The organism is Gottfriedia sp. OAE603 (assembly GCF_040543965.1).
Lineage (GTDB): Bacteria > Bacillota > Bacilli > Bacillales > Bacillaceae_G > Gottfriedia > Gottfriedia solisilvae.
Genome location: NZ_JBEUNN010000001.1, coordinates 3,062,713 through 3,293,398 on the forward strand (window position 1 = coordinate 3,062,713; position 230,686 = coordinate 3,293,398).

Below are 230,686 nucleotides of genomic sequence, written 5' to 3' on the forward strand. Positions count from 1 at the left end.
GATCAACACTACCCGCCGTACAAGCAGAACCACTTGAAGCAGCAATTCCAGCTATATCTAAATTAACTAAAAACGATTCAATCGAAATATCATCAAATGATAAGTTTAACACATGTGGAGCAAAAAACGTCTCGTTTCCATTTTTTTCAAAACGAATGTCGTTCTCTTTTAAATCATTAATGAAAATTTCTTGAAATCGCAAATAGCTTTTTACTCGCACTTCTCGTTCACTTAAAATCAGTTCGATTGCTTTAGCTAAGCCTACAATTCCAGGTACATTTTCAGTCCCTGCTCGACGTTTACGCTCTTGTTGACCACCAAACTGTTGTTGTGAAAATGTAGCTTTTTCATTCGCGTATAAAAAACCTACACCTTTAGGGCCATTAATCTTATGTGAAGAAATGGATAAAAAGTCTACACCTAATTCATTCACATCAATTGGAATTAACCCGTATGCTTGAACAGCATCTGTATGAAACAATGCTTTATGACTTTTTAGGATTTCTCCAATTTCTTGAATTGGTTGTACTGTTCCTACTTCATTATTAACCATCATAATAGATACAAGAATTGTGTCATCACGCAATGCAGACTTAACATCCTCTATATTCACTCGCCCAGTATGATCTACAGGCAAATACGTTACCTCAAAACCTTCTTTTTCAAGCGCTTGGCATGTATGTAATATAGCATGATGTTCAATAGCAGAGGTAATAATGTGCTTACCGAACTTTTGATTTGCATATACCGCACCTCTAATGGCTAAATTATCACTTTCCGTTCCGCCACTTGTAAATATTATTTCATTCACTTTTGCACCAATACTACTTGCACATACCAAACGAGCTGTATCAACTTTTTGACGAGCTTGTCGGCCAAAAGAGTGGATACTTGAAGGGTTTCCAAAGGTTTCGTTCATTTCAATAACCATTTTTTCAATTACCTCTGGGTGCATAGGTGAAGTCGCTGCATGATCTACGTAAATACGTTCCATTCTCATAATCCTTTCTTGATGAAGCATTCAAAATCCGCTTTGAATGCAATTCTATTAAATATAAAACATATATCCATTTAAATCATCTGATTCTAATTTTGCTAAATCTTCTAAAGTTGTATGGTCTAAAACATCATTGATTGCTTTTTGTACTCGAGTCCATAATTCTCTTTGTGCTGGATTTTCATCTTCAATATTTTCAATTGGAGATAATGAACCTTCTAAAGCAGAAATGACTTCGCCTGCTGATATTTCATTTGGCTCCTTGGTTAAAATATACCCACCATATGCTCCTCGAATACTTTTTACAAGGCCAGCATTACGAAGCAATGAAATAATTTGCTCTAAATAATGCTCTGATAGATTTTGTGCATTTGCAATACTTTTTAAAGAAATTGGCTTATCACAATATCTCTTAGCTAACTCAATCATTACTGTTAATCCGTATCTTCCCTTAGTTGAAATTTTCATCTATTCACTCCGTTCAATAACTTATTTCAATGATCTAATCTATTTTTTACTTACTCTAATATAGTATTTATACAATTATTGTACACTATTTAAAAATCAATTTCACATTTCTAAAAAAAAATACACTAATCCAATTGGAAAAGTGTATTATCTCTTAATTCATTTAATTTTTCAAGATTCCTGCACGAATATAATGGGCCGCTGCAGCTTTCTCGTCTTTTGCCTCAATACTAACTGGCAATTCTCTTGCTTTACTTAAAAACTTGAGGATTTCGTCTTCAATTCTTTTAATTTCTAACTCAGTACCGGCATTAATTAAATCTTGTAATAATTCAAGATAAATCGCTTTCTCTTCGGGTGTGAGAGCTTGCTTCAACATATCTGCCTCCTTCAATTCTGTTAAAGAAAATAATAAGGTTATTACACAATTTGTTTCGATATGTTGTGAAGCGAGGCAACTCTCTCACGTTCGGTATTGAGTGCTCTGCTTAATAAAAAGCTCTGTGATGATAGACCTGCTAAAATACAATAGCCAATCACCATTCGCATATCTTTCAGCATATTTTCAGGAATAAATAATGAAACAAATAATGCAGCAGCTGTTGCTCCAAATAATATATCTGCAAGAAACCCTAAGAAGAAGCCCTTTTTTCGTTTTACAGGTAGCATGATTGTCCCTTTGTTAAACAGGATGTGAAAAATTAAGCCGGTTACTCCACCAATGACAAGTGCCAACACATAGAGCTGGACCATTTTCATCCTCCTCATAAAGTTTAAATGCAAAAAGAATTCCTAATATCCTTCGAAAATGAACGTCGACGAAAGAGACATTAGGATTGAACGAGAACGATTTTTTCCATATAGACTGCTTGTTTCTATTATTATAAGAGCGTAAAAAAAATTTATCAAAAGAATTTGTTAAATATATCCAATTATGACAAAAAATAAGGTAAGAGTCCCATAAGTGTTTGCAAAATTACTGTACTATCATACTATTCGTTACTCTATATCCCGCCCTTCCACTTATGTTATATTTGTATTGAAAGGCAGCTAGAGGAGGTGTTAAGTTGGCCATACAAACTAAATTTAAACAAATTGTTAAAAAACTATCATCAACAGATCTTTACAATAGAGCAAAAGGAATTGACCAACTTAGAAAGTCTCTTCATAAGGATGTTTATCTGGATTCATTAATTTATCTATTAGAAGCAGCAGGTAAGAGCTTTCCAAATTCATTAGAAGATTGGGATGATGGAAGCTATCATTTAGTTGGTTTCTGTTCAGAATACCCTCATTCAGAATTAGTTAAGCCAATAGAAAAAAACTTTGAACGTTATAGTGAACGTGCAAAACTACAGGCGCTCTATTTATTAATTACGATCAAAACAGACGAGGCAAGAGATACCTACATTTGTATAATTGAAAAATATTCAAAACAATATGAATTAGGAATAGATGTAGCATATATCTTTGAGGAAACAGAGTGGGCTCCAAAACTAGTAAAAAAATTCATACCACTACTTAAAGACGAAAATCTCAACGACTCAATATTCCATATGATGCTTTTATGTTTAAGAAATAGTGGAGTAAAATTGTCTTTAACAAGTGAAGAAAAGAACCTAATTATAGAACAGATAAAACGAAATTATCAAAGTAAAAGAGTATCGTATTTATCATATGACAAGGATTATAGTCTGCAATTCGTTTATCAGGCATGGAAAGAATCATATGCAATGATTCGCTCAGAAATGGGTATCTATTTACAGTTAATGCAATACTTTTATGATGATGAGATGCAAGCATTTTTACTTGAAGCACTACAATTTAAAGATGCATATTTAAAAGTTGATGCCGTTATTTCATTACTTGAACGAGGGTACAATGTATCTCGTGAAATAATTGAATCCTGTGCTTATAATATTGAGGCGTGTGTTTGGTTCTACACAAGGTTAAGCGAAAGTTCAAAAGAACACTTTTATAAAATTAATGAAGAAATACAACATAGCTTTGTGAAAAATCGTTTTTTCCATTATTTAGTTGATCATGATGAATTTGGTGTAGTTCCAGATGAAATTGAAGTAGTGAAACGACATGACACAACTAATTATTATGGACAAGAGGTTACTTATTATCTTGTTAAGTTTAAAAGCCAACGTGATGATTGGGCTGAAAAGGGCTGGATGGCCGGATATGTTGGTGCATACTTAACTGAACAAATCCCTAGCCCAAAAATGTTTGAAGACACAATCACTACATTTACTAGCTGGAATCAATTAACAGAAGTTGAACATATTCAACAACTTGAACAATTTAATAAGGATGACTATGCAAAACATGATTCGGAAGTAATTTTAGAGTCCAAACCTAATTGGCACTACGGTACTTTTGTACTCGGATTTATTACTGCTGTTCGTACGTGGACATCATTTTCTAACAATGATCCGATTTACTTCTTGCTATTAACATTACTTTGGGGCGTTTTTCTTTTCAAAGTATATGCGACGATTAAGCTTAGAAAAGAAGCAAAAGTCATTCTAAAAAGAAGACAATTAACACTCATTAAATCAAATGAAAGTACTACGATTGACCTTCATAAAATTTACAGAATGACTATCGAGCTTAGGAAATGGAGAAAAAACGAAGGAAAAAATGCGGCTTATCAGCTGAAAGTTAAATATCTCGTTTTTTATGATAAAGACGAAAATGAGATTTTATCAATCCCTTCAACGTTTATAAACACTTCACAGTTAATGGCTGAAATCCAAATGCTTACAAACCATTTAGTGGAACAACCGATTATCGATATATATGAAAATGATTTAAGTGCTTAAAAATAAAAGGAGAAATTAGCGAATGCTATCTCTCCTTTTTTTGTACCTTTTTAAATTGTTCAAGCTTCTCAAAGATTGCACCATACCGCTTCTCATTTCCAGCTTCCTTTGGCTTATAGTAAACTTGGTTAACTAATCTGTCCGGTAAATATTGCTGATTTACCCAACCGCCAAAGTTTCCTAAAGGGTGGTCATGCGGATAAACATAACCAATACCGTGTCCCATGTCCTTCGCTCCAGCATAATGGCTATCCTTTAAATGAGCAGGAATATCATCATGTAACCCACTTCTTACATCACCTAATGCGCGATCAATCGCCAACACACTCGAATTGGATTTAGACGAAAGACAAAGTTCAATAACAGTGTTTGATAGAATAATTCTAGCTTCTGGAAAACCGACTTGTTTTGCTGCCTCACAGGCTAACACAACTTTCCAAGGATCACCAGCTAATCCAATATCTTCATATGCAATAACCGTTAATCTTCTACAAATACTCGTCAAATCTCCTGCTTCAATTAATCTTGCTAAATAATAAAGAGCCGCATTTACATCACTACCGCGAATGCTTTTTTGAAACCCAGATAATGTATCATAGTGAAAATCACCATTTTTATCATGATTAAATCCTTTTGATCTTAAAAATTCCTCAATGATTTCATCTTGAACAATAATTGTTCCATCCGACTCCTTTGGAGAACCAAAAACAATAGATTCTAATATATTTAAAGATGATCTAGCATCTCCATTTACACCATGTGCAATTTTCAAAATTTGTTCTTCTGAAATTTGGATTTGTAAATTGCCTAATCCCCTATCCTCGTCTCTTAGTGCGCGATCTAGCAATTTATAAATATGCTTTGGTAGAAGTGGATCTAATTTTAAAATATGATTACAACGGCTTCGTATCGCACTGTTTACATCATGATATGGATTTTCTGTGGTTGCTCCTATTAATGTAATAAATCCACTTTCAACATAAGACAGTAAATAATCTTGTTGTAATTTTGACCAACGATGAATTTCATCTGCAAATAAAATAATTTCACCAAACATTTTTGCTTCATGCACAATATCTTCTAGCTCTTTCTTACCTGACGTTGTTGCATTAACTGTTACAAATCTTTTATCTACAGTACCAGCAATTGCATATGCAAAAGATGTTTTACCGATTCCCGGTTCTCCATGTATAAGCATTGAAGGAACTCGTCCATTTTGAATTAGTCGATATAAAGCTGATTCTTTACCAATTATTTGTTCCTGACCAATTAACTCATCAATTGTCCTTGGTCTCATCCGATATGCAAGAGGTTCATGACTCATTTTACGCCCTCCTATTTCTGCAAACTATTTACTCTATTGTAATTGAATTGGAAATATTTTTCATCTTGGATTCAAAAATTTTCTCATTTACATCAGTTTATTTGGTCAAGCTATTGATAGATGATTTAAAGAGGTGTCATATGAATACACAAAAAACAAAGTGGTCAACCGAGGATGAAGCTACGCTTTTAGAGTTAGTTGAAAACTATTTAAAAAAAGGCAAATCTAAGCAAGATGCATTTGTCACTGTTGCAAATATTATAAACCGCTCAAAAGCTGCATGTGCTTCAAGATACCAATTATTGAGAAAACAAAAAGTGAATAATGCAGTAATTAATATAACAGATCATCATAATATGCAAAATATCGATTTAGATAAAGTTATTTTATTTTTAACGAAATATGAAAGTGATCAGCAACTTTCCGATCAGAATATCCACCTTAAACAATCGATTAAAACGCTACAAAAAGAAAATGAAGAATTGAGCAATAAGATTTTACAGCTAAAAGCATCAATTAGAAAGAACCAAAACTTTTTAAAAAATATTGTAAATTGATGGTATGTAATTATTTAATTGTCATACTTTATTCATTTTTTTATCAACATTCCTACTGTATAATGAAAATGTAATAATGAATGTATGTAACAGTGAGGAGTAACAAGATGAATTGGAAAAAAGGCGGATTATGGGTTCTGATCTTTTTTATTGTGAAAGGTACAATATCTACACTATTAATCGTCACTGGTGCAAAATATTTTAAATTAAATTTTGCTGAAATACTTATGCTTGTATTAGTTTTATTAGCTATTTCTTATATAGGGCGAAGACTAGTAAAGAATCGTAAAAAAAGCACCAAGCAACATGATGTAAATATGTAAAATTGAGTTCCACTGCTTGCGAAGCGTGTATGAACAGACAATAACCCCAGATTTCAAATCTGGGGTTGTTTTTTTATTTATTATTCTTTTTTCTTGATTCTTTATCATTCACAACACCGTTTTTGCGGACTTTTCCATCTTTTTCAACAACACCATTATTCTTTTTATAATTTGTATTTATTTTATTCGATAAATTATCAACCCGCTGTTGTTTCTCACTTTTTTGATCATCACTAGAGCTATTACAACCAGTTAAAAGTGTAACTGAAATAACAAAAGGACCAATCAGTCTTAAGCATTTTTTCAAAGTCACATACCTCCTTATTGAGGTAGTATTTCTAAATTAAATAGTCATATGCAATTTATTTTTAAAGTACCTCTATTACTAAGTAAGGAAACATTTTGAATCAGGTCAAAAAAAAACTGTAGGAAATAAATTCCTACAGTTTTTATTCTTTACCAACACGTCTGATTTCAATATCTTTTATTAGTTCACGTACAGCATGACTAGCAGCTATTAAACCAGCAACTGAAGGAACGAATGCATTAGAAGAAGGTGGCATTTTCGCTTTGCGAATTTTTGTGTTTTCATCAGGCACGATTTCTTTACGAATATCTTCTCTGATTACAATTGGACTCTCATCTGAAAAGACAACTGTTACGCCTTTATGAATCCCTTCTTTTCTAAGCTTAGTTCGGATTACTTTTGCGATCGGATCATGAGTTGTTTTAGAAATATCTGCAACTTTGAATCGAGTTGGATCCATCTTATTTGCAGCACCCATACTTGAAATAAGTGGAATTCCACGACGACGACATTCTTTTATTAAATGAATTTTATATGAGATCGTATCAGATGCATCAATTACATAATCTAAAGGAATCTCAAAAAACTTTTCAAAAGTTTCCTCTGTATAAAACATTTTATGTGTAATAATTTCGCATTCAGGATTAATATCTTGTATACGTTGTTTCATCATTTCTACTTTCGGTTCTCCAACCGTAGATAATAATGCATGAATCTGTCTATTAACATTTGTGATATCGATTACATCTTTATCAACTAAAATTAATCGGCCGACGCCTGAACGCGCTAATGCTTCTGCTGCAAAAGAGCCAACTCCGCCAATACCTAAAATTGCTACCGTACTTTTTTGTAATCGTTCTAAACCTGCTTTACCAAATGCAAGCTCATTACGAGAAAATTGGTGTAACATCCATTCAACTCCCACTAACTTAATCAGAATACAATGATTTAAATATACATGATTTACGTTGTTTTCATCAAGCATGAATTTAGAAAACAAGTTATTTTTAGACAATAAAGAAAATAATACAAGAAAAATGGAAGGATTCTAGGAAATTTGCTCCTTTCATCCTTCCGTTTTATTTTACTCTTCTACTGTTGTTTTTAAAGATAAATCTTCTAATTGTGAAACAGAAACTGGACTTGGTGCATTTGTTAATAAACAACTTGCTGATGCTGTTTTCGGGAATGCAATTGTGTCACGTAAGTTTGTGCGTCCCGCAAGTAGCATAACAATACGGTCTAAACCTAATGCAATCCCACCATGTGGCGGAGTTCCGTATTCAAAAGCTTCCATTAAGAAACCAAATTGTGCTTGTGCTTCTTCTTCAGAAAAACCAAGACACTTAAACATTTTTTCTTGGATATCTCTTTCGTAAATACGAACAGATCCTCCACCAAGTTCATAGCCGTTTAAGACTAAGTCATATGCTTGAGCTTTTACACTACCTGGATCACTATCTAATTTCGCTAAATCTTCACGAACTGGTGATGTAAATGGATGGTGAGCAGCAAAATAACGATCAAGCTCTGCATCATACTCAAGTAATGGCCAATCAGTTACCCATAAGAAATTAAATTTAGATTGGTCAATTAAGTCTAAATCTTTACCTAATTTTAAGCGAAGTGCACCTAAACTATTTGCGACAACTGATGCGTCAGAAGCAACGAACAAGATTAAGTCTCCAACTTCACCTTCTACAGCTAATTTTAAAGTTGCAAATTCTTCTTCGCTAAAGAATTTTGCGATTGGTCCTTTAAATCCATCTTCTTCAAGCTTTAACCATGCAAGTCCTTTTGCTCCGTAACGAGAAGCATATTCTTGTAAGCCATCAATGTCTTTACGAGAGTAATTAGCTGCTTGACCTTTAACGTTTAAGCATTTAACTTGGCCACCATTTTCTACAGCTGAAGTAAATACTTTAAATCCACTTTCTTTAGCAAATGAAGAAACGTCGATTAACTCTAAGCCAAAACGAGTATCTGGTTTATCAGACCCAAAACGATTCATTGCTTCTTCATAACTCATTCGAGGTAGAGGAGTTACTAAGTCTACTCCTTTTGTCTCGCTCATTACTTTAACCATCATTCTTTCTGTCATTTCCATAATTTCCTCTTGAGAAAGGAAACTAGTCTCAATGTCAATTTGAGTGAATTCAGGTTGACGGTCAGCACGTAAATCCTCATCACGGAAACAACGCGCAATTTGGAAGTATCGCTCAAAACCAGAAACCATTAGTAATTGTTTAAAAATTTGAGGTGATTGCGGTAATGCATAGAATTCACCTGGATGTACACGACTTGGTACTAAGTAATCTCTAGCCCCTTCTGGTGTACTCTTCGTTAAAATTGGTGTTTCAACTTCTAAGAAGTCTTCTCCGTCCAAGAAATCACGAACAGACTTTGTAATTTTTGAACGTAATTTAAATGTGTCATACATAACAGGACGACGTAAATCTAAGTAACGATATTTTAAACGCAGATCTTCTGCTACTTCTGTTTTATTTTCAATAGCGAATGGAGGATTTTTTGCTTTGTTGATAATTTCTAGTTTTTCAACAGAAACTTCAATTGCACCAGTCTCTAAGTTAGTGTTTACTGTACCTTCTCCACGCGAAACAACTGTTCCTTGCACTTGAAGAATAAATTCGTTTCGTACAGTTTCAGCTAATGTCAAAGCCTCATTAGATAATTCAGGATTAAATACGATTTGTACGATTCCAGAACGGTCACGTAAATCAATAAAAATTAATCCTCCTAAGTCACGTCTCTTTTGAACCCAACCTTTTAGTGTTACACTTTGACCTATATGTGATTCTCTTAATTGACCACATAAATGCGTTCGTTGTTCCATTTCCATATCCCCCAGTTCATTATTTAGAGCTTACGTATTTTACAAATATATCTAATGCAACTTCCTCTTGAACACCCGTTTCTTGGTCTTTCAAATTGATGACTCCACGAGATAATTCCTCTTCACCTAAAACAGCAACATATTTCGCTTTAAAACGGTCAGCAGCTTTAAATTGTGCTTTTATTTTACGATCTTGATAATCCTTTTCACATACAAGACCGGCTTTACGTAATTGATATAATAATGAAGTTGCTTCTTTTTTCACCTCATCACCTAGGGCGATTAAAAACACATCCATTTCTTGTGGAATCGGAAGTTCGATCCCTTCTGTCTCAAGCGCTAATAATAAACGCTCTATACTTAATGCAAATCCCATACCAGGTGTATTTGGTCCACCAAATTCTTCAACTAAGCCATTATATCGGCCTCCACCACTTAAAGTAGAGATTGAACCAAACCCTTTACCTTCTAACATGATTTCGAAAACAGTGTGATTGTAGTAATCTAAACCACGCACTAAATTTGGATCGACTTCATATGGAATATTCATTGCTGTTAAATAAGATTGAACATTTTCAAAATACTTCACAGACTCTTCATTTAAATATTCAAGGATTGACGGTGCTGATGCCATTGAAGGGTGATTATGGTCTTTTTTACAATCTAACACTCGAAGTGGATTAGATTCTAAACGATTTTGACAATCACCACATAACTCATGTACAACAGGTTTAAAGTGATTAACAAGCGCTTCACGGTGAGCTTTACGACTTTCTAAATCACCTAAACTATTGATCACAAGTTTAATATTTTTTAAACCAAGGCCACGATATAAATCTCTCGATAATGCAAGAACCTCTGCATCAATTGATGGATCATTGCTACCTAATGCCTCGATACCAAATTGAACAAATTGACGATATCGCCCTGCTTGAGGACGCTCATAACGGAACATTGGTCCAATATAATATAATTTTGTTGGTTGATTACTATTTCCGTGCATTTTGTTTTCTACATATGAACGTACAATAGATGCTGTTCCTTCAGGACGTAAAGTTAAACTACGATCACCACGGTCTGTAAAAGTATACATTTCCTTTTGTACAATATCCGTCGTGTCACCTACACCTCTTGAGAATACTTCCGTATGTTCAAACATCGGTGTACGAATCTCATTGTAGTTATATCGTTTGCATAAGTCCCTTGCAAACTTTTCAATATACTGCCATTTCTCAACTGTACCAGGTAAAATATCCTGCGTACCTCTTGGAATATTAATCGACATTGTGAATCCTCCTAAAATAAACCTATATATACAAAAAACTCCCGTGCCTACTGAAATAAAACAGTAGGGACGAGAGTTATAAGCCCGTGGTACCACCCTAATTGAAGAATGAATCATCATCCTTCCACTTTCATCGTTAACGCCGATTACGTTTATCCTTACTAGAATACTCTTTCAGAATAAAGCCTCTGGAGTGTCTTTCAAATAGTCTACTTGTGGAAATGCTCTCAGCCACGACATTTCCTCTCTCTTCAAGAGATCCTATTATACTTTTCTCCGTCATTGGTAAGTTTTATGTATCAATATGTTATTTTATATCTTACGTTTGGTTACAATAATTGTCAAGAACTGAAGAAAGAAAAATTTTAAGAACGTTCTAATTGTTTCTTTAAATCACGTACTTCTCTTAATGTTAATCCGAACTCACTTGCCATCTCCAATGAATTTGACTCTTGCCCTCTTGATTGAAATTCATGAAAATCCATATTGAGAACTCCTCTACGATTTGAACCCAAACTATTTCGATTGTTAATTCTCATGGTGAAAGTCTCCCTCCAATATCATAATATTTAGTTTGTCCAAGTTTTGGCACGATTAAACCAAAAAAATGCTTGTTGAAAGACATTTTTCTATTACAACTTTCTTTAAAAATAGGCTTTGTTAATGTTAATTGTCGATATTTCACAAGAGATATTCTTTAAAAATATACTACAGAATTTTAAGTAAAAATATTTATTTAAAGAGATTGATTGGAGTGAAAGGTGCGAGACTCATATAAGAGTAGCGGGAAGTATGACCCTCACAAGTAAGTAGGCATGCTGAAAACACGACGTCCTTTCGTAACGCATGCATGATCTACTTCGTGTGGACCCATGAGGCTCATCTCCCGCCCCATGGAAAGCGAGCATCCTGAAACTGAAAATCAACTTTCTTTTTTAACAGAGCCAAAAAATAAAAAAACCATGGGGAATTCCCATGGGTTAAAGAAGTTTTGAAATGGTAGATATAGAGCTTTGTACTGAGCCATCTAGTAAATACATTAATCCATAATAAATAAGTAGGATTAACACAACAAAAACGATTGCCTTAAAGAAGCTTTTAAGAATCGTAAATAAAATGACACCTGCAATCAGGATTAAAATGAGTGTAATCGAGTCCATTTCATACCCTCCTATGCATTCTAAAATAGAACCCATATATACTATCGTATTCAGAACCAATAAATAATATATGTAAAATAGAAAGGTACAACTTTAAAACAGATTGATGTCTATAGAAACAAAAGATAGTCAAGATGAAAAGTGTAAAAAAACCTTCTCCCACACTGTGGGAAGAAGGTTTTTTTTATGATGCTATTAACTTTCAATCATGATTGTAACCGGACCCCAGTTTGTAAACGATACGTCCATATCAGCTCCGAAAATACCAGTTTGTACTTCAAAACCTTGTTCACGTATATATGCATTAAACTGTTCGTATAGTTGATTTGCAATATCAGGCTTTGCTGCATCCGTAAAGCTTGGTCGTCTTCCTTTACGAGTATCACCATATAGTGTGAATTGAGATACTGATAATACTTGACCATCAATCTCTTTTAAAGACAGGTTCATTTTACCATCGCCATCTTCAAATATTCGAAGATTTAATGCTTTATCAGCACAGTACTTCATATCATCAATTGTATCTTCATGCGTGATCCCTACAAGTAATAACAAACCTTTAGGTATTTGACCTACTACTTGTCCATCAACTACAACTTTAGCTTCTTTTGTTCGTTGTAATAAAACTCTCATGACTTACCCCTCCTCTTCTAGTGGAAAATGCGTCGCACAGAGTAAATGTCTGGAATTTGTTTTACCTTATCCACTACTTTTTGAAGGTGGTTAATATTTCGAATGGACAAACTCATTGTAATAGTCGCCATTTTATTTCGGTCATTTTTACCTGTTACTGATGAAATATTTGTTTTTGTTTCATTTACTACAGACAATACTTCGTTTAAAAGTCCACGACGGTCATAACCGAAAATTTCAATATCAACATTATAATCGCGTTCAAATGTTGGACTTTCTTCCCATTCAACTTCAATAAAGCGATCTTCTTCACTATCATTGAGCATGTTTACACAATCACTTCGATGAACAGATACTCCACGGCCTTTTGTAATATAACCAACAATATCGTCACCAGGTACTGGATTACAGCACTTTGAAAGTCGTATTAGTAAGTTATCTACACCTTTAACTGAAATACCAGCATCTTTACGACGTGAAGGAGCTTTTTTAAGATCTGAAGATAATTCTTTTAACCGCTCTTCTAAATCTACTTCCGGTCTTTTTCGGAATTTATCTGTTAAACGATGTGCGATCTGCGTTGCAGTAATGCCATTATATCCAACAGCTGCATACATATCTTCAGCATTTGAAAAGTTAAACTTTTCAGCAACACGTTTTAAATTTTCTGAAGTTAATACTTCTTTTATATCACAATCTAGTGCTTTTATTTCTTTTTCAACTAATTCTTTGCCCTTATCAACATTCTCTTCACGTCTTTGCTTTTTAAAATATTGACGTATTTTATTCTTTGCATGTGAAGATTGAGCAAGTTTTAACCAGTCCTGACTTGGCCCATATGAATGCTTAGAAGTCATAATTTCAACAATATCGCCAGTTTTTAATTTATAATCTAGCGGTACCATTTTTCCATTCACTTTTGTACCAATTGTTTTATTCCCAATTTCTGAGTGTATACGGTATGCGAAATCGATTGGCACAGAGCCTAATGGTAATTCGTATACATCACCTTTTGGTGTAAATACGAAAACCATATCTGAGAATAAATCCATTTTTACTGATTCCATAAACTCTTCTGCATTCGTAGAGTTATCTTGCCATTCAATAATCTCACGGAACCAACTTAAACGATTTTCAAAGGATTTCTGAGTAGGTACATTTGCATTTGATTTATCTTCCTTATAAGCCCAATGTGCTGCTACCCCGTACTCAGCGATTTGATGCATTTCCTTTGTACGGATTTGAACTTCTAAAGGATCACCCTTTGGACCAATAACTGTCGTATGAAGTGATTGATAAAGATTTGCTTTAGGCATAGCAATATAATCTTTGAATCGACCAGGCATCGGCTTCCAACAAGTGTGAATGACACCTAAAACAGCATAACAATCTTTAATACTATTGACGATTACACGTACAGCCAATAAGTCATAAATTTCATTAAATTGTTTATTCTGCTTTGCCATTTTGTGATATATGCTGTATATATGCTTTGGCCTACCCGAAATTTCGGGCTTTATTTCTACATCTTCTAGTTGCGCTTCGATCTCACTGATGACTTCGTCTAAGTATTGTTCACGTTCGGCTCTTTTACGCTTCATAAGATTAACGATTCGATAATATTGTTGAGGATTTAAGTAACGTAAGGCTGTATCTTCCAGTTCCCATTTTACTTTATTAATCCCTAAACGATGAGCTAGAGGAGCAAATATTTCTAACGTTTCATTTGCAATTCTGATTCGCTTTTCCTGAGGTAAATGCTTTAACGTTCTCATATTATGAAGGCGATCGGCTAGTTTAATTAAAATGACTCTCAAGTCCTGTGCCATTGCGACAAACATTTTTCGATGATTTTCAGCTTGTTGTTCTTCTTTCGATTTAAACTTAATTTTACCAAGCTTCGTAACGCCATCGACAAGCATAGAAACTTCTTTACCAAATTGATTTTCTAAGTCTTCTTTAGAAACTTCAGTATCTTCTACCACATCGTGAAGAAAACCAGCACTAATTGTGGTTGCATCCATTTCAAGGCTTACAAGTATCCCTGCTACTTGAATAGGGTGTATTATATATGGTTCACCAGACTTACGAAATTGCTCACTATGCGCATCTCTAGCATATTCATAAGCATGTTTAATAAACGCCACATCATCTTCTTTTAAATAATGGGACGCTTGCTCTAAAACTTGTTCAGCTGTCAAAACTTGTTCATTAGCCATTTAATCACCTTAAATCATTATTTCTTATATTATCGTGAATATTTCGTTTTTTGTAAAGCAGGAGTCGTCAAAATTCATTTTTTTTTGCAGGTTTCTGATAGAAAAAGAGCACTCTGATTTATTCAGAGTACCCCATCGTACGACATTATATTATGTTAAAAATTAATAAGTCATTAGTGTAAATATATCATAACCTTCTAATTTTTTACGACCTTCTAAATAAGAAAGTTCGATTAAGAAAGCAATACCTACTACAATTCCACCAAGTTCTTCAACAAGCTTGATTGTCGCTTCAATCGTACCACCAGTTGCTAATAAGTCATCTGTAATTAGCACACGTTGTCCTGGCTTAATTGCGTCCTTGTGCATTGTTAAAGTGTTTGTACCATATTCTAGGTCATAATTATAGCTAATCACTTCACGAGGTAATTTACCAGGTTTACGAACTGGTGCAAAACCGATTTCTAGAGCATATGAAATTGGACAACCAACGATAAACCCACGCGCTTCAGGTCCAACAACTAAGTCAACATCCTTCTCTTTTGCATACTCTACGATTTTATCAGTAGCCGCTTTATAGACTTTCCCATCATTCATTAATGAAGAAATATCTTTAAACTGAACGCCTTCTTTTGGCCAGTTTGGTACAATCGTAATATAATCTTTAAAATTCATTAAATAAGTGCCTCCCCATTTTCGGAAAAATGACTTTTCATATTTTGAAAAAATGTAGTTAATTCATCACATTTTGAGTACAGAAATAAACGTTCCAGTTCAATACTTGCAAGTTTGATCGCATACGTACTTGATTGAGATAGATCTTTCTTCTCAGTTTGTGGCAACAAACGAATTTTCCCATCCTCTATTGTAACAAATTCCAGATCAAAAAACACCTTTGTCATAAAATCGACTTGTTCTTTTTTCCATCCCATCTTACGACATAATGCCATTTCATACATACCCATGTCAAATGGATTCGTTTTTGCAAGAATTGAGTAGTATTTTTTAAAGCTCTCTCTACTTGGAATTGGAGAGAAAAAATGTAACTCATCTTGATTAAATACTAAATAGATTCTTTGTGATAATCCATTTTGGAATACCGCTCTTAGGTCATGCTCTGAACCTGGCAAATCTAGTAGAATAACGAATTCATTTTGAACATCAATCATCGTTTCATGAACAGATTCATATGAGACGAACTTCGAAATAGGATATTTATTTTTTAAATCTAGATATTCATTTTTAGATTGATGTAAGAACACAAATTGATGTTCATTAGAAGGTAATGTTAAACGATGTGGTTCTTGTCCTCTAAAATCGAATAATTGCCAATGATTAACACTTAAATCTTGAATCATTAATTGTGGTTTTCTCTTCCCATTCCATTCATTAATCGATGCCATACCTAAGCAGGAAATCTTAGATCCACTTGCAATTTCATTCACAACATGTCCAAATCCAAATCCAACTGCATCAAGAAACATAGAGCTTTCCTTCAATTGAACTTTTAAGTGTGAGCCTTCGTTACCAATCTGTTTTAGATTTGTTATTTCAACATCCTGAATTTGCAATACCGGTTTCGGGTTATGCATCCCAAAAGGTGAAAGCATGTTTAATTCATTTATAAATGAAATAGATACTTCACTAACCTGACATTGTAGATCTACTTCTTTCAGAGGAATAAAATCTTCATCAGTCATCGTTTGATCAGCAAATTCATTTAAACGCTGCCTTAATTGTTCTACATCTTCAATTGCTAATGTCATACCTGCTGCTAATGTATGTCCACCAAAATGAGGTAAGATATCTTTACATTTTGTTAAGTTTTCAAACAATGAAAATCCTTCAATACTTCTTGCGGAACCCTTAGCTATGCCTTTTTCATGATCAATACTAAGGACAATGACAGGTTTATAGAAACGATCAACAAGCTTTGATGCGACAATTCCTACTACGCCAGCATTCCAACCTTCTTTTGCAACAATAATTACTTTGTTCGAACAAGTATTATCCAAACTATTAACTTGTTTAATTGCTTCCTCAGTCATTGTAGTAACTAATTCCTGTCGCTCTCTATTCAACACATCAATTTGTTCTGCTAGTGTCTTTGCAACTTGTCTATCAGTTTCTAATACTAGATCTACAGCAGGTTTCGCGTCACCAAGACGTCCTACTGCATTTATTCTTGGACCAATTGCAAAACCAATTGTTTCTTCACTAATTGATTCTTGAGCCACACCACTTATTTCAAGTAAAGCCTTCAATCCTACTCTATTTGTTTGCTTTAACTGTCGTACACCTTTTTTTACGATCAATCTATTTTCATCAACTAGCGGAACTAAGTCAGCAACTGTCCCAATTGAAACAAGCTCCATATATTCCTCGGGTTCTCTACCTAATAGTGCTGATGCAAATTTAAACACAACACCCACACCAGCTAACTCCTTAAACGGATAGTTAGGACTAAGTTTGGGATGGATAATCGCTAAGGCTTTTGGTAATTCTTCAGGTGGTTCATGGTGGTCGGTAATGATTACATCAATTCCAAGTTCATTTGCAAAATCAACTTCATTAGCAGCTGAAATACCTGTATCAACTGTAATAATTAACGAATAATTTTGTTCATGTGCCCATTTGAATGCGTTCTTATTTGGTCCATATCCTTCACTAAAACGATTCGGGATATAAAAATCTACATTTGCTTCTAATTCTTTTAATGTTAAAAACAATACAGAAGTACTACTTACACCATCTGCATCATAATCACCAAAAATTAATATATTTTCATTTTCTTCTATCGCTTGAAACACTCGGTCAATAGCTATGTCCATACCCTCTAATAAAAACGGGTCATGAAAACTCATTTGTTCTTCATATAAGAAATTCTTTGCATCCTCAACTGTCGTTACCCCACGTGTAACCAGTAATTTTGCTAAAAGAGGGGATATCTGTAATTCTTTACTTAATATTAGTTCAGCTTGGTCATTTGATGACTTCGGTTTCCAACGTGCTTTTGATTTTAACAAATCTATCACCCCTAACTGTACTATTATACTAAAGTAAACTTAGTGGATGAAAGTATTATTTTTATCATTATATGGATTTATATGGACAAACACATTTTCCACATCCTTTTGTTCCATTAACTTCGCTTTTACATTTTTTCCAATCCTATGTCCTTCTTCAACAGTAATATATGGATCGACTGAAACCTTTATATCAATAATGACATAATATCCATGTTCTCTAGCATATAGGGTATTTATCTCTTTTACCCCTTCTATAGTCCTTACAATGTCCTTATACTGCTGTACATCTTCTTCATGAAGGACATGGTCCATAGTTGTATGAATTGATTCAGCTCCAATATCCCATGCCATTTTTAAAATCATGATTGATACAATTAATCCAGCAGCAGGATCTGCATAAAGTAGAACTGGCATATCTATTTTCTTTCCAATAATGGCAACTCCGATCCCTATCATTGCGGCTGCTGATGAATATACATCAGAACGATGTTCATATGCATTTGCAATAATTGCATCACTATTTAATTTTTTTCCAAGTGCAAACTTGTAACGAAACATCCATTCTTTCAAAAAAATTGAGATAAACGCAGCAAGTAAAGCAATAACTTCAGGTGATTCAACTGGCTTAAAAAATGATTCAATAGAAGATTTACCAATTTCAATTCCAACAATGAATAATAGTACAGCTACAATGATTGCTGCGATTGATTCTGCTTTACCATGTCCATATGGGTGATCTTCATCTGGTGGCATTTTCGCTGCCCTCAAACCAAATAACACTGCTAAAGAACCTACTACATCAGATGCTGAATGTACTGCATCAGCCATTAATGCTTTACTATTTCCTATATATCCAATAATCATTTTGACAATTGCAAGGAGTAGATTGCCATAAATTCCTATATAAGCACCTTTCTTGGCTTCTTTATACCGTTCCTCTTGCTCCATATGTCTCTACCTACTTCCTCATATTGCGTCTTTAGATTCTATTAACACATTTAAGTAGTATTTTCATTTTCGTTTCATTCTAAAACAAAAAGAGTATAAGCATTTAGCCTATACTCTTAAAATTTTATTTTGCTTCTTCAGTCTCTATTACTTGATGTTTATCAAGCTGGCGTCCTTTTATATACAGCCAAATTTGAGATGCAATAAAGATTGAAGAATATGTTCCAACAACTAATCCGACTAATAAAGCAATTGAGAAATTAAGAATTGCGCTACTACCAAAAATTAATAATGCAATGACTGCTAAAACTACTGTAAGTACTGTTTTAACAGAACGACCTAAAGTTTGGCGAATCGAATCATTCACAATTTCATTCAATTCTTCTCTCGTACGAATTTTCTTTTTAAGCTTCATATTTTCACGTACACGGTCGAACGTAACAATTGAGTCATTAATTGAATAACCAACAATCGTTAAGACAGCCGCAATAAATGTAATATCAACTTCTAATCTAAAAATACTAAATACAACAACAATGAAGAACGCATCATGAATCAATGCAACTACTGAAGCTAAAGCATAAGAGAATTGGAAACGTAAAGATACATATAGGATGATCCCTATAGATGCAATCACTAATGCTTTCAATGCATTCGCTGCTAATTCTCGACCAACTACTGGATCTACAGTACTAACATTCGGCTCAACTCCGAATTCAGTTGTAAATTCTTTTTTCAATTTCTTGATTTGATCTTTAGATAAGACACCTTTAAACGCAATAGAACCAGCTTTTCCACCATTTTCTGATATAGTAGTACTCTCTGCTTCTAATCCTAATTTTTCTAGTTCTTCATTAACAAGTTGTTTCGTTACAGCTGTTTTTGATTCAAATGTTACACGTGTTCCACTTGCAAAATCAATTCCAAGATTTAAATGGAAAATTGAAAGGACAATTACACCAATGATCGTAGTAATAATTGAGAAATAAACAAATTTTCGTCCGATACTTACGAAATCGACTTTATCATACTTAGTTGGCGGATGTGCTAGATTATGATTTAATCCTAAAATCTCACTTTGTTTAATGCCAAACCAAGTTTTTTTATTATTTAAGTAACGACTTTGAACTAATAAAGAAAGTAATAAACGAGTTCCAAATACCGCCGTAATAAAACTTACTAAAATACTAACAATTAAACTTGTTGCAAAACCTTTTACAGAGCTTGTACCAAAGATAAATAATACTGCTGCTGCAAGTAATGTAGTGATATTTGCATCAAAAATTGTTGCAAATGAGCGCTGGTTTCCAGCACGATAAGCAGATGCTACTGATTTACCTAGTTTAAGCTCGTCTTTTAATCGTTCATACGTAATGATATTATTATCTACCGCGATCCCAACACCTAGAATTAAGGCAGCAATACCTGGTAGTGTTAATACGGCATTCATCCAATCGAATACAAGTAAAGTCAAGTATACATATGCAGTAAGCATGATACATGCTAGTAGTCCTGGTAAACGATAGAAGTAAAGCATGAATAAGAAGATGATGATAACCCCTACGATACCAGCTAAGATTGTTTCATGAAGTGCATCAGTTCCAAACTTAGCTCCAATTGATGTAGAGTATAGTTCTTTAAGATGTACAGGAAGTGCACCTGCATTTAATAAATCAGCTAATTCCTTTGCACTTTCAACTGTAAAAGTAGATCCTACAATGGAAAGAGAATCATCTGTAAATACTTGATTTACACTAGCTGCTGATAAATATGTTGGTTTTTCTTTTGCAGATTCTTTTTTAAATGAATCTACGCCTTCTTTAAAATCTAACCAAATAACCATCATGTTATTAGGAGGACCCATTTGTAATACTTTGCTCGTTACAGATTCAACTTTTTTAGCATCTTTGAATGTAATGGAAACACTTGGTTTATTCATTTCATCAAATGTTTGTTTAGATGCACCTTCTTTTAAATCTGCACCTGTCATTAAAACTTTGTCATTTACATCGCGAATCGTTAAGTTCGCTTCAGTCGAAAGAATATCACGTGCTTTCGCTTGGTCTTTTACACCAGCTAATTGAACACGAATACGATCTTTTCCTTCAATTTGAATATTAGGTTCACTAACACCTAATACGTTTACACGTTTTTCTAATGCTTTTGCTGTACTTACTAATACAGTTTTATTAACTTTTTCGCCTTCTTTAATTGGTTTGACCTTATAAAGTACTTCAAAGCCGCCCTGTAGATCCAGACCTAGCTTTATTTTGTTCGCTGTACCCATTACAGTCGTTCCAATTACCGCTGCTAAAACAGCAATAATTAAGAAGAAGGCAACTATTCTGTTACGCTTCACCATTTTGTGAATTTCCTCCTCTAAATTGTCCAAGTCTAGTATAAAAATGGTATGTATTCATTCTTTCATTATACAAATGCAATTTTTTCATTGTCAATTTTTGGCTAAATTGACTCTCCAAACTGCCATGTAGGAGATTTAAACGATTCAATTCGAATATAATTCATATAATCATTTACAGTTAAAGAGAGTATGTCTTCAACAAGTTGAAATAGTTTCGGATCGTCCTCATTCTTTCGCCATAGAGTGTTTTCCAGGCATTGCCACAATTCATCTTCACTGACGGTATCATATCCAAGCATTTTAAACTCGTCCAATTTACTTTCTATTACAACTTGTAGCTTCGGTTTATATTCAGAAACCTTTTCACGAAACGCCGACATACTCTTCCCTCCTAATTTTCTGTATTTTTAGAAAAATGACATTAGTCCATATTATTTCATTCTCTAGATGTGAACTTGTCATGCTTGGCTACATTTAAAGCATATATATAATTGTAAATCATTCTAGGCAGTTTGAGAAGGTGGTAAACGCTATGTCAAAGCAAACGTTTTTAAGAGGGACGTTTTTTTTACTAATTGCGGGACTTATTACGCGAATATTAGGATTTTTTAACCGAATTGTAGTAGCAAGGATTATGGGAGAAGAAGGCGTCGGATTATATATGATGGCTGTACCAACATTGTTTTTAGTAATGACCTTAACACAATTAGGTTTACCAATTGCAATCTCAAAATTAATTGCAGAGGCAGTGGCACAACAAAGAAAAGACAGAATAAAGAAAATTTTAGCCGTCTCAATGACAATTACAGGAATTTTAAGTATTATCTTTACAACCGCGATGATCTTCTTATCTCCATATATAGCAAAAAATTTATTAACAGATGCTAGAACGATGTATCCTTTATTTGCAATTGCTCCAGTTGTACCAATCATTGCAATTTCATCAGTTTTACGTGGTTATTTTCAAGGTGTGCAAAACATGCGTCCATCTTCATTCTCTCAAGTTATTGAACAGACAGTTCGTATTGTTTTAGTAGCAGTTTGTACCAAAACATTTTTGCCATATGGGGTAGAATTTGCTGCTAGTGGGGCAATTATTTCTGCAGTTTTCGGAGAATTAGCTTCACTGGTTTACATGTTATATGTATTTAGGAAAGAAAAAAATGCAAAATTTATAACTGGTTTCCGTTCAAACATTAAAGATGGTAAAAAAACGCTAAGTGATTTATTAAGTATTGCTTTACCAACTACAGGTAGCCGTTTAATTGGTTCCATTTCAATGTTCTTAGAACCAATTGTTGTTTCCCAAAGCTTAGCGATAGCTGGTGTCACGGCAATTGCTGCAACAAAACAATACGGTTTACTTTCGGGTTATGCATTACCATTACTACTGCTCCCAGCGTTTATAACTTACGCACTATCAACCTCTCTTGTTCCTGCCATAAGTGAAGCAATGGCAAAAAAAGATCGCATTACAGTAGAACGAAGATTACAACAATCACTTAGATATTCTATGATTGCTGGCGGTTGGTCTGTTGTCATTCTCTATGTGTTTGCATCTCCGATCTTAACTTTAATGTATAAGAGTGACCAAGCAACCCCTTTCATTTTATTACTTGCACCTTGCTTTATCTTTTATTATTTCCAAGGACCACTTCAAGCTGTTCTACAGGCATTAAATCTTGCAAATTCAGCAATGATTAATAGTTTTGTTGGTTCAGTCGTAAAAATCGCCTTCATTCTTTTACTTGCGACCAATCCAAAATTTGGTATAAACGGAGTCGCTTTAGCAATGAACATAAGCATTGTCACGATTACAGTACTTCACTTTTTTACAGTACTAAAAGCAATTCAATTTACAATCTATCTTAAAGACTATGTGTACTGCTTAATTGTTTTAGGAGCTTGTATCTACTTAGGCAATTTTATAAAGCATTATGTAGTGTTCTCATCTTCTTTATTAGTACAAACCTTATCAAGTATCTCAATTGTAACGCTAATGTACATACTATTGATTCTACTTTTTAATTTAATTAAGAAGGATGAAATCATTCGACTGCCATTTTTCAAAAAAATCATTACTAGATAATTTATTGCTTTTCAACATTGTTTTTTTAAAAACAAGGCTCTGTTAAAAAAGAATGCTGATTTCCATTCCAGGTACTTCGCTTTCCATGGGGCGTAACCCTAATCCTCCTCGGCGAGCCTCCGGGGTCTCAAGTTTCCCGCATCTCCCATAGGAGTCTTCGTACCTTCCATTCCAATTACTCCGAACCTTTAGAAAGTAGCAAAAAGAAGTAATCAAAAAAGTGTCTTTATACAAGTATGTTTGTATAATAGACACTTTTTTGTTTTTAAAGACCCCACAGAAAGAGAGCATCCTGGAGTAGTAATCAACTTACGCATTCTTAAATATCAACAACAGTAACGAAAACGCCTTTTAAAATAGCGCGATTCCATCACTCTTCACCTATATCACTTATCATCTTTCTTATCAAAAAACACTTCACCATCTCTTACACTACAATATGAGATTTGCTCAAAATGTGTATAGCCATGATTTTTTAATTGTTGAAGTAACCATATTTTATCTTTTTTATAGTGAAACAGATTATCTTCTTGAACGATACCATCTAGAATAAGCGGAAACGTTAATGCACTTATTTCACTCTCTTTAGTATTCTTTTTAAAAATAGTTAGTTTTCCTGACGGTTCCAGTATAGCGTATTCAACATCTCTAATATCACCAATATCCTTTTCTCTTAGTTGTAAAAGAAGATCATCGAACGTATATCTTTGTTTCTTCATTTCTTTTTCAAGAACTTTCCCGTTACTAATGATGAAAACTGGCGTACCGTCTAACAATTTTCTAAACTTAACACTTTTTAATGAAATGATAGATAAAATAATTTGAATGATGACAATTAGTAACATAGGATATACGACTTCGAAAATTGGTTCCTGATGCCTATCAATACCAATTGCAGCAATTTCAGTTAATAAAATAAAAACGACTAAATCTAATAAACTTAATTCTCCAATCTCTCTTTTCCCCATTACCCGAAACAAAAAAGCGATGATTAAATAGATGACAATCGTACGAATCGTCATAGAACCAAGATCCATTTGCTACTCACCTCACACCCATAACTAATCAATAAATATCATATTTCTATTAAATGAAGACACTTAACTCTACTATGAAGTCCAATATATAAATTACTATTTGTATTTATGCTATAAGTATTCTAAAAATCCAACTCATGAATATGCTTGTATTAAAGAGTGTACAAGGGGGGAATTATAGATGAAAAAAACAGCAGTAGCTGTCTCTTACGGTGTTTTAACCATTTTGTTATTAGTATTGTCAATTAGTTTAATTTTATCATTATTACTTAGACTAACTTCACTGTCTGAAGCAAGTGTGACAACAACAACTTTTGTCCTATCTTTTATTATTATGTTAATCGGTGGGTTTGTAACAGGTGCTAAAGGGAAGGAAAAAGGATGGTTACTAGGTTTATTAACTAGTGGAGCTTATTCTATATTTGTATTTTTTGTACAATTCCTTGGTTATGACCGTACATTTTCTAAAGAGCAGTTAATGTACCACGCTATCTTTATTGCTATTTGTATGTTGGGTTCTATTTTCGGAGTAAATACTGCAAGTAATAAATCCTATAATCGCTAATCCATTATAAAATGGAAAAAACGCTAGCTTATCAAATAAACTAGCGTTTTTACGTTCAATCAATATGATTTATGCATTCGCTTTAGATTCACGGATTGCGTTTCGATCGAAAACTAAACGTGAACCATCTGCTGTTTTTAATGTGATCGTGTTATTTTCTTCGTTGATTGAATCAACTGTTCCATGTAAACCGCCAATTGTTACAATCGCATCGCCTTTACCAATTGCAGCTTGCATTGCAGCAGTTGCTTTTTGACGCTTTTGTTGAGGACGAATTAATAAGAAGTAGAAAATTACAAACATTAATATTAATGGTAAAATCCCTGCTATTCCACCTGACATTTTTTTCTTCCTTTCATTATGTAAAATTAGAAGTTCCTAGCATTCGGTTTATTGAAGCCATATTGTTCGAAGAATTCTTCTCTGAAATCTCCTAAACGGTCTTCACGGATTGCTTGACGAACTTGTTCCATTAATTGTAACAGAAAATGTAAGTTATGATAAGTAGTCAATCTCATTCCAAATGTTTCTTCACAACGAATTAGGTGACGGATATATGCTCTAGTATAGTTTTTACATGTATAGCAATCACAATTTGGATCAAGTGGTGAGTAATCCTCTGCATATTTTGCATTTTTAATGACTAATCTACCTTCACTTGTCATGCATGTACCATTTCTTGCAATACGAGTTGGAAGTACACAATCAAACATATCCACACCGCGAATTGCGCCATCGATTAATGAGTCTGGAGAACCTACACCCATTAAGTAACGTGGTTTATTTGTAGGTAGCAATGGAGTTGTAAACTCTAACACTCTATTCATTACGTCCTTTGGCTCCCCAACTGATAATCCTCCAATTGCATAGCCAGGGAAATCTAATGAAACTAGATCCTTGGCACTTTGTTTGCGAAGCTCTTCATATTCTCCACCTTGAACAATACCAAATAATCCTTGATCCTCTGGTCGTGCATGTGAATTTAAGCATCGCTCAGCCCATCTACTCGTACGCTCAACAGAACGTTTCATATAATCATATTCAGCAGGATATGGTGGGCATTCATCAAATGCCATCATGATATCAGAGCCTAAAGCATTTTGTATTTCCATTGCTTTTTCTGGTGATAAGAATAGTTTATCCCCATTTAAATGATTGCGGAAGTGTACGCCCTCTTCCTCAATTTTACGGAATTGGCTTAAGCTAAAAACTTGGAAACCACCAGAATCCGTCAATATTGGTCGATCCCAGTTCATGAATTTATGTAATCCACCTGCGTTTTTAATGATTTCATGACCTGGTCTAAGCCAAAGGTGATATGTATTACTTAAATATAATACCTGCACCCATCGCTTTTAAATCTTCAGGAGACATTGTTTTTACTGTTGCTAAAGTACCTACTGGCATAAATGCAGGTGTCTCAAAAGAACCATGCGGTGTATGGACGATTCCTAATCTTGCACCAGTTTGTTTACAAGTTTTTATATGTTCATAACGTATTGCTGTCATTGTTAGATTCCTTTCAATCTTAAAGTATTAACATTGCATCGCCAAAGCTAAAAAAGCGATATCTTTGTTCAACTGCTTGTTTGTATGCAGATAGTACTGCTTCTCTTCCAGCTAAAGCACTAATTAACATGATTAATGTTGATTTTGGTAGGTGGAAGTTCGTAATCATCCCATTTATCCCCATAAATTGGTACCCAGGGTAGATAAAGATAGACGTCCAACCACTGCAACCTACAAATTTCCCATCATTTGCCGTTGCAATCGTCTCAACAGTACGGGTAGATGTTGTTCCAACTGTTATTATTCTTCCCCCGTTTGCCTTTGTTTCATTTAATAGGTTTGCAGTTTCATCAGACATAAAGTAGTATTCAGCATGCATATCGTGTTCCTCTATCGAATCTACACTTACAGGTCTGAAAGTACCTAATCCTACATGTAGTGTAATAAATGCAAGTTTAACACCTTTCTCTTGAACTTTGTTTAATAGTTCTTTCGTAAAATGTAAACCGGCTGTCGGAGCAGCTGCAGAACCAATTTCCTTAGCAAAAACTGTTTGATAGCGATCTTTATCATCCAATTTTTCTTTAATATAAGGAGGTAGTGGCATTTCACCAAGTTGATCAAGTATTTCATAAAAAATACCATCATAATGAAACTGTAGTTTTCTTCCACCTTGCTCACTTGTACCAACACATTCAGCCTTTAAACGGCCATCACCAAATTGAATGATCGTGCCTTCTTTTACTCTTTTTGCAGGCTTTACTAGTGTTTCCCAAACATCCTTTTCTTCTTGCTGAAGCAATAAAACTTCAATTTGTGCACCTGTATCTTCTTTTTCACCAAATAATCTAGCAGGCATAACTTTCGTTTCATTTAAGACAAGGCAATCTCCTTCTTGCAAATACTCCAAAACATCTGGAAACTGCTTATGTTCAACATTGCCAGTCTCTTTATTTAATACCATTAATCTAGATGCTTCACGATCTAACAGCGGTGTTTGCGCAATTAACTCTTCTGGTAAATCGAAATCAAATAATTGTACTTCCATACTTTCACCTATTTCTATATTAATAACAGAATGGGAGTTAAAGAAACGAATTTCTTTTTCGCTTCTTTCAACTTATCTCCACAATCTTCCTTAACTTTTTACCTCTAACCTATTTTCTCCCAATTATTGAGAAAATAAGTGATAAAATAACGCTTATGATAATACATGTTACGATTGGAAAGTAAAAAGATACATTACCTTTTTTGAAGAATATATCGCCTGGTAATTTTCCAAAAAAGCGTAATGATAGCCCAACAACAAGTAAAACAATTCCAAGTGTTATTAGTACTTTTGACATCTCAATCATTGTTTTGGAACCTCTAATCCGAAATGTTTATATGTTAAATCTGAAACAATTCTACCTCTTGGCGTTCTTTGAAGAAATCCAATTTGAAGTAAGTAGGGTTCGTATACGTCTTCAATTGTTTGTGATTCTTCACCAATTGAAGCTGCAATCGTATCCAGTCCAACAGGACCACCTCTAAAACGTTCAATTATTGCTAAAAGTAATTTATGATCAATATGATCAAGGCCAACTTCATCAACCTGCATTTGAATTAGAGAGCTTTTTGCTATATCAAACGTGATGATTCCACTTCCTTGAACTTGAGCGAAGTCTCTCACTCTACGCAGTAATCTATTTGCAATCCTAGGTGTCCCTCGAGACCTTCTAGCAACTTCTAATGTAGCATCTTTTTCAATTTCCATTCCAAATAATTCAGCAGTACGTTTTACGATTAACGCAAGTTGTTCTACGGTGTAAAACTCTAATCGATTTAATACCCCAAATCGGTCTCGCAGTGGTGCTGAAAGTAAACCAGCTCTAGTTGTTGCGCCTATTAAAGTAAAAGGCGGTAGATCAATTCGAACTGAGCGAGCAGTAGCATCTTTACCAATTACGATGTCAAAGAAAAAATCCTCCATCGCTGGGTAAAGTACTTCTTCAACTGTCCTTGGTAAGCGGTGTATTTCATCGATAAACAAAACATCCCCAGGCAAAAGAGATGTTAAAACAGCTGCTAAATCACCAGGTCGCTCGATGGCAGGCCCAGATGTCGTTTTAAACCCAACGCCAAGTTCATTTGCTATAATTGCAGCTAATGTAGTTTTACCTAACCCTGGAGGACCATATAATAGAACATGGTCTAAAGATTCACTTCGCATTTTAGCGGCTTCTATGAAAACTTGTAGATTCTTTTTTACTTTATCTTGTCCTATGTATTCTCTTAGCGACTGAGGTCGTAAAGAAAGTTCTTGATCAAATTCTTCACTTTGACTCTCACTAGATAAAATCCGGTCATCCATTTATATCACCTCTTAGCTTGCAATAATAATTGAAGAGCTTTTTTAATATATTCATCAGTTGACAGATTTTCTGCTTTTAATATTGGAATTAATTTTTTCGTTTCTTTATCAGCATAACCTAATGCTTTCAATGCTTCCATAGCATCATCTAATGATGAAGCCGCTTGTTCTTTTTCTTCTATCGCATCAATATCAGTAAATAAATCAACCTGCACAACGCCAAATACTTTTTCAAGTTTCCCTTTCAAATCAAGTATCATTTGTCTAGCAGTCTTTTTACCGACACCTGGAAATTTTGTTAAAAATGTTTCGTCTTCTTCTTCAATCGCTTGAACAATTTTATTCGGCTCACCAGTAGCAACGATTGCTAAAGCACCTTTTGGACCGATTCCAGAAACACTTAATAGTTTTTGAAATAAAGTACGTTCATCCATTGTCTTAAAACCATATAACATCATTATATCTTCTCTAACATAGTGATGTGTGTAAACTTTTATTTCTTCATTCGAAGGTCTAAAAACGAAAGGATTCGGCGTTACTAACTGATATCCTATTCCATTATGGTCCACCACAATATATTCAGGACCAACCCATTCTATCTTTCCAATTATATATTCGTACATGGTACTCTCCCCTTTTTACATGTATTCCATTGTACCATATAAAGAAGAAGGAAAAAAATAGACGACTGTCGAAAATGTCGAAAATAGAATTTTTATCAAAAAAGGAGGCTGTTATTTGATATGTTTCCATTCATAACAACGGAACGCCTTTATTTAAGGGAAATTGAGGTAACTGATTTAAATCGAATGTATTCAATACTGACCATTGAAAATGTGACCCGCTATTACGGGCTTGATACAATCAATAATACTAGTGAGGTATTGGATCTTATTCATTACTTTAAAGAGATGTTTGCAACAAAAAAAGGTATTCGTTGGGGGATCATAAATAGAGAAACAAATACTTTAATAGGCTCATGTGGCCTAAATGCCTATCAAGAACGAAATAAGAGAGCCGAGGTTGGATACGAGCTTCATCCTGATTACTGGGGAAATGGGTATGCATCAGAAGCAGTAAAAGCAATTTGTACATACGCTTTTGATCAATTGAACCTTAACCGAATTGGTGCGATCGTCTATCCAGAAAATATCCCTTCTCAAAAACTACTTGAAAAACTAGGGTTCGTAAATGAAGGATTATTGAGAGATTATTTAATTCAAGATGATATTGCTCACTCTACGATTTCCTATTCGATTTTAAGAAATGAATGGAAAAATTAGGACTGCCCGCCAAAAGCTTGCTTTCTTAGTTGTTTCTCATGCTTGCGGTGCTAACCACCAGGTAAATCCGCTCCTCTTTAGGCTTCACGCCTCGAAAGACAAGTGTTTTCAATCTGTCTAAATCTCATTTTTAGTTGTTTCTACACACAGAATGGACTTGTTATGAAACAAGTCCATTTTTTATTGATGTATTAAGTATCTTTACGTGCATATTCTCTTAAATAATTTAAAATATGGTCATATCTTTTTTTCGTTGATATCTTAATTCCTCTTTCAAGTTGTTTCTGTTTATTTACTTCTAATTTATTCGTGTCAATCTGAAAGAAAGATTCAATAATATTATTTCCACTAGGTATACCAATATATAAATTCAACATGCCTTTTCCATTAATTCCAATATAACCTTTTGATTTTAACGTTGGTGAAAGGTCATCTATTTTTTTCAGTAAAACGATTTCATCATCATTTTCCTCTATAACGTTCCAATCTTTAAATTCTCGTTTAACTTGATTTAGAGTTTTGTGTTGATTAATATATATTTCCTCTATTACTTCTCCATTCACATAAACTTTATGAAGAATGATTGTGATTCCCTTTTTTTCAGTAGAATAATCGTATGAATCAACCTGATTGAGCTCTGCCAATGTTTCAGTTTGTGTTGGAATAAATAAGAAAAGCAAACATACTAAAATCAAAATAAACTTATTCACAAACATCAACTCCTATAGACATATTGTACAAGCTTTTTTAGTTTGACCATTTTTTTTTACTTTATCCTATTTCAATCTAACAAAAAAAAGCTCATAAAGAGTGACCTTTATGAGCAAATTGGGGGTTAATGAATAGCAAACAATGCGATATTCAAAAATGTAAAAAAGAACTACTAGTTCTTTTTATTACTATTATCTTATCACTTTCTATTTGTTTCATTTCTTTATTATTTGAACACTTTTTGAATTATTTCACTTTTTAGTTAATTTTTGATTCACTTTCAAATATAGAAATATAAAAGTTAGGCGCGACTTCTATATTTTTTAGAAATGCAAACCCTTCACTTTTATATAAATTAATAGCTGGAACATTATCTGTCCCTGTACTCACGATTACTTTTTCATGATGTCTAACAATTTCGTTCATAAAGTATTTTAGTAATTTCCTGGCGATGCCTTGTTTAAAATGGGCAGGCTGAACAACTAATCTACATATTTGATATTCAGTTTCATCTTTTGAGTAGGATAGGAAAGCTATTAATTTATTCTCTTGGATATAACCAATAAATAGTTCACTTGAAGTTACGATTGTTTCAACAGTATCCTTTAATTGCGGGATTCCATCAAAGCCAATTATCTTAGCCTCTATTTTGTATGCAGGAATTTGTACATCTAATATTTGTTTTGCAGTATGACGATCTTGATGATTGATTTGTTTAATCATTTATACGATCTCCTTTCATCAAATCATACACTTATTATCTCATGCTCTTATTACATGACAAGTCTAATTGAGGCTTATTAACGTCTATAAAAAAGTATGATGATATTTTCCACTGCAGGATGCTCGCTTTCCATGGGGCGTGCGCTGAGCATCCTTCCGTTCCAATCACCTTTCAATTGAGAATTCTCTTTAGAAAAATATTTGATTAAATGCTTTATTAACAATTAATAAAAAATGATTTTTTACCGCTCTAGCAAATCTATTTCAATGGGTAGTTTGCTGTACACTTTCTTTTACATTTTGTGGCACCTTCAAGAGTTACAACATGGCGTCGTTTTAGCTTACTTGCCCTTCATCCTGTTGGTATATCTCGTCCCACTACTCTCACAGGATTCAAGTACTTTTTTCCAATTAACTTGATCGTCTTTTTCAATACGTCATGTCTAAATTTTCAATATTGCATATAACTCAAAGTATTTTTTACAGAATTATAACAAACAAAAACCCTATCAAATTGATAGGGTTTTAACGTTATTAAGCATTAATCGTTTGTTCGTTCATTTGGCTACCGTGTTGCTTTTTGAAGCTCACTACAAAATACATCAAAGTAATTGAACTAAATAACACGATAAATCCTGCAAGGATACCTACATTTTGCCACATAAAGCTGAAGTCACCAGTTGAAATAACTGCTTTAAATGCACTTACCGTATAAGTCATTGGTAAAAATGCGTTAAAGTGTTGTAAGAAATCTGGTACTAATTCTAATGGGAATGTTCCTGCACTTGTTGTTAACTGTAAAATTAACGCAATAATTGCAAGGAATCGACCTGCGTCTCCGAATACTGTTACTAACATTTGAATTAAAGCTAAGAATGCAAAGCTTGCTACTAAGCTGATTAATAGGTAATATGGTAAAGATTTTACATCTAATCCTAATAATGTAATTAATGCTAAGCTTGCTACAAATGATTGTATAATCCCTACACCAATTAGGATGCTCGTTTTTCCTGCATACCAGCTAAATGGATTGCGAGGTTTAGAAGCAGCTTCTCTTAGTGGGAATACTACAGAAAGTAATAAGCCTCCAACATATAATCCCATTGATAAGAAATATGGAGTAAAGCCTGTTCCATAGTTAGGAACTGCATTTACACTATCTTTTTCAAGAGTAACTGGATCAGAATACATATCCAATTGTTCATCATTCGTTGATACATCACTCGTTTTAGACTTAGCATCACCAAGCTTGCTTGATAATTCACTAGTTCCATCTTTTATTTTTGTTAATCCATCTTCTAATTGAATTGAACCATCTTTTAATTGATCTACACCAGATACTAATTGTGGCGTATTTCCATTTAAAGTTGAAATCCCATTAGAAATTTGATTCATACCACCTAATAATTTAGGTGAGTTATCATTTAATTGATTTGCACCAGCAGCTAGTTGATTGATGCCATCAACTAAGAGTGGAGCCTTGTCATTTAATTGAGTCAATCCATTTGAAACTTCAGACTGACCTTTAGCTAATTTTGAGACACCTGCTGCAAGTTCTTTATGTGAGTCATTCAGTTTTTGTGCTCCTCCTGATAAACTCTCTCCGCCAGCAGATAATTTTTCTGCACCTGCAGATAGTTGAGAGATACCAGTTGAAACAGAATTACTGCCTGATACTAATGCCTCTATTTTTGCTTTATAGACTGCTTGTTGTTCAGCAGGTAATGAAGCTAATAATGGCGCCATTTCTTTTTGTAGTTGTTCAATTCCAGCTGCTACTTGTTGAGCTCCTGTTGCAGCTGATGTTGCACCTTTATTCCATTCTTTTAGTCCTAAAGAAATGGATTTTGATCCCTCAAGTAATTGAGCTGAGCCATCTTGCAATGCCGGCATTTTTCCATTTAACTGACTTAAACCAGCATTTACTTGATTAGATCCTTGTGCCAATTGATTAATACCTGACCCTAGTGGTCCTGCATTTGATTCTAATTGTTTTAATCCATCATTTACTTGACTAACGCCTGAAGTATACTGTGTCAATCCATTTAGCTCTTGTTTTGAACCATTATCAAGCTTGCCAACACCTTCTTTTAATTCTACTGACTTACTTGAAAGTTCTTTTAAACCATTCGAAAGTTTTGTTGATCCATCTTTAGCGTCTCCTACACCTTTATCAAGCTGTGAAGATCCATCGCTCGCTTTCGATATTCCATCAGTTAACTCACCGATTTGATCGTAAATTGTTTCAACATAAGTTCTTGAAATCGTGTTTGCTATTTTCTCTTTAATTTTTTCAGCAGCAGTACCACCTATTTGACCAGATAAGAAGTTAAAACCTTCATTTGGAATATATTCCATTGTCAATTTTTTAGGTGAATTTTCAGTTACCGTAGCTGCATTTTTAGAAAAATCTTTTGGAATACGAACAGCCATGTAGTAGTCTTGATTTTTCAAGCCTTTCATTGCTTTTTCATTATCGACAAATGTCCATTTAAAATTATCGTCATTCTTTAGATTATCGATCAACTCATTACCAACTTGAATTTGTTTACCATCTAATTCAGTACCTTCATCAAGATTAACGACTGCGACTGGAATTTGATCTAATTTATCATATGGATCCCAAAATGCCCATAAAAACATACCACTATAAAGTAATGGTACTAACAATACTGCAATGATCGGAACTAGAAGTTTCTTATTGCGAACAATATTGCTAAATTCCTTTCCAAATTGTGAGTTCAAAATATATTCCCCCTTGTACTAATTGACCGTTTTGTTCATTTGGTCATTTTATACTATAAATTAAATGGATATCATTTTGATAATCCATTTAGAATATAAAAATTAAATAGTTCTGTTATTTTTTGTGGACTAAGTGCTTCATGTTCTCTTTCCCATTCAATTTTCAAAGTAGTGTAAAGTCGTAACATAATTAAAGCAGTCATTTCAGGATCACATGCAACAATTTCATTTTTCTGGATTGCTTCTTCAATTTTCTTTTTAATGTAAATAATAATTGAATTGTTTAAACGTTTCAGCGCATCATGTACTGCTGTTGTGCCTATTTCTTTTTGTTCTTGAATTAGCTTAATTGTTAAATCATGTTCACTATGAAATGCAATAAATACTTCTAATCCTTTATGAGCTTTTTCGATAAATGAATCTTCATCACGAATTGATTCTTCAGCTAAGTATTTCATTTCAATAATTAAGTTATTGATGATTTCATCAAATAATTCTTCTTTATTTTTGAAAAAAGTATAAATTGTTCCTTTACCAACATTTGCTTGTTTTGCGATTTGACTCATAGTCGTCGCCTTATAGCCAAATATTGTAAAAGATTTTGTTGCTGCTTCTAATATAAACTGCTTCTTTACATTACTCACATAGTCCCTCCTATTCGACTAAATGACCAAATTTGTTTTTTGGTCATTTTTAGGATAAATACACTTTAGCATACAATATTAGCCTTTTCAATTCTTTTTTCATTTATTTTATTACTTTGCTAACAATGATAACAAATACGTATCTGATCAGCGACTCATCGTTATTGTAAAAAGGAAGAAGCATACGCCTCTTCCTTTTTACCTTACTTGTTAGTCGTTATGTCTTTTACGCCACGTTTAACATCTTGATACATATCTTTAACATCATTCTTTGTATTACGAATGATATTATTCGTGTCGTTTGGAATATTCATGATATCATTTCTTACATTACCATCAAATGTGACATATACTTTTTTACCACTTGTATATGGTGATAATGTACTTTTGATTTTTGAACGAAGTGCACCTTCATCAACGTTCTTATTCGTTAAATCTACAGCAACAAGTAGTTGATCTCCAACGACAATTGTTTTTGCGTCATTTACATTTGTCATTTGTTCTACTCGTTTTGAGATTTGATCTGCGTAAATTCTATCCCCTTCGTTCATTCTAGTGTTAGTGCTAATATTCGTAAATGGTATGAGTGAATTATCATTTACATTATTAGTTGTATTATAACGAGTCTGATCAGTTAATGAATATTGATTGTTATAATTATTGGCATTTCGTGCATTATTTCCGTCACGGATAATGCCATCATTTTTATATTCACTATTCAATCCTTCGTTAATACGATCATTACCAAAATGAACATTTTGTTTTGAATACATATCTCTATTGTTTGGATAATTTAAATCATTTACATAACGCTCGTTCACCGCATAAGGGTTAGTCGGTCTATTGTCGAAGTTCACTCTTTCGTATCCAACTTTGTCATTACGGTCATTCATTGCATTATTATCAGTGCCACAACCAGATAAAGCCAATGCAGTTATAACAGTACCAGTAGCTACGATTAGACCTTTTTTATTCAAAATAAAAACCTCCCTTTATCTACAGCAATTTGTAACACCTCAAGAGCATTACATAGTTAGGTTTACCAATTAGGAGATTTTTAAATTGTTAATTGATGGGTTGCTAACAATTAAAAGGCAATCATAAAAAAACAGACGATTTCATAATAGAAATCGCCTGATTAAAATCCAAGAATTTAATTTTCGTCTTCCTCAAAATACGGTACTCCATAAGAAGATTGATTTTGTGCATATGGAGTGAATAATTGTGAACTCGGATCAAAATACGGATTAGGTTGACCACGATACATTGGGCCATTTGGTCCTTCTGAGTAAGGCGAAACACCTGGTCCATTATTACCTTGGAACTTAGGATAATCCATTGGTCCTGTGTATGCTGGCAATGTTTGTGGGAAGTTCTCATTCGGTCCCATATATGCTGGCAATGTTTGTGGGAAGTTCTCATTTGGTCCCATATATGCTGGCAATGTTTGTGGGAAGTTCTCATTCGGTCCCATATATGCTGGCAATGTTTGTGGGAAGTTCTCATTTGGTCCCATATATGCTGGCAATGTTTGTGGGAAGTTCTCATTCGGTCCCATATATGCTGGCAATGTTTGTGGGAAGTTCTCATTTGGTCCCATATATGCCGGTAATGTTTGTGGGAAGTTCTCATTTGGTCCCATATATGCCGGTAATGTTTGTGGGAAGTTCTCATTTGGTCCCATATACGCCGGTAATGTTTGTGGGAAGTTTTCGTTTGGTCCCATGTATGCTGGTAAAGTATGTGGGAAATTTTCATTTGGTCCCATATACGATGGTAATGTTTGTGGGAAGTTTTCATTCGGTCCCATATATGCCGGTAATGTTTGTGGGAAATTATTATTCGGTCCATAAAATGCTGGTAATGTTTGCGCGTTATTAGGTCCCATATACGATGGTAATGTTTGCGAATTATTTGGTCCCATATACGATGGTAATGTTTGTGAATTATTAGGTCCCATATACGATGGTAATGTTTGTGAATTATTAAATCCAGGTCCATAGAACGCTGGTAATGTCTGCGCATTAGGTGCAGGGATCGGAGCTGGGATTGGCGCTGGAATCGGTGCTGGTAATGGAGTTGGCGCAGATGGTACCCCTCCAGCAATCGGTTGTGTCGCTGGTCCTGCAGCAGTAACTCCAGGAATCATTGGCATTTGCCCAAAGCTCGGGAATGTCGGTACAGCTCCTCCTGCTCCCTCTCCTCTACCTGGGTAATATGGATAATTATCATTTGGCCCATAATATGCAGGTAATGTTTGTGGTGAATTTGGTCCCATGTATGCTGGTAATGTTTGCGGCGCATTTGGTCCATAATATGCTGGCAATGTTTGTGGCGAGTTTGGTCCGTAATATGCTGGTAATGTTTGTGGGAAGTTTTCATTTGGTCCCATATATGCTGGCAATGTTTGTGGGAAGTTTTCATTTGGTCCCATATATGCCGGTAATGTTTGTGGGAAGTTTTCGTTCGGTCCCATATACGCCGGTAATGTTTGTGGGAAGTTTTCGTTCGGTCCCATATACGCCGGTAATGTTTGTGGGAAGTTTTCGTTCGGTCCCATATACGATGGTAATGTTTGTGGTGAATTTGGACCTTCAAATGCTGGTAATGTTTGTGGTGAATTTGGACCTTCAAATGCTGGTAATGTTTGTGCTGCATTTGAGTTTGGTCCTGTATAAGCTGGCAATGTTTGCGCTGCATTTGAGTTTGGTCCTGTATATGCCGGTAATGTTTGTGCTGCATTTGAGTTTGGTCCTGTATAAGCTGGCAATGTTTGTGCCTTATTTCCTGTTTGAATTGGTGATACTTGTTGATTTGGTTTTCCTGTTTGGACGGGCGAAACTTGTTGGTTTGGTTTTCCTGTTTGTATTGGTGATACTTGTTGATTTGGTTTTCCTGTTTGTACTGGTGACACTTGTTGATTTGGTTTCCCAGCTTGGATAGGAGAAACTTGTTGATTTGGTTTTCCTGTTTGGACTGGTGACACTTGTTGATTTGGTTTTCCCGTTTGGACTGGCGACACTTGTTGATTTGGTTTTCCTGTTTGTATTGGTGATACTTGCACATTTGGCTTTCCCGTTTGAACAGGAGATACTTGTTGGTTAGGCTTACCTGTTTGTACTGGTGATACTTGTTGGTTAGGCTTACCTGTTTGTACTGGTGACACTTGTTGATTTGGTTTCCCAGATTGGATAGGAGAAACTTGTTGATTTGGTTTTCCTGTTTGTACAGGAGATACTTGTTGGTTTGGTTTTCCTGTTTGTACAGGAGATACTTGTTGGTTTGGTTTTCCTGTTTGTACAGGAGATACTTGCTGGTTTGGTTTTCCCGCTTGTACTGGTGACACTTGTTCTTTTGGACTAGAAGTTGATGGAGAAACTAACGATCCTGGGAAGTAGTTGTTTTTCTCTGACATGTTTTGTCCTCCCTTGGTGTTCACTTTTAAATTATTTTCATTTATTGGTTTTTTATCTGCAACTGGCATGACAGCTTGCGGTATATTCGCATTTGGCTTTCCAGTTTGAACAGGAGATACTTGTTGATTACTATTACTTGTTGCAGGAGATACAGTTGGTTTCGCAGGTGGAATCGGTACTTGAATGACAGGTTTTATGTTTTTTGTAGGCGAAACTTCTACATTAATATTAAATGTATTATCAACATGTTTCGTTGTTGGTTGGACAGCAGGTTTTGGTTGTTCAGCAACAGGTGTTGGCTGTTCTGTTACAGGTTGAACTTGTTCTTTCTCATCTACGTCCAAATTAATACTCGTTTTTGGTTCCTTTGAAAGCTGTACCTCTTTTTGAGAACCTAAAGGTGCCTGCTTTTCTTTCATCTTTTCAGGTACTTTAATTTTCATACCTGGATAAATACTTTCTGGATTGCTTAATTGCGCATTTAATTTTACTAATTCGTCGTAATCGATGTTATATTTTTGAGCAATGCTCCAAAGGGTATCGCCCTTTTGAACTATATGAATTCTCACCTTTTCCCCTCCTGACCAATTGCCTCTACGTTGGATTGTACAGTTAGTACCTCACAACAATGTATGTCTGTAAATTTGTATTTATGATTGAAGGAATTTGAAAATATATTATTAAGCTTGTATAAGTATTTACTTTTTTCTAGCTTTTTCTATAAAAAAATCATTTAGCCAAATATGACTAAATGATTTTTATGATGAACTTATCATTATTATGCTTAGGCTAGTTCAAGCATTTTATCAAGCGCTTTTATTGCATCACTTGCAGTTTCTTTATCTACTGTAATAATGTTTTGAATGTTGCCTTTTTCGATATTTTCTAATGACCATAATAAATGTGGTAGATCGATACGATTCATTGTTAGACATGGACACATAAAAGGATTTAATGAAATAATTTCCTTGTCTGGATGATTTTTTATAATTCTTTGTACTAGGTTCATTTCAGTACCAATTGCCCACTTACTTCCTGCTGGTGCAGCTTCGATTTGGTCAATAATATATTTAGTTGAACCATTATCATCACTTGCAGCTACAACCTCTCTAGAGCATTCTGGATGCACAATGATTCTCATATCTGGATGGTTTTTTCTTACATTCTCGATATTTTTTACAGTGAAGTTTTCATGTACTGAACAATGACCCTTCCAAAGAATTACTTTTATATCTTGAATATCACCATCATACTCTAATGTATCTGTAATTGGATTCCAAATAGCCATATGTTCTAGTGGCACACCCAATTCATATGCAGTATTACGTCCTAAGTGTTGATCCGGTAAAAATAAGATTCGTTCCTTTTGAGTAAATGCCCATGATACTACTTTCTTTGCATTTGAGGATGTCACTGTCGCACCATCATTTTTCCCAACAAATGCTTTAATTGCTGCTGTTGAATTTACATATGTTAATGGTACGATCGTATCTCCGAAAAGCTCTTGTAACGCTAACCAAGCACGGTCAGTTTGATGATGGTCGGCCATATCAGCCATAGAACAACCTGCACGCATATCTGGTAATATGACAATTTGATCATCCTCAGTTAATATATCTGCTGTTTCCGCCATAAAGTGAACGCCACAGAAAACAATATATTTTGCTTTTTTATTGTTTGCAGCCACTTGAGCTAATTGAAGCGAGTCACCTGTTGAATCTGAAAATACAACAACTTCTTCTTTTTGATAATGATGACCTGGGATAAACAATTCCTCTCCTAGTCTTTCTTTTATATCTCTAACTCTTTTTTCCATTTCTTCAGTTGATAACGTGTAATATTCATCGGGAATTTGATATCCCTCGTTTTTTTGAATCATATCTAAGACATTCATATTATTCACTCCATTCCCCATTACTTACAAATAAAAACTGATATCTAACGCTTTAACTGAATGAGTTAGACATCCTAATGAAATCACATCTACCCCACAATTTTGAAAGTTTGCTAAATTCTCTAAAGTAATCCCACCTGAAGCTTCTGTTTTAATTGTTTCAGGTACTAATGTAACAAATTGTTTAATCTCATCTGGCGTCCTGTTATCAAACATGATTACATCTGCGCCAGCCTCTACTGCTTCACGAACTTGTGCTTCATTCTCAGTTTCCACTTCAATCTTAATCATATGTCCAAGTTTATGTCGTAGTGCATCTACTGCATTTTTAATTGAGCCTGCGTATGCAATATGATTATCTTTTAGCATAACTGCATCGTATAGACCAAAACGGTGATTAGCACCACCACCACATGTAACAGCATATTTATCAAATAAACGTAATCCAGGCATCGTTTTTCTAGTATCAACGATTTTTATATGATTATCATTTAGCGTTTCAACCGCGTTGGCAGTTAATGTGGCTATTCCGCTCATTCTTTGTAATAGATTTAACATTACTCGTTCTCCAGATAATAAAACTTGTACTGGACCCTCTACTTCAGCAATAAGCTGACCTTGTGTTACAAATTCACCATCTGCAACATGGCATGTAACTTTAATATCCTCATGTAATAATTTATAAGTAACTTCAATTAAGTCTGTTCCACAGATTACTCCGTTTGCCTTTGCTACAACTCTTCCAATAGAACGTTCTTTCATTGGAAAGATATGAATTGAAGATACATCCCCTTCACCAATATCTTCTAATAAAAATTGCTCAATCATTTTTTTTGCTTTTAACGTATTCAAGATATTTTCCCCCTATAAGTTAGCTGGTTCATTTACTAATTCGATAAAATGTGAGCCAATACTTTCTTTACGATTGAAGGCAGCATCAGCAACTAACTTGCCAGTTGTGATCATATTGTATATTTCTAATTCTTCTAAAGTCATTGCATGTGTTTCTAACTCTACTGACTCTAGATAGTCCGTAAAATAATTGATGACTTTCGCTAAACCTTCTTCTGTTCTAACGATCCCAACATACTTCATCATCATATCTCTAATGTCATTTTTAGTAGGTAATGTTCTTAATCTTGGTATTTCATATTTCATAACATTCACGTCAATCATCATGCTTGGCAGTTTTGCTATGAATCTAGCAACTTTTTTTCCAAATACAATGCCTTCTAAAAGAGAGTTACTAGCTAATCGATTTGCTCCGTGTACACCAGTACTAGCTACTTCTCCTACTGCAAATAACCCTGGAATATTTGTTTCACCATTTGTATTCGTTTTGACGCCTCCCATATGAAAATGAGCACCTGGAACTACTGGAATGTATCCGTCTGCTAGGTCAATTCCATTGTTTTTTACATTTGAAGATATTGTTGGAAAGCGTTCTTCAAAGTTATCAATTGAGCTAATGCATAAGTATATTTCTTCACCATTTTTCATTTCATTATAAATAGCTCTGCTGACAACGTCACGTGGCGCCAAGTCCTCGAATGGATGAATCCCCTTCATTATTCGACGACCGTTTTTTGTAACTAAATATGCACCTTCACCTCGAACTGCTTCAGAAACTAAGCCTTTACATTCACCATTTACATACAACATTGTTGGATGAAACTGAACAAATTCCAAGTCTGCCATTCCACATCCTGCTCGGTATGCCATTGCAATACCATCGCCAGTAATAGATTGATTATTTGAGCTAAATTGATACATCGAGCCAATTCCGCCAGTCGCTAAGAGCGTTGCATTTGCATAGTAAATCTTTAACTCGCCATTTTCTGCTAGCGCATAGACTCCAACACATTTGTGATCTTTTATAATAAAATCAATCGCCATTTCATTTTCGATAATTGTAATTTTATCTTCTAACCGTTTATACATTGTTTCAACAAGATGTTTTCCTGTTGCATCTCCACCTGCATGAAGAATTCTATTTTTACGATGAGCGCCTTCTCTTCCTAAATGAAATCTTCCATTTGGATCCATATCGAATTTCATACCAAAAGAAACAAGATCTTCCATCGATTTTGTTCCGTTTTTTACAAGCTCTTCTACAGCTTTCTCATTATTTATATAACAACCTGCCTCAAGTGTATCTTGTTGATGTAACTCCCATGAATCATCGTCAGTCATAACTGCAGCAATTCCACCCTGCGCTAGCATTGAATTACTATCAAATATTTTTTTCTTTGTGAATAGAATCACATTTTTAGACTGACAAATTTCCTCAGCAGCCATTAATGCAGCAATCCCACTGCCAATAATGACAACATCTGCTTTTCGCATCGTTGCCCTCCCCCATTTACATATACATCTATTTAAAATTTATCATATTAAAAAAAAAGCTGTCTTGACACCTATATTTACATATAATTAAACTAATGACAAGAAATTTTTTTTAAATGGAAGAAAGAGGGGCTACAAAATGATTTATTTAGACTATTCTGCCACAACACCAATGAGTGAAGAAGCTCTCGAGACATTTGTATCTGCCTCTAAACATTATTTTGGGAATGAAAGAAGTTTACACGACGTTGGATCAAATGCATCCCTTCTACTTGAAACTTGTCGTAAACAACTTGCTGGTTTTTTAAACGCTAGTCCAGCAAGTATTTACTTTACAAGTGGGGGTACTGAATCTAATATACTTGGCTTACAAACTCTTTTAAAAAGCACAAAAAAACCAGGACGCCATATTTTAACAACTACTTTAGAACATTCATCAATTAGTAACTATGTAAAAGTTTTGGAAGAACAGGGCTTTGAAGTTTCTTATATACCAGTAAATCAAAATGGAATCGTTTCAGTTGATTTGATTAAAAAAGCAATTCGTGATGATACAATATTAGGGATCTTTCAACACGTCAACTCAGAAATAGGCGCAATTCAACCAATTAAAGACATTGCTAAATTATTTAAACCATTGAATATTATGCTACACTGTGACTGTGTACAATCTTTTGGAAAATTGGATATAAATCTTGCTGAATTCGATGTTTCTAGTATAAGTATTTCTAGCCATAAGATTTATGGTCCTAAAGGTGTTGGGGCACTCTATATAAACCCAAAACTAACTAGTCAGCCAATTTATCCAGGAACTTCTCATGAAAGTGGAATCCGTCCTGGTACTGTTAACGTACCTGCTATTGCTTCTTTTGTAACAGCAGTAGGACATATTATTAATTCAAAGAATCATGATCAACAAAGATACTTAGCATTAAAACAATTATTTCGTTATGAATTGAAAGATGTTGAAAAATTAGTTCATTTTGAAGGTTCTGATGTAGACTGTATTCCAAATATAATTGGAATGAGAATTAACGGTCTAGAAGGTCAATTTGTGATGCTAGAATGCAATAGACATCAGTTTGCTATTTCAACTGGAAGTGCGTGTGCTATTGGAATGCAAAAACCGTCAGAAACAATGTTAGCCATTGGAAGAAGTGAACATGAAGCAAAGCAGTTTTTCCGAATATCAATTGGAAAATACACGAACGAAGAAGACTTAACAAAACTTGCTTCTACTCTTAAATTAATTATGAAGCAAAATTTACTAACCGAGGAATTGAAAAAATGAATAAAAAACTTTTAGGAGAAGAGAGAAGGAACAAAGTCTTACAATGGTTAAAAGAAGCCAAAAGTCCACTTTCAGGAAATTCCTTAGCAAAACGAGCAAATGTAAGTCGGCAAGTAGTAGTAGGTGATATCACTTTATTAAAAGCCAAAAATGAGCCTATTATGGCAACTGCTCAAGGTTATGTTTATATGCACCCAGACACTGGGTCAAACAAAATACAAAAAGTGATAATTTGTCGACATTCTAATACTGAAACAAAAAAGGAATTGGAAATATTAGTAGACCACGGTATAACAGTTAAAGATGTAATGGTCGAACACCCTGTATATGGTTATATAACAGCTCAATTACAAATTACAAATCGATATGATATTTCAATTTTTCTTCAAAAGATGGAAGAAACAAATTCAGTACCACTAGCGAACTTAACAAATGGAATACATCTTCATACAATAGAAGCTGATAATGATCAGCAGCTTGAGAATGCCCTGTCTGAATTGAAAAAAGAGGGAATTTTGATAGATATGTCCTCATAAAAAAAGGTAAGCAACCTAGTTGCTTACCTTTTTTATTAATCGATAAATTCAAATTCATACTCAGAGATTTTAACAATATCTCCGTTTTTCGCACCACGTTCACGTAATGCTTCATCAATACCCATACCTCGCATTTGACGAGCAAAACGTCGAATAGATTCTTCGCGTTCAAAGTTAGTCATCTTGAATAATTTTTCAAGTTCCTCACCTTTAACTACAAATGTTCCATCACTTTCACGCGTAATTTCAAACGTTGGTTCTTCTTTTTGATACTTATAAAGAACACGTAATGGCTTATCTTCTTCTTCATCATGAAGTGGGAACTCTGGTGTAGATTCCACTAAATCTGCGACCGTAAATAATAATTCACGTAGGCCTTGTCTAGTAACTGCAGAAATTGGGAAAATTTGCACTTCATCTCCAACTTGCTCTTTAAATTTAACTAAGTTTTCTTCACTTTGTGGGATATCCATTTTATTTGCAACGACAACTTGTGGTCGCTCAGTTAAACGTAAATTATACTCTTTAAGCTCTTGATTAATTGTTAAGTAATCATCATAAGGGTCGCGACCTTCAAGACCAGACATATCAATTACATGTACAATAACACGAGTTCTCTCAATATGACGTAGGAATTGATGACCTAAGCCAACACCTTGGTGAGCTCCTTCAATTAGTCCAGGTAGGTCTGCCATAACAAAACTACGATTATCATCTGTTTCAACAACACCAAGATTTGGAACAATTGTTGTAAAATGATATTCAGCAATTTTTGGTCGTGCAGAACTTACTACTGATAATAAAGTCGATTTTCCAACACTTGGAAATCCAACTAATCCAACATCGGCTAATACCTTTAACTCAAGCTGAATGTTACGCTCTTTACCTGGCTCACCATTTTCAGCAATCTCAGGTGCAGGATTTGCTGGAGAAGCAAAACGACTGTTTCCTCTTCCTCCACGTCCTCCTCTTGCAATGACAGCTGTTTGGCCATCCATAGTAAGATCGGCAATTAATTCACCAGTATCAGCATCAGTTACGATCGTTCCAGGTGGTACCTTAACAATCATATCTTCAGCGTTTTTACCATGTTGATTTTTTGACATACCATGTTGTCCACGATCTGCTTTAAAATGACGCTTATAACGGAAATCCATTAATGTTCTTAGTCCTTCATCTACTCTGAAAACTACATTGGCACCTTTACCACCATCGCCACCAGCAGGACCACCTTTAGGAACATACTTTTCACGACGGAAAGCAACCATTCCGTTACCGCCGTCTCCACCTTTTACATATATCTTGACTTGATCAATAAACATAAATCCACCACTCTTTATTTTTCCATTTTAAATTCTATACTGCATTCTTCTGTTTCACAAAAATATGACATCATTTGAATCTTTGAATGATCACTTGAAGACGAAACAATCCATTTCAGCATTTCTTCTTTCCTTGTTAGTTTACCTCTGAAGTCAAAAAAGAAACAAACTGTTTCATCATTTATTTCAATTGTTAAGCTAACATAATTCTCCTCATAAATATGTACCCATGATTCTAGTTTGCTTAAAAAATTTCGAATCCAATCTGTCATCATTTCATCTAAATTTTTAAGAGAACAAGGATCTCCTAAAATTTCATAATCTAGTACAATTGTCCGAGGTTTCCAATTATATGTAATAATAAATTCAGCAAAAGCTGGAATTTGTAAAGAACATATTTTAGCTTCGTTCAAGGAATCCGCAATGATTTTTGTCATCGTTTCTTCTAGCATATCCTTTTGACCTGTAGCCAAATAACCTTTAATTAATTGAATTCGATTTAACCAATCATGACGTGAATGTCTTAATACCTCAAGAACGTCCCATTTTCCCTGCATTGTACTTCTCCTATTGGTTTACTTTTTTGGTATATAAGAAGGTGATCATATAAAGAAAACTCGGCATTTGATAAATCACTTATTATGTTAAGCCGTTGTTTATCTTGTTTAAAAATGCTCGAGTTATTTGGAGCATATTGTTTAGAGGTTGCTTATCTAAAAAGCAAAAGTTTGAAAATATGTCAAATGTACAGAAAAACTCTAACCTAAAAGGTTAGAGTTTCTAAGTTAGTTTCTTAAGCTTCTTGAGCTACAGGGTATACACTTACTTGTTTGCGGTCACGGCCTAAACGTTCGAATTTAACAACGCCATCAACTTTCGCAAATAATGTGTCATCTCCACCACGACCAACATTTACACCTGGGTAAATCTTAGTGCCGCGTTGACGGTAAAGAATTGAACCACCAGTTACGAATTGTCCATCAGCACGTTTCGCACCAAGACGCTTCGACATTGAGTCACGACCGTTTTTTGTACTACCTACTCCCTTTTTAGAAGCAAATAACTGAAGATTTAATTTTAACATGGTTACACCTCCTGTTTTACTCGTTTATAGTGACATAATCACCGTAACTTGTTGCGATCGATTGTAAAGATACAAGCATCGCCTCAAGGATAAGTTGCGCTTTTTGCATTTCTTCATTGGTTAAATTCATTGGCAATTGATATTTCAAGATACCTTGTTTTTCATCAATATGCGTAAATGATTCTGCGTCAATGTTACAAAGAGCTTCCAGTGCATTTACTGTTCCGATAGAAACAGCTGAAATACCTGCACAAACAATGTCTGTACCGTATTCAGAAAAAAATGCATGTCCACTTATGATAAAGGAACAAATACGTCCATCTTGTAAACGTTCAATTGTTATATTAGTCATTACTTATAATTAAGCGTTGATTTTTTCGATAACAACTTTAGTGTAAGGTTGACGATGACCTTGCTTACGACGGTAGTTCTTTTTAGATTTGTATTTGAATACAAGAATCTTTTTAGCTTTACCGTTCTTTTCAACTTTAGCAGTTACAGTAGCTCCTTCAACAGTTGGGCTACCAACTTTGATGCTTTCGCCACCTACGAATAAAACTTTGTCGAATGTAACAGTGTCACCTGCGTTTGTATCAAGCTTTTCAATGTAGATTGCTTGACCTTCTTCAACTTTGATTTGTTTTCCACCAGTTTCAATAATTGCGTACATAATTGCACCTCCTCAAATAGTCTAAGACTCGCCAATGACAGGCATGCAAAAAGCATTTAATACCTGCTATGAGCGGTTGTAGCACGGGTGCGCTACAAACAATAACATTATGATGTTACCACGAGCGAATAGTTCATGTCAACAACTATTCCGCTGATAAACCTATTATAAATAGCTTTTCACGTCTTTTTCTGAACCTACTCTGACAATCTCATAGTAATGAATTTTAGAAGATGTAATATTTAGATAGATATTCATATATAACGCTTTTTCAAGCCTCTTGATATGTAGATTATTTTCCCCGTTTATGTAATTTGCCACATCGCGATCACATTCAACAAGAATTGCTTCATATTCGCTTGACGATGTTTCCCATAGCTCTCTTTCCAATTCAAAAGCAATTTGCTCTGCACTTTTTATAAGTCCCGTCCCATTGCAGACTAAACACTTTTGATGGGTAGCTTCGATATGTGAATGAGTCGTGCGCTTTCTTGTTAGTTCAAATAACCCTAGATTTGTAAAACCAAACAACTTCGTAAATGCTCGATCATTTTGAAATGCTTCCCGTAACAAATCAGATATTTTTTTCTGTTTTTCTGTTGAAGGCATATTAATAAAGTCAATTATGACCATACCACCAATATCTCTTAGTCTCAACTGACGTGCGATTTCTACTGCAGCAAATTGGTTTGTCTGAAATATAGTTTCTTCTCTATTTTGTTTACCACTGAATTTACCTGTATTCACATCAATAACAGTCATTGCCTCAGTTTGCTCCATAATTAAAAAAGAACCATTTTTTAACCAAACAATTGATTTATATGACTTTTCGATTTGTTCTTCAATTTGATAAGCGACAAAAATATTTTCTTTTCCTTTGTAAACTGAAGTGGGTATTGTCATAGGCAGATGATTTTTTATTGAAAGTAAGTCATCTACAATGATCTCGTTAATTGTACTTGTTGGGTGAAGCTTAAAAAACTTCGTGTACAATGAATTTGCTTCCCACACACAAGTCACTTTTTTTGATACTTGCTTTGCAAATGAAGAATAAATTGTTTGAAAGTGAACTAACTCATTCAAAATCTCTTCATTACTCGCGTGTTCACTCGAAGATCTAAAAATTACCCCTTCAGATCCACTCGTGTTCTCTCTACCGAAAGAATAGAACTTATTACGAGTTGCTTCTTTTTTTATTTTATTTGAAACGGCAACCTGTTTCGTAAGTGGGAAATAAACAACATAGTCACCAGAGAATTCTAGATTATTTGTAAGCTTCGGTCCTTTTTCATCAAAGGCATCCTTAATGACTTGAACAAGAATATACTGACCTTTTTGAAATGTTTTTCGAAGGGCTTCGCCTGATTGATCCGGATTTTCTTTACCTTCAATCGTATCTTCATATCTCATAAATCCATTTTTAGTTAAACCGACATCAACAAATATCGCATTTAACTTAGGCAATACATCTTGCACTTGACCAATATAAATATTACCCACAAATGAACTTGTATCAGCTGATGAATACCACTCAACTAACTGATTGTCTTCAACTACTGCTATTCTTTTTTCTGAATGTTTAACATTCATAATGACTTTCTTCAATTTCATCTTCCTAACTTTCTATAATACTTCTCATTTTATTCATTCCTTTTAGAAAAAGCTAGTTAAGATACAATCCACAAGAAAAAAACACCACAAACTTGTGGTGTTTTCTCTTTCTAATTACTCATCACGTTTATCATTATCAATCATATCTTTTGGATCTTCTATAATGTCTTCTGGATCAGGGTCATTATCATTCTCATCATCACGCAGGATATTATCGTCTTCATCTACACCAGGTGCATTCATATCATTATCCCTGATATCATTTCTTACATCATTTCTTAAACCATTATTTCTTACATCATTGTCTCTATATATATCATCATTATTTAAATCCACATCATTCATATCGTTTTCGTAATTTACAGGAGTATTCACGTTTCTTCGATTATTTACATCATCTCGATCATCATTTGCATTACAACCCATTAATATCACAGAAGATAAAAATACACTAGTTAAAATAAGATATATTTTTCTGTTCATAACCATCATGTCCTCTCACAAAACATATTCTTACAGCATATTGCATTAGTTATTATCTCTTTTTCAAGTGTGGGTATTCGAAATTTGATGATTCAAAGTCAATTGGAAGTATTGCCATAAAAAGGATTAAAAAAAGCCACTTTAAATAAGTGGCAGGTTCTGACTATTGGAATTTTTTTCTTTGTTAAGTTGATAAAGAAATGCTGGAATACTCGACTCCTGTGTGATTTGTGAGACATCTAAGAACCCACAAACGCGTATGCCCCATGGAAAGTGAGCATCCTGAAGTGGAAATCAATGTATTGAATAATTCCACAACTTTTTGATTAATACTCTTCAAAGAAAGATTTTTAAAACGAACTCTCAAATCAAACATAATCAATAACTTCATACGACTTTTATCTATTTATTTTTATTCTTAAAAGGTTTTCATAACACTCGCCCATTATCAGAAAATGATTGAAACGGAAGGATGCTCGACTCCTATGGGAGCTGCGGGACAGCTGAGACCCCGGAGGCTCGCCGAGGAGGCTCAGCGCCCGCCCCATGGAAAGCGAGCATCCTGCAGTGGAAATCAAAGAGATACTCTTCATAAAAAAATGGCAACTATTAATTGCCATCCCACATTTTTCTTCCCATGAAATTTAACTGATCAACTCTTCAAGAGAATAAGTAGCTTTTTTCTCCGTAAAATAAGCATGCAATAACTCATTCTCATCAAGCATCTGTTGATTTCTCTTATCCACATTAAAAACAACATTATACTTATACCCCTTATGGAAATTAGAAAACACCTGAAAAAGCTTTGTCTCCTTCGTCAATGATATAGATTTGATTTTCTGGATATACTGTTCATTTCCATAAAAACGCTCCATCAGAAAACGAATTGCAACAAAATGCCTATTCTTCCACTCAATCCATAAAGAAATATATAAAAACAACAAACAAGCCCAAATGGTTATATTAATCGGTTGAATCACTAACGTCAAAACTGTAGCAATTGATAAAAATAAAAATGACGAATAAAGACTATACAAATGCGCCTTCACAAATGGGAACATTAAAGAAAACAATTGATTCATAAATTTCCCACCATCTAAAGGCCAAATTGGTAATAAATTAAAGCATAATATGCTTACATTATACCCGATAAAAAGTGAATATAAATTTTCAGGAATATAATTCATCTCAAATAAAAACTTTGCGATCACAAATAATGTTACATGTTGTATTGGACCTGATATTGTCACAATGAACTCTTCTAAAATCGGTCGATTTCCATGTTCATCTAAATCCACAACCCCACCAAATGGTAATAATGTAATTTTATTAATTCTCCAATTAAAACTAGTTGCAGCGATTGCGTGTCCTAATTCATGACAGAAGATAATAATCGTAATAAATAAAACTGACCAAAAATTTGCTGTTAAAATACCAATACATGCAATTAATAAATAAAGTGGATGTAGTGTAATCTTTGAAGCAAGTTTTATCCATTTATTCAAAAGATATCACCTTTTTCGGGTCAATAAATTTTTCACCCATTTTGATTGCAAAGTAATACGTTCCAAAATTACCTTCTTCATCAGGAGTAACAGTACCTAAAACCTTTTTACTATCGACTCTTTCCATATACTTAACATTTGTTGAACTTAATTTTCCGTACCAAGATTCAGATCCATCCGCATGTTGCACAATCACCGTTTGTCCCAAATCATCCTTTTCACCAACAAAAATTACATTTCCACCTTCAATAGCCTCTACCTTTTGATTTAGTTCAGTTTGAATTAAAATACCTTGCCCGTCCGTTTTAAAACTTTGTAGTACTTTCCCACTAGCTGGGACACCATAGTCTACACTATCAACCGTTTCATTTTTCTTATTTATTTGAGGTAAGAAGGCAATAGGAGATCCGAACCGATCTTCATACCACTTTTGTATTGAAGCAAATTGAAATTCACTGTTATACACCTTTGATAGTCCATTTCTTACTTCAGTAGAAATTGATGAATTACCTTTTAAGACGATCGCTAACCCAAGAACAATAACGGCACTTAATAAACTTCTAAACAAAAAAGTAGAATGATTCATTACTTTTTTACCTTGCTGTTCAACTAAATCATCATAAGAATACGTATACCCATTTTCGGTAGTTTGTGCTTCATTTAGAGGGAATTTTGTCATCAATTGATTTGGATGACCCCATTTATCCTCTTGTTCACGTCGTTTAGCAATTCTTTTTCGAATATCATCAACGCGTTTACTCAAAGTGTCACCTCTTTTCACAGTCTTGTTAATTAAACTATATGAGAATGGTGGACAACTTATGAGTAAAAAGAAAAACACTTCGTTAGAATAACGAAGTGTTAACGGATTCCGAATAATTTTTTAACTTTAAAGAATAAACTCTTTTCAGCTTCTAATGATTGTAATGGTACTGACTCACCTAACACTCTTCTTGCAATATTTCTATAAGCAATTGAAGCTTTAGAATTTGGATTCATCGCGACTGGTTCACCACTATTAGTGGCTTTAATTACATTCTCATCGTCTTGAACAATTCCAATTAAATCAATAGCTAGTGTAGAAGTAATATCATCTACATCCAAACTATCACCATTTTCCATCATATGGCTTCTAATACGATTAATTACTAGTTTAGGAGGTTCGATATCCTCTTGTTCTAATAATCCGATAATACGGTCTGCATCTCTAACTGAAGAAATTTCTGGCGTTGTGACAACAATCGCTTTATCTGCTCCAGCAACTGCATTTTTATATCCTTGCTCAATTCCAGCAGGACAGTCTATCAATATATAATCATAGTCTTTTTTCAGTTCATCAACTAGCACTTTCATTTGTTCAGGAGTAACAGCAGTTTTATCACTCGTTTGAGCAGCCGGTAATAAGTATAAGCACTCAAAGCGTTTGTCTTTGATTAATGCTTGATGCGTTTTACAACGACCTTCTACAACGTCAACTAAATCATAAACGATTCGGTTTTCTAAGCCCATGACAACGTCTAAGTTTCGTAGGCCAATATCGGTGTCAATTAAACATACTTTTTTACCAAACATTGCTAAAGCTGTTCCTAAATTTGCTGATGTCGTTGTTTTACCAACTCCACCTTTACCAGATGTAATTACTATAGCCTCTCCCACAGTTACATCATGCCCCTTTCTAACCTTGTCAAACTAGGTCTAAGATGAGTGAGAAATTGAATTCGATCGACAATGATATGGTTATCTTCATTTATGTATGCACATTCCATTTCATTGCCTTCTTCACCATAATGATCTGGTGCTCTGTTCATTATGCTGCAAATTCTCAACTGCATTGGTTTCATTATAGACGCTGCAATAACTGCCTCATTATTGCCATTAAATCCAGCATGAGCAGTCCCTCGAAGCGCACCCATAATAAAGATATTGCCACCTGCAATAACAGTTCCACCCGGATTAACATCACCGATTAACAGTAAATCACCTTTTACTTGGAGAACTTGACCAGATCGTACCATTCTGCAAATAGGAACGATTTCTTCTCTTTTTAACCATTCCATCGCTTCTTGTTTCGAAACAACATTACTGTCGATTGATTCAACAACAAGATTGTTCTTTTTACGAACGATAGATCGTATTATTTCATCTTGTTCGGGAGATAAGAAGCGATTTCCAATTTTTAATCGGACTGCAATTAATGGACGATCATTGCTCTCAAACAAGTGGGTAGACAGTCTTTCTTCAATTTCATCTACTAAAATCTGAAAAGAACATGTATCATCGAGGTGCAGCGTTAGACCATCTTTTGTTCCTTTTATTGTAACATATTGTTGCCTCTGTTCCATGATAAGTGTTCACCCCGAATGTATAATTCGACATGCACTCAAAAAATCCTTTATTTTTCCTCATTATTTTCACTAATTGTTCTTAATAATGATGACAGAGGAAATGCAAAAATTAATATAAAGAGTGCATTCAGTAATAATGTCGGAAATAATCGATGATTTATGAAGTAACTATTTAACATATTTGTATATCCAAATAGAATATTTAATCCATAAACTAAGTATTCTAAAGCAATTGTCCAAATCAGAACTAAAATGCTTCTAATAAATAAATTAGCATAAAGTATTTTCATTGCTTGGCTTATTAAAAATATAAATAAAGGAAAAGCCGCTAAATATATTCCAATAATTTCTGTGTACGCAATATCATAGATTACGCCAAATATAACACCATATACAAGTGCTTTCTTCGGATTATAATATAACGTCATAAATAATAATCCGAAAAACAGAAAATGTGGTACGATAATTCCCTTTTCACCTAATAGTGTTGGGGACACGTTTGAAACATAAATATTTTCTAATATGAAAAGAAGTGATAGAAGAAGAGGTAAAACATACTTACTCATCTACTTTCTACTCTCCTTCCTGTACGTCAATGGTGCGTTTTACGACAATGACATGGTTAATATCATTAAAATCTGCTTGTGGCTTAATATAAGCAGTCTGAGTTAATCCATGTTCATCTGGTTCAACTTCTTCAACCTTCCCGATGACTAAAGTTTTCGGAAAAACTCCGCCAAGACCAGAAGTCACCACAGTTTGTCCTTTTTTAACTTTTGCATTAGAAGGGATTCGTTTAAACAATAGTGTTTGTTTTTCAACATCGTAACCTTCAATTAAGCCAAATACTGTATTTTTCTGTTGAATTTTTGCAGAAATACGATTTGTTCGATCAGATGCACTTAGTAATTGGACAGTAGAAGAGAATTTTGAAACGTTTTTAACCTTTCCAATTAATCCTTTTGCTGTAACAACCGCCATCTCTTTTTCAACACCATTAGTTGAACCCTTATCAATGGTAATAATCTGCTGCCATTTATCAGGATCTCTAATAGTTACTGTTGCTTGAATTGATTCGTAATCACTTAGGTCCTTAGTATAACCAATCAGATCTTTTAATTCTTTGTTTTCTTTTTCTAGTTCCTTCTCACGAACAGATAGCTCTACATATTTATCAAGTTTACTTTTTAATATTTGATTTTCTTTATATGTATCTTTCAAATCCGAAATATTATTTAATAAACCCGCAATATATTGTGCGGGTTTATTAAATACTTTTTCAGTCAAACTTACTGTATCTTTAATAAACTGCTCGGGAATAGAAAGGTTTCTGTTATTTCTTAATGAATAACCTAGAAGTGCCACCAATAATATAATAGCAGCCAAGACAATCATTAAACGTTTATTTTGAAAAAATTGTGGCATCCTGACACCCTCTTATAGCAATTCAGCTTCATTTTTAAATGATTTCATGCGTATAATCCTCACCAGAGACAGTGAGGATTACACATAATACAAATTACTTTTTCTTATTATTTATTTAATCACTTTAGACAAAATCGTTCTTATTCAAAATAATTTTATCTGTAATTTGAAGAATAATTCTTTTTGAAAATATCAATATTGTCTAACGCTTTGCCTGTACCAATTGCAACACAATCAAGTGGATCTTCCGCAACTATTACTGGCATATTTGTTTCTTGACTAATAACTTTATCAAGATTACGAAGAAGAGCACCGCCGCCTGTTAACACAATACCACGGTCAATGATATCAGCTGCCAATTCAGGTGGAGTTTTTTCTAATGTATTTTTTACAGATTCAACAATTGCTGTTACCGTATCACTTAATGCGCTAGCAATTTCTTCACCATAAATAGTAATTGTTTTTGGTAAACCGGAAATTAAATCTCTTCCGCGAATATCCATTTTTTCTCCATTTTCTGTTTTAATTGCCGAACCAATTTCAAGCTTTAATTGCTCTGCCGTACGCTCACCGATCGCTAAATTATAATTTTTCTTAATGTACTGCATAATCGCATCGTCCATATCATCTCCAGCAGTACGAATCGATTGACTAGTAACGATACCACCTAAAGAAATAATCGCAACTTCAGTTGTCCCTCCACCGATATCTACAACCATGCTACCAGTTGGTTCCATTACAGGCAGATTAGCTCCGATTGCAGCTGCAAAAGGCTCCTCAATCAAGAACGCATCACGTGCACCTGCTTGTCTAGTAGCGTCGATTACCGCTCTCTTTTCAACTGCCGTAATCCCTGATGGTACACATACCATTACATAAGGTTTACGTGAGAAGAATCCATTACTTTTTTGTGCTTGATGGATGTAATGCTTCATCATCGTAGCTGTCGTTTCAAAGTCAGCAATTACGCCATCTTTCATTGGTCTTGTAGCGACTACATTTCCTGGTGTACGACCAATCATATTTTTCGCATCTTTACCTACAGCAACAATTTGCTTTGTATCTGTTTGCAATGCAACTACTGATGGTTCTCTTACTACAATCCCTTTTCCTTTTACAAAAACTAAAGTATTGGCAGTACCTAAGTCTATTCCTAAATCACGTGTAAATCCGCCTAATCCTAACATATGTATCTTCCTTTCTAAAACGTACAACTTTTCATTATATTTAATGTATCTAATTATATTTTCTTATCGTTAGTAAATAACAGGTTTTTATCCATAACTTACATTATAAAACAATTAGTACTTAATGAACACCCTAAACATAACCTTTTTCTTTTAAACTGATATACTTATGTTCACCAATAATGATGTGGTCTAGTAATTCAATTCCAATTATTTTTCCACATTCAACTAATCGTTTTGTGACTTCTATATCTTCTCTACTTGGTGTAGGGTCTCCACTTGGATGATTGTGTAAACAAATTATTGAGCTAGCTGATCTTCTAAAAGCTTCTTTAAATACTTCTCGTGGATGTACTATTGAAGCATTTAAACTACCTTTAAAAATAGTTTCGCGGGCAATAATTTGATTTTTTGTATTTAAATATAAACAAATAAAATGCTCTTGTTCAAGAAATCTCATTTCATCCATCATAAATTTAGCACAATCATCAGGACTTTTTATCACAAATCTCTCTTCAAACTGTAATCGATTGATTCTCTTACCTAATTCGAAAGCTGCTAATAATTGTGTAGCTTTTGCCTCACCAATGCCGTTTATATTTGAAATTTCTTCGATCGAAGCATTCATCAATAATCGAAGTCCATCAAATTTATGCAATAATTGGTTAGAAATTTGTAAAACAGATTCATTTTTAGTCCCAGTTCTTAATACAATAGCAAGTAATTCTTGGGTGGACAAGCTACTCGGACCCTCTTTAATTAACCGTTCTCTCGGACGGTCATCTTTTGGAAAATCTCTAATAAGTAGAGAATTTTGCAAATAACCACCTCATTTGCCTAATTAAAAAACAGCTCATACAGTTTTTTCTTAACTTTATTGATAGGAAGCCCTACTACAGAGAAATAATCGCCGTCTATTTTCTCTACAAATGTACCACCAAACCCTTGAATCCCATACGATCCTGCTTTATCCATCGGTTCGTTAGTATCAATATAGTCTAAGATTTCTTGATCACTTAAAACACTAAATGTGATTTTAGTACACTGATAAAAGTTGGAAGTGATCCCTTCATTGATAATTGAAACCCCTGTAAAAACTTCATGGGTGTTTCCAGATAGCATTTTTAGCATCGCAAATGCATCCTCTTTTGAAGAAGGTTTACCCAGCTTTTGATCAGCAAACGTAACAATTGTATCAGCACCAATTACAATAGCATTAGGAAACTTTTTGTACACATCTGCAGCCTTTTGCTCAGCTAACTTCATTACCAATTCCGAAGAATGCAAGTGTTGCTCCATTACTTCTTCAACATCACTAGTTTCAATGATAAATGGAATATTTAACATACTTAGTAGTTCTTTTCTTCGAGGAGATGCAGAGGCTAATATAAGTTTTTTCATTTCATTCACCTATTATTTGTTTTTAAAAGGAAGGATACAACTCCATCCTACCTAGATACCCACTATAACACAAATTAGTAAAAAACACTTTTCGACTTTTATTCGTTAATAAAATGTAATAAAAATGAAAGAATTGCTATTTATTAAAATACCCTAAACATAAAAAATTCATTTTTCATTTGTAAGCGGATTAATTTTAAACTGATTTATATACAATACTTGTCCTATCTATAACAAATACAACTCATCATTTTTTATTAAAAAGATTAAAATTCTTTCATTTCCCCTTTTCCCCTCCCCTACTATTGTTATATTACTGTAATAAAAAATACACTAACAATTAATTTGTTAGTGTATTTTTTTGTTCCTTTAATAACTTAAATAAGCCTAATACATCTTTTTGAACATTTTGTGTAACTTGATTTAGACTTTGGCCTTCACTATTTGATAATTCTTTTTCTATATTTTGTAAATGTTTCAACCCTGTCAGTAATTGTTGATTTTTAATTAGGTCTTTTTGATTATTTAAGATTAATAATGTAGAGTTAATTTGCTCTAACTGCTTTTCATTATTAAAATTATTACTTGATAAGTAAGATAAAATAAATGCAAAAGTCTCGATTTCGGCTTTATACATTTCCACTGATTGTTTTGGACCTGTATATTCTCCACCACCTATCGATTCTTCTTTTAAATAAACACTGTCTAGTTTCTTCTTAACCTCATCTTTAAGAAAAGTACTTTCTTTACCACTCAATGCGATCACTACGAAAAAAGCTTCATTTTTTTCATAAATGACTGCTTCGTAACCCTGCTCAGCTATTTCGTCTACATTTTTCTGAGCAGAATCCATATTTTTAAACATACCAACTTGTGCTAAATCAAAGGAAATGGCAGGAATATTCATCTGAACTTGTGTCGGAGCGACAGTGACTACGTCTGGACTTTGTTGTTCTGATTTAGATTGTTTAAATATACTTAAAAATACAAATCCAAAACATAAGCCAATTAGGCTCGCACTAATAATTGAGATAATGATACTTTTGTAAGAAGAATTATTAAGAAAAAAAGGAATTTTTCTTTTTTCTTTTTTCATTTTCGGCTTTTTCTTTTCATTCTTTTTCTTTTTCACATCATCTAAGACTATTACTTTTTTTCCTAACCCGTCAGGTGTTGGAAGTACCCATTGAAATTCAGTTTTCTCTTCTACTTTTTCATGAGGATTCACAACATCTTCTTCATATTCCTTTTCCTCTCCGTTAATTTTAATCGATATTTTTGAGGACTTGTCCATTTGAATCCTCCTAATATTTTATTTTATAACGTAACAGAATACTAACATACAAAATCAAAAAAACTAGCCGACATTTGTCGAGAACAACGATGTATCGCTCTACAAATTTCGCTTAAACTTTTATACAAAAAAGAAACTGTCTCTCATGAGAGACAGTTTCTACTTACTATATAATGCTACTTTATTTCTTCCAGCATTTTTCGCATCTGAATACATTGCACGATCCGCACAACGAATTAAATCAGTAGGCTCATTTGCAACATTCGGCGCAATTGCAGCACCGATACTAGCTGTTATCGTTAATTTTATTTTTTGATTTTCATTTTTCATATGATCTGTTACAAAAAATGGAATATTCTCTAGGCTTGTCCTAATTTCTTCAGCGATTAAAAAAGTTTCGTTCTCATCATAATTAACAAGTAGTACAGAAAATTCTTCGCCACCAAAACGAGCAACAATTCCTTTTTTTTGGACTATACTTTTAATTCTTTGTGCAACCTCATATAAAACTTCATTTCCAGCTTGATGACCATAAAGATCATTTACTCTTTTAAAATGATCTAAATCCATTAATAACAAAGATATAGATTTAATTTCAAAAGTCTTTAAACGGACAAACTCGCTTTTGATCAACGCTTCTAGATATTGAAAATTATATAAGCCAGTCAAAGAATCTGTTTCACTTTTCATTTTTGTTTCTAAATAAAAACGAGCATTTTCAATTGCAATTGCAAGGTATAATGCTAGGATTTCGACCATAACAACTTGATATCGTTTGTAAGCATTTTTCTGTTCAGAAGCAAGCGTTAGCACACCAATCACTTGCTTATTTTTAATAATGGGTATTGAAAGTAAACTTTCTGCATTTATATATTTCTTATGGTCATTTGTGAACCATTGTGATCTTCGGTTAAAAATAAATTCTTTTTTCTCCGAGAACACTTTTTCAGTAATAGACCCTTCAAACAGATTATTGATGATGGGTTTATTATTATCTTTTTCTTCAGCACTATTTTGAAAAAAACGTTTTAATTTTAACTGATCATCATTCATTAAATATAAAGTTCCATAAGTTACTGGAATTAGATTTGTTAATTGATCGAAAAACTCATCTATAACATTATCTTCTTCCATTCTTTGCGTCATTTTTTGGCTTATATTCATCGTTTGTTTTAAATATTTATTCATATTTAACGCTGATGATAAAGAATTAAGTATGACCATTAAAATAATATAATAAATTGCCATATAAAATAATGTTAAATAACCTTTTGTTTCTAACATTAAATATAAGCTGATACCAATAGGGTACATTAGTAAGCTGATGAAAAGATCCCATCTAAACTCACGATTAAACATTTTCGCATCTTTTTTAAATAATTTTATAGTGATTACATATAAAATGATTTGATTGATCCCAAAAGATACTAATGTATAGATCAATAATGGAACTAAATTATTAATCATTTCGCTTGTTCCACTAAATCCAATTGTTCCACCAAATAGTTTGTAAAATATCGCACTTCCAACGGAACATATAGCAAACATTAAAGAATTAAGAGGCATCCGATATAATGTTTTCCTCGTAAGACTTAATCTTATATATAGAAATGCATATCCCATTTGGGTTATTAGTAATTCTGCAAAGAGACCATACTTTAAAAAAACTAATATAGAAATACCTAATATAAATGAAAAAGTAGCATCATTTATTTGAATTGGCATATTTGCAACTACTAAAAATAAGCAGAAGATGATAAAAAAGCTCGCTTTTTCTATTTGACCAAGGGGGCTAACCACGTGAGCATAATAAAAAATGATTGGCATTAGGACTGCCCAAGAAATCCAAATTAGTCTATTATTATGCTTATTAATCATGATTAGTGTTTTCCCTCCTTACGAATTTTTTTAATTGTGTTTATTCACTAAATATTTTCTCACATCTGAGATAAAATATAAAGAACCAGTTAGTAATAAAATCCCATTTTTTTGAATTTTTTTAACATTTTTCTCTATTGCTTCTTTGAAATTTATTTCATAGTCTACATTTAGTGTTTCTGCAATATGAATTAATTCTTCATGTGACATTGCTCTAGGAAAATCAAAAGTTGTCATGATGATATTATTTGTTATATTTTGTAGTAATTCTACCATTTCAATTACATCTTTATCTTTTAAAGCAGAAAAAACAATTGTAATGTCATGTTGATTGAAATGAGATTTGATCGATTCAACAAGACTTTGTATTCCTTCTATATTATGGGCACCATCAATTAATATCATCGGTTCTGTAGAAATTTTCTCTAGTCTACCTTCTCTATAAGCTTTTTTCAAACCTGACTTTAATTCTTTTTCAGTTACTTGAAAACCATATGTATCAGTTAGTAATTCTATTGCCATTATTGCGCATGACGCATTCCTAATTTGATGTTGGCCTATCATTGAAATTTCTATTTGTTCAAATTTGTTTTGTTGACTAACAAAGTTAAAACACTCATGATCTTGACCATACAAATCGATTGCCTTAAACTGTTTATCAAATTCAAATAGTGTTGACTCATTCTTTATCGCCATTTTTTGAATAATGTTAAGTGCTTCTTCTTTTAATTCCGCCGTAATCGTAGGAATACCTTTTTTAATAATTCCAGCTTTTTGTACAGTAATCTCCTCAATTGAATTGCCAAGAATTTGATGGTGGTCATGTCCTATGCTCGTAATGATACTAATTAATGGTGTTATAACATTCGTACAATCCTCTAATCCGCCTAAACCTACTTCCACAAGAAAAATGTCATGTTCTTGGACTTGGCCAAAATAGTAAAATGCCATTGTGGTCAGAATTTCAAATTCCGTTGGTGCCCCACATGGAAGTTTTTCTACTTCTTCTACAATTGGTTTCATTTTATTTACTAACATTATAAAGTCTTCTTTTCCAATCATTTCACCACAGAACATAATTTGTTCTCTATAATCAATTATATAAGGGGAAGTAAAAGTTCCGACCTTATAGCCAGCCTCTAATAGAATGCTTTGAATGTAGGATATTGTTGACCCTTTACCATTTGTTCCTGCAACATGAATAGCTTTTATATGATGATGTGGTTGATCCAATCGAAGTAGCATCTCTTCCATTCTCTGTAAACCTGGTACGATTCCAAATTTTGTTCGGTTTAACATCCAATTTATTGCATCATTATAAGTACTTATCATTTTCAATCACCTTTTTCGTAAAAAACGACGAATAAGATAGCTCTCTATTCGTCGTTTTGTTACTTTCAATATATTATTTACTTAATTCAGCAATACGTAATGTAACTGCAGCTTGTTTTTCTAAATAATCTTTTTCTTTGCGTCGTTCTTCCTCAATTACTGATTCAGGCGCTTTCGCTACAAATCCTTGATTACTTAGTTTCTTTTGAACTCGTTCAACTTCACTCGTCCATTTTTCTAATTCTTTTTCTAAACGTTTTTTCTCTTCATCTAAATTAATTAATCCCTCAAGCGGTAAATAAATTTCTGCTCCACTTATTACAGCAGACATACATTTTTCTGGTGCAGTTAAGTTCGTAGAAATTGTTAATTCTTCAGGATTACAGAAACGTTCGATATAAGAACGATTTTCTTCTAAAGATACTGCAATTGCTTCATCTTTCGCAGCGATCATTAGTTGTACCTTTTTGCTCATCGGCGTATTTACTTCTGCACGAATATTACGAACTGAGCGAATTAATTCAACTAACATTTTCATCGTTTCAGATGCTTTTTTATTTGTTAAATCAGCATTTACAGTTGGCCAAGCTGAAACTGTAATTGACTCACCCTTATGAGGAAGTGACTGCCAAATTTCTTCAGTTACAAATGGCATAAACGGATGTAAAAGCTTCATTGTACTTTCTAAAACATATGCTAAAACAGAACGAGTCATATTTTTGGCATCTTCATTTTCACCGTATAAAGGAATTTTAGCCATTTCAATATACCAATCACAAACATCATCCCAGATGAAATTGTAAAGTACACGGCCAACTTCACCAAATTCGTAACGATCAATTAATGAAGTTACACTTTCGATCGTTTCGTTTAATCGAGTTAGAATCCATTCATCAGCAACAGATTTTTCCTTCGTTAAATCAATTTGATCATAAGTGAATCCTTCCATATTCATTAAAGCAAATCGAGAAGCATTCCAAATTTTATTTACAAAGTTCCAAGTAGCTTCAACTTTTTCAATACTGAAACGTAAATCTTGACCTGGTGCACTACCTGTTGTTAAGAAGTAGCGTAGTGAATCCGCTCCATATTTCTCAATAACATCCATTGGGTCAACACCGTTACCAAGTGATTTACTCATTTTGCGACCTTGTTCGTCTCTTACTAATCCGTGGATTAGTACATCATTGAATGGGCGCTTACCTGTAAACTCGATCCCTTGGAAAATCATACGAGATACCCAGAAGAAAATAATATCATAACCAGTTACTAATACGTTTGTAGGGAAATATGCTTGGAAATCTTTACTTTCTTCATTTGGCCAACCTAATGTTGAAAATGGCCATAATGCTGAACTAAACCAAGTGTCTAATACATCATTATCTTGATTCCAATTTTCAAGATCAGCTGGTGGCTCCTGATTTACATAGATTTCGCCTGTTTCTTTATGATACCAAGCTGGAATACGATGTCCCCACCATAATTGACGAGAAATACACCAATCGCGAATATTTTCCATCCAACGAAGATACGTTTTTTCAAAACGATCCGGTACAAATTTAACACTATCATCAGAGTTTTGTAATGCAACTGCAGCATCAGCTAAAGGTTGCATTTTAACAAACCATTGAGTAGATAAATATGGCTCTACTACCGCTCCACTTCGTTCGCTATGTCCTACAGAATGCATATGCTCTTCGATTTCTACAAGAACGCCCATCTCTTGTAAGTCTTTAACGATTTGTTTACGACATTCAAAGCGATCCATTCCATTGTATTTACCAGCTTTTTCGTTCATCGTACCATCTTCATTCATAACTAGAATTCGTGGTAAATCATGACGGTTACCTACTTCAAAATCATTTGGATCATGAGCAGGTGTAATTTTTACTACTCCTGTACCAAATTCCATATCAACATAATCGTCTGCAATAATTGGAATCTCGCGGTTAACGATTGGAAGCATTACAGTCTTTCCAATCATTGCTTGATATCTTTCGTCTTCTGGATGGACTGCAATTGCAGTATCACCCAACATTGTTTCTGGACGAGTTGTTGCAATTTGAATCTTTCCAGATCCATCAGTTAAAGGATATTGCATATGATAGAATGCACCTTGAACATCCTTGTAAATTACTTCGATATCAGATAAAGCTGTTTTTGTCGCAGGATCCCAGTTAATGATATATTCTCCGCGATAAATTAAACCCTTTTTATAAAGTTTTACGAATACTTCCTTTACAGCATCAGAAAGACCATCATCTAACGTAAAACGTTCACGTGTATAGTCTAATCCAAGACCAATTTTCTCCCATTGAGAACGAATGTGAGAAGCATATTCTTCTTTCCATTCCCAAGCTTTTTCTAAGAACTTTTCACGTCCTAAATCGTATCTTGTTAAACCTTCTTCACGTAGTTTACCTTCTACCTTAGCTTGAGTAGCGATTCCAGCGTGATCCATTCCTGGTAGGTACAATACATCATAACCTTGCATACGTTTTGTACGAGTTAAAATATCTTGTAATGTAGTATCCCAAGCATGACCTAAATGTAATTTTCCAGTTACGTTAGGCGGTGGAATTACAATTGTATATTTTGGTTTCTCCGATTCTACTTGTGCTTCAAAAAACTTTCCATCTAACCAAAATTGGTAACGATCTTTTTCAACTAAACTTGGATCATATTTTGTTGGTAATGATTGTTGTTTTGTTTCCATGATTACATCTCCTCTTTGATATTTGAAAAATAAAAAACTCCATTCATCCTATAAAAGGACGAATGGAGTTTGATTCGCGGTACCACCTTTTTTTGTCAGAAAAACAGAAAAAAATTTAAAACATTTCTGACACACTTAAAAAGATAACGGATCATCCGGAAACTTCTAGTCGCATAAAGCTTTCAAAGTCACTGCTCAAGGGCGACATTCCAACTCTTTTTTCTAGAAACCTCCCACCAAATGGTTTCCTCTCTGAAGAACTAGTTTGTTGTACTCTTCCCTATCAACGCATTTCAATATGAATATATTTTATAGTCTACAAAATTTTCGTAACTTTAGTCAACAGTATTTCTATTTTCTTTGTAGAATATTCTTATTGTGTCAATATTGTACCAACATTTTTAATCGATAAATTAAATAAGAAAAGGAATTGTAATGAATTTTTAACATTCACATATACTAGTACTTATTTAAATATGCGATAATTGTATAATATCTAGATATAATGTTTGAGGGGGATTACCATGGGTTTATTTAAAAATACATTAGCTCGTGTTCTTGGAATTGGAGGAACGAGAATTGATACAAAGCTTGAAAAAACAGAATACCAAGCAGGTGAACGTGTAAAAGGTGAATTACATATAAAAGGCGGAAAAGTGAAACAAGAACTTGAATCTGTTTTCTTACATGTAATGACTGATTATGAAGTTGAGTCTAATGATAAAACTTACCATCAAAATGGTACATTACAAAAAGTAATCGTGTCTGTTGATCGAGTAATCAATGCAAGCGAAGAAGTAGTCATACCTTTCTTCTTTACTCTTTCAGAAAATACACCAGTATCACTACACAAATCTCATATATGGATTAAAACTCATTTAGAGATAGATAAAGCAGTTGATCAATACGATGCGGATGGCATTCAAGTTATTCCTTCAATTGGATTAAAAACTGTTATCCAAGCACTTCAAGAAGAAGGGTTTGTCTTAAGAGAAAGTGAAAACAAGAAAAAGTTTGGTAAGATTATTCAGGAATTTGAATTTTATCCTATGAATGGTGAATTTAGAGGTAAATTAGACGAATTAGAAGTTAATTACTTAAGCTTTGATAAAACTGTAGACATTGTTCTTCAAGTGGATCGTAAAGCAAAAGGATTAACAGGTTTATTTTCTGATTCATTAGGTACAGATGAAATAAACGTAAGAATTTCATTCTCGAAAGAACAAATTACAGATAAACAATTTGTACGTAACAGTCTAATGAATGCAATTAAAAGATACTGTAAATAAAAAGCAGTTTATAAAATAACATTAGAATGAATGATCGAAACTAAGCTGGTAGTCTTAATTGGACAACCAGCTTAGTTTTTTTAAATTCTAGTGGAACGATTAAGAATTCATCATGTCTTGTAAATAGATTCACTCAATCTACTATCATTTTTGCTGCCTCAATATCCTCCTGGATTTTTGATATAAAAAATTCAATATTATTCATATGCCAATAAGAATGTAATAACTCTTTTACTCGATCCTTTTCATTTAAATTTCCAGTCCGTTTTGTATAGGACGTTATTTTTGTTGCAGTTTGAACTGGATACGCCATATAACTCATAAATAATAGTTTTTCTTCTTCCCTCAATGAAAAGTTCTTTTCATACATTTTCAACCAATTATTTCGATCTGGCTGTTGAATCGGATAGGTTTTAAATGAATTCTTATAGTAATTTGATAAATCTTGGATTGGCGTTGTTTCTTGAGCATTTTCTAAGTTAATAAATACTCCCTCGCCTCTCTCATTTACTAGGAAATGAGAAATCGAAAGACTACCATGATTCATCACAATTCTTGTATTTTCTGTTTCCTTCATTTTTTTATACCATTCTCCTAATTGATCACTAGCAAATTGATGAGCACTTAAAATTTTATGAAAATAAGTACAATAACTTAATTCATATGGTGACATATACCAATTACCTTCAGCTGCTTCAATAAAATTTTCTAAAACTTCTTTTTCTTTACTCCATCTCTTAGTTAATGTATCGTAGTGATTTTGCAATTGGTCTTTATCAACTTTCTTTTCTTTTTGTGTCCGGTTATGCATCTTCCCTAATGATGTAAACATCCTTTGAAAGTGTAAATTTTCATCAGATCTCGAATCTACGTTTTCAATCCATGGCATTAGATAATAATGCTTTGTGTTATATTCAACAACATAGTCGCCATTTTGAGTGTGATAAATTGGAACAACATTGCGAAAACCTCGATCTTGTAAGGAACGAACATTTTCAACTAAATTATTACGATAGATTCTATTCGGATTTGCTTCTTTTAAAGCAAATACCCCTTGGTTTGTATAAACTTTCACTACTTTTCCAACAGTTTCAAAGTAATTTGGGATTATATGATATTGTGCTAAAATGACGCTTATTTCATCTTTAGGCTTAGTATACAATGTGCGTCACTCTCACTTTCTAAATGAGTAAAAGCCTTGTATTAGTAGACAAGTATCTAAACTAATACAAAGCTCATACTATATTATTATTGTTTTATAGCTGTAACAGGAATGTATATAATTTGACCCTCTGATAAAAATTCATCATTTAAGTTGTTCACTCTATTTAGCTGTTGAGTTTGCAAATTATATTTTTTAGCAACCGTTTCAATCGTGTCACCATTTTGTGCTAAATATAGCTTCATTTTTGTATATGACTCTTCTTTACCCTCACCCGCGAATAAACTTGAGAGCAGATTGTCAGATTTTACACTTCTAGCCTCTTTAGCTTCTTCTTGTGCATTTGTAACCTCGTTAGGATTCTCTCCTGAGACTTCATTTAAAGCTTCACCTGATACTTGGGCTTGATAATATTCTGCATAGTATGGTGGAGTTTGACGAACATCATTTGCATTCAGATTTGCTGGATTACCCTGCGTATATGGATTTTGATATTGTGAATGCTGATTGTAATTAAAAGGCGCTTGTTGATATTGATTATTTGCAAAAGGCTGGTAGCTTTGCTCAACTGCACGTCTATACTGTTCTTCATAGCTTTGAATATCATTTTGTACATTAAAAGGATTTTGTTGCTGCGTATTGTATGCATTATACGAATTGTTTTGTTGTGCAGCAAAATCATTATTTAGAAAACTTGGTTTTTGAACTGCTTCATTATTTAAAAAGCTTGGTTGCTGAACTGCTTCATTATTTAAAAAGCTTGGTTGCTGAGTTGTAAATTCATTATTTAAAAAGCTTTGTCTTGGATTCACTTCATTATTCAGAAAGCTTGGTTGAAGAGTAAATTCACTAGTAGCTTCATTTTGTTTAGTTTCATATACATTGTGTTCTCTTGTTTCTTGATATACTACTTGATCTACATTGCTTTCCTGACTAGCAAGATTGACTTCTTCATTTTCATGGCTTTCTTCTAATTCACCATATACTTCTTCATTTTGATAACTTTCTTCTATTTCACCATATACTTCTTCATTTTGATAACTTTCTTCTATTTCACCATATACTTCTTCATTTTGATAACTTTCTTTTATTTCACCATATACTTCTTCATTCACATAGTTCACTTCAGCTTCTCTATATACTTCCTCATATTGCTCCGCAGATTGTTCCTCTACGTTTTCAACGGCTTGTGTTTCATACGTAATGTTTTCCTCTTGAACATCTTGGTTTTCTATTATTTCACTAGACTGAGTTTGGAAAACCTCAAGGTATGTTGGTTGTCTTGGAAATGTTGGATCTTCTTCCTGTTGATTGTCACTTTCCAACGACTGGATCCAATCACTACCATATAAATCTTCCTTATCATTTACTTCTGTTGATACAGGTTGTTGGTTAAAAAATTGGAATTGTTCTTCAAACTCTCTATCTTCTTGCTGTTCTTCTGCTTCAGCTTCATTACTACTACGATAGTCATTACTATAATTATAATGATTATACTGATTTTGTTCTCTCTGCTCCTGATAGTACTCAACAGCACGGTTATCATGAAGTCCAGAAATACATAAATCAGCAGCAATTTGTATGCAGCCTCTTTCAGTTAACTGATAATCAAAAGTCTCAACTGAAACGCAAAGATTTTCTAAATCAGTAATTCGCGTTAATGGAATTGAAATATCTACCGGAAATTGATGACGTAATTCACAGCTTCCATCGTCTAGCGATCTTACGTCCTCTACTAGTCTTGAAGGTGCTAATTCTCTTAATGAGAAGTAATCACCTTGCCTCACCTGATCAGGCGTATAATTACCTTCTAAGGTTAAGACACCCTTCACTTGAACATATTCATCGAATTGCTGTATAGTAATGTCTGGATTTAGCGAGAGTGACCTTACCTCTTTAACTTCCTGTCCTTTTTGGAACCAGACAGTTTCTTTCAATGAAAAACGAATATTTGTTTGATTTTCTGAAGACACGTTAATGTCCTCCTCTCATCGTCCATTTTGGTCTATGACAATACATCTTTATGAGAGGAAAGAAAAAAATATGAAAAAAAGATTCATATTTTGTACAAAAAATGAATCTTTATATTCCTATTACACAGTATTAAAATGATTTAAAACCAAACTTTTTTCTTATCAAATTAATTTTAAAATTTAAATTGTAACTATTTTTCACAAGATAATCTTTGTTCATTGAAAGAGTAGTCCTGCAAAATCCCATGAAAAAATCCCATACATTTACATTGTATGGGATCTATTTCTATTAATTATTTAATTGAGAAAATGCATATTCTGCAGCTGCAATTGTTTTTTGAATATCCTCATCAGTATGTGAAGTAGATAAGAACAATCCTTCAAATTGTGAAGGTGGTAAGAACACACCTTGTTCAGCCATTAGTTGATAATATTTTGCAAACATTTCTAAATTAGATGTTTTAGCAGCTTCATAATTTTCAACTTTTTCATTCGTAAAGAAGAATCCAACCATTGAACCTGCACGGTTGATACAATGTGGAATATTGTATTTTTCAGCCGCAGCTTTATAACCAGCTTCTAATAAATCTGCTTTACGATTAAATTCATGATAATCTTCTTCAGTCAATTGACTTAATGTTTCAAAACCTGCTGTCATTGCTAGTGGGTTTCCTGAAAGTGTACCTGCCTGATAAATTGGGCCACTTGGCGCAATTTGATTCATAATTTCAGCTTTACCACCATATGCACCAACAGGTAATCCACCACCAATTACTTTACCTAAGCAAGTAATATCAGGTGTAACACCAAAATGGCCTTGTGCACAGTTGTATCCTACACGGAAACCAGTCATAACTTCATCAAAAATTAATAATGTACCATATTGAGTAGTAATTTCACGTAGACCTTCTAAAAAGCCTTCAACTGGTGGTACTACTCCCATATTTCCTGCTACAGGTTCTACGATAATTGCTGCTAAATCATCTCCAAATTGTTCAAATGCATAACGAACACTTTCAAGATCATTGTAAGGTACAGTAATTGTATTAGCTGCCACACCAGCTGGAACTCCAGGACTATCTGGTAATCCAAGTGTAGCAACACCTGAACCAGCTTTAATTAGTAATGAATCACCATGCCCGTGATAGCATCCTTCAAACTTTAAAATTTTATTACGGCCAGTGAATCCACGTGCTAAACGTAATGCACTCATTGTCGCTTCCGTACCTGAGTTTACCATTCGAACAACCTCAATTGAAGGTACGCGATCAATAACAAGCTTTGCAAGTTCTGTTTCTTTTAAAGTTGGTGCACCAAAGCTAGTACCTGTTTCAGCTGTACGTTTTAATCCTTCAACTACTCGCTCATTAGAATGACCCAAAATTAATGGTCCCCATGACAGTACATAGTCAATATATTCATTTCCATCAATATCATAAATCTTAGAGCCTTTTCCGTGGCTCATGAAAATTGGAGCCATATTTACACTTTTAAATGCACGTACTGGACTGTTTACGCCACCTGGAAGAACTTGTTTTGCTTCTTCAAAAGCTTCAATAGATTTGTTATAAGATCTCATTTTCGATTACTTCCCTTCAGACATCCATCTGCAAGCATCTTTTGCATGGTATGTCATAATCATATCTGCACCTGCACGTTTCATACTGATTAGTTTTTCCATTACAATCTTTTCTTCTTCGACCCAACCATTTAAAGCAGCTGCTTTCACCATTGCATATTCGCCACTTACATTATAAGCAACAATTGGTTGGTGATAATTATTACGAATATCACGAATGATATCTAAATAAGACAGAGCTGGTTTAATAATTAAAAAGTCTGCGCCTTCAACTGTATCAGATTCCGCTTCACGGAACGCTTCTAAACGATTAGCAGGATCCATTTGGTATGCTTTGCGATCTCCTTGGCCTGGTGCACTTTGAGCTGCTTCACGGAATGGACCATAAAATGCAGATGCATATTTAACTGCATAAGACATAATTGGCGTATTTTCAAATCCTGCCTCATCTAAAGCATGTCGGATTGTCGCAACGAATCCATCCATCATATTTGAAGGAGCAATAATATCTGCCCCAGCTTTTGCTTGGCTTACAGCCGTTTTTGCTAAAAGTATTAAAGACTCGTCATTGTTAACATATCCGTCCTCTAATACACCACAGTGTCCATGATCTGTATATTCACATAAACAAGTATCAGCAATTACAACCATTTCAGGATATTGTTCTTTAGTTTGTGTAATAGCTCTTTGTACAATACCAGTAGAACAATAAGCTTCAGAACCTACTGCATCCTTCACATCAGGAATACCAAAGAAAATGACAGAACGAATACCTAAAGATGCGATTTCGTCCATTTCCTTCTTTAATTCATCTAAAGAAAATTGGAATACTCCTGGCATTGAATTAATGGGATTTTTAATTCCTTGGCCTTCAACAACAAACAGTGGATAAATAAAGTCTTCTTTATGTAAATGTGTCTCTCTCACCATTGAACGTAATGCTGGTGTTTTTCGTAAACGACGATGGCGATCAAATGGAATTGAATAATTCATTATTTTTCTCCTTCTTTACAAAGAATGACGTTATCTCGAAACGTCTTCTGCTATTTTTTGGATTAATGAGTCAATTGTAAATTTACTAGGAACTAAAATATTTTTAAACCCACTTTGACTAGCTTCTAAAGCAGTAACATCACCAATACATGCAATACTTACGTGCTCTAGTTCTTTCAAGTCAATCGTTCCGTCTATTAAATAACAAAATTGTTTTACACTAAACGGGTTTAAAAATGTAATGACATCTACCTTTTTCTGTAAAAGTACCGTAATAAGATCATCTTTCACACTTGTATTTGGAATCGTCTCATATACAGTTAATAAAGTAACCTGATGGCCATTCTTTCCTAGTATAGTTGGAACAGTTTCACTAGCTAGTGACCCACGGATAAATAAAAATTTTGATTCATCCGTTACGAATGAACTTAACTCAGTTGCTAATGTTTTTCCAGTAAATTGACTTGGTATAAAAGTAACTTGAATGCCATGCTCTTTTAAGATTTTTTTAGTTTTTTCTCCTACAGCGCCAATTTTTTTCTTATTTACTAACTCTATCAATTCTTTTGTACTATTTTGCACAAAGTAAATGACAGCGTTAACACTAGTAAACAAAAGCCAGTCTGTTTCTTCTACTAATTTACAAAGCTTTTTCGGTAAAACTGAGATCTGTACAACTTTTTGAAGTGGTAAATTGATAGGACAACCACCAAACTGCTGAATTAATTGATTTAATTCAGCTGCTTGATGTTCTGCCCTAGTTACCAAGATGTTCATTCCATTTAAGGAATTATTCATTCGCTGCCTCTTTTACAGAATCAATGATCTCTTTTGCACCACGTTTAATTAATAGATTTGCAGCCGCTTCTCCAATTTCTATTGGGTTTGTTCCGACTACAGTTTCTTTTAAAATCGTAGTTCCGTCGGGTTTTGCAACTAATGCAGTTAATGAAATTTCATTCTGTTCATTCATTGTCGCAAATCCTGCTATTGGAACCTGGCAGCCACCTTCCATTTTATGAAGGAATGCACGCTCAGCTTCAACAGTTGTATATGTTAGTTCATCATTTAATCTATTTAATAGTTCACGTATTTCACTATCATTTTCACGACATTCAATTGCTAGCGATCCTTGTCCAACCGCTGGAACACAAATTGTTTCATCAATATATTCATTAATGCTCTCTTCAGCCCAACCCATTCTAGTTAGACCTGCAGCCGCTAAAATAATAGCATCATATTCATTATCTCTTAATTTTTGAATACGTGTATCAATGTTTCCACGAATCCATTTGATTTCCAAATCAGGTCTTACTGCTTTAATTTGTGCACTTCTTCTTAAGCTACTAGTGCCTACAATTGAACCAGTTGCTAGATCCATCAAGCCTTTTCCACTATTTGATAGGAGTGCATCCCTTGGATCGACACGTTTTGGTGTACAACCAATCATTAACCCTTCAGGTAAAATAGCTGGCATATCCTTCATACTATGTACAGCCAAATCGATTTCGTTCGTTAGCATGGCGTGCTCTATTTCTTTTACAAATAAACCTTTTCCACCAACCTTAGAAAGTGTAACATCAAGAATCACATCACCTTTTGTGACAATCTCTTTCAGCTCAAATTCATAATCTGGTGCTACTTCTTTTAGTTTTTCTACAAACCATTTTGTTTGTGTTAAAGCTAACTTACTTCTCCTTGTACCAACAACTATTTTACGCATAGTTTACAGCTCCTTACGTACTCCATAAATGAAACGATGAATATAGATTTGAAACAACATAATTTCCGAACAATACTAAAAAGCAACATATGTTAAATAGGCAAAGAGATTTACCATATAAACGGTTGCTTACTTTTAAATAAATAAATGTACTAAACATGATTAATACAAAAAACGATCCAAGTACCTTCATGTCATACCAGACAAATGAGTGTAATCTAAGACTCGCCCAAATCACACCTAGAAACAGAGAAGTAAACATTAGGGGGACACCAAATAGATTAAATGTATTAACCATTTTTTCCAACTTACCTAAACTGCCTAATTTCTTTAAGTGATTAGACCACTTTTTCTTTTTTAATAAAAAGTATTGGAAGATGTACATTACTGAGAAAATAAACGATAGCGTAAATGCACCATACGCTAAAAAAGCAAGTCCAATATGAACATACAGTAACTCCGATTTTAATTGATCAACAAGTGTAGCTGTTTTTCCAGCCTTCGGAATTAAAATGGACAATGAAAATACTAAAAATGAAACAACATTCGTAAAGAATACTAGATAATCAAGCTTAACAAGCCAGTTAATAATCATTGATAAAGAAATGATGATCCAAACATATACATATAAACCTTCTCTAGATGTAATGAAGGAAAATAAACTATATTGGCTGACTGAGTAAATCATTAATACTGTAGAAAATCCCCAAACAATTGCTAACAAATAAAAGGCAACTCTACTGGCCAGTCTATTTGTATCAATAAAATCGATAAACGAAAAAACAATACTCCATGCAAACAATAGGATGATCAAGTGGTATACAAAACTACTTTCCAATAGCTCCACTATACACTCCTACAAATATCCCAGTTCTTGTTTTACACGTAAAGTATCTTTTTCTTTTGCAGTTTGCATGTGTTTTTCTTCATTCGATTCATTCAATAATTCATCTAATTTAAAGATTTCTTTAAATAAAGCAATTTGTGCTTCGGATTGTTTAGATGAGCCCATCTCTTTCGCTTTCATAATCGGATCGCGTAACAACTGGTTTACAATACTCTTCGTATGCTTTTGAATGACTTTTAAATCTCTTTCAGATAAGTGCGGGAGTTTACGCTCTAAACTCGTCATCGTATCTGATTGAATGTCTAAAGCTTTTTCACGTAAAGCAGAAATAACTGGTACAACGCCTAATAAAGATAACCATGATTGGAAATTATCAATTTCCTCTGTAATTGAATGTTTAATCTTAACTGCTTCTCTTTCACGTTCAGCTAAATTCTCGGCTACAATTCCTTGCAAATCATCGATATCATATAAAAATGCACTGCTTATATTATGAATAGAAGGTTCAATATCTCGTGGTACCGCAATATCTACTAAAAATAATGGTTTACCTTTACGAGCTTTTTCAATACGTTGAACCATCTTTTCAGTTATAACATATTCTTTCGAACCAGTTGAGCTAATCACAATGTCCGCTTCTTTTAAAGAGTCCTCTAAAGATTCTAGACCTTTCCCTACTCCATTAAATTGAGATGCAAGCTTAACTGCATTTTCAGTTGTACGATTAATAACTGTAACTTTGCCAACACCTTGCGAATAAAGGTTTTGCAAAGCAAGATTACTCATTTTACCTGCTCCAACAATTAAAACATTACATCCTTTTAAATTACTAAATATTTTCTTTGAAAGTTCTACTGCTGCATAGCTAACTGATACTGCATTTTCACCGATTCCAGTTTCAGAGTGAACTTTTTTTGCAAACGTAATTGCTTGCTTAAATAATTGATTAAAAATCGTGCCAATCACATGATCTTCTTGTGCAAGTAAGTAACTATCTTTTACTTGTCCAAGAATTTGTGTTTCTCCGATTACCATTGAATCTAAACCACTTGAAACAGTAAATAAATGCTCAATCGCTTCATTACCTGTTTTAATGATTAAGTATGGAGACAATTCTTCATCTTTTAAACCGAATTTTTGTAAAAGAAATCTCTTCATGTAATATTGTCCAGTGTGAATTTGATCAACGACTGCATAAATTTCTGTACGATTACAAGTTGACACGATAATGTTCTCTAAAATGCTTTTCTCATTTTTTAAAGAACACATTGCTTCAGCTAGTTCACTAGGTGCAAACGCTACTTTTTCACGTACTTCAATCGGGGCAGTTTTATAATTAATTCCGATTGTAATAATGTGCATTCCCTTTAAGCCCCCCTATTTATCTTAAGAATGACGATTTATCTATATCAATTAGGTAAAATATGATAACTATGTTCTACCTCAATATGCTATCATAAATGTTGTAATTTGTAGAATGATTAATCTTGAACATTTTATGAATTATACACAAATTATACACAAATTCTATTATACAATAATTTTTAAATAAAAGTGATTACAAAAAATGTTAAACAGGAGTTGCTATGAAAAAAAATCGTTTATTTATTGGAATCCTATTAATCGGCTTTGGTTTGTATTACTTTATTTCGAAATGGCAGGTCCCTTCACTAAACATATTTACATACTGGACGACGCCAATCTTAATTACTGGTATTGCACTTTTAGTTCAAGCTTTTAAAGGTAAAGAAACACATTATGTATTCCCTGGATTTATCGTTCTTGGATTTGGCATTCACTTTTATGCGATTACACATGTGGACTCATGGCCAAATCATTGGTCTGTATTAACACTCATCATATCCATTGGCATGCTATTTCAATCTCAAAGAGGTAAAGGAGATCTTCTTCCAGGAATTCTATTATTTATTATGTCTTTATTTTTCCTTTTTAATGAAAAGCTTACAACAATGCTTAGCTCACTTCAGTCACAGGTTTCGTATTTCCAGCAATATTGGCCAGTCTTAATTGCCTTGATTGGTTTATACCTTCTATTTTCAAAAAAATAAACATATCGTTACTTAGAAGGATCTAACAACGATTTTTAGGGGAGGACTGTCATTGCTATACTTCCTTACATTATGGAAAAAATTTGTTTCATTTAATTATGTATCAATTTTAATTCTATCTATACTCATTGTCTCATTTGGGACGATTACTATACATATTTTAGAACCCGAGACATTTCCTACTTTATTTGATGGCTTATGGTGGACAATGACAACATTAACAACAGTTGGTTATGGGGATTTTTTTCCTAAGACCATAGCAGGAAGATGTTTAGGAATGTTCTTATTTATATTCGGAGTAGGTATTATCGGTTTGCTAGTTTCAAAAACTGTCGATTCCTTTTCAAAGTACCATCGGTTGAAGTTGGAGGGAAAAATTATGTATAAAGAAAATCATCATTATATTTATATCGGTTGGTCAAAAAAAACAAAGGATGCTATTGAAGAGTTATTTGATTCCTCTCCGACAGCAAAAGTTGTCCTAATCGAAAATTTAGATACATCACCTTTTGACCATCCACAAGTTCATTTTATACAAGGCGACCCATCAATAGAAAATACTTTGTTAAACGCAAATATTTTCGGTGCGAAAAGAGTATGTATTTTTGCAGATTCATTAATTGAAGATAGTGTGTTAAAAGATGGTAAAACATTATTGATTGCATCAGCTGTAGAATCTTTATCTAAAACACATCAAAAGCCGATTCATACAATAGTAGAAATTTCAAAAGAAAGTCATATTGTTAATTTTAAGCACGTTAATGTTGATGATTTCGTATTATCTTATGAATCTGTTTCAAGATTAATAGCAAAAACGACTTTACATCCTGGTACTTCAACAATATTTAGACATCTATTAAACACTAAATTTGATGGTAGTAATATTCATGTGATTACACCGCTAAAAGAGTGGATCACATACGAAGATGCATACTTAGAATTATTTAAAAAAGGCGCATCCTTATTAGCGGTAAATGAACAACTAAATATTCCAAAGTTCAAGAACTTACCTTTACAATCAACTGATCGATTATATATTTATTGTGAAGAAAATATGCTTAAAACGATTCAAACAGGGAATTAAAAAACTTATTTTATTTCTAAACAGAACAAAAAAAGAAGCTAGTAGGCAAATATATGCTACTAGCTTCTTTTTTATTTACAAAGTCGATCAATAATAGACCAAGCTTTTTCTTTTCCCATACCAGTCTCAGAAGAAAATAAAACTAATTCATCGCCTTCTTCGATTTGCATTGTTTCTCTAACAACTTTTGCATGTTTATCCCATTTACCTTTAGGAATTTTATCTGCTTTAGTTGCAACGATAATAACAGGGATTTGATAATGTTTTAGAAAATCATACATCATTACATCATCTTTTGTTGGTGAGTGACGTAAATCCACTAAAAGCACAACAGCTTTTAATTGGTCACGTGATGTGATATATGTTTCAATCATTTTCCCCCATGCTTCACGCTCAGTTTTAGAAACTTTCGCATATCCATAACCAGGAACGTCCACATAAAATAATTTTTCATTAATTAAGAAAAAATTCAATGTTTGTGTCTTTCCAGGTTTTGAAGATGTACGGGCTAACGCTTTACGGTTTAACATTTTATTAATAAATGATGATTTCCCTACATTCGATCGGCCAGCCAATGCGATTTCGGGAAGCTGTGTATCTGGATACTGATTAGGGCGAACTGCACTAATCACAATATCCGCTGATGTTACTTTCATTTTTTCACTCCTACTATAGCATGCACTAAAACCTCATCTAAATGGGAAACAGGGATAACAGTTAATCCTTCTTTAACCAAAGGTGGTACATCCTCTAAATCTTTTTCATTTTCTTTTGGGATTATAACTGTTGTTAATCCAGCACGATGAGCACTTAGCATTTTTTCCTTCAATCCACCAATTGGTAATACTCGACCACGTAATGTGATTTCACCAGTCATTCCAACCTCTTTACGAATTGGTTTATTTGTTAGTGCAGAAATTAATGCAGTTGCCATCGTAATACCTGCTGAAGGACCATCCTTTGGAACGGCACCTTCTGGAACATGGATATGAATATCTAATTTCTCATAGAAATCAGGATCAATACCAAGTCCTTCTGCTTTTGAGCGTATATAGCTAAATGCAGCTTGTGCAGACTCCTTCATTACATCCCCAAGCTTACCAGTTAAAGTTAGCTTGCCCTTACCAGGATACAGTGATACTTCAATAGAAAGCGTGTCTCCACCAAATGCAGTATATGCTAAACCAGTTGCAACACCAATTTGGTCTTCATTTTCCATTTGACCGTATGAAAAAGTTTTCTTTCCTAAAAACTCTTCAATATTTTTATCAGTAAAAATTATTTTTTGTTTCTCATTTGAAACAATTAATTTTGCTGCTTTTCGGCATAATGTAGCAAGTACTCGCTCTAATGATCGTACTCCTGCTTCACGTGTATAATGACGGATAATTGCACTTAATGCACTCTCACGAATTTGAACAGTAGATTTATTTAATCCATGTTCAGCTAATTTTTTAGGGAATAAATGCTTTTTCGCAATATTAATCTTTTCGAGCTCAGTATAACCAGAAAGAGTTATAATTTCCATTCTATCACGTAACGGTCCCGGAATTGTAGATAAATCGTTAGCAGTTGCCACAAACAACACTTGTGAAAGATCAAAAGGCTCTTCAATATAATGATCACTGAAGGAATTGTTTTGCTCAGGATCAAGAACCTCTAGCATTGCCGAAGATGGATCACCTCTAAAATCACTTGACATTTTATCAATCTCATCAAGTAAGAATACAGGATTATTTGATCCAGCTTTCTTTATCCCTTGAATAATACGACCTGGCATCGCTCCAATATACGTTCTTCTATGGCCTCTAATTTCTGATTCATCACGAACGCCACCTAAAGATACTCTAACGAATTTTCGTGATAATGCATTCGCGATTGAACGAGCTAAAGAAGTTTTACCAACCCCCGGAGGTCCTGCCAAACATAAAATTGGACCGCGTAATGAATTTGTTAACTGTTGAACAGCTAAATATTCTAAAATTCGTTCCTTAACTTTTTCAAGTCCCTCATGTTCATTATTTAGGATCTTTTCAGAACGATGAATATCTAATGTATCCTCTGTTCCAAGTGACCAAGGAAGTGAGACCATCCAATCTAAATACGTTCGAACAACGCCTGCTTCTGCAGCATTTGGCGGAAGTTTTTCATATCTAGCTAATTCTTTTAACACTAACTCTTTTGTTGATTCAGGCATCCCGGCATCTTCTATTTTAGTTAAGAATTTATCTACTTCTTCTGTTTTACCTTCACGATCACCAAGTTCTCGTTGAATCACTTTTAATTGCTCTCTTAAAAAATACTCTTTTTGAGTTTTATCAATACTTTTCTTAACTTGTTGACCAATCTTCTCTTCTAATTTAAGTAATTCTTTTTCATCTTGAAGAAAATTCAAGATACTATGTATTCTTTCAGTCACATCAACAGTTGCTAATATTTTTTGCTTTTCTTCTTCCTTCAAAGGAATAGCATCAATCATCGCATCAGCTAACTTACCTGGCTGATCCTGTTTAACAATTGTTGCAATTGTTTCAGGTAAAATACGTTTTGATAATTTACTGTACTGCTTAAAATGTTGTAACAGAGTTCTCATTAAAGCTCGAAGCTCTTTGGAATCATCTGGTGCATCTGGATATTCTTCTACCTTTGCAGAAAGGAACTCATTTTGATCAATAATTGATTTAATCTTTCCTCTGTGTAACCCCTCAACTGTAATACGAACTGTACCATTTGGCAGAGTAATCTTTTGCGTTAACTTCGCTAATGTACCAAATTGATACAACTCTTCTAGCTTAGGATTTTCTGTATCTGCATCTATTTGCGTAACCACAAAAATTAAATGTTCTAAATCATTAGCTTCCTGTATGGCTTTTATTGACTTTGTTCTTCCTACATCGAGATGTGCAATTGTCGCAGGAAATACACTAATTCCTCTTAATGGTAGGAGGGGTACAACTTTTTCTTTTGTAACTTTCATTTCGTTACACCTCCATATATTTCATTCTATTTAGTTATTTTACCTTAACATCCATATCATTTACAATGAAATGAATTTGTATTTTAAGAAAAGTGGAGGCGACTGATTAGCTCCGACAAGCATAAGGCGAATACCAGTGAAAGTTGCTTTTTAACTTTAACTGGTATTTGACTTATGACCTCGAGGAGCTAGGAGCCGGAACTAGACATTAAGAAAAGTGGAAGGTGTTCGCCCAGCCCCGACAAGCATAAGGCTAAGAACACTGAAAGTTGCTTTTTAACTTTCATTGGGCTTAGACTTATGACCTCGAGGGGCTAACACCTGGAACTAGACATAAAGAAAAGTGGAAGCGACTGATTAGCTCCGACAATCATAAGGCGAATACCAGTGAAAGTTGCTTTTTAACTTTAACTGGTATTTGACTTATGACCTCGAGGAGCTAGGAGCCGGAACTAGACATTAAGAAAAGTGGAAGCGACACGGACAATAAAAAAAGTGTCCCGTTCAACTTCATTAAAAATAGAGAAAAAGAGTGTTATTCTCTATTTATTCGAAATGAGTTGATTCGAACACTTTTTTATTTACATAGATTGCGATTGACTTTCCTCAAACAATGTAAGTTGAGTAAAGTCTTCTTTTGTTGATTTGCTTGTTAGTTCAAATTTCCAATTGTCTTTAAAGACTTCATGTAAAACTTTTTCAATACGATCGACAGCTAAAATTTCAACATTTTCATAATGATGTAATGTAGATTGATCGTTTTCTTTTGGAATGATAATTTTTTTCGCGCCTGCCTTTACAGCTGCTTTTACTTTTTCCGGTACACCGCCAACTGGTTTAACTTCACCTTGAATACTCATTTCACCTGTTAATGCAATCGTATTGTCGACTGGAATATTATTAACTGCTGAAAATATACCTACAACCATTGCAATACCAGCAGACGGACCATCTGTTAAAGCCCCACTTGGGAAGTTAATATGAATAGTAAAGTCTTCGATTGGGACACCAATTTTACGTAAAATAGTCGTTACATTTTCTAGAGAACCTTTTGCCATACTTTTTCTTCTAACCGACTTACCTTGATTTCCAAGACTTTCTTCCTCTACGATACCAGTAATTGTAATCGTTCCTTTTCCTGCTTCTTTTGCAGGAATAGCACTAACTTCAATAGATAATAAGGCACCAATATTTGCACCATAAACAGCTAATCCATTTACAAGACCCACTGTTGGGTGTTCAGGTATTTTATTAACCAATCTAGGTGATAGACGACTAACTGAGACTACCCATTGAATATCTTCTTCTACTAATTCGTTACGTCCAGCAGTTAAAACCATTCCACCAGCTAACTGAATTAAATTGATAGCTTCACGGCCATTTTTTGCGTATCTTCCGACTAATTCTAGCGCTTTTTCAGAAATAGTTAAATCAATTTTTTCTGCTGATCTTTTTGCGACTGCTTGAATCTCGTCCTGTTCTAGTTCTCTAAAAAATATTTCTAAACAACGCGAACGAATAGCAGGTGGTATCTCCTCAGGAGAACGTGTTGTTGCACCAACTAATCTAAAATCTGCTGGTAATCCATTCTTAAAGATTTCATGAATATGTGCTGGAATAGATGGATTCTCTTCTTGGTAATAAGCACTTTCAAACTTTACTTTTCGATCTTCTAATACTTTTAGCATTTTATTCATCTGAATTGGATGAAGCTCTCCAATTTCATCAATAAATAGAATTCCGCCATGCGCATCCGTTACTGCACCTTTTTTCGGTTGAGGTACACCAGCTTGCCCCATCGCACCTGCTCCTTGATATATCGGATCATGAACTGAACCAATTAGAGGATCTGCAATACCTCTCTCATCGAATCTAGCAGTAGTTGCATCTAATTCAATAAAGACAGCATCGTTTTTAAACGGTGTTTGAGGATTTTTTTTAGCTTCTTCTAACACAAGTCTTGCAGCCGCAGTTTTCCCAATTCCAGGTGGTCCATATATAATCACATGTTGAGGATTTGCACTACATAAAGATGCTTTTAACGCTTTAATACCATCTTCTTGACCGACAATATCATTAAAAGTAGTCGGTCTGACTCTTTCAGCTAATGGAACAGTTAATGAAATTGCTTTTAACTTCCTTAATTGTTCCATTTCTTTTTTGGATTCACGGTCAATTGAAACTTTTGTTGTTCGTTGACCTTTTAATAAATGAATAAAGTACAATGCGACAATCGTACCTAAAGCGAGCTGTGCTAATAAAATAATAGTTGTTAAGTTCATTTTATACCCCTCCACTGAAGTAGAAATTAATTCTAGTATCGCCTCTTAATTGGAAGGATAAACCATTTTTAAAAATTAACTTACTTACGTTTACTTTACTTTTCAAGCTTATTCAAAGTAAGATTATTTTAATAAAGTAAATATTTATGGAGCGAATATGATGAATAACAAATTTGATAATATAGACAAATTAGAATTGGAATTAGCTATTTTTGTTCGAAGAGCTGAAGCTACTAGAATTGCCTTTTTAAAATATAGAGATTTAAATCGTTCAATTTACTTACTCTTACTTTCAATTGAAAAGTTCGGACCAATTAGTATTAAGTCATTAGCAGATCAATTTCAACTAGATATTTCAACAATGAGCAGACAAACTTCATCTTTAGAAGCAAAAGGTTTTATTAAAAGAGTCTCAGACGCAAAAGATGCCAGAATCAGTCTGTTTGAAATTACTAATTTAGGTATTGAACAATTAACTGAAGTGAAAAGCGAGCGTCGATTGTTTTACACTGAGTTTTTAAAAGATTGGTCAGATGAAGATAAAACTCAATTTACGGAATTACTAAAAAAGTTTAATCATACTGCAGAAAATTTCAAAAAGAATTATAAGAAATCTTAAAAATATCTTGATATATTATTAAAAAATTTTAACTTGCATAATACAACCTATTACACTAATATAGTTGTGTATCACAACTAGTTTTTGTCCTAATAGTTGTATGAAGCAAGTTTTTCTTTCGTTTGAGAACTGATTAACATGTCATTTTATACGATAAAACTTGTATCATACAAGTATATTAGACAAACCCTCTTAATTAGAGGTGTTTCTTTATAACGAAACTTGTATCATACAAGTTTTTATTTTTTTTAGAATGGAGTGAGTTATATAATGGGTCTTACATTATTTATAAAAGATTGGCAGCATATCTTAAAGCATAAAATGGCTACGATTGCTGTTGGAATTCTTTTATTAATGCCACTAGTTTATGCAGGTTTATTTGTTGCTGGATATTGGGATCCATATGGAAAGTTAGATCAATTTCCCGTGGCAGTTGTGAATTTAGACCAAGGATCTAATATGGGTGATACAGATATTCATATTGGAAATGATATGGTAACTGATTTAAAAGAGAACAAAAACTTAGATTTACATTTTGTATCCCAAGACCGCGCTAAAAAAGGGTTAAATAAAGGAGATTACTTCTTAATCATCACTATTCCAAAGAATTTCTCTGAAAAAGTAGCAACTATTTCCGATGAACACCCTCAAAAAGCAAAATTAGAATACAAAATTAATCAAGGTAAAAACTTTGTTGCAGGTCAAATTAGTAGCCAGGTAGCTAAAGAAATTTATGACAAAGTTAGTACAGAAATTACTAAGTCTTACACTGAGACTATCTTTTCGAATCTAAAAGATATGAGTAATGGATTTGAACAAGCCAGTAACGGTGCCACTAAAATTCATGAAGGAACTAATAAAGCAAAAAATGGTGCTTCAAATCTAAAAGATGGTGCAAGTCAACTGGCTAGAGGAGAAAGACAATTATCTAATAGTACCGTTCCATTAACAGAAGGTATAAATAAGCTGTCAGATAGTTTAAGTACAATAAAATCTGGATCTGATTCTTTAACTACTGGATTAGATGAATTAAATAATGCTGGCGGACAGCTTGAAAGTGGTGCTACTTCATTAGTTTCTGGCGTAACACAACTTAAATCAGCTAGTGATACACAAGGTATGCTAATAACAGAGCTTGAAAAAACAAAACAAAGTTTAACTATCAAACTAGATGAATATATCAATAAAAATTCAGAAGCAAAAGATGACGACACAATTAAGGCTATACAATCAGAAATACAAATTATTACTGGACTATTAAATAAAATGCAAACAATCCAAACATTACAATCTAATGGAATCACCAAAGTAAAAGACGGACAAGAAGATCTTGCAAAAGGATTGCATTCATTTGATAAACATCTGAATGGTGCATACTTAGGTAGTCAAAAATTAACAGCTGGATTAACTAAATTCTCTTCTGGAATGACAAAATGGAATGAGGGTTTCCATACATTTAGTAATGGTGTTATTTCTGCGACAAATGGATCAGAAAAAATACTTGATGGTACCTCAGCTTTAGTTAATGGCATGCAGGATTTAACAAATGGAACTGGTGAATTATCAGATAAACTAAGTGATGCAGCAAATAAATCTTCAAATATTCATTCAGACGAGAATCTTTTTAGTATGTTCTCAAGACCTGTTGATTTACAAGAAACTGTTATAAATGAAGTTGAAAACTATGGTACATCAATGGTGCCTTATTTCCTTACACTAGGTTTATTTGTTGGTGGCTTAATTGCATCAAACGTTGTTCCTTTTGAGCGTGAATCAAAAATTCCTGGAGTATCTGGTTGGCAGCATTTCGTTAATAAGTTTTGTCTCTATGCTTCATTTGCTTTCATTCAAACAATTATTGTAGATATTGTCATATTGTTTGGTTTTGACGTGCTTGTTTACAGTATCCCAAAATTCTTGATCCTCAGTTTATTAGCTGCATTGACATACGTTACTTTTATCTTAATGCTTGTTTCAATCTTTGGAGGAATTGGAAAATTAGGTGCCATTATTTTACTCGTTACACAATTAGTTACTTGTGGCGGTACGTTCCCAATCGAACTAGCTTCACAATTTATACAAGATATTAATAAGTTTCTTCCAATGACATATGCAGTAAATAGTTTTAGAAGTGTAATTAGTACAAGAGAATGGAATGTATATTGGAATGGAATTGGAATTTTGTTCTCGTTTACTTTTGTATTTGCATTAATAGCGTGTTTACTAGTTGTAAAGGCAAATCAGAAAGAAAAACTTGTAACATCAGCTGGATAACAGAATACAATCTCAAAATAAAAAACCAAATGCTTAGGAAGCATTTGGTTTTTTTATTAAGCTAATTTATTTTTCTTTTCTTTTTTATTTAGTTCTAATTCCGAACCGTCTTCTAAGACAAGCTTTGGAGCTGCACCAGATTTAACAGTTTCAGCAGAAATTACGCATTTTTGAATATCTTCACGAGAAGGTAATTCAAACATAATATCTAACATAATTCCTTCGATAATTGAACGTAGACCACGAGCACCCGTTTTACGTTCAATTGCTTTTTTAGCAATTTCAGTTAACGCTTGATCTTCGAACTCAAGTTCAACTTGGTCAAGTTCTAGTAATTTTTGATATTGCTTAATTAGAGCATTTTTTGGTTTCGTTAAAATTTCTACTAACGATGTTTCATCAAGCTGCTCTAAGTTCGCTAATACCGGTAAACGACCAATAAACTCTGGAATTAAACCAAATCGTAATAAGTCTTCTGGTAATACGTGGTTTAAGATCTCTTTTGAACTTAAGTCGTTCTTTTCAGAGTCTCCACCAAATCCAATTACTTTTTTACCTAAACGACGTTTAATGATCTGTTCAATACCATCAAATGCTCCACCACAAATAAATAAAATATTTGTTGTATCGATTTGAATAAATTCTTGATGAGGATGCTTACGTCCACCTTGTGGCGGAACACTAGCAACTGTTCCTTCAAGAATTTTTAAAAGTGCTTGTTGTACACCTTCACCTGATACGTCACGAGTAATTGATGGGTTCTCAGATTTACGAGCTACCTTATCAATTTCATCAATATAGATAATACCTTTTTCTGCACGTTCTACATCATAATCAGCAGCTTGGATTAGTTTTAGAAGAATGTTCTCTACATCTTCACCCACATATCCTGCCTCAGTTAATGAAGTAGCATCAGCAATTGCAAAAGGTACATTTAAAATACGTGCTAATGTTTGAGCTAATAATGTTTTACCACTACCAGTTGGTCCAATCATTGCAATATTACTTTTCGATAATTCAACTTCATCAATTTTACTATTTGAATTAATTCGTTTGTAATGATTATACACAGCTACTGATAAAGCCCTTTTTGCATTGTCTTGACCAATTACATATTCATCAAGAATCTCGCAAATTTCTTTTGGCTTTGGTACATCTTTAAACTCTACTTCCTCTTCTTTCGCTAATTCCTCTTGAACAATTTCAGTACATAATTCGATACACTCGTCACAAATGTACACACCAGGTCCAGCAACTAGCTTCCTTACCTGAGACTGAGATTTTCCACAGAACGAACATTTTAGCTGTCCTTTTTCTTCGTTAAATTTGAACATATGTTCACTCCCTCTAAAAATTTCTAAAAAGTCACTCAATATGTATGTATTACGAAAAAATATGTATCTTGTAGCTATATGATAGCACACAAAATAAACAAAGCAATTATTTAGTTCTCTTAAGTTGTTTAAATTTTTAGAATATATATATTCTAATGTAAAGTAGATAATCCTTTTTTTAAAGAATTATTTTTAGTATAGCCACAATCTTTTTTTAAAAACTGTATTAACAGATTCTAACATATGTATATGTGCATTTTAAAGGAATCAGTTCATATTACCAAATATTTCATTATTTAAAAACAAGGCACGAAAAATTCGCGCCTTGTTTTATACACTATATTTATAAATAACGCTTATTTTTTTCTGCTATCTACTAATAATTCAACAGCTTTACGGATTTGGATATCATCACGAACTGCATCAGTACCACCAAGCATTCCAACTAATTGGTCAGCAGGGATATTGTACATTTCAGATAAACGTCCTAATTCTTCGTTAACTTCTTCTTCAGTTGCTTCGATTTTTTCAGCTTCGATGATCGCATCGATTGTTAGGTCGATTTTCACACGAGCTTCAGCATCTGTACGCATTTGGCCACGAAGATCTTCTTCTTTTGTACCAGTGAATTGGTAGTAAAGTTCTAAGTTTAATCCTTGCTGAGCAATACGTTGTTCAAAGTCTTTAACCATACGGTCAACTTGGCTTTCGAACATTACATCAGGGATTTCCACTTCAGCATTGTCAGCAGCTTTTTGTACTAATGCATCACGTAAGCTACCTTCAGCTTGAGCTTTTTTAGACTCTTCTAAATCAGCTTTGATTTTAGCTTTAAGAGCATCTAAAGTTTCAACTTCATCGTTTACATCTTTAGCGAACTCGTCGTTTAATTCAGGTAGTTCTTTAGATTTGATTTCATGAACAGTTACTTTGAAAGTAGCAGCTTTTCCTGCTAATTCAGCACTGTGGTACTCTTCAGGGAATGTTACGTTTACATCAGTTTCAACGCCTGATTTTGTACCAACTAAAGCATCTTCAAATCCAGGAATGAATGAACCTGAACCGATTTCTAATGCATAGTTTTCACCTTTTCCACCTTCGAAAGCAACGCCATCAACGAAACCTTCGAAATCGATTACAGCTGTATCGCCTTGTTCTACTGTACCGTCTTCTTTAACTACTAACTCAGCTTGACGCTCTTGTAATTTAGTTAATTCAGCTTGTACATCTTCTTCAGTTACAGTTGCATCAGTTTCTTCAACTTCTAAACCTTTGTATTCACCTAATTTAACTTCAGGCTTTACAGTTACTTTAGCTTTGAAAATTAAAGTTTTACCTTTTTCCATTTGCTCTACATCAACCTCTGGGCGATCAACTGGCTCAATACCAACTTCTTGAACAGCTTGGCTGTATGCTTCTGGTAAAATTACATCTAAAGCATCATTGTAAAGTGCTTCGATACCAAATTTTTGTTCGAAAATTGGACGAGGTAATTTTCCTTTACGGAATCCAGGTACATTAATTGTTTTTACAACTTTTTTGAAAGCTGCGTCTAAACCTTTATCTACTTCAGAAGCTTCAACTTCTACAGTTAATAGACCAACGTTAGCTTCTAATTTTTCCCATTTAGCAGTCATTGTTAGTTCCCTCCAAGATTATCTAAAAATATATATGTGCTTACGAATTTTAGTACTATACACGCATGTCCTACTTATGAATAAACAGGAAATATTACATGTATAATTAAGTAAATAGTCGTTACAACCATTCTATTATAACACATTCCTTTTTTGTTTCAATATTTCCTATTTTATATTTAGGTCTCTACTTAAAAAGATTGTTGCTTTCCACGCCATGTTCCTGTTTATGTATAGGATGTTACCTTAGTACATTCACATTACTACGCTCAAAATATTCTATAAATTAGCTACTGCTCAAATCAAAATACCCTTCTTTTTCAAATTGTCTCACTAAAGTAGCAGCTATTTGAACTTCATCATATTCAACTTGAAACAATTCAAACAAATCATCTTCATCAACTTTTCGATCAAAATATTCTTGTACTATACTATAGAAACAAGCAGTCCAAACATCTTCATTACTCGGTTCCGGAATAAATGGAAAATAAATTGTCATAAAATGTTGAAAATGTGTTTTAGCTAGTTCAAATGCTGAAGGATCCTCACTCTCAAGCCCAAGGCTTAACTTTTGTACGACCTTTGCAATAAATTGATCATGTTCATTTGAGTCACTAATAGCATTCCAAGTCATTTCTTGGTTCATTTTTTTAATTTCAAATTCATGATCTATCGATTGTTCTTGCAAAATAAATAAAATAAAGCTTTGAATTAATGGATTTGCTCGTGAACTTTTCACAACATCTTCTATTTGATTTAGAATTAGTTTACAATCAATTACTCTCAGTTCATTGATGATTTCAAGTTGTTTATGAATCGTTATGTTATTTTCTACTAAATTATGTAAATTCAACATTTCATGATGTTCATTTCGTTCTGGAGCTACCTTATTTGTTAACGATAGCATTGCTTGATATTTATCCATTTGAGTTTCATCAATTCGTTTTTGCTGAAGTAATTTCTTTATAGATTTTTGTAATACTTCATACTCTTTTAATTGAAATAAAATACTGATAAAGACTTCAATTGCTTCATCACTCTCAAATGGGCCAAAAACTAAGTCTTCGCATCTTATTTTCGCTTCTAATGGTTTGTTTCCTTCGAGTAAGCACGCTACCGCTGCCAGTTCAGTTTGAGAATTATGTTCATCCATCTCTTTCAGTTGATCACATAACATTAATGCTTTACTATAGTTCTTCTCTTCTAGTGCTTTTTTACCTAAACTGATAATCCGATCCTTTAGTTTAGGAAAAAAGACAATATTGTCTTCCATGTAACTCCTCCTTATCCAATAGTTTTCTCCTGAACATATACATAATGAAAAAGTTTATCATGAATACAAATTAAATAAAATATTTCGCTACGAATTATCCTCTTAAACGACAAAAAAGAAGAACAAGGTTCTTCTTTTATTTAGCGTAATGGCTTTAATCCAAAACGTTTCCATAATTTCGGATATAGTTCTTTTAATTCATCATTTGTTTTCCAATCTGCTGCTAAATGTAACTCTGGATAATGATATCCCTTACTTTCAACTAAAGCATTGAACTCATTCCAAAGTTGATCATCCCAATCATCGTCGCCTTTACGTTTAATTGTATAAGCTTGTAGAGCTATATCTAACATGTCTTCTAATTCAGGCACTAAGCCTTCTTCCTCGTAAATAGGAAATATATATTCAGCCAAATAGTCTGGATCGTCTAGAACTTTTTTATATACTTGCTCACCTTGACCGATTAACCACGCTCTAAAAAAAGCAAATGAATCTTCCGAGCATCCATCCATAATTACCCATGCAGCTGCTAATAACCTAGAATTGTATGCTCTTGAAAAAGCAGTTTCGAACTGTATTTCAAATTCTGCAATTTCCTCATCACTTTGTTTTGCTAAATGACTAATTACCCACTCATAAGGTTCTTCTACAATATGCATTTTTGAAATGAGTCCCCAAAAGTCTTTTTCGGTCATAAAAAATCACTCCACTATCTTATTTATATTAGGATAACATATCTCATCATAAAATTTCGGTTCTTAACAAATTTGTTATATTCTCACAATTTTGTAAAAAACAAAAAAAGAGAAGGAATTCCCCTCTCTTTTAGCTAATATATTACTCTTTATGCACTGCATCATTTAGTTCATTTGCAGACTCTGCGACACTGCTGATTGCTCCGCCAATTTCCTTAATCACATCAACTAAATTTACAATTTGTTTTTCAATCCCATGGTTTCCAGATAAACTGTTGTCCATTGAACTTACAATACCATTAAAGGAATCATGAGTTTGCGTTGCTTCCTGTTGACCATCATTTACTAATCCTTTCACATCATGAATTGAATTTACAACTTTATTCATATACAACGTTGCATGTGAGATTAATTCTTCAATTCGTTCTGTTGATGTTTTTGTTTGCGTAGCTAATTTCTTTACTTCGTTTGCTACTACCGCAAATCCTTTTCCATGCTCACCTGCTCGAGCCGCCTCAATTGCAGAATTAAGGGCAAGTAAATTAGTTTGATTAGCAATATCTTGAACAATTAGTATGACTTGTGATATTTCATTAAAAGAGTTATTAAGTACATCAACTGAAACTGATACTTCATCTGTACTATTCGAGATCGTTGAAATTTTATTATTTAAAACTTTCATTAACTCTTGACCTTCATAAGCCAACGACTGAGTAGTACTAGCAATTTCATTATTTGAAATAACTGATTCGTTTACCCTTACACTGCTGTCTACTAATAACTCAACGGCAGCATTTGTTTCTTCAACTAAAGCAAGAAATTCCTCAGCAATTTCCCCAATTTTTTTCTTTAAATTTATTTCTACTTGTAATTGTTTCTCTTTTTCACCGATATTTTCTTTTTCATATAGATCTAATACTAATTGCTGTTCAAAGTTTAATATTTTTGATGCTACAGATATTAACTTTCTTTGCTCTTCACTAGTTGTATTAGAAATTTTAGAAATTACTAACATTAACTCTTCTAAAATATTTTGAAATGCAGCTAAATACCATTTCGGTTGAAGTCCTATTCTAAAATGGATTTGAGCCACTTTTAATCGTTTATTTACATACTCATCATTTATTTCGCCATGAAATAATAAATGAATATGTGACGTTAAGGTTTTTCTCAAACGTTCAACAGATGAGTGACTTTCAATGATATTTTTTAAATGTTCAACTTTTAATACCGCATCATAAAATGCTGATACTAAACTTTCTATATTTTCTGAAACAATTGGTTGTAAACTTTTTAAGATCTTTAACTCTTCTTCATTTAATCGGATGAACGCTAGTTGCTTTTTTATTTCTTCATCAGTTACTTGGATTGAAACCGAAACTTTTGATTGATTATTTTCTTGCAAAAAATGACCTTGTTTCTCTTTCTTTTTAAAAAACATAAATATATGCTCCCTTCTTCATCTGTAATTATGTCGGAATAATATAATAAATGTTTAGTTAAATGCTGAATCCATTTTTTACTATTGCTTACAACAAATGATTAGGGATGTTCATACCGAGTCAAAAAGGAAAGTAGAAAGTCATTAAATGAAGTGTTAGTACAAAGGGACTATTATAGAGTAGAAGAAGGAATTCATATCAATAGCACAAAAAAAGGTTTAAGGAATGGGGATAACCCTAATTCCTTAAACCTTTTTCCTGTTATGACGTCCTGGGAGGGATTCGAACCCCCGACCGACGGCTTAGAAGGCCGTTGCTCTATCCTGCTGAGCTACCAGGACATAATGGAGCGGGTGATGGGAATCGAACCCACGACCGAAGCTTGGAAGGCTTCTATTTTACCATTAAACTACACCCGCATGTTTTTTTAGCGACATCACCTGTCGACATAATTTATTATAGTCACTTCACTAAATAAAGTCAATAATAATTTTAACTTTTTTTCCAAAATAAAGGAAAAAAATTCTTTTCTATTTATATCCTCATTATATTTTATTTGTATGAAAATTATCACTTTTTAAAGAACTTAAAGGTTAGTAGAAATTTATATTTTACTACTAACCTTTAACTTAAGTTATTGATTTAAATCAAATGAAGCTGATAATAACTCATTTCCATCAATCGTGTAAAAAATAACCTTTGCAGATTTACCATCGGTATCTATGATTGCATATGTTTTTTCTTTTCGCATTCGAGGTAGGAGTATACTACCTGGGTTGATAAAAAGGATTCCATCAATCACTTCAGCACCAAGCATGTGAGAGTGGCCGAAGCAAGCGATTGTTGCTCCTAATTCTCTGCATCGATAATGAAGCTTCTGTAGAGTTTGTTTAATCCCATATAAATGACCATGAGTGGCGTAAATCTTAACATCATTTTCTTGGTGAATAAACTCTTCAGGGAATTCTCCTCTAAAATCACAATTGCCTCGAACGACATGAAAACCTTGTAATTCTTTTGCATCTAGTTCTAACTCAGAGTCACCACAGTGGATCATTAAATCAACATCTTCACGATGACGTTTAGAAATTACTTCAAGCAGTTCTGTTAAACCATGACTATCACTTAGAATCAATGCTTTCATCATATTATCCCCTTAGAAAAATTCTTTTCCTTCTTTTTCTATTACGTTCATTAATGATTTAATTGCATTTGCCCTATGACTTAAGCCACTTTTTTCATCTGCCGTTAATTCAGCCATCGTTTTGTCCAACTCTGGCAAAAAGAAAATTGGATCATATCCAAACCCATTTGTTCCTCTCTTTTCGCTCGAGATATAACCCTCTACTGTCCCATTAACGGTAATCGTATTTTTACCTGGCGCAGCTAATGCAAGCGCACAATAAAACCTTGCAGTACGTTTACCTGGAAAAACATCATGAAGCTCACTTAATACTTTTTGTAAATTATCTTCATCGCTTTTATGAAGGCCTGCGTAACGTGCTGAGTATACACCAGGTCTTCCTTCAAGTGCATCTACAATTAACCCCGAATCATCTGCAATAACCGGAGTTTGTAGAACTTTTGCTAAGTATTCAGCTTTTAAAATAGCATTTTCCTCAAAAGTTGTACCAGTTTCTTCAATCTCTTCAATTTCAGGGAAATCCTGTAAGGATTTAATTCGAAATCCCATCGGGTGAAAAAGTGCTTCAAAGTCTTTTACTTTCCCTTTATTATTCGTCGCAATAATAATTGTTTCCATCCTTAAAGTCTCTCCTCTATCAATGTATAGTTAAAACTTAATTCCTTCATTTAATAGAACTTCTTTTTGTTTTTCAATCAACTTTTTAATTCCTAGTTCACCTAGAGCAAGCATTTCATTTAGCTCTTCTCTTGTAAAGGTCGCTTCTTCACCAGTTCCTTGCAGTTCTACAAAGCGTCCTTCTCCAGTCATAATGATGTTCATATCAACACTAGCTGTAGAATCTTCTAGATAATATAAATCTAAAACCGCACCAGCATCCTCTAATATCCCTACAGAAGTCGCTGCCAAATAATCTTTAACTGGATAAGATTTTAATTTATCTTGTTTAATTAATTTATCAAATGCCAACATCATAGAAACGAATGCACCAGTAATAGAGGTTGTTCGAGTTCCCCCATCCGCTTGTATTACATCACAGTCAATCCATATCGTTTTTTCTCCAAGTGCTTCTAAATCAACAACCGCTCTTAGTGCTCTACCGATTAGTCTTTGAATTTCCATTGTACGACCTGTTACTTTACCTTTTGTTGACTCACGCATCGTTCGATCTTGTGTTGCCCTTGGTAACATAGAATACTCAGCTGAAATCCAGCCTTTACCGCTATTTCTTAAGAAAGGTGGCACGCGGTCTTCAACCGTAGCATTACAAATTACTTTTGTATCCCCTACACTAATTAGTACAGATCCTTCAGCATGTTTTGTATAATTCGTTATAATTTCTATTGGCCTTAATTCATTATTTAATCTTCCATCTGTTCTAGTCATGTTTGTTTCCTCCTACATAAATCTTCCAATTACTAGTATAGACAAAAATATGATTTCATTTCTACTTATTAAAAGCATTTCTTAAGATAAATGCAAAAAACCTTGAACAAAAGTCATATTTAAACTTTGGTTCAAGGTTTGATAATGAAGTTTATAATTCTTTTGTATTTACATCCTTAGGTCTAGATACTGGTTGGCTTAAAGGTTTACCTTGTTGATTAAGTGCAGTTAATTTACCATCCACTTGAATTTCAATTGAAGTAACCCCTTTTTGTTCAGTTAACGATAATACAAGTGGTTGTAATACATCATCATTAATCATATTTTTAGCAATGTTGCCATATATACCTTCATTAAAATTAAGTGTTAGTTTACCATTTTGATATTTTGGCTCAGCAACTAATTTTGTATCTGAACCAAAATCAGAAACAAGTTCGGAATACTCAGAAGGACCCTTAACAAGTTCATTTACAATTGCAGTATACGAATCTTTTTCTGCATTTGAAATCCTTCTAGTTACAGGAACATAATAAGTTTCACCCATTTCATCTTGTGAAACATAATATAATGTAACTGGTCTTGAATTCATTACATCAACGATATCACCTTTATCAAAATTAATGCCATCTTGCCTAGTTAACCCCTCACCTATTTGTGCTTTGTTAATTGGCATAGCCGTTAAGTTTTTACCATTCACACGAATTTTTACTTTTTTAACATTCTCAAACTGCGTCAATGTCCAAGTTACAGCTTGAAATACTTTTAACTCATCTTCGTCATGATACTGTTTAAACTCTGAAGAGAAATCAGCAATGACTGTACCATCTTTTTGCGTTTCTACCCCTAAAACCTCAGTGTTTGGTGGTAAAACAGCTTGAAACCCATTAGGTAATTGATCTGTTACCGGACCATCTTTCACTAAATACTCTAGGGCTTGTTTTGCTAAACTTGTAGATTTAGGTAATTGAAATGTTTGTGGTACTACATAACCATTTCGATCGATTAAATATAGTTCTCTTTTCGCTGTTTGTTCTTGTACCTTACCTGCTTGTACTTCTTTTGATGGTTGGTCACTTCTATATGTAACCGTTTTAGGTGGATCGATTTCATTAGAAGGTTTAACCGGAATTAAACCACAACCAGATAATGTAGCAAGTCCACAAAGTGTTGCAGTTGTTACTAATAATCTTTTTTTCATCGCCATACTCCCCCCACGCTTTTTTACTATTTATACGAGCATGTACAATTTTTAGAACAAGCTATGGCCAAAAAAAATAAATATTTTAATCTGGCTTTTAAATTTACTGGAAATATTCACCTTAAATACGAATCTGTCATATGATAAAAAGACTAAATGAATACCCATCCGAAGTACAGCTCGGTCAAGCAAGGAGGGTTAGCACAGTTGAAGGATAGAGAATATCAAACAAAGCACACACTCACTAAGCGTGAAAAAGAAGTATTTGAACTTCTTGTTCAAGATAAAACTACAAGAGAAATTGCTGAAGAACTGTTTATAAGTGAAAAAACTGTGAGAAATCATATTTCAAATGCAATGCAGAAGCTTGGGGTTAAGGGGCGATCACAAGCAGTTATCGAGCTACTACGCATGGGCGAGCTTGAACTGTAGCATTCTTGTAGATTTACAAATCTACTCATCTACCTACTGCCGGCTATCTTTTTGATAAGCCGGTTTTGGTTTTTTATATTGACCTAGCAAAAAATTGCGCTTCATTTATTAAACTTGAAGAAATTTAGCACGCAATTACTTATCCACGCTATTAACCAATTTAATTATTATTTTGTGGACCAACATTTTATTTATACTGTAAATAATAGAAACCCCATCCTTTTATTTCAAATGGGGTTCTATTTTATGGTTCTTAATATATTTCTTTTTTTATATAGTTTCATAAAATACATTTTAAAAGTTGATTTAATCTCTGATTTTTCATTGCTATTGCCTATAAATTCACTGTCTTATTCTATTAAAATTTCTACATACGAGTAACGAGCACTATTTTCAATGAACAAAAAAAAGCGATTACTAAGAGGCTAGTAATTGCTTTATCAATCCTTAAACACCATAAAATTCTTTTGTGTTTTCGTAAAGACATGTATAAACTTCTTCTAATTCTAATTCTTTAATTTCAGCAATTTTGCGTACTGATTCATGAATAAAGCTTGGATGAGTATAAGCTCCTTTAAAAGGACCTTCAAACGGCCATGGACCATCTGTTTCCACCATTAGCCGGTTTAGTGGATAGATTTCTACAAGTTCTTGAATTTCGTTTTCGTATAACACATCTGGCGTAATGGATATATAATAATCATTTTCTATCATTCGCTTAATGGTATGTTTGTTTCCTTTAAACCAATGAAAATGTGCTTTTTTGATTTTATATTTTTCTAATAGACAACAAACGATATCTGCATCTTCATAAACCGCATGCAGTACGGTCGGTTTACTTACCTCATATGCAAGTTTAATAAACTTTTCAAGCAACTCAATATAAGGTTTATAATCAAGCGTTTGTTCCTGATTCCGATAATATGGCAAGCCTACTTCACCAATTGCAATCATTTGATCATTATGTTCCCTTATCCATTTCAACAAAGCTTGAGTTACTTCTTCTGAGGGAATCTCTTGTTCTGGATGAAATCCAAATGCAGTGAAGACTTGACTTGATTGTAATTGAAAATCAAGATTTTTCTTACATGATGCTAAATCCATGGAAACTGAAATAAGCGCCTCTACTTCGTTTTCTTTTAAACTATTAAGTATTTCATCTCTTTGTTTCGTTTCATATGAGTCAAGATGAATATGAGCATCTATCACTTTCATCTGGTTTCTCCTTTTCCAGTGCAGAGTATATTTTACGTTTCCACGCAGTAAATTCATCAGTTAATAGCAACTCTTTTTGACGAGGTCTTGGAAATGGTACGATAATTTCTTCTTTAATCTTTGCAGGTTTATCTGAGAAAATATAAATCCTGTCAGACAATAATAAAGCTTCGTCAATATTATGAGTAACTAGCAAAATTGACCGTCTTTGTTCTTCCCATATTGAAAGTAGCCATTGTTGCATATCAAGTCTCGTAAATTCATCTAATGCTGAAAATGGTTCGTCCATACACATGAATGATTGTGGAGCAAGTAATGATCTAAGAAATGATACGCGTTGTTTCATGCCACCTGATAATTCATGTGGATAAGCATTTTCATAGTCAGCAAGTCCGGTGCGTTTCAACCAATCTCGTGCTAATGATTCATCCGATTTACCTTTGATTTCACTTGATAATAGAATATTTTTCAATACAGTTCGCCACGGAAGAAGTGAATGCTCTTGCGGCATAAAACTAATATGGCCTAGCTCTCCATTTATTACTGAATGATTTAAAATAATTTGTCCCGAATCTGGATTGATCAATCCACCGATTAAATTGAATAAAGTACTTTTCCCACTTCCAGATGGACCTAAAATCGAGACAAATTCACCCTCATTAACGTGCATCGAAATACCAGCTAAAATTTGTTGATGTTTTCCAAATGATTTTTCGAGATTTCTAATTTCTAATGTCATTTTTATTTTACTCCCTTAGACTTCCATTTCACCGTCATTCTTTCTAGCAATACAATCAAGCCGAAAAAGAACATACTTAAAAGCATAATGATAAAAATCGAGACAAATACTCGATCCGTGCGAAATGAAGAAGAAGCAAGTGTCATAAACACACCAATACCTGTTTTTGCACCAAGCCACTCAGAAATCACAGCACCCATCACACTATATGTCGCGGATATTTTTAATCCTGAAAAAATAGACGGTAGTGAGTATGGACATTCTATTTTCCAAAATAATTGAGATTTTGTTGCCCCTGCCATTTTCATATAATTAATCAATTCAGTTGGCGTTTGCCTAAATCCATCGAGAGCAGAAACGGTAACAGGAAAGAAACAAACAAGTGAAATGATCATCAACTTTGGTAATACTCCAAATCCAAACCAAATGATTAAAAGTGGTGCTAAAACAATAATTGGTACGTTCTGTGACAAAATCAATAATGGATAAAAAGCTTCTTTAAATCCTGGAATTAAATGTAGTACGATTGCAATCATTAGTCCTAGAAAAGTACCTACCAAAAATCCAAAGATGGTTAATTGTACGGTAGAAAGTACATGTGGAACTAACGAATCATAAGATTGGATTCCTTCTTTTAGTATTGCGATTGGGCCTGGCAAGAGCCAAGCTTCTATTTTGAAAAACTTTATAATTAGCTGCCAAAAAATTAAAAAAAGGAGGATGACAAGAATCGGTTGCCATCCTTTTATTTGTTTGCGGCTCATTAACGATACTTCTCCGTCAAATCATCCATTGCAATACCTTGTGGCTGATATAGAATTTTCATTTGTGTAATGACATTATGACAGCCTATTTCAATCATTTTTTCATTCATTTTTTGGACAATAATTAATAATTGATTTAATTCGCCTTCCATTGTTGTTTCTAATGGTTGAACTTGGTATTTTACACCAGACTCATCGATTACTTTTATCGCTGCATCAACCGCTGGAATAACTTCCTCAATTTTATTGGTTTTAGGAATAATTTGTACACTCATTAATGTATTAGACATTTAAAGCTCCCCTTTGTCAAAAATTATTATTCTGGTAAAAACTCATTTGTAAAAGCTTTTTCCGGATCAAATTTACCCTCTAACAATTTATTTTCAGTTAACCACTCAGCATAGTTTTTCCAAATTGTTAACTTCTGTTCACCCCAACGACTTGCATCGTCTTGATATTTAGTTGAAAGCCATTCCTGACTTTTTTGAACTAGTTCTTTATCTAAATCTGGATTATCTTTTAACAAAATATCTGCAGCTTCTTTTGGATGATCGATTGAATAAGTATATCCTTTAGATGCTGCCTTCATAAATGCCTTAACGGTTTCTGGTTGATTCTTAATCATTTTTTCATTCGTTGCAAGTACCGGCGTATAGTAATCTAACTTATCACTGTAGTCAGTTAAATAAACCATATTTAACTTTTCACCACGAAGCTCTGCTTCTATACCTGTCCATCCTTGATAAATCCAAGCAAAATCAATATCTCGCTTTACTGCCGTGAAGAAATCAGCTTCGCCCATATTAACGATATTTAATTTATTAACATCTGCATTTTCTTTTTTCATCAATGAATCTAAAATTGCTTTTTCTACAGGTGAACCCCATCCACCATAAGTTTTACCAACAAAATCTTTAGGTGATTTAATATTTTTGCTAACTGGTGAAGCAAAACCAGAAGTATTATGTTGAATAACAGCTGCAATCGACACGATTGGTACGTTTTGTACTCTTGCTTGTGTAATTGACTCTTGGTAAGAAACGCCAAAATCAGCTTTACCAGAAGCAATTAATTGATCTGCTCCTGTTTGCCCCGGGCTTATAATCTCTACATCCAGACCTTGCTCTTTAAAATATCCATTTTCTTTTGCTACAAATAAACCTGTATGATTTGTATTTGGCGTCCAGTCTAATACTACCGTCACCTTTTGTAGCTTTTTTTCTTTCTTCGGTGTTGACGAATTTTGCTCACTACATCCTGCTAAAGTTAAGCAAAGTGCAAAAAAACAAATCAGTAATCTTTTCATTCTATAACTCTCCTTTTTGTTTTGTTTATACAAATGAAATGTGTTAGCACCATAGTCAGGTACTAGAACTAGACAAAAAGAAAACGCCCGAATAAATATCCGGACGTGAATGCACTGTAAAAAACTATATCAAAAGAGATACTGTTCCCTACGCTGGCATCACCCAGATCAGGTTCTAAGAGTCAGTATCTAAAGGATACAATCTCAGCCAGCAACACTGGCCCCTCCACATTTTCTCGCATATAAACTTTTCATGATAAATATAACAGATAAATTCCTTAAATACGACTCATTTTCAACATAAATTTAATATTTTAATAATCTGTATATATAGAAAACTTCATTTCTTGAAAAAGATAGAGCAGAAATTGCACCATGAACACTATGAATATAATAGATCAACAAGGTTTAAAAGTTTGTGGGAGTTTGTGGGAGCTTATAAATATAACGAAGGCGAGTGGACTAGATGAATAAGCCAATTGGTGTGATTGACTCAGGCGTTGGAGGCTTAACAGTTGCAAAACAAATGATCAGGCAGCTACCGAACGAAGAAATTTATTATGTAGGTGACACACTTAGATGCCCATATGGCTCACGTTCATATGATGAAATTAGACAGTTTACTTGGGAAATGACAAACTTTCTCCTAGACAAAGATATTAAAATGTTGGTCATTGCATGCAATACTTCAACTTCTATCGTTTTACAGGAAATGCGCGAAAAATTGCCGATTCCTGTAATCGGGGTCGTTCATCCAGGAGCAAGAGCGGCAATAAAGCTCACGAAAAATAATCAGATCGGAGTAATTGGTACAAATGCTACTATTCATAGCCACGCATACAAACACGCACTAAAGAGGATTAATCGATCAGTCGAAATAATAGAATTAGCCTGTCCAGAATTTGCTGGAATAGTTGAAAGTGGTAGATACATTCAACCAGATATTTTTGATCTTATTCAAGAGGCTTTGAGTCCATTAAAAGAATCGAGCATTGACACCTTAATACTAGGTTGCACTCACTATCCTCTATTGAGTTCCATTATTCAAGAAGTAATTGGCTCTCAGATCAAGTTAATCAGTTCAGGTGATCAAACAGCTTTGGAGGTTAGTGCAATACTGGACCAGCAAAATTTATTATCAACCAAGAAGTCTGTTTCACACTCCTTTTTTACCACTGGAAATCCCGTGGCATTTCGCAAAATAGCTTCTTCAATATTCCAAGAACCATTGGAACATATAATACAAATTAAACTTTAAAACACTCAAGCATTTTTTGCTCGAGTGTTTTTATTTTTTATTTAAGTCAAAATATTCTTTTAGCATAAAATTATTTTGTACAATATCTTCAAGGGTATATTCGTCTAATACTTGTAAAAACTGATTTAATGCTTTATTAAATATATGCTTTAAAGAACAAACAGGTGTTATGACACAGTTATTGTTATCCTCGAAACATTCAACAATATGAAAGTCCTCTTCTGTCTTTCGAATTAATTCACCTATATTTATGTCCGATGGTCGTTTTGCAAGTCGGATTCCACCATTCCGTCCTCGAATTGTTTCAATATAACCCATCTTCCCTAAATTATAGATTATTTTCATTAGATGATTTTTTGAAATATCATACGCCTCGGCAATATCCTTTATATTTACCAGTTTTTCATTTGGTTCAGTGGACAGGTATATTAAAACCCGAAGAGAGTAATCCGAATAATTGGTTAACCGCATAAATTCCCCTCACTCATTTATTTTGATTAATCATAGCATAATTGTGAACATTTTTTAAACTTTTATAAATTGAGACTAAAAAGATGTATTTTACATATTGCTTTAACGAGTAGGTGGGGCTACTATAAAGATGTATTATAAATACTACTTTAAAGAAAAGAAGGGGTATAACATGCTTTCTCAAAAATCTATTGACATCATTAAATCAACAATCCCAGTTTTAGAAGTAAAAGGGCTTGAGATTACATCAGTTTTTTATAAAAACCTGTTTACAAATCATCCTGAATTATTGAATATATTCAATCATACAAATCAACAACAAGGTAGACAACAAACAGCGCTTGCTAACACAGTACTAGCAGCGGCTAAAAATATTGATAAGTTAGAAACAATTCTTCCAGTCGTAAAACAAATTGCTCAAAAACATCGCAGTCTGTTAGTAAAACCTGAGCACTACCCAATCGTTGGTGAACATTTACTAGGCGCGATTAAAGAAGTATTAGGTGATGCTGCAACCGATGAAATTCTTACTGCTTGGGCAAAAAGCTATGGTATTATTGCACAAGTATTTATTGATATCGAAAAAGAAATGTATAATGACTCATCTTCACAAGAAGGTGGATGGAGTGACTTTAAAGAATTCAAGGTCATTGATAAAGTTAAAGAAAGCGATGTAATTACATCTTTCTACTTACTTCCTAAAGATCACTCTGTTCTACCAACATTTTTACCAGGTCAATATATTACTGTGCGAGCAAAAGTGGATGGTCAAAAATATTTATTAAACAGACAATATAGTTTGTCTGATATACCTGGCAAAGAATACTATAGAATTTCCGTAAAACGAGAAGCTGAAGAGCAACAACCAGAAGGCGTTTTTTCAAACTATCTTCACAACTTGATTAATATTGGTGATTCATTAGAATTAACAGCTCCAGCTGGAGATTTCACTTTAAACACTAATCTTGAATCACCTGTTGTGTTTATTAGTGGCGGGGTTGGTATTACACCTTTAATAAGTATGGCAAAACAAATTGCCAATACTCAGCCTAATCGTAAAGTAGAAATGATATGCGCTGCAAGAACTGCTAAGCTTCAACCATTCAAAAATGAATTAATTTCATTATCTGAACAAATAAATGACTATTCTTTATCATTTATTTATGAAAATCCATCAGAGGAAGATATGAAAAATCCGTACTTTAAAAAGCAAGGCTATATTGATGTTGCATGGTTAACATCTAATATACAAGTTGTAGATGCACATTATTATGTATGTGGCCCAGTACCATTTTTAAAAGCAGTTGTATCAAACTTAAAACAATTAAATGTTCCAGAAACTAATATTCACTTTGAATTTTTTGGACCTTCAATGAGTCTAGAAGGATAAATAAAAGGATGCTCTCATTTTGAGCATCCTTTTAAGTTTATAGACACAAGTATTAAAACTAAGAGATTCATACAGTCTGAAAAGAAGTTTTCTTTTCGAGAATTCATTCTAACTTCTAATCAGTAAGGCAGTTTTCTTTAGCGCTGTTGGAACGATAAAACTACCAAATATTGCTAACAAATCACTTGAAAATGTTTTTTTAATACAACCAAAAACGAGACTACTGATGAGAATATCATATAATACAAATCTGCCAAAATCTTCTTTCGTAATGACTAAAAATACGACCGATGATTTTCTAGTTGTCAGACAAAGCCCACCTTTAGACCTAAATTATTCGATAGGTAATTCCCAATAATATTTTTCTAATTCTTCATACATTTTTTTCATTCCTATTTTCTCTAATACTCTAATGGAAGCATAATTATAGATTGAACATGTTGCAATTATTTTTTCTACATTTTCTCTTTGCATTCCCCAATGACAAAATGCTTTAGCCATTTCAGTGGTATAGCCTTTCCCTTGATAATCAGGTGCCATACTGTAACCTATCTCCATTATTCCATGTACATCTGGTCCGCCTTTAAATCCCATATCACCTATAATAATTTTGTCTTTTTTATGAATAATGACTCCTTCAAATTCTTCCTCTTCCGGATGTTTTTGAAAACGAGAAATTTTATACGGAAACAAATTTTTGTACGCGTTAATTGGCCATCCTTTAGCAAAACTAAATGTCATATTTTCATATTCTAACGATTGTTCCCCGTTTAAAACATCTAACATTGCTCCAGCAGTAAATTTTACTAATAATAGATTTTCAGTTTGAGTAATGATCATTCCTATTCACCTGTCCTCTACTTCCCTTTAAAAAATATTCTTGAAATAATCAAACCAATTAAACCGAGTAATATAAATAGACCCGCCCTTACTAACAATGTAATATTCGGTAAATCAACTAAAACAAGCTTGCATAAAGTTAGTAATAACAAACCAACCCCTATATAGGTCCATACTTTAAACTTCTTCAAACTGCCAAGTACCATCGCAATAATTGAAATAATGATCCAACTTAGATTAATTGTAAGACTAATAACATTATCAGAGAAATCTGTAGTCAAAATTTGTACAGCTTGAGTGATGTAAGCAATTAATAATAGTGTAATCACTAATGAACTACTCACCAATATAACCTGTTTCTCTTTCTCATTTTTATAAGCTAATATTGCAATCGTGATTGTAGCGATTATGAAAACAATCCAATCCATAGAAGTAAATGAAATTAAAGAAAAAATCGGTTCTGATACAATCCTAATACCAACTGGAATGATTGTTAAAAAAGCAATAATTAGTTTAAAAAAGTCTCTATATCTTATATAAAACAAATACGTTAATATCGCTTGAATGATTAACACAGTGTTAAGCAAGTGAACAGTCACACTATCTAAACATAAGAATGAAAAAGCTAGTAGAAAGTTTGTTGAAAATGCAAAGAACAAGTCTGATTGCTTTTTATATAAATTACTTAGGAATAAATATGAAACACAAAGAAGGATGAGAATAACCGTTCTTGTGTTATCTTCATAGCCACTGAAAACCCAACCAATCGTGATAATAAAGCTGGTATGAAGCATCAAAATTTGCTTTTTCATAGAAAACTTTGAGATTAACAAAATAATAAGTAATCCGAAATGTTGAATGATAATACTAAAGGCAAAGTATTCAAAACCTTTAAGATTAAAATTTAAAAGTCCAACCACTATATAAACTAAGTTCAATAATATAGCTGAAGTCGAATATAAGTATTTATATTTTTTAAATGCAGCATAAAACATAAATAACAAGTATATTGATGTTTCATAAAACGCAAAAAATAAATAATTAGGCGCTGCGCTTTTTATTAAGAATGGGATCAAAACGGCTCCAATGATACTAATTAAGCCAATCGATTCAGATTTATATTTATTCATGAAATAAAAGCCTACTCCGACCCATATAACCTGGAGTAAAAATGCAACATTTGAACCAATCATATTATATAAATGATGCATTGCAAAAGTTGTTAAGAACAACACTGGCAAAATCCCACCTAATAATGTTTGCCCAAGTGTAGCTCGCTTTGCTTGCACTTGTCTATTTCCATACCAAAATAAAAGAATTGCAAAGGCAAATCCTATGCCAACTTTGGCGTACTCATTTAAAACACCATAATCGGATGCTGCTTTAAATCCCCACATAATTCCAATAATAAAAATAAAGATAAAAAATCTAGGTAACCACTTTTGAAAAATAAGTGCTTCAAAATCAATTTTTTCTTTAGGAGTCGTTGTATTTTGTTTCACTACTTTTTGAACTGGTTTTGTTGGAGTTATACTGATTTTTTCTTTTTGTTGAACTCCATTCTGTTTCAAAACTGTTTCTCTAGTGAGTAGAAAATCAAGTTTTTTCTTCATCTCACTCACTTCAAATTCAAGTTTTTCAACCTTCTTTTGAAGTTCCTCATTTTGATTTTCCAACCAAATCACCTCTATCATATCTATGTATTTCTAGTAATCTAAATAACCAATTTGAATTAGCCATCTTCATTGAATTCTACAATTTTATATAATTTCCTATATAAATTCTTAAAGATTACAAATTTCGCCATATTTCCCAGAAAATAATTTCATGGCAAAATTCAATTTGGATTGAGAGTGAATTACATTTCAGTATTTCAATATAAAAAATCCTCTACCTAGCGATAGAGGACCTTTTTATATTAAAATAAAACTTTATCTTGTTTTTGTTGCTTAACCATTTCTAAGAATGCGTCAAATGATTGAGTTCCAATATCACCCTCGCCACGTTTACGAATCGCTACAGCATTGTTTTCAACTTCTTGGTCTCCAACAACTAACATGTAAGGTAGTTTACGTAGCTGTGCTTCACGGATTTTGTAACCAATTTTCTCTCCGCGTAAGTCTGCCTCAACGCGAATTCCTGCATCTTTTAATTGATCAGTAAGCTTTTGTGCATAATCATTGTGCACACTTGAAATAGGTAATACTGCAACTTGAACTGGTGCTAACCATAATGGGAATGCCCCAGCAAAGTGCTCAGTTAAGATTCCTAAGAAACGATCGATTGATCCATAGATTGCACGGTGGATAACAACTGGTCGTTCTTTTTGATTATCTTCATTAACATAAGTTAAATCGAATTTTTCTGGCATTTGGAAATCTAATTGAATTGTTGCACATTGCCAGCTACGTTTTAATGCATCTTGAATGTGGAAATCAATTTTTGGACCATAGAATGCGCCATCACCTGGATTTAATTTAAAATCAAGGTTTTCTGATTTCAGAACGTTTTCTAATGCTTGTTCAGCAGAGTTCCATAATTCTTCAGATCCCATTGAATCTTCTGGACGAGTTGATAATTCTACTTTATAAGTAAATCCAAATACGCCATAGATTTCTTTAATTAAGTTAATTACTTCAATAATTTCGCCTTCAATTTGGTCTGGACGACAGAAGATATGTGCATCATCTTGAGTAAATGTACGAACACGCATCATCCCATTTAATGCACCAGAGAATTCATGACGGTGTACTTGACCGTTTTCACACATACGGATTGGTAAGTCACGATATGAATGTAATTTATTTTTATAAATTAACATGTGACCAGGGCAGTTCATCGGTTTTAATGCGAAATTTGTTTCATCTACTTCTGTAAAGTACATGTTTTCATGGTAGTGGTGCCAGTGACCTGATTGCTCCCATAAACGTTGGTTCATGATAAACGGTGTACGAACTTCTTGGTAATCTTTACGAGTTTGAAGACCACGCTCATATTGCTCTAATTCATTACGAATAATTGTACCTTTTGGCAAGAAGAATGGCATACCAGGCGCTTCTTCTGAGAACATGAATAACTCAAGCTCTTTACCTAATTTACGGTGATCACGCTTTTTAGCTTCTTCTAATAAATGTAAGTGCTCTTCTAATTCTTTTTTACTTTGGAATGCAGTACCATACACACGTTGAAGCATTTTATTGTTTGCATCGCCTCTCCAATATGCACCTGCAACTGATAATAATTTAATTGCTTTTACACGACCTGTTGAAGGTACGTGTGGTCCACGACATAAATCAACGAATTCACCTTGAGTATACATTGAAATGACAGCGTCTTCTGGTAAGTCGCGGATTAATTCTAACTTAAACTCATCATCTAATTCAGTGAAGAATTTAATCGCTTCTTCACGACTAACTTCTGAACGAGTGATTGGTAAATTTTCTTTAATAATTTTTTCCATTTCTTTTTCAATTTTCGGAAGGTCTTCTACTTTAATTGAAACAGGAAGATCGATGTCATAATAGAAACCATCTGTTGTTACTGGTCCCACACCAAATGCAGTTTTTTGGTCTTTGTATAGACGTTTAACTGCTTGAGCTAAAATGTGCGCTGAACTATGACGCATCATTTCTAATCCTTCTTGATCATCTTGAGTGATGATTTGTACTTCACATTCTTCTGTAATTTGTGTATTTAAATCAACTAATTTTCCATTTATTTTTCCACCAAGTGCTTTTTTCTTTAAGCTAATGGAGATTAAACCAGCGAAATCTTCTACTGTTGTGTTTTGCTCCACCTCGCGAATTGATCCATCTGGTAATTTAACTGAAATCATTTAGTTCACTCCTTTTAATAATAAATTTTTGCAAATAAAAAAGAGCACACTCGTAGGGACGAATGTGCTCGTGGTTCCACCCTAATTTGTTGTACACTAAAAAAGCTATACATTACTCTCAATGTTTTAACGGTCTACACCGATAGCAGTTAATTGTATATTACATACGTTCCCCACTATAGCTACAAGGTGGTAAGTCATTCAACGTATAGAGAATTCTCGCACCATTTGAATTCCTCTCTTACTATCGTTTTGAAAGCTCGTGTCCTTGATCAAAGCTTATTAATTATTCATATAAAAGTATTATATAAAAAGTTATTGAATACTTCAAGTACTCATCCCTGAGAATAGTCAAAATGTTATATTATTCTATTCAACTTTTATAAAGTATGTGACATTATTACCTAGTTTAAACCTTTTGAACAATATTTAACTCATTTTCTAATTTATCTTTCCATTCAGTTTTCCATTTTTCACTTCTTCCAGTTGCGCGATTAAGATTTACGAGTGAATTTCGCCCTGTAAAGCACACCATTCCTTTTTCATTAACTCCCATATAATGCACATCGATTGATGAATTCCCAATACTATTAACTTTTACAAAAACATCGATTCTATCATCAAAATACACTTGTTGTAAAAAGTCACATTGTAAATCTGCTACAACTGGAATTACTTCACTATCAATAGAAACCCATTCTTGCATAAAACCTAAATGTTTTAAGTATTCAATACGAGCTTCTTCAAAATAAGTAAAAGGCACAGTATTATTCATATGCCCAAACATATCTGTTTCATTGAAACGCACTTTAATAGTTATATTAAAAGAAAAACTTGCCTTCCATTCCTCAAAGTTTGAAATATAACTCATTTTCCCCATACGATCACTCCCTAGTATATTAATTCTATTATACATATGTTTCTTTAAAAAAAGAATGAATATTCACTCATTTTTATGTAACCTTGGATGCGATTATTTATAGTTGAATTTCTTTTTTAAGATAATAACTTATTACTTTACGAATCAAGTCGTAATCGATTTTATGAAAGGTTGATTTCGTATACACTGTTTCTATTTTAGTATACCTAATTTTGATGACAACTCCATTATGTTAAAACTAAGTTGTACGTGAGCTTAATCCTTTTGAGAAACTATTGATGAGGCTATGCATGCCTTATGACAAGACGTCATAGATGTAACATACTTAGCTAACTTGTCTGCAGAGTCGTCTTCCAATACTTCCTACAAAAGTGCGAAGTTTAGTTGGGATCAACTTCTGTTCAAATATTTTTAATTCTATAATCAATAATCTTTAAGAAGAAATGATCAAAAAAAGACATGCCCACAATTGGACATGTCTTTTAATTTATTAAATTTCGTCGCTACCAAAGAAATCTTTGAAAGATTGGATTGTTGTAGCACGGTTTAATGCTGCAATTGAAGTTGTTAATGGAATTCCTTTTGGACAAGATTGAACGCAGTTTTGTGAGTTACCACAGTTTGCAAGTCCACCATCGCCCATAATCGCATGTAAACGTTCTTCTTTATTCATTTCACCTGTCGGATGAGCATTAAATAAACGAACTTGTGAAAGTGGTGCTGGTCCAATAAAGTTAGATTTACTATTAACGTTTGGACAAGCTTCTAAACAAACGCCACAAGTCATACATTTTGATAACTCATATGCCCATTGACGTTTCTTTTCTGGCATTCTTGGTCCTGGTCCTAAATCATGTGTTCCATCAATCGGAATCCAAGCTTTAACACGTTTTAAAGAGTCAAACATACGGCTACGGTCAACTTGTAAGTCACGTACTACTGGGAACGTGCTCATTGGCTCAAGGCGAATTGGTTGCTCTAATTGGTCAACTAACGCTGTACATGACTGGCGTGGTTTCCCCATTGATAACCATCGAACATGCACCACATACTTCCTCAAGACAGTTCATGTCCCAAGTGATCGCTGTAGTATCTTGACCTTTAGCATTTTTAGGGTTTTTACGAATTTCCATTAAAGCCGAGATTACGTTCATATTCGGACGATAAGGGATGTGAAAAGTTTCTTCATAAGGTGTTGAATTTGGTGAATCTTGACGCTTTACAATAAATGTAATCGTCTTTTCAGCTGTCATTGTCCCATTATGCATTTTGTTTATCCCCTTTCTTCTTAGAATAGTCACGTTTTCTTGGTTGGATTAATGAAGTATCAACTTCTTCATAATGGAAAATCGGTGTTTTTAACTTTTCATCGAATTTTGCCATAGTTGTTTTTAAGAATTCTTCATCGTTACGTTCTGGGAATTCTGGTTTATAGTGTGCTCCACGACTTTCATTTCGGTGGTAAGCACCTAATGTAATAACACGTGATAAGTGAAGCATGTTCTCAAGTTGACGTGTAAACGTAGCACCTTGATTACTCCATTTAGCAGTATCATTAATGTTGATATTTTGATAACGCTCAAGAAGCTCTTGAATTTTATCATCAGTTTTTAAGAGTCTATCATTGAATCGAACTACTGTAACATTATCAGTCATCCATTCTCCAAGCTCTTTATGAAGTAGGTATGCATTCTCAGTTCCATCCATAGAAAGGATACGATTCATTTTTTCATTTTCTTCAGCAACATTACGATCAAATACTGAAGAAGAAACATCATCAGCAGATTTAGCCAAACCATTTACATATCTAACTGCATTTGGTCCAGCAACCATCCCACCGTAAATTGCTGATAATAGTGAGTTAGCACCTAAACGGTTTGCACCGTGCATTGAATAATCACACTCACCTGCAGCAAATAATCCTGGAATAGTAGTCATTTGATCATAATCAACCCATAAGCCACCCATTGAATAGTGAACCGCAGGGAAAATTTTCATTGGAACCTTTTTCGGATCATCACCAGTAAATTTCTCATAAATCTCAATGATTCCACCAAGTTTAATATCTAGCTCTTTTGGATCCTTATGAGAAAGATCTAGGTACACCATGTTTTCTCCATTGATACCAAGTTTTTGGTCAACGCATACAGAGAAAATTTCACGTGTAGCAATATCCCTTGGTACAAGGTTTCCATATGCAGGATATTTCTCTTCTAGGAAATACCATGGCTTTCCATCTTTATATGTCCAAACTCGTCCACCTTCACCACGAGCACTTTCACTCATTAAGCGGTTTTTGTCATCACCTGGGATGGCAGTAGGGTGGATTTGAATAAATTCACCATTAGAGTATGTTGCACCTTGACGGTAAACTGCTGCTGCTGCTGAACCTGTATTGATAATTGAGTTTGTTGATTTACCAAAGATAATTCCAGGTCCACCTGTAGCCATAATAACTGCGTCAGCAGGAAAGCTTACAATTTCCATTGATGATAAGTTTTGTCCTACGATACCACGACAAACGCCTTCATCGTCAACGATTACTCTTAAAAATTCCCAACCTTCAAACTTTTGAACAAGACCTTCTGATTCATAGCGACGAACTTGCTCATCTAATGCGTACAACAATTGTTGGCCAGTTGTTGCACCAGCAAATGCTGTACGGTGATGCTGAGTTCCACCAAAACGACGGAAATCTAACAGTCCTTCTGGCGTACGGTTAAACATTACACCCATACGGTCCATCATGTGGATAATTCCAGGTGCTGCTTCTGCCATTGCTTGAACTGGTGGTTGGTTTGCTAAGAAATCTCCACCATAAATTGTATCATCAAAGTGCTCCCATGGAGAGTCACCTTCACCTTTTGTATTAACTGCACCATTAATTCCACCTTGTGCACATACTGAATGTGAACGTTTAACAGGAACTAATGAGAATAAATCAACTTTTGTACCAGCTTCAGCGGCTTTAATAGTAGCCATTAATCCAGCTAATCCACCGCCAACTATAATTACTTTTCCACTCATGTCTCTCTCTCCTTACATGTTTGCTAGCTGCGGATCAATGAATGCAAAAATCGCACGTAATCCAACGATTGATAGAGCAACGAAAATTCCTAAAGTAACATATGTCGAAATACGTTGCGATTTAGGTGTGACAGTAATTCCCCAAGAAATGAAGAATGACCATAATCCATTAGCAAAGTGGAAAATAGTTGAAATAACACCTACAATATAGAACGCGATCATGAATTTTGAGCTAAAAATATCAGCCATCATATCATAATTTACATCTGCACCTAATTGAGCCGCAATACGAGTTTGCCACACATGCCAAGTTATAAAGATTAAAGTAATAACTCCAGAAATACGTTGGAATAAGTATAACCAGTTTCGTAAATAACCATAATTTTTCACATTGCTAGTGCCTGTAAAAGCAATGTATAGTCCATAAATCGCATGGTATAAGATCGGTAATAAGATAATAAAAATTTCTAATAAATAGCGGAATGGTAAATTCGCCATAAATTCAGCAGCTTTGTTAAATGATTCTGCTCCCTTTGTTGCAAAATGATTGACAACTAAGTGCTGCATTAAGAATATTCCTACTGGAATTACTCCTAACAATGAATGAAGTTTTCTAAGGAAAAACTCCTGGCCATTCTTGTTGCTCATGTAAAACCCTGCCCCCTTTAGTTTGTGAACATGAAAATAAAATTACCTGCTTCTATTATTCTAGAAAAATAGAAAATAATGTAATTTCCATAAAAATCTAAATTTTTATGAGATTTATCTAAAGTTCATTTTACTCCTGTTAATATTACAGGTCAAGAAAACGCGTACATTTTTCTTTACTGAAAAAACTTCTCAATAATATTGGTAAATCTACAAATATTAAGGCTTTCAATTATTGTTTTTATTATTGTTTATTGTATATAATAAAAACATGTTTTTAAGGAAAGGGAGAGCTATTCGACCATGATGAACGGCAATGATATTTTAAAAACACCAGGGAATATTTCTGGTTTTGGCTACGAACTCTTACGAAATGATTTACTTTCAGAATTACTAGGTAAAGAGCAACATGATATATTATATTGGGCGGGAAAAATGATTGCTAGAAAATATCCATTAGCAACATTTGAAGAAATCATCGGATTTTTTGAATCAGCTGGTTGGGGAACTTTAACGGTTGTAGATGAAAAAAAACAAGAAGTTCATTTTGTTTTAACTTCTGAACTAGTTACATACAGAAATCAACATAAAAAAGATGTATCTTATCAATTAGAGGCAGGCTTTTTGGCAATGCAAATCCAACAACAAATTGATGTAATTGCAGAAACATACGAAGAGCAAAGTAAACGTTCTGATAAAGTAAAATTCCAAGTAAAATGGGATCTAAAAGATCCAGTTATAAAAAAATAAAAATAAGCCTGTTCATCTAATTGATCAGGCTTATTTCATATTTTCTTTATCACTTTTCTTTATTAGTTCATCTAATTTACGATTCATTTCATCTAGTTGTTTATTTTTCTTAACACCTTTAATAATGTAATTCATGAGAAATAAACTAATAAAAACGAATAATAGAATGAGAAGGATTAATAATATTAATTGAAAGACAATATCTCCATAAGCAATCCCTGCATTTATCAAATGAAAACCTCCATTATCAATTACTACTTCTATTATATGGTAATATTTCGCTAAAATGTTAAAAACCCCTTTAATCATCAAGTTCCTATTGAAAGGAAATTTGTGACTAAAGGGGTTTTGATTATTATCCTTCTACAACTACTTCTTCTTGAACGCGATCTAACTCATACCCTTTGTGCAGAGCATGAACCGCATTTTGTAATTGCGACTTTGGAATTACTGTTGATACTTTAATTTCAGACGTGCTTACCATTTTAACTGGGATACTAGCTTCTGCTAAAAATTTAAACATATTTGCAGCAACGCCAGGATTTGAAACCATTCCACTTCCAACAATCGAAACTTTCGCAAGCTCGCTTTCAAAATCAAATGAAACATATCCTAAATATTCTTTTTTAGATTCAAGAATTGTGATTGTTTCTAACATATTTTCTGATTTAATAGAGAATGAAAGATTGACTAAATTATCTGAAGTCACACTTTGAATAATAATGTCTACGTCAATTCCCTCTGTTGCCAGTATCGTAAAGATATTCGGTAAAAGATCGACTTGATTATGTAAACCATTTAAAGTCATTCTTGTGACATTTGATTCAAAAGCGATTCCTCTTACGACTGATTGTTGTTCCATTTGATTTTCCTCCCCAATAAACGTACCTATTTCATCATGTTGACTTGATCTTACTTGTATAACTAATCCATAATTTTTTGCAAATTCTACAGCCCTTGGGTGTAGAACAGCTGCACCTAAAGCAGCTAGTTCTAGCATTTCGTCATATGATACATGACTTAATTTAGTTGCTTCTGGCTCAATTCTTGGATCCGTTGTATAAACACCTAAAACATCCGTATAAATGTCACATCGTTCAGCTTGTAATGCTGCGGCTAACGCTACCGCTGTAGTATCAGAACCACCACGACCTAATGTTGTAATTTCATCTTCATTACTTAAGCCCTGGAAACCAGCGACGATTACAATAAATCCTTCATTTATCAATTGTTGAATTCTATCAGTTTGAATTGTTTCAATACGAGCATTTCCATGAATCGATTCTGTTTGGATTCCTGCTTGCCAACCAGTTAATGAGATTGCCTTAAATCCTTTAGCCTGTATTGCCATTGCTAATAAAGATATTGAGACTTGCTCACCAGTTGTTAAAAGCATATCCATTTCACGCTTACTATTTTGTGGACTAATTTGCTGTGCAAGATTAACTAGTTCATCAGTATGATGTCCCATTGCTGAAACAACAGTAACAACACTGTTACCTTCTTTATACGCTTTTGTTACTGTATCAGCAACATGCTGTATACGCTCAATTGAACCGACTGAAGTCCCTCCAAATTTTTGAACAATTATTCCCATTTTTACTCATCCTCACCTATTTTTCATAAAAAAGAATACAAAAAAGCGCGTGAAGCAATGTTCACGCGCCTAATTTACAAAAATTGTAATAAAATAGACAAATCATCAACATCTCTTCAATAGCTCCCCGCATTTAGTATGCGACAGTACTACACCTATTAAATGCAGTCCCAACGAAAAGAATTGTGGATTCATTTCATTTCGGCAAAACTTCCTTTCAGCTGTCCATAACAACGCCACACGTCTATGACAGCATACTTTTAAGTTTTGCACCTCTATTACGAGAGAAAATATTATATTTTTAACTTAATATAAATTATTTTGAAAATAGTGTCAAGGAATTTTTCTCCTCATACCGTGAACATTGACGTTATGCTCCTAGAAGCTATTTACAAAAAATAAGACGAAAAATGCTCTATTACTTTCTAAAGTGCTGATAAATTTCTTCCGCTACATTTTTTGGGATTTTTGCTTGGATCAGTTCTTCTATTGTTGCCTCTTTGATTTTTTTTACAGAACCGAAATGTTTTAATAATGCTTTCTTTCTAGTACCACCAACTCCGGTAATACCATCTAATGCGGACTGAACCATCGATTTACTGTGAAGTTGACGATAAAATTCAATTGCAAAACGATGAACTTCATCTTGAATTCTTTGTAATAAAAAGAATTCTTGACTCTGTCTGCCTAATTGAACAATTTGAGGTGGCTGTCCTATTATTAACTCAGATGTACGATGTTTTTCATCTTTTATTAATCCAGCTGTTGGAATATACAACCCTAGCTCATTTTGTAATACATCTTCAACTGCTGATAAGTGACCTTTTCCTCCATCAACAATAATTAGATTGGGAAGAGGAAGGTTTTCTTTCAGAGCTCTTGAATATCTTCTTCTAACCACTTCACGCATTGAATCATAATCATCAGGTCCAACTACGGTTTTAATTTTATATTTTCTATAATCCTTTTTAGAAGGCTTGCCATCAATAAAAACAATCATAGCAGAAACTGGATTGGTACCTTGAATATTAGAATTATCAAATGCTTCGATTCGATAAGGAGTTTCAATATTTAATATTTCTCCAAGCTTTTCGATTGCTTTAATTGTTCTCTCTTCATCTCTTTCAATCAACTTGAATTTTTCTTGTAAGCCGATTTTTGCATTTTTATTTGCTAGAACGACTAATTCTTTTTTCTGTCCTCTTTTAGGTTGGAGAACAGGAACATTTAATAACTCTTTTAAGAGATCAATATCTACTTTATCTGGTACAAAAATTTCTTTTGGCTTTATGTTATGTGTTTTCTCATAAAATTGGCCAACAAAAGATAAAAATGCCTCTTCAGGTTCGTCATAAATTGGAAAATATGATACATCCCTTTCAATCAATTTTCCTCTACGGACAAAGAATACTTGTACACACATCCAGCCTTTATCCACGGCATAACCAAATACATCACGATCAACTAGATCACTGCTCATCATCTTCTGTTTTTCCATCGTTGCTTCAATAGAGACAATTTGATCTCGAAACTCTTTCGCTCGTTCAAAATCCAATTGTTCTGATGCAGCCAACATCTTCGCTTCGAGCTCTTTTCGGATTTGATCTTCTCCACCGTTTAAAAATCGAATAATTTCATTTACAATTTCTTGATTTTGTTCATCAGTTACATCTTTAACACAAGGTGCAAGACATTGCCCAATATGATAATACAAACAAACTTTATCCGGTAATGTAGAACATTTTCGAAGTGGATACAAACGGTCTAATAATTTTTTTGTTTCATTCGCCGCATTTACATTTGGAAAAGGACCAAAATATTTCCCCTTATCTTTTTTTACATTACGTGTAATTAGTAAACGAGGATGCTTTTCAGCCGTTATTTTAATGAAGGGATATGTTTTATCATCCTTCAACATGATGTTATATTTCGGATCATACTTTTTGATAAGATTCATCTCTAAAATTAGAGCTTCCATATTGGAAGATGTAACGATATATTCGAAATCGGTAATTTCTTGAACTAATCGATACGTTTTTCCATCATGAGAACCTGTAAAATATGATCTAACCCTATTTTTTAGAATTTTTGCTTTCCCTACATAAATGATAGTTCCCTGAACATCCTTCATTAAATAACAACCTGGTTGATCAGGTAAAAGCGCTAATTTTTCTTTTAAATGTTTGTCCAATGTCTTACCCCCTTTCGTGGAGTTGTACACTTTATTATAATCTGCAAAGTCATAAACTGAAAATAATTAAATTAGATAATTGATTTATATATATTAATGATCTGAATTATTATTTTAAGCAAAAATTAAGTTTCACTCCTTACTATACTCTTATAAATTTTAAATTTTAGAGGAGAAAAATATGAAAAAAATAAGAATTGTTCATTTTGGGTTAGGAGTAATTGTTTCAGTATTTTTGTTAACTAAATCAGTTACAGGAATCGTATTATATTTTAACAAGGGGCACGAAGAACCAAAATTTTCGATGCAACCCGGTTTAAATTCAACAAATCAAAATTATTGGTTTAATTAGTGGAATTGGTTTATTCATTTTAACTAGTACAGGACTAGCATAATCATGGATAATAAGGAATACAAAGCGCAAGACTAAAAAGAAAAAGCAAAAAGTATCAATGGCAGTTTAAAAAGAAAAACCTATGATTTCCCATAACGGGTTCTATTATAGGGGACAAAAATTAAAAACCCTTTAAAATCTCATATGTTTTAACATTAAAAACAGTTGGTATTTCACCTAAAGAGAAATGAATAACATAGCAAATAAAAACGCAGAGGTTTTAGCATCCTCTGCGTTTTTATAATTTAATGACCTGTTCTTACTGGGTCTATAACGCTGTGTTGAACTCCTTATTATTCTTTTCCACTAAGCTCTAAAATATTTAAACCCTCAGATGCTTCTGGTGCTTCAAAAAAACTAGTAACATGAATAAACACCGCTTCAGTGTCAAAGGCAGCTCTTTCGGGTTGTTCGTTTCGTCTTTGTGCAATTTGACGTAAGCATTGCTCGTTATTTAAATTAAGGAAAATTACTTGATGGCTTGCATTGACCTCTGACGCCATATCCAAAAACCACTTTCGCAATTTTTGAGTGTTAGCTGGAAAATCCATCACTACATCTGTACCGACACTTAATATGTTTTGGACATGCTTTTTCACCAATGGCTTAATCTGTGCTGAAAATTTTAGATAGTCCTCAAATGATGCAACCTGATTGGGATAAAGTGATGAGATCCATTCATCCTCAGACAGCAGTACCGCGTGTTTATCTATCGCCAATTGATTTGATTTAGTTGATTTTCCTGCACCCATTTTTCCACAGAAAAAGTATAGCGTCCCCATTTGTTTCAAATTTTTTAACCCCACTTTTTCTCCCCTCCTATTGGATTGTCAATTAAATAATGGTCTTTTGCGATACTTCCCAATCTGTTTTTTCAAACTCTTTTCCTTTGGTTTTAAAAATCGCAAAATTAAGCCCTACTTTCTATTAAAAAACTTACACACTTTTAGTGTAACTCTTAGCACCAAAAATCGCACTTAGAAAATAGTGTACAATGGCTATTGTACACTGTTGACTTTATACAAAAATTGGTGCGATTTTTATAAAATAATTTTAAGAAAAGGCTTATAAAAATAAAAAACACCTACTCGTAATTTCCGAATAGGTGTGCGATTTACTATGTGATTTTTCTATTTTGTCCGTCTAAAGAGAACCCGTTAAAGTTCCCATAGGTTTTCTTTTTATATTATGAAGTAGCCGTTTCAGCCTCTACGTCTTCTTTTAATTCATCATCGCCAGCTTTTTTATTAGTAAGCTTAATTTGTTTTATGAAAAGTGTACAAATCGCTCCAACAATTATAAAGCCTAACCCAACAAAGAATACATTGTGAAGAGATTCCATTAATGATGTTTTAATAATTGGTAGCATACCTTGTAATAAATCATTCGGAATTAATTTCTTAGCATCCTCATTAAATAACATTGTAAACACCGATTGAGGATTCGAATCAATCATATCTTTAAATTTATTTACTAATGGTGCTGCTTGTTCTGGTAATTTATTTAAAAATGGTACTAATTCATCATTTAAAAGTGTACCTGATTTACTATTCATAACTGCACCTAATACAGTTGCACCAAATGTTCCGCCTATTGAACGGAAGAATTGGCTTGAAGAAGTAACGATACCTAATTCTTTTTTGTCAAATACTTCTTGTAAGGCTAATGTGATCGTTGGCATTACTAGACCAATTCCAAGTCCCATTACCCCCATAAAGATTGTTGCAATCGTCTTACTTGAATCCATATCTAAAGTTGTTAGAAGGTATAGACCTAATGCAATGACAAACATCCCTGTCATAATTTGTGACTTAATACCAACTTTAAATACAAGTTGACCACCAATAATACTTGCGATAATCATTGTCACCATCATTGGCGTCATGATTGTACCAGATTCCGTTGCACTCACGCCAACAATACCTTGCATAAAGAATGGTACAAACATAATAGCACCAAACATCGCAATCGTCATAAAGAAACCAATTAAGTTTAATGTAACAAACGTTCTATTTTTAAATAGATACATTGGAAGAATTGGTTCTTCAGCTCTATTTTCAACGATAATAAAGCTAATAATACCAATTACTGCTAAAGCAAATAGTCCAATAATCTGCCATGAATCCCAATCATAATCTACTCCGCCTAAACTTAATGCAAGAAGTAGACTTACAACCCCAATAATCATCGTAATCATACCAGCGATATCAAAGTTGATTGGACCAGTATTTTTTCTTCCTTTTAAACCTAAAGCAATAAAGATGGTTGCAATAATACCTACTGGTAAATTAATATAGAAAACCCATTTCCAATTTAATGAGTCAACAATCCACCCACCAATTTGCGGACCAATTACAGATGCTAAACCATAAATCCCACCAAATACCCCTTGGAATTTTGCGCGTTCTTTACCTGTAAACATATCCCCGATAACAATCATCGCCATCGGCATCATTACACCGCCACCGATACCTTGAATCCCACGGTAAATGATTAATTCTGTCATATTATTTGCAATACCACACAGTGCTGAAGCAGCCATAAAAATGACTAAACCAGTAATATATACTCCTCTACGACCTAAAAGGTCAGCTAATTTACCTGCAATTGGTACCACTGTCGTAGATGTTAATAAGTATGCTGTAGTAAGCCACGTCATCATACTTAATCCACCAAGGTCTCCTACGATTTTTGGCATTGCAGTACCTACTATCGTACCATCTAATGCCGAGAAAAACATTGCTATGATAAGCCCTATTAGCAATAACTTTCGATTGCCATCTTTTTTAATAGCTGTATTTGTACTCAAACTATTTTGCCCCTTTCTCCCCCATATTTTTTAACTAATTAATAGTAGAAATACGGTTATTGTGCTTTATAATTTTTTCTATCATTAAATTTCAGATGTTACCGCTTTGGCAAGCTTTTCAGCAATTAATGCAAACTGTAAAAGCTCCTCATCTGAAAGAGTTAATAATGAACTCTCAAAAATTGCTTTTCTTTCTTTTATAACAAGATCAAGTTTTTTTTGACCTTCTTCACTAAGCATAATATTTACTACTCTTCTGTCTTTTTTATCATGTTCACGATAAACAAAATTACTATGTTCTAACCGATCAATCATAAATGATACCGCGCTTGGTTTCACTCCCATATACTCGGCAATTTCAGAAATTTTACAGCTCTCGTTTTTCCGTAAATACATTAATACAAAAAACTGAGTAGCAGTTATGTTATGTTTATTCATTTGCTCTGTCATCTTTGGTTGCATCTTATGAACGGCAGTTTGAAAGCCAATTTGTATTCGCTCGATGTACTCATTCTTATTATTCAAAATTTAACCTCCTTTAACAGTTAATTTATATAAATATTTAATGCGTGTTAACTATTTATGCTTATTAAATATATACCGACAAAGCTTGTTTCGCAACAAGAGAATTATTAAATATTTTTAATAAAACGCTTACAGATATTTTTGTGCAAAAAAAAGAAATGCACTCATAAAAAGAGTGCATTTCCTACAAATTAATATTAACCAAGGTGTGGTGTAATTAATTCTTCTAAAGCTTCTTTTGGTTTGAAGCCTAAAGTTTTCTCTACTACTTCACCATCTTTAAGAACGAATAATGAAGGGATACTCATAACTTCAAATTTAGCTGCTGTTTCTTGGTTTTCATCAACATCAACTTTAACGATTTTAACTTTATCACCATATTCAGAAGCTAATTCTTCTAAAACTGGAGCGATCATTTTACAAGGACCACACCAAGTTGCCCAAAAATCAACTAATACTACACCTTCTTTTGTTTCTTCTGCGAATGTTGCATTTGATGCATTTACAATTGCCATATCTATTTCCTCCTATCGCCTCTCTACATAAATACATTATGTAGTTTGACTTAATTTGTTATAAATTTTAAAGTAAGTATACCATATGAGAATTAGCACTATCTATTAATTTGCTCAAACTTACTATTTCCAAACAATTTGTTGATATACCAATGAAAGGATTAAAAAAATGATTACATTTGAAAAAATTACAGAAGAATATATAGACGTAATTGTCGAAATCACCAATTCAAATCAAAATTATAATCTAATGGAAAATGGATCTCCTACTCGTACTAAAGAAGAGCTTTTTAAAGAATATTTTCAATCAACGAATCAAAGTGAAACTTATTTTATTAAACTTGATGATACATATATCGGACTAATCGACTTTTTAATACTAAACCCTAGAGATGGTTTTCCATGGCTTGGATTATTAATGATTCACGGTGATTACCAAGGATATGGATTTGGTACGAATGCATTTGTATTATTTGAAGAACAAATTAAAAATCAAGAAAATATTCACGCTTTAAGATTAGGTGTTTTAATAGATAACTATCAAGCTAAGGAATTTTGGAAGTCACATGGATTTTCTTATGTAGAAAATAAAACAAATACTGATGGTATTGAAGTAGAAGTTTACGAAAAAGTTTATACTAAGATTGATTAAGTTTATCTTACGCTGAAACATTTATGCAGCGTCTCTTTTTCAAGGACACAATATTGTAATAATTCCAAGAGTTTGTGCTCATTTTTTTATGTTAAGATATTTTTGAATATAAATAAATATTCAGAAATTTATTAAGATAGGAGTGGCAAACATGAGAAAAACATTTCGTAAATCGTTTAATCAATTAGTAAATGAAAATAAACAATCTCTTCTTAGAAATAAAGAAGAAATTGAAAAGATTGAAAGAAAAATTGAAAAACGCCACGAAGTCGAAGAAATAGCCAATAAATTAGAAAAAGCAATTTCATAATGACATATAACGTAATCCTTGAATTCATTCAAGGGTTATTTTTTTTGCTTTTTTCTATAAGTGTGTCCCTTTCTTGGATTTGAGAAAGTCAGTAGTTCGTTTTGTCGTAAAGAATGCATGATCCACTTCGTGTGGACCAAACAGGATTACCTTTCGCCCCACGAAAAGGGAGCATCCTGGAGTTGTAATCAACTAACGTACACTTAATTCGCAACAATGTATAAGAAACAATCATATTTAAACGAAAATAGGCGAACTCTTACTTTACAAAATCGTACTATATAGTACATGAGTCTAGTAAAAGGAGGAGATGAATGTATGCACCCTTTTTGGAATCATTATCCACATTACCCTTCTAGAAATGATTATACGCATATGGATAATCACCACATGATGCAATCAATCGCAAATCTTGAAAATCAAATACAGAACCTTGTTAAGGCAATAGAAGCAAATAATGAATTGCTTCGTTCAATTGAGCAGAAACAAAACCAAGTTATTACAAGTGGTGGCGGTTCAGTCATTGTTAGAATGTAAACAACGAAGTCTTCTCTTGCTAGATACAAAAAAACAATAAGGACTTCATCTAAAAGATGAAGTCCTTTTCTATTTCTCAAGAAAACAATATACCTTAAGAATTTACTAATACTGATTTAAATTCTTCAGTTAATAATGGTAATACTTCAAACAAGTCTCCTACGATTCCATAGTCTGCAACTTTGAAGATATTCGCTTCAGGATCTTTGTTAATCGCAACAATAACTTTAGAATTTGACATACCAGCTAAATGTTGAATTGCACCAGAGATACCACATGCAATATATAAATCTGGTGTTACAACTTTACCAGTTTGACCAATTTGAAGCGAGTAATCACAGTAATTAGCATCACATGCACCACGTGAAGCACCAACAGCTGCGCCTAATACTGTTGCTAATTCTTTTAATGGATTAAAGCCGTCTTCGCTTTTAACTCCACGTCCACCTGCAACAATAATTTTCGCTTCTGAAAGATCTACTCCTTCACTTGCCTTACGTACTACGTCTTTTACGATTGAACGTAAGTCTTTAATTTCTACAGATAGTGATGCAACGTCTCCACTACGTGCAGTATCTTTTTCTAATGGAGCGATATTATTTGGACGAATTGTCGCAAAAATGAATGGATCTACCATTACTTTTTTCTCGAAAGCTTTACCAGAGTAAATTGGACGAGTGAATACAATATTTCCACCAGCTACTTCGATCGCAGTTACGTCAGAAATTAATCCACTTTGTAAGCGAGCTGCAAGCTTAGGGGATAGGTCTTTACCTAAAGCAGTATGACCTAATACAAGTCCGTCCGGTTTTTCTTGATCAACTACTGCAAGTAATGCTTGAGAAAATCCATCTGATGTATATGAAGCTAATTTTTCATCTTCAACTACAACCGCACGATCTGCACCAAATTGAATCATTTCACTAGCTAACGCATTTACTGATTGACCAACTAATACAGCAACTACTTCTCCGCCTTCAGCAATTGTCTTAGCCGTACTGATTGCTTCGAATGATACATTACGTAATGAGCCTTCACGAACTTCGCCTAATACTAATACTTTACGTGACATGTTATTTCCCTCCAAATTTTTCTATTACTCTATTATTTAGTTACATTCATTTTTAGATTAAATTACTTTTGCTTCAGAACGTAATAATGATACTAATTCTTTTACTTGGTCTTGTAAGTCACCTGATAATACTTTACCAGCTTCTTTTTTCGCAGGTAGATAAATTTCGATTGTTTTCGTTTTCGCTTGAACATCGTCTTCTTCTAGATCTAAATCATCTAATTCTAATTCATCTAAAGGTTTCTTTTTCGCTTTCATGATACCAGGTAATGAAGGGTATCTAGGTTCATTTAAACCTTGTTGAGCAGTGATTAGTAATGGTAGAGATGTTTCAATAATTTCAGTATCTCCTTCAACATCACGCTCAATTTTTGCAGTTGTACCGCTAATTTCAAGCTTTGTGATTGTTGTCACGTAAGGGATATTTAATAATTCAGCGACGCGAGGACCTACTTGACCAGTACCACCGTCAATTGCAACATTACCCGCTAGAATAATAGAAGGATCTTTATCTTCTAAGTACTTAGCTAAAAGTGTAGATGTTGTAAATTGGTCAGCGCTTTCAATATCATCTTCAACATTAATTAAAACAGCTTTATCAGCACCCATTGCTAATGCAGTGCGAAGTTCTTTTTCACTGTCTTCATTGCCAATCGTAACAACTGTTACTTCACCGCCATGTGTATCACGGATTTGAATCGCTTCTTCTACTGCATACTCATCGTATGGATTTATAATAAATTCAGCGCCATCTTCTTGAATAGCACCATTTGAAATCGTAATTTTTTCTTCAGTGTCAAATGTTCTTTTTAATAGTACATAAATATTCATCTTTAAACCCTCCTAGGAAATGTTAACTACATCTATTTTTTAAAATAGTAAACTACTTATTTATGAAACACAGGTTTTCTTTTTTCTAAAAATGCACTTATTCCTTCTTTTGCACCTTCAGTTGTAAAAATATCTCCAAATAATCTAGATTCTTTTTCAACGCCCTCATGATATGAAGTCGTTCTAGTAGAAGATAGTAGCTGTAGTACATATTCAATTGATTGTTTACTTTTATGTGCAATTTTTGACGCTAATGTAGTTGCTTCTTCTAATAATTTTTCTTCAGGGACTACAATTGTAGCTAGACCATATTTCCCAGCTTCTACACCAGAAATTGTTTCTGCTGTCGCCATCATTAATAAGGCTTTATCTCTACCTACATATCTTGGTAATCGTTGTGTACCTGCAAACCCTGGAATAATACCTAAGTTTAATTCAGGTAATCCTAGCTTTGCATTCTCCGCTACTACTCGAATATGACAACTCATTGCAAATTCAAGTCCGCCACCTAAAGCAGCACCATGAATTGCAGCAATGATCGGTTTAGAATAATTTTCAACACGCTCAAATACTAGCTGACCTTTTCTTGCAACTGCAGCTGCATCGTCGGCGCTTTTAAATGAGGTAAATTCTTTAATATCAGCTCCTGCAGAAAAAAATCTGCCTTCACCATGGAATACTAGTACTCGTACATCATCATTTTTTTCTAATTCTTCTAGATGCTGTACCATTTCTGCAAAAACCACAGAAGACATTGCATTTGCTGGTGGATTTTGAATTGTTAAAAATGCAACACCATTCGATACTGAACATTGAAGTAAGCCCACAACTTTTCCTCCCTATTGTCCTAAAGTACTAGAACGTTCTTTTTGATATCCGCATCCTCTTATTAACAATTGGTGAACTTTCTCGGCATTTGCCTCCAAATCCTGATTTTGGCCAGTCATTACCCAATGAGTCATAACTTCATCTATCGTTCCAAAAATCATCTTTCTAGCCATTCGAATATCTAAATTTTCATCAAACAAGCCTTCTTTAACACCTTCGATTAAGATCGAATCAATTATGTGTAAATACTCTTTAAGTACTTCATTAATTTTCACTCGAAGATCAAGATTTGTTTGTCTAACTTCTAATTGCATTACGATGGCTAAATTTAAATCATTCGACATTTCACGAAAATGTGTTTTCACCAACGTTAATAACTTCGATACCGCATCGCAATTACCTGCAATATCTTCACGAATTTTTTCAGCAAAGACACCCATCTTTTCTTCAAACAATGTAATTAATATTGATTCTTTATTTTTAAAATATAAATAGATTGTTCCGTCAGCTACTCCAGCTTTTTTCGCAATCTTAGAAACTTGTGCTTGATGGTAACCGTTTTCAGCAATCACCACTACAGCAGCATCTATTATTTGTTTAAATTTTGGTTTATCTCTTTTCATTTTTTTTACTCCTTTGTACAGTGAATGAATAATCATTCATATTTTCATAATACTAACTTATCAGAAAATTGTCAATTATCCTTTAATAATTTTTATCATTTATTTAACTGAAGATTTCCATCCGATCACCTTCAATTCTTTACTAAATTCTAAAAATTCCTATACAAATAGTTTACCATTTTTTCTCAGACAAATTCGTCTAGATTCACAATTCTTGAAACTTCGAAAGGCTATTCTGTTTTAAATAAGAATGCGTTAATGAAAGACTTCCAGGTCTCTCTTTCTAACCGCGGGATGAGTGTTATCCCAACCAATCCAATCTTTAATTAGATCCGCTAAATAAAAAAGTATGTAGTCAGAATATTTGATAACAGTTAGAGGGATGTAAGGTCTACATCCCTTTATCATCATTTAAGAAAGTTTTTCTTCAGTGTTTTCTTTAGCATTTCTTTGTTTTTCTTCTTCAACTAATTGTCTTCTTAAAATCTTTCCAATTGCAGTCTTTGGAAGTTCTTTTCTAAACTCATATTGTCTTGGTACTTTATATGCAGCCAAGTATTTACGCGAAAATTCATCTAACTCATTTTCTGTAACTGTCTTACCTTCTTTTAGAACAATAAATGCTTTAACAGTCTCACCTCGGTATGGGTCTGGAACGCCAATTACAACAGTTTCTTGGACTGCTTCATGTTCGTATAAAACTTCTTCCACATCTCTTGGATATACATTAAATCCGCCTGCAATAATCATGTCTTTTTTGCGATCAACGATATAGAAGAATCCATCTTCATCCATATAGCCTAAATCGCCAGTATATAACCATCCGTCTTTTAATGTTGCAGCCGTTTCCTCAGGTCTATTCCAATACCCCTTCATTACTTGAGGGCCGGAAACAATTAACTCACCAATTTCTCGAACAGGTAATTCTTCACCTGTTTCCATAGATACGATCTTGGCATCAGTACTTGGCCAAGGTACTCCAATACTTCCTGAAACTCGTCTATCCCATAAAAAATTACTATGAGTAACTGGAGAAGCTTCTGATAATCCGTAACCTTCTACCAGTTTTCCACCAGTAACTTTTTCAAATTGTTCCTGAACTTCTACAGGTAGTGCTGCCGACCCACTTAAACATGAATGGATACATGAAATATCAGTTTTTGATAGATCAGGATGATTTAATAAAGCAATATACATTGTAGGTGCACCCGGAAACAATGTTGGGCGATATTTCTTAATTGCTTCTAACATGAGTGATGCGTCGAACCTCGGTATAATAATCATTTCATATGCACACATAATTGATAAATTCATACAAGCCGTCATACCGTATACGTGGAAAAATGGTAATACAGTAAGGATTTTTTCTTCCCCTTTACGACTCTTATATAACCACTTTTCTGACATTAACGTGTTTGAGGCTAAATTTTTATGTGTCAACATAACACCTTTTGGAAAACCCGTCGTACCACCTGTATATTGAAGAATTGCTACATCATCTACACTAGTGTTTGTAAGCTCTAATTCAACAGGTGCAGATATTTTCATAATATAATTAAATTGATGAATTGATGGATCCTTTGGTATTTTAGGTGCTTTTGGTTGCTTTGAAAGTGGGTATAATACTTTTTTTATGATTGGTAAATAATCTCTAACTGAGGTTACAAAGATATGTTTAAGTTTCGTATTATTTTTGACTGAATGGACTCTATTAATCAATAAATCTAAGCAAATAATAGCGGTAGCACCACTGTCATTCATTTGATATTCAAGTTCACGTTCAGTATAAAGTGGATTCGTTTGTACAATAATGGCATCTGCGAACAGAATTCCGTAATATGCAATTACCGCCTGTGGACTATTTGGTAGCATGATTGCTACACGATCACCTTTTTTTATTCCTAGATTCCTCAAATAATTTGCAAATCTAAGAGATTGTACATAAATTTCTTTAAATGTCATCTCTCTCCCAAGGAAGTTAAGCGCTTTCTTATCTGGGTACTCTGTGGCTGTCTTTTTTAAATATATAGGAAGAAGTTCAAAATCACTCTCTAATGTAGTAGGTATCTGCTCTGGATATTGACTCACCCAAGGTTTTGCTTTTAGTTCCTCCATACCATTCACCACCAGTATTTTATAGTAGGTTCATACTAAAATTAGTATATGATACTTATTATCCCTATACAATCAAAATATTAAGAAAATTTAATCTTTTCTCTCATACATTATTAGTTTATTCAATTCAAAAACAGGCTCCTATACGATTTCACTAATCAGTTGCTGATTATCATATGTAAACTGTTTAGGTAGATCTGTACGATTAATGATCAAGCCAAAATTGTATTTTTCTACATCTTCTACTTTGAGTGCTTTCATTTTTACATCTGTATCAAGGGATTGTACAAGTTTATAAATAAAAGAATACTGTGACTCTATATCAGTTGTAGCTAAATGAAAAATGCCAGTCAAATCATTTTCAATAATAGAACGGATTTGTTTAGCGATTCTCTGATCTGATGCGTGGTTTAAATAAATATTTTCGTATGCTTCTACTTCAAGTTGATTCGCAATTTTATCCTTGATTTCATTTAATCTAGATGAATTTTTTCCCCAAACCATTGGTAATCTAAGAATTACACCTTGGTGACCTAACTCGCTTTGTATTAATTTTTCACATTCAATTTTAAATTGACCATAATCTGATGTAGCTAAAGGCGTGTCGTTTTCATCATGATGCTTTGTAATGTCTCCATCAAACACATTTGTTGTGGAACAAAATAATAGCTTTGTTTTTGTGGATTTAATTTTTTGAATGATTTGCTTGTGTACTTCTAACTGAATGTCAAATTCGCCTCTTAAGCATGAAATAATAAAATGAGGAGTAATTTCATCAATCCAATCTAAAATTCTCTTACTATCTTTAATATTCCATTGAAGCTGGTGATCATCTTTAATGCCTAATTTTGTTTGATTATATGTACCATAAACATCGAAAGTAGACGATAATTCCGCCAATAATGCCTTTCCTACTAAGCCGCTTGCTCCTAAAACTAATATTTTCAACCTTCTCTCCCCTTTTTACAAATTATTTTATGAACATATGTTATATTGAATGTAACACAAAATATCTAACTATTAAAAAAATATTTTGAATTGTAGATTACAAGATTTTCATTTGTAAAGGAGTGCAAACCACATGAAAACGAAAGTTCTATTAAATAACCGAATTGTCGATTTAAAATCAGCAAATGTAAATATTTTAGATCGTGGATATCAGTTTGGCGATGGTGTTTATGAAGTAGTTCGTTTTTACGATGCTGCCTATTTTGAATTAGAAGCTCATTTAATCCGTTTGAAAGAAAGCTGTGAAAAAATCAATATACCCTTCAAAATGCATTTAAAGAAGCTCGAAAGTGATTTAGTCTATTTAATGAACACATGTGATTACAGCACTGGTTATGTATATATACAGATTACTAGAGGTGTAATGGACAGAAATCATATATACCGAGACCAACCTGATTTAAAACCTCAATTAGTTGCTTATACCGTTAAGGAAGAAAAGCGCCCATTAAAACTAATGGAACAAGGAATTACAGTTCATGTAACAGAAGATATCAGATGGTTACTTTGCGATATTAAAAGCTTAAACTTATTAGGTAGTGTCCTTGCAAAAAATAAAGCTCAGGAAAAAGGAGCAAAAGAAGCAGTATTGCATAGGGATGGAATCATCACTGAAGGTTCTTCAACAAATGTATTTATCGTAAAGGACGGAACTCTATATACTCATCCGGCAAACAACTTAATCTTAAATGGAATAACTAGAAGAGTCATCATAGATATTGCTAAAAAAGAAGGATTTCCAATTAAAGAAACAGCATTTACAATCGATGAATTCCTAAATGCTGATGAAGCATTTACATCTTCAACGACAGCAGAAATTATGCCAATCGTTTCAGTTTTACTTGATGAAAAAACATATGCTTTAGGAACTGGAAAACGTGGTGTAATCACTCAAAAAATACAAGATGAATATTCAGATTTAATTGCCAAGATTCCACTAAATCAATCAACATTATAAACATAAACGACTGTCTTTTTCTGACAGTCGTTTTTATGTGTAAGTTGAAGAATAGATAACGCCTAACAATAAGCTTTCTATAAAAAATACTCCTCAATTTGTGGACGTTTGCCACAAATCGAGGAGTACCTGATCAATCTATAAACTGTTTACATTATTGTCTTTTTAAGAGGCGGGCAACATCTTTCCATTTCACTTTGTCGCTATAGTACATTACTCCGTTTACATAAATACGGCTCGCGATTTTCGTTAAAATGAAGACTGTTATGATTAAGATTAAAATACTTGCACTGACTTCAATAAAATTCATTTCACCTGATACAAATCGAGAAAATGCAACAAGTGGTGCAAAGAATGGAATATATGAACTGATTTGTACAAAAGTACCATTAGGATTCACTAATGCATTAATACTAATGAAGAACGCACCAATCAGTAAAAATGTAACTGGCATCAAGACTGTTTGAAGTTCTTCCGTTCTTGATACAACAGATCCAATTGCAGCATACAGTAAACCATAAATTAAATAACCAAGTAGGAAATAAACAATGAACGCTATGATAGTCGTTATGTTTAGAGAGTCTAAATCAATCTCCATTCCAAACAGTGATAAATTATCAAGATTTACGAAACCTACAAGATACGCAAATAAGAACCCTAATCCTATTACAACTAATTGAACGAATGCTACGCAAAATACAGCAAATACTCTTCCATATAAAGTCATCACTGGATTTACCTTAGGTAATAGTACTTCCATAACTCTTGATGATTTTTCTGCAACGATTCCAGTAGCGATTGAATTACCATATACGATTAAAAATAGATATAATAAAAATCCGAAAAAGTACGCTATTCCAAATGTAGCCATAGGGTCTTTCAGTACTTCTTCATTTACTTCAACATTTTGTAGTAATTTTGTAGCTGCTTCTAAAGACAGTTTAAGATCTTGAGATGTTTTATTTAAGTAATTTTGCTGCATAGTACTACTAATTATTGATAGAACTTCATTATTAGCAAAATTCTTATATGTATAGTTGATAACAGGAATATTATTTTTTTCAGAAATAACAATTAAACCGTCTTTTGATTCATCATTAACTTCCTTTTTCACTTCTTCAAATTTTGATGAATTAACTTGTTTTAATGCAGCTGTTTTTAGTGACTGGTTTAATACTGTTTCATCTATTGAATATTGTGTTGACTCATTTATGATCACAATTTTATCTTTTTCTTCATTTTGTTCTGAGGATGCCATATATTTTTGTAAACCAAGCATTCCGACGACTAATACAAACAGAATCGCACTCATAATGAGTGTTGCTTTTGCAAGTAGCCCTTCACGTAAATGAAAGAAAAAGACAGTTTTAAATTTATTCATTTATCTCGCCCTCTCAATAAAGATATCGTTTAGTGTCGGCTCTAATAATTGAAACTTACGAATTGAACCTGTTTCAGACTTAATTAAATTTAAAATCGTAAATGCCTCTTCTTCAGTTTTTACTTTTACGTAGATTCCTTGCTGTTTTCTCTCAAAATCAATTTGGTTTGTATTTAATACCGATTTAATTGGTTCGGTATCCTCAACTATTAAATTACGATACCCGTACTCTTCTTTTAATTTATTTAAGTTACCTTCTGCTACGACATCTCCATTTTTCAAAATACAAACGTATTCACAGAATGCTTCAACCTGATCCATACGATGACTAGATAATACAATTGTCTTCCCTTTATTAATTTCTTCAGTGATAATAGAGGCCATTAATTCAGCATTAACAGGATCTAATCCACTAAATGGTTCATCTAAAATAATTAATTCAGGATTATGTAGTAATGTAACGATTAATTGAATTTTTTGCTGATTACCTTTTGAAAGCTCTCCGGCTTTTTTATGGCGATAATGTGGAATTTCTAAACGTTCTAACCAATAAGTGATCGCTTCATCAACCTCTTTTTGTGACATCCCTTCTAATTTACCAAAATACCTAAGTTGATCAACTACCTTACTTTTTGTATATAAACCTCTTTCTTCTGGTAAATAACCAATTTTTACTTTTGAAGAATGGAATGTTGTACCATTCCAAGTCATTTCACCGCTTGTTGGCGTTAGTAATCCTAAAAGCATTTTAATTGTAGTCGTTTTACCAGCACCATTTCTCCCTAATAAACCTAGTACTCTACCTGTTGGCAAATTTAATGACAATTGATTAACTGCATTTGTCTCACCAAACGATTTAGACAGCTGTTTTACTTCTAATGTCATACATTTTCCTCCCTTACACTCGACTCCATTTATTGTTTCTATTTATCTATTAATATTGTATATATTAAGCATACCTTTAATCCTTTTTTAATAAAAGGAAAAATATGTAAAACCAGTGAAAGAATTTTGAAATATTTATGATAATTTCTAAAGAAATTTAGAAAAATTCCTCTATCTCATTAGCATATGCACTAGGTATTTTGAAATATATTCATTCTCATTTCTTTTGTTAAAATGAATATGAAAATACTTAAAAGGTGGAAAATTATGAACGTAAATGAATTTCAGGAATGGATAAAGGAGTATTATAAAACTAGAGGCTGGTCCGACTTAGATATATTTATTCGGATTGGATTTTTAGCTGAGGAAACTGGTGAAGTTGCTCGGGCAATACGAGCATTAGAGATTGGAAGAGATCGACCGGATGAAGCTACTAATTCATTTGAGGAGAATAAACAAGAGTTAATAGAAGAATTAGGTGATGTGCTTGGTAACTTAATTATCATTGCAAATAAATATGAAATAACATTAGAGGAAGTATTCAAAAGCCATAAAGAAAAGCTTTCAAAACGTTATTCGAATGTATAGACAAAAAATACACTACTTCAATATAGAAGTAGTGTCAGACTGCCTGTCAAACGCTCGCTTTCTTCGTTGCTTCGCCTGCTTGCGGTGCTCATTACCGTCAAAGGTAACTCCGCTCCTCATCCAGCTTTGCGCCTCGAAAGACAAGCGTTTTCAATCAGTCTGAATCCCTTAGTTTTTGTACTTGTTTTTTTATTCATTGCCATTCGTGTTCTAAAATACTGTATAACAGAGAATCACGCCAGCCATCTTTTAATAATAGGTCTTGTCTCATTCTTCCTTCTAAGGTCATCCCTATTTTTTCTAATACCTTTGAGGATTCGATATTTCTTGGATCACATGTTGCATAAATTCGATGCATGTTTAGCTGAGTAAAACTATAATTAACAATCAATTTAGCAGCTTCAGTTGCAAAGCCTTGGCCCCAGTAATCTGGATGAATAATATATCCCACTTCGCTCTTTCTATTGATTTCATCTCTAATATTTAATTCGATGACACCAATCAACTTTTCTGTTTGTTTCACGATAATCGCAAATACAAATCTTGTTCTAGGACTTTTTTTCAAATCAATTACTGCCTCATTAACAAATGTTTGAGATTCCTTTATTGTATTTGGTCCCCATGGTTGATATTTACAAACAATTGCTTGGGAAGCATACTGATGAACATCAGACCAATCGTTTTCATTTATATCCCTTAATAATATTCTATCTCCATTTATCATCATAAGCCCCCTAAAAATTGCTATAGTCATGTCCCTCCCACAAAGGAGGTGGCTAGTCCTACTTATACTCAATTTATCTGTTATCAGATAGAAAAAAAGGAAAAACTACGAAAATGTCTCGTTGTTTTTTCCTTTAATCGTAAATTAATATGAAATACTTCCTGAAATTAATAAACCAACAGTTACACTTAATGTAAATAATAAGATTGCCACAGCAATATTTCCTTCTTCGACTTTTTTAGCAAAAGAGATTTTTGGAAATAAAAGAAATTCTGCAATCCAATATGTAATCATTTGTGCAATCACTCCGATAAAGCTCCAAATAATGAAATCACTAATATCAACAGAGTATTTTGCAGCTGACATAATGACGATTGCTAAACCAACTAGCTTACCAGCTAATTTTAGTGCAACAGCAATATTTCCATCTTCTAAAATTAATTTTTGTTCATTCATTTTAGTAGTAAAAGTAAATGCTAAAAATCCGATAAATAAAATTAAAAGTCCTGATCCTAAATAAAGTAATGTACTTACTATACTTTCCATTAAATTTCTCATCTCCCAATTGATATTATTTATTTCTCTTTTGCCTCATCTATCATCCCTACTGGTAAGAAACAGCTTTCATTACCTGTGATGATATTTCCCGCTCGTATCCCAATTGCTCCGTAGTTTTCTTTAATTAAAAAGCTACCTACTAATATATGTAATTCTAATAGTCCTTCAGGCGTCATGACCTTTTTCTTAGGTAATGGTGAAAATTCTTGGTAGACCATAACTTGATTGCGATAAGTGTTGTGTTGACTATGTTGATTTCTTTCACCATCAATTATTTTAATAGTATCCCCTTCCCGACCAAATGCGGGTTTCTCTACATACGCGATATGATGTTCAATAAAATAATCTGGCTCTAAATATGTTGGTAAAAAATATTTTTCAACTATGTCATGTTCTTCTTCAGTAAACACATCAGAATTGTCGACATGTAAATTCCATATAAGTGCTTGAACCGCTTTAGATTGAAGTAAAAATGCAGAAATAGGATTAAACATAATTAACTTGCCAGTATCAACTAGATCTAGTAACGCAAGACCAATCATTGTTCCATCTACTGATTTATCAAGTTCCATATGCTCGATAGGATATGTTTGACGATAAAGAATATGGATCCTTTCTCCACTTGGAGTATATAGACCGTCATTCTCAATAATTTGTAAACTATCTAAACTGATTAGTTGGCTTTCACCCTTATAAAGCGATTGAATGTACTTTGCTGTTTTCCAATCTTCCTCATGATCACCATGGGCTGTAAAAACAATGATTGGTTTTTCAAGTCCTTTAATCGAATTGTTTATCACTTGATTTATCACTTGAGATAACTGTAATTCACATTCACTGTTCGGATTCTTTACTTTAAAATAATCCGTAATAAAACCGTTAACATGATGAGTTTCCATAATAAATGTAGGTGTATCACTATTACATTCATAGTGCTTCCAACCATTTTCTGTTTGAACAAGATCAATCCTTCTGATAATCCCTTCACTTACAATAGTCTTATGTCGTAAGTAAGGAATGACCTCTTTTGAATAACCGAGCATATAAAAAACATCATCAGGAAGCTGCCTCATTAAACGAGCTGTTTTATCATAAATGCTCCCAATTTGCTCAGTAATCATATGAATCTCATCTACTTCTTCTTTTGTAAACTTATATATATCAAGAAGTGCATAATAGGAGCTTTGTAAATCTGCCCAAAAATCTGGTAATCTTTGAAACAATTCATTACGAAGATGCTGATGCTTTATTAAATCTGAATTGTCCATCCTTAACCACCAAAGCCTCCAGATGAGCCTTTACCAAAACCGCTTTTTGATGAAGATCCTCCACCTGCAAAGCTGCTAGAAGATTTATAGCTTTTATATGAACTACTACCATGCAATAATTTTTTCGATTTATAAAATGTTCCACCATGATAATAACTACGATAGTAAGAACTATCATTATCATCACAAACCCAAACACCTTCGTCATCATCAAATTCCCAATCTCGGCAATTCTCATCTTGCGGTCGATCAGGTATATTCATAGTTTGTGTAGAACCACAGCCGGCTAACGTACTTGCTGCAAGTCCTCCAGTTAGTGCAATACTAACTTTTTTCATTAATAATGATGTTTTTGACATACGGATCTCCTCTGCGTGAAATAAAATCATTCTCTCTTATACTAAACTATCTATACGCTCAAAGTATATAAAATATATGATTAATTTTAACGAAATCTTAATTTTTAACAAAAGTAAAAATTACCCTCCAAATCCACCTGATACGCCACTTCCAAATCCACTTTTTTTGGTTGATGATGAAGTTCCTGTTCCACTTACAATACCAGTTGATTTGTATTCCTTAAATTGATTATTACTATATAACATATTTTTAGTCGCAAAGTACGTACCCATAAAGAAAAAATTACCATAATAAGAACTTGATTGATCATTACATATCCATACATTCTCTTCTTCGTCAAATGTCCAATCAACGCAATTTTCGTCATAAGGTACTTCTTCAGGAGAATAAGTATAATCTTCATAGATTTCATCTTCGTAAACGTCTTCTTCATAGTCCTCTTCATCATATACTTCTTCTTCATAAACATCCTCTTCATCATATACTTCCTCTTCATTAGAGTCAGTCAATTGTTCAGTTTCACCAATCGAATCACTAGACTCATAATAGACTTCTTCGGTTGGTTCAAATGATGGTTGAGATCCACAACTTGTTAACGTACTAATAGCGATTCCACCTGTAAGTGCAATACTAACTTTTTTCATTAATTCTTTTGTTTTTGACATATTGTTCTCCTGTTCAAGAAATAAATTCATACTCTTCTATCCTAAACTGTGTTATATCTTATGTATATACAAAGTATGAAGGAGTTTGAACAATGTTTAAAACAAACAATCTATTTGTTCTAGAATATCGCTTACTTGATGGTGATTTTACACGACCTATTTATCACTTTCCTTTTTTATCAAAAGTCCAAATCTTTACAAGAAGACATTGCGATTACTTTATTCTAAATGGTTTTGTGTATGAAAATAAGGGTTCCTACCATGAAGACGATCGATATGTAATCGAAGTTATTGAATCTGAATTAGAAAATACTCCATATTATCATTTAAAAAGACCTTTAGGTATTGAAATTAGAGATGTTCATTCATTTGATGAAATTCACTTTTATGAAAGTGGAGATGAGCTAGATTTATTCTCTTGGCTACAATCAACTTATATTACAATCAATGGTAAAATTTATGAGCAAACATCAAACGAGGTTGACCAAGACCGAGATACTTATGTAATGTATGTGAAACCATTTATTGAAGAAATAGAATAACGGAGTAAGAGCACAAAAAAGGAGCAACCATTTTATTTTGGTAGCTCCTTTTCTTAATTGAGGTACTGCTCAAGCTTGATTAAGTCCTTACATTGTATGCCATTTTCCCATATTTCTTCTTCATAGTTTTGCACAAAAAAGTCAAAAATTGTATCAACTATTTGGAAACCACAATTTTGATATAACGATAATTGATGAATACTGGAATTACCTGTACAAATGACAAGTCTCTCATAACCAAGCATCTTTGAATTTGAAATAGCAAACTGAAGGAACTTCCTTCCATACCCTTTTCCCTGATATTTTGGGTCAACTGCTATGTTCTTTATTTCTATTTCATTCGGACTGTTTTCAACTAATACAATGATGCCTAAAATTTTTCGATTCTCCATTATTGTATAAATTTTACCTTCTTTTATATAACTTTCCACCATATCCCTTGAAGGATCTGCCAATAATAACAGTTTCCAATGTTCATCAGTTATATTTTTTATTTCAGAAAAATTGATCATCAAATGTACCTACTTTATTTTTTTTCTTTCAATCTTGCTTTTAAATAGTTAATCGTATCATTTGTAGATGCTTGAATAGACAGATTTGTGAATCCATGATTACCATGTTCTAAAGCGATTAAAGTGACCATCTTTGGATTTTTGCGCGCAAATTCCTCAGATTGACTAAATGGTACAAGTGTATCACCTGTGCCGTGAACGATAAAGATTGGTATTTTTGCATGTTTCACATATTGAATAGGACTCATCCTATTGTACTCATCGGCCATTTGCCCCGCTGTACTATTCATAAATCTTTCAACAATCTCTGTACTTCTTGAAGAAGGTGATTGATTCATCGTTGTTAAATCAGATATAGGATACCATGCAATTATATAGTTAAGCTTTGGTTGTATATCAGATTTGAGCCCTGTTAATAACGCCAAATGACCACCTGCTGAAGCTCCCGCTAAACCAATTTGTGACCGATCAATTCCAAGTTTTTTTGCATTTTTATAAACAAAGTTAATAGCTGTTTCTACGTCATGGACCGGGTCATTATAAGAATAATCCTTAGGTGAATAGAGCGTATAATCAATACTAATAGCACTATAGCCTTCTTTTACAATTTCTTCAAATACAGTTTTCCATCTTTTATTTAATTCCTTACTACCATGCTTCCATGAACCACCATGAACAAAAATCAATGCAGGTGATGGACCGCGCTGACTAATCGATTTGTATAAATCAAAGGTTTGCGGAAGTCGGGCAGGTTCTGTATACAGAATATCTTTTTGCACTGTATATTCTATTTTATTTTTTGGATGTTTCTTTGATTCATCTTGTAACATTCTGATACATACGAAAGTGATTGCAAAGATGATGATAAAAATTGTAGCTTTCTTCAAACTTCCCTTCACCTTCTTTTATAAAATATCAATAAAAGGCTGTTTGCGTATACATTGTTGCTATAAGAATGCGATAGTTGATTACAACTCCAGGATGCTCCCTTTCCTTAGGGCGAGAGCTGAGCCTCCCGGGTGCCCTGCGGGATCTCAGCCTTTCCGCATCTCCCACAGGAGTTTCTCTCCTTCCATTGTAATCAACTTTTGTCTTTGTTTTATAATCCTAAATGCAACATTCTTTTAGAAAAGAGCCTAATAAAAAGAGGCTAGCTCAACCATGCCTTTACTCACTATATTATGTAGTCCATTTGATTAATCATCTACATAATACATTGAGAAAACATCATTAAGCAAACCTCATTGTTTATTTATTTAATTACCGTTAGATATAAAATTCCAACTAATAGAAATATCCCACATACAACAAATAATATTTTCGCCAACTTTTCCATCTTTGATCCCCTTTTAAATCTGAATAAATCTTGTGTTTATTTTAAGTCTACTACAGTTACTCCAATACCGCCTTCAGATGCAGCACCATAACGATAGGATTTTACGGATCGATGATTTTTTAAATAGTCTTGTACACCTTGTCTTAATGCACCTGTACCTTTTCCATGAATAATATTAATTCGTGGATAACCAGCTAGTAATGCATCATCAATATACTTTTCAACACGGATTAATGCGTCTTCATAGCGTTCGCCTCTTAAATCCAGTTCAAGATTCACGTGAAAATCTTTTCCTTTAACAGCTGTAACTGTACGTTCTTTAACAACCTTTGGCGAGCTGACGAACTCAATATCATTTTCTTTTACTTTCATTTTAATGATACCAAGTTGAACTTGCCACTCACCTTCACTTATTTGATCTAGCAGTGTACCTTTTTGATTAAAGCTGATTACTTTTACTTCGTCACCTTCACGAAGTTTTCTTTGTTTTTTCGGTGTAACTTGTGGCACAGATTTCTTAGGAGCATATGGAATTGCACCTTCTAATCGCGTTCTAGCTTGAATTAACTCATGATCCTTAATTGAAGATAATTCTAGGTTTTTAAGCTCTCTAAGCTCTTTAATAATATCTTCAGCTTCTTGTTGTGCAGTTCTTATTTTCTTTTTCGCTTCTTCCTGTGCTTCACGATATAAATCATCACGATGCTCATAGAAGTCCATCATTTGCTTTTGTAAATCTTTGAAAATACGTTCCGATTCCTTACGGTAGTCTTCCGCTTCTTTCCACTCTGATTCTGCACCTTTTCGACTCGTTTCTAATGATGCAATCATATTTTCAACTTCATTACTTTCTTCACTTACATGGTTTCTAGCTTTATCAATTACATGATTAGATAACCCTAATCTTCTCGAAATTTCAAATGCATTACTTCTACCTGGAACACCAATTAATAATCGATAAGTTGGACTTAAAGTTTCAACATCAAATTCTACACTTGCATTCATTACATGTTCTCGATTATAACTATAGGCTTTTAGTTCAGGATAGTGTGTAGTTGCAACAACTCTTGCCTCATAATCGCTTACTTCATCAAGAATTGAAATTGCTAAAGCAGCCCCTTCTTGAGGATCAGTTCCGGCTCCAAGCTCATCAAATAAAACAAGGCTATTATGATTAACATGTTTTAAAATTTCAACAATATTTACCATATGTGATGAGAAAGTACTCAAGCTTTGCTCAATTGACTGTTCATCACCAATATCAGCAAATACTTGCTCAAATACGCAAATCTCTGAACCATCAAGAGTTGGAATTTGTAAACCGGACTGTGCCATTAATACGCAAATACCGATTGTCTTTAAGGTAACCGTCTTACCACCTGTATTTGGTCCTGTTATAACAATTGTTGTAAAATCCTTACCTAGTTCAATGTCATTGGCTACAACAACATCCCTTGGAATTAGCGGATGACGAGCTTTTTTCAATTTAAAATATCTATCATTATTTAAAATTGGTTTACTAGCCTTTATGTGATGAGAGTAATTCGCTTTTGCAAATAAAAAGTCCATTTCTGCTAAAATTTCAACATTTTGTAAAAGGTCTATTGAAGCTTCCGCAACTTCACCTGTAAGCTGCATCAAGATTTTTTCAATCTCTTGCTCTTCTTTTACTTTCGCTTCTTGAAGACTATTATTTAATGTAACAACAGCTTGTGGCTCAATAAACAATGTTTGTCCAGAAGATGACTGATCGTGAACGATTCCGCCATAAACGTGTCTATATTCTTGTTTAACCGGAATAACGAAACGATCGTTACGAATTGTCACAATCGAATCTGATAACATTTTTTGAGCGTTATTCCCTCTAGTTAAACTTTCTAATTTTTCTCGAATACGACTTTCAGCTGTTCGAACTTGCTGGCGTATTAAACGTAGTGTGACACTTGCATCGTCTAACACTTCTCCATTATCGCCAATCGCCGCTTTAATGTTTTTATCAAGTTCTAATAGTGGAATGATTTGATTACTTAATGATTCTAAATAAGGGATTTCTACTTCATTTTCTAATAGGTCCTCTATAAAACGAATCATTTGTCTTCCAGCATATGTAACACCTGATATGGCAATTAATTCAGAAGGAGATAAAGTGCCACCAATTTCCGCTCTTTTAACTTGCATTCTTATATCAGATAATCCACCAAGTGGTACATTCCCACGTAATCGAATAACTTTTACTGCCTCATCCGTCGATTCATGTAATTCCACAACTTCCTCGAAATCCGTACTAGGCATTAAATTACGAATTCGTTCCTTACCAAGTGATGAAGATGCGTGTTTCAATAATTGTTCTTTTATTTTATCGTACTCTAATACTCGTAATGTTCGTTGCATAAGGTAACCTCCTTACATACGATTACGTTTTCCTTCGATTAAACGCAATAGTTCATGTAATTCAAATGTATTTACTATATTATCTTTTTTCAACCAAGCTTTTTTGGCCGCGCTTACCCCTATCGTCATATGATCTAGCATATCGATGTTATGTGCATCTGTATTAATAGAGATTTTAACGCCAGCTTCCTCGGCCATCATTAACATGTCTTTATTTAAATCTAAGCGATTTGGATTCGCATTTAATTCCAAAATAGTGCCTGTTTCTTTTGCTACCGAAATTAATTCTTCAGCATTCACCTTATAACCAGGTCTTCTGCCAATTTTTCTTCCAGTTGGATGTCCAATCATACTAACATACGGATTTCTCATCGCATTTTTTAATCGCATCATGATCGTTTCTTCATCTTGACTAAAACTTGAGTGTATAGAAGCAATAACGAAATCCATTGAGCGCAATACATCATCCTCGTAATCTAAAGATCCATCAGGTAAAATGTCCATTTCAACACCATGAAGAATTGTAAAATCAGTGTATTTTTCATTTAAACGCTGAATCTCTTCCTTTTGTTTCCAAAGGCGTTCTGGTGTTAATCCATTCGCAACTTTTAAATATTGAGAGTGGTCCGTAATTGCGATATATTTATAGCCTTTTGCTCTACAAGCTTCAGCCATTTCCTCAATTGAAAAACCACCGTCACTCCAAGTAGAGTGCATATGAATATCTGATTGGATATCTTCTAATTTAATTAAAGGATAGTCAGTTGTGAAATTTGTAACTTCTTTACCATCTTCTCTAATTTCCGGTGGAAAACACGGTAAATTAAAGTGAGCGTAGAAGTCTTCTTCATTCTCGAATGTCAGAACTTCTCCAGTGTTTACATCTTCAACACCATACTCACTTATTTTTTCATCACGCTCTTTTGCTAATTGACGCATTGCAACATTATGATCCTTTGACCCAGTAAAATGGTGTAATGTTGTAGCAAACTCTTTCGGTTGAATGATACGAAAATCAACTGAAATTTCATATTCAGTTCCTTTTAAGACTAGAGATACTTTTGTATCTCCCCCTGCAATTACGCGAACAATTTCCGGCATCGATAATAATTGTTCTCTTACGCTTTCTGGTTGGTTTGAAGCTATAATGAAATCCAAGTCCTTCACTGTCTCACGAACTCTTCGTAAGCTACCAGCACGAGAGAATTTGTCTACATCGTTCATCTTAGATAAGTATGCTTCAATTTTATCTGCGATTGGTAGTACATCTGCTAGTGGCAATCTTTCAGGTTGTTTTCCAAACTCTTCAATAGAGTCTAGAATATTTTTTTCTGTTTTTTTCCCAAAGCCAGCAAGTCCTTGAAGCTTTCCATTGATACAAGCTTCCTTTAATTGTTCCATGCTTTCAATTTTCAACTCTTGATAAAGCTTGGCTACTTTTTTCCCACCTAATCCTGGCAGTTTTAATAATGGTAATAAAGTTTTTGGAAGTGATTCTTGTAGCTCATCTAGTACTGTGCTTTTGCCAGTTTTTATGTACTCTTCAATAACTGCTGATGTCCCTTTTCCAATTCCTTTTATCGCTGTAAAATCATCTATTTGCTCTAAGCTTCTTTCATCTGTTTCTAAAGCATTTGCCGCTTTACGGAAAGCTGATATTTTAAAGGCATTTTCACCTTTTAATTCTAAATAAGTTGCAATTTGTTCTAATAACTTTATCAGTTCTTTTTTGTGCATCCCATTCACCTACTTAATTTTTTAATCCAATCTAAACTAACTTCATTCATTTAATAGATCATCGTATTTGACATTCCATTCCAAAGTTCCATTAGTTGTGTAGAAACAAAAGGTGTATTTTGAACGATAAAATAAGCTATCTTTGAATTGTGTAATAAAGTATGTAGCGCTTCAATCGGTACAATGAGCGCAATAAAAAGTGCTAGTACTGAAAATAAATAGACTTCGATTAAGCCTAAAATACCACCTAATAGGGAGTTTACTTGTTTTAACAATGGTAATTGGAATACCCCATTTAATAATGAACCTAAGAAAGTTATCACTAAACGAGTGCCAATAAACAGTAATGCAAACGCTACAATTTCATATATGAACTGTTCAAAATTAACAATTTGGTTACTAGTTATATTAATAGGAAATAATTTTTTCAGTGTGATAGCAGTCTGCTCGTAATAATGATATGCTATGTATAAGGATAATAAAAAACCTAATAGTCTAATTAGACTACTAATAAATCCTCTTCTCCAGCCTGTAAATATGCCAAGTATTAATAATACAATCAAAATAATATCAATCATTGTTTTCCTTCTCACTTTTAGCTTCTTTAAGTAATGTTTCGAGTTGTTCCGCTCTTTCTCTTAATTTAACATAATCACTTACTATATTTACTGCTGTTAATACAGCAAGTTTATTTGTATCCAAAAATGGATTTTTATGATTTATTTCTTTCATTTTTTCATCTACAATTGAGGCAACATGACGGATATGTTCTGTTGATTCGTCACCAGTAATTAAATATTGTTGCCCATAAATAGATACATTAAGTTTTTGTTTTGATGAAGAATTGGACAACTTCTTACCTCCATTCAGTTAAACATTCTAACTTAAACTATAACATGAACTGATGTGCAAGTGAAAGTTTTGGCAATATTACAAGATAAAGGAGAAATATATGACAAACACTGTCCTTACAGTTTCAGGAGAAACTCTATTAAAGATGCAGGATCATTACAAAGATGGTATTCAATCAAAAGTACCACAGGGTGGTGTATTTTTAGCTAAAACTAATGGTTGTACAATTACAGCCTATAAATCTGGAAAAGTTATGTTCCAAGGTTCAAATTGCGAGACAGAAATAAGTAAATGGGAAGGTAAATCAGCAGTTCCAAAAGCGGCTAAAAAAATGCCTTCGAATCAACATAATTTACCGAGTAACTTTTCAAGTCTAGCTGTAATTGGAAGTGATGAAGTTGGCACAGGAGATTATTTTGGACCAATGACAGTTGTAGCTTCCTTCGTAGAACCAAGCCAATTCGAGTTACTTAAGGAGCTTGGGGTAAAGGATTCCAAAGAACTAAATGATGAAGAGATTTGCAAAATTGCAAAAAAAATAATTTCTGTTGTCACTTATAGTCTTTTAGTTTTACACAATGAAAAATACAATGATATGCAAGAAAAAGGCTACAATATGAATAAACTAAAAGCTATTTTACATAATCAAGCAATTAGAAATATGATTAGTAAATTAGAGGGCAAGCATTTCGATGCTATATTGATAGACCAATTTACGCCACCTAACTTATATTTTGGATATTTAAAAGGGACAAAAGAAGTGATTCGAGACAAGGTTCAATTTGCAACAAAAGCAGAAGGTATTCATTTATCTGTTGCTGTTTCCTCTATTCTTGCACGTTATTCTTTTTTACAACAAATGGATCTCTTAAGTGAAAAAGCTGGCATGTCATTACCTAAAGGTGCAGGAGCAAAGGTTGATCAAGCTGCTGCAAAATTCATTCGTGCAAAAGGCATTGAAGCATTAAGAAGCTTTACAAAACTGCATTTCGCCAACACTGAAAAAGCATTGAAAATCGCTAAACAATAGGTTCTGATAATAGCAATAATGTTTATAGTCAAACAATAAACTAAAAAAGCTGTATTCTAAATGAAGATTTCACTTAGAATACAGCATCTACGATAAAGAAAATAAATCCTAATAAACTAGCAAGCTGTTTTTGCTTCTTATATCGAAGCGAAGGTCTTGATAAAAAGTATAAACAAATTAAGAATCCAAATGGAATTGGTAGCCAAAACAATCGAAATGGTAATGAAGATACTACATAATATCCAATCATTTGAAACCCTAGATTATTTACATCTCTTTTAATTGCCTCTTTGTAAACGACTAATAACCCTATTAGTAATCCAACATACAGTAGAAAAACAAACATCTTCCACCTCCAAGATTGTCCTACTATTAAACTATTCATATACTGCTTGTCTAAGGACACATAATGAAAAATGTTCATACATATGCATTACATAAATATATAGATCTAGGAGTTGATTCTTGGAATGATTACTAGTGAATTAGAACGACTTATTCAAACCGTTCCACAAGATATTTTAGCTCTACCTAATCCAGACTATAAACTTAATCCTTCAAAATGGTCCAAAAAAGAAATTCTCGGACATTTATGCGACTCTGCTACAATGAACCATAAAAGATTTATTGACAGACTTTTTTCAAATGAAGATATAAAACTTGAACTATACAATCAAAATCATTGGGTCGAGTGTAACGACTATCAACATTGCTATACGATAGATGAAGTGTTAACTCTTTGGATTACCTTAAACCATAGAATTGTAAAAACAATGAAAAACGTAGCCACCGAAAAATTGGCTTTACAATTTACCGTCAGTGAAAATGAGAAAGTCACATTTGAATGGTTATATACGGATTATGTAGATCACTTAAAGCATCATTTAAAACAAATATTTGATCAGAAATAAGGTGTAAAAATGAAATTTCAGATAAAGAAAAACCCTTTTTTAGCCGCACTCATCCTTTGTTTAATCCCAATTATTCTCCTCGTTCCAATAGGAAGCTTCATTGAAGGTGAAGGTCAAATAATGAGCATCGTTATTTTTATTCTCATTTCACCCATCATCATCTTACTAGTATGGGCGTTATTTCATTCATACCATGAATTTTCGGATACTGAATTTATTTCAATATTTGGCTTTATAAAAATAAAAATTCCTTTCCAAGAAATCAAAAAAGTAGGATTTTCATTAAATCCTATGTCATCTCCTGCTTGGACATTTAAACGTGTGAAAATCGATTATAAAAAATTTGAATTCTCATTATTATCACTCCCGAAGGATGAAGAGCTATTTTTAAGCGAGCTCAAAAAAAGATGTACGCAAGCGGAAATTAAAGATCGTGATGGCAATCTGTTTTCCTAATAAGCAGATGAAAACTAATTCTATAAAAAGGCCGCTTCATGTCTCAAAAGTCAATTTGACATGAAGCGGCCTTTTTATTTAGTTACTTACCTTTACTTGTGTAACTTTATTGTTTTCTTCCTGCAAAAGGAAAAATGGAAAAATGCTCATTATTTGTAGGTTCATTTTTTAGTTATTAATATACTTTTCAAAAACATAACCAAAATCTTTGACTTTGTATTGTTCTCTTGATTTCATTAACCACTCAAATGCCGCTTCGTTAATTTCTTTAAAATTATTTACAACACTATTTTCATTACTTGAAACACGACTTAGTGTTGTAGATGCTAATTCAATACTTTCCTTAGCAAAACCTAGTTTAATTTCGTTTTCATGACAAATCTCAGCAATCATTAATAATGCTTTATATAAATCTTTTAACTCTTCAATATGTTTTTTATGTACATCAATAGAGAATTCTTTACCACCGATATTGAATTTAATTTCAACATCCAAATCGATTGTACCAGCAGTTTCTAAAACAACTTGAGAAATTTTATAAGTATGATAATTATATCGATGAAGTGTACGTTTTTTACTAATAGCACTAGTTCCGTCTAAATGAATTAATGCTTTATTTGTGAAACAGTACTCATCTGTTTTTGATTTAATTAAAAAATAGATCTTCTCATCATCTTCATGCATTACGTAATCATCAGAATCAACCTTGTCATAGTTTTTTGGCTCGATGACACTACCTACATCACTTAATCCAAGCATATCTGCTGCAACTTTACCAAACATGTAAATTCCTCCTCAAAGGGTAAGTTTAGTGAATTTTGGAGAATGAGTTTTTTCTTCTCCCTTATCCTTATTTTTATTACTTTATTTAGCTTCCAGACATAATAAGTATACATATTTATTCTTTAATAGTCTTTCATTATCTTTTAAATCAGGAGAAATACTAACTGATTCCATCGAATCATTTCCCTCCACATATGCTCCAAGTGCCATTTCTTTTCCTTTTACTATTTCATGTTTTCCTTCAATTTGTTCAAAAAATGACATATTAGTTTGGTCTGGTTGTTTATATAATGTTTGACCCATACTATGCCCATTACTATTTGCAAAAATAATGTCCCATTCATATGTATTTTTCGTTTCCTGCTGAAGTTGACGTTTAAATGTAAGATAGTAAGTTTTATCATTATCTTTTAGAACAGTGATTGCAATACCACCTATTGTATGCACTAATTTACCTTTAGAATACACTTTAATTTTTGCTTCCAATGACTGTATATCTGTATAATCATCTAGTTTCAATTTATAAATTGCTAATTTTTCACGACTCTCCCCAAGCATATTAAGTGTATTCATTTCAGACTTGGTCATTTTATAATTTTCCAAAATACTCTTTTTTTCTTCAATAAGAATTAGATTTTCATCTTTTTTGCAACTTACTAAAAAAATGACTACTAATAATAGATAAGTGATTTTCCTCACTTTTTCCCACCTCTAAACTTTCATTAACTAACATATGGTTATTCGATTAAGACTTAAGTATTCCTCTTTTTCACATGTTTTCATTATGTAGCTTTTGTAATAAGTGATGACTGAATTTTCCTTACTTCATCATACGATCCCTTCTTTTCTGTCAGCACATTAATTTACCATTGAACACTTACCTAGTTGCAGACTATAATTAGTAAGTGACTGTTTAAATTACGTTCTAAATAGAACATTTTTATATAACGAAAAAAATAGAAAAGGTGTAGATTAATGAGTATATTAACTGTAAAAAACTTAAGCCACGGCTTTGGTGATCGTGCAATATTTAATGATGTATCATTCCGATTATTAAAGGGAGAACATATTGGTCTAATCGGTGCTAATGGTGAAGGTAAATCAACTTTCATGAATATTGTAACTGGCAAACTTCAACCTGATGAAGGTAAAGTTGAATGGTCTAAAAAAGTACGTGTTGGTTATTTAGATCAACATGCAGTATTGCAAGCAGGAATGACAATTCGCGATGTATTAAAAAGTGCATTCCAATATATGTTTGATATGGAAAATGAAATCAATGATTTATACGTAAAAATGGCCGATGCAACTCCAGAGGAAATGGAGAAAATGCTTGAAGATGTTGGCGTACTACAAGATACATTAACGAATAACGATTTTTACGTTATCGATGCAAAAGTAGAAGAAATTGCTCGTGGTTTAGGTTTAGAAGATATTGGTCTTGAGCGTGATGTAACTGAATTATCTGGTGGTCAAAGAACAAAAGTTCTTTTAGCTAAGCTTCTTTTAGAAAAACCAGATATCTTATTATTAGATGAGCCGACTAACTATTTAGATGAGCAACATATTGAATGGTTAAAACGTTATTTAAATGAATATGAAAATGCATTTATTTTGATTTCACATGATATTCCATTCCTAAATAGTGTAATTAATTTAATTTACCACATGGAAAATCAAGAATTGAATCGATACGTTGGAGATTACAATAATTTCATGAGTATTTATGAAATGAAAAAATCACAACTAGAATCAGCTTATAAGCGACAACAGCAAGAAATATCAGAGCTGAAAGACTTTGTTGCTCGAAATAAAGCTCGTGTTTCTACTCGTAACATGGCAATGTCACGCCAAAAGAAACTAGATAAAATGGACATTATCGAGCTTGCAAGGGAGAAGCCAAAACCAGAGTTTGACTTCAAACCAGCTCGTACTTCTGGAAAATTAATATTTGAAGCTAAAAACCTTGTTATTGGATATGACGAACCACTTTCACAACCTTTAAACCTTCGAATGGAACGCGGTCAAAAAGTCGCTTTAGTTGGTGCGAATGGTATCGGTAAAACAACTTTAATGCGTAGTTTACTTGGTGATATTAAACCAATTTCAGGTGAAGTTGAACGCGGAGAATTCCTTCATATCGGGTACTTTGAACAAGAAGTGAAAAGTGATAACAATAAAACATGTATTGATGAAGTTTGGGATGAATTCCCTTCATTTACACAATACGAAGTTCGTGCTGCTCTTGCGAGATGTGGTTTAACAACAAAACATATCGAAAGTAAAGTATCAGTATTAAGTGGTGGAGAAAAAGCCAAAGTTCGTTTATGTAAATTAATGAATAATGAATCAAACTTACTTGTACTAGATGAGCCGACTAACCACTTAGACGTAGATGCAAAAGAAGAATTAAAACGAGCGCTGAAAGAATATAAGGGTAGCATTTTAATTATCTGTCACGAACCAGAATTTTACCAAGGTCTAGTAACAGACGTATGGAATGGTGAAAATTGGACTACAAAAGTATTTTAATTAGTCAACGATCGCCTGAACGAAAATATGAAAGTTCTCTTCTTCTGGAGAAAACAAACTAAACAAAAAAAGGTAGCTAATTAAGTAGATAATTAGCTACCTTTTTATTTAGTAGGAATTGACTATGATTACTCTCCTAACTAAGAAATGAATTGAATTGTATTAAAAGAAAATTTACTTTTAACAAAAAACTTTTCTAAAATGATTTTGTTTAAAAATTTCTTTTACATTACTCTTCTGTTAAAGAGAGCAATTGGAACGGAAGGTGCGAGACTCCTGTGGGAGTAGCGGGACAGATGAGACCCCGCAGGCGCATGCCGAGGAGGCTCATCGCACGCCCCACGGAAAGCGAGCATCCTGGAGTGGAAATCGACGAATTCTCTATTTTATTAGTTTCTAAGAAGAGTTAGCCTCTCTTTTTTATTATGAAAGTGTAATGTTTTGGCCTAATTTTGTCGTCCATTCCCTAGGATTTTTTCGTTTTTTAGACACTTTTGGCATTGTATTAATATAACCGATATGAAGTGCGCCCAATATTTTTCTGTTTACTGGGATCCCCATTTCTTTGTAAAACTGTTGATCAAAAATATATGGGTTTGTACGCCAAACCATTCCAATATTTTTTTCCCAAGCAGCTAATTGTAAATTTTGAACAAATGAACAAGTTGCCCCAATTGCTTCCAAATTCTTTTTTTCATTTTCTGTATGATCTGTTGTTATGATCAAATGCATAGGCGTGTCAATAATATATGATTTAAAAAACTCAACAGATTTCTTTATTTTTTCAACAGTATATGTTTCTGTTAACTCCATTCTTTCATAACTATCTACGATTTTTGAAGCATAAAATTCTTTTTCATTTTCTTCTGAAATCATGATAAATTGCCAAGGCTCTTCCTTACTATGAAAAGGAGCATAAGAAGCTACTTCCAAAAGTTCCATCAAAATCTCTTCAGAAATCGGGTCTTTTTTTGTATCTCTAACAGTTCTTCTATTTTTGATCGTATTTAAAATTGTCATTTGTTTGTAATCTCCTTAGTTGGAATCAATTCATTTATTATTATAAATGTAATTGATAATCATTTTCAATGAAAACAAGTATTTATTAGTAAACTTTAAGATTCCTAATATAATAACACCAATAATTCAGAAAAGCTGTTTTTGTATTCATTGTCTTTACTTTAGAATGTGTTAGTTGATTACAACTCCAGGTTGCTCCCTTTCCGTGGGGCGAAATCTGAGCCTCCTCGGCTAGCCTGCGGGGTCTCAGCCTTCCCGCATCTCCCACAGGAGTCTCGCACCTTCCGTTGTAATCAACTTCTATCCATCTCTTTTTAAAGATATAATCACTTGTAAAAGAGCCTTTAGAAAAAACAAAAAAAGTATGAAAAGAAAATGTTCTTTTCATACTTCTTGATTACATTTCTTTTGGTGCACGAATACCCAATAATCTTAGTCCCTCTTCTAATACAATCGAAACAGCTTTGATTAGAGCTAATCTACTTACTAATTGATCGTCTTCAGTAAGGATATGAGTATTTCCATAATATTTATTGAACGCTTGAGCTAAATCAATTGTATATTTGGCAATAACTGACGGTTCATTTTGTTCGAAGCTACGTCTTACTTTGTCTGGAAAGGCTTGAATATTTTTTATGATTTCCCAACTATACTCATCATGTAAGCCTTCTTGATTTTGGAAATCTGTTATATTCGCTTTTTCTAAGATTGAATTAGTTCTCACTATAGAATACTGTACATATGGCCCCGTTTCTCCTTCAAATTTCAACATTTGCTCTAGAGAAAACTCGAAATTATTCATACGATCATTTTTTAAATCCTGGAATATAATCGCTCCTACCCCTACCATTTTTGCAACTTCATCTTTATTCTTTAAATTAGGATTTTTGTCAGATATATTCTGATTGGCTAAATTAATTGCTTCTTCAATGACTTTTTCAAGTAAGACAATTTTCCCTTTTCGAGTTGACATTTTTTTACCGTTTTGAAGAATTAAACCAAATGGTACATGTTCCATATTCTTAGACCATTCATATCCCATCTTATTTAAAACAGTAAATACTTGAGTGAAATGTAAAGCCTGTTCACCTCCTACGACATACACTGCTCTATCAAAATCATATGTTTCTTTACGGTATATTGCAGCTGCCAAATCTCGGGTTGCATATAAAGTAGCTCCATCGGATTTTCTAATTAAACATGGTGGTAATTCTATTTCTGAAAGGTCTACAACTTCAGCACCTTCTGATTCAACTAATAAATTTTTCTCTTCTAATAATGTAATGATTCGATCCATTTTATCATTATAAAAAGCTTCGCCATTAAAGCTATCAAAGCTAACACCTAATAAATCATATACCATCATAAATTCTTTTAGTGATTCTTCACGGAACCACTCCCATAATTCTTGCGCTTCTTCATTTTTCTCCTCTAATTTCTTAAACCAGCTTCTTGCTTCTTCTTCAAGCTCTGGTTCCTTCTCAACTTCTTCGTGAAATTTAATATATAGTGTTAGCAATTCTTTGATGGGGTTTAATTTTACTTTTTCTTCTACTCCCCAACGTTTATACGCAACAATCAATTTTCCAAACTGTGTTCCCCAATCACCTAGGTGATTAATTTTAATTGCGTTATAACCATTTTTTTGAGCAATGTTTCCAATCGCGTTCCCAATCATTGTTGAACGAATATGGCCCATTGAAAAAGGTTTGGCAATATTTGGTGAAGAACAATCAATCACAATTGTTTTTTCTTCATCAGTAACTTGATTTCCGTAATCTTTTCCTTTATTTAATACGGTTTCAATAATATGTTTACTGACAATTTTCTTATTTAAGAAGCAGTTTACATATGGTCCATTTGCCTCAACTTTTGCAAATAATTCATGTTGAATGAGAGGTGCAATTTCTTGCGCTATGCTAACTGGGGACTTTCTTAATGACTTTGCAAGCTGAAAACAAGGGAAAGCTAAATCGCCTTGATCTGCATAATGTGGTTTTTCGATCAGTGCATTAATTTCAATTTTATTTAATACGCCATTTAATGCTTTTTCTAGATGCTCACTATACAATAATTCATAGTTCATCTTCCTTCATTCCCTTCTAAAAATAAATAAAACCCCGCCTCTAAAAAAGAGACGGGGTTTAAGCTCCGCGGTACCACTCTAATTGTTCAAATACTATTGAACCATCTTTAAGTTTGTTAACGAGGTTCCATCCCCGGTAAATCCTACTATCATTTCGAATTTACTTCTCCAAAGTGCGCTTCATCTTATTCGTTTTATTAGGCTTCCACCATCCCTAACTCGCTTAAAAACTTTATAAGATTACTCTCTTTATCATAAAATTTCCGATATTCCTTTTACATATTTAAACATATACAAAACTGAATAACAACCTTCTTATTAAAATTTTCATAAATTGGATGAACGTTTTATTGACAACCTTAATAACATAAATTTGAGGTGGAATTAATGAAAAAAGATTCAATTACTATCAGTCTTTGTATGATTGTAAAAAATGAAGAAAATGTTCTTGAAAGATGTCTTTCATCCGTTTCTACTATTGTAGATGAAATCGTCATAATTGATACAGGTTCAACTGATCAAACGAAAGAAATAGCAAAAAAATTTACAAATTGCGTTTATGATTTTAACTGGATCAATGATTTTTCCGCGGCTCGGAACTTTGCCTTTTCTAAAGCAACTAAGGACTATATTATGTGGTTAGATGCAGATGATGTGATCACAGAATTGAATGCAGAAAAATTACTTGAGCTAAAGAAAACTTTAACAGAAGAAGTAGATGCTGTTGCAATGAAATATCATCTTTCTTTTGATGAAGATGGAAATCCAACATTTAGCTCTGTTCGAAATCGAATCGTTAAACGTAAAAGAAATTTTAAATGGATTGGTTTCGTTCACGAATATCTTGAAGTATATGGAAATATCATTCATTCAGATGCTGCCGTCATCCATCATAAAGATAAAGACTCATCTACCCGAAACTTAAAAATTTATGAAGAAGCAATTGCTTCAGGTAAATCATTAAATCCAAGGGATAAATATTATTACGCAAATGAATGTTTAGATCATGGGAAGTATGAAACCGCAATTGAATGGTATAACAAATTTTTAGATGAAGGCAAAGGTTGGTCTGAAGATAATATTCAAGCCTGCGGAAAAATGGCTGATTGTTATTTGAATTTAGGAAATATGGATTTAGCAACCAATAGTTGTCTAAAATCATTCAATTACGATGGTCCGCGTGGAGAAAATTGTTGCAGATTAGGTTATATCTATCTTCAACAAAACGATTATCATCGTGCAATCTCATGGTATAAAATTGCTACATTTGTTGATATTCCTGAACAAAAAAGCCCATTTATTAATACTGCGTGTTATACTTGGCTACCACATTTACAATTATGTCTTTCCTACAGTCGTTTAGGTGATCAAGAGACTGCTAAAAAACATAATGATATTGCTGCTAGCTTTGCTCCTAATAACCCTTCGGTCAAGCATAATCAAGCGTATTTTAACTCATTATTTAATGAGCAATAATACAACTTCGGTGTCCCTCAATGTAACTTGCAATATCATAAATACATTTTTTAGTTAGAAGCGATATCTTAAGAAAAGAGTGATATTTTGACTACCGTTAGTTTATGTATGATCGTTAAAAATGATGAGGCTGTTATTGAAAGATGTCTACAATCAGTATCCGACTTAGTGGATGAAGTGATCATTGTTGATTTAAAATCCACAGATAGAACTAGAGAACTAGCAAGTATGTATACAAAAAACATTTATTCTTTTGAAGCAACTCAGCATGAAAAAGATGCACTAAGCTATTTATTTGAACTCGCTACAAAACAATATATTTTTTTCATAAACCCTAATGATATTTTGTTCGAAAATGACAGGGAAAAATTTGCACAATTAAAGCTCTCGATCAATTCAAATATAGATGGAATATCAATGAAACTGAAAACTAATTTGAATGAAAGTACGCCAAAAATGCTAACTAGAATAGTAAATAGAAATAGTTCTTATTCTATTAGTGTTGAATCCGATGAGCATTATATTAATGTTACAGGTAAAGTGGTTGATTCTGACATAGCGATCAACCATCTCCCATACACACATGATCCTAATAACCATATAAAAATATTTGAAAAAATGATTGAAGAGAATGTTGTCTTTTCACCTAGAGATTTATTTTATTATGCAAAGGAATTAAGTGATAATCATCAATATGATCAATCGATTCAATATTTTCTAAAGTTTTTAAGAAAAAAACAACCGTATAATGAACATAATATACTAGCTTGCTATTATTTAGCCGATAATTATCATCACCTTAACTTATTTGAATTAGAAAAAAGTTGGTTACTACACTCACTTCAATATGAAAAACCACAACCCGAAACATGCTGTAGGATTGGTTATTTTTTTCTAGAAAATACAAACTATGACTCAGCAATTTTTTGGTATGAAGAAGCAGCCTCAAATAAAAATGCAGAGCAACTCTCAAACATTCAATATTCATATTCAACATGGATGCCACATTTACAATTAGCAGTATGCTATGATCGAATTGGTAAACATCAATTAGCGAATGAACATAATGAAATGGCTTATAGTTACCATCCAACACATGCTAGCATATTATCGAATAGACAGTATTTCTCAAATTTATTAAATAAATAAACGGCGGTTGAATTTCTCAACCGCCGTTCTTATTGTTTTTTCTTTACAAGTACAAGCATTTGGTAGATTTCTAAATTTGTTATTAATTCGTCTAGTGTTATACCAAATTTATGTGCCAAGTGAACCACTTCTTCAAAAAATAATTTTATATTAATATTTACATCTATTTTTTCATTCTTGTTATAAATGATGTCAAACATATGAGTAGGAAATAGTAAATTCATTGTTTTAGGCGTAAAAAATCTTACATGCTCTTTATTTAATATTCCTGCATTCAAGTAATTCCAACTACCATTTAATAACTGGTAAAGTACTTCCCCATGTGAGACATTTGGAACTCTACAAATAATATTTCCTGATGGTTTTAATAGTTTACTAATTTCAATTATATAATTCCAAGGGTCGTAAATATGTTCAATCGTTTGATCTAAAATAATTAAATCAAAAAAATCATTTGGATATGATAAATTCGTCTCATCACAACTCACAATATCAACTTTTTCATAAAATTGTGAAGCAATTGACGCTAATGCAGGGGTCTTATCTGTACCATATAATTCACATGAATACCTATTTTTTATCTCTAATCCTGTTGCGCCTGCCGAGCATCCAATCTCCAATACCTTCTTCACATTACTTGGTACCATTTCAATTATTTCTAATTTAGGATAGGCAGTATCTATTAAATGGTTTCCCCATTTTTCTATATAACGATATCGATTTTCAATATAAAGCTGAGTAATATTAATATCGTTATTCCCTTTAAATGTTACATGTCCATAATGATGTACATATGAATCTAATGCAATATGCAATTCATAGCCTTCTAGAACCGTTCTTAAACAGATATCATCATCTTCAAATGAACCGAATTTAAATCTTTCATCAAAACCTTTTAGTTTCTCAATTACCTCACGTTTGACTAATAAACAAAAACCCACTAGTCGCAAAACTTGCTTAGATTTTCCTTTGACTGTTTCACAATATTGTAAAGCAAACTCATTTATTTCATCATCAGATTGATAATTCACGTCAATTTTTTGTAATCCACTTACATAATTACTAACTGGACCAACCATACCAATACGATCATTGCTATATAAAAGATCTAACATTGCATCCAACCAATTTTCAGTAACAATTGTATCATTATTTAAAAACAACAAGTTATCTCCAGTAGCAACCTCAATTCCTTGATTACAACCACCAGCAAACCCCATATTTTTTTCATTTAAAATTGTTATAAACGAAGGATTACTTTTTAAATATTCACGTGTTCCATCGGTGGAACCATTGTCTACTACAATAATCTCGACATGGTCCTTTTTTGTATATTTTTCAAGACTTTCAAAGCATTTTTTTGAAACATCTAGCTGATTATATGTTAATAGAATAATGCTAGTTTTCATTCATTACACCTACTCATCCTTTGCTTAAGTCCCCCACAATAAAAACTTATTATAGATTCGGAGTATACGCTTATCTATTTTGAGTTTCCCAATTAAATCCGATTGTCTCATCATTCCAAGGTATTCTTTTTTCATCGGGTTTTTTGGGATTATATGATTTTGTTGTACAATAAATGATTGTTGCAGACTGATCACCGATTACCCGGTATCCATGTGCTACCCCTTTAGGAATTAATAAAATCATCGGATTATTTTCTCCCATATAAAAAACATTTGTTTTGCCTTTTGTAGATGAATTCTCTCTTAAGTCATATAAAACAACTTGTGCATTTCCAGATGGAAAAAACCAAATATCATCTTGTTCTTCATGATAATGAAAAGCTTTAATCACACCTGGATAAGTAGTTGACCATGATAATTGGCCAAAATTTGTCAGTAACTCATCATCATCTCTTAAAACTTCTGCAAAAAAACCTCTATCATCACAATGTTTAGTCAGTTTTTTTGTTATAACACCTTCAATTTGCATTAATTTCCATACTCCTTTCTTAAAAACTCATGTAATGCTTCTTTCCAATTCCTTTGATGAATTTGTAAATCAACAATTTTCTTATTACTTAATACTGAATACATTGGTCTTGGAGTTTTAGCACCATATTCTTTCGTTGTCACTGGAATGATTTTTGTTTTACGATTTAAAAATTGTAGTATTTCACAAGCAAATTCATACCAACTACATTTCCCTAAATTCGTTACATGGTATATACCTGGTTTCTCATTTAATAGAGATTCAAGGATTAAGACTAAATCTTTTGTATATGTTGGACACCCTATTTGATCATCTACGACTTTGAGTTCATCTAATTTATTTGATAAATTTACCATTGTATTCACAAAATTATCCGCTTTATGTCCATATAACCAAGATGTCCGTATTATGGTACAGTCTTCATTGATCGCTAATACTAGCTCTTCTCCAAGTTTTTTACTTTTACCATATATTGTATTTGGAGACGTGTAATCATCCACTTCATATGGAGTATTTTTTTCACCATTAAAAACATAGTCTGTACTTATATGGAAAAAACGACAATCCATTTTTTTAGATTCAACTGCTAGATTAAATGGTCCAATTGCGTTAACAAGATATGCTTTTTCAATTTCTACTTCACATAAATCAACTTTTGTAAAAGCTGCAGCATTTATGATTACATTCGGTTGATGTTGATTTAGTACTGCGTTAACTTCTTTCCTATTCGTAATATCTAATTGCTTTTTTCCATATGGAATAATTTCAATTCCATCTTTAACAAAAAGATTCTGAATTTCCTTACCAAGCTGACCGTCAGCACCAGTGATTAATATTTTCATATTTTCTTGTCACCGAACTTTTCAATATACCATTTCACCGTTTCTTCTAAAGAGTCTTGAAAAGTATGCTGCTGTTTCCATCCTAATTCTGATTGAAGTTTACTAGAATCAATTGCATATCTACGATCATGACCAACTCTGTCTGTTACATAGTCTATTAAACTCTCCGGTTTACCCATAATTGCTAATACTTGCTTAACTACCTCAATATTTGTTTTCTCATTGCCACCGCCAATATTATATACTTCACCACTTTTTCCATTTTTAATAATATTTGCAATTGCTCTGCAGTGGTCTTCTACAAATAACCAATCTCTAATTTGCAAGCCATCCCCATAAACGGGAATGTTCTTTTCTTGTAGCGCGTGATAAATGATGGTTGGAATGTATTTCTCCTTATTTTGAAATGGTCCAAAATTGTTACTACATCTAGTTGTTATGAGTGGTAAACCAAACGTCTGAAAATATGAACGCACAATTAAATCGGAGCTTGCTTTTGATGCGGAATATGGATTATTAGGAGAAATAGGAGAGTGTTCTGTAAAAGGTGTATCATTTTTTTCTAGTGTTCCATAAACTTCATCCGTAGAAACATGAATCATTTTCTTTGCGAATCCATTCATGACAATTTGAATCATATTAAACGTACCAATTATATTTGTTTGAATAAATATTTCTCCGTCCTTAATACTACGATCCACATGTGATTCTGCAGCAAAGTGCACAAGTACCTCATACACTCGATCTAAAGCCATCTTTATTTCTTCCATATTAATAATATTTGCCTGAATAAACCTTACTCTAGGATTTTCACCTAATTTATTTATTTCTTCAGGGTGACTTGCGTAAGTTAATGCGTCGATAATAGTAATCTCGTAATCAGTATTTTTTAATATAAAGTTTACAAAATTTAAACCGATGAACCCCGCACCACCAGTAATTAAAATGTTCAATCGATCCCCACCTTTACAAAGACTTAGAACAGGTTTTTCACAAAATAACTGTCTAACAAAAATAAAGATAAACGTTATTTACTTTTTTTAACATTTGATATTACACTTAATAAATACTTTCCGTAATCACTATTAGCTAAAGGCTTCGCAAGTTTTTCTAATTGTTCAATTGATATATATCCTTTTCTAAATGCGATTTCTTCAATACATGATATTCTTAAGCTTTGCCTTTTTTGAATCATCTCTATAAAAGTAGACGCTTGAATTAGTGATTCATGTGTACCTGTATCTAACCAAGCAAACCCCCTACCTAGTATCTCTACCTTTAATTGACCGTTTTTTAAATACATTTCATTCAGGTCAGTAATTTCATACTCACCTCTATCAGAAGGTTTAATTTGCTTAGCGAAATCAATTACTCTATTATCATAAAAATATAATCCAGTAACTGCATATGTCGACTTTGGATTAATAGGTTTTTCTTCTATTGAAATGACATTTCCATCAACATCAAACTCGATGACGCCAAATCTTTGTGGATCTTTAACGTTATATCCGAATACTGTCGCCCCTTCTTTTAAAGTGGCTACTCGCTCTAATATCTTCGTAAAATCATGTCCATAAAATATATTGTCACCTAAAATTAAAGCAACCGCTTCATTACCTATAAATTCTTCACCTATAATAAATGCCTGTGCAATACCTTCAGGTTTTTCTTGTGCCATATACGATAAAGTAATTCCAAGATTAGAGCCGTCCCCTAATAATTCCTCAAACCGAGGAACATCTTGTGGTGTAGAAATAATTAGAATTTCCTTAATACCAGCAAGCATTAATATCGAAAGTGGATAATAGATCAAAGGCTTATCATAAATAGGTAACAGCTGTTTTGATATGACTCTTGTTAACGGATATAATCTGGTTCCATTTCCACCGGCAAGTATAATTCCTTTCAATAAACAACACATCCCTAATGTACTTCTTATAAAGTTGGATAAATAACATTAATTAACATATTCACAAAAAGATTATATTGTTAGTATTAAAAGCATACTTTCATAAATTTCAGTCAAATAACCATCATAAAAAGGAAATCCTCATTTATATTCAAATAGATAACTATAAGAATAATAAATGAGGACTATAAAAATATGAGGCTTGTACTATTCTTTTCTAAAATCTAAATTTAAACAATACGATGGACTGACCAAGTGATACCTGCTGTATTATTTCCTCCGAGAGTAAGTGGAACTGTTAATCCATCAGCTTCATAGAAGAGACCTATAACATCCCCAGCAGTAAGTTCTAAATCACCAGTTAATGTAACTGTTCCATCACCAAGAATTGCTCTTAAAGTTAGAACTAGAGCAATATTTACGTCTAAAATTGGAACTAAACCAGCAATTAGATCCGTAGTAGATGGAGAAGTTCTTCTGATGACAAATGATGGGTTAACACCTGCTCCAGTTGCTACTGATAAAGTAGCTGTTGTTGAGTAGTTAATCGTCGCTTCAAAAACATATCTACCTGTTGCAGGTACAGTGAAATTACCTGTTACAGGATTAAATGTAGTTGCAAGGAAATAAGGATTAGCTACACTCCAGTTAGTTAATTGAGTACTTGCAGCAGTATTAACTGTTGGAATAAAGGCAGAGAAACCTTCAGCAAGGACACTTGGTCCTGTCGCTCCTGTTACCCCTGTTGCTCCTGTTACTCCTGTTTCACCTGTTGCTCCTGTTGCTCCTGTTTCACCTGTTACTCCTGTTACTCCTGTTGTTCCTGTTGCTCCTGTTACTCCTGTTGCTCCTGTTACTCCTGTTGTTCCTGTTGCTCCTGTTACTCCTGTTACTCCTGTTGTTCCTGTTGCTCCTGTTACTCCTGTTGCTCCTGTTACTCCTGTTGCTCCTGTTGCTCCTGGAGTTCCTGGCGCTCCTGTTGCTCCTGTTGCTCCTGGAGTTCCTGGCGCTCCTGTTGCTCCTGTTACTCCTGTTGCTCCTGTTACTCCTGTTGCTCCTGTTGCTCCTGGAGTTCCTGGCGCTCCTGTTGCTCCTGTTGCTCCTGGAGTTCCTGGCGCTCCTGTTGCTCCTGTTGCTCCTGTTGCTCCTGGAGTTCCTGGCGCTCCTGTTGCTCCTGTTGCTCCTGTTTCACCTGTTGCTCCTGTTGCCCCTGGCGCTCCTGTTGCTCCTGTTGCTCCTGGAGTTCCTGGCGCTCCTGTTGCTCCTGGAGTTCCTGGCGCTCCTGTTGCTCCTGGCGCTCCTGTTGCTCCTGTTGCTCCTGGCGCTCCTGTTGCCCCAGTTGCTCCTGTTGCTCCTGTTGCTCCTGGAGTTCCTGGAGTTCCTGGCGCTCCTGTTGCTCCTGTTGCTCCTGTTGCCCCTGGCGCTCCTGGAGTTCCTGGCGCTCCTGTCGGCCCAGTTGGTCCGGTTGGTCCGGTAATTCCTGTTGGACCAGGTGGGATCGGTTGGCTCGGTGGTCCTGGTGGAAATGGCATATGAAAACCTCCTAAAATTATTTAACGTACACTTTATATTATTTTAAAATAATTAATAGGATTGGATTTTATCATTAATTTGTTAATATTTTTACATAAGAATTTACTAGACTATTAGCAAAATAAAAAAGCCCCATGATTTATAAGTTTTCCTAAAAACTATAAATCTATGAGGACTTTTCATATGATAACTTTTTTATACTTAGTTTATTTTTTAAAGAATACGATGAACTGACCAAACAATTCCAGCAGATCCTGTTCCGCCTAAATTTAATGAGATCGTTAAACCATTCGCTTCATAAAATAGACCAATTACATCTCCTGAATTCAACTCTAAATCCCCAGTTAATGTGACCGTTCCATCTCCTAGAATTGCTCTTAATGTTAGTACTAAAGCAATATTTACATTTAAGATTGGAAATAAACCAGTTATTAAGTTAGTTGTTCCAGGTGAAGTCCTACGAATTACAAATGATGGCGTAATACCACCACCAAGTGAAACGTTTAATGCAGCAGTTGTAGAGTAATTAATCGTAGCTTCGAAGACATATCTACCTGTTACAGGTACAGTGAAATTACCAGTCGTAGCATTAAACGTAGTGGCGACATAATAAGGACTTGTTACAGTCCAGTTTGTAATTTGAGAACTACTATTTACTGATAAAGATGGCTTGAAAGCAGAAAAACCTTGGCTTAGAACTTCTGAGCCTGTTGGGCCAGTTGCTCCTGTTACTCCGGTTGCCCCTGTGGCTCCCGTTGATCCTGTTACTCCTATTGATCCTGTTACTCCTATTGATCCTGTTACTCCTGTTGAACCCGTGGCTCCAGTTACCCCTGTTTCTCCGGTTACTCCTGTCACTCCCGTTGCTCCTGTATCTCCTATTGATCCTGTTTCCCCAGTTACTCCCGTGACTCCGGTTACCCCTGTGGCTCCCGTGGCTCCAGTTACCCCTGTGACTCCGGTTACTCCTGTCACTCCCGTTGCTCCTGTTGCACCTGTATCTCCTATTGCTCCTGTTTCCCCAGTTACTCCCGTGACTCCGGTTACCCCTGTGGCTCCCGTGGCTCCAGTTACCCCTGTGACTCCGGTTACTCCGGTTACTCCCGTGGCTCCTGTATCTCCTATTGCTCCTGTTTCCCCAGTTACTCCCGTGGCTCCGGTTACCCCTGTCGCTCCAGTTACTCCCGTTGTTCCTGTGGCTCCTGTTTCCCCTATGGCTCCCGTTTCTCCAGTTACTCCGGTTGAACCCGTGGCTCCGGTTACCCCTGTCGCTCCAGTGACTCCCGTTGTTCCTGTGGCTCCAGTTACCCCTGTGACTCCGGTTACTCCTGTCACTCCTGTCACTCCCGTTGCTCCTGTATCTCCTATTGCTCCTGTTTCCCCAGTTACTCCCGTGACTCCGGTTACCCCTGTCACTCCTGTTTCCCCTGTGGCTCCCGTTTCTCCAGTTACTCCGGTTACCCCTGTGACTCCTGTTTCCCCTGTGGCTCCGGTTACCCCTGTGACTCCTGTTGATCCTGTTGAACCCGTTACTCCTGTGACTCCGGTTGAACCCGTGGCTCCTGTTGCTCCGGTTACCCCTGTCACTCCTGTTTCCCCTGTGGCTCCCGTTTCTCCAGTTACTCCGGTTACCCCTGTGACTCCTGTTTCCCCTGTGGTTCCGGTTACTCCGGTTACTCCTGTCACTCCCGTGGCTCCTGTATCTCCTATTGCTCCTGTTTCCCCAGTTACTCCCGTGGCTCCGGTTACCCCTGTGACTCCTGTTTCCCCTGTGGCTCCGGTTACTCCGGTTACTCCGGTTACTCCCGTGGCTCCTGTATCTCCTATTGCTCCTGTTTCCCCAGTTACTCCAGTTACTCCCGTGACTCCGGTTACCCCTGTGACTCCTGTTTCCCCTGTGGCTCCCGTTTCTCCAGTTACTCCTGTCGGTCCGGCTGATCCCGTTAATCCTGTTGGTCCCGTTGGGCCGGTTGCTCCTGTTACTCCTGTTGAACCCGTGGCTCCTGTCGCTTCGCTTGGTCCTGTTGCTCCTGTTGCTCCTATTGGTCCAGTTGCTCCTATTGGACCTGTTGCCCCGGATACTCCTCTTTCGCCTGTGAAACCAGTTGCTCCTGTTACTCCGGAAGCTCCAGTCGCTCCAGTTTCACCCTTTGAGCCTTTTTTTCCTTTTTTCTCCCTTTTTCCCTTCTTTACCTCTTCTTCCTCTTTCCCCTTGAGCCCCCATTGCACCAGTTACACCTGTAGGACCCGTTGGACCTGTGGGGCCATTGTGGCTAAATGGTGGAACTGGTGGGAAAGGTGGTCTTGGTGGTCTTGGTGGTGGCACAAAAATACACCTCTTTTAGTTTTCTTTCTTCATATTTTATATAACTAAGCACAATTTGGTTTCTAATTAAACTATAAATTTTGCAAAAAAGCTCTACTCACTTTATATCATTCAAAGGTAAAAACTAAATAAATAAATAAATAAATAAATAAATGTACTTTAGAGCCACTAATAAAATAAATGACTATTATTGGAATATTTTACTGAAACAATAAGTGAACAAATAGCGATATGTATTTTACGACTCAAAATAAAAAGACATATTGACTAGAAGGATTACATTACTTGAAGAATAAAAAAACCTACTTACTTAAAATCTTTCATTCGTAACAAGGCGAAAGATGATCAGTAAAGTAGGGCAAAGCAAGACACTATAATTCTATTATTTTAAGCTAGATTAATTAATTGATAATCCTGCGCTAGCATAACCCGCAACCACAGTTGCAAGATCTAATCCATCTGAGTCAGCAGTAAATACTACCAACACTCTAGTTCCTGCTGTAACAGGAATATTTGGTAATGCTGCAGTTACCGAACTAATTGCACCCAATGCTAGAATACCAGATAAACTAGGAGTCAATGGTACAGCTGCCACCTGATTAAAGATATTATTTGGTGTCGGTGAAGTATAAACTCTAGCTGTGATTGTAATTGAGCCTAGTAAATTTAATGCTGCAGTTGTGCTGAAGTATGCAGAAATTGAAGTTAAAACTCCTGCACGAGGCATAGAAAATGCTAAGTTTTGTAATAATCCTGGGCCTCCAGCTATATTAATTGGTCCTCCTAGAAGTGTTGCAACAGTTCCATTGTCGCCGAATCCGATTAATCCTTGAGTTCCAACTGTGTTAAATAAAGCTGATGTTAATGCTACAGGAAGACCTGATGCAAATGGGATGATAGCAGATGCTCCTGGTAAGCCTGTTGCTCCTGTTGCTCCTGTTGCTCCCGCTGTTCCTGGTGCGCCTGTTGCTCCTGTTGCTCCCGCTGTTCCTGGTGCTCCTGTTGCTCCCGTCGCTCCTGGTGTTCCTGGTGCTCCCGTTGCTCCTGTCGCTCCCGCTGTTCCTGGTGCTCCCGTTGCTCCTGTCGCTCCCGCTGTTCCTGGTGCGCCTGTTGCTCCCGTCGCTCCTGGTGTTCCTGGTGCACCTGTTGCTCCTGTCGCTCCTGGTGTTCCTGGATCTCCCGTTGCTCCTGTCGCTCCCGTTGCTCCTGTCGCTCCCGCTGTTCCTGGTGCGCCTGTTGCTCCCGTCGTTCCTGGTGCACCTGTTGCTCCTGTCGCTCCTGGTGTTCCTGGTGCACCTGTTGCTCCTGTTGCTCCTGTTGCTCCTGTTGCTCCCGCTGTTCCTGGTGCGCCTGTTGCTCCTGTTGCTCCCGCTGTTCCTGGTGCACCTGTTGCTCCTGTCGCTCCTGGTATTCCTGGTGCGCCTGTTGCTCCCGTTGCTCCTGGAGGTCCTCCTGAAGGTCCAGTTGCTCCTGTTGCTCCCGTTGCTCCTGTTGCTCCTGTTGCTCCTGGTACTGCCGGTGCTGTTGGACCCATCGGACCCATTGGTCCCATTGGTCCCATTGGACCCATTGGACCCATTGGACCCATATGGCCTCTTTTTCCTCTTTCTCCGTCGTCTCCGTCTTTACCTCTTTTTCCTCTTTCACCTTTTGGACCTGTTACACCCGTTGGGCCAATTAGGCCATTTTGTCCTGCTGGACCTGTTGGACCTGTTGGACCCGTTGGACCCGTTGGACCTGTTGGACCTGTTGAACCAAATGGTGGAAATGGTGGTTCTGGTGGAAATGGAGGGAATGGAGGGAATGGCGATCTTGGTGGTGGTAATGGCAATTAAAAACACCTCTCGTTTAATAAATTAGTTGTACAGTTTATATTATAAAAAAAGGACAAATTGGTTCATTATCATTACAAAAATGAGTAAAAAATGGAAAAAAATAGGTTATTTTTCTATTTAAATTCTTTATTTGTTTGACTGAAATCGCCTAATATGAAAAAACCAGGAATCGATATGATTCCTGGTTCTTCATTCTTACTCTAAATTATATGTTAAATGTCATTAGCCTCTTAGCTGAGCGCTATGAGTTTCTTCTACAGCTTTTAATACTTTTTGATGAGCTTTTGTAACTTCTTCGTCTGTTAAAGTACGCTCTGGATCAAAATATGTTAGTGAGAAGGCAACAGATTTTTTACCTGCTTCCATTTTATCACCTTCATATAAGTCAAAAATGATTGCTTCTTTTAATAATTTTCCACCTGCTTGGCGAATCGTAGATAAAATATCTCCAGCAAAAACAGTTGAATCTACTACAAGTGCCATATCACGATTCATAGCTGGGAAACGTGGAATTGCGTTATATAAAATATCATCTATTTCTGTATTAAATAGTTTTGCAAGTGATAACTGGAATACATACGTTTCTTTAATATCCCATTCTTTTTGAGTTACTGGATGTACTTGACCAATGAACCCAATTTCTTCGTTATTTACTAATATACTTGCTGTACGACCTGGATGTAGATCTTCTTTTTTAGATGCAACATAGGAAATTTTTTCTGATAGTCCTAATTCATTAAATAAACCATCTAATATTCCCTTTACAACATAAAAATCAACAGCTTTTTTCTCACCTTGCCATGCATGTTGTAACCATGCTCCTGTTAAAGCACCTGCTAAATACTCTTCTTCACGTGGAAGTTCATTGTTCTCTAATGTTAAGAAAACTGAGCCTGTTTCAAATAATTGAACATTTTCCTCTTTACGAGCAACATTATAAGCTACTGCATCTAATAAATGAGGTACTAAACTAAAGCGTAATTCACTTCTTTCTTCACTCATTGGTAAAGATAAACGAACTGGCTTTGCATCACCAGTTTCTAATGCAAAACGTTTAACTTTACTATTACTAGTTAATGAATAAGTAACTGCTTCAAATAAACCTGCATGTTGTAAAAACTGACGAGCTCTACGACGTTTTGCTTGGTATACAGTTAATTGGCCACGGCTAGCTACTCCTGTTGGTAATGTTGCAGGGATATGATCATATCCATACATTCTACCTACTTCTTCAACTAAGTCTTCTTCAATCGTAATATCTCCACGGCGACTAGGAACAGTGACAGTGAAAAGTTCCCCATCTTGTTTCGCTTCTAGACGTAATCGACGGAAAATATCTTTAACTGTATCAGCATCAATTGAAGTACCAAGTACATTATTTATTTTATTAACCGAAACAGAGACTTCTGGTGCTTCATTTACAATATGATTTGCAACTACAGTACCTTCTACAACCGTACCTCCTGCAAGCTCTGCCATTAACTGAGCAGCACGTTCAGATGCTGAGTAAGTACGAGATGGATCAATTCCTTTTTCAAAACGTGCACTTGATTCACTACGTAAACCTAGGTCTTTTGAAGTTTGACGAACAGTTTGACCTTTGAAAACAGCTGATTCAATTAAAACATCTACTGTATTCTCGTCAACCTCAGTTGATTGACCACCCATTACACCAGCGATCGCAACTGCTTCTTTTTCTGTCGCAATCACTAAATGATGCGGTTGTAATATACGTTCTTCTCCATCTAATGTCGTAATTTTTTCATTAGATTTTGCATGTCTTACGATGATTTGTTTGCTATTTAACTTGTTATTATCAAATGCATGTAATGGTTGACCATATTCAATTAAGATATAGTTTGTAATATCAACTATATTATTAATTGGACGAATACCTGCACTCATTAAACGAGCTTGCATCCACAATGGAGAAGGACCAACTTTTACACCTTTAACTAATTTAGCACTATAGTATGGTGCATCTTCCTTCGATTCTACTGAAACATTGATAAAGTCTGCAGATCCAGACTCTTCTGTTGCAACAGCTGGTAATTTCACATCTTTATCTAAAATTGCAGCAACTTCATAAGCTACTCCAATCATATTTAAACAATCCGCACGATTCGGTGTTAAACCTAATTCTAATACAGCGTCATCACGATGTAGAACTTCTAATGCATCTGCTCCAACTTCTGCATCGTTAGGTAGAACGAAAATTCCGTTCAAAAATTCCTTCCCAACTACTTTCCCTTCTACTCCTAGTTCTTGAAGAGAACAAATCATTCCTTCAGAAACTTCGCCACGTAATTTTGCTTTTTTAATTTTAAAGTTTCCAGGTAATACCGCACCAATTTTTGCAACGATAACCTTTTGACCTTTAGCGACATTCGGTGCGCCACAAATAATTTGTACAGGCTGTTCTTCCCCAACATCAACTGTACATTTTGATAATTTATCAGCTTCTGGATGTTGTTCACGTTCCATTACATAGCCAACTACAACATTTTTTATTCCATCAGAAAGATTGTTTACACCTTCAACTTCAATACCAGCTTTTGTAATTAATTTTGCAAGTTCTTCTGGTGTAACACCACTTAAATCAACGTATTCTTGTAACCATTTTGTTGAAACAAACATGTTTTGTCCCCTCCTACCTTACATTTGTTGGAATTGCTTTAAGAATCTAATATCGTTTGTATAGAAATGACGGATATCATCAATGCCGTATTTTAACAATGCAATACGCTCAGGACCCATTCCAAATGCAAATCCTTGAACTTCCTTCGAGTTATAACCAGCCATATCAAGTACATTTGGATGAACCATACCTGCACCTAAAATTTCGATCCAACCTGTATGCTTACACATATTACAGCCTTTTCCACCACACTTCATACAAGAAATGTCCATCTCTACTGATGGTTCAGTAAATGGGAAGAAACTTGGACGCAAACGAATTTCTCGATCTTCACCAAACATTTTTTTCGCAAATAGTTGTAATGTACCTTTTAAATCACTCATTGAAATGTTTTCACCAATAACTAAACCTTCAATTTGCATAAATTGATGTGAGTGAGTAGCGTCATCATCATCACGACGGTAAACTTTACCCGGACAAATAATTTTGATTGGTCCTTTTTCAACATTAGCTTCCATTGTTCTTGCTTGAACAGGAGATGTATGAGTTCTCATTAAAGTTTCTTCTGTAATATAGAATGAATCTTGCATATCACGAGCAGGGTGACCTTTTGGAAGGTTTAACGCTTCAAAGTTATAATAATCTTTTTCAACTTCTGGTCCTTCAACAACCTCATAACCCATTCCGATAAATAAGTCTTCAATTTCTTGGATGACAGCTTTTAAAGGATGCGCACCACCAGCTTGAACAGGACGTCCAGGCAATGTTACATCGATACTTTCGCTTTCTAATTTTTCATTGATAGCATTTTGTTCTAATAAAACTTGTTTTGCCTCAAGTTTTTCTTGAATTGCTGCACGTACCTCATTTGCAACTGCTCCCATTTTTGGACGCTCTTCAGGAGATAAATCCTTCATTGCTTTCATTGCCTCTGTAATTGGACCTTTTTTCCCAAGATAAGCGATACGTACTTCATTTAAGGCTTTTAAATCTTGAGCCTCTTCAATTTGTTTAATCGCTTCTGCTTGTAAAGAAACTAAACGCTCTTGCATCTTTATTCCTCCTATACTTCTACCATTTTTTCCATACATTTTTAAACATAAAAAAACCTCGCTCCCAAAAAAGGGACGAGGATTGATCGCGGTACCACCCTAATTAACAGTTAATGCATCGCTGCACTTCTAACTGCTCACTTCATTCATGTAACGGTCTATTTGACCGAGTCGCCTTTACATATATAATGGTCCCGGCGCCAGCTCAAGAGGTGAATTCAATTCAATTTCCTATAAAAGTGCTTTCAGTCTTAGACACTTTCTCCCTATATAGGGTACTCAAATTTACTAGTCTCTATCATCGCTTTTAAATATTAAATTTTCTTAACTTATTATAGTGATATTTTTGAATTATTGCAACTGCTCTACGTGTGATTTTTCTATCACTTTATCATAATTGCTCCACAGAACACTCATTCAAAACGAGACGAAAATCATATTAATAATTGAATATAGTCAAATTGGAAGAATTTTTAATTGAAAATAAGAAATCAGTTAATCATTGGATTTTCAATTATTATATTATTAACCATATCAATGTTTTCTTAAAACTTTTATATTGGTAAAAAAAATATTAACTCAATTGCTTTAATTGAAGATCAAACGAATGATGTAAGTCAAGCAAGGGAAATAGAATTTTTATTATCAGGTCACTCTAACGACCAACGCGGATACTTATTATGATGGGTCTAAAATGATAAAATCAGTTTTAAATGATACAAAAACATTAGAAAACCAATTAACAGATACTGTCGCAATTACCACTAACCTAGCTTCTCTTTCTAAAGAAATTGAACAGATTGCTATCTTAATTAAAGAATTCGCAGATCAAACGCGTTTACTTTCATTTAATGCTTCAATTGAAGCTGCACGAGCAGGAGAATATGGCAAAGGTTTCTCTGTTGTTGCTAATGAAATTAAATTACTTTCAGATCATTCAAGAGAAAATGCATTAAAAGTAACAGATTTAGTAAAACGTATACAAAATGAAACATTGGTTTGTACGAATGGGATGCATAAAAGCTACCACAAAGTTGAACAAAACTTGAAATCAATGAAGCAGACCGAGGAAAACTTCATGCAGATCATGAGTAATGCTCAAGCTTCAAAAGAAAAAACACAAAATGTTTCTGCTAATATTTCAAGTATTTTTGAGAATACTGGTGATTTATTAACTGCTACAAAATCATTAGAAGAAATTGCACAACATTTAACTGCACTAAGCCTAGAAAACTCCGCTTCAAGCGAAGAACAATTAGCAAGCTTACAACAAATCTCAGCTGCCTCTTTGTCTTTATCTGCCATTGCTAAAGAGTTAGAAAATGAAATTCAACGTTTTAAAATATAGTCTATGCTCATTTAATTGCCAAAAAATAAGAAAAGAGGTGCGAATTTGCACCTCTTCATTTATAAGCTATACATTAATATTCCTGCTGCAATTCCTACGTTTAATGATTCTGCTTTTCCGTAAATTGGGATATAAAGGTTTTCGTCCGATAAAGATAGTAGGTTAGAATTGACTCCTTTTCCTTCATTACCAACAATAATGGCAAAACGATTAGACGCTTTAACTTCATTAAACGGTTTAGCATTTTGTAAAGAAGTTCCGTATACCGATATCCCCTGTTCTTTTAATTCTGAAACTACTTCGATTAAGTCTCCACGTAAAATAGGCATATGGAATAAAGAGCCTTGTGTTGAACGAATCGTTTTAGAATTATATAAATCGCTCGTACCAGTCCCAAGTATAACTGCATCATATCCAGCAGCGTCCGCTGTTCTGATCATTGTACCCACGTTACCAGGATCTTGTACTTCATCAATTAATAATAATTTAGATACTTTTGCAAAGTCTACTCTCATATATGAAAATTCGATGATTGCATAAATACCTTGTGTTGTTTCAGTTTCGCTTAATTCTTTACTAACTTCTTTAGAAATATATGTTAACTCGAAAGAGCCAGGTGAAAAGTTTGATGGTAAATCGATTTCTTCTGAAAGTAATAAATGAAGGATCGGTGCATCATTCTTTATTGCTTCTTCCACTAGATGAAAACCTTCTACAATATATTGTTTGGCTTTCTCTCGACCCTTTTTTGTATGCAATTTTTTCCAAGCTTTAACAGAGTTATTTTGTATCGAATCAATTCGTTTCATATTATAACCTTATACCTTTCTTCGTATATCATAAAGTTAATAATACATAAATTTAATACTGTTTACAAATACTACTTAAAGCACAATATGAAAGGAGAATTCAAATGAATTTCAACATTCGTGGAGCAGTTCTTCACAATATTACCGGTAACAAAAGTGATCAATTAGAGGCAACAATCGTAGATGCAATTCAAAGTGGTGAGGAAAAAGTATTACCTGGATTAGGGGTTTTACTAGAATTATTTTGGAAAAATGCTTCAGAAGAACAGAAACATGAGTTACTAGCTGTTATTGAAGGTGGAATACAAGGCTAATAAGGTGCAACTGCACTTTGTTTTGCCTTTTTAACTTAAAAGTAGAAGCCTCGAACAGATTGCTCGAGGCTTCTTTTGAAGTTGTTATTTAGTTTTTAGGTCTTCTATCGAATCAATATCCATATATTCTGGAACAGTTAATCCTAATTTTGTACCATCTAAGTTCGGTCCAAGATCGACCAGCTTATTCTTATATTCTTTTATATAATCACTATGTGTAGTTGGTAGCCAAGCTGCTACTAATGCATCAGCGCTTCCGTCAGCTACACCTGCAAACATAGGACCTGCTTCAACTTGTTTTAACGTTACATCATAACCTTGTTGTTTTAGAACTGTACCAATCACGTTCGTGCTGGCAATTTCTGATTCCCAAGCAACATACACAAGGCTTATTTTTTCGCCATTACCTTTTGGGACATCTTTCGTCCACTTGGCTACTATATCATCATTATTTTCTACCCATTTTTTAGCTGCTTCCTCTGGCTTTGTTCCTTCTTGAACATCACTCATTACTTTTTCCATATCAGATGGTTTCCAGTAAAATTGATCAAGAATTTTGAAAGCACCAGGATTATCTTCTTTTAATCCTTGTTTGACCATCGTGTGGATTGATTCATCTTTTCCAAATGATCCTTTTGGATCTTCTAAATACTTCAATTTATATTTTGTAAACATCCAGTGTGGCGTCCAGCCTGTAACAATGATTGGTTCTTTTTGATCATAAGCTTTTTTGAGTTCTGCAGTCATTGCCGCAGAAGAACCTTCTTTTAAAGTCCAATCTTTTAAGCCATAATCACTCATTGCTTTTTCGGTTGCCTTCATCAGACCTGCTCCTGGATCAATCCCCGTAATTTCATAATGTACTTGATCTCCTACTTTATTAGAAGATGTTTTGTCAGCTGTACCTACTGTGAAAGCAGTAGTAAGAAAAGAAATTAAAAAGATCAGGGTAACAAATCCATATACATATTTTTTAGCGAACTTATTGCCATAAACAGGTTTCCTTAAGTTTTGTGAGATTCTATCAAGTATAATTGCAATGATTACAATTGATAGACCAGCTTCAAATCCTTCACCAACTTTAATTTGTGTGACAGCACGATAAACTTCTGCCCCTAAACCTGGCGCACCAACCAAAGATGCAATAACAACCATCGATAGTGATAACATAATACTTTGATTCACACCTGCTAAAATCGTAGGAGCAGCCAATGGTAGCTGTACCTTCAAGAGTTTTTGCCAAGTTGTTGAACCAAATGCATTTGTCGCTTCAATTAAGTCATTAGGTACTTCTCGGATACCAAGATTCGTAAGTCTTATTGTAGGCGGTACTGCAAAAATAACAGATGCTAAAATACCTGGCACAACACCAATCCCGAAAAAGAGAATAGCTGGTATCAAATACACGAATGCAGGCATTGTTTGCATAAAATCGAGAATCGGCGTAATGACTTGTTTCACTCGATCATTTTGCGAAGCCCATATACCAAGTGGGATACCTATTAACATCGTTATGATAACCGAGGATAATATTAAAGCTAATGATTCAATTGTTGCATCCCAAAGTCCTAAATTATCGATCAAAAGTAAACCTAATAAAGTAAATAACCCTACTGTCCATCGACTTGTATAAAATGCTAATAATGAGATTAACAAAATTAACACAATCGACGGACCCATTCCTAAAACCTTCACAAAGATATCTAATAGGGTTTCTGTGATGTTTGTGATCGTACTGAATAGCGGATTGAAATGTTTGATGATAAAATCAACAATGGAATCAATCCAATCTGCTAACGTTAATTTATGCATCCCCATTACATTAACCCCCTTTTATATTTAAATCTTCTTTTTTACCCGCAAGTGCTCCAATTACCGCACCTCTGATAATGACACCTTTTAATCTATTTTCTTTGTCAACAACAGCAAGTGGGAGAACCGAAGTCGCAAGCGATTCGATTACATCTGTAAGCAGTGTTTCTTCAGAAACTACCACAATATCTTTTTGCATGACTTCTTCAACAGTTTTATTTTCTTTCAATGCAAGCGATGCATCATCGGCAGTTATAGCACCAAGTAATTTTAATCTACGATCTACTACAAATATGCTTGAGTATCCTTGATCTCTCATAATTTGAAGTGCAACCCTTGGACCACGGTCTGGCGTTATTCTTTCAGCACGCTTAAGAACATTAGCCGCTGTTAATACTTTCGACAAATCAACATCTTCTACAAATCGTTCAACATATTCATTTGCTGGATTAACCATAATTTCTTCTGGCGAACCAATTTGAATGATATGACCATCCTTCATTAGTGCAATCCTGTCACCAATTCTTAATGCTTCATCAAGATCATGGGTGATAAAAATGATTGTTTTTTTCATCGTCTCTTGTAATTCTAACAGTTCATCCTGCATATCTTTTCTGATCAATGGATCGAGCGCACTGAAGGCCTCATCCATAAGCAAAATATCCGTATCACTCGTCAGAGCTCTCGCAAGACCAACCCTTTGTTGCATACCTCCACTTAGTTGTGAAGGATATTGATCTTCATAACCTTTTAATCCAACAATTTCTAAAGATTTCTTTGCTTTTTCAGTTCTTTCTTGCTCAGAAATATTTTGTATTTCAAGTCCATATTCCGTATTTTCTAAAACCGTTTTATGTGGGAATAATGCAAAGTTTTGAAAAACCATACTAATCTTTTTTCGACGTACATCCCTTAACTGCTGTGCATTCATTTTCACTATATCTTCATCGTCAATTAAAATTTGACCAGTTGTTGGATCAATTAATCGATTTAACATTCTAATTAATGTCGACTTCCCGCTGCCTGATAAACCCATTACAACAAAAATTTCACCTGGGTAAATTTCAAAATTCGCATCATTTACACCAATTGTTGCGCCAGTTTCTTTTAAAATATCTTTTTTTGAGTAACCTTTCTCAAGTAGTTTTATGGCATTCTTTGGCGATTTACCGAAAACCTTCGTCACATTTTTCACTACAACTTTTGATTTCATCAACTCACCTCGATTTAAAATTTTTAATACAAATCCTTTTTCAATACAACTTGCTTTTATGTTGAAGGCAGCTTTTTAAAGAAAGAATATTCCAAAAAATATTCATGCAATAACGCACGCAAAATAAAAGTAGCCAAGTACTTAAAAAGTCTTGGCTTGCTACTTTATTATCTCTTTTGGAAGAAGAAATGACGCTCCAAGATACAATTAAAAGTAGTTGAAAGTTTATCTGCTATTAATGTTAACAGTAAACTATGACAAAACTATTTCAGAACAATGTTAACAAGGATACATTTGATTACAGACTTTCAACCAAATTATTCCATTTTTTCAGTCATATTGTTCTAAACCTCTTTGACCTTAGTGTTTTGCTCCTGTCAATAAATATTACGAAATAGTAATATTCGTTAACTAAACTTAATGAAAATCTAGCTTTCCCCACTAAAAGCTATTCCCAAAAAACACCTATTTTTAAATTGAAAACGTGTTAATGAGAGCAATAAGTTCTAGTCACCTTAAAATTATAGATAAAATAAAAATCCCTCAAGATACTTGAGGGATTTGTTTACTTAGCTATAAGTTAAGCGATCAACTGTTTCGCGATCTAAACGTTTAATAACTTCTACAATCAGCTTTACTGTGTTTTCATAGTCATCACGGTGTAGGATTCCAGAATGAGAGTGAATATATCTAGTTGGAATTGTAATGGCAAGCGATGGAACACCTTTCATTGTTATATGCATCGCGCCTGCATCTGTTCCTCCACCAGGCATTGCATCATATTGATAAGGAATGCTCATTTCTTCTGCAACATTTACAACAAACTCACGTAAGTCTTTATGAGATACCATTGAAGCATCATAAAGAACAATTTGTGGACCTTTTCCTAATTTACCTTGAGCTTCTCTTTCTGATACACCAGGCATATCTCCTGCAACACCAACATCTAATGCGAAACCAATATCTGGTTCAATTTTATAAGTTGATGTTTTAGCGCCACGTAGACCAACTTCTTCTTGTACAGTACCAACACCAAACACAATATTTGGATGCTGTTGGTTTTGTAATTGTTCTAATACATCAATCGCAATTGCACAACCAATTCGATTATCCCATGCTTTTGCTAATAATAATTTTTCATTTTTCATTGTTTGGAATTCAAAATAAGGAACGACTTGATCCCCAGGACGCACTCCAAATTCTAATGCTTCTTCTTTACTTGAAGCACCGATATCAATAAACATATCTTTAATATCGACTACTTTTCTTCTAGCCTCAGGGCTCATAATATGCGGCGGTTTTGATCCAATAATTCCTGTTACATTACCTTCTTTAGTTGTAATCGTAACGCGCTGTGCTAGCATTACCTGTGACCACCATCCACCGATTGTTTGAAAACGTAAAAAGCCTTTATCATCAATCTGTGTAACCATAAATCCAACTTCATCAAGATGCCCGGCAACTTCAATTCTTGGCCCATTAGCATCTCCTGTTTTCACAGCAATTAAGCTACCTAAATTATCTGTAGTAACTTCATCAGCAAATGGCGTTATATATTTCTTCATTACTTCGCGTGGTTCATGTTCAAAACCAGCTACACCATTTGCATCTGTTAACTCTTTTAACATTTGTAACTTAGCATCTAAAGTAGACAAGGTCATCCATCCTTTTTTCTAATTAAAGTTTATGTACATTATCTATTATACAATTAGCATATCTTTTTGACAAAATCATAAGAATATTAAATTTTTAACCTACGTCCTTTACTCTTCCCTTTGGACCATCCTGAAAAGTAGCTTTCTTCCAATTTCCAAAAAAGTAATAAAGGATATGACATAATACTGCTACTGTAAATGCAGTTCCAAAGCTCCACCAAATACTTAAAAAGCCATATTGATGTCCTAAATAATATGCGAATGGATTCCGCACTAGCCACATCGCACAAAAAGTAAATAGTAATGGAGGCATAACTGCTCCCGTTGATCTGACAACACCTGAAAGAACTAGCGTTACACCAAATAAGATATATGGCCAAAACATAATATAACTAATTGTCATCCCTAAATCAATTGCATGACCAGTCGTTGGTAAAAATAATGAAAAAGCCTGCTTACTAAATATATTTAATAAAAGAACAAGACCACCTGTCCAAATCACATTAAACAATACACCGATCAAAGCAATACGGCCTATTCTTTCTAACTTCCCTGCACCAATACACTGTGCTACCATCGATGTCACAGCTCCACCAATTGCCATTGCGGGCATTTGAATATAACTTGAAAGCTGAAATGCCACACCAAAAGCGGCTGTAGATTCAGATCCAAATGAATTAACTAAGTGAAAGAGTGCTAAATTCGCTGAAGAAACAACGATCATTTGTAGACCCATCGGTATACCTTTTATGATTAGTACCTTTATTAAGCCCCAATCAAACCTGATTAAGTTTAACTCTTCTTTTTGAAGTCTTAAAAAATACTTCTTCGAATAGATCGTTAACACTAACAAAACAAAACTAAATGTTTGAGCTATTAAAGAAGCAAAACCAGACCCGGATATGCCCATTTCAGGAAAAGGTCCAATACCTTTTATGAAAAGTGGGTTTAATATAATATCTAACCCAACGGATAATAGTAAAAAATAAAATGGTGTTTTCGAATCACCTGACCCTCTCATGATTGCCATCACGAGTGTGTAGGCAAACATAAATGGTGTGCCTAAAAACATCATACGTGTATAAGAAATCGCAAAGTTAATTGCATCACCTGGAGTATTCATTAGCTTTAAAATAGTTGGAGAAAATACAAATCCTATAAAGGCGACTATTAAGGAAAGAGCAATAAATAACGCTAAGCTTGTACCTACTACTCTTTTCGCTTCACTAATATTCTTGGCACCTATATTTTGTGCTATTAAAATAACAGCTGCCATAGAAATCCCAAAAATAGCTCCTGACAAAAAGAACATTAATATATTCGCATTAGAAGTAGCCGCTAATGCTTGTTCGCCTAAAAACTTTCCTACCCAAATTGAATTAATTGAACCATTTAAAGACTGAAGTACATTTCCTAATAACATTGGCATAGAAAAGAAGAATAATGTTCTCGCAATAGGTCCATCAGTTAATTGATTACCGTGTAGGTTTTTTGGTTTAAACATCATATCCCCCATTTCTATAAAATATTACTCTATTAATCATCGTAACAGAACAATTGCAATAATATAAATGATTCACTCATCATTTTATTACATATCCCAATCATAATTCACACTAATTTCATAATTACGATTTGAAGGAAATAATAATTAAGCTTACAATGGTAAAGTACATTTTTAAATACAATCTCTGGAGACAATAATGATTACAACAACTGTTTTATATAAAGAAGCAAAAAGTTTCATTACTCAGTGCTATGAAGAGCTAAATATCGCTGATCGAATAGAAGTACGTTTAAAAGAAATTGAAATAGAAATAAAATCAACTGGTTATTATACACATACCTATGAAGAAATTGAACATGGTGCTAAGTTGGCTTGGAGAAATAGTAACCGATGTATTGGTAGATTATTTTGGGATAAACTTCGTGTTTTAGACGCTCGCCATATAAATGATGATGAAGGTGTTCAACAAGAAATCATTCACCACATTCATTACGCAACGAATGCAGGAAAGATTCTTCCGACAATTACAATTTTCAAACCTAATTTAGGTGAAAATAACAACATTCAAATTCATAACCATCAGCTTCTTCGTTATGCCGGTTATGAAACGAATCAAGGAATTATCGGTGATCCTATATCTATTCCTTTTACAAAAGAGTGTGAAAGTCTAGGTTGGGAAGGTAAGAAAACAAATTATGATATGCTTCCAATTGTTTATTCTATCGATGGACAAGAGAAAAAATGGTTTTCAGTACCTAGGGAAGTCATTTTAGAAGTTCCAATTGAGCATCCTGAATTTGACTTTTCTCCATTACAGGCAAAGTGGTATGCAGTTCCAATGATTTCAGATATGCGACTGGAAATCGGTGGTATAACATATAGTGCTGCTCCATTCAACGGTTGGTATATGGGAACAGAAATAGGTGCAAGAAACTTTGCCGACGAATTCCGTTATAATATGCTTCCACAAGTGGCTGACTTGATTGGATTAGATACGAAAAGAAATAGTACTTTATGGAAAGACAGAGCATTAGTCGAATTAAACATAGCAGTTTTATATTCCTTCAAAAAAAATGGTGTTAGTATTGTAGATCACCATTCAGCAGCTCAGCAATTTCAACAATTTGAAAAACAAGAATCAGCATGCGGAAGAGAACTTACAGGAAACTGGGGTTGGCTTATACCACCAATGTCTCCAGCTACAACGCATATTTTCCATAATAGATATGAGAACAAGATCATCAAACCTAATTTTTTTCCTAATAATAAAACCAATTAAAAAATAATACGTTTATTGCTAAAACTAAATTAAAGCATGCTTAGAAATTTTTCTGAGCACGCTTTATTTCGTTTTAAGACAAATCTCATTTCTTACCTTCTTACTTGTTAATTTTGTTAAAATAAACATATCGATGATTTCAAAATTCAGATAAAAGGGAGAATTCAATGATACTATTTAAAAATGAACAAGTAACCGTTTTTCAAAGCGCATTATTTCAAACAAACTCGACTGTTGTTGAAACTGAGGATTGTATCATAGTAGTTGATCCAACATGGCTTCCGAGTGAAATTAATGTAATTAGGAAGTATGTAGATGAAATTAAAAAAGAACGACCTATTTATTTATATTTTACGCATGGAGATTTTGACCATGTGATAGGTTACCATGCCTTCCCAGATGCAATTACAATCGGAAGTATCAATCTACATAATCACCCTGAGAAGGACATTAAAGTAGGAAAAATTAAACAGTTCTATTTAGATCATTATATTCAACATACAGAACCAATCCGTTTTCCTGAAATTGATTTGATAATCACCGAGGATGGTCAAACATTTAAAGTTGGGAATACAACTTTATTTTTTTATCTGTCACCGGGTCATACGAAGGATGGATTATTTCTTTATATCGATCAGTTAGACGTTTGGATTACAGGGGATTATTTATCTGATTTCGAGCTTCCAATCGTATTTGATAGTGTGAAAAGTTATTATGAAACATTAGAAAAGGCTTCTGAATTAATTACAAACAAGGAATTTTCATTATTGATACCAGGTCACGGTAAAGTAACTGATTCAAAGGAGGACGCAATAAAACGTATTTCCTTTGCAAATGATTATTTAACTCGCCTTAGGCAAGCTGTACAAATGGAAGATGAAGAAGCGATTAGTCTTCTAGAGAAGGAATTTTTATTTCCGTCTGCATTTACGAAGTTTTGTCATGAATGCAATGTGAAGAATATGAGAAGAGAGTATTGTCATTCTTAAAAGGCTCAGTCGATCGTATAGCTTGAAAGTTTAATCAAAAACAAAAAATCCTTAACATCTACATGTTAAGGATTTTTAATGTTATTATTTTAAGTTAGCTTTTGCAGCGTTCGCTAATTCAGCAAATGCTTTTTCGTCTGTTACTGCAATATCAGCTAACATTTTACGGTTAACTTCGATACCAGCTAATTTTAAACCGTGCATTAAACGGCTGTAAGAAAGACCGTTCATACGAGCAGCCGCGTTGATACGAGTGATCCATAATTTACGGAAATCACGTTTTTTCTGACGACGGTCACGGTATGCATACATAAGTGATTTCATCACTTGTTGGTTTGCAACTTTGAATAATGTATGTTTTGAACCGTAATAACCTTTTGCTAATTTAATAACCTTTTTACGACGAGCGCGTGTAACTGTACCGCCTTTAACTCTTGGCATATTATTTCCCTCCTAGATATCTATCTAATCCGTTATCATTCTTATTTCATGTTTGTAAGCATGAAGCGAATACGTTTGAAATCGCCTTTGCTTACTAATGAAGCTTTACGTAATTTACGTTTTGCTTTAGTAGATTTATTAGCGAATAAGTGGCTTGTGTATGCACGACCACGTTTTAATTTACCAGATCCAGTCTTTTTAAAACGTTTTGCTGAACCACGGTGAGTTTTCATTTTAGGCATATCGTGTTTCCTCCTCAAATAAATTACTTTTCGTTTTTAGGTGCTAAGACTAAGAACATACTACGACCATCCATTTTTGGGTGTGACTCAACAGTTGCAACTTCTGCACAAGCAGTTGAGAAACGGTCAAGTACTCGTTGTCCAATTTCCTTATGCGTAATAGCGCGTCCTTTAAATCGAATAGACGCTTTTACTTTATCGCCTTTTTCTAAGAACTTAATTGCATTACGAAGCTTTGTGTTAAAGTCATGTTCATCAATTGTTGGACTTAAACGAACTTCTTTCATGCTAATAATTTTTTGGTTTTTACGGCTCTCTTTGTCTTTCTTTTGTTGCTCGAAACGGAACTTACCGTAGTCCATAATACGACATACAGGCGGTTTAGCCGTTGGTGCAACCATTACTAAATCAAGGTTAACGTTTGAAGCTAACTCAAGAGCCTCTTGTTTTGTCTTGATTCCAAGTTGATCTCCGTTAGGACCAATTAATCGAACTTCACGAGCACGAATTCCATCGTTTACCATCATGTCTTTGCTAATAGTAAAACACCTCCAGGGTATTGTAAGAATTACCTTAATTTGTTTCATTGAAGCAAACCTCAAACTCAATAAAAAAGTGTGGGTATATAAATACACCCACACTGACAGTATCAAAGTAATAATGATTCTGTTACCTGACAACAGCCTACAGCGTCATCCAGGTGAGAAGCGGGTGCTTCTACTTCAAACAAATAAGTATTCTTTTCTTACGTTACTATAACATAGCGACAAGATGTTGTCAAGATTCGTATGTTTTATTCGCAACGAAATTTATTATAGCAAAGAAACTTATTTATGACAATCATTTTTTTATTTTCATAAAATTCATTTCGATTTTTCTTGTGTAAAGTCTTGTAAAGTATGTATGTGTACCCGTTCTTGAAAGATATTTTGTAATGTAACAATTAATGCTAAATCTACGGTTGCAGTGTATAAATGAATTATTTTTGGTGCGATTGCAGCTAATGGTACAATCAGTTCATTATCAATGTATTCTCTGTTTTTAACACCTTTACCATACTCTTTTAATAACTCTTTTGAAATTGGTAATAGTAAATGATCATACACACTAAATTTTCCATCATATACAATATGGACATTAGGGATCAGTGAATCTGATTTTAATACTTGTTGTCTTAAATTTTCAATTAGGTTTTGATATTCATTTTCTAATTTGTATTCATCGATTGCGATTTCACATACATAAGCAAGCTGCTTATTATACTCTTTTAAACGGAATGTAATGAACGAATCAAAGCTAAAGCTTATTCCATCCTTTACATATTGAATAATTGCGTTAGTAATCAATTGCTTGCTCTTACGTATTTTCTTTTGGTTTGGTACACTTCTTCTTGTTCCTCGTAATAAGGACTGTGCAATTGGAATGATTTGCTGTTGTTCAACTTCCTCATAGAAAAAAGATGTATGTAAAATGGATTGAATCCACTTATCTTCTTTTTGAAGTAAAATAAATTGTACTAGCGTTGGCACTAATATACTTTTTATTAATTCTTCAGTATTTTGAGGAAAAGTAATTAATATTGTATTCATTTTGTGTTTTCTTAGAAAGTATGGTCTCGATTGATTTTTTAAGCGTTTTTGTAGTCGGTCGTAGACATAAGCTGCATCAATGGGTTCATTGAAAAAAATTTCAATCACCCTGTTCCCCCCTTTCAAGCACCACCTAGTCCTATATATATTAAGAAGAGAATTAAAAAATGCCGTAAAATCACTTTGAATCGTGATTTTACGGCATTTTTGTTTTTAAGATGTGAAATGTCTACGATTTGAACCAGAAATACTGATTGGCTTTGCTAAATATTTAACACGATCTACAATGCGAGCTGCTTTTACTCGTTCTTCTTCTCCGCGCTGTGAATATGTCAGATGGTGTTCTAACTGAGTTATATCTGCATTTGAAGTAAAAAATGTCGGTAATTTTTCTAGCATGCGATATTGAAGAATCGTACCTAATATCTCATCCCTAGCCCAACTTGACATTTGTTCTGCCCCCATGTCATCGAGCATCAATACTTCAACTTTTTTAACAGCTTCTATTTTTTCTTCTAAAGTACCTTCACTAATTGAGCTTTTTAATTCACGTAAAAACTCAGGTAAATAAACAAGCATTGATGAAATTCCTTCTTCTGCTAATTCATTTGCGATTGCACCAAGGATATATGTTTTCCCTACACCGAATGGGCCGTGTAAATATAGCCCTTGCATCATTTTTCCTTTTTCATAACCCATAATAAATTGTCTTGCAGCTGAAATAGCCTCAAAACGTCCAGAATCATCTAAAGATAGATTTGACATAGATGCTTGTAGCACATCTTTAGGTAAATACAGACACTTGATTAAAGCTTCATGCTTTTTACGTTGATCATTCTTTATGCCATTTGGACATCGATCATACTGAACATCAATTCTTTTTCCTTGTATGATTAGATGCGGATGATAACCTTGAACCAAATTTTTACACCCTTCAAATGTAGGGCAATCATGACACTCAACACTTTGACCTATATACTCATAAAGCTTATTTAAGCTTTTATCAATCATATCATCTGTAATTTCATTTTTATTTTGAATTAAAAATGGTGCAACTTTTGGGTGACTGCGGACTTCATGTCGCATTTTTTCAAATGTATCTTGGAATTGTTTATTTTTCATTAATGCAGTGAATGCGTTTTGAATTGGTTCCATTTCGTCCTCCCATTAACGTTTTTTCTTATTTTTGAACATCTCAAGTTCTTTTTCTAATCGTTTTCTTTCTTCGTCAACTGAAGAATCATTTGTCACTGCAGTAATCGGAGCTACACTTTCTGCATTTGGCTGTAACCAATCTGGGACGATTTCTGTACGAATTGCTTTATTTCGTCGATTACCAGTTCTGGCCTTAGCAACAGTTGTCCCTTGTCTTGTCTCTTCAAACTCTTTTCGAGCTAGATCCATCGCTTGCTTAACTGTTGTTACACCTTTTCTTGCCCAGTGGCTTGCGATTTTAATAACATAATTTCTAGATAATTTTTTATCTAAACGTATCATTACATAGTCAATTAATACATTTGCTACCCCTGGAAGTAACTTTTGATCAATCATAATTTCTTCTATGATTTTTAAATCTGCCTCACTTGGCTCTGCACCACCAGATATTTCTTTTAAATATTGGCGAGGTGAGATTGTTTCGAAGCATTGAATTAGTTTTTCTTCCTGTGTAGTTGGTTCAGCTTTCAGCTCTCTATGCTGAATTGGTTGAACCTTCTCAACAATCGTAGGCAATGCTTCATGATGTTGAAATTGATACCATTCTCTCGCTTCTAAACGAAGTGATTCAGTATTAATTTTATTCTCATCGTTTAATGCACGCATGACAATCGTTTTCATTTGAATTGGATTAATACCATATAAAAAAGCTAGCTTTAAAATTGTTTCTTTAACTTCTGCAGTAAAAGAACGTTTTGGAACAAATGAATCAGATAAACCATCTAAAAATAAATCATAATCAAACTCTTCCATTTTGACAGAAATTTTTAAAGGTTGTTGCTCTTTTAACAACCTAGTATTCTGCGTATCACTTTGAGTTATCTCATTATTTTTTTGTATTTCATGTAGTTGTTCCATTGTAACAGTTTGAAAAACGGAATCAAATGAACTAGAAATATCACGATAGCCCTCTTTGGAAAACGCTTGTCTACTAAAAAAGTTTTTCGCTCGTTGATATTGAGTTTTACCGATCGTTTTGAAAAGGAAGATATTTAATATAGGATCTTCAAAAAAAGAATGGGGATCAAGCGGAGATTGAAGTTCATAAAGTAACTTCTTAGTACCTTCTTCAGACCCTTCATACACTTTAAGTAAACCGATTCCCTCTAACATTAACCTTTGCTCATAAATTGTCTTTAAATTTGTTCTCATCCCAAGCATTAAAGAATGATGTGTTAAATTATTTGGATTGAGGTCTGTTTGTTCACATTCACTCCATAAAGTCATGTACAAGCTTAATGCCTGGCTACCAATGATAGGTTGATACAACATCGTTAATACCTGTCTGTGGAAATTATGTAAATATCCTGCAGCCAATACCGTGTATGGATCTGCAGGCAGAACATCCATCCAATGTTGCTTTTCAATAGACATTCAAACAATCCTTTCTTGTATCAAAAGAGCGAAGTACTAATCGTCCTTACCTCGCTCTTTGTTAATTAAATCTTTTAATTCATCAATGAATACATTTATATCTTTGAATTGACGATAAACTGATGCAAATCGAACATATGCAACTTCATCAACTTTAGATAAATGATCCATTACCATTTCACCTAAAACTTCACTTGGAACTTCAGATGTTCCACTATTTTTTAATTCTTTTTCTATATTATTAATAATGCCTTCAAGTTGAGATAATGATACAGGGCGTTTTTCACATGCCTTAATAAGACCTCTTAACATCTTATCTTTACTAAACTCCTCACGAGCTCCCTCTTTTTTCACAACTAAAATAGGATTATCTTCTACTCGTTCAAAGGTAGTAAAACGATGCTGACATTCTTCACATTCACGTCTTCTTCTAATTGATCGACCTTCATCTACCGGTCTGCTATCAAGTACTCTTGTCCCATTATAATTACATGTTGGACATCTCATCGTTTCATTTCAACTCCAAACACAGTTTTGTTAAACAGACTATTATAACTCTATACTATAACAAAATTCAAATAAACTAAAGCAAGAAATGTGGAGGCGACTGGTCAGCTGCGACAAGCATAAGACAAATACCAGTGAAAGTGCTTTTTACTTTCATTGGGATTTGGCTTATGACCTCGAGCAGCTAGGAGCCGGAACTAGACACCAAGAAATGTGGAAGGCGACTAGTCATAAGACAAATCCCTATTTTCTCTACAACTTTGGGAACATATTTCGCACTCCATTTTTATAGACGAAAAAAGAGAGGTGAATAATCACCTCTCTCCATTTTTTTAGTTACCACTAACAACTTTTACTTTATTAACTTGAATGGGACCCATTCCTCTAGGTAGCTCAACATTTTCACGCGTATCAGCTTCAAGAGCCTCAGCGATATAGTTTGCAGCTACATTTGGATCAATTCTATCACCGCAAGTGTAAACATCAATACTTGCATAACCATGCTCAGGAAAACTGTGAATAGTTAAATGTGATTCTGAAATGATTACGACACCACTAACGCCATGAGGAGCGAACTTGTGAAAAGCAACTTCACGAATTTCTGCACCAGAACGTAATGCAGCATCAACAAAAGTCTCCTCAATAAATTTCATATCATTTAATTTTTCTGTGTTACAACCCCATAATTCCGAAATGACGTGACGACCCATAGTATCCATATTCATTTCCCCCTTAAATAATTTTACATGACTCCTATTGCAAAAGTATGATCAACTACCACGGGGGAAAGTTAGTCCAAAGAGGTCCTAACCCTTTAAGTAGTTAGTTATACTTTTAGAAGTTCACGAAAGTTAGTATACTTTTTTTAAATTTGAATTGCAAGATAAATTTCATTTTTTTGTAATTTACTAGTTTAAATGTTAAAAAAATATGTATAAAACAAGCTATGTGCTTGAGTGCCAAGCATTCTTGCAAACTTCGAAAAGACTAGCCGACATTAAATCAGCTAGTCTTTTGTATTCGCTTACATTAGTTTGTGAAATTACGTTTCTTAATTTTGAACTGGTTCAAGTTTAGAAATTTTAGAAGCAACAATTGACACTAAGTCAACTACACGTCTAGAATAACCCCACTCATTATCATACCAAGCTAGTACTTTCACTTTTGTACCACCAATTACCATTGTTGAAAGTGAATCAATGATTGCAGAATGTGTATTACTGTTAAAATCAATTGATACTAATGGTTCATTACAGAATTCAATGATTCCGTGCATTGAACCTTTAGAAGCAGTTTCAAATACTTCATTTATTTCTTCTACTGTTACTTCTCTTTTTAAATCAACAACTAAATCTACAAGTGATACGTTTGGTGTAGGTACACGTAATGCCATACCATGTAATTTTCCATCTAAATGAGGTAATACTTTTGAAAGTGCTTTAGCTGCTCCAGTTGTTGTTGGAATGATTGACTGGCTACAAGCACGAGCTCTACGTAAATCCTTATGTGGATTATCTATATTTTTTTGATCATTTGTAAATGAGTGAACTGTCGTCATTAATCCATTTACAACTCCAAATTGCTCATCTAATACTTTGACAACTGGCGCTAAACAGTTCGTAGTACATGAAGCATTTGAAATCACATTGTGTTGTTCTAAGTCTAATTTTTCATCGTTTACACCAATTACAACAGTTATATCTTCATTTTTACCTGGTGCAGTTAGGATAACTTTTTGAGCTCCTGCAGTTAAGTGCATTTTTGCTTTTTCTGCGTCATTAAATTTCCCAGTTGCTTCGATCACGATATCTACATTTAGTTCGTTCCATGGAAGTAACTCTGGATTTCTCTCACTAATTAGGTCAACACGTTTTCCATCAACAAGTAAGTGATCTGTGTTCGCTATAACCTCACCGTCAAATTTCCCATGAACAGTGTCGTATTTAATTAAATGCGCTAAAGTTTCAGCTGGATAGCTAGCATTTATCGCAACGATGTTATAATCTGCATTTTTAATTGCTTGACGGAAAACCATGCGTCCAATTCGACCAAATCCATTTATTGCTACATTTACCATAAGTAAACCCCCAATTAAGTTATACTGATTTATTATATCCCCTTAATTAGTATAACACATAACGCAGATTTTGGTTAAACTATTTACATTATTTCTATAAATTATTTTATTTTTTTTAATAAATCCATTACCTGTTTTTTTGTCTCATCTAGATTTCCATTATTATCGATCACAAAATCTGCTCTTGCTTCTTTTTCTTTAACAGGTATTTGAGATGAAATTCTACTGATTGCTTCTGCTCTTGTTAATTGATTTCGATTCATTAATCTACTTAACTGTGTTTCTTCATTTACTGTAACGACAATAACTTTTTCAACGAAATGTACTAAATTACTTTCATATAATAGTGGTATGTCCATTATGACAAGAGACTCGCCGTTTGCTAAATATGTATTGGTTTGCTCTAACATAACTCGTCTTACTTCTGGATGTACAATGGAATTTAATTGTAAGCGCTTTTCTTTGTCATTAAAAATAATGCTACCAAGTAGAGGGCGATTAATCTCTCCATTTTGTAGGACGATCTCCGGACCGAATGCCTCAATAATTTTCATATAGGCAGGTTGTCCAATTTCAACCACTTCTTTTGCAATGATGTCTGCATCGACAATTGGTATGTTACATTCCTTTAAAAAATTTGAAACTGTACTTTTTCCACTAGCAATACTGCCAGTTAAACCAAAAACTTTTCCCATTTATATCTTCTCCTCACAAAGTTATAGAGGTACCAAATGGAAGAAACTCCATTCGGGTACACTCTAACAGATTGAACTCATTACATTTTCATTAATCCTAGTAAAATCAAGAATACACCTGGTAAAAAAGTTAATTTCTGTAGCCAACTATTTTGTGATAGAACATTACCTAATTTCATACCAAACAATAAAAATAGCGCACTGGCAGTTGATGTTACGGCTGCTGTTAATAATGGTGAAAATCCAAGCATCGATGCTCCAATACCAGCTCCAAACGCATCAAGTGATAGTGCAAAGCCTAATAACATCGCTTCTAATCCATTAATACTACCAGAACGGTCTAAGTCTGCCGCTGTAGGCTTTTTGAGTATTTTGACAACAATTCCGAGCACTTCAATTTCGAAATTGATAATTGTATCTTCAGAATCAATTTTTTCCTCAATAACTGAATTTGACCCTTTATTTGATCGGTAAAATTGATATAAAACCCATAAGCCTATACAAACTAGTACAAATCCACCAATTCTTTTCGCTATGATTGGGGAGAAAAAATTAGTAACCGCATGGCCAATCCCCATTGAGGTCATTAAAATGATCCCTGAACAAATTGCAATTGTGATAATTGATTTCATAGGGATCTTAACTTTTCTAAGTCCATAAGTGAAACCAACACTACAGCTATCTAGGCTTAATGCACATGCTAGTAGAATTAATGATAGCATATTTACCATAAAAATAGGCTCCTCTCTTTCGTACTCACGTTATAGTATGAAAGAGAGGAACCGTATGTTAATTTTTTTTAGGCTGACAGATTGGACAATACGAAGTCCCTCTTCCGCCTACTGTTATTTTTTCAATTGGTTGACCACAAGTTACACATTCTAAACCTTTACGACCATAAACTTTAATTATCTCCTGGAAAGTACCAATTTTCCCTTGAGAATTAACATAAGATCGAATCGTACTCCCACCTAGATCAACAGCTTCCTGCAATGTTTCAGTGATGATCCTTGCAAGTTCTTTAATCTGTTTTGGCTTCAATGCTGATGCAATCGTTTCTGGATGAATACCGGCTCTAAATAAAACTTCGTCAACATAAATATTCCCTAGACCAACTACTAACTCCTGATCCAGTAAGACTACTTTTATTTTTCTATTTGACTGTCCAATTTTCGTCTTCAAATACTCAGCGTTAAATTCATCTGAAAAAGGCTCTGGGCCAAGCTTAGCTAAAGGTGGCTGGAATTGTTCTTCACCTTTTACAAATAAATGCATAGTACCGAATTTACGCACATCTTGATAACGAAGCTCTGTATCATCATCAAATAAAAACCTCACATGAGTATGTGCTGCTACAGGCTCATCTGCTGGAAAGACGCGATACTTCCCTTCCATTCTAAGGTGTGAAACAAGAGTAAAATCCTTTAGCTGAAATAAAAGAAATTTTCCTCGGCGATGAATATCCTCAACAGTTTGTCCTTGCAATAATAACTGAAATTCTTCAATATCCTTAGGTTGTTTAATGATATTTTCCCATGAAACAATTACTGAAGAAATCGTCTTTCCAACGACTAAATCAAATAATGTTCTTCTTACCGTTTCAACTTCAGGTAGTTCTGGCATTTACATTACTTCCATTCTATTTATTTTGCTTCAAACCATGATTCACCAGAGTTGTAATCGACTTTTAGGGGAACAACTAACTCAACAGCATGTTCCATAACTTCTGGTACTAGTTTTTCTAAAATAGCTAATTCTTCTTTTGGCGCTTCTAAAATTAATTCATCGTGTACTTGTAGAATTAATTTAGCTTGAAGCTTTTCAGATTTTAAGCGCTCATCTAATAAAATCATCGCTTTTTTAATAATATCCGCTGCACTTCCTTGAATAGGTGTGTTCATTGCAGTTCGTTCAGCGAAACCTCGAACATTAAAGTTTGAGCTTGTGATTTCAGGAATGTAACGACGTCTATTTAAAATCGTACTAACAAACCCATCTAATTTAGCTTTTTGAATGATATCTGACATATAATCTTTGACTTTAGGGTAACTAGCAAAATATTTTTCAATAAAGATAGAAGCTTCTTTACGTGTAATACCAAGCCCTTGAGATAAACCATAATCACTTATTCCATAAACTATTCCGAAGTTTACTGCTTTCGCTTGTCTTCTCATATTACTAGTTACTTCGTCCTCGTTTACATGAAATACATCCATAGCCGTTTTTGTATGAACATCAAAATCATTTTTAAATGCTTCCATTAGGTTTTCATCTTGTGCAATATGTGCAAGAACCCTTAATTCGATTTGAGAATAATCCGCTGCAAAAATGACCCAGTCTTTCTTTGAAGCAACAAATGCTTTTCTAATTTTTCTTCCTTCTTCCAAACGAATCGGTATATTTTGAAGGTTTGGATCAATTGAACTTAATCGACCAGTTTGTGCTAATACTTGATTGAATCGTGTATGAACCTTGGAATCAGCTGCATTAATCACCTTTAATAAGCCTTCAACATAAGTAGAATTCAATTTACCCACTTGTCTAAAATGTAAAATCATCCTAATAATTTCATGTTCAGATTCTAATTTTTCAAGTACATCAGCTGAAGTTGAATAACCTGTTTTCGTTTTTTTACCTGAAGGCAGCTGAAGTTTTTCAAATATAATAACACCTAATTGTTTCGGAGAGTTAATATTAAACTTTTCACCAGCAAGTTCATAAATTTTCTCTTCAAGTTCTTTTAATTTACTTGCCAATTCAGTGCCCATCTTCTTAAGTGTTTCTTCTTGAACAGTCACTCCTTCAAATTCCATATCTCCAAGGATAAACGTTAAAGGTAGCTCTAATTCTGTTAGAAGCTCATATTGACTATTTTTACGTAGCGATTCTTCAAGAGATTCCTTCAACTTACTAATAGCGATTGTTTTTCGAACAACATAATCTGCTAATAATTCTTTAGCAGGCTGTGCTTGTTTAGCCCCTTTACCGTAAATTGACTCAGCTGTTTGAATTGAAAAATTTATTTTTCCATTAATCAAATCAGAGAATTCTTTATTTGACTGAGCTGGATCATTAATATAGGAAGCAAGTAGTGGATCAAAATCAACACCTTTTAAATGGATATCTTTCCATTTTAAAGCCACATACGCTCCTTTAGCATCATAAACATTTTTCTTCGCTCGTTCATCCTCTAGCCATGTTTTAAAAATATCAGACTCTAAACCAACAGTTGTCGGGATAAAGAAATGACCTTTTTCATTTGATAAACCAAATCCTTGAATTACCTCAGTATGATAGTTCTCACCAACCATTTCAACAATTAAGCTAGAATCATTGCTTAAGTGATCTTCACTAATTGTTTCAAGAACCTCAAACTTTATTTCTTCTAATTCCTCTGTTGGTTCATTTTCGAGCGATACACCTAATTTTGTAAGCAATGATGTAAATCCAAGTGATTTAAAAAATTCTGCCACCTTGTCCATTTCAGCGTCTGGTCGCAGTGTATCATTAACCGTTAATTCTATTGGTGAATCTGTATTAATTGTAGCTAATTCTTTACTCATTAATGCTTGTTCTTTGTTTTCACTTAAATTTTGAAGTAATTTTGCACCACTTACTTCATCAATGTTTTCATAAACACCTTCAACAGTTTTAAATTGTTTTAGAAGTTTAATCGCCGTTTTTTCACCAATTCCAGGAACGCCAGGAATATTATCAGACTTATCGCCCATTAATCCTTTCATATCAACAATTTGCTCTGGTGTCAGTTCATATTTTTCTAAAATGGCTGCAGGCGTAAACTCTTCAACCTCTGTAATCCCTTTTTTCGTCATACTTACTGTAACTTGCTCATCGACAAGTTGTAATAAATCTCGATCTCCAGAAATGACTTTTACTTCATAGTCTTCTTTTGAAGCTTGCTGAGCCAAGGTACCTATAATATCATCAGCCTCGTAATTTTCTAATTCATAGCGTGCAATTCCATACGTATCTAATAACTGTCGCACCAATGGAAATTGCTCACTTAATTCAGGTGGCGTTTTCTGTCTTCCACCCTTATATTCTTTAAACGTGCTATGTCTAAAAGTTGTTTTTCCGGCGTCAAAAGCTACAAGCATATGACTTGGTTTTTCATCTTCAAGAATTTTCATTAACATCATTGTAAAACCATAAATTGCATTCGTATGTACACCTTTATCGTTACTCAAAAGTGGTAAAGCAAAAAAGGCCCTATATGCAATACTATTTCCATCAATCAGTATTAGTTTCTTTTTCAAAATAAATCCTCCATATCACTAAGAAATGAGTAAGGCGTTTTCTACATCATAAATAATGATTTAGGGTTACGCTTATTAACTCGCATTTATCTACTCTTACTGCGCGAATTCCTTCTTTTCCTGCTCTTTTCATTTTATCTATATTTTACCATGAACTATTCACAAATGAAAAAGAGGTAGTCTAAGGAATCTTATTTTCTTAAAGAATCATATCACCAAAGGAGTGTACTTCTTTTAAGAAATAAAATCTTAGAACTTCCTCTTAATTAATCGTGTAGTTCTCTTTCAAAAATCAATTCAACACATGCGCCTTCTTGTACTTTTTGATTATTTAATACTTGATGCAATCGCCAACCACTTTTTGCGTAATTACCAACTACATCATAATAATGACGGTTTGAGGATTTAGTGTTAACTTTTACAAATTCATATTCGTACATTGGCAACCCTCCACACTCTGTTCTTATAATCATAATTTCCCCAAATTTAAGGAAAGTAATATTAACAAAAAATGAAAAATAAAGTAAACAAAAAATCCCGAGAGCAGTGTCTGCTCTCGGTTTCATTCTAACTCCTTGGATGAAGGGGTTTTCATCATTACTATAACAATTTTATATTAACGATAATTAAATCTACTGTAAAATCCTTGTAAATTGTTACAAAATAATATGTTTTTTCAGCGTTACAATAAATGATGTACCATGGCCTAACTTGCTTTCTACTTCAATTTTTCCTTTGTGAGCTTCAACAAGATGCTTTACGATTGCAAGGCCTAACCCCGTTCCTCCAGAGTTTCTACTTCTCGCTTTATCAACTCGATAAAAACGTTCAAAAATACGAGATATTTCTTCTTTACCAATTCCAACTCCAGTATCATTTACACGTACAACAATTTGCTCATTCGTTTCTGAAGCTGTTATAAAAACTTTACCACCATTTGGAGTATAATGGATTGCATTATCAATTAGATTAATAAAAACTTGTTTTAATCGCAGTGCATCTGCATTTACAACTAACGGAGTTTTTAAATATAGTGCAAAATCAATATCTTTTTCTTCGGCTTTTTGAATTAGCATCTGCTGAACTTCTTCAATAATGAGTTTTACAGATACATCATTTCTATCTAATTTAAAATTCTGTTGTTCAATTTTTGAAAGATCTAATAAATCTTGAATTAATGATTGCATTCGATCACTTTCAGTCAAAATAATTGATAAGAAATTTTTACACAGCTCTTCATTCTCCATTGCACCATCAAGTAAAGTCTCAGTAAACCCTTTAATTGATGTAATTGGTGTTTTAAGCTCATGAGATACATTCGCAAAGAAATCCTTACGTACCTGTTCAAGTTTTTTCAATTCGCTAATATCATGGAAAACTAACACGATCCCTTTCCACTCATGGTTAATACCGATGATTGGTGCCCCGTAAACTTCAAAGTGTTTTCTTTCAATTGAAAGTGGTAAAATGATTTGCTTCCTTACTTTTACTTCCTTTAGAAAAATTTCTTCAACAATTTCAACGATTTCTTTATGCTTAAATGCATCGTAATACAATTCACCAATGATACTTCTAGAATCAACTTTAAATATTTCTTTATAAGTTTTATTAATTAGATTTACATGTCCCCTACTATTTATGAGTACAACACTACTACCAATATTATGGATAAGTGTATTTAACCGATCTTGCTGCATTTCTTGTTGAGTCGTCATTTCTTGGAGATTTTTTGCCAATATATTCATTGATTGACTCAACATTGTTGTAGTTTCATTACTTTCGGTAAATGTTCTAGCTTTATAATTCCCTTTAGATAACTCAATTGCGACTTGTGTAATGTCATCAATTGGTTTAGAAAATTGATGAGAATATCGAATGACTAGTACAATAATTGTCATTAGTACAAAACCTAATAAAGAAATTAATAAGATCCATATACTACGATAAACTTCATTTATTGATTTAATCGAGTAATCAATTAGTAGGTACCGCGTATCCCCATCCTTGTTTACTACTTTTTTACCGTAGAATTTTTCACTATCATCCTCATGTTTTAGTTTGATGGCCTCATTATTTTTATCCAAATTTTTAAAGAAGGATGTTAGCGTACTGTTTGATAATTTGAGTTCATTATTAGATTTTGCTACTAAGTGACTTTGATCATCATATATAAAAACTTCAATATTCAAGTCTTCTGAAATACTGTTCATCGTTTTTACAGTAATTTCATTTGGAGTAGATTCAATAAAAGAAGCGATTAAATTAGTCTCTTTTTCGATTCTTTGGTCATAGCTTGTCAGATAGAATGACTTAAAAGTCTGACCAAGGATTACTCCTAGGATCATTAAAATAACGATGATAATACTTGATAAACCATAAAGCAATTTCTGATTCAGTTTACTCATTGAATCTCGGTTCCTCTAGTTTATAACCTAATCCTCTAATTGTTTTAATGTATTGTGGTTTTTTCGAATCTTGCTCAATTTTTTCTCTTAAATGACTAATATGAACGTCTACAATTCGAGTATCTCCTGCAAAATCATAGTTCCAAACCGCACTTAATAACTGGTCTCTTGTTAAAACTCTACCTTTATTTTTCGTTAAATATAATAACAGCTCAAATTCCTTAGGAGTTAATTCTAAAATTTGTCCTTGGAAATAAGCTTCATAGTATTCTGGTAATATTTTCAAATCTGCAATAATTAATGTATCAGTTTCATCATTCGTTACTACTGGAGTTTCAGTAATCTTACTTCTTCTTAAAATCGCTTTAACTCTTGCTACAACTTCCCTAGGGCTAAATGGTTTAGTCATATAGTCATCAGCACCTAGTTCTAAGCCTAAAACTTTATCAAATTCATCGTCTTTTGCTGTAACCATTAAAATCGGTGTTGTATTTCTTTGTAGACGTAATTCTTTACATACTTCCATACCATCTTTTTTAGGTAACATTAAATCTAACACTATTAATTCTGGTTTTTCATCTGTTGCTTTTTGCAATGCTTCATCACCATCGATTGCTGTAACAACTTGAAATCCAGCTTGTTCTAAGTTGAATTTAATTAAAGTTAAGATATGTTCTTCATCGTCTACTACAAGAATTTTATTGTTCATTACATATTCCTCCAGGCTTTTTTAGAAAACCTTCATCCACATTATCTCTATATCTTTTTTAATCATACTAAAAATTCTGTATTACGTAAATTTAAATACTTATTCTTTATTTTCCCTAGTAGTGAAAAATTTATTGATTGTTTTAGCCAACACTCTATATGATATATAGAATATTAAAAGACATTCATTGGAGTGGAAGATGCGAGACTTCTATGAGAATAGCGGATAGGGTCAGACCCCTCACAAGTAAGGTAGGCATGCTAAAAACACGACGTCCTGTTGTAACGCATACATGATCCACATCGTGTGGACCCAGTAGGCTCCGCTCTCGCCCCATGGAAAGCGAGCATCCTGAAACGGAAAACAACATTCTTTTTAACAGAGCCTAAAAAAAAAATAAAAAAAGAATGTCGTATAACATTCTTCTTAAAAATTATCGTATAAAAGACTATTGGATTGCTCTACTGTTGGTGGAATAACTGTAATATTACCTGATGCAATTTTAAGTTGCGATTTATTTAAAACGCTTACATTTAATGATACTTCTTTATTCTTCAAATCAATATCAACTACTTCGAAATGAATTGAAATAGTTTCATTATGGTGTAAATGATGATGATATTCCATTTCTTTTTTTATTTCATGGCTACCAGGACCAGGTAAGTGTTTTGTCACTGCAGCTGATACCATCCCACTAATTAAAACACCAGGTACAATCGGTTTCTGGAATTTTGTTTGTGATGCATAATTATATTCTGTATATAAAGGGTTTGTATCTCCAGTTAATGCGAGGTATAAATAAATATGTTTTTCTTCTATGTGTTCTGTAACAATTAACTTTTCACCAATTGATAATTCTTCAAGTTTTCGTCCGATTTTTGCTCTTTTTGTTAACATATTGAACCCCCTGTTTATCTTAATATTTTAAAAATTCTATAAACGAAGTCGATAATCCTTCTTTTATTTACATTTTACCCAATAAATCTACTTTATTTTTATATTTATAAATAATAAAAAGGCTTGGTTTTACACCAAGCCTTTTCGTCACTATTAAGCTAAAACGTTCATAACGTTTTTTACTGCTTCAACTGAACGATCTAATGCTGCTTTTTCATCAGCCGTTAAATCTAATTCAATAATTTGCTCAATACCGTTTCCACCGATGATTGTTGGAACACCTAAGTAGATACCTTTATATCCATACTCACCTTCTAAGTAAGCAATAGTTGGTAATACACGGCGTTGATCTTTAAGGATTGCTTCAACCATTTCTACTAATGAAGCAGCTGGTGCATAGTATGCACTACCGTTTCCTAATAGGTTAACGATTTCTCCGCCACCCTTACGAGTACGTTCAACAATAGCATCTAAACGTTCTTTTGGTATTAAGTTTTCTAATGGAATCCCACCTGCATAAGAGAAACGCACTAGTGGTACCATTTCATCACCATGTCCCCCAAGAACAAAACCAGATATATCTTTAACAGATAAGTTTAATTCTTGTGCAACGAAAGTTCTGAATCGAGCTGTATCAAGTACACCTGATTGTCCAATAACGCGATGTTTTGGGAAACCAGATTCTTTGAATACTGTATATGTCATTGCATCAACAGGGTTCGTTAAAACAACAATTGTACAGTTAGGAGAGTGCTTAACGATTTCGCGAGTAACTGCCTTCATAATGTTAGAGTTTGTTGAAACTAAATCATCACGGCTCATACCTGGTTTACGAGCAATTCCAGCTGTGATTACGACCACATCTGAGTTTGCTGTGTCAGCATAATCGCTTGTACCGATGATGTTTGCATCAAATCCTTGTACTGGACTTGCTTCAAGCATATCAAGCGCTTTACCTTTTGTAGGATTTTCTAATTGAGGAATGTCTACGATCACTACATCCCCTAATTCTTTTTGAGCAAGCAAGAAAGCTGTTGTAGCACCAGTAAATCCAGCACCTACTACAGAAATTTTACGTCTACGAATTGACATGTTAAATACCTCCCTTATGTTTACTCTTTAATTATACAAGAACTGATTCCATATTAGAAATTAATTCATTTGCAAATTCTGAGCATTTCACTTCAGTTGCGCCATCCATTAAGCGAGCGAAGTCATAAGTTACAACTTTAGAAGCAATTGTTTTCTCCATTGATTTTAAGATCATTGAAGCAGCTTCACTCCAACCCATGTGCTCAAGCATTAATACGCCTGATAAAATAACTGAAGATGGGTTAACTTTGTCTAATCCAGCATACTTAGGTGCTGTACCATGAGTAGCTTCAAAGATTGCATGTCCAGTTTCATAGTTGATATTAGCTCCTGGAGCGATACCAATTCCACCAACTTGAGCAGCAAGTGCATCAGAAATATAGTCACCATTTAAGTTCATTGTAGCAACTACATCAAACTCACGTGGTCTTGTTAAAATTTGTTGTAAGAAAATGTCAGCGATACTATCTTTTACAAGAATTTTGCCAGCTTTTTCAGCATCTTCCATTGCTTTGTTAGCAGCATCTTTACCACTAGTTTCTACAATGCGATCATACTCAGCCCATGTGAATACTTTATCACCGAATTCTTGCTCTGCAACTTCATAACCCCAGTTCTTAAATGCACCTTCAGTAAATTTCATGATGTTACCTTTATGAACTAGTGTTAATGATTTACGGTTTTCTTGAATTGCATAGTTAATCGCAGCACGTACTAAACGTTTTGTTCCTTCTTCAGAAATAGGTTTAATTCCGATACCTGATGTTTCAGGGAAACGAATTTTATTAACACCCATTTCTTTTTGTAAGAATTCTAAAACTTTTTGAACTGCTTCAGAACCTTTTTCGTATTCAATACCAGCATAAATATCTTCTGTATTTTCACGGAAAATTACCATGTCAGTATCTTCAGGACGTTTAACTGGAGAAGGTACACCTTCAAAGTAACGTACTGGACGTAAACATACGAAAAGATCTAATTCTTGACGTAGAGCAACGTTTAATGAACGAATTCCGCCTCCAACTGGAGTCGTTAAAGGTCCTTTAATAGCGATCATATATTCTTCAATAGTGTTTAAAGTTTCTTGTGGTAACCATTCGCCAGTTACATTAAATGCTTTTTCACCAGCTAATACTTCTTTCCACTCAATTTGACGAGTGCCGTTATATGCTTTTTCAACAGCTGCATCTAATACACGTGAAGATGCTGCCCAAATGTCTGGACCTGTCCCATCTCCTTCAATAAAAGGAATAATTGGATTGTTTGGAACGTTTAACTCGCCATTTACTAATGTAATTTTTTCAGCTTGCATGATTTGCTCCCCCTTGAATAAATACTTTATTACATACTTATGAGAGGAAGATTCCTCTTCCTCTCTTTACTATACCATTATTCAAACATTAAATACTATTTTAAGTATTCAATATTTTTATTATGCACGCTCTTCAATTGGAATGTAAGAGTTTTTCTCTGGACCTGTGTAATCTGCACGTGGACGGATAATACGATTGTTATCATATTGTTCTAAGATATGTGCAGTCCATCCAGACATACGACTAATTGCAAAGATCGGAGTAAATAGATCATGTTCAATTCCTAAGCTGTGATATACAGACGCAGAGTAAAAATCAACATTTGGTGGGATATTCTTTTGAGTTGTAACAATCTCTTCAATTTTTTCAGACATTGTATACCATTTTAATTCTCCAGTAATTCCACCAAGTTGGCGTGACATTTCTTTAAGATGCTTTGCACGAGGGTCTCCACCACGATATACGCGATGACCAAATCCCATGATTTTAGCTTTTGCATCCATTTTTTCTTGAATGTAAGCCTCTACATTTTCTACTTCGCCAATTTCAGCTAACATTTTCATAACGCTTTCATTTGCACCGCCGTGTAAAGGTCCTTTTAACGCACCGATAGCAGCCGTAATACCTGAATAAATATCAGATAATGTTGCTACGCAAACGCGTGCAGTAAAAGTTGAAGCATTTAATTCATGGTCAGCATGTAATACTAATGCTTTATTAATTGCTTCTTCAGCGATTTCATTAGGTTCTTCACCTGTAAGCATGTATAAGAAGTTTGCTGAGAATGAAAGATCTTTACGAGGAGCGACTGGTTCAAGTCCTTGACGAACTCGAGAAAACGCTGCCACAAATGTCGAAATTTTTGCTTGTAATTCAATTGCTTTTACATAGTTAGAGTTAGCATCCATTGCTTCAGCATTCTCGTCATATAATGCAAGCATTGAAATTACAGTACGTAACACTGTCATAGGATGTACATCTTTAAAGTTAGTAGATTTTAAGAAAGTAATAACACCTTCTGGTAATTCCGCATGATCCGCAAGTTGAGCTTTTAACTCTTTAAGTTGCTCTTTATTTGGTAATTTGCGGTGCCATAATAAGTAAACTACTTCTTCGAAACTTGCGAACTCCGCTAATTCATCGATGCCGATACCTACATACGTTAATGTATCATCAATAATAGAACTTATAGAAGTTGTAGCAGCTACAACACCCTCTAAACCACTTTTAACTGTCATATTCCCCTCTCTCCTTTACGTAAAAAATTTCCCCTAGTGTTTTACATACATATACTGGTATAACAACTAAAATATACATTTGTATATGTAGAAAGGAACCCTACTATAACTTATTATAAACAATAATCTGACTTTTGTGAATGAAAACAATTTACTAAAATATAATTATTATTAAATTACTTTATAAAATCAACAATCCATATGAATAGATATGCGATTCCAGCACCAATTAAAGGCCCAACTGCAACACCTTTAAATAAAGCAACTGACAAGACTGTTCCAAGTACTAATGCAGCTGTAATTTGTGGACTTGTTGCTAATAGATTTACCCCACCTTTTGCTAAAAGCGCAACTGCAATTCCAGATAATAATGCAATCCACGCAACTGGTGTTTTAAGGGCTTCTCCTAAATGTTTAAAACCAATTTCACCCGTTGCAATCGGTACTAATACTGCAATTGTTATGACAGTTACACCTAAATTTATTCCTTTTGACTGTAAATATGGAAAAACTCTATCACCAATTGGAGTATATTTTAATAGCAACAATACTATAATTGAAATAATTAAAGAGTTATTTTTGGCGATTACACCTATTAATAATAGGATCATTAGAAATATCGTAGATTCACTCATTATAATTTCCTTTCTATGTATAATTTATTAATAAATACATTTAAACTTTACTATTATAAAAAAATATTTCTTGGTAAAATAGAACTGAGTTAACATAATTTCTCAAATGAAAGGGGGACGAAAAATGAGCCGAGTTTTAGTTTACCAAATCATTCGTTTCTTATTTGTTACTACATGTATAATTCTCGGACTTTACGTGGCTTTGTTTGTCTCTAAACTTACATATCCATTTATTATTGCTTTTATTATCGCATTTCTATTAAATCCACTAGTAAATTTATTAAATGTAAAAGCGAAAATTCCAAGAGGTATCGCTGCATTCATCTCGATTATTTTATTGTTGTCAGTTGTTGCCGGATTATTTACTCTCTTAATCACTGAAATCATTTCGGGATCCACTTATTTAGTGCAAGTAGTACCTGAGAGCTTTCAACGTCTTGTGTTTTTTGTAGAAAACATAGTGACTGATAAAATCATACCGTTATATGATGTGGTTATGAACGAATATAGTCAGCTCGGAGCTGGTCAACAAGCAACCATTCGTACAAATATCCAGTCAATCGGGGATTCTGTTATTAATCTAGGAAAAGGTGCATTAAATGGGATTATTGATGGGATAAAATTGATCATTGCCGTACTCCCAAATACAGCTACTTTAATTTTTGTATCATTACTTGCTACATTCTTTATTAGTAAAGATTGGTATAAAATTAAAAATTTATTTGCAATTTATACGCCAAAACGAATTAAACATTACAGTAAAACAATTTTTACCGATTTACGAAAAGCATTATTCGGTTTTATCAGAGCACATATTACTTTAATTTCTATGACAACAGTGCTTGTATTAATCGGATTATTAATTTTAAGAGTACCATTTGCAATAACAATTGCAATATTAATCGGCCTAATTGATTTACTTCCATACTTAGGTACAGGTTTAATTTTTGTTCCATGGATTCTATATACATTTCTAACTAGCGATTATTCTTTAACGATTGGACTTGCAATTTTATATGCGGTCGTTATTGTTCAACGCCAACTCGCAGAACCAAAGATTTTATCTTCAAATATCGGCTTACACCCACTTCCAACATTAATTTCTTTATTTGTTGGATTTAAATTCCTTGGACTATTAGGATTAATCGTAGGTCCAGTAACCTTAGTGGTTTTATCCACATTGTACAGAGCAAAGGTATTTCATGAGCTTTGGTATTATATTAAAGGAACACATAAAAAAACGTGAAAACTTTCGTTTTCACGTTTTTATTTTTTTATATAACCTGTCCAAACAATGTTTCCTTTGAATTTTCTCATCACAAACATTAGTAAAAGTTGAACAAATTTTAGTCTTATAGGTTTAATTAATAAGATAACAGCTATCAAATCTGTCATTGGTCCAGGAATCGCTAATAATAATCCGATTAAAAAGAATGACAGTCCTTCTACCATTAATAAATCTGGCATCTTTCCAGCTCTGAACTGTTCTACAGCCTGTTGTTTTACTGTGATCCAAACATTTTTCATAATGTACGAACCAATTAATAACGTACCAATTAACCATAAGAATACGGATATTGAACCTATAAATCTACCAAGTATGATTAGAAAAATAAAGTCAATTACAGGAATCAACATTAGCCAACCGAAAAGTTTTTTCAGAGAACTCACCTCAAAATTAATTAGAATGTAAAAAAGAGAAGGAACATCGCTCCTTCTCTTTATTATATATTATAAGATACTTTTATGTCCTGTACTAACTATTCCACGAGAAGCATCTACAGTAACTGCTTGACCATTTACTAAGATATTCGTTGCATTTTCAACCCCAACGATTACCGGAATACCTAAACTTACGCCAACAACCGCAGCGTGGCTAGTTAATCCGCCTTCTTCAGTGATAATTGCTGCTGCTCTTTCAATAGCAGGCATCATGTCTTTATCAGTACAATTTGTTACTAAAATACTACCTGAAGTAACTTTAGAAACAGCTTCTTCGCCAGTTTTAGCAACAACTACTTTACCTGCTGCAGATTTACGACCAATACCTTGACCTTGAGCGATTACATCTCCAACAACATGAATTTTCATCATGTTTGTCATTCCTGTTTCACCAACAGGTAATCCAGCTGTAATGATTACTGTATCGCCATTTGAAACGAATTTCGCTTCTTGAGCTGCATCCATTGCATGTTGTAACATTTCATCTGTTGTGTTTGCTCTTTCTCTAAATTGAGTTTGAACACCCCAAACTAATGTTAGACGACGACAGATTCGGATATCTGAAGTAATTGCTAAAATCGGTGCTTTTGGACGATATTTAGAAATCATTTTCGCAGTATGTCCGCTTTCAGTAGGAGCGATAATTGCAGCTACATGTAGGTTTAGTGCAGTAGCAGCAACAGACTGACCAATTGCATCTGTAATCGTACCTTTGTTTTCTCTTTGACGTTTTTTGAATAACTCGTCATATTGAAGACTCTTTTCAATACGTAAAGCAATTGAATTCATCATAGAAACAGATTCAACAGGATATGTTCCTGCAGCCGTTTCACCTGATAACATAATTGCATCAGTTCCATCTAAAATTGCATTTGCAACGTCACTTGCTTCAGCACGTGTTGGACGTGGATTACGTTGCATTGAATCTAACATTTGAGTAGCAGTAATAACTGGCTTACCAAGAATATTACATTTTTTAATTAATGATTTTTGTACTAATGGTACATCTTCTGGTGGAATTTCTACACCCATGTCTCCACGTGCTACCATTAAACCGTCAGAAACTTCAAGGATTTCATCAATGTTATCGATCCCTTCTTGGTTCTCGATTTTTGTGATGATTTGAATGTATTCTGCGCTATGCTTTCCTAAAAGCTCACGGATTTCTAATACATCAGATGCTTTTCGTACAAATGACGCAGCGATGAAATCAATACCTTGTTCAATACCAAATTCAATATCACTTACGTCTTTTTCTGTAATACCAGGTAGGTTTACACGTACATTAGGTACATTAACACCTTTTTTATTCTTTACTAAACCACTGTTTAATATTTTCGTGCGAATATCTTTTCCTTCAATACCGATTACTTCTAATCCAATTAGACCGTCATCGATTAGGATTCTTGAACCAACATGAACATCATCGATTAAACCTTCATATGAAACCGCAAATTTTTCAGCTGTTCCCATTACAGGCTCTGTTGTAATGATTACTTCATTTCCAGTTTTTAATTCTGCTTGCCCACCTTCAAAATCTAACGTACGAATTTCAGGCCCTTTTGTATCTAATAGAATTGCTACTGTTTTACCAGTAATTTCTGATGCTTCACGGATACTCTTAATTCTTCCTGCATGCTCTTCATGTGAACCATGAGAGAAGTTTAATCGAGCTACGTTCATACCTGCATTAATTAATTGCACTAATTTTTCTACCGATTCACTAGCAGGACCAATCGTACAAACTATTTTTGTTTTACGCATTTTTTACCCTCCAAATATATATAAAGAAACTTAACTAAATCATATTACTCAGTATAGCTTACTTAAAGTATTACAATACTGATTTTCACATGCGGAAACGATTGCTCAAAAAAAGTAGCTAACTTAGATTGATAGCTCTTGAGATAATTGATACATTCCTTTATCAAGTTCATGTTTTTGTGCTAACGCTTCAATAATATCATGATCAACCAATTTATTATTTTGAATGCCTACACAACGGCCACCTTTGCCTTCCATAAGAAGTTCAACAGCTCTAGCTCCCAAACGACTAGCAAGCACTCTATCGGCTGCGCTCGGTGATCCACCACGTTGTACATGACCTAGAACAGTAACACGTGTATCAAAATTTGTTTTTTCTTCAATTACCTTACCGATTTCAATCGCACTTCCAACGCCTTCTGCAACAACAATAATACTATGTTTTTTACCACGTTCGCTACCACGAGTTAATCTACTAATAATGTCATCCATATCATAGTCACATTCTGGGATTAAAATTGTTTCAGCTCCATCTGCTAATCCAGCCCATAGAGCGATATCTCCTGCATTACGTCCCATTACTTCGATTACATATGTACGTTCATGTGAAGTGGCTGTATCACGAATCTTATCAATTGCGTCAATTACAGTATTTAAAGCTGTATCGAACCCAATTGTAAAGTCGGTTCCCGGGATATCATTATCAATCGTTCCTGGTACACCAACACATGGATATCCATGCTCAGATAATTTTTTAGCACCTTGGTAAGAACCGTCTCCACCGATCACGACTAATCCTTCAATTCCGAACTTTTTAAGTTGTTCGATACCTTTCATTTGACCTTCTAATGTTTTAAATTCAGGACAACGGGCACTAAGTAATTTTGTACCACCACGATGGATAATGTCACCTACTGAACCAAGTTCAAGTTTTTCGATATTCCCGTTGATTAAGCCAGAGTATCCTTGGTAAACACCATATACTTCTAAGCCATGAAAAATTGCTTTACGAACAACTGCACGTACTGCAGCATTCATACCAGGAGAGTCTCCCCCACTTGTTAATACTCCAATTCTTTTCATATGTATCCACCTCGAATGATTTTCCATTATTACATTATTAATTCATTTAAATAAAGTAACATGTTCTACATTTTTAGACAATAGATATAATGTGAACTTTTTCATAAACTTGTATAGAAAAATGTTTTTCTAAAATAAATCAAGCACGAAAACACAGATTTACAGATATTTTTTACAAATTTCTTAAAATAATACAAAAAAAGAGTATGCTCACATGATTGTTTCACACACTCTCGAAGTTAAATCTAAGTTTTATTTGTAAAAAGAAATCTGTCCTAACTTTGCGTGTTTATCATATCTTTGTTGAACTAGTTCTTCTTTATCCATTGATAAAATTGATTTTAATGTATCGTATAGATACTTATCAATGTTTTTCGCCTGTTGTTCAACATCATTTTGTGCTCCACCTTTTACTTCAGGTATCATCTGATCAACAACACCTAATTCAAGTAAATCTGGAGCAGTTATTTTCATTGTTTCAGCAGCCCTACGAGCTTGAGAAGCATCTTTCCATAATAATGCAGCAGCACCTTCAGGTGAAATTACAGAATATGTAGAGTTCTCTAACATCAGTAACTTGTTACCAACGCCTAAACCAAGAGCTCCACCACTTCCACCTTCACCGATTACGATACAAATTGTTGGTACTTTTAAACCTGCCATTTCAAATAAATTGCGGGCAATTGCTTCACTTTGACCACGTTCTTCAGCAGCTTTACCAGGGTATGCACCTTTTGTATCGATAAAAGTAATAATTGGTCTGTTAAATTTCTCAGCTTGCTTCATTAATCTTAATGCTTTTCTGTATCCTTCCGGATGAGGCATTCCGAAATTGCGTCGTATATTTTCTTTTGTATCTTTGCCTCGTTGATGACCGATTACTGTGACTGGCAATCCATGATAAGATGCAATACCACCTATAATAGCAGCGTCATCACCAAATAATCTATCTCCATGACATTCAAAGAAATCTGTAAATAAACGGTTTATATAATCCATAGTTGTCGGACGTTCTGGATGTCTTGCTACTTGAACACGATCCCAAACTCCCATATTGCCATAAATCTCATTTTCTAATGTTTTTAAACGTTCTTCTAATCGTCTAATTTCTTCAGAAAAGTCTACATCATGTTGGTTTGTATAAACTTTCAGTTCATCTATTTTTGTTTTTAGCTCATGAATCGGTTTTTCAAATTCTAACATAACCACTATTGAAGGACACCTCCTTGATGTAAATGAAGGATCGTATATAATTTTGAACGCATTTCTGTACGAGGAAGAACTGCATCAAGTTGTCCATGATTTAAAAGAAACTCTGCTGTTTGGAAATCCTCAGGCAATTCTTCACGAATGGTTTGTTCGATGATTCGACGACCCGCAAATCCAATTAATGCACCAGGCTCTGCAAAATTGAAATCTCCTAATGATGCGAAACTTGCAGATACTCCGCCTGTTGTAGGATTTGTAAGAATCGAAATTGCTAAACATCCAAGTTCGCTGTGTCTATTAAGTGCAGCACTTGTTTTGGCCATTTGCATTAAGCTTAAGATACCTTCTTGCATTCTTGCTCCACCAGAAGCAGTAAAAATGATGAAAGGTAAAAATTCTGAAGTTGCACGTTCAATTGCTCTCGTAATTTTTTCACCAACTACAGATCCCATACTTCCCATTCTAAATCTTGAATCCATAACTGCAATTACAACAGGAATTCCATCAATCGTACCTTTTCCTGTTACAACGGCTTCGTTTAAATCAGTCTTTTTACGGTCACTTTCAAGTTTTTCTATATAATCAGGGAAATGTAAAGGATTCGAAGAAATCATTTCCTTATCAAACTCTTCGAATGAAGCTTCATCAAGTAAAAATTCAATTCTTTCAAAAGCAGTCATTTGATGATGAAAACCACAATTACTACAAACTTTTACATTTTTTATTAATTCTTTCGTTATGCTTATTTTTTTACATTTAGGACATTTTGTCATAACACCATCAGGTAAATCTTGTTTCATTACTTCTGAAGGTATGGATGCATATTTTTTCTTTTTGGAAAATAAGTCTTTTATTTGCAACCTAATTCCTCCTAACTTTTTTAGTACTAAATACTAATAGGATACAATAAATGTTATACACTTTTTGTTAACATTTGTCGATAAAATTCAGCTAAATTTCGTCATTACAAAATTTCAAAACGAAAGAAATTTGTAAAAACTTATCAATAAACAGCTTTCTTACTCACATTCAAAATCCCTTGAAATTCAACGTTTTCCAATGTTTTTTTTATCCATTTAAGTATTATAACAGATAAAAAAGGATAGTACTACACTACTTATTTTGAGCATTGTAATACTATCCCCTCCAAATATTAATATCTGGTGATAAAAACTATTTAATTAATGCTAGTTTTTTTGTTTTTTCTTCGATTTCTTTAGGGTCCACTTTAATTCGTGCAACACCTGTTTCCATAGCAGCTTTCGCAACACTTGCTGCTACTTTTGGTGCAACGCGTGGATCAAATGGAGCTGGGATAATGAAATCTGGAGCTAAATCATTTTCACTAACTAAACTTGCAATTGCTTTTACAGCTGCAATTTTCATTTCTTCGTTAATATGTGTAGCTCGAACATCTAATGCACCACGGAAAATCCCTGGGAATGCAAGAACATTGTTAACTTGGTTCGGATAATCACTACGTCCTGTACCAATTACTAATGCACCAGCTTCTTTTGCATCTTCTGGCATAATTTCTGGATCTGGGTTTGCCATCGCAAAAATAATCGGATTTTCATTCATTGAGCGAACCATTTCTTTTGTAACTGCTCCTTTTACAGAAACACCTACAAATACATCTGCATCTTTAATTACATCTGCAAGGCTTCCTTGAATTCGGTCCTTATTTGTATATTTAGCTACTTCGTTTTTAACACTATTCATACCAGTTGGTCGACCTTCATAAATAGCACCTTTTGTATCACACATGATGATAGAACGTACACCGAAACGATATAATAATTTTAAAATTGCAATTCCTGCTGCTCCGGCACCGTTTAGTACTACTTTTATGTCTGCCATATTTTTATTTACTAATTTTAATGCATTTACTAATCCAGCTAATGTAACAATAGCAGTTCCATGCTGATCATCATGGAAAATTGGAATATTTGTTTCACGTTTTAAGCGTTCTTCTATAATAAAGCAGTTTGGAGCTGCAATATCTTCTAAATTAATTCCTCCAAATGTAGGCTCTAACAGCTTTACAGTTTGGATGATTTGTTCAACATCTTGAGTTGCTAAACAAATTGGAAACGCATCTACACCAGCAAAACTTTTAAATAGTGCAGCTTTTCCTTCCATTACAGGTAATGCAGCTTCTGGTCCAATATTTCCAAGACCAAGAACAGCAGATCCATCAGAAACAACACCAACCATGTTACCTTTCATCGTGTACTCATACACTCTGCTTTTTTCTTCATAAATTTCTTTACATGGCTCAGCAACACCTGGAGAATATGCTAAACTTAATTCTTTTGCATTTGTAACAGGTACTTTTGAAATTGTTTCTAACTTTCCTTGATGAACCCTATGCATATGTAATGCTTCTTCACTTAATAATGACAAACTGTTCACTCTCCCTAATAACGACGAGTTGAAATGTAATTCAACTGTTTATTTCTTGGAAATTTTATTTTTATAAAAGATGTCTTTATTTATTAGAATAACATCCATCTTAATAATAAATGATTTTAAAGAAAAATGTCTATTTCTTTAATACAACATTTTCATTTCCGACAATATTTTTCAACATAGACAGACATGTTACAGTAGGATTTACGAAGTATTGTTCAGATAATTGAACTGCTTTCTTTTCTTCTTCATAATATAAAACCACTTTCGTATGACCCTTAAATTGTGCGATTGCTTGTTGAATTGTAAATGAAATGTTTTTATTAGTATGTCCACTAACTTTAATAAATAAAGTTAACTCTTTTTGGCTATTTCTCTCTTCAATTTCCTCAACTGTCAAAACTTCATTTATGATTAATTGCTTTCTTTCATCACGTTCATCTATTTTAGCCCTTACAACGACGACTTCTTTTTCCTTTAATTTATGGCGATACTTTTCTAAAGTTTTAGGAAAAACGACTGCATCAATTAATGTACTCATATCTTCTACTTGTAAAAATGCCATATGCTGTTGTTTCTTTGTTTTCGTAACTCTTAGATCCCGAATGTACACAAAAACAAGCTGTTCCTCATTGCTATTTTGAATCATAGATGAAATGGTTGCCGTTCCACTTTCATTTTGCAATTTCTCATACTGACTAATTGGGTGGCCAGTTAAATACGTTCCTAATGCTTGTTTCTCAAGTTCAAGCTTTATTGAAATTTTCATCGGGTCAACTTGTAATAACTGTGGTTTAGGCACAAAATCTTCATCCAAGAATAAATCAAATTGATCTTCATTTTCTGGCCTTACAATATCAACATAATCAAAAATAATATCAATATTTGCAAGAAGAGTTGCCCGGTCTATTCTGAACTCATCAAAACAACCAGCAAAAATTAGGTTTTCAACACTTTTACGATTTAAAGCCTTTGGAGATATTTTGATACATACTTCAAAAAAATCATTATATGGACGCTTTTGTAAAATTTCTCTTACAGAAGCCATCCCAATATTTTTAATAGCAAGAAGACTAAAACGTATCCCCTTCCCCTCAACAACAAAAGCGTACTGACTTTTATTAATCGAAGGTGGATAAATTGGGATTCCTTTTAATTTTGCCTCGCCGATATATGTTGATACTTTCTCCTCACTACCTATAAAACTTGATAATAATGCTGCATAAAATTGTAAAGGATAGTTAGCCTTCAAATAAGCCAATTGATAAGCAATCATACTATAGGCAACTGCATGACTTCGGTTAAACCCGTAATTTGCAAATTGCACAATCAAGTCATATACTTCATTGGCAATTTTTTCATCGTAGCCTTTTTTAATAGAACCTTCCACAAAATGAATTCTTTCCTCATCTAGCACTTCTTTCTTCTTTTTACTTACCGCTCTACGAAGTAAATCCGCTTCACTTAAAGTAAATCCAGCTAAGGAAGATGCTATTTGTATAATTTGTTCTTGATAGATGATAACACCATATGTAGGTTCCAATATTTTTTCAAGATCCGGATGAGGGTAAGTAACTTTTTCTAACCCATGTTTATATTGAATAAATTTAGGGATTTGCTCCATTGGACCTGGTCTATATAGAGCATTTACCGCAACAATATCTTCAAATTGATTTGGTTGTAATTGTTGTAGAACTCTTCTCATACCTGATGATTCTAATTGAAAAACACCAGAGGTATCACCTTTACTTAGTAATTCAAAGGTCTTTTTGTCTTCTAAAGGTATTTGATCTAACTGAATACTTTTACCAGTAGTTTCTGTAATTAACTTACATACTTCTTCTAATAGGCTTAAATTTCTAAGTCCAAGAAAATCCATTTTTACTAATCCTAGCTCTTCAAGAATTTCTGCTGGATATTGAGTTAAATAAACGCCATGATTCCCTTCCTGTAAAGGCACCACATTCGTTAAAGGTATTTCTGAAATAATGACACCTGCAGCATGTATACTTGTATGTCTTGGCAATCCTTCTACTCTACAAGCTACATCAAATATTCGTTTATGAATACCCGAGTGGTCCACATGGTTTCGAAACGCTTTTGATTGTTCATAAACATCCTTTAACGAGATTCCAATTGTTGATGGAATAAGCTTAGAATATCGATCAATCTCAACTGGTGCTAGACCCATTACCCTTGCTATATCTCGAATAGCTGCTTTTGCTCCTAATGTTCCAAATGTAATGATTTGAGCTACGTGTACATCACCATATTTTGATGCAACATAATCAATCATTTCATCACGACGATGGTCTGGAAAATCTATGTCTATATCTGGCATTGAAATTCGTTCTTCATTTAAAAATCGTTCAAAAAGCAAGTTATAATGTAGTGGGTCTACATTGGTAATATTTAAAACATAAGCAACAAGAGAACCCGCAGCTGAACCACGCCCTGGCCCAACAGTAATCCCTTGTTCAAGTGCATATTTAATGAAATCCCATACAATTAGAAAGTAATCATCGAAGCCCATTTTATGGATGATTCTGAGCTCCATTTCCAAACGCTCTATATGTTTTTCTTCTATTACTCCATAACGTTCAACTAAACCTTTTTCACAGATCATCTTTAAGTAATCTACAGTGGAATAAGACTCAGGTACTGGATACTTAGGCAATAATGTTTGGTGAAATGGTATATCAACATTACATAATTGTGAAATTTTAACTGTATTTAAAAATGCTTCTTCTTCGTCAATAAATAAATTTTCCAGTTCATTTTTCGTTTTATAATAATATTCATGCGTTCTTAATCTCGGTCTTGATTCATCTGATAATTTAGTAGCATTCTTTACAGAAAATAAAGCATCCTGAATCAATGCATCCTCTTTTACTACATAGCGCACATCATTTGTAACAACTAAATTAACGTTTGTTTCACTTTGAAGTTGTTTAATGAATGGATATAAAGTTCGATTTTCAGGTAATCCATGATCTTGAATACTAATATAAAACTCTTCAAATATTTTTTGGTACTCTTTAACCTGTTGAACCGCTCGCTCATGTTCACCATTTAGCAAATATGTTTCTATTTCACCTTCAATACCTGGCGTAATTGCAAGGACTTGTTGACTATATGCAGATAACCATTTTTTAGGAACGCCCAAAGGAGACTTTGTTCCGATGATACTAGTTAACTTTAGAAGGTTTTCATAACCTTTTAGTGATTTCGCTAGTAAAATTAATGGAAATACTTTTTGATCTTCTGTTAATATAGAAAGCTTTACACCAATAATAGGTTTAATACCGGCTTTTCTACACGCATGATAAAAAGGAATAACGCCGTACATGACATTTTCATCTGCAATAGCAAGCGCAGGATGGCCCTGTGTAACAGCTGCGTTTATTAATTCTTCAATTTTACAAGCGCTTTGCAGTAGGCTAAACGAACTTTGAACCTGCAAATGAACGAAACTCATCTACACTCCTCCTTATCTTCTTTATATAATCTATTCTATCACAAAATGCGAACTTACATTCTATTTTTGTTCGTAAAAAAATCCTCTATATCTCTATTATTTATTAAAACATACATGAAACAATCATCATACACAAAACACTTTGTCCATATATATTTAAGGAAGGAGTGATTTATAATGGAGCTTAAATTACCGTTTATCCCAACATTAATCTCAATGTACTTTATTGCACTTGGGATTATCATTGGTGGAGCACTAATAGGGTCAATTGGATACTATGTAATTGGTGAACCACCACTTAGTAAAATGTATGATTTATCGATGAGTTTACGTATTTGGGCAATTGTTGGGGCAGTCGGTGGAACATTTGATACGTTTTACAGCTTTGAAAAAGGGCTATTCGCAGGAGAAACGGTTGAGTTTATAAAGCAAATATTTATGATTATAGCTGCAATGGGTGGAACACATACTGGTACAATCATTATTCAATGGTTTACTGGAGAGCATGTATAGTGAAAGCTCCTCCAGAAAAACTTTCTTTTGGATGGGCTAAGTTTTTTGCCGGCATTTTCTTTGGTTCAATCATTAGTTGGATGGTCTTTATATATATGTATGGAGTTACACAAGAACAGCAGGTTAAAATCATAAATGAATTAAAAGATGAAAGAAATGACCTTATTCGAGATAAAAATATTTTAATGGAAAGCCAAGAAAGATTAAATGAGGAAAATAAACGAAACTTAACAGTACAAGAAATTAAAGTAACAATTATTAATGAAAAGCAATATAGCCTAAATAAATTTACTCGGTTCCAATTAATAGAAGATGTACAAAATGATTTAAGTCATTTACTTACACAAGATATTAGAAGTGTTTCAAGAAATCGTGAATTATTAAGAAGAGCCATTGAAAACAAAGTTTATAAGAAAGATGATCGAAGGTTTAAGCTCCTAGTCGATACGATTTACTTTGATACGACGTTAGAAATAACATTAAAAATCAGAAGTACAAAATAAAGAGAGGCATGTTCTCAAACGATTGCCTCTCTTTAAACATTTTATTTCTCTTCTTTGCATACTTTTTTTAACTCTTCAACTACTTGATCTGCTTCTTCCCACGAAAAGACTTTTGCGCCAGAAGCAAGTGGATGTCCACCACCATTAAAATTCGCCGCTACTCCATTAATTACAGGTCCTTTTGAACGAAGGCGAACACGAATTAAATCATCTTCTTCTAAGAAAATCACCCATGCTTTTACGCCCTTAATATGACCAAGAGAGCTCACAGCTAAAGAAGCTTGTTCAGAATTTACATTGTATTTAGCCATTAATTCTTTCGTCATTCTAATATGTCCAACCCCTTCTTCTGTTAGGTTGAAATTTTGAAGAACATATCCGTTTAAATGAGCCATTTCAATTGATGTTTCATACATATTGTCATAAATATCATTGATTGAAAAATCTTTTTTGATTAGCTGACTAGCAGCATGGAACGTTCTTTCTGTCGTACTAGGAAATAAAAAACGTCCAGTATCACCAATAATCCCAGCATAAATTAAACGTGCTGCTTTGTCAGTTAAGACTAGTTGCTCATTACTGCTTTCTGCCAGTTCAAAAATTAATTCACTTGTTGAGCTAGCTGTTGTGTCCACATGCATAATATCACCGTAAGGATCTACATTTGGATGATGATCAATTTTAATGAGTTTTTTGCCAAGGGTATACCTAGCATCATCTACTCGCTCTGTATTTGCTGTATCACATACAATAACTAGTGCATCGTTATATGTAGCATCTTCAATATCATCCATTTGATATAAATAATGTAAAGACTGCGGTAATTCACCAACAACATATACATTTTTTGCAGGATAGCTAGTTTTAATCATTTCAGCTAAACCACATTGCGAACCAATCGCATCAGGATCCGGACGAACATGTCGATGAATAATAATTGTATCGAACATATGTATATCTTTTAAAATTTGTTCTTTCATCGTTCAACCCCTACTTTCCATTATTTTTAAAACTTTTGAAATATAGTTTCTATCAAGTTAAAATAGAATTATGTATTTGTAATTGAAAGGTGGAAGCTAAGTGGATAGCATCGCAACAATCGTAATTATTTCATTTGTTTTATTCTTATTTTATGTTACCAAATTTTTCTTTACAAGCGAACTTTTAACAAAAAAAATTGCTGGCTCTCGAGCTAGATTAACTTTTGGGTTGTTCTTGTTACTTTATGGAGTGTTTCAAATCATGTCAAAAATTGAGTTATTAACAATCGTTATTGGGATTGTATTTATCATTTTTGGTTTTGCTAATCTATACAGAGGATATTTGCAAAATAAACATTACAAAGCAATTCAAAATAAACAAACTGTCTAAAAAATAAATGGATTACATTAGGAAAAGGAAGGGGAACGTCTTGCCCTTCCTTTTTCCTTTATCGATCTAATAATTGCATCATCATTAATGCTTTACCAACTAGTATTCCTTGTTGGTATACCTCAACATCAACTTTTCCAAATTTACGCCCTAGCTCTAATACTTTTGGTTTAATTTCAATCACATCATCTATTTGAACTGGTTGTACGAAATAAATTGTAATGTTTTCGACGATTACATCACCATTTTTCTTCATTTCTCGAACCGCACGTTTTCCTGATTCCGTTACAATTGTAGTAAATACACCATGTGATAGTGTACCAATTACATTCGTCATTTGTGGTGTAACGTTACAACGAATGACCAATTCTTCACTTTTTTGATCCTTTTCATTATGAAATTGGCTTGTAATAATATCATCAATTGTTTCTCCAACTTGTGGTTGACGCTGCAATTGTTGTAAAGCTTCAAGTACGTCTTGACGGCTAATAATTCCTAGTAATATATTTGACGAATTAACAACTGGAAGTAATTCAATTCCTTCCCAAACCATCATTCTAGCTGCAGCTGCAACAGACATTTTTTCATTCACACTAATAGGATGCTTCGTCATTACTTTATCAATTCGTTGTGTTCGCTGTTCATGAATGACATCTTTTGAGGTTACAATGCCTATTAATTTACCTCGATCATCTACAACAGGATAACGACCATGCCCAGTAACTCGATTATACTCAAACCATTTTTCCACTTCATCTGTGGGTGATAAAGTTGATGTTTTTTCGAATGGAATTAATATATCTTCTACTAGTACAATGTCCTTCTTAATCAATTGATCATAGATTGCTCTGTTAATTAATGTTGCAACTGTAAAAGTATCATAGCTAGATGAAATAATCGGCATTTTCATCTCATCTGCTAGACATTTCACACTTTCATCTGTATCGAATCCACCTGTTACTAAAACAGCAGAACCTTCTTTTAGAGCTAGCTCATGTGCTTTCACACGATTACCAACAATTAATAAATTATTCGCGGTGATATAACGCATCATTGCATCAAGCTGCATTGCTCCAATAACAAACTTATTTAACGTTTTATGTAATCCTTCTTTTCCACCTAAAACTTGTCCATCAACAATATTAACGACTTCTGCAAATGTTAGCTTTTCGATATTTTCTTTTCTCTTTGTTTCAATTCGAATAGTACCAACTCGTTCAATCGTACTTACATAGCCTTTATTTTCTGCATCTTTAATAGCTCGATAAGCAGTACCTTCACTAACGCTTAAATCTTTTGCTATTTGTCTAACGGATATTTTATGCCCAACTGGTAATTGTTCAATATGTTCTAATATTTGATCGTGCTTTGTTGTCAATTGCCTCACCAAGCTTTCAATGGTTGTATTAATATTTTTATTAACTATTATATAACAATTCATACCATTAAAAAAAGCACGTTTAAACGTGCTTTTTAATCTGTACTATAATTTTAATGCTTAATTTATATTACAATAATGAAATAGTTGTATTTGGCTCTTGAACAAAACCGTTTTTCTTTATTAACTTTTCTAAAAATTCATTAGGGTCGGCTTGAATAGCTGGGAATGTATTGTAATGTATTGGCACTACTTGTTTAGCATCGATCCATTCTGCAGCGATTACTGCATCATCAATCCCCATTGTAAAATGATTGCCGATTGGTAAGTACGCTAAATCGATTTGTTCGTATTCACCAAGTGTTTTCATTCCTCTAAATAATGCAGTATCACCTGCATGATAAATCGTCTTCCCTGCAATTTTTAGTAAAACGCCTGAAGCAGGACCTACATTAATAATTTGCTTATTTTCTTCATCAACGATACTTGATCCATGAATTGCCTCAATTAATTTAAGTTTTCCAAATGAAAACTCCTTTTCTCCACCAATATGCATTGGTACAACATTTACACCTTGCCATGAAATCCATGTTGCTAGTTCTACAGGTGCGATGACTGTTGCATTATTTTGTTTTGCAAGTTCTACAGTATCACCTAAATGGTCTCCGTGTCCGTGTGTAACATAAATATAATTTACCTTTAGATCCTCTACCTTAATATTCGTATGAGGATTGCCATTAATAAACGGGTCAATGATAATCGCGTCTTGCCCATGTTCAATTAATAAAACACTTTGTCCAAAATATGTGATATTCAAAAGAACTCACTCCTTTAAATAAATTAGTATCTACCATATTTTAACAGATAATAACTTTTTTCAAAAACAATAAACCTATCAATGTTGTTGCTATTTTACGACTTCTTCAACAAATGATAAAATAATGATATAAAACACTGTAAACACTATTTGTTGAATGCAGTAAATTGTTTTTTGAGAAAGGATGTTACATATGGAACACCGTATACAAAATCTATCAACTTGGTTAAAAGAACAAGATATTCAACTAGGATTCATTACATCTACTGAGAATGTATTTTATTTAACTAATTTCCATTGTAATCCACATGAACGCCTACTGGCAGTTCTTGTATTTCCAAATGAAGAACCAATTCTTGTTTGTCCACAAATGGAAGTTGGTCATGTAAAACACGCTGGTTGGAAATATGATGTAATCGGCTTTAATGACAGTCAAGACCCTTGGGCTATGATTCAAGAATCATTGGCTAAACGTAATATCACTGTTAGCCGTATGGCAATTGAAAAAGAACATTTACTTGTTCAGCGATATGAGAAATTATTACAACTGTTCCCTGGTGTACAATTCTTAGCTGCTGAAGAAAAATTACATGATTTACGCTTAATTAAAGACCAAGAAGAAATTCGTCGTATGCAAGCGGCAGCTGATGCAGCTGATATGGCTTGTCAAATCATTGTCGACCGTATTGCTGAAGGTAAAACTGAAATGGATTTAATCGCTGAGATGGAATACGAAATGAAGAAAAAAGGTTTTGCTAAAACATCATTTAGTACATTAATCTTAACTGGTGCAAATTCAGCATTACCTCATGGTAACCCAGGAACAAACGCAATTAAAAAAGGCGAGTTTGTTTTAATGGATCTAGGATTTATTGTTGATGGTTATTGCTCTGATATTACTCGTACAGTAATGTTTGGTGAGCCTAATGAACAACAACGTGAAATTTATGAAACTGTTTTAAAAGGTCAACTTGCTGCAATCGATGTAAGTAAACCTGGTGAGACATTAGGTAATGTTGATCGTGCTGCTCGTAACATCATTGCAGATGCAGGTTATGGTGAATACTTTGTTCATAGAATTGGACATGGTTTAGGTATCGGTATTCATGATTACCCTTCTGTAAACGATTCAAATACTGGCATTATTAAAACGGGTATGTCTTATACAATTGAGCCTGGTATTTATGTACCAAATGTTGGTGGAGTTCGTATTGAGGATGATATCGTCATTACAGAGACTGGCGCTTTAACACTTACTAAATTCCCTAAAGATTTAATTATTTTATAAGATGAGTCAAATAGGTACCATCATTGTTCGACAGGTTACTCCTTCAGATGTTCCGATTATGCACAAATGGGAATGTGATGATCAGATTGGTAGGCTTGTTGGAGTAGAAAAACCTAGAAGTCTTGAAGAAATGCAAAATGGCTATAATCAGTACTTTGAAGGTTTAAAACCAACACTTCATTTGTTTACAATTGAGTATAATGGTCAATGTGTAGGTAGAGTTGAGCTAGGAAATCTTGATCAAGAAAATGGCCATGCCGCATTTGGCATTCTCATTGGCGAGAAGGATTTTCAAAATAAAGGAATTGGTTCATTCGCAATAAACTATTTATTAAATTTTGCTTTTAACAATTTAAATTTAATAAAATTGTATGGGGAAGTTTACGATTTTAATTTATCATCACAAACATTCCTTACAAAAAATGGTTTTCATTTAGATGGAATCCTGAGAAAGCATGAATTTTTTAGAGGCGAGCATCGTGATATGTTCCAATATAGTTTTTTAAGAGAAGAATATTTGAAATAATACTAAAAGGTAGTCAAGTTTACTTGAACTACCTTTTTTATATTTCTTATTTATTTTAAGAAGCCAAAATAAAAAATCCCTTTCCTGTATAAGAAAAGGGATTTAATCTAATTAGTTCGTTGATACTGAAGTACCTTGTAATAATGTAGCCGCTTCTTTAAACTCTAAACCGTGAGCTTCAGCAACTGCTTCATAAGTTACATATCCATCAAGAGTGTTAATACCTTTTAATAATGCTACATTTTCTAAGCAAGCTTTGTGGTAACCCTTGTTAGCAATTTGAACAGCATAAGGTACAGTTACATTCGTTAATGCCATTGTTGAAGTACGAGGTACTGCGCCAGGCATATTAGCTACTGCGTAATGTACTACTCCGTGTTTCTCATATGTTGGGAAATCGTGTGTAGTAATACGATCAGTCGTTTCAAAAATTCCACCTTGGTCAATTGCGATATCTACAACAACAGAACCTGGTTCCATTGCTTCAATCATTTCTTTTGAAACAAGTTTAGGCGCTTTAGCACCTGGAATTAATACTGCACCAATTACTAAATCTGATTCTTTAACTGCTTCAGAGATATTATATGGATTAGACATTAATGTTGTAATTTGATGACCAAAAATATCATCTAATTGACGTAAACGATCAGGGTTTAAGTCGATCATTGTTACGTGAGCGCCAAGACCTACAGCTACTTTAGCAGCATTTGTTCCAGCAACTCCTCCACCAATGATTGTTACTTTTCCACGACGAACACCTGGAACGCCACCTAAAAGAATACCTTTACCGCCTTTGTTTTTCTCAAGGAATTGCGCCCCAATTTGAGCTGACATACGACCAGCAACTTCACTCATTGGTGTTAATAATGGTAAAGTGTTTCCAACTTGTACAGTTTCGTAAGCGATTCCAACTACTTTATTATCAATTAAAGCCTTCGTTAACTCTGGCTCTGGAGCTAAATGTAAATATGTGAAAAGAATTAAACCTTCACGGAAATAGCCATACTCACTTGGAATCGGCTCTTTAACTTTCATAACCATTTCATTGTTCCAAGCATCTTCAGCTGTTTCAACAATTGAAGCACCAGCTTTTACGTATTCTTCATCAGTAAAACCTGAACCTAGACCAGCTGCTGTTTCGATGAAAACTGTATGACCATGTCCTACTAAATTCATCACGCCAGCTGGTGTAATTGCTACTCGATTTTCATTATTTTTTATTTCTTTTGGTACCCCAATACGCATTTTATTTCCCCCTGAAATATAATTAATTCGTGCCTCTTAGGATGAATTCTATATTTAAAAATATAACACCTTTATTTTATCACAAAAAGGTAAAATGACCCAATGAAAACGCTTTTTTTCTAATTAAATTGTTAATTCGAAATCTTTTGTACTATAATTTATGCTTCAATATTGGAATTGTCCCATTTATTCATTATAAAGATTGATGCCTATATTTATGAATGACATCTAACCCACCTGTTATTTCGATTACATCCCCTGTAATAAAGTCTGATTCATCTTTACATAAAAACTGAACCATTCTTGCTATATCCTCACCAGTACCGAATCTACCAACTGGTGCATTTCCACTACCTTTTTGTAGTGCATCGAGTCTAGAAGCTTCCTTCATTTCGCCATATATATCACCAGGACAAATCATATTAGAAGTGATCCCATGTTCGGCCTCTTCATATGCAATTGTTTTCGTTAGTGAAACTAATCCGACCTTTGCAGCACTAAACGCTGATCTGTAAATCCAACCCGATGCTGAATTTGCTCCTTGGAATCCATAATTTATAATACGACCAAATTTTTGTTCTCTCATTATTGGTATAATTTGCTTTAACAAATAAAACACACTGTGCAAATTACCATATAACAAGTATTCCCACTCCTCCTCAGAGTAGTCAGCCAGTTTTTTACGGCTAAATAGATATGGTCCGGCATTGTTAATTAAACAATCGATTCTTCCGAATTGCTTCATTGTTTTTGTCGTAATCTCTTTTAAAAATTCTTTATCGGTTATATTTCCTTTTAAAAAAAGAATTCGATCCGAATATTCTTTCCACTCTTCTTTTCTCTGGTTCATTGCCTGATCATCTGAGAAATATGTAACCGTAACAGAGTAGCCCTCTTTTAAGAACGATTCTGTTACTTTTTTTCCTAGCCCTTTTGTCCCTGCTGTTATGACAGCATGTTTCATATCCTTCTTCCTTTCAAATCTTAATAACAACTTAGTATATGTTTGATAACTAAAATGAGATTTTTCTTATTTAAATTTCATGAGTTTTTATGTATATTTCTATCTATCCTATCTTATACAATTTTAAATAAATTAGTTAGCTATAGCTAAACTAGAAAAAATTAGATATGTAAGGTAAATATAACTTAGTTTTTGATTTATGTTAAATAGAATGTCTTAAAAATAAAGCAGTTAGACTCTATTTTAAAAATATCAAAAAACAAATTGTTTCACTTATTTTTTTCAATGTATAATATAGTGTAGAGGGGGAGTACGGATGTTACAAGATTATTTTTCATTTGATGAACGATTAGGTATTTTACTACCCAACTTATTATTAGACTGGGAAGATTACTCTCACGAACAGCAGCAGGCGATTCTAACAGAATGGGAATGCATTAGAGGAGATATACCTGATCGGATTAAACGTCTTGAGTTCTCAATTAACTATAAACAAGAGCAATTAAATAACGAAGCTGATTTTGTCGTTAGCTGTAAACTAAATTCTGAAATTGCGGAATTGGCTTCCATTATTAATGATTTATGGATTTGGTTTAGAAGTAACCAAAAAGTATCTGATGATGTGAAGATACATGGATAAAAAAAAGAGCCAACTGTTAAACTGTTGGCTCTTTTTTTATTCGTTTTGATAACAATCTATATTGATAAAAAGCTTTCGTATACTCTAAAACATTTTTTGTAAGATTTTCGTTCCATTTGGCCCCAACAGCTATTCCAGCTACAGGTACCCCACCAATTAAACGATTTTTTAAAGAATGTATAATGAACAGCTTACCAAATTGTAAAAATAATGTTTGATAAACATCTTCTCCGTTGAACTCACTATCCCAAATTGCAAATACATCCTCATCTTCATGCTTCAAAGTATCAGTCATTAGCGTATGCCATCTCTCATATTTAACTGGCGAAGGGAGTAATGCCCCTTGCAACACCTTTAAACAACATTCCATTTCTAATGGAATACTGACATCATATCCATAGCACATAGCAATTTCTTGGACGGTTTTCAGATTTACTAGTAATAAAGCCGGTAAATCACAAAACATCGCAAGTTTAGAACTAGTTCCGCTCATCCCACCTTGTACACTTGAAATAATGAGTGCTTTAGAAATTTCTTGTTCGGCTAAAAAATTCAGTTGGCGTATTGGTAAATTCCTTAGGTCATTAATTTTTGTTATATCACTTCTTAATATTTGTGCCCTTCGTAAAATATCATTTTTCTTTTCATGGAAATGCTTAGAAGTTTGTAATAAGGATTGCGAGTGAAAGAATGAAGTTGATAAAAAATCTTTGAAAGCATCAGAATATGCATGCGGAATTTTTTGAGAAATATAAGAAGAGGTTTTTTTAAACATCTGCTCGAATCGATTTGAGCTATTGTGTCTTTTTTCATTCATCCTTTCATTAATCTCTAACCATAGATTAAATTCCTTTATACTGTCCATCCCATCACCTCGAAGTATAAAAAAAACGTAGAGCGATAAAAAAGTGAACTCATAATAAGAATATGAGATCTTCTTTTTTTGTATGCTCTACGTTATATTAAATCATTTACATTCCAATACGAACAACGTCTCTTGCGATTACAACTTCTTCATTCGTTGGAATTACAATTACTTTAACTGGTGAGTGATCAAAGCTAATGAAAGCCTCTTTTCCTCTTATATTATTTTTACTTGGATCGAAGTAAACTCCCATAAACTCTAGTCCTTCTAACACTGCTTCACGAATTTCCGGACCATTTTCACCGATACCTGCTGTGAAAATAATCGCATCTACACCTTTCATACGTGCAGCATAAGAACCTAAATATTTATGGATACGACTTACAAAGACATCTTGCGCAATAATAGCACGTTTGTTACCTTCTTCTGCAGCTGTTTCAATATCACGTAAATCACTTGAGAAACCTGAAATTCCAAGCATTCCGCTCTCTTTATTTAAAACATCAAGAACTTCCTCTGCTGTTTTACCTGTTTTTTCCATGATATAAGGAATAAGAGCAGGGTCTAAGTTACCTGAACGAGTACCCATCGTTACACCTGCAAGTGGTGTGAATCCCATCGAAGTATCAATAGATTTACCACCTTTAACAGCTGCGATACTTGCACCATTTCCTAAGTGACATGAAATAAGTCGTAATTCTTCGATTGGTTTACCGATTAACTCTGCCGCTCTAGCAGTTACGAACTTATGAGATGTACCATGGAATCCATATTTTCGAATACCAAATTGTTTATAGTATTCATAAGGTAAGCTGTATAAGAATGACTCTTCAGGCATTGTTTGGTGGAAAGCCGTATCAAATACTGCCACAGCAGGAATACTTGGTAAAATTTGTTTAAACGCACGAATACCAACTAAGTTAGCTGGATTATGAAGTGGCGCTAAATCTGAAAGTAGTTCAATTTGCTTCTCAACTTCTTCAGTAATTAAAGCTGAGTCAGTAAATAATTCTCCACCGTGAACTACACGATGTCCTACACCGTGTATCTCATCGAACGAAGAGATAACGCCTAAACCTGTTAGCTTATCTAATAGCATTTTTACTGCTACAGAGTGATCAACTATGTCTGTTACTTCTTTCATTTTTTCGCCATTTACTGTGATAATAAAAACACTATCTTTCAGACCAATACGTTCTACTAACCCTATTGTAAGTACTCTTTCACTAGGCATCTCGATTAATTGGAACTTTAACGAAGAAGAACCAGCGTTAATTGCAAGAATATTTGCCATGTTTCAACATCTCCTTTAAACATGAAACTGTTATATTTTTTTTATTGAAATCATTATAACACAAATAAGTTTACGTGTTTAAAAGTTCAATTATTGTAAATTTTCTTTAAACCATGAATTCATTTGAAGCATGATGTCTTCAACAGCCTTCATATTAGTTAACTTAGGGAAATCAACTAATAAAGCATGTTTCGGCTTCTTCATATTTTCTGCATTTTTTCGGATAATTAATATGCTTTTTTGATGTCTTTCATCCTTAAAGGCAGATAATGGCAACTGTATTAATCCTTGAATCACACCTGTTTCATTAATAAAGTTCTGTAATGCTTGAGATTGTTCAGAAGTAAAAAGATGATTTGGTACTAATCCGATGAAAAATCCACCAGATTTTAAATAGTTCATACTCTGTTCAATGAATAAATGATGAGCAAAAGACATGCCTTCCTTTGCTTTTAGTGTATAAGCTTTTGCACGTTCATCATTCGGATAAAAACCGATAGGCAGATCGCATACAACTAAGTCAACTGGATCAACAAAAAGAGGTGCCAAGCTATCTTGATTAAATAATTCTATTTCGTGGCCAAGTAAATTTCCGACAACAAATGCGATTCTTACTAAAACATCATCTACGTCTATTCCAACTGAATCAGTAAATTGATCTTTAGACGCATTTAGAATCGTTAATAAAAGATTACCTGTACCGATGGCTGGGTCTAAAATTTTCAAATCTTTTTTTCCGTCTGTAAATTTTCCAACTAAATAGGAAACAATAAAAGCAATACCATCAGGTGTCATCTCATGATTTGTTTGGACACCTTGTTTCATTCCTTTTAAGATTGCTAATTGAAACGCTCGTCTTATGCTTTCATTATCTTTTGTAGTTTCATTATATTGATGGATTATTTTCATTAGTTTCTCTTGTTGTAAGTCATTTATTTCTTCTTGTAAAATTTCCCCCTCGAAGAAATTCTCACCTGTTTCAATTAATGCTTCTAAATAAGAGAGCTCTAAACTGTCTTTTAACAATTCTGTAGATTCATCTATGTTATTAAATAAAAGTTCAACCGTATTTTCTTTACTCATATATGTATTCCTCGCTTTCAATTTGTTTAATCATTGTTTCTCATTATACGTATGCCTTTTAAGCGTGTCCACTTTATTAATTGTGTAAAAGTTATTTGGATGAATTTGAAATAAAATTTACTTTTAATATAAGGTTCTTTTTGTGAAGCGTGCAAAACTCGTCGCTACTATTTCTAAAGACCTAAATAAGACACTTTTCTAAAAGATTGTTGTTTGTTTGATTTATAAGATAAAGGCAGAAGTTGAATTCAACGGAAAGTGCGAGACTCCTGTGGGAGATGCGAGAAGGCTAAGACCCCACAGGCTGCCGAGGAGGCTCAGCTATACGCCCCACGGAAAGGGAGCAACCTGGAGTTGTAATCAACTAACGCATACTAAAACAACAATGTATGAGAGATGAGTCTAAAAAATAAATAAGACCTCGAACTAGATCAAGGTCTTTACTCAATTAACTTATTTTTGCTTTTTTTAAGACAGGCTTTTTAAATTTAATGATTGAATCGAATGATTTTTTTCCGTGCACAATTTTGTACAAAGTATTTACTACCATAATAAATGTGTAAGGTTTATATGCTAGATACTTTGGTTCCCAACAATTTGCAAACTTACTTTTATATGTTAGTAACCCTTTAAAATTATAAATCGAATTACCGTATTTAAATACTAATTTAGCCGATTTTTCATACAAGGTAGCATTTGAATCAATTCCTACATTCGCTAAGGGTGCCATTCCTAAACTACACTTAACAAATCCTTTTTCTTTACCCCAAAATAGGATTGAAATAAATAGCATATCCATTGCTCCGTACGGCATATCTCTTTTATGTCTCATTAAATCAATAGAAATGATGTCACCTTCAATTGCTAAGGTTGCAAATGCAATGATTTCTCCATCACTATTTTTTAAACTTGCAACAGGAAAGTTTGAAACATAATCATAGTGAAAAGAACTGACAGAAAACGATAGTTCTTCTCTTCCATTTAACCATTCATCGGATACTTTTTTTAAATTCTCAAGGAAATATCCATCATGTTCTGGCATTAAAACTTCAAATTCAAAGCCTTGACGAATTAATCTATTCCTCTTCGTACGAAGCTTTGCGCCTTTTTTCCCTGTAATTTCATATTGTTCTAACTCCACAACTGCTTCTTCGCCTAATTTAAATAAGCTATATCCTGCTTTTATATATACTTCTTTCATATTTTCATTTATTTGATAGAAACACGGCACACATTTCATGCTCCTGGCATATTGTTCAAATTCAAGTAATGCTTCAATAGAATTTTCGCCAAGTGCGTCTCCTAAAACAACAAATTTGTCCTTATTTTTTCGATAAAGAAATGCAGCCTTTTTATTTTTTGTAACAAAAATATCCTTGTCCCCAAGAAATCCTAAATGTGTTTGCGAGGAACCACCATAAGTTTGAATAAATTCTTGAATTAATTGGATTGTATTTTTGTCATTATGCTGTATACATGTATGTTTCATAATTCCCCCCTTATGAAGCTTCAATATCACCTGCAAATTCTATTTTACAAAAAAAATCATATAAACGGGAAGATAATATTAAATTTTTTTAATAAACTATTATTTGGTAAAAATTAGGCCCTACTGTATAATTCAATTTATTACTTAATAATGGATGTGACGAAATGGATAAGAAAATAGGTTTTATAGGATGCGGGAAGATGGCCCAAGCGATGATCGGCGGGTTAATTGACTCTAAACTAATTGAAAGAAATAACATTATTGTAAGTGCTAAATCGAATGAAACACTTTTAAAAGTAAAAGCTTTATATGAGATTCAAACATTACAAAACAATGTGGAATTGGCTACAAAAGTTGATTATTTATTCTTAGCTGTCAAACCAGATTTGTATCCAACAATCATTGATGAAATTAAGGATAGCATTTCAAATCACACGGTTATTATCACAATTGCAGCTGGTATTACTTTAGAAGGGGTAGAAAAATCTTTTGGTAAGGAAGTAAAAATTATTCGTACAATGCCAAATACCCCATCATTAGTAAGAGAAGGCATGAGTGCGCTTTGCCATAATCAAATCGTTACTGATTCAGAACTTAATGAAGTTATGGCTATTTTTAATAGCTTCGGAAAATGCGAAATTGTAAACGAAAATTTAATGGATGCAATCCCGGCAGTTAGTGGATCCTCACCAGCTTATGTGTATTTAATGATTGAAGCACTAGCAGATGGCGCCGTTTTACAAGGAATCCCACGTAAACAAGCTTATAATCTAGCTGCCCAAGCAGTACTTGGCGCTGCTAAGATGGTACTTGAAACTGAATTACATCCAGGCGAATTAAAAGACCAAGTATGTACGCCTGGCGGAGCCACAATTGAAGCAATTGCTGAGTTAGAACAGCAAGGATTCCGCTCAGCTATTATCGCCGCTATGGAAAGATGTACAACAAAATCTAGCGCTCTTGGTAAATAAATTCGTGTAAAATGAATAGAATAAACGTCTCTCATTAAAAAGAGAAACACATAAAAATGCCAACTAACGATTTCTATTAGTAGGCATTTTTATTTTTGTATTACATCTTTTATTTGCCAAATAGTATCAATTCTTCAACATAACAAAAAAACTGCCGAGTATGCCTCGACAGCTTTTGATTACTCAATATAGCGTTTAATTATTTAGCTGCTTTAACAGCTTCAATTGCTGCTTCGTAGTTTGGATGGCTTGTACCTTCGCTTACGTATTCTACATAAGTTACTACGTCATTTGAATCTACTACGAATACTGCACGAGCAAGTAAACGTAATTCTTGCATTAATACACCATAAGCTTCACCAAAAGAAGCGTCACGGTGATCTGAGAAAGTATGTACATTTTCTAATCCGCTAGCTGCACACCATCTTTTTTGTGCGAATGGTAAGTCCATAGAAATTGTTAATACTTCAACATTTCCAATGTTAGATGCTTCTTCGTTAAAACGACGAGTTTGTGCATCACATACACCAGTGTCTACTGAAGGTACTACACTAATTAAACGAACTTTTCCAGCCGAAGTTTCTAAAGTTACTGGGCTTAGGTCATTAGCTAATACAGTAAAGTTTGGAGCTTTTTCTCCTACTTTTACTTCAGAACCAATTAATGTTACTGGATTGTTTTTGAATGTTACAGATGCCATGATTATTCCTCCCAAATATTACAAAATGTTCACAACATTTATCTTACTGGAAGGAATGCATGAATGCAATTAACTTTACTCAAATTTTATATTTAATCTAATTCTGAATCGTATCCATCTTCTTCATCAATTGGCTCTTCTTTTTTCTTCATATAACTCTTCACTTTTTCCAATGCTTGTGGTGTTAAATCCATTAATTTTTCAATTAAATGTGTGTTCTGATCTAAGTGTAAAAGTTTTACTCCATGCTTGTTTACAATCAGGAAAGCAATTGGCGTGATTGATGCTCCACCACCAGTCCCTCCTCCAAATGGATGTGGACTTCTAGTTTCTGTTTGTTTAACACCATCAACTAGATGATAGTTTCTAAACTCACTTCCTCCAGCAGCGAAACCTACACCTACTTTTGAAACTGTTAAAATGATGCTTCCATCAGGTGTGGAGATCGGATCACCGATTATTGTATTCACGTTGATCATTGCAGATAAATTTTCCATCGCTGCATGCATTAAATCACCGATTGGATGTTGACTCATTATTAATCACCTCGAAATAGATTCAAATGGATGTGTAACTTGAAATTCTTTTCTTGTCTTCCTATAAGCCAAAAATACTAAAAAGCCTGTATGAACTGCTTTTCTAATTGAAAATGAAAAACGAATTTTCCCATTCGCCTCAATGATTGTTGCATAATAATTAGGTGTAATATCTATATTTGGTGGTTTATGTAAAATCGTAAATCGTTCTAAAATATTCTCTACTATGCCGATCATACTGTAAGCTGTACCAATAGATACCCCTGTTAAAGCTGAATTTCCAACACCAAAGTGGACATGGTAATTAACATTATATATTTGCACTGATTGTAAAAAACGAATAATGATAGTATGCGCATTTGAATATAAATTTATGAAAAAATCAATTTGTTGTAGGATAGAAATATCTCTTTTTTTCTCCAAATGCTCTAACTCATCTTTTACTTCATTTGGTTTTAACGGAACAATAAATTTATATCTCAATAAATTTTTTAACATAGAAATTTTAACAATCATAATTCGTTCTTGATTCGTATAAATGGTATGACTCATTACTCTTAGATCAACGAACAGAATCAATAGGAATAACAGTACAATTACGATTGCAATTAATATTAAGAAGGAATAAAAGTATAGCAAGAAACCACCCTTTTTTGTATCAGTATGGGCAATCAAACTTTTCCATAAACAAAAAGAATGGTAAAAAACTTACCATTCTTTTCAGACTGCTTGCCAAACGCTTGCTTTCTTCGCTGCTTCGCCTGCTTGTGGTGCTCATTACCAGCAAAGGTAACTCCGCTCCTCATTTGCCTCCTGAGCCTCGAAAGATAAACGTTTTTAGTTTTTATACTTCGTCTACAAATTGAAAGAATGATAACACCATTCTTTGATAATACAATATAAATCACTAGTTTCTGGAAAACACTACTTTTCCACGACTGATTGTTTCACTACATGCTAATGTTAATAAATCATCTGGATTCACTTGAAATGGGTCTACTTCAAATAATATAAAATCAGCGTTATATCCTTCTTTTATCAATCCTCTTTGATGGTCTTGTCCAAATGACTTAGCACTACTAACTGTATATAATTTTATAGCCTCAAATAGACTAATTGCTTCTGATTCATTGTATATTAAGCCGTCTTTCGCTTTACGAGTTACTGCCGAATATACACCTTGCCATGGATTAATTGTATCAATTGGCGTATCTGATCCATTTGCAATTGGTATTTTTTCATCTAAAAGAGTTTTAATAAGGAAAGCATTTTTATTACGCTCTTCTCCTATTCTCTCGATTAGCCATGGATAGTCTCCATATAAAAATGATGTTTGAACATCAATCACAATATGTAGTTTCTTCATTTCTTCAATCAATTGCTTTGATAATAATTCACAATGGATAAAACGATCCGGTAGTTCTAAATTATTCGGATATTTTGTAACCACATCAATTGCTTGTTTTACTGCTAAATCACCAATCATATGAAAAGCAACTGGTAGACCTGCTTCTCTAGCTTTTTTCGTAATTGATTCCAGCTTAATTGGTGGAGTGACTTGTAATCCATTTGTATTTCGATCATCATCATAAGGCTCTTCTAAAAGAGCTGTTCTCCCACCAAAAGAACCATCTATAAATGCTTTCACTCCACCAAAGGAAACATTTTCATTGCCACTATGTAAACGCAACTTCAC

The 230,686-nt window shown here is 33.8% G+C and carries 213 protein-coding genes, 2 tRNA genes, 2 pseudogenes, 2 riboswitches and 6 other annotated features (2 of these 225 running past the window's edge); of the genes and pseudogenes, 42 read left to right on the plus strand and 175 right to left on the minus strand.

All coding sequences use genetic code 11. The features are described from left to right. From ABID96_RS15725 to ABID96_RS15740, 4 genes are all read right to left on the minus strand, one after another. Positions 1-994, minus strand: partial view of a cysteine desulfurase family protein gene (locus ABID96_RS15725; protein ID WP_192602839.1) — the 5' portion only. 152 nt of this gene lie to the left of the window's left edge; the window shows 994 of its 1,146 coding nt (coding positions 1-994); it begins with the start codon at positions 992-994; its stop codon lies off the left edge, out of view. A gap of 54 nt (positions 995-1,048) precedes the next feature. Next, the gene (cymR, locus tag ABID96_RS15730) at positions 1,049-1,465 is read right to left on the minus strand and encodes a cysteine metabolism transcriptional regulator CymR (RefSeq protein WP_087998659.1); all 417 of its coding nucleotides are present in this window, start codon (positions 1,463-1,465) and stop codon (positions 1,049-1,051) included. A 163-nt stretch (positions 1,466-1,628) separates the two neighbouring features. Beyond that, on the minus strand, positions 1,629-1,844 hold the full coding sequence (locus tag ABID96_RS15735) for a hypothetical protein (protein WP_377896945.1): 216 nt from the start codon (positions 1,842-1,844) through the stop codon (positions 1,629-1,631). Positions 1,845-1,885: 41 nt separating this feature from the next. Further along, entirely contained in the window at positions 1,886-2,218 is a 333-nt protein-coding gene (locus ABID96_RS15740) for a DUF4257 domain-containing protein (protein WP_158093173.1), read from the minus strand. 314 nt (positions 2,219-2,532) lie between these two features. Here ABID96_RS15740 and ABID96_RS15745 point away from each other — a divergent pair, with 314 nt between their 5' ends. After that, on the plus strand, positions 2,533-4,296 hold the full coding sequence (locus ABID96_RS15745; protein ID WP_192602841.1) for a hypothetical protein: 1,764 nt from the start codon (positions 2,533-2,535) through the stop codon (positions 4,294-4,296). 25 nt (positions 4,297-4,321) lie between these two features. On the opposite strand, the gene ABID96_RS15750 is transcribed toward ABID96_RS15745, so the two are convergent. Then, positions 4,322-5,620 (minus strand): replication-associated recombination protein A, encoded by a 1,299-nt coding sequence (locus ABID96_RS15750; protein WP_192602842.1) that lies wholly within the window; start codon positions 5,618-5,620, stop codon positions 4,322-4,324. 140 nt (positions 5,621-5,760) lie between these two features. On the opposite strand from ABID96_RS15750, the gene ABID96_RS15755 reads away from it, so the two are divergent. Beyond that, the gene (locus ABID96_RS15755) at positions 5,761-6,177 is read left to right on the plus strand and encodes a hypothetical protein (RefSeq protein ID WP_192602843.1); all 417 of its coding nucleotides are present in this window, start codon (positions 5,761-5,763) and stop codon (positions 6,175-6,177) included. Positions 6,178-6,284: 107 nt separating this feature from the next. Then, positions 6,285-6,500 (plus strand): hypothetical protein, encoded by a 216-nt coding sequence (locus ABID96_RS15760; RefSeq protein ID WP_087998653.1) that lies wholly within the window; start codon positions 6,285-6,287, stop codon positions 6,498-6,500. A gap of 73 nt (positions 6,501-6,573) precedes the next feature. Here ABID96_RS15760 and ABID96_RS15765 read toward each other — a convergent pair whose 3' ends face one another. The 12 genes from ABID96_RS15765 to ABID96_RS15820 form a co-directional block, all read right to left on the minus strand. Continuing rightward, a complete protein-coding gene (locus tag ABID96_RS15765) occupies positions 6,574-6,807 on the minus strand; it encodes a hypothetical protein (protein ID WP_192602844.1) in 234 nt (77 codons plus the stop codon). 142 nt (positions 6,808-6,949) lie between these two features. Further along, positions 6,950-7,717, minus strand: coding sequence for a tRNA threonylcarbamoyladenosine dehydratase (locus ABID96_RS15770; protein WP_192602845.1), 768 nt, complete (start codon positions 7,715-7,717; stop codon positions 6,950-6,952). 174 nt (positions 7,718-7,891) lie between these two features. Further along, the gene (gene aspS / locus ABID96_RS15775) at positions 7,892-9,661 is read right to left on the minus strand and encodes an aspartate--tRNA ligase (protein WP_192602846.1); all 1,770 of its coding nucleotides are present in this window, start codon (positions 9,659-9,661) and stop codon (positions 7,892-7,894) included. Between the two features lie 19 nt (positions 9,662-9,680). Continuing rightward, positions 9,681-10,946 carry a histidine--tRNA ligase gene (gene hisS / locus ABID96_RS15780; RefSeq protein ID WP_192602847.1) on the minus strand — a complete coding sequence of 422 codons (1,266 nt, stop codon included), beginning with the start codon at positions 10,944-10,946 and terminating at the stop codon, positions 9,681-9,683. 62 nt (positions 10,947-11,008) lie between these two features. Further along, positions 11,009-11,238: a binding site (T-box leader), on the minus strand. Positions 11,239-11,926: 688 nt separating this feature from the next. Beyond that, a complete protein-coding gene (locus ABID96_RS15785) occupies positions 11,927-12,106 on the minus strand; it encodes a hypothetical protein (RefSeq protein ID WP_087998647.1) in 180 nt (59 codons plus the stop codon). 195 nt (positions 12,107-12,301) lie between these two features. Next, positions 12,302-12,739 (minus strand): D-aminoacyl-tRNA deacylase, encoded by a 438-nt coding sequence (gene dtd, locus ABID96_RS15790; protein ID WP_192602848.1) that lies wholly within the window; start codon positions 12,737-12,739, stop codon positions 12,302-12,304. A gap of 17 nt (positions 12,740-12,756) precedes the next feature. After that, positions 12,757-14,958, minus strand: a complete 2,202-nt coding sequence (locus tag ABID96_RS15795; protein ID WP_192602849.1) for a RelA/SpoT family protein — start codon at positions 14,956-14,958, stop codon at positions 12,757-12,759. Between the two features lie 162 nt (positions 14,959-15,120). Next, positions 15,121-15,633 carry an adenine phosphoribosyltransferase gene (locus tag ABID96_RS15800; RefSeq protein WP_087998644.1) on the minus strand — a complete coding sequence of 171 codons (513 nt, stop codon included), beginning with the start codon at positions 15,631-15,633 and terminating at the stop codon, positions 15,121-15,123. Further along, positions 15,633-17,984, minus strand: coding sequence for a single-stranded-DNA-specific exonuclease RecJ (gene recJ, locus ABID96_RS15805; RefSeq protein ID WP_192602850.1), 2,352 nt, complete (start codon positions 17,982-17,984; stop codon positions 15,633-15,635). The genes ABID96_RS15800 and recJ overlap by 1 nt, the downstream gene beginning before the upstream one ends. A 39-nt stretch (positions 17,985-18,023) precedes the next feature. Beyond that, positions 18,024-18,935: a cation diffusion facilitator family transporter gene (locus tag ABID96_RS15810; protein WP_192602851.1), complete on the minus strand. Its 912-nt coding sequence runs from the start codon at positions 18,933-18,935 to the stop codon at positions 18,024-18,026. 124 nt (positions 18,936-19,059) lie between these two features. Beyond that, positions 19,060-21,297: a protein translocase subunit SecDF gene (secDF, locus tag ABID96_RS15815; RefSeq protein ID WP_192602852.1), complete on the minus strand. Its 2,238-nt coding sequence runs from the start codon at positions 21,295-21,297 to the stop codon at positions 19,060-19,062. Between the two features lie 101 nt (positions 21,298-21,398). Continuing rightward, entirely contained in the window at positions 21,399-21,677 is a 279-nt protein-coding gene (locus ABID96_RS15820; protein WP_192602853.1) for a post-transcriptional regulator, read from the minus strand. 152 nt (positions 21,678-21,829) lie between these two features. On the opposite strand from ABID96_RS15820, the gene spoVB reads away from it, so the two are divergent. Beyond that, the gene (gene spoVB, locus ABID96_RS15825; RefSeq protein ID WP_192602854.1) at positions 21,830-23,386 is read left to right on the plus strand and encodes a stage V sporulation protein B; all 1,557 of its coding nucleotides are present in this window, start codon (positions 21,830-21,832) and stop codon (positions 23,384-23,386) included. Positions 23,387-23,772: 386 nt separating this feature from the next. Here spoVB and ABID96_RS15830 read toward each other — a convergent pair whose 3' ends face one another. After that, positions 23,773-24,423, minus strand: coding sequence for a DUF421 domain-containing protein (locus tag ABID96_RS15830; RefSeq protein ID WP_192602855.1), 651 nt, complete (start codon positions 24,421-24,423; stop codon positions 23,773-23,775). A gap of 181 nt (positions 24,424-24,604) precedes the next feature. On the opposite strand from ABID96_RS15830, the gene ABID96_RS15835 reads away from it, so the two are divergent. Continuing rightward, positions 24,605-24,988, plus strand: coding sequence for a TIGR04086 family membrane protein (locus ABID96_RS15835; protein ID WP_192602856.1), 384 nt, complete (start codon positions 24,605-24,607; stop codon positions 24,986-24,988). Between the two features lie 69 nt (positions 24,989-25,057). On the opposite strand, the gene yajC is transcribed toward ABID96_RS15835, so the two are convergent. The 6 genes and pseudogenes from yajC to ruvA all read right to left on the minus strand — a co-directional run bounded on the left by yajC (position 25,058) and on the right by ruvA (position 29,473). Next, on the minus strand, positions 25,058-25,330 hold the full coding sequence (gene yajC, locus ABID96_RS15840; protein WP_087998635.1) for a preprotein translocase subunit YajC: 273 nt from the start codon (positions 25,328-25,330) through the stop codon (positions 25,058-25,060). 26 nt (positions 25,331-25,356) lie between these two features. After that, positions 25,357-26,497: pseudogene (tgt, locus tag ABID96_RS15845) on the minus strand (tRNA guanosine(34) transglycosylase Tgt). 19 nt (positions 26,498-26,516) lie between these two features. Then, on the minus strand, positions 26,517-27,545 hold the full coding sequence (queA, locus tag ABID96_RS15850; protein WP_192602858.1) for a tRNA preQ1(34) S-adenosylmethionine ribosyltransferase-isomerase QueA: 1,029 nt from the start codon (positions 27,543-27,545) through the stop codon (positions 26,517-26,519). A 109-nt stretch (positions 27,546-27,654) separates the two neighbouring features. Then, a complete protein-coding gene (locus tag ABID96_RS15855) occupies positions 27,655-27,852 on the minus strand; it encodes a DUF2905 domain-containing protein (protein WP_192602859.1) in 198 nt (65 codons plus the stop codon). Next, positions 27,849-28,850: a Holliday junction branch migration DNA helicase RuvB gene (gene ruvB / locus ABID96_RS15860; RefSeq protein WP_087998631.1), complete on the minus strand. Its 1,002-nt coding sequence runs from the start codon at positions 28,848-28,850 to the stop codon at positions 27,849-27,851. Before ruvB ends, ABID96_RS15855 begins: the two co-directional genes overlap by 4 nt. A gap of 5 nt (positions 28,851-28,855) precedes the next feature. Next, positions 28,856-29,473 (minus strand): Holliday junction branch migration protein RuvA, encoded by a 618-nt coding sequence (ruvA, locus tag ABID96_RS15865; RefSeq protein ID WP_087998630.1) that lies wholly within the window; start codon positions 29,471-29,473, stop codon positions 28,856-28,858. Positions 29,474-29,593: 120 nt separating this feature from the next. Between ruvA and ABID96_RS15870 the strand changes: the two genes are divergently transcribed. Continuing rightward, the gene (locus ABID96_RS15870) at positions 29,594-30,133 is read left to right on the plus strand and encodes a GNAT family N-acetyltransferase (protein WP_192602860.1); all 540 of its coding nucleotides are present in this window, start codon (positions 29,594-29,596) and stop codon (positions 30,131-30,133) included. A 191-nt stretch (positions 30,134-30,324) separates the two neighbouring features. On the opposite strand, the gene ABID96_RS15875 is transcribed toward ABID96_RS15870, so the two are convergent. The 9 genes from ABID96_RS15875 to nadB form a co-directional block, all read right to left on the minus strand. After that, positions 30,325-30,843, minus strand: coding sequence for a BofC C-terminal domain-containing protein (locus ABID96_RS15875; protein ID WP_192602861.1), 519 nt, complete (start codon positions 30,841-30,843; stop codon positions 30,325-30,327). A gap of 259 nt (positions 30,844-31,102) precedes the next feature. Next, complete coding sequence (locus ABID96_RS15880) at positions 31,103-31,567, minus strand: GNAT family N-acetyltransferase (protein ID WP_192602862.1); 465 nt, start codon at positions 31,565-31,567, stop codon at positions 31,103-31,105. Positions 31,568-32,101: 534 nt separating this feature from the next. Next, positions 32,102-34,312 (minus strand): YhgE/Pip family protein, encoded by a 2,211-nt coding sequence (locus ABID96_RS15885; protein ID WP_192602863.1) that lies wholly within the window; start codon positions 34,310-34,312, stop codon positions 32,102-32,104. Between the two features lie 71 nt (positions 34,313-34,383). Continuing rightward, the gene (locus ABID96_RS15890) at positions 34,384-34,956 is read right to left on the minus strand and encodes a TetR/AcrR family transcriptional regulator (protein WP_192602864.1); all 573 of its coding nucleotides are present in this window, start codon (positions 34,954-34,956) and stop codon (positions 34,384-34,386) included. A 203-nt stretch (positions 34,957-35,159) separates the two neighbouring features. Beyond that, complete coding sequence (locus ABID96_RS15895) at positions 35,160-35,933, minus strand: YhcN/YlaJ family sporulation lipoprotein (RefSeq protein ID WP_192602865.1); 774 nt, start codon at positions 35,931-35,933, stop codon at positions 35,160-35,162. A gap of 176 nt (positions 35,934-36,109) precedes the next feature. After that, the gene (locus ABID96_RS15900; RefSeq protein ID WP_377896946.1) at positions 36,110-38,941 is read right to left on the minus strand and encodes a SafA/ExsA family spore coat assembly protein; all 2,832 of its coding nucleotides are present in this window, start codon (positions 38,939-38,941) and stop codon (positions 36,110-36,112) included. Between the two features lie 215 nt (positions 38,942-39,156). Further along, entirely contained in the window at positions 39,157-40,266 is a 1,110-nt protein-coding gene (gene nadA, locus ABID96_RS15905; protein WP_192602866.1) for a quinolinate synthase NadA, read from the minus strand. 24 nt (positions 40,267-40,290) lie between these two features. Continuing rightward, positions 40,291-41,118, minus strand: coding sequence for a carboxylating nicotinate-nucleotide diphosphorylase (gene nadC, locus ABID96_RS15910; RefSeq protein WP_192602867.1), 828 nt, complete (start codon positions 41,116-41,118; stop codon positions 40,291-40,293). A gap of 12 nt (positions 41,119-41,130) precedes the next feature. After that, positions 41,131-42,612, minus strand: coding sequence for an L-aspartate oxidase (gene nadB, locus ABID96_RS15915; RefSeq protein ID WP_192602868.1), 1,482 nt, complete (start codon positions 42,610-42,612; stop codon positions 41,131-41,133). Between the two features lie 139 nt (positions 42,613-42,751). Here nadB and ABID96_RS15920 point away from each other — a divergent pair, with 139 nt between their 5' ends. Both ABID96_RS15920 and ABID96_RS15925 read left to right on the plus strand, forming a co-directional pair. Next, entirely contained in the window at positions 42,752-43,903 is a 1,152-nt protein-coding gene (locus ABID96_RS15920) for an IscS subfamily cysteine desulfurase (protein ID WP_192602869.1), read from the plus strand. Further along, positions 43,900-44,439, plus strand: a complete 540-nt coding sequence (locus ABID96_RS15925) for a transcription repressor NadR (protein WP_192602870.1) — start codon at positions 43,900-43,902, stop codon at positions 44,437-44,439. The genes ABID96_RS15920 and ABID96_RS15925 overlap by 4 nt, the downstream gene beginning before the upstream one ends. 35 nt (positions 44,440-44,474) lie before the next feature. Here the strand turns inward: ABID96_RS15925 and obgE are convergent, their stop codons facing one another. From obgE to ABID96_RS16025, 20 genes are all read right to left on the minus strand, one after another. Continuing rightward, positions 44,475-45,761 carry a GTPase ObgE gene (gene obgE / locus ABID96_RS15930; protein ID WP_192602871.1) on the minus strand — a complete coding sequence of 429 codons (1,287 nt, stop codon included), beginning with the start codon at positions 45,759-45,761 and terminating at the stop codon, positions 44,475-44,477. A 14-nt stretch (positions 45,762-45,775) separates the two neighbouring features. Then, positions 45,776-46,318 carry a Spo0B C-terminal domain-containing protein gene (locus ABID96_RS15935; RefSeq protein WP_088004120.1) on the minus strand — a complete coding sequence of 181 codons (543 nt, stop codon included), beginning with the start codon at positions 46,316-46,318 and terminating at the stop codon, positions 45,776-45,778. 236 nt (positions 46,319-46,554) lie between these two features. Beyond that, positions 46,555-46,845, minus strand: a complete 291-nt coding sequence (gene rpmA / locus ABID96_RS15940; protein WP_025672162.1) for a 50S ribosomal protein L27 — start codon at positions 46,843-46,845, stop codon at positions 46,555-46,557. A gap of 16 nt (positions 46,846-46,861) precedes the next feature. After that, positions 46,862-47,197, minus strand: a complete 336-nt coding sequence (locus ABID96_RS15945; RefSeq protein ID WP_088004122.1) for a ribosomal-processing cysteine protease Prp — start codon at positions 47,195-47,197, stop codon at positions 46,862-46,864. Between the two features lie 9 nt (positions 47,198-47,206). Beyond that, complete coding sequence (gene rplU, locus ABID96_RS15950) at positions 47,207-47,515, minus strand: 50S ribosomal protein L21 (protein WP_088004124.1); 309 nt, start codon at positions 47,513-47,515, stop codon at positions 47,207-47,209. 14 nt (positions 47,516-47,529) lie between these two features. Next, positions 47,530-47,603 (minus strand) — a sequence feature (ribosomal protein L21 leader region). A 77-nt stretch (positions 47,604-47,680) separates the two neighbouring features. Further along, positions 47,681-49,120 (minus strand): Rne/Rng family ribonuclease, encoded by a 1,440-nt coding sequence (locus ABID96_RS15955; RefSeq protein WP_192602872.1) that lies wholly within the window; start codon positions 49,118-49,120, stop codon positions 47,681-47,683. A gap of 120 nt (positions 49,121-49,240) precedes the next feature. Then, positions 49,241-49,552, minus strand: a complete 312-nt coding sequence (locus tag ABID96_RS15960) for a hypothetical protein (protein WP_377896947.1) — start codon at positions 49,550-49,552, stop codon at positions 49,241-49,243. Between the two features lie 701 nt (positions 49,553-50,253). Next, the gene (locus ABID96_RS15965; protein ID WP_192602874.1) at positions 50,254-51,114 is read right to left on the minus strand and encodes a site-2 protease family protein; all 861 of its coding nucleotides are present in this window, start codon (positions 51,112-51,114) and stop codon (positions 50,254-50,256) included. Further along, on the minus strand, positions 51,107-51,877 hold the full coding sequence (locus ABID96_RS15970; RefSeq protein WP_088004132.1) for a M23 family metallopeptidase: 771 nt from the start codon (positions 51,875-51,877) through the stop codon (positions 51,107-51,109). The genes ABID96_RS15965 and ABID96_RS15970 overlap by 8 nt, the downstream gene beginning before the upstream one ends. Positions 51,878-51,975: 98 nt before the next feature. Continuing rightward, a complete protein-coding gene (gene minD, locus ABID96_RS15975) occupies positions 51,976-52,770 on the minus strand; it encodes a septum site-determining protein MinD (protein WP_192602875.1) in 795 nt (264 codons plus the stop codon). A 2-nt stretch (positions 52,771-52,772) separates the two neighbouring features. Next, positions 52,773-53,459, minus strand: coding sequence for a septum site-determining protein MinC (gene minC / locus ABID96_RS15980; protein WP_088004136.1), 687 nt, complete (start codon positions 53,457-53,459; stop codon positions 52,773-52,775). 47 nt (positions 53,460-53,506) lie between these two features. Then, positions 53,507-54,025, minus strand: coding sequence for a rod shape-determining protein MreD (mreD, locus tag ABID96_RS15985; protein WP_088004138.1), 519 nt, complete (start codon positions 54,023-54,025; stop codon positions 53,507-53,509). A gap of 7 nt (positions 54,026-54,032) precedes the next feature. After that, positions 54,033-54,884: a rod shape-determining protein MreC gene (mreC, locus tag ABID96_RS15990; RefSeq protein WP_192602876.1), complete on the minus strand. Its 852-nt coding sequence runs from the start codon at positions 54,882-54,884 to the stop codon at positions 54,033-54,035. A gap of 155 nt (positions 54,885-55,039) precedes the next feature. After that, complete coding sequence (locus ABID96_RS15995; RefSeq protein ID WP_088004142.1) at positions 55,040-56,071, minus strand: rod shape-determining protein; 1,032 nt, start codon at positions 56,069-56,071, stop codon at positions 55,040-55,042. Positions 56,072-56,204: 133 nt separating this feature from the next. Next, the gene (radC, locus tag ABID96_RS16000) at positions 56,205-56,891 is read right to left on the minus strand and encodes a RadC family protein (RefSeq protein WP_192602877.1); all 687 of its coding nucleotides are present in this window, start codon (positions 56,889-56,891) and stop codon (positions 56,205-56,207) included. Between the two features lie 17 nt (positions 56,892-56,908). Then, the gene (locus ABID96_RS16005; RefSeq protein ID WP_192602878.1) at positions 56,909-57,472 is read right to left on the minus strand and encodes a Maf family protein; all 564 of its coding nucleotides are present in this window, start codon (positions 57,470-57,472) and stop codon (positions 56,909-56,911) included. A gap of 340 nt (positions 57,473-57,812) precedes the next feature. Further along, entirely contained in the window at positions 57,813-58,766 is a 954-nt protein-coding gene (locus ABID96_RS16010; RefSeq protein WP_192602879.1) for a hypothetical protein, read from the minus strand. A gap of 159 nt (positions 58,767-58,925) precedes the next feature. Then, entirely contained in the window at positions 58,926-60,644 is a 1,719-nt protein-coding gene (locus ABID96_RS16015) for a sensor domain-containing diguanylate cyclase (protein WP_192602880.1), read from the minus strand. Positions 60,645-60,674: 30 nt separating this feature from the next. After that, positions 60,675-61,976: a bifunctional folylpolyglutamate synthase/dihydrofolate synthase gene (locus tag ABID96_RS16020; RefSeq protein ID WP_192602881.1), complete on the minus strand. Its 1,302-nt coding sequence runs from the start codon at positions 61,974-61,976 to the stop codon at positions 60,675-60,677. A 73-nt stretch (positions 61,977-62,049) separates the two neighbouring features. Next, positions 62,050-64,692 carry a valine--tRNA ligase gene (locus tag ABID96_RS16025; RefSeq protein WP_192602882.1) on the minus strand — a complete coding sequence of 881 codons (2,643 nt, stop codon included), beginning with the start codon at positions 64,690-64,692 and terminating at the stop codon, positions 62,050-62,052. Positions 64,693-64,743: 51 nt separating this feature from the next. Next, positions 64,744-64,988, minus strand: a binding site (T-box leader). Positions 64,989-65,216: 228 nt separating this feature from the next. Here ABID96_RS16025 and ABID96_RS16030 point away from each other — a divergent pair. Further along, a complete protein-coding gene (locus ABID96_RS16030; RefSeq protein WP_192602883.1) occupies positions 65,217-65,981 on the plus strand; it encodes a sporulation protein in 765 nt (254 codons plus the stop codon). A 133-nt stretch (positions 65,982-66,114) separates the two neighbouring features. Here the strand turns inward: ABID96_RS16030 and ysxE are convergent, their stop codons facing one another. From ysxE to hemA, 8 genes are all read right to left on the minus strand, one after another. Next, complete coding sequence (ysxE, locus tag ABID96_RS16035) at positions 66,115-67,143, minus strand: spore coat protein YsxE (RefSeq protein WP_192602884.1); 1,029 nt, start codon at positions 67,141-67,143, stop codon at positions 66,115-66,117. Positions 67,144-67,229: 86 nt separating this feature from the next. Beyond that, the gene (locus tag ABID96_RS16040) at positions 67,230-69,116 is read right to left on the minus strand and encodes a LysM peptidoglycan-binding domain-containing protein (RefSeq protein WP_192602885.1); all 1,887 of its coding nucleotides are present in this window, start codon (positions 69,114-69,116) and stop codon (positions 67,230-67,232) included. A 289-nt stretch (positions 69,117-69,405) separates the two neighbouring features. Further along, positions 69,406-70,695: a glutamate-1-semialdehyde 2,1-aminomutase gene (hemL, locus tag ABID96_RS16045; RefSeq protein ID WP_088004164.1), complete on the minus strand. Its 1,290-nt coding sequence runs from the start codon at positions 70,693-70,695 to the stop codon at positions 69,406-69,408. A gap of 6 nt (positions 70,696-70,701) precedes the next feature. Then, a complete protein-coding gene (hemB, locus tag ABID96_RS16050; protein WP_192602886.1) occupies positions 70,702-71,688 on the minus strand; it encodes a porphobilinogen synthase in 987 nt (328 codons plus the stop codon). A gap of 30 nt (positions 71,689-71,718) precedes the next feature. Further along, positions 71,719-72,486, minus strand: coding sequence for a uroporphyrinogen-III synthase (locus ABID96_RS16055; protein ID WP_192602887.1), 768 nt, complete (start codon positions 72,484-72,486; stop codon positions 71,719-71,721). Continuing rightward, positions 72,479-73,411 carry a hydroxymethylbilane synthase gene (hemC, locus tag ABID96_RS16060; RefSeq protein ID WP_192602888.1) on the minus strand — a complete coding sequence of 311 codons (933 nt, stop codon included), beginning with the start codon at positions 73,409-73,411 and terminating at the stop codon, positions 72,479-72,481. The genes ABID96_RS16055 and hemC overlap by 8 nt, the downstream gene beginning before the upstream one ends. Positions 73,412-73,424: 13 nt before the next feature. Continuing rightward, entirely contained in the window at positions 73,425-74,258 is an 834-nt protein-coding gene (ccsA, locus tag ABID96_RS16065) for a cytochrome c biogenesis protein CcsA (RefSeq protein ID WP_088004172.1), read from the minus strand. 9 nt (positions 74,259-74,267) lie between these two features. Next, entirely contained in the window at positions 74,268-75,620 is a 1,353-nt protein-coding gene (hemA, locus tag ABID96_RS16070) for a glutamyl-tRNA reductase (RefSeq protein WP_192602889.1), read from the minus strand. Positions 75,621-75,844: 224 nt separating this feature from the next. On the opposite strand from hemA, the gene ABID96_RS16075 reads away from it, so the two are divergent. Continuing rightward, a complete protein-coding gene (locus tag ABID96_RS16075; RefSeq protein WP_192602890.1) occupies positions 75,845-76,327 on the plus strand; it encodes a LiaF transmembrane domain-containing protein in 483 nt (160 codons plus the stop codon). Between the two features lie 52 nt (positions 76,328-76,379). Further along, positions 76,380-77,411 carry an ion channel gene (locus tag ABID96_RS16080; RefSeq protein ID WP_192602891.1) on the plus strand — a complete coding sequence of 344 codons (1,032 nt, stop codon included), beginning with the start codon at positions 76,380-76,382 and terminating at the stop codon, positions 77,409-77,411. Positions 77,412-77,482: 71 nt separating this feature from the next. Here the strand turns inward: ABID96_RS16080 and yihA are convergent, their stop codons facing one another. The 3 genes from yihA to lonB form a co-directional block, all read right to left on the minus strand. Next, positions 77,483-78,067, minus strand: a complete 585-nt coding sequence (gene yihA, locus ABID96_RS16085; protein WP_088004180.1) for a ribosome biogenesis GTP-binding protein YihA/YsxC — start codon at positions 78,065-78,067, stop codon at positions 77,483-77,485. Next, complete coding sequence (gene lon / locus ABID96_RS16090; protein WP_192602892.1) at positions 78,064-80,388, minus strand: endopeptidase La; 2,325 nt, start codon at positions 80,386-80,388, stop codon at positions 78,064-78,066. Before lon ends, yihA begins: the two co-directional genes overlap by 4 nt. Before the next feature lie 581 nt (positions 80,389-80,969). After that, positions 80,970-82,670: an ATP-dependent protease LonB gene (gene lonB, locus ABID96_RS16095; RefSeq protein WP_192602893.1), complete on the minus strand. Its 1,701-nt coding sequence runs from the start codon at positions 82,668-82,670 to the stop codon at positions 80,970-80,972. A gap of 160 nt (positions 82,671-82,830) precedes the next feature. Here lonB and ABID96_RS16100 point away from each other — a divergent pair, with 160 nt between their 5' ends. Both ABID96_RS16100 and ABID96_RS16105 read left to right on the plus strand, forming a co-directional pair. Then, a complete protein-coding gene (locus tag ABID96_RS16100) occupies positions 82,831-83,289 on the plus strand; it encodes a MarR family winged helix-turn-helix transcriptional regulator (RefSeq protein WP_377896948.1) in 459 nt (152 codons plus the stop codon). A 270-nt stretch (positions 83,290-83,559) separates the two neighbouring features. After that, a complete protein-coding gene (locus ABID96_RS16105; RefSeq protein WP_192602895.1) occupies positions 83,560-85,563 on the plus strand; it encodes a YhgE/Pip family protein in 2,004 nt (667 codons plus the stop codon). Between the two features lie 56 nt (positions 85,564-85,619). On the opposite strand, the gene clpX is transcribed toward ABID96_RS16105, so the two are convergent. The 11 genes from clpX to ABID96_RS16160 form a co-directional block, all read right to left on the minus strand. Beyond that, a complete protein-coding gene (clpX, locus tag ABID96_RS16110) occupies positions 85,620-86,897 on the minus strand; it encodes an ATP-dependent protease ATP-binding subunit ClpX (RefSeq protein ID WP_192602896.1) in 1,278 nt (425 codons plus the stop codon). A 356-nt stretch (positions 86,898-87,253) separates the two neighbouring features. After that, positions 87,254-88,534: a trigger factor gene (tig, locus tag ABID96_RS16115; RefSeq protein ID WP_192602897.1), complete on the minus strand. Its 1,281-nt coding sequence runs from the start codon at positions 88,532-88,534 to the stop codon at positions 87,254-87,256. Positions 88,535-88,820: 286 nt separating this feature from the next. Beyond that, positions 88,821-89,807 (minus strand): hypothetical protein, encoded by a 987-nt coding sequence (locus ABID96_RS16120; RefSeq protein WP_192602898.1) that lies wholly within the window; start codon positions 89,805-89,807, stop codon positions 88,821-88,823. A gap of 140 nt (positions 89,808-89,947) precedes the next feature. Beyond that, entirely contained in the window at positions 89,948-90,502 is a 555-nt protein-coding gene (locus ABID96_RS16125) for a DUF4240 domain-containing protein (RefSeq protein ID WP_192602899.1), read from the minus strand. Positions 90,503-90,644: 142 nt separating this feature from the next. Then, positions 90,645-91,943 carry a protoglobin domain-containing protein gene (locus tag ABID96_RS16130; RefSeq protein ID WP_192602900.1) on the minus strand — a complete coding sequence of 433 codons (1,299 nt, stop codon included), beginning with the start codon at positions 91,941-91,943 and terminating at the stop codon, positions 90,645-90,647. A 268-nt stretch (positions 91,944-92,211) separates the two neighbouring features. After that, a tRNA-Arg gene (locus ABID96_RS16135) sits at positions 92,212-92,285 on the minus strand. Between the two features lie 4 nt (positions 92,286-92,289). Further along, positions 92,290-92,363 (minus strand) — tRNA-Gly (locus ABID96_RS16140). Between the two features lie 215 nt (positions 92,364-92,578). After that, the gene (locus ABID96_RS16145) at positions 92,579-93,088 is read right to left on the minus strand and encodes a YfcE family phosphodiesterase (protein ID WP_192602901.1); all 510 of its coding nucleotides are present in this window, start codon (positions 93,086-93,088) and stop codon (positions 92,579-92,581) included. Positions 93,089-93,100: 12 nt separating this feature from the next. Then, the gene (locus tag ABID96_RS16150; RefSeq protein ID WP_192602902.1) at positions 93,101-93,706 is read right to left on the minus strand and encodes an XTP/dITP diphosphatase; all 606 of its coding nucleotides are present in this window, start codon (positions 93,704-93,706) and stop codon (positions 93,101-93,103) included. A 30-nt stretch (positions 93,707-93,736) separates the two neighbouring features. Further along, entirely contained in the window at positions 93,737-94,474 is a 738-nt protein-coding gene (rph, locus tag ABID96_RS16155) for a ribonuclease PH (protein ID WP_192602903.1), read from the minus strand. A 151-nt stretch (positions 94,475-94,625) separates the two neighbouring features. Next, on the minus strand, positions 94,626-95,672 hold the full coding sequence (locus ABID96_RS16160; RefSeq protein WP_192602904.1) for a GerMN domain-containing protein: 1,047 nt from the start codon (positions 95,670-95,672) through the stop codon (positions 94,626-94,628). 207 nt (positions 95,673-95,879) lie between these two features. Here ABID96_RS16160 and ABID96_RS16165 point away from each other — a divergent pair, with 207 nt between their 5' ends. Next, on the plus strand, positions 95,880-96,104 hold the full coding sequence (locus ABID96_RS16165; protein ID WP_088003658.1) for a helix-turn-helix domain-containing protein: 225 nt from the start codon (positions 95,880-95,882) through the stop codon (positions 96,102-96,104). 447 nt (positions 96,105-96,551) lie between these two features. Here the strand turns inward: ABID96_RS16165 and ABID96_RS16170 are convergent, their stop codons facing one another. From ABID96_RS16170 to ABID96_RS16190, 5 genes are read right to left on the minus strand one after another with little or no spacing between them, the layout of a single operon-like run. Next, positions 96,552-97,319: a TatD family hydrolase gene (locus tag ABID96_RS16170; RefSeq protein ID WP_192602905.1), complete on the minus strand. Its 768-nt coding sequence runs from the start codon at positions 97,317-97,319 to the stop codon at positions 96,552-96,554. Beyond that, a complete protein-coding gene (locus tag ABID96_RS16175; protein ID WP_088003650.1) occupies positions 97,288-98,058 on the minus strand; it encodes an ABC transporter ATP-binding protein in 771 nt (256 codons plus the stop codon). The genes ABID96_RS16170 and ABID96_RS16175 overlap by 32 nt, the downstream gene beginning before the upstream one ends. 2 nt (positions 98,059-98,060) lie before the next feature. Further along, positions 98,061-98,822: an ABC transporter permease gene (locus tag ABID96_RS16180; protein ID WP_192602906.1), complete on the minus strand. Its 762-nt coding sequence runs from the start codon at positions 98,820-98,822 to the stop codon at positions 98,061-98,063. Further along, positions 98,822-99,112 (minus strand): thiamine-binding protein, encoded by a 291-nt coding sequence (locus ABID96_RS16185; protein WP_192602907.1) that lies wholly within the window; start codon positions 99,110-99,112, stop codon positions 98,822-98,824. Before ABID96_RS16185 ends, ABID96_RS16180 begins: the two co-directional genes overlap by 1 nt. A gap of 26 nt (positions 99,113-99,138) precedes the next feature. Further along, the gene (locus tag ABID96_RS16190) at positions 99,139-100,128 is read right to left on the minus strand and encodes an ABC transporter substrate-binding protein (protein ID WP_192602908.1); all 990 of its coding nucleotides are present in this window, start codon (positions 100,126-100,128) and stop codon (positions 99,139-99,141) included. Positions 100,129-100,256: 128 nt separating this feature from the next. After that, positions 100,257-100,366, minus strand: a riboswitch (TPP riboswitch). Between the two features lie 228 nt (positions 100,367-100,594). Here ABID96_RS16190 and racE point away from each other — a divergent pair. Continuing rightward, the gene (gene racE / locus ABID96_RS16195) at positions 100,595-101,386 is read left to right on the plus strand and encodes a glutamate racemase (protein WP_192602909.1); all 792 of its coding nucleotides are present in this window, start codon (positions 100,595-100,597) and stop codon (positions 101,384-101,386) included. A 30-nt stretch (positions 101,387-101,416) separates the two neighbouring features. On the opposite strand, the gene ABID96_RS16200 is transcribed toward racE, so the two are convergent. After that, positions 101,417-101,857: an RrF2 family transcriptional regulator gene (locus ABID96_RS16200; protein ID WP_192602910.1), complete on the minus strand. Its 441-nt coding sequence runs from the start codon at positions 101,855-101,857 to the stop codon at positions 101,417-101,419. Between the two features lie 172 nt (positions 101,858-102,029). Between ABID96_RS16200 and hmpA the strand changes: the two genes are divergently transcribed. After that, positions 102,030-103,247: an NO-inducible flavohemoprotein gene (gene hmpA, locus ABID96_RS16205; RefSeq protein ID WP_192602911.1), complete on the plus strand. Its 1,218-nt coding sequence runs from the start codon at positions 102,030-102,032 to the stop codon at positions 103,245-103,247. A gap of 333 nt (positions 103,248-103,580) precedes the next feature. Here hmpA and ABID96_RS16210 read toward each other — a convergent pair whose 3' ends face one another. The 7 genes and pseudogenes from ABID96_RS16210 to ABID96_RS16240 form a co-directional block, all read right to left on the minus strand. After that, positions 103,581-104,087, minus strand: coding sequence for a GNAT family N-acetyltransferase (locus ABID96_RS16210; RefSeq protein ID WP_192602912.1), 507 nt, complete (start codon positions 104,085-104,087; stop codon positions 103,581-103,583). A 17-nt stretch (positions 104,088-104,104) separates the two neighbouring features. After that, entirely contained in the window at positions 104,105-105,763 is a 1,659-nt protein-coding gene (locus tag ABID96_RS16215; RefSeq protein WP_377896949.1) for a DUF2339 domain-containing protein, read from the minus strand. Positions 105,764-106,005: 242 nt separating this feature from the next. After that, entirely contained in the window at positions 106,006-107,922 is a 1,917-nt protein-coding gene (gene thrS / locus ABID96_RS16220) for a threonine--tRNA ligase (protein WP_192602913.1), read from the minus strand. A 409-nt stretch (positions 107,923-108,331) separates the two neighbouring features. Next, complete coding sequence (locus tag ABID96_RS16225; protein ID WP_192602914.1) at positions 108,332-108,802, minus strand: acyl-CoA thioesterase; 471 nt, start codon at positions 108,800-108,802, stop codon at positions 108,332-108,334. A gap of 490 nt (positions 108,803-109,292) precedes the next feature. Next, a pseudogene (gene sdhB, locus ABID96_RS16230) lies at positions 109,293-110,055 on the minus strand (succinate dehydrogenase iron-sulfur subunit). 7 nt (positions 110,056-110,062) lie between these two features. Then, positions 110,063-111,829 carry a succinate dehydrogenase flavoprotein subunit gene (gene sdhA, locus ABID96_RS16235; protein WP_192602915.1) on the minus strand — a complete coding sequence of 589 codons (1,767 nt, stop codon included), beginning with the start codon at positions 111,827-111,829 and terminating at the stop codon, positions 110,063-110,065. A gap of 12 nt (positions 111,830-111,841) precedes the next feature. Further along, positions 111,842-112,477 carry a succinate dehydrogenase cytochrome b558 subunit gene (locus ABID96_RS16240; protein ID WP_088003615.1) on the minus strand — a complete coding sequence of 212 codons (636 nt, stop codon included), beginning with the start codon at positions 112,475-112,477 and terminating at the stop codon, positions 111,842-111,844. Between the two features lie 303 nt (positions 112,478-112,780). On the opposite strand from ABID96_RS16240, the gene ABID96_RS16245 reads away from it, so the two are divergent. Next, positions 112,781-113,227, plus strand: coding sequence for a YslB family protein (locus ABID96_RS16245; RefSeq protein ID WP_377896950.1), 447 nt, complete (start codon positions 112,781-112,783; stop codon positions 113,225-113,227). Between the two features lie 30 nt (positions 113,228-113,257). On the opposite strand, the gene ABID96_RS16250 is transcribed toward ABID96_RS16245, so the two are convergent. From ABID96_RS16250 to uvrC, 3 genes are all read right to left on the minus strand, one after another. Further along, positions 113,258-113,458: a DUF4083 family protein gene (locus ABID96_RS16250; protein ID WP_192602916.1), complete on the minus strand. Its 201-nt coding sequence runs from the start codon at positions 113,456-113,458 to the stop codon at positions 113,258-113,260. A 124-nt stretch (positions 113,459-113,582) separates the two neighbouring features. Beyond that, on the minus strand, positions 113,583-114,824 hold the full coding sequence (locus ABID96_RS16255) for an aspartate kinase (RefSeq protein ID WP_192602917.1): 1,242 nt from the start codon (positions 114,822-114,824) through the stop codon (positions 113,583-113,585). A gap of 112 nt (positions 114,825-114,936) precedes the next feature. Next, positions 114,937-115,110, minus strand: a riboswitch (Lysine riboswitch). Between the two features lie 132 nt (positions 115,111-115,242). Then, positions 115,243-117,015, minus strand: coding sequence for an excinuclease ABC subunit UvrC (uvrC, locus tag ABID96_RS16260; protein ID WP_192602918.1), 1,773 nt, complete (start codon positions 117,013-117,015; stop codon positions 115,243-115,245). A 181-nt stretch (positions 117,016-117,196) separates the two neighbouring features. Between uvrC and ABID96_RS16265 the strand changes: the two genes are divergently transcribed. Continuing rightward, positions 117,197-117,367, plus strand: coding sequence for a hypothetical protein (locus ABID96_RS16265; protein WP_192602919.1), 171 nt, complete (start codon positions 117,197-117,199; stop codon positions 117,365-117,367). A gap of 335 nt (positions 117,368-117,702) precedes the next feature. Here ABID96_RS16265 and ABID96_RS16270 read toward each other — a convergent pair whose 3' ends face one another. The 4 genes from ABID96_RS16270 to trxA all read right to left on the minus strand — a co-directional run bounded on the left by ABID96_RS16270 (position 117,703) and on the right by trxA (position 121,258). After that, on the minus strand, positions 117,703-118,200 hold the full coding sequence (locus tag ABID96_RS16270) for a P-loop nucleotide/nucleoside kinase family protein (protein WP_192603170.1): 498 nt from the start codon (positions 118,198-118,200) through the stop codon (positions 117,703-117,705). Between the two features lie 395 nt (positions 118,201-118,595). Continuing rightward, positions 118,596-120,149, minus strand: coding sequence for an MDR family MFS transporter (locus ABID96_RS16275; protein WP_192603171.1), 1,554 nt, complete (start codon positions 120,147-120,149; stop codon positions 118,596-118,598). Positions 120,150-120,302: 153 nt separating this feature from the next. Further along, positions 120,303-120,743 carry a MarR family winged helix-turn-helix transcriptional regulator gene (locus tag ABID96_RS16280; protein WP_377896951.1) on the minus strand — a complete coding sequence of 147 codons (441 nt, stop codon included), beginning with the start codon at positions 120,741-120,743 and terminating at the stop codon, positions 120,303-120,305. Between the two features lie 197 nt (positions 120,744-120,940). Beyond that, on the minus strand, positions 120,941-121,258 hold the full coding sequence (gene trxA, locus ABID96_RS16285) for a thioredoxin (RefSeq protein ID WP_088003600.1): 318 nt from the start codon (positions 121,256-121,258) through the stop codon (positions 120,941-120,943). A gap of 169 nt (positions 121,259-121,427) precedes the next feature. Between trxA and ABID96_RS16290 the strand changes: the two genes are divergently transcribed. The 3 genes from ABID96_RS16290 to ABID96_RS16300 all read left to right on the plus strand — a co-directional run bounded on the left by ABID96_RS16290 (position 121,428) and on the right by ABID96_RS16300 (position 122,757). Continuing rightward, a complete protein-coding gene (locus ABID96_RS16290; protein ID WP_192602920.1) occupies positions 121,428-121,910 on the plus strand; it encodes a GNAT family N-acetyltransferase in 483 nt (160 codons plus the stop codon). A gap of 151 nt (positions 121,911-122,061) precedes the next feature. Beyond that, positions 122,062-122,220: an FbpB family small basic protein gene (locus tag ABID96_RS16295; protein WP_192602921.1), complete on the plus strand. Its 159-nt coding sequence runs from the start codon at positions 122,062-122,064 to the stop codon at positions 122,218-122,220. Positions 122,221-122,538: 318 nt separating this feature from the next. Further along, positions 122,539-122,757 carry a hypothetical protein gene (locus tag ABID96_RS16300; protein ID WP_192602922.1) on the plus strand — a complete coding sequence of 73 codons (219 nt, stop codon included), beginning with the start codon at positions 122,539-122,541 and terminating at the stop codon, positions 122,755-122,757. Between the two features lie 94 nt (positions 122,758-122,851). On the opposite strand, the gene ABID96_RS16305 is transcribed toward ABID96_RS16300, so the two are convergent. The 6 genes from ABID96_RS16305 to ABID96_RS16330 all read right to left on the minus strand — a co-directional run bounded on the left by ABID96_RS16305 (position 122,852) and on the right by ABID96_RS16330 (position 129,174). Then, positions 122,852-123,829 (minus strand): electron transfer flavoprotein subunit alpha/FixB family protein, encoded by a 978-nt coding sequence (locus ABID96_RS16305; RefSeq protein WP_192602923.1) that lies wholly within the window; start codon positions 123,827-123,829, stop codon positions 122,852-122,854. A 57-nt stretch (positions 123,830-123,886) separates the two neighbouring features. Continuing rightward, the gene (locus ABID96_RS16310) at positions 123,887-124,660 is read right to left on the minus strand and encodes an electron transfer flavoprotein subunit beta/FixA family protein (protein ID WP_088003584.1); all 774 of its coding nucleotides are present in this window, start codon (positions 124,658-124,660) and stop codon (positions 123,887-123,889) included. A 56-nt stretch (positions 124,661-124,716) separates the two neighbouring features. Beyond that, positions 124,717-125,487 (minus strand): enoyl-CoA hydratase, encoded by a 771-nt coding sequence (locus tag ABID96_RS16315; RefSeq protein WP_192602924.1) that lies wholly within the window; start codon positions 125,485-125,487, stop codon positions 124,717-124,719. A 12-nt stretch (positions 125,488-125,499) separates the two neighbouring features. Further along, positions 125,500-126,111, minus strand: coding sequence for a fatty acid metabolism transcriptional regulator FadR (locus tag ABID96_RS16320; RefSeq protein WP_192602925.1), 612 nt, complete (start codon positions 126,109-126,111; stop codon positions 125,500-125,502). 411 nt (positions 126,112-126,522) lie between these two features. Next, a complete protein-coding gene (locus ABID96_RS16325; RefSeq protein WP_192602926.1) occupies positions 126,523-128,226 on the minus strand; it encodes a long-chain-fatty-acid--CoA ligase in 1,704 nt (567 codons plus the stop codon). Between the two features lie 141 nt (positions 128,227-128,367). Beyond that, positions 128,368-129,174, minus strand: coding sequence for a sugar nucleotide-binding protein (locus ABID96_RS16330; RefSeq protein WP_192602927.1), 807 nt, complete (start codon positions 129,172-129,174; stop codon positions 128,368-128,370). A 133-nt stretch (positions 129,175-129,307) separates the two neighbouring features. On the opposite strand from ABID96_RS16330, the gene dat reads away from it, so the two are divergent. Next, positions 129,308-130,192 carry a D-amino-acid transaminase gene (gene dat, locus ABID96_RS16335; protein ID WP_192602928.1) on the plus strand — a complete coding sequence of 295 codons (885 nt, stop codon included), beginning with the start codon at positions 129,308-129,310 and terminating at the stop codon, positions 130,190-130,192. Between the two features lie 154 nt (positions 130,193-130,346). Here dat and ABID96_RS16340 read toward each other — a convergent pair whose 3' ends face one another. Together ABID96_RS16340 and ABID96_RS16345 are read right to left on the minus strand one after the other, a co-directional pair. Then, entirely contained in the window at positions 130,347-131,573 is a 1,227-nt protein-coding gene (locus ABID96_RS16340) for an ABC transporter permease (protein ID WP_192602929.1), read from the minus strand. Then, positions 131,574-132,458: an ABC transporter ATP-binding protein gene (locus ABID96_RS16345; RefSeq protein WP_088003567.1), complete on the minus strand. Its 885-nt coding sequence runs from the start codon at positions 132,456-132,458 to the stop codon at positions 131,574-131,576. Positions 132,459-132,725: 267 nt separating this feature from the next. Between ABID96_RS16345 and ABID96_RS16350 the strand changes: the two genes are divergently transcribed. Next, complete coding sequence (locus tag ABID96_RS16350) at positions 132,726-133,046, plus strand: MazG nucleotide pyrophosphohydrolase domain-containing protein (RefSeq protein ID WP_192602930.1); 321 nt, start codon at positions 132,726-132,728, stop codon at positions 133,044-133,046. Between the two features lie 193 nt (positions 133,047-133,239). Here the strand turns inward: ABID96_RS16350 and ABID96_RS16355 are convergent, their stop codons facing one another. From ABID96_RS16355 to ABID96_RS16375, 5 genes are all read right to left on the minus strand, one after another. Beyond that, a complete protein-coding gene (locus tag ABID96_RS16355) occupies positions 133,240-133,770 on the minus strand; it encodes a GNAT family N-acetyltransferase (protein WP_377896952.1) in 531 nt (176 codons plus the stop codon). A 144-nt stretch (positions 133,771-133,914) separates the two neighbouring features. After that, positions 133,915-134,316, minus strand: coding sequence for a DUF350 domain-containing protein (locus tag ABID96_RS16360; protein WP_158093320.1), 402 nt, complete (start codon positions 134,314-134,316; stop codon positions 133,915-133,917). 29 nt (positions 134,317-134,345) lie between these two features. Continuing rightward, positions 134,346-135,596 carry a glutathionylspermidine synthase family protein gene (locus ABID96_RS16365; protein ID WP_192602931.1) on the minus strand — a complete coding sequence of 417 codons (1,251 nt, stop codon included), beginning with the start codon at positions 135,594-135,596 and terminating at the stop codon, positions 134,346-134,348. A gap of 2 nt (positions 135,597-135,598) precedes the next feature. Then, positions 135,599-135,955, minus strand: a complete 357-nt coding sequence (locus tag ABID96_RS16370; protein ID WP_192602932.1) for a hypothetical protein — start codon at positions 135,953-135,955, stop codon at positions 135,599-135,601. 120 nt (positions 135,956-136,075) lie between these two features. After that, entirely contained in the window at positions 136,076-136,621 is a 546-nt protein-coding gene (locus ABID96_RS16375; protein WP_192602933.1) for a hypothetical protein, read from the minus strand. A gap of 92 nt (positions 136,622-136,713) precedes the next feature. Here ABID96_RS16375 and ABID96_RS16380 point away from each other — a divergent pair, with 92 nt between their 5' ends. Further along, positions 136,714-137,163, plus strand: a complete 450-nt coding sequence (locus ABID96_RS16380) for a hypothetical protein (protein ID WP_192602934.1) — start codon at positions 136,714-136,716, stop codon at positions 137,161-137,163. 53 nt (positions 137,164-137,216) lie between these two features. Here ABID96_RS16380 and ABID96_RS16385 read toward each other — a convergent pair whose 3' ends face one another. The 6 genes from ABID96_RS16385 to zapA form a co-directional block, all read right to left on the minus strand. Further along, on the minus strand, positions 137,217-137,675 hold the full coding sequence (locus tag ABID96_RS16385; protein ID WP_192602935.1) for a GNAT family N-acetyltransferase: 459 nt from the start codon (positions 137,673-137,675) through the stop codon (positions 137,217-137,219). 14 nt (positions 137,676-137,689) lie between these two features. Beyond that, positions 137,690-138,562: an alpha/beta hydrolase fold domain-containing protein gene (locus tag ABID96_RS16390; RefSeq protein ID WP_192602936.1), complete on the minus strand. Its 873-nt coding sequence runs from the start codon at positions 138,560-138,562 to the stop codon at positions 137,690-137,692. Positions 138,563-139,047: 485 nt separating this feature from the next. After that, positions 139,048-141,402 carry an endonuclease MutS2 gene (locus tag ABID96_RS16395; RefSeq protein WP_192602937.1) on the minus strand — a complete coding sequence of 785 codons (2,355 nt, stop codon included), beginning with the start codon at positions 141,400-141,402 and terminating at the stop codon, positions 139,048-139,050. Positions 141,403-141,414: 12 nt separating this feature from the next. Further along, positions 141,415-143,148: a DNA polymerase/3'-5' exonuclease PolX gene (gene polX / locus ABID96_RS16400; RefSeq protein WP_192602938.1), complete on the minus strand. Its 1,734-nt coding sequence runs from the start codon at positions 143,146-143,148 to the stop codon at positions 141,415-141,417. Between the two features lie 41 nt (positions 143,149-143,189). Continuing rightward, entirely contained in the window at positions 143,190-143,717 is a 528-nt protein-coding gene (locus ABID96_RS16405; protein ID WP_192602939.1) for a CvpA family protein, read from the minus strand. After that, entirely contained in the window at positions 143,710-143,991 is a 282-nt protein-coding gene (gene zapA, locus ABID96_RS16410; RefSeq protein ID WP_192602940.1) for a cell division protein ZapA, read from the minus strand. Before zapA ends, ABID96_RS16405 begins: the two co-directional genes overlap by 8 nt. Positions 143,992-144,091: 100 nt before the next feature. On the opposite strand from zapA, the gene rnhC reads away from it, so the two are divergent. Continuing rightward, positions 144,092-145,021: a ribonuclease HIII gene (gene rnhC, locus ABID96_RS16415; protein WP_192602941.1), complete on the plus strand. Its 930-nt coding sequence runs from the start codon at positions 144,092-144,094 to the stop codon at positions 145,019-145,021. A gap of 73 nt (positions 145,022-145,094) precedes the next feature. Here rnhC and ABID96_RS16420 read toward each other — a convergent pair whose 3' ends face one another. Continuing rightward, positions 145,095-145,367, minus strand: a complete 273-nt coding sequence (locus ABID96_RS16420; protein ID WP_192602942.1) for a hypothetical protein — start codon at positions 145,365-145,367, stop codon at positions 145,095-145,097. Between the two features lie 124 nt (positions 145,368-145,491). Between ABID96_RS16420 and ABID96_RS16425 the strand changes: the two genes are divergently transcribed. Together ABID96_RS16425 and ABID96_RS16430 are read left to right on the plus strand one after the other, a co-directional pair. Then, positions 145,492-145,932 carry a DinB family protein gene (locus ABID96_RS16425; protein WP_192602943.1) on the plus strand — a complete coding sequence of 147 codons (441 nt, stop codon included), beginning with the start codon at positions 145,492-145,494 and terminating at the stop codon, positions 145,930-145,932. A 120-nt stretch (positions 145,933-146,052) separates the two neighbouring features. Beyond that, positions 146,053-146,388 (plus strand): PH domain-containing protein, encoded by a 336-nt coding sequence (locus ABID96_RS16430; protein ID WP_192602944.1) that lies wholly within the window; start codon positions 146,053-146,055, stop codon positions 146,386-146,388. Between the two features lie 168 nt (positions 146,389-146,556). Here the strand turns inward: ABID96_RS16430 and ABID96_RS16435 are convergent, their stop codons facing one another. Together ABID96_RS16435 and ABID96_RS16440 are read right to left on the minus strand one after the other, a co-directional pair. Further along, the gene (locus ABID96_RS16435) at positions 146,557-147,171 is read right to left on the minus strand and encodes a PH domain-containing protein (protein ID WP_192602945.1); all 615 of its coding nucleotides are present in this window, start codon (positions 147,169-147,171) and stop codon (positions 146,557-146,559) included. An 81-nt stretch (positions 147,172-147,252) separates the two neighbouring features. Continuing rightward, positions 147,253-147,870: a hypothetical protein gene (locus ABID96_RS16440; RefSeq protein WP_192602946.1), complete on the minus strand. Its 618-nt coding sequence runs from the start codon at positions 147,868-147,870 to the stop codon at positions 147,253-147,255. A gap of 276 nt (positions 147,871-148,146) precedes the next feature. On the opposite strand from ABID96_RS16440, the gene ABID96_RS16445 reads away from it, so the two are divergent. Beyond that, the gene (locus ABID96_RS16445) at positions 148,147-149,703 is read left to right on the plus strand and encodes an ABC-F family ATP-binding cassette domain-containing protein (RefSeq protein ID WP_192602947.1); all 1,557 of its coding nucleotides are present in this window, start codon (positions 148,147-148,149) and stop codon (positions 149,701-149,703) included. Positions 149,704-150,126: 423 nt separating this feature from the next. Here the strand turns inward: ABID96_RS16445 and ABID96_RS16450 are convergent, their stop codons facing one another. Then, positions 150,127-150,723 carry a nitroreductase family protein gene (locus tag ABID96_RS16450; protein ID WP_088003515.1) on the minus strand — a complete coding sequence of 199 codons (597 nt, stop codon included), beginning with the start codon at positions 150,721-150,723 and terminating at the stop codon, positions 150,127-150,129. Between the two features lie 397 nt (positions 150,724-151,120). Further along, positions 151,121-152,809 (minus strand): arginine--tRNA ligase, encoded by a 1,689-nt coding sequence (argS, locus tag ABID96_RS16455; protein WP_192602948.1) that lies wholly within the window; start codon positions 152,807-152,809, stop codon positions 151,121-151,123. Between the two features lie 44 nt (positions 152,810-152,853). After that, positions 152,854-153,074, minus strand: a binding site (T-box leader). 122 nt (positions 153,075-153,196) lie between these two features. On the opposite strand from argS, the gene ABID96_RS16460 reads away from it, so the two are divergent. Continuing rightward, on the plus strand, positions 153,197-154,285 hold the full coding sequence (locus ABID96_RS16460; RefSeq protein ID WP_377896953.1) for a tetratricopeptide repeat-containing glycosyltransferase family 2 protein: 1,089 nt from the start codon (positions 153,197-153,199) through the stop codon (positions 154,283-154,285). Positions 154,286-154,372: 87 nt separating this feature from the next. Continuing rightward, positions 154,373-155,434, plus strand: a complete 1,062-nt coding sequence (locus ABID96_RS16465) for a glycosyltransferase (protein WP_192602949.1) — start codon at positions 154,373-154,375, stop codon at positions 155,432-155,434. 29 nt (positions 155,435-155,463) lie between these two features. Here ABID96_RS16465 and ABID96_RS16470 read toward each other — a convergent pair whose 3' ends face one another. The 10 genes from ABID96_RS16470 to pheS all read right to left on the minus strand — a co-directional run bounded on the left by ABID96_RS16470 (position 155,464) and on the right by pheS (position 169,507). Next, a complete protein-coding gene (locus ABID96_RS16470; protein ID WP_192602950.1) occupies positions 155,464-156,843 on the minus strand; it encodes a glycosyltransferase in 1,380 nt (459 codons plus the stop codon). A gap of 70 nt (positions 156,844-156,913) precedes the next feature. Next, complete coding sequence (locus ABID96_RS16475) at positions 156,914-157,372, minus strand: dTDP-4-dehydrorhamnose 3,5-epimerase family protein (protein WP_192602951.1); 459 nt, start codon at positions 157,370-157,372, stop codon at positions 156,914-156,916. After that, positions 157,372-158,214 (minus strand): dTDP-4-dehydrorhamnose reductase, encoded by an 843-nt coding sequence (rfbD, locus tag ABID96_RS16480; protein ID WP_192602952.1) that lies wholly within the window; start codon positions 158,212-158,214, stop codon positions 157,372-157,374. Before rfbD ends, ABID96_RS16475 begins: the two co-directional genes overlap by 1 nt. Next, on the minus strand, positions 158,211-159,167 hold the full coding sequence (gene rfbB, locus ABID96_RS16485) for a dTDP-glucose 4,6-dehydratase (RefSeq protein ID WP_192602953.1): 957 nt from the start codon (positions 159,165-159,167) through the stop codon (positions 158,211-158,213). The genes rfbD and rfbB overlap by 4 nt, the downstream gene beginning before the upstream one ends. 74 nt (positions 159,168-159,241) lie before the next feature. After that, entirely contained in the window at positions 159,242-160,123 is an 882-nt protein-coding gene (gene rfbA / locus ABID96_RS16490; protein WP_192602954.1) for a glucose-1-phosphate thymidylyltransferase RfbA, read from the minus strand. Between the two features lie 230 nt (positions 160,124-160,353). After that, positions 160,354-161,655: a hypothetical protein gene (locus ABID96_RS16495; RefSeq protein ID WP_377896954.1), complete on the minus strand. Its 1,302-nt coding sequence runs from the start codon at positions 161,653-161,655 to the stop codon at positions 160,354-160,356. Positions 161,656-161,869: 214 nt separating this feature from the next. After that, positions 161,870-163,885 (minus strand): beta strand repeat-containing protein, encoded by a 2,016-nt coding sequence (locus ABID96_RS16500; RefSeq protein ID WP_483301121.1) that lies wholly within the window; start codon positions 163,883-163,885, stop codon positions 161,870-161,872. A 494-nt stretch (positions 163,886-164,379) separates the two neighbouring features. Further along, positions 164,380-165,813 carry an exosporium glycoprotein BclB-related protein gene (locus tag ABID96_RS16505; protein WP_192602956.1) on the minus strand — a complete coding sequence of 478 codons (1,434 nt, stop codon included), beginning with the start codon at positions 165,811-165,813 and terminating at the stop codon, positions 164,380-164,382. Positions 165,814-166,039: 226 nt separating this feature from the next. Continuing rightward, positions 166,040-168,454, minus strand: coding sequence for a phenylalanine--tRNA ligase subunit beta (gene pheT / locus ABID96_RS16510; protein WP_192602957.1), 2,415 nt, complete (start codon positions 168,452-168,454; stop codon positions 166,040-166,042). Between the two features lie 18 nt (positions 168,455-168,472). Further along, positions 168,473-169,507: a phenylalanine--tRNA ligase subunit alpha gene (pheS, locus tag ABID96_RS16515; RefSeq protein ID WP_088002969.1), complete on the minus strand. Its 1,035-nt coding sequence runs from the start codon at positions 169,505-169,507 to the stop codon at positions 168,473-168,475. Between the two features lie 68 nt (positions 169,508-169,575). Then, positions 169,576-169,818, minus strand: a binding site (T-box leader). Between the two features lie 383 nt (positions 169,819-170,201). Here pheS and ABID96_RS16520 point away from each other — a divergent pair. Beyond that, entirely contained in the window at positions 170,202-170,855 is a 654-nt protein-coding gene (locus ABID96_RS16520) for a methyl-accepting chemotaxis protein (RefSeq protein ID WP_192602958.1), read from the plus strand. 59 nt (positions 170,856-170,914) lie between these two features. On the opposite strand, the gene ABID96_RS16525 is transcribed toward ABID96_RS16520, so the two are convergent. After that, on the minus strand, positions 170,915-171,664 hold the full coding sequence (locus tag ABID96_RS16525) for a TrmH family RNA methyltransferase (RefSeq protein ID WP_192602959.1): 750 nt from the start codon (positions 171,662-171,664) through the stop codon (positions 170,915-170,917). A gap of 104 nt (positions 171,665-171,768) precedes the next feature. On the opposite strand from ABID96_RS16525, the gene sspI reads away from it, so the two are divergent. Continuing rightward, on the plus strand, positions 171,769-171,978 hold the full coding sequence (gene sspI, locus ABID96_RS16530) for a small acid-soluble spore protein SspI (protein WP_088002961.1): 210 nt from the start codon (positions 171,769-171,771) through the stop codon (positions 171,976-171,978). Positions 171,979-172,062: 84 nt separating this feature from the next. Here the strand turns inward: sspI and ABID96_RS16535 are convergent, their stop codons facing one another. The 4 genes from ABID96_RS16535 to ABID96_RS16550 form a co-directional block, all read right to left on the minus strand. Next, the gene (locus ABID96_RS16535) at positions 172,063-173,796 is read right to left on the minus strand and encodes a glycine betaine ABC transporter substrate-binding protein (RefSeq protein WP_192602960.1); all 1,734 of its coding nucleotides are present in this window, start codon (positions 173,794-173,796) and stop codon (positions 172,063-172,065) included. 4 nt (positions 173,797-173,800) lie between these two features. Further along, positions 173,801-175,003: a quaternary amine ABC transporter ATP-binding protein gene (locus tag ABID96_RS16540; protein WP_192602961.1), complete on the minus strand. Its 1,203-nt coding sequence runs from the start codon at positions 175,001-175,003 to the stop codon at positions 173,801-173,803. A gap of 569 nt (positions 175,004-175,572) precedes the next feature. Continuing rightward, a complete protein-coding gene (locus ABID96_RS16545; RefSeq protein ID WP_483301372.1) occupies positions 175,573-176,631 on the minus strand; it encodes a M42 family metallopeptidase in 1,059 nt (352 codons plus the stop codon). Positions 176,632-176,752: 121 nt separating this feature from the next. Further along, positions 176,753-178,162 carry an MATE family efflux transporter gene (locus tag ABID96_RS16550; protein ID WP_192602963.1) on the minus strand — a complete coding sequence of 470 codons (1,410 nt, stop codon included), beginning with the start codon at positions 178,160-178,162 and terminating at the stop codon, positions 176,753-176,755. Positions 178,163-178,361: 199 nt separating this feature from the next. Here ABID96_RS16550 and ABID96_RS16555 point away from each other — a divergent pair, with 199 nt between their 5' ends. Both ABID96_RS16555 and ABID96_RS16560 read left to right on the plus strand, forming a co-directional pair. Further along, positions 178,362-179,444 carry a nitric oxide synthase oxygenase gene (locus ABID96_RS16555; protein ID WP_192602964.1) on the plus strand — a complete coding sequence of 361 codons (1,083 nt, stop codon included), beginning with the start codon at positions 178,362-178,364 and terminating at the stop codon, positions 179,442-179,444. Between the two features lie 167 nt (positions 179,445-179,611). Next, the gene (locus tag ABID96_RS16560; protein ID WP_192602965.1) at positions 179,612-180,433 is read left to right on the plus strand and encodes an MBL fold metallo-hydrolase; all 822 of its coding nucleotides are present in this window, start codon (positions 179,612-179,614) and stop codon (positions 180,431-180,433) included. Between the two features lie 84 nt (positions 180,434-180,517). Here the strand turns inward: ABID96_RS16560 and rplT are convergent, their stop codons facing one another. From rplT to ABID96_RS16665, 21 genes are all read right to left on the minus strand, one after another. After that, positions 180,518-180,874, minus strand: coding sequence for a 50S ribosomal protein L20 (gene rplT / locus ABID96_RS16565; RefSeq protein WP_088002945.1), 357 nt, complete (start codon positions 180,872-180,874; stop codon positions 180,518-180,520). Between the two features lie 41 nt (positions 180,875-180,915). Further along, positions 180,916-181,116, minus strand: coding sequence for a 50S ribosomal protein L35 (rpmI, locus tag ABID96_RS16570; RefSeq protein WP_025568429.1), 201 nt, complete (start codon positions 181,114-181,116; stop codon positions 180,916-180,918). Positions 181,117-181,139: 23 nt separating this feature from the next. Beyond that, positions 181,140-181,643, minus strand: coding sequence for a translation initiation factor IF-3 (gene infC / locus ABID96_RS16575; protein WP_069034593.1), 504 nt, complete (start codon positions 181,641-181,643; stop codon positions 181,140-181,142). A 76-nt stretch (positions 181,644-181,719) separates the two neighbouring features. Further along, positions 181,720-181,845, minus strand: a sequence feature (ribosomal protein L20 leader region). A 134-nt stretch (positions 181,846-181,979) separates the two neighbouring features. Beyond that, the gene (gene ytxC, locus ABID96_RS16580; RefSeq protein WP_192602966.1) at positions 181,980-182,813 is read right to left on the minus strand and encodes a sporulation protein YtxC; all 834 of its coding nucleotides are present in this window, start codon (positions 182,811-182,813) and stop codon (positions 181,980-181,982) included. A 105-nt stretch (positions 182,814-182,918) separates the two neighbouring features. After that, the gene (gene dnaI / locus ABID96_RS16585) at positions 182,919-183,860 is read right to left on the minus strand and encodes a primosomal protein DnaI (RefSeq protein WP_192602967.1); all 942 of its coding nucleotides are present in this window, start codon (positions 183,858-183,860) and stop codon (positions 182,919-182,921) included. 12 nt (positions 183,861-183,872) lie between these two features. Continuing rightward, on the minus strand, positions 183,873-185,294 hold the full coding sequence (locus ABID96_RS16590) for a replication initiation and membrane attachment family protein (protein ID WP_192602968.1): 1,422 nt from the start codon (positions 185,292-185,294) through the stop codon (positions 183,873-183,875). 36 nt (positions 185,295-185,330) lie between these two features. Next, positions 185,331-185,801, minus strand: coding sequence for a transcriptional regulator NrdR (nrdR, locus tag ABID96_RS16595; RefSeq protein ID WP_188483311.1), 471 nt, complete (start codon positions 185,799-185,801; stop codon positions 185,331-185,333). Between the two features lie 332 nt (positions 185,802-186,133). Continuing rightward, a complete protein-coding gene (speD, locus tag ABID96_RS16600; protein ID WP_088002927.1) occupies positions 186,134-186,520 on the minus strand; it encodes an adenosylmethionine decarboxylase in 387 nt (128 codons plus the stop codon). 332 nt (positions 186,521-186,852) lie between these two features. Continuing rightward, entirely contained in the window at positions 186,853-187,878 is a 1,026-nt protein-coding gene (locus ABID96_RS16605) for a glyceraldehyde-3-phosphate dehydrogenase (RefSeq protein WP_192602969.1), read from the minus strand. Positions 187,879-187,979: 101 nt separating this feature from the next. Continuing rightward, complete coding sequence (coaE, locus tag ABID96_RS16610; RefSeq protein WP_192602970.1) at positions 187,980-188,573, minus strand: dephospho-CoA kinase; 594 nt, start codon at positions 188,571-188,573, stop codon at positions 187,980-187,982. A gap of 80 nt (positions 188,574-188,653) precedes the next feature. Further along, positions 188,654-189,304: a sporulation membrane protein YtaF gene (gene ytaF, locus ABID96_RS16615; RefSeq protein WP_192602971.1), complete on the minus strand. Its 651-nt coding sequence runs from the start codon at positions 189,302-189,304 to the stop codon at positions 188,654-188,656. A gap of 58 nt (positions 189,305-189,362) precedes the next feature. Continuing rightward, the gene (mutM, locus tag ABID96_RS16620) at positions 189,363-190,196 is read right to left on the minus strand and encodes a DNA-formamidopyrimidine glycosylase (RefSeq protein WP_192602972.1); all 834 of its coding nucleotides are present in this window, start codon (positions 190,194-190,196) and stop codon (positions 189,363-189,365) included. 20 nt (positions 190,197-190,216) lie between these two features. Further along, a complete protein-coding gene (polA, locus tag ABID96_RS16625; RefSeq protein WP_192602973.1) occupies positions 190,217-192,850 on the minus strand; it encodes a DNA polymerase I in 2,634 nt (877 codons plus the stop codon). A 266-nt stretch (positions 192,851-193,116) separates the two neighbouring features. Beyond that, positions 193,117-193,290 (minus strand): DUF4177 domain-containing protein, encoded by a 174-nt coding sequence (locus tag ABID96_RS16630; RefSeq protein WP_192602974.1) that lies wholly within the window; start codon positions 193,288-193,290, stop codon positions 193,117-193,119. 216 nt (positions 193,291-193,506) lie between these two features. Further along, complete coding sequence (gene pnpS / locus ABID96_RS16635; protein ID WP_192602975.1) at positions 193,507-195,255, minus strand: two-component system histidine kinase PnpS; 1,749 nt, start codon at positions 195,253-195,255, stop codon at positions 193,507-193,509. After that, the gene (locus ABID96_RS16640) at positions 195,248-195,964 is read right to left on the minus strand and encodes a winged helix-turn-helix domain-containing protein (RefSeq protein ID WP_192602976.1); all 717 of its coding nucleotides are present in this window, start codon (positions 195,962-195,964) and stop codon (positions 195,248-195,250) included. Before ABID96_RS16640 ends, pnpS begins: the two co-directional genes overlap by 8 nt. 426 nt (positions 195,965-196,390) lie before the next feature. Then, entirely contained in the window at positions 196,391-196,861 is a 471-nt protein-coding gene (locus ABID96_RS16645; protein ID WP_088002899.1) for a MaoC/PaaZ C-terminal domain-containing protein, read from the minus strand. A gap of 153 nt (positions 196,862-197,014) precedes the next feature. Continuing rightward, positions 197,015-197,953 carry a malate dehydrogenase gene (gene mdh, locus ABID96_RS16650; protein ID WP_192602977.1) on the minus strand — a complete coding sequence of 313 codons (939 nt, stop codon included), beginning with the start codon at positions 197,951-197,953 and terminating at the stop codon, positions 197,015-197,017. A gap of 31 nt (positions 197,954-197,984) precedes the next feature. Further along, the gene (gene icd, locus ABID96_RS16655; RefSeq protein ID WP_192603176.1) at positions 197,985-199,268 is read right to left on the minus strand and encodes an NADP-dependent isocitrate dehydrogenase; all 1,284 of its coding nucleotides are present in this window, start codon (positions 199,266-199,268) and stop codon (positions 197,985-197,987) included. Between the two features lie 117 nt (positions 199,269-199,385). Further along, on the minus strand, positions 199,386-200,504 hold the full coding sequence (gene citZ, locus ABID96_RS16660) for a citrate synthase (RefSeq protein WP_192602978.1): 1,119 nt from the start codon (positions 200,502-200,504) through the stop codon (positions 199,386-199,388). Between the two features lie 176 nt (positions 200,505-200,680). Beyond that, positions 200,681-201,142, minus strand: coding sequence for a DUF441 domain-containing protein (locus ABID96_RS16665; protein WP_088002887.1), 462 nt, complete (start codon positions 201,140-201,142; stop codon positions 200,681-200,683). A 121-nt stretch (positions 201,143-201,263) separates the two neighbouring features. Between ABID96_RS16665 and ytvI the strand changes: the two genes are divergently transcribed. Further along, the gene (gene ytvI / locus ABID96_RS16670; protein ID WP_088002884.1) at positions 201,264-202,385 is read left to right on the plus strand and encodes a sporulation integral membrane protein YtvI; all 1,122 of its coding nucleotides are present in this window, start codon (positions 201,264-201,266) and stop codon (positions 202,383-202,385) included. A 20-nt stretch (positions 202,386-202,405) separates the two neighbouring features. Here ytvI and ABID96_RS16675 read toward each other — a convergent pair whose 3' ends face one another. From ABID96_RS16675 to dnaE, 7 genes are all read right to left on the minus strand, one after another. Beyond that, positions 202,406-202,774: an FxsA family protein gene (locus tag ABID96_RS16675; RefSeq protein ID WP_192602979.1), complete on the minus strand. Its 369-nt coding sequence runs from the start codon at positions 202,772-202,774 to the stop codon at positions 202,406-202,408. Positions 202,775-202,870: 96 nt separating this feature from the next. Further along, complete coding sequence (pyk, locus tag ABID96_RS16680; protein ID WP_192602980.1) at positions 202,871-204,625, minus strand: pyruvate kinase; 1,755 nt, start codon at positions 204,623-204,625, stop codon at positions 202,871-202,873. Between the two features lie 123 nt (positions 204,626-204,748). Then, positions 204,749-205,708: a 6-phosphofructokinase gene (pfkA, locus tag ABID96_RS16685; protein ID WP_192602981.1), complete on the minus strand. Its 960-nt coding sequence runs from the start codon at positions 205,706-205,708 to the stop codon at positions 204,749-204,751. A gap of 252 nt (positions 205,709-205,960) precedes the next feature. Continuing rightward, on the minus strand, positions 205,961-206,917 hold the full coding sequence (gene accA / locus ABID96_RS16690) for an acetyl-CoA carboxylase carboxyl transferase subunit alpha (RefSeq protein ID WP_192602982.1): 957 nt from the start codon (positions 206,915-206,917) through the stop codon (positions 205,961-205,963). After that, positions 206,917-207,717, minus strand: coding sequence for an acetyl-CoA carboxylase, carboxyltransferase subunit beta (gene accD / locus ABID96_RS16695; RefSeq protein WP_088003030.1), 801 nt, complete (start codon positions 207,715-207,717; stop codon positions 206,917-206,919). Before accD ends, accA begins: the two co-directional genes overlap by 1 nt. Positions 207,718-208,090: 373 nt before the next feature. Further along, positions 208,091-209,323, minus strand: coding sequence for an NADP-dependent malic enzyme (gene ystJ, locus ABID96_RS16700; protein ID WP_483301131.1), 1,233 nt, complete (start codon positions 209,321-209,323; stop codon positions 208,091-208,093). A 139-nt stretch (positions 209,324-209,462) separates the two neighbouring features. Further along, complete coding sequence (gene dnaE / locus ABID96_RS16705; protein WP_192602983.1) at positions 209,463-212,807, minus strand: DNA polymerase III subunit alpha; 3,345 nt, start codon at positions 212,805-212,807, stop codon at positions 209,463-209,465. Positions 212,808-212,984: 177 nt separating this feature from the next. Between dnaE and ytrH the strand changes: the two genes are divergently transcribed. Together ytrH and ytrI are read left to right on the plus strand one after the other, a co-directional pair. Further along, positions 212,985-213,320 (plus strand): sporulation membrane protein YtrH, encoded by a 336-nt coding sequence (gene ytrH / locus ABID96_RS16710; protein WP_192602984.1) that lies wholly within the window; start codon positions 212,985-212,987, stop codon positions 213,318-213,320. Beyond that, positions 213,320-213,823, plus strand: coding sequence for a sporulation membrane protein YtrI (gene ytrI / locus ABID96_RS16715; RefSeq protein ID WP_192602985.1), 504 nt, complete (start codon positions 213,320-213,322; stop codon positions 213,821-213,823). The genes ytrH and ytrI overlap by 1 nt, the downstream gene beginning before the upstream one ends. A 41-nt stretch (positions 213,824-213,864) precedes the next feature. On the opposite strand, the gene ABID96_RS16720 is transcribed toward ytrI, so the two are convergent. Next, positions 213,865-214,803: a DHH family phosphoesterase gene (locus ABID96_RS16720; RefSeq protein WP_192602986.1), complete on the minus strand. Its 939-nt coding sequence runs from the start codon at positions 214,801-214,803 to the stop codon at positions 213,865-213,867. A gap of 100 nt (positions 214,804-214,903) precedes the next feature. Between ABID96_RS16720 and ABID96_RS16725 the strand changes: the two genes are divergently transcribed. Then, entirely contained in the window at positions 214,904-215,194 is a 291-nt protein-coding gene (locus ABID96_RS16725; RefSeq protein ID WP_192602987.1) for a YtpI family protein, read from the plus strand. Between the two features lie 58 nt (positions 215,195-215,252). On the opposite strand, the gene ABID96_RS16730 is transcribed toward ABID96_RS16725, so the two are convergent. Together ABID96_RS16730 and ABID96_RS16735 are read right to left on the minus strand one after the other, a co-directional pair. After that, positions 215,253-216,572, minus strand: a complete 1,320-nt coding sequence (locus tag ABID96_RS16730; protein ID WP_192602988.1) for a DRTGG domain-containing protein — start codon at positions 216,570-216,572, stop codon at positions 215,253-215,255. Between the two features lie 130 nt (positions 216,573-216,702). Then, on the minus strand, positions 216,703-217,389 hold the full coding sequence (locus ABID96_RS16735; RefSeq protein WP_192602989.1) for a metal-dependent hydrolase: 687 nt from the start codon (positions 217,387-217,389) through the stop codon (positions 216,703-216,705). Between the two features lie 193 nt (positions 217,390-217,582). On the opposite strand from ABID96_RS16735, the gene ABID96_RS16740 reads away from it, so the two are divergent. Then, the gene (locus ABID96_RS16740; RefSeq protein ID WP_088002846.1) at positions 217,583-218,677 is read left to right on the plus strand and encodes a M24 family metallopeptidase; all 1,095 of its coding nucleotides are present in this window, start codon (positions 217,583-217,585) and stop codon (positions 218,675-218,677) included. 1 nt (position 218,678) lies between these two features. Beyond that, positions 218,679-219,203, plus strand: coding sequence for a GNAT family N-acetyltransferase (locus ABID96_RS16745; RefSeq protein ID WP_377896955.1), 525 nt, complete (start codon positions 218,679-218,681; stop codon positions 219,201-219,203). 111 nt (positions 219,204-219,314) lie between these two features. Here the strand turns inward: ABID96_RS16745 and ald are convergent, their stop codons facing one another. After that, entirely contained in the window at positions 219,315-220,448 is a 1,134-nt protein-coding gene (gene ald / locus ABID96_RS16750) for an alanine dehydrogenase (RefSeq protein ID WP_192602991.1), read from the minus strand. A gap of 193 nt (positions 220,449-220,641) precedes the next feature. Continuing rightward, positions 220,642-221,412: an SDR family oxidoreductase gene (locus tag ABID96_RS16755; protein WP_192602992.1), complete on the minus strand. Its 771-nt coding sequence runs from the start codon at positions 221,410-221,412 to the stop codon at positions 220,642-220,644. A 316-nt stretch (positions 221,413-221,728) separates the two neighbouring features. On the opposite strand from ABID96_RS16755, the gene ABID96_RS16760 reads away from it, so the two are divergent. Then, complete coding sequence (locus ABID96_RS16760) at positions 221,729-222,052, plus strand: hypothetical protein (RefSeq protein WP_192602993.1); 324 nt, start codon at positions 221,729-221,731, stop codon at positions 222,050-222,052. Between the two features lie 16 nt (positions 222,053-222,068). Here ABID96_RS16760 and ABID96_RS16765 read toward each other — a convergent pair whose 3' ends face one another. The 4 genes from ABID96_RS16765 to ABID96_RS16780 form a co-directional block, all read right to left on the minus strand. Continuing rightward, positions 222,069-222,917 (minus strand): EcsC family protein, encoded by an 849-nt coding sequence (locus tag ABID96_RS16765; RefSeq protein WP_192602994.1) that lies wholly within the window; start codon positions 222,915-222,917, stop codon positions 222,069-222,071. A gap of 106 nt (positions 222,918-223,023) precedes the next feature. Next, positions 223,024-224,211 carry an acetate kinase gene (locus tag ABID96_RS16770; RefSeq protein WP_192602995.1) on the minus strand — a complete coding sequence of 396 codons (1,188 nt, stop codon included), beginning with the start codon at positions 224,209-224,211 and terminating at the stop codon, positions 223,024-223,026. 90 nt (positions 224,212-224,301) lie between these two features. Further along, on the minus strand, positions 224,302-225,294 hold the full coding sequence (locus ABID96_RS16775) for a class I SAM-dependent methyltransferase (protein WP_192602996.1): 993 nt from the start codon (positions 225,292-225,294) through the stop codon (positions 224,302-224,304). 448 nt (positions 225,295-225,742) lie between these two features. Then, positions 225,743-226,783: a phosphatidylglycerol lysyltransferase domain-containing protein gene (locus ABID96_RS16780; RefSeq protein WP_192602997.1), complete on the minus strand. Its 1,041-nt coding sequence runs from the start codon at positions 226,781-226,783 to the stop codon at positions 225,743-225,745. 164 nt (positions 226,784-226,947) lie between these two features. Here ABID96_RS16780 and proC point away from each other — a divergent pair, with 164 nt between their 5' ends. Beyond that, the gene (proC, locus tag ABID96_RS16785) at positions 226,948-227,754 is read left to right on the plus strand and encodes a pyrroline-5-carboxylate reductase (protein WP_192602998.1); all 807 of its coding nucleotides are present in this window, start codon (positions 226,948-226,950) and stop codon (positions 227,752-227,754) included. Between the two features lie 199 nt (positions 227,755-227,953). Here the strand turns inward: proC and tpx are convergent, their stop codons facing one another. From tpx to ABID96_RS16805, 4 genes are all read right to left on the minus strand, one after another. Next, a complete protein-coding gene (gene tpx, locus ABID96_RS16790; RefSeq protein ID WP_192602999.1) occupies positions 227,954-228,454 on the minus strand; it encodes a thiol peroxidase in 501 nt (166 codons plus the stop codon). Positions 228,455-228,546: 92 nt separating this feature from the next. Beyond that, positions 228,547-228,990 (minus strand): GerW family sporulation protein, encoded by a 444-nt coding sequence (ytfJ, locus tag ABID96_RS16795; RefSeq protein ID WP_192603000.1) that lies wholly within the window; start codon positions 228,988-228,990, stop codon positions 228,547-228,549. Positions 228,991-228,996: 6 nt separating this feature from the next. Then, a complete protein-coding gene (locus ABID96_RS16800) occupies positions 228,997-229,629 on the minus strand; it encodes a DUF2953 domain-containing protein (RefSeq protein WP_192603001.1) in 633 nt (210 codons plus the stop codon). A 268-nt stretch (positions 229,630-229,897) separates the two neighbouring features. Continuing rightward, positions 229,898-230,686: the 3' portion of an amidohydrolase gene (locus tag ABID96_RS16805; RefSeq protein WP_192603002.1), read on the minus strand. Its footprint extends 783 nt past the window's final position; the window shows 789 of its 1,572 coding nt (coding positions 784-1,572); its start codon lies beyond the right edge, outside the window; the stop codon is at positions 229,898-229,900.

Coding starts and splice junctions, on each gene's coding strand:
- sdhA (WP_192602915.1), bottom strand. CDS start 111,829: ATGAGTGGAAAAGTAATTATAGTTGGCGGTGGATTAGCTGGATTAATG.
- pheS (WP_088002969.1), bottom strand. CDS start 169,507: ATGCAAGAGCGTTTAGTTTCTTTACAAGCAGAAGCGATTAAACAAATT.
- secDF (WP_192602852.1), bottom strand. CDS start 21,297: ATGGTGAAGCGTAACAGAATAGTTGCCTTCTTCTTAATTATTGCTGTT.
- hemB (WP_192602886.1), bottom strand. CDS start 71,688: ATGAATTATTCAATTCCATTTGATCGCCATCGTCGTTTACGAAAAACA.
- pheT (WP_192602957.1), bottom strand. CDS start 168,454: ATGTTTGTTTCAACAAAATGGTTACAAGAATACGTTGATTTAAGTGGT.
- ABID96_RS16025 (WP_192602882.1), bottom strand. CDS start 64,692: ATGGAAACAAAACAACAATCATTACCAACAAAATATGATCCAAGTTTA.
- ABID96_RS16460 (WP_377896953.1), top strand. CDS start 153,197: ATGAAAAAAGATTCAATTACTATCAGTCTTTGTATGATTGTAAAAAAT.
- ABID96_RS15735 (WP_377896945.1), bottom strand. CDS start 1,844: ATGTTGAAGCAAGCTCTCACACCCGAAGAGAAAGCGATTTATCTTGAA.
- ABID96_RS16310 (WP_088003584.1), bottom strand. CDS start 124,660: ATGAATATTTATGTACTATTAAAAAGAACATTTGACACTGAAGAAAAA.
- thrS (WP_192602913.1), bottom strand. CDS start 107,922: ATGATTTCAGTTAAATTACCAGATGGATCAATTCGCGAGGTGGAGCAA.
- ABID96_RS16535 (WP_192602960.1), bottom strand. CDS start 173,796: ATGGGGATGCATAAATTAACGTTAGCAGATTGGATTGATTCCATTGTT.
- hmpA (WP_192602911.1), top strand. CDS start 102,030: ATGCTTTCTCAAAAATCTATTGACATCATTAAATCAACAATCCCAGTT.
- dat (WP_192602928.1), top strand. CDS start 129,308: ATGAAAACGAAAGTTCTATTAAATAACCGAATTGTCGATTTAAAATCA.
- ABID96_RS15750 (WP_192602842.1), bottom strand. CDS start 5,620: ATGAGTCATGAACCTCTTGCATATCGGATGAGACCAAGGACAATTGAT.
- ABID96_RS16590 (WP_192602968.1), bottom strand. CDS start 185,294: ATGTCTATTGAAAAGCAACATTGGATGGATGTTCTGCCTGCAGATCCA.
- ABID96_RS16105 (WP_192602895.1), top strand. CDS start 83,560: ATGGGTCTTACATTATTTATAAAAGATTGGCAGCATATCTTAAAGCAT.
- tpx (WP_192602999.1), bottom strand. CDS start 228,454: ATGGCATCTGTAACATTCAAAAACAATCCAGTAACATTAATTGGTTCT.
- ABID96_RS16020 (WP_192602881.1), bottom strand. CDS start 61,976: ATGATAAGTACTTATAATGATGCAATAAATTGGATGTTAAACCGAACA.
- ABID96_RS16470 (WP_192602950.1), bottom strand. CDS start 156,843: ATGAAAACTAGCATTATTCTATTAACATATAATCAGCTAGATGTTTCA.
- mdh (WP_192602977.1), bottom strand. CDS start 197,953: ATGTCAATTCGTAGACGTAAAATTTCTGTAGTAGGTGCTGGATTTACT.
- ABID96_RS16550 (WP_192602963.1), bottom strand. CDS start 178,162: ATGTTTAAACCAAAAAACCTACACGGTAATCAATTAACTGATGGACCT.
- mutM (WP_192602972.1), bottom strand. CDS start 190,196: ATGCCAGAACTACCTGAAGTTGAAACGGTAAGAAGAACATTATTTGAT.
- lonB (WP_192602893.1), bottom strand. CDS start 82,670: ATGAACTTAACAACTATTATTTTATTAGCACAGCTCGCTTTAGGTACG.
- ABID96_RS16365 (WP_192602931.1), bottom strand. CDS start 135,596: ATGGACAATTCAGATTTAATAAAGCATCAGCATCTTCGTAATGAATTG.
- ABID96_RS16345 (WP_088003567.1), bottom strand. CDS start 132,458: ATGACATTAGAAGTAAAACAGCTGTCTAAATCGTTTGGTGAGACAAAT.
- ABID96_RS16430 (WP_192602944.1), top strand. CDS start 146,053: ATGAGCATCGTTATTTTTATTCTCATTTCACCCATCATCATCTTACTA.
- obgE (WP_192602871.1), bottom strand. CDS start 45,761: ATGTTTATTGATCAAGTCAAGATATATGTAAAAGGTGGAGACGGCGGT.
- ytfJ (WP_192603000.1), bottom strand. CDS start 228,990: ATGAGTCAACATCCAATCGGTGATTTAATGCATGCAGCGATGGAAAAT.
- ABID96_RS16210 (WP_192602912.1), bottom strand. CDS start 104,087: ATGATCATTACTCAAACTGAAAATCTATTATTAGTAAAATTTACTGCT.
- ABID96_RS16450 (WP_088003515.1), bottom strand. CDS start 150,723: ATGACAATTTTAAATACGATCAAAAATAGAAGAACTGTTAGAGATACA.
- hemC (WP_192602888.1), bottom strand. CDS start 73,411: ATGCGTAAAATAGTTGTTGGTACAAGGAGAAGTAAGTTAGCTTTAACA.
- ABID96_RS16190 (WP_192602908.1), bottom strand. CDS start 100,128: ATGAAAAGATTACTGATTTGTTTTTTTGCACTTTGCTTAACTTTAGCA.
- ABID96_RS15760 (WP_087998653.1), top strand. CDS start 6,285: ATGAATTGGAAAAAAGGCGGATTATGGGTTCTGATCTTTTTTATTGTG.
- tig (WP_192602897.1), bottom strand. CDS start 88,534: ATGACTGCTAAATGGGAAAAATTAGAAGCTAACGTTGGTCTATTAACT.
- dnaI (WP_192602967.1), bottom strand. CDS start 183,860: ATGGAACCAATTCAAAACGCATTCACTGCATTAATGAAAAATAAACAA.
- ABID96_RS15945 (WP_088004122.1), bottom strand. CDS start 47,197: ATGACTAATATAACAATTGAACGTTTACAAGATGGACGTATTTGTTCC.
- ABID96_RS16160 (WP_192602904.1), bottom strand. CDS start 95,672: ATGAAAAAAAGATTATTAGTAACAACTGCAACACTTTGTGGACTTGCT.
- ABID96_RS16755 (WP_192602992.1), bottom strand. CDS start 221,412: ATGAAACATGCTGTCATAACAGCAGGGACAAAAGGGCTAGGAAAAAAA.
- ytrH (WP_192602984.1), top strand. CDS start 212,985: ATGGAGCTTAAATTACCGTTTATCCCAACATTAATCTCAATGTACTTT.
- ABID96_RS16325 (WP_192602926.1), bottom strand. CDS start 128,226: ATGGAGGAACTAAAAGCAAAACCTTGGGTGAGTCAATATCCAGAGCAG.
- ABID96_RS16385 (WP_192602935.1), bottom strand. CDS start 137,675: ATGATCAATTTTTCTGAAATAAAAAATATAACTGATGAACATTGGAAA.
- ABID96_RS16640 (WP_192602976.1), bottom strand. CDS start 195,964: ATGAACAATAAAATTCTTGTAGTAGACGATGAAGAACATATCTTAACT.
- ruvB (WP_087998631.1), bottom strand. CDS start 28,850: ATGGATGACCGGATTTTATCTAGTGAGAGTCAAAGTGAAGAATTTGAT.
- ABID96_RS16005 (WP_192602878.1), bottom strand. CDS start 57,472: ATGAAAAAACTTATATTAGCCTCTGCATCTCCTCGAAGAAAAGAACTA.
- ABID96_RS16200 (WP_192602910.1), bottom strand. CDS start 101,857: ATGCGGTTAACCAATTATTCGGATTACTCTCTTCGGGTTTTAATATAC.
- ABID96_RS16780 (WP_192602997.1), bottom strand. CDS start 226,783: ATGAAACATACATGTATACAGCATAATGACAAAAATACAATCCAATTA.
- ABID96_RS16520 (WP_192602958.1), top strand. CDS start 170,202: ATGATAAAATCAGTTTTAAATGATACAAAAACATTAGAAAACCAATTA.
- mreC (WP_192602876.1), bottom strand. CDS start 54,884: ATGCCACAATTTTTTCAAAATAAACGTTTAATGATTGTCTTGGCTGCT.
- ABID96_RS15880 (WP_192602862.1), bottom strand. CDS start 31,567: ATGATTAAACAAATCAATCATCAAGATCGTCATACTGCAAAACAAATA.
- ABID96_RS15920 (WP_192602869.1), top strand. CDS start 42,752: ATGATTTATTTAGACTATTCTGCCACAACACCAATGAGTGAAGAAGCT.
- coaE (WP_192602970.1), bottom strand. CDS start 188,573: ATGGGAAAAGTTTTTGGTTTAACTGGCAGTATTGCTAGTGGAAAAAGT.
- ABID96_RS16740 (WP_088002846.1), top strand. CDS start 217,583: ATGGAACACCGTATACAAAATCTATCAACTTGGTTAAAAGAACAAGAT.
- ABID96_RS15870 (WP_192602860.1), top strand. CDS start 29,594: ATGTTTCCATTCATAACAACGGAACGCCTTTATTTAAGGGAAATTGAG.
- rfbD (WP_192602952.1), bottom strand. CDS start 158,214: ATGAAAATATTAATCACTGGTGCTGACGGTCAGCTTGGTAAGGAAATT.
- ABID96_RS16170 (WP_192602905.1), bottom strand. CDS start 97,319: ATGAAAGTGATAGATGCTCATATTCATCTTGACTCATATGAAACGAAA.
- ABID96_RS16375 (WP_192602933.1), bottom strand. CDS start 136,621: ATGTCAAAAACAAAAGAATTAATGAAAAAAGTTAGTATTGCACTTACA.
- ABID96_RS16645 (WP_088002899.1), bottom strand. CDS start 196,861: ATGTTAACAAAAAGAGCAAAAATCGGACGAAAACTTGAAGAATTATCA.
- clpX (WP_192602896.1), bottom strand. CDS start 86,897: ATGTTCAAATTTAACGAAGAAAAAGGACAGCTAAAATGTTCGTTCTGT.
- ABID96_RS16355 (WP_377896952.1), bottom strand. CDS start 133,770: ATGATAAATGGAGATAGAATATTATTAAGGGATATAAATGAAAACGAT.
- ABID96_RS16130 (WP_192602900.1), bottom strand. CDS start 91,943: ATGTTTTTTAAAAAGAAAGAGAAACAAGGTCATTTTTTGCAAGAAAAT.
- ABID96_RS16290 (WP_192602920.1), top strand. CDS start 121,428: ATGATTACATTTGAAAAAATTACAGAAGAATATATAGACGTAATTGTC.
- ABID96_RS16120 (WP_192602898.1), bottom strand. CDS start 89,807: ATGGAAGACAATATTGTCTTTTTTCCTAAACTAAAGGATCGGATTATC.
- ABID96_RS16145 (WP_192602901.1), bottom strand. CDS start 93,088: ATGAAAGCATTGATTCTAAGTGATAGTCATGGTTTAACAGAACTGCTT.
- ABID96_RS16720 (WP_192602986.1), bottom strand. CDS start 214,803: ATGAAAGAACAAATTTTAAAAGATATACATATGTTCGATACAATTATT.
- rplT (WP_088002945.1), bottom strand. CDS start 180,874: ATGCCAAGAGTTAAAGGCGGTACAGTTACACGCGCTCGTCGTAAAAAG.
- ABID96_RS16340 (WP_192602929.1), bottom strand. CDS start 131,573: ATGAATAAATTTAAAACTGTCTTTTTCTTTCATTTACGTGAAGGGCTA.
- ald (WP_192602991.1), bottom strand. CDS start 220,448: ATGCGTATTGGGGTACCAAAAGAAATAAAAAATAATGAAAATCGAGTA.
- ABID96_RS16300 (WP_192602922.1), top strand. CDS start 122,539: ATGCACCCTTTTTGGAATCATTATCCACATTACCCTTCTAGAAATGAT.
- spoVB (WP_192602854.1), top strand. CDS start 21,830: ATGTCAAAGCAAACGTTTTTAAGAGGGACGTTTTTTTTACTAATTGCG.
- ABID96_RS16015 (WP_192602880.1), bottom strand. CDS start 60,644: ATGATTAATAAGCATAATAATAGACTAATTTGGATTTCTTGGGCAGTC.
- accD (WP_088003030.1), bottom strand. CDS start 207,717: ATGAAACAAGATTTACCTGATGGTGTTATGACAAAATGTCCTAAATGT.
- ABID96_RS15835 (WP_192602856.1), top strand. CDS start 24,605: ATGAAAAAAACAGCAGTAGCTGTCTCTTACGGTGTTTTAACCATTTTG.
- yajC (WP_087998635.1), bottom strand. CDS start 25,330: ATGTCAGGTGGAATAGCAGGGATTTTACCATTAATATTAATGTTTGTA.
- ABID96_RS16030 (WP_192602883.1), top strand. CDS start 65,217: ATGGGTTTATTTAAAAATACATTAGCTCGTGTTCTTGGAATTGGAGGA.
- ABID96_RS16445 (WP_192602947.1), top strand. CDS start 148,147: ATGAGTATATTAACTGTAAAAAACTTAAGCCACGGCTTTGGTGATCGT.
- ABID96_RS16350 (WP_192602930.1), top strand. CDS start 132,726: ATGAACGTAAATGAATTTCAGGAATGGATAAAGGAGTATTATAAAACT.
- speD (WP_088002927.1), bottom strand. CDS start 186,520: ATGGATACTATGGGTCGTCACGTCATTTCGGAATTATGGGGTTGTAAC.
- rnhC (WP_192602941.1), top strand. CDS start 144,092: ATGACAAACACTGTCCTTACAGTTTCAGGAGAAACTCTATTAAAGATG.
- ABID96_RS16295 (WP_192602921.1), top strand. CDS start 122,062: ATGAGAAAAACATTTCGTAAATCGTTTAATCAATTAGTAAATGAAAAT.
- ABID96_RS16770 (WP_192602995.1), bottom strand. CDS start 224,211: ATGGCAAATATTCTTGCAATTAACGCTGGTTCTTCTTCGTTAAAGTTC.
- ABID96_RS16630 (WP_192602974.1), bottom strand. CDS start 193,290: ATGTACGAATATGAATTTGTAAAAGTTAACACTAAATCCTCAAACCGT.
- ABID96_RS15785 (WP_087998647.1), bottom strand. CDS start 12,106: ATGGACTCGATTACACTCATTTTAATCCTGATTGCAGGTGTCATTTTA.
- citZ (WP_192602978.1), bottom strand. CDS start 200,504: ATGACAGTTAAAAGTGGTTTAGAGGGTGTTGTAGCTGCTACAACTTCT.
- ABID96_RS16185 (WP_192602907.1), bottom strand. CDS start 99,112: ATGTCTAATACATTAATGAGTGTACAAATTATTCCTAAAACCAATAAA.
- ABID96_RS16100 (WP_377896948.1), top strand. CDS start 82,831: ATGAATAACAAATTTGATAATATAGACAAATTAGAATTGGAATTAGCT.
- ABID96_RS16240 (WP_088003615.1), bottom strand. CDS start 112,477: ATGAGCAACAAGAATGGCCAGGAGTTTTTCCTTAGAAAACTTCATTCA.
- trxA (WP_088003600.1), bottom strand. CDS start 121,258: ATGGCAATTGTAAATGCATCAAATGCAACATTCGCAGAAGAAACAAAA.
- ABID96_RS16255 (WP_192602917.1), bottom strand. CDS start 114,824: ATGGGAATAATTGTTCAAAAATTTGGAGGGACTTCAGTCGGTTCAATT.
- nadB (WP_192602868.1), bottom strand. CDS start 42,612: ATGCGAAAAGCAGATGTTGTCATTATTGGCAGTGGGATTGCTGCATTA.
- rph (WP_192602903.1), bottom strand. CDS start 94,474: ATGACTAGAACAGATGGAAGATTAAATAATGAATTAAGGCCAATAGAA.
- ABID96_RS15755 (WP_192602843.1), top strand. CDS start 5,761: ATGAATACACAAAAAACAAAGTGGTCAACCGAGGATGAAGCTACGCTT.
- ABID96_RS15855 (WP_192602859.1), bottom strand. CDS start 27,852: ATGATTGAGATGTCAAAAGTACTAATAACACTTGGAATTGTTTTACTT.
- ABID96_RS15770 (WP_192602845.1), bottom strand. CDS start 7,717: ATGTTACACCAATTTTCTCGTAATGAGCTTGCATTTGGTAAAGCAGGT.
- ABID96_RS15935 (WP_088004120.1), bottom strand. CDS start 46,318: ATGCAGGGAAAATGGGACGTTCTTGAGGTATTAAGACATTCACGTCAT.
- pyk (WP_192602980.1), bottom strand. CDS start 204,625: ATGCGTAAAACAAAAATAGTTTGTACGATTGGTCCTGCTAGTGAATCG.
- pnpS (WP_192602975.1), bottom strand. CDS start 195,255: ATGAGTAAACTGAATCAGAAATTGCTTTATGGTTTATCAAGTATTATC.
- ABID96_RS15800 (WP_087998644.1), bottom strand. CDS start 15,633: ATGAATTTTAAAGATTATATTACGATTGTACCAAACTGGCCAAAAGAA.
- ABID96_RS16760 (WP_192602993.1), top strand. CDS start 221,729: ATGTTACAAGATTATTTTTCATTTGATGAACGATTAGGTATTTTACTA.
- ABID96_RS16380 (WP_192602934.1), top strand. CDS start 136,714: ATGTTTAAAACAAACAATCTATTTGTTCTAGAATATCGCTTACTTGAT.
- ABID96_RS16765 (WP_192602994.1), bottom strand. CDS start 222,917: ATGGACAGTATAAAGGAATTTAATCTATGGTTAGAGATTAATGAAAGG.
- cymR (WP_087998659.1), bottom strand. CDS start 1,465: ATGAAAATTTCAACTAAGGGAAGATACGGATTAACAGTAATGATTGAG.
- ABID96_RS16405 (WP_192602939.1), bottom strand. CDS start 143,717: ATGATTGATATTATTTTGATTGTATTATTAATACTTGGCATATTTACA.
- aspS (WP_192602846.1), bottom strand. CDS start 9,661: ATGGAACAACGAACGCATTTATGTGGTCAATTAAGAGAATCACATATA.
- infC (WP_069034593.1), bottom strand. CDS start 181,643: ATGATGGTAAACGATGGAATTCGTGCTCGTGAAGTTCGATTAATTGGT.
- sspI (WP_088002961.1), top strand. CDS start 171,769: ATGAATTTCAACATTCGTGGAGCAGTTCTTCACAATATTACCGGTAAC.
- ABID96_RS16125 (WP_192602899.1), bottom strand. CDS start 90,502: ATGACCGAAAAAGACTTTTGGGGACTCATTTCAAAAATGCATATTGTA.
- ytvI (WP_088002884.1), top strand. CDS start 201,264: ATGAGCCGAGTTTTAGTTTACCAAATCATTCGTTTCTTATTTGTTACT.
- ABID96_RS16420 (WP_192602942.1), bottom strand. CDS start 145,367: ATGTTTGTTTTTCTACTGTATGTTGGATTACTAATAGGGTTATTAGTC.
- ABID96_RS16225 (WP_192602914.1), bottom strand. CDS start 108,802: ATGGGGAAAATGAGTTATATTTCAAACTTTGAGGAATGGAAGGCAAGT.
- dnaE (WP_192602983.1), bottom strand. CDS start 212,807: ATGAGTTTCGTTCATTTGCAGGTTCAAAGTTCGTTTAGCCTACTGCAA.
- ABID96_RS15995 (WP_088004142.1), bottom strand. CDS start 56,071: ATGTTAGGATTAGGCGGATTTACACGTGATTTAGGAATAGACTTAGGT.
- ABID96_RS16245 (WP_377896950.1), top strand. CDS start 112,781: ATGATGAACGGCAATGATATTTTAAAAACACCAGGGAATATTTCTGGT.
- ABID96_RS15740 (WP_158093173.1), bottom strand. CDS start 2,218: ATGGTCCAGCTCTATGTGTTGGCACTTGTCATTGGTGGAGTAACCGGC.
- ABID96_RS16180 (WP_192602906.1), bottom strand. CDS start 98,822: ATGAGCCGCAAACAAATAAAAGGATGGCAACCGATTCTTGTCATCCTC.
- ABID96_RS15960 (WP_377896947.1), bottom strand. CDS start 49,552: ATGGGTTGTAATGCAAATGATGATCGAGATGATGTAAATAATCGAAGA.
- ABID96_RS16540 (WP_192602961.1), bottom strand. CDS start 175,003: ATGAAATCAAAAGTTGTAGTGAAAAATGTGACGAAGGTTTTCGGTAAA.
- ABID96_RS16495 (WP_377896954.1), bottom strand. CDS start 161,655: ATGCCATTTCCACCAGGACCACCGAGCCAACCGATCCCACCTGGTCCA.
- rpmI (WP_025568429.1), bottom strand. CDS start 181,116: ATGCCTAAAATGAAAACTCACCGTGGTTCAGCAAAACGTTTTAAAAAG.
- ABID96_RS16010 (WP_192602879.1), bottom strand. CDS start 58,766: ATGGACAAGTCCTCAAAAATATCGATTAAAATTAACGGAGAGGAAAAG.
- nadA (WP_192602866.1), bottom strand. CDS start 40,266: ATGAATGTCTTAGATATGATTCAAAAAAACGAGGGATATCAAATTCCC.
- ABID96_RS15830 (WP_192602855.1), bottom strand. CDS start 24,423: ATGGATCTTGGTTCTATGACGATTCGTACGATTGTCATCTATTTAATC.
- ytaF (WP_192602971.1), bottom strand. CDS start 189,304: ATGGTAAATATGCTATCATTAATTCTACTAGCATGTGCATTAAGCCTA.
- proC (WP_192602998.1), top strand. CDS start 226,948: ATGGATAAGAAAATAGGTTTTATAGGATGCGGGAAGATGGCCCAAGCG.
- hisS (WP_192602847.1), bottom strand. CDS start 10,946: ATGTCGATTAATATTCCAAGAGGTACGCAGGATATTTTACCTGGTACA.
- ABID96_RS16055 (WP_192602887.1), bottom strand. CDS start 72,486: ATGAATAATTCCTTAAATGGAATGAACATCTTGGTAACTAGGGCAGAA.
- ABID96_RS16525 (WP_192602959.1), bottom strand. CDS start 171,664: ATGAAACGAATTGATTCGATACAAAATAACTCTGTTAAAGCTTGGAAA.
- ABID96_RS16275 (WP_192603171.1), bottom strand. CDS start 120,149: ATGTTTTTCTCGGCATTAGATGGTACGATAGTAGGTACTGCAATGCCA.
- dtd (WP_192602848.1), bottom strand. CDS start 12,739: ATGAGAGTTTTATTACAACGAACAAAAGAAGCTAAAGTTGTAGTTGAT.
- ABID96_RS16075 (WP_192602890.1), top strand. CDS start 75,845: ATGAAAAAAAATCGTTTATTTATTGGAATCCTATTAATCGGCTTTGGT.
- rplU (WP_088004124.1), bottom strand. CDS start 47,515: ATGTACGCAATTATTGAAACTGGTGGAAAACAAATCAAAGTTGAAGAA.
- ABID96_RS16775 (WP_192602996.1), bottom strand. CDS start 225,294: ATGAGTAAAGAAAATACGGTTGAACTTTTATTTAATAACATAGATGAA.
- lon (WP_192602892.1), bottom strand. CDS start 80,388: ATGAAAGTTACAAAAGAAAAAGTTGTACCCCTCCTACCATTAAGAGGA.
- ABID96_RS16435 (WP_192602945.1), bottom strand. CDS start 147,171: ATGTTTGGTAAAGTTGCAGCAGATATGCTTGGATTAAGTGATGTAGGT.
- yihA (WP_088004180.1), bottom strand. CDS start 78,067: ATGAAAGTAACATCAGCGGATATTGTGATTAGTGCAGTTCGCCCTAAT.
- ABID96_RS16560 (WP_192602965.1), top strand. CDS start 179,612: ATGATACTATTTAAAAATGAACAAGTAACCGTTTTTCAAAGCGCATTA.
- ABID96_RS15925 (WP_192602870.1), top strand. CDS start 43,900: ATGAATAAAAAACTTTTAGGAGAAGAGAGAAGGAACAAAGTCTTACAA.
- ABID96_RS16175 (WP_088003650.1), bottom strand. CDS start 98,058: ATGACATTAGAAATTAGAAATCTCGAAAAATCATTTGGAAAACATCAA.
- ABID96_RS15810 (WP_192602851.1), bottom strand. CDS start 18,935: ATGGAGCAAGAGGAACGGTATAAAGAAGCCAAGAAAGGTGCTTATATA.
- ABID96_RS16475 (WP_192602951.1), bottom strand. CDS start 157,372: ATGCAAATTGAAGGTGTTATAACAAAAAAACTGACTAAACATTGTGAT.
- hemA (WP_192602889.1), bottom strand. CDS start 75,620: ATGCACATTATTACAATCGGAATTAATTATAAAACTGCCCCGATTGAA.
- ABID96_RS16320 (WP_192602925.1), bottom strand. CDS start 126,111: ATGAAAAGAGATAAACCAAAATTTAAACAAATAATAGATGCTGCTGTA.
- ABID96_RS16360 (WP_158093320.1), bottom strand. CDS start 134,316: ATGGAAAGTATAGTAAGTACATTACTTTATTTAGGATCAGGACTTTTA.
- ABID96_RS16555 (WP_192602964.1), top strand. CDS start 178,362: ATGATTACAACAACTGTTTTATATAAAGAAGCAAAAAGTTTCATTACT.
- nrdR (WP_188483311.1), bottom strand. CDS start 185,801: ATGAGATGTCCAACATGTAATTATAATGGGACAAGAGTACTTGATAGC.
- ABID96_RS15820 (WP_192602853.1), bottom strand. CDS start 21,677: ATGTCGGCGTTTCGTGAAAAGGTTTCTGAATATAAACCGAAGCTACAA.
- ABID96_RS16745 (WP_377896955.1), top strand. CDS start 218,679: ATGAGTCAAATAGGTACCATCATTGTTCGACAGGTTACTCCTTCAGAT.
- queA (WP_192602858.1), bottom strand. CDS start 27,545: ATGGAAGTACAATTATTTGATTTCGATTTACCAGAAGAGTTAATTGCG.
- argS (WP_192602948.1), bottom strand. CDS start 152,809: ATGAACTATGAATTATTGTATAGTGAGCATCTAGAAAAAGCATTAAAT.
- racE (WP_192602909.1), top strand. CDS start 100,595: ATGAATAAGCCAATTGGTGTGATTGACTCAGGCGTTGGAGGCTTAACA.
- ABID96_RS15795 (WP_192602849.1), bottom strand. CDS start 14,958: ATGGCTAATGAACAAGTTTTGACAGCTGAACAAGTTTTAGAGCAAGCG.
- pfkA (WP_192602981.1), bottom strand. CDS start 205,708: ATGAAAAGAATTGGAGTATTAACAAGTGGGGGAGACTCTCCTGGTATG.
- ABID96_RS16150 (WP_192602902.1), bottom strand. CDS start 93,706: ATGGAAACAATTATTATTGCGACGAATAATAAAGGGAAAGTAAAAGAC.
- ABID96_RS16605 (WP_192602969.1), bottom strand. CDS start 187,878: ATGGTAAATGTAGCAATAAATGGATTTGGTCGAATTGGACGCATGGTT.
- ABID96_RS16370 (WP_192602932.1), bottom strand. CDS start 135,955: ATGTCAAAAACATCATTATTAATGAAAAAAGTTAGTATTGCACTAACT.
- mreD (WP_088004138.1), bottom strand. CDS start 54,025: ATGAGTAAGTATGTTTTACCTCTTCTTCTATCACTTCTTTTCATATTA.
- ABID96_RS16425 (WP_192602943.1), top strand. CDS start 145,492: ATGATTACTAGTGAATTAGAACGACTTATTCAAACCGTTCCACAAGAT.
- ABID96_RS16395 (WP_192602937.1), bottom strand. CDS start 141,402: ATGCAACGAACATTACGAGTATTAGAGTACGATAAAATAAAAGAACAA.
- ABID96_RS16545 (WP_483301372.1), bottom strand. CDS start 176,631: ATGTTAAAAGAGTTAACAGATGCAAATGGTGTAGCTGGTTTTGAACAT.
- ABID96_RS16305 (WP_192602923.1), bottom strand. CDS start 123,829: ATGTCACGTAAAGTATTAGTATTAGGCGAAGTTCGTGAAGGCTCATTA.
- hemL (WP_088004164.1), bottom strand. CDS start 70,695: ATGAGATCTTATAACAAATCTATTGAAGCTTTTGAAGAAGCAAAACAA.
- ruvA (WP_087998630.1), bottom strand. CDS start 29,473: ATGTACGAATATATAATTGGAAAGATAGAATGGGTTGGTCCTGAATAT.
- rpmA (WP_025672162.1), bottom strand. CDS start 46,845: ATGTTAAAATTAAATCTTCAGTTATTTGCTTCTAAAAAGGGAGTAGGT.
- ABID96_RS16265 (WP_192602919.1), top strand. CDS start 117,197: ATGAAAAAAATAAGAATTGTTCATTTTGGGTTAGGAGTAATTGTTTCA.